Origin of the sequence: Imperialibacter sp. (assembly GCF_040222815.1) — a bacterium.
In the GTDB taxonomy this organism is placed as follows: Bacteria; Bacteroidota; Bacteroidia; order Cytophagales; family Cyclobacteriaceae; genus Imperialibacter.
Genome location: NZ_JAVKCH010000040.1, coordinates 57,672 through 288,357 on the forward strand (window position 1 = coordinate 57,672; position 230,686 = coordinate 288,357).

The 230,686-nt window shown below is 46.1% G+C and carries 204 protein-coding genes and 1 tRNA gene (2 of these 205 only partly in view); 123 read left to right on the forward strand and 82 right to left on the reverse strand.

The features are described from left to right. Nucleotides 1–5, reverse strand: partial view of a purine-nucleoside phosphorylase gene (locus RIF36_RS19895; RefSeq protein WP_350128048.1) — the beginning only. Its footprint begins 823 nt before the window's first position; only the first 5 of its 828 coding nucleotides appear in the window; it begins with the start codon at nucleotides 3–5; its stop codon lies beyond the left edge, outside the window. Nucleotides 6–150: 145 nt separating this feature from the next. Between RIF36_RS19895 and RIF36_RS19900 the strand changes: the two genes are divergently transcribed. The 3 genes from RIF36_RS19900 (at nucleotide 151) to RIF36_RS19910 (ending at nucleotide 4,652) form a co-directional block, all read left to right on the forward strand. Further along, nucleotides 151–2,187 carry a S9 family peptidase gene (locus tag RIF36_RS19900; protein WP_350128051.1) on the forward strand — a complete coding sequence of 679 codons (2,037 nt, stop codon included), beginning with the start codon at nucleotides 151–153 and terminating at the stop codon, nucleotides 2,185–2,187. Nucleotides 2,188–2,449: 262 nt separating this feature from the next. Then, on the forward strand, nucleotides 2,450–3,628 hold the full coding sequence (locus tag RIF36_RS19905; protein ID WP_350128054.1) for a hypothetical protein: 1,179 nt from the start codon (nucleotides 2,450–2,452) through the stop codon (nucleotides 3,626–3,628). Further along, entirely contained in the window at nucleotides 3,621–4,652 is a 1,032-nt protein-coding gene (locus RIF36_RS19910; protein ID WP_350128057.1) for a hypothetical protein, read from the forward strand. Before RIF36_RS19905 ends, RIF36_RS19910 begins: the two co-directional genes overlap by 8 nt. 114 nt (nucleotides 4,653–4,766) lie before the next feature. Here the strand turns inward: RIF36_RS19910 and RIF36_RS19915 are convergent, their stop codons facing one another. Further along, nucleotides 4,767–5,192, reverse strand: coding sequence for a hypothetical protein (locus RIF36_RS19915; RefSeq protein ID WP_350128060.1), 426 nt, complete (start codon nucleotides 5,190–5,192; stop codon nucleotides 4,767–4,769). Between the two features lie 511 nt (nucleotides 5,193–5,703). Here RIF36_RS19915 and RIF36_RS19920 point away from each other — a divergent pair. From RIF36_RS19920 to RIF36_RS19930, 3 genes are all read left to right on the forward strand, one after another. Then, the gene (locus RIF36_RS19920) at nucleotides 5,704–6,333 is read left to right on the forward strand and encodes a 3-keto-disaccharide hydrolase (RefSeq protein WP_350128063.1); all 630 of its coding nucleotides are present in this window, start codon (nucleotides 5,704–5,706) and stop codon (nucleotides 6,331–6,333) included. A 6-nt stretch (nucleotides 6,334–6,339) separates the two neighbouring features. Next, nucleotides 6,340–6,849 carry a DinB family protein gene (locus RIF36_RS19925; RefSeq protein ID WP_350128066.1) on the forward strand — a complete coding sequence of 170 codons (510 nt, stop codon included), beginning with the start codon at nucleotides 6,340–6,342 and terminating at the stop codon, nucleotides 6,847–6,849. Between the two features lie 355 nt (nucleotides 6,850–7,204). Beyond that, entirely contained in the window at nucleotides 7,205–7,738 is a 534-nt protein-coding gene (locus RIF36_RS19930) for a hypothetical protein (protein ID WP_350128069.1), read from the forward strand. 259 nt (nucleotides 7,739–7,997) lie between these two features. On the opposite strand, the gene RIF36_RS19935 is transcribed toward RIF36_RS19930, so the two are convergent. Together RIF36_RS19935 and RIF36_RS19940 are read right to left on the reverse strand one after the other, a co-directional pair. After that, nucleotides 7,998–8,162 carry a hypothetical protein gene (locus RIF36_RS19935; RefSeq protein WP_350128072.1) on the reverse strand — a complete coding sequence of 55 codons (165 nt, stop codon included), beginning with the start codon at nucleotides 8,160–8,162 and terminating at the stop codon, nucleotides 7,998–8,000. 255 nt (nucleotides 8,163–8,417) lie between these two features. Further along, nucleotides 8,418–9,110, reverse strand: coding sequence for a hypothetical protein (locus RIF36_RS19940; RefSeq protein ID WP_350093515.1), 693 nt, complete (start codon nucleotides 9,108–9,110; stop codon nucleotides 8,418–8,420). A 175-nt stretch (nucleotides 9,111–9,285) separates the two neighbouring features. Between RIF36_RS19940 and RIF36_RS19945 the strand changes: the two genes are divergently transcribed. The 4 genes from RIF36_RS19945 to RIF36_RS19960 all read left to right on the forward strand — a co-directional run bounded on the left by RIF36_RS19945 (nucleotide 9,286) and on the right by RIF36_RS19960 (nucleotide 13,268). Continuing rightward, entirely contained in the window at nucleotides 9,286–10,827 is a 1,542-nt protein-coding gene (locus tag RIF36_RS19945) for a phospholipase D-like domain-containing protein (RefSeq protein ID WP_350128075.1), read from the forward strand. Nucleotides 10,828–10,993: 166 nt separating this feature from the next. Then, a complete protein-coding gene (locus tag RIF36_RS19950) occupies nucleotides 10,994–11,731 on the forward strand; it encodes a hypothetical protein (protein ID WP_350128078.1) in 738 nt (245 codons plus the stop codon). A gap of 12 nt (nucleotides 11,732–11,743) precedes the next feature. Beyond that, the gene (locus RIF36_RS19955; RefSeq protein WP_350122368.1) at nucleotides 11,744–12,463 is read left to right on the forward strand and encodes a hypothetical protein; all 720 of its coding nucleotides are present in this window, start codon (nucleotides 11,744–11,746) and stop codon (nucleotides 12,461–12,463) included. Between the two features lie 22 nt (nucleotides 12,464–12,485). Then, complete coding sequence (locus RIF36_RS19960) at nucleotides 12,486–13,268, forward strand: hypothetical protein (protein WP_350128082.1); 783 nt, start codon at nucleotides 12,486–12,488, stop codon at nucleotides 13,266–13,268. Nucleotides 13,269–13,275: 7 nt separating this feature from the next. Here the strand turns inward: RIF36_RS19960 and RIF36_RS19965 are convergent, their stop codons facing one another. Continuing rightward, complete coding sequence (locus RIF36_RS19965; RefSeq protein ID WP_350128085.1) at nucleotides 13,276–13,662, reverse strand: helix-turn-helix domain-containing protein; 387 nt, start codon at nucleotides 13,660–13,662, stop codon at nucleotides 13,276–13,278. Between the two features lie 17 nt (nucleotides 13,663–13,679). Beyond that, a complete protein-coding gene (locus tag RIF36_RS19970; RefSeq protein ID WP_350128088.1) occupies nucleotides 13,680–14,003 on the reverse strand; it encodes a type II toxin-antitoxin system HigB family toxin in 324 nt (107 codons plus the stop codon). 234 nt (nucleotides 14,004–14,237) lie between these two features. On the opposite strand from RIF36_RS19970, the gene RIF36_RS19975 reads away from it, so the two are divergent. Next, entirely contained in the window at nucleotides 14,238–14,771 is a 534-nt protein-coding gene (locus RIF36_RS19975) for an NADPH-dependent FMN reductase (protein ID WP_350128091.1), read from the forward strand. Nucleotides 14,772–14,965: 194 nt separating this feature from the next. On the opposite strand, the gene ftsZ is transcribed toward RIF36_RS19975, so the two are convergent. From ftsZ to mraZ, 12 genes are all read right to left on the reverse strand, one after another. Next, nucleotides 14,966–16,540, reverse strand: coding sequence for a cell division protein FtsZ (gene ftsZ / locus RIF36_RS19980; protein ID WP_350122358.1), 1,575 nt, complete (start codon nucleotides 16,538–16,540; stop codon nucleotides 14,966–14,968). A 66-nt stretch (nucleotides 16,541–16,606) separates the two neighbouring features. Then, on the reverse strand, nucleotides 16,607–17,920 hold the full coding sequence (ftsA, locus tag RIF36_RS19985) for a cell division protein FtsA (RefSeq protein WP_350077918.1): 1,314 nt from the start codon (nucleotides 17,918–17,920) through the stop codon (nucleotides 16,607–16,609). Nucleotides 17,921–17,927: 7 nt separating this feature from the next. After that, entirely contained in the window at nucleotides 17,928–18,689 is a 762-nt protein-coding gene (locus RIF36_RS19990) for a cell division protein FtsQ/DivIB (RefSeq protein ID WP_350123843.1), read from the reverse strand. Beyond that, complete coding sequence (gene murC, locus RIF36_RS19995) at nucleotides 18,679–21,189, reverse strand: UDP-N-acetylmuramate--L-alanine ligase (protein ID WP_350123846.1); 2,511 nt, start codon at nucleotides 21,187–21,189, stop codon at nucleotides 18,679–18,681. The genes RIF36_RS19990 and murC overlap by 11 nt, the downstream gene beginning before the upstream one ends. 1 nt (nucleotide 21,190) lies before the next feature. Further along, a complete protein-coding gene (locus RIF36_RS20000) occupies nucleotides 21,191–22,357 on the reverse strand; it encodes an FtsW/RodA/SpoVE family cell cycle protein (RefSeq protein ID WP_350123849.1) in 1,167 nt (388 codons plus the stop codon). Then, a complete protein-coding gene (murD, locus tag RIF36_RS20005) occupies nucleotides 22,354–23,733 on the reverse strand; it encodes a UDP-N-acetylmuramoyl-L-alanine--D-glutamate ligase (protein ID WP_350123852.1) in 1,380 nt (459 codons plus the stop codon). The genes RIF36_RS20000 and murD overlap by 4 nt, the downstream gene beginning before the upstream one ends. Nucleotide 23,734: 1 nt before the next feature. Beyond that, nucleotides 23,735–24,934 carry a phospho-N-acetylmuramoyl-pentapeptide-transferase gene (mraY, locus tag RIF36_RS20010; protein WP_350123855.1) on the reverse strand — a complete coding sequence of 400 codons (1,200 nt, stop codon included), beginning with the start codon at nucleotides 24,932–24,934 and terminating at the stop codon, nucleotides 23,735–23,737. Between the two features lie 6 nt (nucleotides 24,935–24,940). Beyond that, on the reverse strand, nucleotides 24,941–26,404 hold the full coding sequence (locus RIF36_RS20015; protein WP_350123858.1) for a UDP-N-acetylmuramoyl-L-alanyl-D-glutamate--2,6-diaminopimelate ligase: 1,464 nt from the start codon (nucleotides 26,402–26,404) through the stop codon (nucleotides 24,941–24,943). Beyond that, nucleotides 26,405–28,504 (reverse strand): PASTA domain-containing penicillin-binding protein, encoded by a 2,100-nt coding sequence (locus tag RIF36_RS20020; RefSeq protein WP_350123861.1) that lies wholly within the window; start codon nucleotides 28,502–28,504, stop codon nucleotides 26,405–26,407. Next, nucleotides 28,501–28,887, reverse strand: a complete 387-nt coding sequence (locus RIF36_RS20025; RefSeq protein WP_350077902.1) for an FtsL-like putative cell division protein — start codon at nucleotides 28,885–28,887, stop codon at nucleotides 28,501–28,503. Before RIF36_RS20025 ends, RIF36_RS20020 begins: the two co-directional genes overlap by 4 nt. 7 nt (nucleotides 28,888–28,894) lie before the next feature. Further along, complete coding sequence (gene rsmH / locus RIF36_RS20030) at nucleotides 28,895–29,806, reverse strand: 16S rRNA (cytosine(1402)-N(4))-methyltransferase RsmH (protein WP_350077900.1); 912 nt, start codon at nucleotides 29,804–29,806, stop codon at nucleotides 28,895–28,897. Between the two features lie 11 nt (nucleotides 29,807–29,817). After that, nucleotides 29,818–30,285, reverse strand: a complete 468-nt coding sequence (gene mraZ / locus RIF36_RS20035; RefSeq protein ID WP_152000733.1) for a division/cell wall cluster transcriptional repressor MraZ — start codon at nucleotides 30,283–30,285, stop codon at nucleotides 29,818–29,820. Nucleotides 30,286–30,730: 445 nt separating this feature from the next. Between mraZ and RIF36_RS20040 the strand changes: the two genes are divergently transcribed. The 8 genes from RIF36_RS20040 (at nucleotide 30,731) to RIF36_RS20075 (ending at nucleotide 38,527) form a co-directional block, all read left to right on the forward strand. After that, the gene (locus RIF36_RS20040) at nucleotides 30,731–31,951 is read left to right on the forward strand and encodes an alkaline phosphatase family protein (RefSeq protein ID WP_350123864.1); all 1,221 of its coding nucleotides are present in this window, start codon (nucleotides 30,731–30,733) and stop codon (nucleotides 31,949–31,951) included. Nucleotides 31,952–32,043: 92 nt separating this feature from the next. Beyond that, a complete protein-coding gene (locus RIF36_RS20045; RefSeq protein WP_350077896.1) occupies nucleotides 32,044–32,517 on the forward strand; it encodes a hypothetical protein in 474 nt (157 codons plus the stop codon). Nucleotides 32,518–32,547: 30 nt separating this feature from the next. Further along, the gene (locus RIF36_RS20050; protein ID WP_350077895.1) at nucleotides 32,548–33,150 is read left to right on the forward strand and encodes a hypothetical protein; all 603 of its coding nucleotides are present in this window, start codon (nucleotides 32,548–32,550) and stop codon (nucleotides 33,148–33,150) included. Nucleotides 33,151–33,296: 146 nt separating this feature from the next. Continuing rightward, on the forward strand, nucleotides 33,297–33,890 hold the full coding sequence (locus tag RIF36_RS20055; protein WP_350077893.1) for a DUF5071 domain-containing protein: 594 nt from the start codon (nucleotides 33,297–33,299) through the stop codon (nucleotides 33,888–33,890). 241 nt (nucleotides 33,891–34,131) lie between these two features. Beyond that, nucleotides 34,132–34,581, forward strand: coding sequence for a hypothetical protein (locus RIF36_RS20060; RefSeq protein ID WP_350149558.1), 450 nt, complete (start codon nucleotides 34,132–34,134; stop codon nucleotides 34,579–34,581). Between the two features lie 15 nt (nucleotides 34,582–34,596). Beyond that, nucleotides 34,597–36,285: a hypothetical protein gene (locus tag RIF36_RS20065; RefSeq protein WP_350123870.1), complete on the forward strand. Its 1,689-nt coding sequence runs from the start codon at nucleotides 34,597–34,599 to the stop codon at nucleotides 36,283–36,285. A gap of 311 nt (nucleotides 36,286–36,596) precedes the next feature. Further along, entirely contained in the window at nucleotides 36,597–37,358 is a 762-nt protein-coding gene (locus tag RIF36_RS20070; RefSeq protein WP_350122328.1) for a hypothetical protein, read from the forward strand. Nucleotides 37,359–37,591: 233 nt separating this feature from the next. Beyond that, nucleotides 37,592–38,527, forward strand: coding sequence for an NHL repeat-containing protein (locus RIF36_RS20075; RefSeq protein WP_350123873.1), 936 nt, complete (start codon nucleotides 37,592–37,594; stop codon nucleotides 38,525–38,527). 166 nt (nucleotides 38,528–38,693) lie between these two features. On the opposite strand, the gene RIF36_RS20080 is transcribed toward RIF36_RS20075, so the two are convergent. Next, complete coding sequence (locus RIF36_RS20080; protein WP_350123876.1) at nucleotides 38,694–39,830, reverse strand: CaiB/BaiF CoA transferase family protein; 1,137 nt, start codon at nucleotides 39,828–39,830, stop codon at nucleotides 38,694–38,696. 21 nt (nucleotides 39,831–39,851) lie between these two features. Here RIF36_RS20080 and RIF36_RS20085 point away from each other — a divergent pair, with 21 nt between their 5' ends. From RIF36_RS20085 to RIF36_RS20095, 3 genes are all read left to right on the forward strand, one after another. After that, nucleotides 39,852–41,069, forward strand: coding sequence for a peroxiredoxin family protein (locus tag RIF36_RS20085; RefSeq protein ID WP_350123879.1), 1,218 nt, complete (start codon nucleotides 39,852–39,854; stop codon nucleotides 41,067–41,069). 81 nt (nucleotides 41,070–41,150) lie between these two features. Continuing rightward, on the forward strand, nucleotides 41,151–42,656 hold the full coding sequence (locus RIF36_RS20090) for a pyruvate kinase (RefSeq protein WP_350123882.1): 1,506 nt from the start codon (nucleotides 41,151–41,153) through the stop codon (nucleotides 42,654–42,656). A 48-nt stretch (nucleotides 42,657–42,704) separates the two neighbouring features. Then, nucleotides 42,705–43,295 (forward strand): class I SAM-dependent methyltransferase, encoded by a 591-nt coding sequence (locus RIF36_RS20095; RefSeq protein ID WP_350123885.1) that lies wholly within the window; start codon nucleotides 42,705–42,707, stop codon nucleotides 43,293–43,295. A gap of 6 nt (nucleotides 43,296–43,301) precedes the next feature. On the opposite strand, the gene RIF36_RS20100 is transcribed toward RIF36_RS20095, so the two are convergent. Next, nucleotides 43,302–44,621 (reverse strand): Gfo/Idh/MocA family protein, encoded by a 1,320-nt coding sequence (locus tag RIF36_RS20100; RefSeq protein ID WP_350123888.1) that lies wholly within the window; start codon nucleotides 44,619–44,621, stop codon nucleotides 43,302–43,304. Nucleotides 44,622–44,727: 106 nt separating this feature from the next. On the opposite strand from RIF36_RS20100, the gene RIF36_RS20105 reads away from it, so the two are divergent. Beyond that, nucleotides 44,728–45,588 (forward strand): polysaccharide deacetylase family protein, encoded by an 861-nt coding sequence (locus RIF36_RS20105; RefSeq protein ID WP_350123891.1) that lies wholly within the window; start codon nucleotides 44,728–44,730, stop codon nucleotides 45,586–45,588. On the opposite strand, the gene RIF36_RS20110 is transcribed toward RIF36_RS20105, so the two are convergent. Next, the gene (locus RIF36_RS20110; RefSeq protein ID WP_350123894.1) at nucleotides 45,568–46,077 is read right to left on the reverse strand and encodes a GNAT family N-acetyltransferase; all 510 of its coding nucleotides are present in this window, start codon (nucleotides 46,075–46,077) and stop codon (nucleotides 45,568–45,570) included. The two genes, RIF36_RS20105 and RIF36_RS20110, sit on opposite strands and share 21 nt — an antisense overlap. Continuing rightward, entirely contained in the window at nucleotides 46,074–46,352 is a 279-nt protein-coding gene (locus RIF36_RS20115) for a type II toxin-antitoxin system TacA family antitoxin (protein WP_350094512.1), read from the reverse strand. The genes RIF36_RS20110 and RIF36_RS20115 overlap by 4 nt, the downstream gene beginning before the upstream one ends. Before the next feature lie 149 nt (nucleotides 46,353–46,501). On the opposite strand from RIF36_RS20115, the gene RIF36_RS20120 reads away from it, so the two are divergent. Next, nucleotides 46,502–48,298 carry a glycoside hydrolase family 9 protein gene (locus RIF36_RS20120; RefSeq protein ID WP_350123897.1) on the forward strand — a complete coding sequence of 599 codons (1,797 nt, stop codon included), beginning with the start codon at nucleotides 46,502–46,504 and terminating at the stop codon, nucleotides 48,296–48,298. An 86-nt stretch (nucleotides 48,299–48,384) separates the two neighbouring features. On the opposite strand, the gene RIF36_RS20125 is transcribed toward RIF36_RS20120, so the two are convergent. The 3 genes from RIF36_RS20125 to RIF36_RS20135 form a co-directional block, all read right to left on the reverse strand. Next, nucleotides 48,385–48,954 (reverse strand): tetratricopeptide repeat protein, encoded by a 570-nt coding sequence (locus RIF36_RS20125; RefSeq protein ID WP_350123900.1) that lies wholly within the window; start codon nucleotides 48,952–48,954, stop codon nucleotides 48,385–48,387. Nucleotides 48,955–48,990: 36 nt separating this feature from the next. Beyond that, on the reverse strand, nucleotides 48,991–49,569 hold the full coding sequence (locus RIF36_RS20130) for a Uma2 family endonuclease (protein ID WP_350123903.1): 579 nt from the start codon (nucleotides 49,567–49,569) through the stop codon (nucleotides 48,991–48,993). 100 nt (nucleotides 49,570–49,669) lie between these two features. Further along, nucleotides 49,670–50,644, reverse strand: a complete 975-nt coding sequence (locus RIF36_RS20135) for a polyprenyl synthetase family protein (protein ID WP_317487741.1) — start codon at nucleotides 50,642–50,644, stop codon at nucleotides 49,670–49,672. A gap of 206 nt (nucleotides 50,645–50,850) precedes the next feature. Here RIF36_RS20135 and RIF36_RS20140 point away from each other — a divergent pair, with 206 nt between their 5' ends. The 6 genes from RIF36_RS20140 (at nucleotide 50,851) to RIF36_RS20165 (ending at nucleotide 57,912) form a co-directional block, all read left to right on the forward strand. Beyond that, nucleotides 50,851–51,762, forward strand: coding sequence for a PhzF family phenazine biosynthesis protein (locus RIF36_RS20140; RefSeq protein WP_350123906.1), 912 nt, complete (start codon nucleotides 50,851–50,853; stop codon nucleotides 51,760–51,762). Between the two features lie 16 nt (nucleotides 51,763–51,778). Continuing rightward, nucleotides 51,779–53,713: a peptidylprolyl isomerase gene (locus tag RIF36_RS20145; RefSeq protein WP_350123909.1), complete on the forward strand. Its 1,935-nt coding sequence runs from the start codon at nucleotides 51,779–51,781 to the stop codon at nucleotides 53,711–53,713. After that, on the forward strand, nucleotides 53,710–54,363 hold the full coding sequence (locus RIF36_RS20150) for a hypothetical protein (RefSeq protein ID WP_350123912.1): 654 nt from the start codon (nucleotides 53,710–53,712) through the stop codon (nucleotides 54,361–54,363). Before RIF36_RS20145 ends, RIF36_RS20150 begins: the two co-directional genes overlap by 4 nt. A gap of 82 nt (nucleotides 54,364–54,445) precedes the next feature. After that, nucleotides 54,446–56,140: a 1-acyl-sn-glycerol-3-phosphate acyltransferase gene (locus tag RIF36_RS20155; RefSeq protein WP_350123915.1), complete on the forward strand. Its 1,695-nt coding sequence runs from the start codon at nucleotides 54,446–54,448 to the stop codon at nucleotides 56,138–56,140. Further along, complete coding sequence (locus tag RIF36_RS20160) at nucleotides 56,118–57,173, forward strand: NAD(P)H-dependent glycerol-3-phosphate dehydrogenase (RefSeq protein ID WP_350077860.1); 1,056 nt, start codon at nucleotides 56,118–56,120, stop codon at nucleotides 57,171–57,173. Before RIF36_RS20155 ends, RIF36_RS20160 begins: the two co-directional genes overlap by 23 nt. A gap of 79 nt (nucleotides 57,174–57,252) precedes the next feature. Then, nucleotides 57,253–57,912, forward strand: a complete 660-nt coding sequence (locus RIF36_RS20165) for a hypothetical protein (protein WP_350123918.1) — start codon at nucleotides 57,253–57,255, stop codon at nucleotides 57,910–57,912. A 13-nt stretch (nucleotides 57,913–57,925) separates the two neighbouring features. Here the strand turns inward: RIF36_RS20165 and RIF36_RS20170 are convergent, their stop codons facing one another. Both RIF36_RS20170 and RIF36_RS20175 read right to left on the reverse strand, forming a co-directional pair. Then, complete coding sequence (locus RIF36_RS20170; RefSeq protein WP_350123921.1) at nucleotides 57,926–58,678, reverse strand: LytR/AlgR family response regulator transcription factor; 753 nt, start codon at nucleotides 58,676–58,678, stop codon at nucleotides 57,926–57,928. Further along, nucleotides 58,675–59,706: a sensor histidine kinase gene (locus RIF36_RS20175; protein ID WP_350123924.1), complete on the reverse strand. Its 1,032-nt coding sequence runs from the start codon at nucleotides 59,704–59,706 to the stop codon at nucleotides 58,675–58,677. Before RIF36_RS20175 ends, RIF36_RS20170 begins: the two co-directional genes overlap by 4 nt. A 105-nt stretch (nucleotides 59,707–59,811) precedes the next feature. On the opposite strand from RIF36_RS20175, the gene RIF36_RS20180 reads away from it, so the two are divergent. Together RIF36_RS20180 and RIF36_RS20185 are read left to right on the forward strand one after the other, a co-directional pair. Further along, nucleotides 59,812–60,216: a DUF1761 domain-containing protein gene (locus RIF36_RS20180; protein WP_350123927.1), complete on the forward strand. Its 405-nt coding sequence runs from the start codon at nucleotides 59,812–59,814 to the stop codon at nucleotides 60,214–60,216. Nucleotides 60,217–60,379: 163 nt separating this feature from the next. Beyond that, a complete protein-coding gene (locus tag RIF36_RS20185; RefSeq protein ID WP_350123930.1) occupies nucleotides 60,380–64,291 on the forward strand; it encodes a cadherin-like domain-containing protein in 3,912 nt (1,303 codons plus the stop codon). On the opposite strand, the gene RIF36_RS20190 is transcribed toward RIF36_RS20185, so the two are convergent. Then, nucleotides 64,281–65,525: a M48 family metallopeptidase gene (locus tag RIF36_RS20190; RefSeq protein ID WP_350123933.1), complete on the reverse strand. Its 1,245-nt coding sequence runs from the start codon at nucleotides 65,523–65,525 to the stop codon at nucleotides 64,281–64,283. The genes RIF36_RS20185 and RIF36_RS20190 overlap by 11 nt on opposite strands. Nucleotides 65,526–65,661: 136 nt before the next feature. Beyond that, nucleotides 65,662–66,723: a PorP/SprF family type IX secretion system membrane protein gene (locus tag RIF36_RS20195; protein WP_350123936.1), complete on the reverse strand. Its 1,062-nt coding sequence runs from the start codon at nucleotides 66,721–66,723 to the stop codon at nucleotides 65,662–65,664. 306 nt (nucleotides 66,724–67,029) lie between these two features. On the opposite strand from RIF36_RS20195, the gene RIF36_RS20200 reads away from it, so the two are divergent. From RIF36_RS20200 to RIF36_RS20215, 4 genes are all read left to right on the forward strand, one after another. Further along, nucleotides 67,030–72,240: a PKD domain-containing protein gene (locus RIF36_RS20200; protein ID WP_350123939.1), complete on the forward strand. Its 5,211-nt coding sequence runs from the start codon at nucleotides 67,030–67,032 to the stop codon at nucleotides 72,238–72,240. 89 nt (nucleotides 72,241–72,329) lie between these two features. Further along, nucleotides 72,330–72,869: an HD domain-containing protein gene (locus RIF36_RS20205; protein ID WP_350123942.1), complete on the forward strand. Its 540-nt coding sequence runs from the start codon at nucleotides 72,330–72,332 to the stop codon at nucleotides 72,867–72,869. Next, the gene (locus RIF36_RS20210; protein WP_350123945.1) at nucleotides 72,853–74,040 is read left to right on the forward strand and encodes a serine hydrolase domain-containing protein; all 1,188 of its coding nucleotides are present in this window, start codon (nucleotides 72,853–72,855) and stop codon (nucleotides 74,038–74,040) included. The genes RIF36_RS20205 and RIF36_RS20210 overlap by 17 nt, the downstream gene beginning before the upstream one ends. Nucleotides 74,041–74,111: 71 nt before the next feature. Further along, entirely contained in the window at nucleotides 74,112–74,666 is a 555-nt protein-coding gene (locus tag RIF36_RS20215; protein WP_350123948.1) for a DUF2911 domain-containing protein, read from the forward strand. Between the two features lie 109 nt (nucleotides 74,667–74,775). On the opposite strand, the gene RIF36_RS20220 is transcribed toward RIF36_RS20215, so the two are convergent. Both RIF36_RS20220 and RIF36_RS20225 read right to left on the reverse strand, forming a co-directional pair. Continuing rightward, nucleotides 74,776–75,483, reverse strand: a complete 708-nt coding sequence (locus tag RIF36_RS20220; RefSeq protein ID WP_350123950.1) for a head GIN domain-containing protein — start codon at nucleotides 75,481–75,483, stop codon at nucleotides 74,776–74,778. 112 nt (nucleotides 75,484–75,595) lie between these two features. After that, nucleotides 75,596–76,234, reverse strand: coding sequence for a DUF4136 domain-containing protein (locus RIF36_RS20225; RefSeq protein ID WP_350123953.1), 639 nt, complete (start codon nucleotides 76,232–76,234; stop codon nucleotides 75,596–75,598). Between the two features lie 310 nt (nucleotides 76,235–76,544). On the opposite strand from RIF36_RS20225, the gene RIF36_RS20230 reads away from it, so the two are divergent. Then, nucleotides 76,545–77,417, forward strand: coding sequence for a lysophospholipid acyltransferase family protein (locus tag RIF36_RS20230; protein WP_350123956.1), 873 nt, complete (start codon nucleotides 76,545–76,547; stop codon nucleotides 77,415–77,417). 34 nt (nucleotides 77,418–77,451) lie between these two features. On the opposite strand, the gene bioB is transcribed toward RIF36_RS20230, so the two are convergent. Both bioB and sppA read right to left on the reverse strand, forming a co-directional pair. Then, nucleotides 77,452–78,441, reverse strand: coding sequence for a biotin synthase BioB (gene bioB, locus RIF36_RS20235; protein ID WP_350123959.1), 990 nt, complete (start codon nucleotides 78,439–78,441; stop codon nucleotides 77,452–77,454). A gap of 21 nt (nucleotides 78,442–78,462) precedes the next feature. Beyond that, complete coding sequence (sppA, locus tag RIF36_RS20240) at nucleotides 78,463–80,208, reverse strand: signal peptide peptidase SppA (RefSeq protein ID WP_350123962.1); 1,746 nt, start codon at nucleotides 80,206–80,208, stop codon at nucleotides 78,463–78,465. Nucleotides 80,209–80,294: 86 nt separating this feature from the next. Here sppA and folK point away from each other — a divergent pair, with 86 nt between their 5' ends. The 3 genes from folK to RIF36_RS20255 are packed head-to-tail and all read left to right on the forward strand — an operon-like array spanning nucleotide 80,295 to nucleotide 82,705. Further along, nucleotides 80,295–80,792 carry a 2-amino-4-hydroxy-6-hydroxymethyldihydropteridine diphosphokinase gene (gene folK, locus RIF36_RS20245; RefSeq protein ID WP_350123965.1) on the forward strand — a complete coding sequence of 166 codons (498 nt, stop codon included), beginning with the start codon at nucleotides 80,295–80,297 and terminating at the stop codon, nucleotides 80,790–80,792. A 54-nt stretch (nucleotides 80,793–80,846) separates the two neighbouring features. Further along, entirely contained in the window at nucleotides 80,847–81,599 is a 753-nt protein-coding gene (locus RIF36_RS20250; protein ID WP_350123968.1) for a sulfite exporter TauE/SafE family protein, read from the forward strand. Between the two features lie 5 nt (nucleotides 81,600–81,604). Further along, the gene (locus tag RIF36_RS20255) at nucleotides 81,605–82,705 is read left to right on the forward strand and encodes an aminotransferase class V-fold PLP-dependent enzyme (RefSeq protein ID WP_350123971.1); all 1,101 of its coding nucleotides are present in this window, start codon (nucleotides 81,605–81,607) and stop codon (nucleotides 82,703–82,705) included. A 9-nt stretch (nucleotides 82,706–82,714) separates the two neighbouring features. Here RIF36_RS20255 and RIF36_RS20260 read toward each other — a convergent pair whose 3' ends face one another. The 5 genes from RIF36_RS20260 to RIF36_RS20280 all read right to left on the reverse strand — a co-directional run bounded on the left by RIF36_RS20260 (nucleotide 82,715) and on the right by RIF36_RS20280 (nucleotide 90,160). Then, the gene (locus RIF36_RS20260) at nucleotides 82,715–85,033 is read right to left on the reverse strand and encodes a T9SS type B sorting domain-containing protein (protein ID WP_350123974.1); all 2,319 of its coding nucleotides are present in this window, start codon (nucleotides 85,031–85,033) and stop codon (nucleotides 82,715–82,717) included. Nucleotides 85,034–85,078: 45 nt separating this feature from the next. Next, on the reverse strand, nucleotides 85,079–85,798 hold the full coding sequence (locus tag RIF36_RS20265; protein WP_350123977.1) for a LamG domain-containing protein: 720 nt from the start codon (nucleotides 85,796–85,798) through the stop codon (nucleotides 85,079–85,081). Continuing rightward, nucleotides 85,791–88,727: a hypothetical protein gene (locus RIF36_RS20270; protein ID WP_350123980.1), complete on the reverse strand. Its 2,937-nt coding sequence runs from the start codon at nucleotides 88,725–88,727 to the stop codon at nucleotides 85,791–85,793. Before RIF36_RS20270 ends, RIF36_RS20265 begins: the two co-directional genes overlap by 8 nt. Next, nucleotides 88,724–89,227 (reverse strand): T9SS type A sorting domain-containing protein, encoded by a 504-nt coding sequence (locus RIF36_RS20275; protein ID WP_350123983.1) that lies wholly within the window; start codon nucleotides 89,225–89,227, stop codon nucleotides 88,724–88,726. Before RIF36_RS20275 ends, RIF36_RS20270 begins: the two co-directional genes overlap by 4 nt. 636 nt (nucleotides 89,228–89,863) lie before the next feature. Further along, entirely contained in the window at nucleotides 89,864–90,160 is a 297-nt protein-coding gene (locus tag RIF36_RS20280; RefSeq protein WP_350124172.1) for a UDP-N-acetylglucosamine 2-epimerase, read from the reverse strand. A 249-nt stretch (nucleotides 90,161–90,409) separates the two neighbouring features. On the opposite strand from RIF36_RS20280, the gene RIF36_RS20285 reads away from it, so the two are divergent. The 6 genes from RIF36_RS20285 to RIF36_RS20310 all read left to right on the forward strand — a co-directional run bounded on the left by RIF36_RS20285 (nucleotide 90,410) and on the right by RIF36_RS20310 (nucleotide 95,249). Further along, nucleotides 90,410–91,615 (forward strand): glycosyltransferase family 4 protein, encoded by a 1,206-nt coding sequence (locus tag RIF36_RS20285; protein WP_350123986.1) that lies wholly within the window; start codon nucleotides 90,410–90,412, stop codon nucleotides 91,613–91,615. Between the two features lie 3 nt (nucleotides 91,616–91,618). Beyond that, on the forward strand, nucleotides 91,619–92,161 hold the full coding sequence (locus RIF36_RS20290) for a methyltransferase domain-containing protein (protein ID WP_350077817.1): 543 nt from the start codon (nucleotides 91,619–91,621) through the stop codon (nucleotides 92,159–92,161). A gap of 2 nt (nucleotides 92,162–92,163) precedes the next feature. Next, on the forward strand, nucleotides 92,164–93,648 hold the full coding sequence (locus tag RIF36_RS20295; protein WP_350123989.1) for an oligosaccharide flippase family protein: 1,485 nt from the start codon (nucleotides 92,164–92,166) through the stop codon (nucleotides 93,646–93,648). A gap of 86 nt (nucleotides 93,649–93,734) precedes the next feature. Next, nucleotides 93,735–94,319: a Crp/Fnr family transcriptional regulator gene (locus RIF36_RS20300; protein WP_350123993.1), complete on the forward strand. Its 585-nt coding sequence runs from the start codon at nucleotides 93,735–93,737 to the stop codon at nucleotides 94,317–94,319. Nucleotides 94,320–94,416: 97 nt separating this feature from the next. Continuing rightward, entirely contained in the window at nucleotides 94,417–94,770 is a 354-nt protein-coding gene (locus RIF36_RS20305) for a nuclear transport factor 2 family protein (RefSeq protein ID WP_152000314.1), read from the forward strand. Between the two features lie 11 nt (nucleotides 94,771–94,781). Continuing rightward, entirely contained in the window at nucleotides 94,782–95,249 is a 468-nt protein-coding gene (locus tag RIF36_RS20310; RefSeq protein ID WP_350123996.1) for a DoxX family protein, read from the forward strand. Nucleotides 95,250–95,300: 51 nt separating this feature from the next. Here RIF36_RS20310 and RIF36_RS20315 read toward each other — a convergent pair whose 3' ends face one another. Both RIF36_RS20315 and RIF36_RS20320 read right to left on the reverse strand, forming a co-directional pair. After that, nucleotides 95,301–96,488, reverse strand: a complete 1,188-nt coding sequence (locus tag RIF36_RS20315) for a hypothetical protein (protein WP_350123999.1) — start codon at nucleotides 96,486–96,488, stop codon at nucleotides 95,301–95,303. Next, nucleotides 96,476–96,832: a PadR family transcriptional regulator gene (locus tag RIF36_RS20320; protein ID WP_350077808.1), complete on the reverse strand. Its 357-nt coding sequence runs from the start codon at nucleotides 96,830–96,832 to the stop codon at nucleotides 96,476–96,478. Before RIF36_RS20320 ends, RIF36_RS20315 begins: the two co-directional genes overlap by 13 nt. A gap of 212 nt (nucleotides 96,833–97,044) precedes the next feature. Between RIF36_RS20320 and RIF36_RS20325 the strand changes: the two genes are divergently transcribed. The 3 genes from RIF36_RS20325 to RIF36_RS20335 all read left to right on the forward strand — a co-directional run bounded on the left by RIF36_RS20325 (nucleotide 97,045) and on the right by RIF36_RS20335 (nucleotide 98,659). Beyond that, nucleotides 97,045–97,209, forward strand: coding sequence for a hypothetical protein (locus RIF36_RS20325; RefSeq protein WP_350077806.1), 165 nt, complete (start codon nucleotides 97,045–97,047; stop codon nucleotides 97,207–97,209). Between the two features lie 712 nt (nucleotides 97,210–97,921). Beyond that, nucleotides 97,922–98,092: a hypothetical protein gene (locus RIF36_RS20330; protein WP_317487773.1), complete on the forward strand. Its 171-nt coding sequence runs from the start codon at nucleotides 97,922–97,924 to the stop codon at nucleotides 98,090–98,092. Nucleotides 98,093–98,281: 189 nt separating this feature from the next. Further along, nucleotides 98,282–98,659, forward strand: a complete 378-nt coding sequence (locus tag RIF36_RS20335; protein ID WP_350124002.1) for a group III truncated hemoglobin — start codon at nucleotides 98,282–98,284, stop codon at nucleotides 98,657–98,659. A 4-nt stretch (nucleotides 98,660–98,663) separates the two neighbouring features. Here RIF36_RS20335 and RIF36_RS20340 read toward each other — a convergent pair whose 3' ends face one another. The 3 genes from RIF36_RS20340 to RIF36_RS20350 are packed head-to-tail and all read right to left on the reverse strand — an operon-like array spanning nucleotide 98,664 to nucleotide 102,296. Continuing rightward, nucleotides 98,664–99,779 carry a DegT/DnrJ/EryC1/StrS family aminotransferase gene (locus RIF36_RS20340; RefSeq protein ID WP_350124005.1) on the reverse strand — a complete coding sequence of 372 codons (1,116 nt, stop codon included), beginning with the start codon at nucleotides 99,777–99,779 and terminating at the stop codon, nucleotides 98,664–98,666. Further along, nucleotides 99,776–100,945 (reverse strand): dipeptidase, encoded by a 1,170-nt coding sequence (locus tag RIF36_RS20345; protein ID WP_350124008.1) that lies wholly within the window; start codon nucleotides 100,943–100,945, stop codon nucleotides 99,776–99,778. The genes RIF36_RS20340 and RIF36_RS20345 overlap by 4 nt, the downstream gene beginning before the upstream one ends. Before the next feature lie 49 nt (nucleotides 100,946–100,994). Next, nucleotides 100,995–102,296 carry a glycosyltransferase gene (locus RIF36_RS20350; RefSeq protein ID WP_350124011.1) on the reverse strand — a complete coding sequence of 434 codons (1,302 nt, stop codon included), beginning with the start codon at nucleotides 102,294–102,296 and terminating at the stop codon, nucleotides 100,995–100,997. A 184-nt stretch (nucleotides 102,297–102,480) separates the two neighbouring features. Between RIF36_RS20350 and pfkA the strand changes: the two genes are divergently transcribed. Together pfkA and RIF36_RS20360 are read left to right on the forward strand one after the other, a co-directional pair. Continuing rightward, a complete protein-coding gene (pfkA, locus tag RIF36_RS20355) occupies nucleotides 102,481–103,452 on the forward strand; it encodes a 6-phosphofructokinase (protein ID WP_350122239.1) in 972 nt (323 codons plus the stop codon). 5 nt (nucleotides 103,453–103,457) lie between these two features. Further along, the gene (locus tag RIF36_RS20360) at nucleotides 103,458–103,733 is read left to right on the forward strand and encodes a hypothetical protein (protein ID WP_350124014.1); all 276 of its coding nucleotides are present in this window, start codon (nucleotides 103,458–103,460) and stop codon (nucleotides 103,731–103,733) included. On the opposite strand, the gene miaA is transcribed toward RIF36_RS20360, so the two are convergent. Further along, nucleotides 103,730–104,650 (reverse strand): tRNA (adenosine(37)-N6)-dimethylallyltransferase MiaA, encoded by a 921-nt coding sequence (gene miaA / locus RIF36_RS20365; protein ID WP_350124017.1) that lies wholly within the window; start codon nucleotides 104,648–104,650, stop codon nucleotides 103,730–103,732. The two genes, RIF36_RS20360 and miaA, sit on opposite strands and share 4 nt — an antisense overlap. 96 nt (nucleotides 104,651–104,746) lie before the next feature. On the opposite strand from miaA, the gene RIF36_RS20370 reads away from it, so the two are divergent. From RIF36_RS20370 to RIF36_RS20400, 7 genes are read left to right on the forward strand one after another with little or no spacing between them, the layout of a single operon-like run. Further along, nucleotides 104,747–109,165, forward strand: a complete 4,419-nt coding sequence (locus RIF36_RS20370) for a PAS domain S-box protein (protein ID WP_350124020.1) — start codon at nucleotides 104,747–104,749, stop codon at nucleotides 109,163–109,165. A 2-nt stretch (nucleotides 109,166–109,167) separates the two neighbouring features. Beyond that, entirely contained in the window at nucleotides 109,168–109,536 is a 369-nt protein-coding gene (locus RIF36_RS20375) for a response regulator (RefSeq protein ID WP_350077790.1), read from the forward strand. Between the two features lies 1 nt (nucleotide 109,537). Then, nucleotides 109,538–109,813 carry a hypothetical protein gene (locus RIF36_RS20380; RefSeq protein ID WP_350077788.1) on the forward strand — a complete coding sequence of 92 codons (276 nt, stop codon included), beginning with the start codon at nucleotides 109,538–109,540 and terminating at the stop codon, nucleotides 109,811–109,813. Then, nucleotides 109,810–110,571: an MBL fold metallo-hydrolase gene (locus RIF36_RS20385; RefSeq protein ID WP_350124023.1), complete on the forward strand. Its 762-nt coding sequence runs from the start codon at nucleotides 109,810–109,812 to the stop codon at nucleotides 110,569–110,571. The genes RIF36_RS20380 and RIF36_RS20385 overlap by 4 nt, the downstream gene beginning before the upstream one ends. A gap of 25 nt (nucleotides 110,572–110,596) precedes the next feature. After that, nucleotides 110,597–112,150, forward strand: a complete 1,554-nt coding sequence (locus tag RIF36_RS20390) for an NFACT RNA binding domain-containing protein (RefSeq protein WP_350124026.1) — start codon at nucleotides 110,597–110,599, stop codon at nucleotides 112,148–112,150. A gap of 44 nt (nucleotides 112,151–112,194) precedes the next feature. Beyond that, complete coding sequence (locus tag RIF36_RS20395) at nucleotides 112,195–112,815, forward strand: Uma2 family endonuclease (protein WP_350124029.1); 621 nt, start codon at nucleotides 112,195–112,197, stop codon at nucleotides 112,813–112,815. Nucleotides 112,816–112,821: 6 nt separating this feature from the next. Then, complete coding sequence (locus RIF36_RS20400; RefSeq protein WP_350124032.1) at nucleotides 112,822–113,334, forward strand: DinB family protein; 513 nt, start codon at nucleotides 112,822–112,824, stop codon at nucleotides 113,332–113,334. 21 nt (nucleotides 113,335–113,355) lie between these two features. Here RIF36_RS20400 and RIF36_RS20405 read toward each other — a convergent pair whose 3' ends face one another. After that, nucleotides 113,356–113,991: a lysophospholipid acyltransferase family protein gene (locus tag RIF36_RS20405; protein WP_350124035.1), complete on the reverse strand. Its 636-nt coding sequence runs from the start codon at nucleotides 113,989–113,991 to the stop codon at nucleotides 113,356–113,358. Between the two features lie 213 nt (nucleotides 113,992–114,204). On the opposite strand from RIF36_RS20405, the gene RIF36_RS20410 reads away from it, so the two are divergent. Together RIF36_RS20410 and RIF36_RS20415 are read left to right on the forward strand one after the other, a co-directional pair. After that, on the forward strand, nucleotides 114,205–115,041 hold the full coding sequence (locus tag RIF36_RS20410) for an SDR family oxidoreductase (RefSeq protein WP_350124037.1): 837 nt from the start codon (nucleotides 114,205–114,207) through the stop codon (nucleotides 115,039–115,041). A 65-nt stretch (nucleotides 115,042–115,106) separates the two neighbouring features. After that, on the forward strand, nucleotides 115,107–115,709 hold the full coding sequence (locus tag RIF36_RS20415) for a trimeric intracellular cation channel family protein (protein WP_151999802.1): 603 nt from the start codon (nucleotides 115,107–115,109) through the stop codon (nucleotides 115,707–115,709). Between the two features lie 62 nt (nucleotides 115,710–115,771). On the opposite strand, the gene RIF36_RS20420 is transcribed toward RIF36_RS20415, so the two are convergent. Continuing rightward, nucleotides 115,772–116,068, reverse strand: coding sequence for a hypothetical protein (locus RIF36_RS20420; protein ID WP_151999801.1), 297 nt, complete (start codon nucleotides 116,066–116,068; stop codon nucleotides 115,772–115,774). 205 nt (nucleotides 116,069–116,273) lie between these two features. On the opposite strand from RIF36_RS20420, the gene RIF36_RS20425 reads away from it, so the two are divergent. Beyond that, nucleotides 116,274–117,503, forward strand: coding sequence for a cysteine desulfurase-like protein (locus RIF36_RS20425; RefSeq protein ID WP_350124040.1), 1,230 nt, complete (start codon nucleotides 116,274–116,276; stop codon nucleotides 117,501–117,503). A 145-nt stretch (nucleotides 117,504–117,648) separates the two neighbouring features. Next, on the forward strand, nucleotides 117,649–120,024 hold the full coding sequence (locus RIF36_RS20430; protein WP_350124042.1) for an ABC transporter permease: 2,376 nt from the start codon (nucleotides 117,649–117,651) through the stop codon (nucleotides 120,022–120,024). Between the two features lie 243 nt (nucleotides 120,025–120,267). On the opposite strand, the gene RIF36_RS20435 is transcribed toward RIF36_RS20430, so the two are convergent. Continuing rightward, nucleotides 120,268–120,405 carry a hypothetical protein gene (locus tag RIF36_RS20435; protein ID WP_350124045.1) on the reverse strand — a complete coding sequence of 46 codons (138 nt, stop codon included), beginning with the start codon at nucleotides 120,403–120,405 and terminating at the stop codon, nucleotides 120,268–120,270. 220 nt (nucleotides 120,406–120,625) lie between these two features. Here RIF36_RS20435 and RIF36_RS20440 point away from each other — a divergent pair, with 220 nt between their 5' ends. Next, a complete protein-coding gene (locus RIF36_RS20440) occupies nucleotides 120,626–121,171 on the forward strand; it encodes a hypothetical protein (RefSeq protein WP_350124048.1) in 546 nt (181 codons plus the stop codon). A 112-nt stretch (nucleotides 121,172–121,283) separates the two neighbouring features. Here the strand turns inward: RIF36_RS20440 and RIF36_RS20445 are convergent, their stop codons facing one another. Continuing rightward, nucleotides 121,284–121,676, reverse strand: a complete 393-nt coding sequence (locus RIF36_RS20445) for a transposase (RefSeq protein ID WP_350124051.1) — start codon at nucleotides 121,674–121,676, stop codon at nucleotides 121,284–121,286. 135 nt (nucleotides 121,677–121,811) lie between these two features. Between RIF36_RS20445 and RIF36_RS20450 the strand changes: the two genes are divergently transcribed. The 3 genes from RIF36_RS20450 (at nucleotide 121,812) to RIF36_RS20460 (ending at nucleotide 124,449) form a co-directional block, all read left to right on the forward strand. Continuing rightward, nucleotides 121,812–123,029 carry an ImmA/IrrE family metallo-endopeptidase gene (locus tag RIF36_RS20450; RefSeq protein ID WP_350124053.1) on the forward strand — a complete coding sequence of 406 codons (1,218 nt, stop codon included), beginning with the start codon at nucleotides 121,812–121,814 and terminating at the stop codon, nucleotides 123,027–123,029. Nucleotides 123,030–123,040: 11 nt separating this feature from the next. Next, nucleotides 123,041–123,667, forward strand: coding sequence for a P63C domain-containing protein (locus RIF36_RS20455; protein ID WP_350124056.1), 627 nt, complete (start codon nucleotides 123,041–123,043; stop codon nucleotides 123,665–123,667). Between the two features lie 158 nt (nucleotides 123,668–123,825). Further along, a complete protein-coding gene (locus tag RIF36_RS20460) occupies nucleotides 123,826–124,449 on the forward strand; it encodes a porin family protein (RefSeq protein ID WP_350124059.1) in 624 nt (207 codons plus the stop codon). Nucleotides 124,450–124,498: 49 nt separating this feature from the next. Here the strand turns inward: RIF36_RS20460 and RIF36_RS20465 are convergent, their stop codons facing one another. The 5 genes from RIF36_RS20465 to RIF36_RS20485 all read right to left on the reverse strand — a co-directional run bounded on the left by RIF36_RS20465 (nucleotide 124,499) and on the right by RIF36_RS20485 (nucleotide 132,602). Next, nucleotides 124,499–125,746, reverse strand: a complete 1,248-nt coding sequence (locus RIF36_RS20465; RefSeq protein WP_350124062.1) for a metallophosphoesterase — start codon at nucleotides 125,744–125,746, stop codon at nucleotides 124,499–124,501. Nucleotides 125,747–125,872: 126 nt separating this feature from the next. Then, nucleotides 125,873–129,331 (reverse strand): efflux RND transporter permease subunit, encoded by a 3,459-nt coding sequence (locus tag RIF36_RS20470; protein WP_350124064.1) that lies wholly within the window; start codon nucleotides 129,329–129,331, stop codon nucleotides 125,873–125,875. A 23-nt stretch (nucleotides 129,332–129,354) separates the two neighbouring features. Beyond that, on the reverse strand, nucleotides 129,355–130,509 hold the full coding sequence (locus RIF36_RS20475) for an efflux RND transporter periplasmic adaptor subunit (protein WP_350077765.1): 1,155 nt from the start codon (nucleotides 130,507–130,509) through the stop codon (nucleotides 129,355–129,357). 34 nt (nucleotides 130,510–130,543) lie between these two features. Continuing rightward, the gene (locus tag RIF36_RS20480; protein WP_350124067.1) at nucleotides 130,544–131,995 is read right to left on the reverse strand and encodes a TolC family protein; all 1,452 of its coding nucleotides are present in this window, start codon (nucleotides 131,993–131,995) and stop codon (nucleotides 130,544–130,546) included. Continuing rightward, a complete protein-coding gene (locus RIF36_RS20485; RefSeq protein ID WP_193217903.1) occupies nucleotides 131,979–132,602 on the reverse strand; it encodes a TetR/AcrR family transcriptional regulator in 624 nt (207 codons plus the stop codon). The genes RIF36_RS20480 and RIF36_RS20485 overlap by 17 nt, the downstream gene beginning before the upstream one ends. A 261-nt stretch (nucleotides 132,603–132,863) precedes the next feature. On the opposite strand from RIF36_RS20485, the gene RIF36_RS20490 reads away from it, so the two are divergent. Together RIF36_RS20490 and purL are read left to right on the forward strand one after the other, a co-directional pair. Continuing rightward, nucleotides 132,864–133,682 carry an alpha/beta fold hydrolase gene (locus RIF36_RS20490; protein ID WP_350124070.1) on the forward strand — a complete coding sequence of 273 codons (819 nt, stop codon included), beginning with the start codon at nucleotides 132,864–132,866 and terminating at the stop codon, nucleotides 133,680–133,682. 133 nt (nucleotides 133,683–133,815) lie between these two features. Continuing rightward, on the forward strand, nucleotides 133,816–137,505 hold the full coding sequence (gene purL, locus RIF36_RS20495; RefSeq protein ID WP_350124073.1) for a phosphoribosylformylglycinamidine synthase: 3,690 nt from the start codon (nucleotides 133,816–133,818) through the stop codon (nucleotides 137,503–137,505). Here the strand turns inward: purL and RIF36_RS20500 are convergent. Beyond that, complete coding sequence (locus RIF36_RS20500; RefSeq protein ID WP_350122201.1) at nucleotides 137,502–138,887, reverse strand: sodium-dependent transporter; 1,386 nt, start codon at nucleotides 138,885–138,887, stop codon at nucleotides 137,502–137,504. The genes purL and RIF36_RS20500 overlap by 4 nt on opposite strands. 224 nt (nucleotides 138,888–139,111) lie before the next feature. Between RIF36_RS20500 and RIF36_RS20505 the strand changes: the two genes are divergently transcribed. Next, nucleotides 139,112–139,804 carry a DUF1003 domain-containing protein gene (locus RIF36_RS20505; RefSeq protein WP_350124076.1) on the forward strand — a complete coding sequence of 231 codons (693 nt, stop codon included), beginning with the start codon at nucleotides 139,112–139,114 and terminating at the stop codon, nucleotides 139,802–139,804. A 49-nt stretch (nucleotides 139,805–139,853) separates the two neighbouring features. Here the strand turns inward: RIF36_RS20505 and RIF36_RS20510 are convergent, their stop codons facing one another. Continuing rightward, complete coding sequence (locus RIF36_RS20510; protein ID WP_350124079.1) at nucleotides 139,854–141,203, reverse strand: DUF4493 domain-containing protein; 1,350 nt, start codon at nucleotides 141,201–141,203, stop codon at nucleotides 139,854–139,856. 398 nt (nucleotides 141,204–141,601) lie between these two features. Between RIF36_RS20510 and RIF36_RS20515 the strand changes: the two genes are divergently transcribed. From RIF36_RS20515 to RIF36_RS20535, 5 genes are all read left to right on the forward strand, one after another. After that, a tRNA-Gln gene (locus tag RIF36_RS20515) sits at nucleotides 141,602–141,672 on the forward strand. Nucleotides 141,673–141,728: 56 nt separating this feature from the next. Then, nucleotides 141,729–142,673 carry a ribose-phosphate pyrophosphokinase gene (locus tag RIF36_RS20520; RefSeq protein WP_350077752.1) on the forward strand — a complete coding sequence of 315 codons (945 nt, stop codon included), beginning with the start codon at nucleotides 141,729–141,731 and terminating at the stop codon, nucleotides 142,671–142,673. 11 nt (nucleotides 142,674–142,684) lie between these two features. Then, nucleotides 142,685–143,275, forward strand: coding sequence for a 50S ribosomal protein L25/general stress protein Ctc (locus RIF36_RS20525; RefSeq protein ID WP_151999784.1), 591 nt, complete (start codon nucleotides 142,685–142,687; stop codon nucleotides 143,273–143,275). Between the two features lie 87 nt (nucleotides 143,276–143,362). Continuing rightward, nucleotides 143,363–143,923, forward strand: a complete 561-nt coding sequence (gene pth / locus RIF36_RS20530; protein ID WP_350124082.1) for an aminoacyl-tRNA hydrolase — start codon at nucleotides 143,363–143,365, stop codon at nucleotides 143,921–143,923. Nucleotides 143,924–143,980: 57 nt separating this feature from the next. Then, the gene (locus RIF36_RS20535) at nucleotides 143,981–144,586 is read left to right on the forward strand and encodes an SET domain-containing protein (protein ID WP_350093840.1); all 606 of its coding nucleotides are present in this window, start codon (nucleotides 143,981–143,983) and stop codon (nucleotides 144,584–144,586) included. 90 nt (nucleotides 144,587–144,676) lie between these two features. Here RIF36_RS20535 and RIF36_RS20540 read toward each other — a convergent pair whose 3' ends face one another. After that, nucleotides 144,677–146,440, reverse strand: coding sequence for a tetratricopeptide repeat protein (locus RIF36_RS20540; protein ID WP_151999781.1), 1,764 nt, complete (start codon nucleotides 146,438–146,440; stop codon nucleotides 144,677–144,679). A gap of 154 nt (nucleotides 146,441–146,594) precedes the next feature. Here RIF36_RS20540 and RIF36_RS20545 point away from each other — a divergent pair, with 154 nt between their 5' ends. Further along, the gene (locus tag RIF36_RS20545; protein ID WP_151999780.1) at nucleotides 146,595–146,804 is read left to right on the forward strand and encodes a PspC domain-containing protein; all 210 of its coding nucleotides are present in this window, start codon (nucleotides 146,595–146,597) and stop codon (nucleotides 146,802–146,804) included. Here the strand turns inward: RIF36_RS20545 and RIF36_RS20550 are convergent. The 4 genes from RIF36_RS20550 to hisS all read right to left on the reverse strand — a co-directional run bounded on the left by RIF36_RS20550 (nucleotide 146,798) and on the right by hisS (nucleotide 151,879). Beyond that, a complete protein-coding gene (locus RIF36_RS20550) occupies nucleotides 146,798–147,811 on the reverse strand; it encodes a glycosyltransferase family 2 protein (RefSeq protein WP_350124085.1) in 1,014 nt (337 codons plus the stop codon). The genes RIF36_RS20545 and RIF36_RS20550 overlap by 7 nt on opposite strands. Next, on the reverse strand, nucleotides 147,808–148,140 hold the full coding sequence (locus RIF36_RS20555; protein ID WP_350077742.1) for a YbaB/EbfC family nucleoid-associated protein: 333 nt from the start codon (nucleotides 148,138–148,140) through the stop codon (nucleotides 147,808–147,810). The genes RIF36_RS20550 and RIF36_RS20555 overlap by 4 nt, the downstream gene beginning before the upstream one ends. Nucleotides 148,141–148,151: 11 nt before the next feature. Next, nucleotides 148,152–150,059, reverse strand: a complete 1,908-nt coding sequence (locus tag RIF36_RS20560; RefSeq protein WP_350124088.1) for a T9SS type B sorting domain-containing protein — start codon at nucleotides 150,057–150,059, stop codon at nucleotides 148,152–148,154. An 86-nt stretch (nucleotides 150,060–150,145) separates the two neighbouring features. After that, a complete protein-coding gene (gene hisS / locus RIF36_RS20565) occupies nucleotides 150,146–151,879 on the reverse strand; it encodes a histidine--tRNA ligase (protein WP_350124091.1) in 1,734 nt (577 codons plus the stop codon). Nucleotides 151,880–151,957: 78 nt separating this feature from the next. On the opposite strand from hisS, the gene RIF36_RS20570 reads away from it, so the two are divergent. After that, the gene (locus tag RIF36_RS20570; RefSeq protein WP_350124094.1) at nucleotides 151,958–152,359 is read left to right on the forward strand and encodes a hypothetical protein; all 402 of its coding nucleotides are present in this window, start codon (nucleotides 151,958–151,960) and stop codon (nucleotides 152,357–152,359) included. A 94-nt stretch (nucleotides 152,360–152,453) separates the two neighbouring features. Here the strand turns inward: RIF36_RS20570 and RIF36_RS20575 are convergent, their stop codons facing one another. Next, the gene (locus RIF36_RS20575) at nucleotides 152,454–154,397 is read right to left on the reverse strand and encodes a pyridoxal phosphate-dependent decarboxylase family protein (RefSeq protein WP_350124097.1); all 1,944 of its coding nucleotides are present in this window, start codon (nucleotides 154,395–154,397) and stop codon (nucleotides 152,454–152,456) included. Nucleotides 154,398–154,576: 179 nt separating this feature from the next. Here RIF36_RS20575 and RIF36_RS20580 point away from each other — a divergent pair, with 179 nt between their 5' ends. The 3 genes from RIF36_RS20580 to RIF36_RS20590 all read left to right on the forward strand — a co-directional run bounded on the left by RIF36_RS20580 (nucleotide 154,577) and on the right by RIF36_RS20590 (nucleotide 159,135). Continuing rightward, complete coding sequence (locus tag RIF36_RS20580; RefSeq protein ID WP_350124100.1) at nucleotides 154,577–156,409, forward strand: hypothetical protein; 1,833 nt, start codon at nucleotides 154,577–154,579, stop codon at nucleotides 156,407–156,409. A 52-nt stretch (nucleotides 156,410–156,461) separates the two neighbouring features. Continuing rightward, on the forward strand, nucleotides 156,462–156,908 hold the full coding sequence (locus tag RIF36_RS20585) for an RrF2 family transcriptional regulator (RefSeq protein WP_350092267.1): 447 nt from the start codon (nucleotides 156,462–156,464) through the stop codon (nucleotides 156,906–156,908). Between the two features lie 376 nt (nucleotides 156,909–157,284). Then, nucleotides 157,285–159,135, forward strand: a complete 1,851-nt coding sequence (locus tag RIF36_RS20590) for a glycyl radical enzyme family protein (protein WP_350092270.1) — start codon at nucleotides 157,285–157,287, stop codon at nucleotides 159,133–159,135. On the opposite strand, the gene RIF36_RS20595 is transcribed toward RIF36_RS20590, so the two are convergent. After that, complete coding sequence (locus tag RIF36_RS20595; protein WP_350124103.1) at nucleotides 159,132–159,632, reverse strand: metallophosphoesterase family protein; 501 nt, start codon at nucleotides 159,630–159,632, stop codon at nucleotides 159,132–159,134. The two genes, RIF36_RS20590 and RIF36_RS20595, sit on opposite strands and share 4 nt — an antisense overlap. 103 nt (nucleotides 159,633–159,735) lie before the next feature. On the opposite strand from RIF36_RS20595, the gene RIF36_RS20600 reads away from it, so the two are divergent. The 10 genes from RIF36_RS20600 to RIF36_RS20645 all read left to right on the forward strand — a co-directional run bounded on the left by RIF36_RS20600 (nucleotide 159,736) and on the right by RIF36_RS20645 (nucleotide 173,913). Next, nucleotides 159,736–162,687: an ATP-binding protein gene (locus RIF36_RS20600; RefSeq protein ID WP_350124106.1), complete on the forward strand. Its 2,952-nt coding sequence runs from the start codon at nucleotides 159,736–159,738 to the stop codon at nucleotides 162,685–162,687. Then, nucleotides 162,680–162,871 (forward strand): hypothetical protein, encoded by a 192-nt coding sequence (locus RIF36_RS20605; protein WP_350124109.1) that lies wholly within the window; start codon nucleotides 162,680–162,682, stop codon nucleotides 162,869–162,871. The genes RIF36_RS20600 and RIF36_RS20605 overlap by 8 nt, the downstream gene beginning before the upstream one ends. A 7-nt stretch (nucleotides 162,872–162,878) precedes the next feature. Beyond that, nucleotides 162,879–164,795 carry a PAS domain-containing protein gene (locus tag RIF36_RS20610; protein ID WP_350124111.1) on the forward strand — a complete coding sequence of 639 codons (1,917 nt, stop codon included), beginning with the start codon at nucleotides 162,879–162,881 and terminating at the stop codon, nucleotides 164,793–164,795. Between the two features lie 120 nt (nucleotides 164,796–164,915). Then, a complete protein-coding gene (locus tag RIF36_RS20615) occupies nucleotides 164,916–165,290 on the forward strand; it encodes a response regulator transcription factor (RefSeq protein ID WP_350124114.1) in 375 nt (124 codons plus the stop codon). 55 nt (nucleotides 165,291–165,345) lie between these two features. Beyond that, complete coding sequence (locus tag RIF36_RS20620; protein WP_350124117.1) at nucleotides 165,346–166,398, forward strand: HEAT repeat domain-containing protein; 1,053 nt, start codon at nucleotides 165,346–165,348, stop codon at nucleotides 166,396–166,398. Between the two features lie 4 nt (nucleotides 166,399–166,402). Continuing rightward, nucleotides 166,403–167,821, forward strand: a complete 1,419-nt coding sequence (locus RIF36_RS20625; protein ID WP_350124120.1) for a glycosyltransferase family 2 protein — start codon at nucleotides 166,403–166,405, stop codon at nucleotides 167,819–167,821. A 68-nt stretch (nucleotides 167,822–167,889) separates the two neighbouring features. Further along, the gene (locus RIF36_RS20630) at nucleotides 167,890–169,413 is read left to right on the forward strand and encodes a M20/M25/M40 family metallo-hydrolase (protein ID WP_350124123.1); all 1,524 of its coding nucleotides are present in this window, start codon (nucleotides 167,890–167,892) and stop codon (nucleotides 169,411–169,413) included. Nucleotides 169,414–169,424: 11 nt separating this feature from the next. Continuing rightward, the gene (locus RIF36_RS20635; RefSeq protein WP_350092297.1) at nucleotides 169,425–170,177 is read left to right on the forward strand and encodes an acyl-[acyl-carrier-protein] thioesterase; all 753 of its coding nucleotides are present in this window, start codon (nucleotides 169,425–169,427) and stop codon (nucleotides 170,175–170,177) included. Nucleotides 170,178–170,246: 69 nt separating this feature from the next. Continuing rightward, a complete protein-coding gene (locus RIF36_RS20640; RefSeq protein ID WP_350124126.1) occupies nucleotides 170,247–172,577 on the forward strand; it encodes a sulfatase-like hydrolase/transferase in 2,331 nt (776 codons plus the stop codon). A 142-nt stretch (nucleotides 172,578–172,719) separates the two neighbouring features. Further along, nucleotides 172,720–173,913, forward strand: a complete 1,194-nt coding sequence (locus tag RIF36_RS20645; protein WP_350124129.1) for a YaiO family outer membrane beta-barrel protein — start codon at nucleotides 172,720–172,722, stop codon at nucleotides 173,911–173,913. A 31-nt stretch (nucleotides 173,914–173,944) separates the two neighbouring features. Here RIF36_RS20645 and RIF36_RS20650 read toward each other — a convergent pair whose 3' ends face one another. Both RIF36_RS20650 and RIF36_RS20655 read right to left on the reverse strand, forming a co-directional pair. After that, complete coding sequence (locus RIF36_RS20650; RefSeq protein WP_350092306.1) at nucleotides 173,945–174,187, reverse strand: hypothetical protein; 243 nt, start codon at nucleotides 174,185–174,187, stop codon at nucleotides 173,945–173,947. Further along, complete coding sequence (locus RIF36_RS20655) at nucleotides 174,187–174,597, reverse strand: OsmC family protein (RefSeq protein WP_350092309.1); 411 nt, start codon at nucleotides 174,595–174,597, stop codon at nucleotides 174,187–174,189. Before RIF36_RS20655 ends, RIF36_RS20650 begins: the two co-directional genes overlap by 1 nt. A 157-nt stretch (nucleotides 174,598–174,754) precedes the next feature. Here RIF36_RS20655 and RIF36_RS20660 point away from each other — a divergent pair, with 157 nt between their 5' ends. The 7 genes from RIF36_RS20660 (at nucleotide 174,755) to RIF36_RS20690 (ending at nucleotide 181,339) form a co-directional block, all read left to right on the forward strand. Beyond that, on the forward strand, nucleotides 174,755–176,152 hold the full coding sequence (locus tag RIF36_RS20660) for an MBL fold metallo-hydrolase RNA specificity domain-containing protein (RefSeq protein WP_350124132.1): 1,398 nt from the start codon (nucleotides 174,755–174,757) through the stop codon (nucleotides 176,150–176,152). Further along, entirely contained in the window at nucleotides 176,149–176,601 is a 453-nt protein-coding gene (locus tag RIF36_RS20665) for a carboxypeptidase regulatory-like domain-containing protein (RefSeq protein WP_350124135.1), read from the forward strand. Before RIF36_RS20660 ends, RIF36_RS20665 begins: the two co-directional genes overlap by 4 nt. Nucleotides 176,602–176,712: 111 nt before the next feature. After that, on the forward strand, nucleotides 176,713–177,297 hold the full coding sequence (locus RIF36_RS20670; RefSeq protein ID WP_350092318.1) for an RNA polymerase sigma factor: 585 nt from the start codon (nucleotides 176,713–176,715) through the stop codon (nucleotides 177,295–177,297). Continuing rightward, on the forward strand, nucleotides 177,287–178,141 hold the full coding sequence (locus RIF36_RS20675; RefSeq protein WP_350092321.1) for a hypothetical protein: 855 nt from the start codon (nucleotides 177,287–177,289) through the stop codon (nucleotides 178,139–178,141). Before RIF36_RS20670 ends, RIF36_RS20675 begins: the two co-directional genes overlap by 11 nt. A 6-nt stretch (nucleotides 178,142–178,147) precedes the next feature. Then, nucleotides 178,148–179,248: a hypothetical protein gene (locus RIF36_RS20680; protein ID WP_350092324.1), complete on the forward strand. Its 1,101-nt coding sequence runs from the start codon at nucleotides 178,148–178,150 to the stop codon at nucleotides 179,246–179,248. 113 nt (nucleotides 179,249–179,361) lie between these two features. Further along, on the forward strand, nucleotides 179,362–179,910 hold the full coding sequence (locus RIF36_RS20685; RefSeq protein WP_350124138.1) for an NUDIX domain-containing protein: 549 nt from the start codon (nucleotides 179,362–179,364) through the stop codon (nucleotides 179,908–179,910). Nucleotides 179,911–179,932: 22 nt separating this feature from the next. After that, nucleotides 179,933–181,339, forward strand: coding sequence for an MATE family efflux transporter (locus tag RIF36_RS20690; protein WP_350092330.1), 1,407 nt, complete (start codon nucleotides 179,933–179,935; stop codon nucleotides 181,337–181,339). Nucleotides 181,340–181,347: 8 nt separating this feature from the next. Here the strand turns inward: RIF36_RS20690 and RIF36_RS20695 are convergent, their stop codons facing one another. The 3 genes from RIF36_RS20695 to RIF36_RS20705 all read right to left on the reverse strand — a co-directional run bounded on the left by RIF36_RS20695 (nucleotide 181,348) and on the right by RIF36_RS20705 (nucleotide 184,487). Then, complete coding sequence (locus RIF36_RS20695; RefSeq protein WP_350124141.1) at nucleotides 181,348–182,070, reverse strand: outer membrane beta-barrel protein; 723 nt, start codon at nucleotides 182,068–182,070, stop codon at nucleotides 181,348–181,350. Continuing rightward, nucleotides 182,067–183,449: a flavin monoamine oxidase family protein gene (locus RIF36_RS20700; protein WP_350124144.1), complete on the reverse strand. Its 1,383-nt coding sequence runs from the start codon at nucleotides 183,447–183,449 to the stop codon at nucleotides 182,067–182,069. Before RIF36_RS20700 ends, RIF36_RS20695 begins: the two co-directional genes overlap by 4 nt. Before the next feature lie 126 nt (nucleotides 183,450–183,575). Next, complete coding sequence (locus RIF36_RS20705; protein WP_350124147.1) at nucleotides 183,576–184,487, reverse strand: ROK family protein; 912 nt, start codon at nucleotides 184,485–184,487, stop codon at nucleotides 183,576–183,578. Between the two features lie 178 nt (nucleotides 184,488–184,665). Here RIF36_RS20705 and rnhB point away from each other — a divergent pair, with 178 nt between their 5' ends. The 5 genes from rnhB to RIF36_RS20730 all read left to right on the forward strand — a co-directional run bounded on the left by rnhB (nucleotide 184,666) and on the right by RIF36_RS20730 (nucleotide 194,186). Then, entirely contained in the window at nucleotides 184,666–185,262 is a 597-nt protein-coding gene (rnhB, locus tag RIF36_RS20710; protein ID WP_350124150.1) for a ribonuclease HII, read from the forward strand. 99 nt (nucleotides 185,263–185,361) lie between these two features. Further along, complete coding sequence (locus RIF36_RS20715; RefSeq protein ID WP_350124153.1) at nucleotides 185,362–191,544, forward strand: Ig-like domain-containing protein; 6,183 nt, start codon at nucleotides 185,362–185,364, stop codon at nucleotides 191,542–191,544. 37 nt (nucleotides 191,545–191,581) lie between these two features. Further along, nucleotides 191,582–192,088, forward strand: coding sequence for a DinB family protein (locus RIF36_RS20720; protein WP_350122129.1), 507 nt, complete (start codon nucleotides 191,582–191,584; stop codon nucleotides 192,086–192,088). Between the two features lie 185 nt (nucleotides 192,089–192,273). Further along, entirely contained in the window at nucleotides 192,274–193,197 is a 924-nt protein-coding gene (locus RIF36_RS20725; protein WP_350124157.1) for a sugar phosphate isomerase/epimerase family protein, read from the forward strand. Between the two features lie 74 nt (nucleotides 193,198–193,271). Then, nucleotides 193,272–194,186 (forward strand): sugar phosphate isomerase/epimerase family protein, encoded by a 915-nt coding sequence (locus RIF36_RS20730; protein ID WP_350077674.1) that lies wholly within the window; start codon nucleotides 193,272–193,274, stop codon nucleotides 194,184–194,186. Between the two features lie 80 nt (nucleotides 194,187–194,266). Here the strand turns inward: RIF36_RS20730 and RIF36_RS20735 are convergent, their stop codons facing one another. Both RIF36_RS20735 and RIF36_RS20740 read right to left on the reverse strand, forming a co-directional pair. Then, a complete protein-coding gene (locus RIF36_RS20735; RefSeq protein WP_350124160.1) occupies nucleotides 194,267–196,063 on the reverse strand; it encodes a M56 family metallopeptidase in 1,797 nt (598 codons plus the stop codon). Further along, nucleotides 196,056–196,421 (reverse strand): BlaI/MecI/CopY family transcriptional regulator, encoded by a 366-nt coding sequence (locus tag RIF36_RS20740; protein ID WP_350124163.1) that lies wholly within the window; start codon nucleotides 196,419–196,421, stop codon nucleotides 196,056–196,058. The genes RIF36_RS20735 and RIF36_RS20740 overlap by 8 nt, the downstream gene beginning before the upstream one ends. A 133-nt stretch (nucleotides 196,422–196,554) precedes the next feature. On the opposite strand from RIF36_RS20740, the gene RIF36_RS20745 reads away from it, so the two are divergent. Continuing rightward, a complete protein-coding gene (locus tag RIF36_RS20745; RefSeq protein WP_350124166.1) occupies nucleotides 196,555–197,031 on the forward strand; it encodes a hypothetical protein in 477 nt (158 codons plus the stop codon). Between the two features lie 33 nt (nucleotides 197,032–197,064). Beyond that, nucleotides 197,065–197,583 (forward strand): hypothetical protein, encoded by a 519-nt coding sequence (locus RIF36_RS20750; RefSeq protein WP_350124169.1) that lies wholly within the window; start codon nucleotides 197,065–197,067, stop codon nucleotides 197,581–197,583. On the opposite strand, the gene RIF36_RS20755 is transcribed toward RIF36_RS20750, so the two are convergent. The 4 genes from RIF36_RS20755 to RIF36_RS20770 form a co-directional block, all read right to left on the reverse strand. Beyond that, nucleotides 197,555–198,403, reverse strand: coding sequence for a class I SAM-dependent methyltransferase (locus RIF36_RS20755; protein WP_350149579.1), 849 nt, complete (start codon nucleotides 198,401–198,403; stop codon nucleotides 197,555–197,557). The genes RIF36_RS20750 and RIF36_RS20755 overlap by 29 nt on opposite strands. 72 nt (nucleotides 198,404–198,475) lie before the next feature. Next, the gene (locus tag RIF36_RS20760) at nucleotides 198,476–199,612 is read right to left on the reverse strand and encodes a glycoside hydrolase family 26 protein (RefSeq protein WP_350122488.1); all 1,137 of its coding nucleotides are present in this window, start codon (nucleotides 199,610–199,612) and stop codon (nucleotides 198,476–198,478) included. 216 nt (nucleotides 199,613–199,828) lie between these two features. Further along, nucleotides 199,829–200,365, reverse strand: coding sequence for a DUF4199 domain-containing protein (locus RIF36_RS20765; protein WP_350122490.1), 537 nt, complete (start codon nucleotides 200,363–200,365; stop codon nucleotides 199,829–199,831). Between the two features lie 108 nt (nucleotides 200,366–200,473). Beyond that, a complete protein-coding gene (locus RIF36_RS20770) occupies nucleotides 200,474–200,884 on the reverse strand; it encodes a helix-turn-helix transcriptional regulator (protein WP_350149581.1) in 411 nt (136 codons plus the stop codon). Nucleotides 200,885–201,066: 182 nt separating this feature from the next. Here RIF36_RS20770 and RIF36_RS20775 point away from each other — a divergent pair, with 182 nt between their 5' ends. Next, complete coding sequence (locus RIF36_RS20775; protein WP_350122494.1) at nucleotides 201,067–203,160, forward strand: hypothetical protein; 2,094 nt, start codon at nucleotides 201,067–201,069, stop codon at nucleotides 203,158–203,160. A gap of 366 nt (nucleotides 203,161–203,526) precedes the next feature. On the opposite strand, the gene RIF36_RS20780 is transcribed toward RIF36_RS20775, so the two are convergent. The 4 genes from RIF36_RS20780 to RIF36_RS20795 all read right to left on the reverse strand — a co-directional run bounded on the left by RIF36_RS20780 (nucleotide 203,527) and on the right by RIF36_RS20795 (nucleotide 209,131). Next, nucleotides 203,527–204,135: a hypothetical protein gene (locus RIF36_RS20780; RefSeq protein WP_350122496.1), complete on the reverse strand. Its 609-nt coding sequence runs from the start codon at nucleotides 204,133–204,135 to the stop codon at nucleotides 203,527–203,529. A gap of 567 nt (nucleotides 204,136–204,702) precedes the next feature. Further along, complete coding sequence (locus RIF36_RS20785; protein WP_350122498.1) at nucleotides 204,703–207,972, reverse strand: T9SS type A sorting domain-containing protein; 3,270 nt, start codon at nucleotides 207,970–207,972, stop codon at nucleotides 204,703–204,705. Nucleotides 207,973–208,246: 274 nt separating this feature from the next. Then, nucleotides 208,247–208,681 carry an HU family DNA-binding protein gene (locus tag RIF36_RS20790; protein WP_350085656.1) on the reverse strand — a complete coding sequence of 145 codons (435 nt, stop codon included), beginning with the start codon at nucleotides 208,679–208,681 and terminating at the stop codon, nucleotides 208,247–208,249. 324 nt (nucleotides 208,682–209,005) lie between these two features. Beyond that, the gene (locus tag RIF36_RS20795; protein WP_350122500.1) at nucleotides 209,006–209,131 is read right to left on the reverse strand and encodes a hypothetical protein; all 126 of its coding nucleotides are present in this window, start codon (nucleotides 209,129–209,131) and stop codon (nucleotides 209,006–209,008) included. 692 nt (nucleotides 209,132–209,823) lie between these two features. Between RIF36_RS20795 and RIF36_RS20800 the strand changes: the two genes are divergently transcribed. The 11 genes from RIF36_RS20800 (at nucleotide 209,824) to RIF36_RS20850 (ending at nucleotide 220,186) form a co-directional block, all read left to right on the forward strand. Beyond that, complete coding sequence (locus RIF36_RS20800; RefSeq protein ID WP_350122502.1) at nucleotides 209,824–210,594, forward strand: HNH endonuclease; 771 nt, start codon at nucleotides 209,824–209,826, stop codon at nucleotides 210,592–210,594. A 129-nt stretch (nucleotides 210,595–210,723) separates the two neighbouring features. Then, nucleotides 210,724–211,602, forward strand: coding sequence for a phosphorothioated DNA-binding restriction endonuclease (locus RIF36_RS20805; protein WP_350122922.1), 879 nt, complete (start codon nucleotides 210,724–210,726; stop codon nucleotides 211,600–211,602). Between the two features lie 6 nt (nucleotides 211,603–211,608). Next, a complete protein-coding gene (locus RIF36_RS20810) occupies nucleotides 211,609–212,991 on the forward strand; it encodes a discoidin domain-containing protein (protein WP_350122504.1) in 1,383 nt (460 codons plus the stop codon). A 145-nt stretch (nucleotides 212,992–213,136) separates the two neighbouring features. Continuing rightward, nucleotides 213,137–215,056, forward strand: a complete 1,920-nt coding sequence (locus RIF36_RS20815; RefSeq protein ID WP_350122506.1) for a DUF4139 domain-containing protein — start codon at nucleotides 213,137–213,139, stop codon at nucleotides 215,054–215,056. Nucleotides 215,057–215,310: 254 nt separating this feature from the next. Next, nucleotides 215,311–216,183 carry a M55 family metallopeptidase gene (locus RIF36_RS20820; RefSeq protein WP_350122508.1) on the forward strand — a complete coding sequence of 291 codons (873 nt, stop codon included), beginning with the start codon at nucleotides 215,311–215,313 and terminating at the stop codon, nucleotides 216,181–216,183. Continuing rightward, nucleotides 216,177–216,767: a Crp/Fnr family transcriptional regulator gene (locus tag RIF36_RS20825; RefSeq protein WP_350122510.1), complete on the forward strand. Its 591-nt coding sequence runs from the start codon at nucleotides 216,177–216,179 to the stop codon at nucleotides 216,765–216,767. Before RIF36_RS20820 ends, RIF36_RS20825 begins: the two co-directional genes overlap by 7 nt. A 72-nt stretch (nucleotides 216,768–216,839) precedes the next feature. Further along, on the forward strand, nucleotides 216,840–217,781 hold the full coding sequence (locus RIF36_RS20830; RefSeq protein WP_350122512.1) for an alpha/beta fold hydrolase: 942 nt from the start codon (nucleotides 216,840–216,842) through the stop codon (nucleotides 217,779–217,781). A gap of 365 nt (nucleotides 217,782–218,146) precedes the next feature. Next, nucleotides 218,147–218,593: a hypothetical protein gene (locus RIF36_RS20835; RefSeq protein ID WP_350122514.1), complete on the forward strand. Its 447-nt coding sequence runs from the start codon at nucleotides 218,147–218,149 to the stop codon at nucleotides 218,591–218,593. 1 nt (nucleotide 218,594) lies between these two features. Next, a complete protein-coding gene (locus RIF36_RS20840) occupies nucleotides 218,595–218,822 on the forward strand; it encodes a helix-turn-helix transcriptional regulator (protein WP_350122516.1) in 228 nt (75 codons plus the stop codon). 12 nt (nucleotides 218,823–218,834) lie between these two features. Further along, complete coding sequence (locus RIF36_RS20845) at nucleotides 218,835–219,542, forward strand: DUF4386 domain-containing protein (RefSeq protein ID WP_350122518.1); 708 nt, start codon at nucleotides 218,835–218,837, stop codon at nucleotides 219,540–219,542. A gap of 149 nt (nucleotides 219,543–219,691) precedes the next feature. Continuing rightward, nucleotides 219,692–220,186 carry a GTP cyclohydrolase II gene (locus tag RIF36_RS20850; RefSeq protein ID WP_502880860.1) on the forward strand — a complete coding sequence of 165 codons (495 nt, stop codon included), beginning with the start codon at nucleotides 219,692–219,694 and terminating at the stop codon, nucleotides 220,184–220,186. 11 nt (nucleotides 220,187–220,197) lie between these two features. Here the strand turns inward: RIF36_RS20850 and RIF36_RS20855 are convergent, their stop codons facing one another. Further along, on the reverse strand, nucleotides 220,198–220,809 hold the full coding sequence (locus RIF36_RS20855) for a hypothetical protein (protein WP_350122522.1): 612 nt from the start codon (nucleotides 220,807–220,809) through the stop codon (nucleotides 220,198–220,200). Nucleotides 220,810–220,857: 48 nt separating this feature from the next. Next, on the reverse strand, nucleotides 220,858–221,439 hold the full coding sequence (locus RIF36_RS20860) for a hypothetical protein (protein WP_350122524.1): 582 nt from the start codon (nucleotides 221,437–221,439) through the stop codon (nucleotides 220,858–220,860). Between the two features lie 375 nt (nucleotides 221,440–221,814). On the opposite strand from RIF36_RS20860, the gene RIF36_RS20865 reads away from it, so the two are divergent. From RIF36_RS20865 to RIF36_RS20880, 4 genes are all read left to right on the forward strand, one after another. Further along, nucleotides 221,815–222,339 carry an RNA polymerase sigma factor gene (locus tag RIF36_RS20865; protein WP_350122526.1) on the forward strand — a complete coding sequence of 175 codons (525 nt, stop codon included), beginning with the start codon at nucleotides 221,815–221,817 and terminating at the stop codon, nucleotides 222,337–222,339. A gap of 40 nt (nucleotides 222,340–222,379) precedes the next feature. Beyond that, nucleotides 222,380–222,907, forward strand: coding sequence for a hypothetical protein (locus tag RIF36_RS20870; RefSeq protein WP_350122528.1), 528 nt, complete (start codon nucleotides 222,380–222,382; stop codon nucleotides 222,905–222,907). 137 nt (nucleotides 222,908–223,044) lie between these two features. Beyond that, entirely contained in the window at nucleotides 223,045–223,869 is an 825-nt protein-coding gene (locus RIF36_RS20875; protein ID WP_350122530.1) for an aspartyl/asparaginyl beta-hydroxylase domain-containing protein, read from the forward strand. Nucleotides 223,870–224,258: 389 nt separating this feature from the next. Next, entirely contained in the window at nucleotides 224,259–224,729 is a 471-nt protein-coding gene (locus tag RIF36_RS20880; RefSeq protein ID WP_350122532.1) for an OsmC family protein, read from the forward strand. 2 nt (nucleotides 224,730–224,731) lie between these two features. On the opposite strand, the gene RIF36_RS20885 is transcribed toward RIF36_RS20880, so the two are convergent. The 3 genes from RIF36_RS20885 to RIF36_RS20895 all read right to left on the reverse strand — a co-directional run bounded on the left by RIF36_RS20885 (nucleotide 224,732) and on the right by RIF36_RS20895 (nucleotide 226,573). Continuing rightward, nucleotides 224,732–225,058, reverse strand: a complete 327-nt coding sequence (locus tag RIF36_RS20885; protein WP_350122534.1) for a 2Fe-2S iron-sulfur cluster-binding protein — start codon at nucleotides 225,056–225,058, stop codon at nucleotides 224,732–224,734. A 1-nt stretch (nucleotide 225,059) separates the two neighbouring features. Then, nucleotides 225,060–226,064, reverse strand: a complete 1,005-nt coding sequence (locus RIF36_RS20890; RefSeq protein ID WP_350122536.1) for an NAD(P)/FAD-dependent oxidoreductase — start codon at nucleotides 226,062–226,064, stop codon at nucleotides 225,060–225,062. A gap of 80 nt (nucleotides 226,065–226,144) precedes the next feature. Continuing rightward, nucleotides 226,145–226,573: a MarR family winged helix-turn-helix transcriptional regulator gene (locus RIF36_RS20895; protein WP_350077625.1), complete on the reverse strand. Its 429-nt coding sequence runs from the start codon at nucleotides 226,571–226,573 to the stop codon at nucleotides 226,145–226,147. A 183-nt stretch (nucleotides 226,574–226,756) separates the two neighbouring features. Here RIF36_RS20895 and RIF36_RS20900 point away from each other — a divergent pair, with 183 nt between their 5' ends. The 4 genes from RIF36_RS20900 to RIF36_RS20915 form a co-directional block, all read left to right on the forward strand. Continuing rightward, the gene (locus RIF36_RS20900; protein WP_350122538.1) at nucleotides 226,757–227,638 is read left to right on the forward strand and encodes a helix-turn-helix domain-containing protein; all 882 of its coding nucleotides are present in this window, start codon (nucleotides 226,757–226,759) and stop codon (nucleotides 227,636–227,638) included. Between the two features lie 78 nt (nucleotides 227,639–227,716). Continuing rightward, nucleotides 227,717–228,265 (forward strand): carboxymuconolactone decarboxylase family protein, encoded by a 549-nt coding sequence (locus tag RIF36_RS20905; RefSeq protein WP_350122540.1) that lies wholly within the window; start codon nucleotides 227,717–227,719, stop codon nucleotides 228,263–228,265. 27 nt (nucleotides 228,266–228,292) lie between these two features. Next, nucleotides 228,293–228,661 carry a plastocyanin/azurin family copper-binding protein gene (locus tag RIF36_RS20910; protein WP_350122542.1) on the forward strand — a complete coding sequence of 123 codons (369 nt, stop codon included), beginning with the start codon at nucleotides 228,293–228,295 and terminating at the stop codon, nucleotides 228,659–228,661. 200 nt (nucleotides 228,662–228,861) lie between these two features. Beyond that, nucleotides 228,862–230,686, forward strand: the 5' portion of a protein-coding gene (locus RIF36_RS20915) for a DUF7948 domain-containing protein (protein ID WP_350122544.1). It continues 1,412 nt past the right edge of the window; 1,825 of the gene's 3,237 nt are visible here — the first part of the coding sequence; it begins with the start codon at nucleotides 228,862–228,864; its stop codon lies beyond the right edge, outside the window.

Below are 230,686 nucleotides of genomic sequence, written 5' to 3' on the forward strand. Positions count from 1 at the left end.
GACATCAGAAACAGTGATAGATAGAATTTTTGGTCAATCTAATTCTGTCAAATCGTATTTGAAATAAAAGCATCGGATTTCATCACGCACAGCGCTATATTAGCCTACTGTTCTAATGCCCAGGCATGTTACTTTATACTCTCTCCTTCTATGAAAAAGCTCCTTCTTTTTTTCCTTTTAACAGCTCCCTCCATCGCTTTGCACAGCCAATCGCTAAAAAACCCTTCCTTTGAAGAAGTGTTGTCGCTGCAATCTGCGGGCAGCCCCGAAATATCTCCCGACGGGAAAAATGTCGCCTTCACCGTTAATTCCACCGACTGGGAAGAAAACAGGTTTGATACGGAAATTTGGCTGTCAAAAAATGGAGGCACCCCCTTTCAGCTCACCAACAATGTCAAAAGCAGCAGTACCAGCCCCAAGTGGTCACCCGACGGGCAGTGGATTGCCTTTCTTTCCGACAAAACAGGGAAAACGCAAATCCAGGTGATCCGCCTGGAGGGTGGAGAATCGGTGCAACTCACCGATACGAAAGGAAGCATTTCCGACTTTGAATGGGCACCCGACGGCAAACAAATAGCATTCACTCAGGCAGAAGACAAAGAGAAAGCTGAGAAGGCCAGAAAAGAAAAGTTTGGTGGCTTTGAGGTGGAAGATGCGGAATACAACCTCAGCAGGTTGTGGTTGACTTCCTTTGATGCCGATAAACTATTTAAGCGAGAGTTGCCGAAAGACAAAAAAGACACCACGAAAAAAGACGAGACGACCAAAATTTTACTGGACAGCGTGAATTACACGGTCACCAATTTTCTATGGTCGCCCGACGGCCTCAAAATTGCCTTCAACCACCAGCCAGATCCCAATATCACTTCATTCATGAAGTCGGACATTTCTATTCTGGATGTGGCTACTAAGAAGGTAACGCCTCTTGTTAAAAACAAAAGCGCTGACGGGCTAGAGGCGTGGTCTCCCGACGGCCAGTGGATTCTCTACAGCAGCTACCTAAGCGACACCACTTCTAATTTTTACAAAAATGAAAAGTTGTTTAGAATAAAACTGGACGGGTCAGAAAACACACAGCTGGCCAAATCATTTGATGAAAACCTGGGTTCCCTGGTATGGAATCCACAGGGAATATTTGGCATCGCTTACCAAAAAACCGTGCGTCGGATTTTCTTTATCGACCCCGACAATGGAAAGTTCAAGCCCATCTTCACTTCACCTGCAAGAATTTACGGCATGTCGTTCACCGGAGACGGCGAGGTGGTAGCGTTCTCTGGAACTGAAGACAATTCCCTGACAGAGATCTATACAAGCCCTATCAAAGCCGTGGCGCAAAAGAAGCTCACAAACTTTAGCGGGCAGCTTTCCGATTGGGCCACTGCCGACAGCGAAGTGATCAGTTGGAAAAGCAAGGACGGCGCTACCATTGAGGGAGTGCTCAGCAAGCCGAAGGACTACGACCCCAAAAAGAAGTATCCATTGCTAGTCATCATTCACGGCGGGCCAACGGGCATTTCTACCCCATCGCCAGTCGCCAGCTACGTGTACCCCCTTAATCAGTGGGTCAACAAAGGCGCCCTGATTTTGCAGCCCAACTACCGGGGCTCTGCTGGTTACGGCGAGTCCTTCCGCTCGCTTAATGTGGAGAACCTGGGTGTGGGCGATGCCTGGGATGTGCTGTCAGGTGTGGAATCGCTGGAGAAAAAGGGCTTGATCGATAGCAATAAAATTGGCTGTATGGGCTGGAGCCAGGGTGGCTACATTTCTGCTTTCCTTACGACCAACTCCGACAAGTTCAAAGCCATTTCGGTGGGCGCCGGCATCTCCAACTGGGTGACCTACTATGTGAATACCGATATCCACCCTTTCACCCGTCAGTACCTCAACGCTACCCCCTGGTCCAATATGGACATCTACCTGAAGACCTCGCCCATGACCAATATCAACAACGCCAAAACTCCCACGCTGATCCAGCATGGCGAGTTCGACAAGCGGGTGCCTATTCCCAACGCCTACGAGTTGTATCAGGGCTTGCAGGATGTGGGCGTTGAAACAAGGCTGGTTGTGTACAAAGGCTTCGGACATGGCATCACCAAACCCAAAGAAAGGCTGGCCGCCGTATGGCACAACTGGCAGTGGTTTGGCAAGTACATCTGGGGTGAGGAGATTGAGGTGCCGGAGGAGTGATCTGGTAAAAGAATACTGTAGCTTGCCAGCAAAAAAGTTTGTTGAGGTGCCTGTTGTATCATTTGATACTTTCGACTAGATTTCCCTCAGTTTCCCGTACTGCCTCAAGCAGACTAGCCTTTATTTTTTATAACAGCCAGCCTATTTGGCATGGCAATTTATTTTGTTGTTGGCAAGGCAATCCAATGCTGTCATTGACACAAAACTCTTTATAGGCAACGCTACGCAATAGCACCGACCACAACTGAACCGTTCCATTCATATGAAAAAATCATTTTATCTGCCTTTCCTTGGCCTCATCGGCGTGGGGATTACTGCCTGCAATAGTGGCCAAACGAGCGAACAAGCCAGTCACACCATCGTTAGCGAATTCATCTCGCTTCGAAAGGGAAGCTTTGCTGACTCTGGTAACTCCATATCTATAATTGATTCCGTAACGGCCAACGGGTTGACTTTTTACGGCATAAAAGAAAGCATCAATGACTCCAGCAGCTACTACACAGTTCTTTTCGGTGCTGAATTAGAAGTGAAGATTGTAATGCCTGATCAATTCCTCCAGGTGGAATCCCAGCTAGTATCAATTGCCAATGCCGTAAAGGTTATTCCTGGCGCAATCAAGGAAATTCCAGATCTTTCCGGTGAAGGGCTGGGCGACTTTGAATTGACCTTTGACCACAGAGTGAACGGAGACCTCATCAAGGAATCGGTTTTTCTGATAAGAACTGAAGCAGCCAGGCTAATTTGGGCTACCGAGCCTCAGCTGGTGACGAAATGTGTAGCAAGTTGCCCGGAAGAAGAGGGAGAACGTAAGGAGTATACCGGCGACTGCATCGGGTCAGTCACAACCTATTCAATTGAAGGGGGCGGCGATGGTACAATGCCCCAGGTAGTCGTCACCACAACAAACATTTTAGCTGACGCCCGATGCAACAACTGGGGAAACGTGACGTCGGCAAGAGTTTATCAATGGCTGGGCGACTCCGAAAATGGCATTGACTTCATCTTCCTGGCTGACCGAATGGCACCGGAAGACGAATTGGAAGCCTCAGGAGAGGTAATGGAAATTGACCCGGATGCGGAAAGCCCTGTGGATTTACTGGTTGACCTCGAAGGGCTGGAAATCGAAATGCTTACGGAAAAAGAGGGGCAGCTTGTAAGGTTTTTGATTTGTGGCGGAGGTGTGCCCAGGCTGACTTTCTACAATGGCGACAACGGCTGGGTGATGACAACCGTCTGGTACCAGGATGCTTTTGATTATCAGATAAAGGCGATTTCGGCTGTAGACAACACATACACCATTTCAACAGACAATGAAGCAATTCCAAAGCTGGACTTCGTTTATCACCCTGACAATGAAACCATAGAGTTCGAAGGCAATACCTACGCCGTTCACTCCGACAATTACCCCATTGTGGAAGAAGCCCCTTGCGACAATGAATAGCCTCACATCACCAATCGAATCTATCACCGACAAAGTAGCGACTGACCTGGCCTACCTGGAGGAGCAACGCCTGGAGATCATGCAGCGCTACAATTATCGAGTCTACAAGAGGACAATGGCTGTGCTCGGTATTTTATGCGTGAGTACCATTATCTTACTTATCTCTTTTCCTGTGCTCCCCAAAGTCTTCATCGCTATTATGCCACTGACAGGGCTCTTTGCCATGGGTTATCCTCTTTACATCAGCTATCACCGAAATGTGGAATTCAAAAAACTTCAGTCTTTGCTTAAAGCGGGTATTTACGAGGCGTATGGTAAAGCCCGTGGATTCCATACGAGGACTGAACCTATGTCGCCAGACTTTTTCGAAGAAACATATCTACTGCGAGACCGACGGTATATGAAGGTGGAAACTGCGTTGCGGCTGGAAGGTATTGCCAACGAACGGCCAATAACAATCGTCGAAACCAAAGTCACCGGAGCGAGCACAACTTCCCGGTCACAGTCAAGCAGCAACAGGGGCGTTATTCAATTTCACGGACCCGTTGGCACACTGGAGATGGAGCAATCTTATTTTCCCCAGCCAGTGGTGATCGGATCTAAAGATAAGATCGCAGGTAGCGTTTTGATAGACAAAGCTATTGATGGCCTGCTGGGCGCAAGCCTCTCCAAAAAAGTTGATAAGCTATTTTCGAGCGAGAAAGTGCTGAGCCAAAACGAAATACAACACAAGTTCCACGATCTGTTTTATGTGGTGCCCAACGAGAACAAGTTGGTGGAACGGTTTCTTGACGATTCGATCATGAATGTAATGGTTGAATCAAAATCGTTGATGACGTCGCTCAACATATCAGTTGTTGGACCAAATATCCATGTAGGGGCCTATCCGGCTGTAGGGCTCGCCTTGCAGTATAATAAGCCGATGATTAACAAAGAGGAAATCAAGCAGCACGTGCTGAACTTGGTGTTGGTTGAGAAAATACTGCTCTATATAGGGGGAAAGCTGGCGTCCAGGATGGTTTAAAATAAAGACGAGCTTTTAGCAGACTACAAAAGTTTTGACAGACCTCGCACTTGGATACCATCGCCTCCCTCGCCGAACCAGCCGTCCAACGCCTTTTCACCAAACTTTTGTAGTCTAGTCAATCTCCCAATCCCGCTTTGTGGCAAACTCGATATTTGATCGGTGAAATGCCAAAAACCCACCTGGTCCACCAAACCACTCCAAAACTTCGCTCCGGCTCACGAGTGTCGGCTTGTCACTCAAAAAAGCATTGTAAGAGCTAAACTGCCAATGTGAAACTTCTTCACATAGCTTGGCCCTGACCGGGTTAAAGTGAATGTATCCAATCAATGAACTATAGTAGTCTGGTTCCTCAACTTCTTTTCTCTTGAACTTATATTGAAACAAAGCTCCAGTTCTGCCCTGTTCAACGTTGACAGACTTTGCATATGAGATAAAGAAATCCTTAAATGCCTTTTCCACCCTCGATAAAGCCTTATCGGCGGACTTTTCATCTGTGTCATCCTTGACTTTAATAAAAAAATGAAAATGATTCGGCATCAAACAATACGCATACACTTCGACTAACCCAGTGAGATATTGCTTGAATTTCCTCAGAAAAAACCAATAATTCTCTGTATTGAAAAATATTGGTTGTCTATTGACTCCACGGTTATAGATGTGATAAAACTTGCCCGCTTCCATGGGGTTAAGATAGCATAGATTACAAAAGTTTAGAAATAGCTCCGGGCTGTCTGTTTCTTCCAAGGCCAGAACGAGCAAGAAAATTGCTAAAGGATATCAAACTTTTGTAATCTGAGTACCGCCAACTCTTATGAACTTAGTAAATAAATTTAGCTGACCTGCTTCTATAAACAAGGCTCTATGTATTTCAAAATAAATGGCCAGCGATTGGTGACGCTTTCTAGATTACAAAAGTTTAGAAATAGCTCCGGGTTGTCTACTTCTGTCAAAGCCAGAAGGAAAAAGAGAGTTGGTAGAGCCTGCCAAACTTTTGTAATCTTAAGTCCGCATAACTTTCGTATTTTGGTTCTGCGATAACCTTATAGCAATGAAAGTGCGCTTGCCTACATCTACAATATTTCCGGCTCTGGTGATAATTTTCTCCTGCACCTCCCCATCTCCCACCCTCCTCTTCGACGGCAGCACCCTCACCGGCTGGGAAGGTGACGCCAAGACCTGGCGTGTAGAAAACGGGGCCATCGAGGGTGGTTCACTGACCGAAACTGTCCCTCACAACGAATTCCTCTGCACACTTCAACCATACGGCGACTTTAAACTCACCCTTAAATACAAACTCGAAACAGCTGGCGGCTTCACCAACGCAGGTGTGCAGTTCAGGAGCGTGCGTGCCACCGAACCCTCCTACGAAATGATCGGCTACCAGGCGGATATCGGCAATGGCTACTTTGGTTCGCTGTACGACGAGTCCAGACGAGACAAAGTGCTGGCAGGCATCGACTCACTGGCAGGTGTCCAGCTCTTCAAACCCGATGAATGGAACGACTACCAGATTATTGCCGAGGGAAAACGAATCCAAATCTTCCTCAATGGCGTTCAAACCGTAGATTACACGGAAGCGGACGGTGCCATCCAACAAGTGGGCCTTATCGGCTTGCAAGTGCACGGAGGCGGAAAGGTGAAAGTGAGCTACAAGGATATTGAATTGACTGAGCTTTGATTGAAGATGAAAACAGACTCATTTATCAAAACCATCAACTACTGGCTGGACGAGTTGAACAGGTATGAATTTGAGCAAATGCTTGAAAAACCACAGCCGGAAAAGTGGTCGCTGGGGCAGGTGTACATGCATCTGATCGACGCCACGGGGTTCTTTCTGAGCCAAGTGGAAGCCTGCTTGCAAACCAATGATCATGCCGAAGGCGAGATGTCGGAAGTGGCAAAAGCCATGTTTGCCAACGACGAGTTTCCCGACAAAATGATTGAAGGGCCTCCGTCGAATGCCGCTACCCCCCAGCCTGCTTCTAAGGAAGAGATCGTCAGAGAATTCGAAAAGTTAAAAGAGAGAATTTTGGCACTCGGCCATTCAAACAGTACAAAGAAAGGAAAGACCAAACACCCAGGCCACCAATACTTCAACGCAGATGAATGGCTGCAATATGCCCACATGCATTTCCGGCACCATGAAAGACAGAAAGGAAGGATTGAGAGCTCTTTGGAGGCAAAAGCCGGGTAAAGTCAACAGATTACAAAAGTTTAGGAATGACGGCGAACTATGTGCGCTTGCCAAGGTAAAGATCAGCACCAGACCAAGTAGAACCTGGCAAACTTTTGTAATCTTTCAACCCAAACTTCCTATGCCCAGGCCTGTTTCTTCACGGCCTCGGAGGAAGTTGGGGAAGGCAAAAGCAGAGGCACAAACGAGTACTAAATTTTTTCAGCCTCCTCCCAAACCTTCTTTTAAAGTTTACGTCTGTAGATGAGGTTCAGGCGATCCAACTTCCCCAAACTTTTTAGACTGTTGACCGCCTGGCACCTGCTATCAGTTTCAGATGGCAGATTTTTTAACAATTAGTAAAGGTCAAATAACTATGAAAAAGGTGTTCACTGGATCCCTGCTGGCAGGGATGGTTCTATTTTTTTGTGCTTGCAGTTCTGACGACGCAGGCGACCCCATTGGCAACGAAAAGATTGAGTTGACGATAGGCAACGCCGACCCCGTTATCTTTTCCGGATCATCTATGAAGCTGTCGGACAACACGTATCAACTCACTGGCAACGCTAGCGACGACAGCGGTCTTTCCTTCACTATTTTATGGGAAGGCGAAGAGCCCAAAGGCACGTTCGCATGGAATGCCAACTTCGAAAGCAACGTGGCAGGCACTTGGCTGCTGATGGCTAATGGTGATATGACTAAGTCATACTACAGCTACAAGGCAGAAGACGGAGAAATCACTGGCAACAGCACGGGAAGCCTGGTCATTGAAAAATTTGGGGCCGTTGATGGGTTGGTTGAGGGCACATTCGAAGTCACTAATGCGAGGCTGCTCGAAGTCAGCAATGCAACGGCTAACGAAAGCAACGTAAAAATCACCGCCAAGTTTAAGGTAAGCCGCTCGCTTTAAGGGCGTAGTCAAATGCATTTGAAGAACCACCGGGCTGGAGAGTTTCGGTGGTTTTTTCTGACCAAAAATAATTACCATTGGATATCGGCGATACAATCGCCAGTCTCATACGCCCTCCCGGGCGGGTAGCTGTTTCGGCTGATGCTCAAATAAGGTCGGTGGAGGAATTCCGTAAACCGGGTTTGAAACCCGGCGAACTGCCTTCGGTTTTCTCGCTCAGCGATTGAAATTTCGAAGAGCCAGATGGTGCAACTTACTTTTATAGGCATTCTTTAACGAGTTGACTGGCCGCTGCATTCGAGTGTAGGTTACCTGCTTCAGCATCGTTAATCCCCTCGTCAATAGCCATTTTCTCTTCGCCGGTTAGCTGATGAAAATGTTCTATTTCATGCTCCAGCTCCATCGCTTGAAGGAGTTCGTCCAACAGTTGGGGTCATTGATGTCATTCACCCTTTCTACCTTTCTATGATCTTTTCCTTGATGTTTATGATAGTTAAAGATAATCTTTGGTTTGGAAAGTAGCCAATGGTGCAAGAAATTGAAATTGCGAAGAGGATGAAAATGGTCTCGAATGGTAAATGGGGTATCGGCGATACAATCGCCTGTCTCATACGTCCTCCCAGGTGGGTAGCCGTTTCCGCTATCGCTCAAACGAGGGCGATAGGTGCTTTAGAAAATGTTATCTTTTCGTTCTTTTACTTTTCCATTCGATGTCATCTATTCTCCATGTATAGTTCCTGACTTCATCGGCAACTTCTCTTAGCCCCTCATCGTTGTCCACCTTAATTAGAAGCTCATCACTGATTTTGCAAAGCATCTTGTAAGCATAAAACACCCTCTTTCTTAATATTTCAAATCTTTCTGAGCTAATCCTCACATTATCCTCTTCTAAATTTACATTGTCCCAATTGAGGTCGGTCGGCTTTAACTCAAATTCAGTCTCTTCTTCATTCCTTGGCTCAAACCCAAGTTTAATAGCTACGCCTTTAGAGCTTAAGTAATTTTTCTCTCCTATTGCATCTTTTTCAATGGTTATAGTCTGGCTTTCTCTTCCGTCACAAAATAAGTACGGGAGAATTGACTCTTTCAATGCAGTTGTCAGATGACCTCGTTTTCTACTCTTAGGCACAACATACCAGTGCAAGTCTTGATACATATCAAGTACAGCGCCAATGTACTGGCCTGAGTCATCTCTAATAAAGAAGAATCTAAAGGACCTGAAATTTCCAACAATGTTATCAGTCATTTTGGGTTGTTCTGTCCACACTTTTGCAACATCAACAGTTTTACTTATTGGTCGAGTGAAAATTAATTCGTCTGCCTTTTCACTATTAAGTCGGTCAATATATTTTCGTATTTCTCTTTCTGTCATTTAAGTGTCTTGTTGCACACCTTCTGACGGAGGCATATCAGAAATATTAACAAATAGTTGTTTACCCTCACTACACCCCTCAATCTACCAATTTTCCTCAATAAATTAGTCTTCCTGGAAAAAACGTAAATTGCCCCTTTGGAGCAGTTAAAAATCAAACGAAGTCAGGCTACAAATGAAACTTAAGGCGTACAAAACCTTCTATATTTTTCTTCTTTTGACACTAGTAGCCTGCAGGCCAGAAGAACTCAAATACCCTCCCATCACCGAAGACTTCTGCTCTCAGCTTCCTGAAGCAGCACCAGTGAAACTGTCGGACTACCTGGCGCTGTACGCTGAGCTGCTGGCCACCAAAACCGGCGTGCATTCTCTGGAAGAAGGAGACGCTTCTATGATCATCCGGGCCTGGCTGACGGAGGCCGCTGAGCATACCATCGACATTCAGTACTTCATCTTTTCTACGGACAATGTCGGGTTGATTGCCGCAGACTTTCTGCTGGGCGCTGCCGACCGGGGCGTGAAGATCAGGATCATTGTGGACGATATCATGGTGGAAGCAGAGGAAGATGATCTGCTTGCCATGGATGCCCACCCCAACCTGGAAGTAAAAATTTACAATCCCAATGCCAATATCGGCAAGAACCTGCCGGGCAAGCTGCTGTCCCTCGCCACCGACTTTCAGGGCTTCAACCAGCGCATGCACAACAAAACCTTCATCGTCGACCAGCAGGTGGTGATCACCGGCGGCAGAAATATTGCCGATGAGTACTTCGATTACGACCATGAGTACAACTTCCGGGACCGTGATGTGCTGCTGGTGGGCAAGCAAGTGCAGGATGTGCAGCAGTCGTTTAACCTGTTTTGGGAAAGTGAGCTCAGTGTGCCAGTGGGCAAGCTTGCTCAGGTAACCGACGAAGAACTCAACCTCGATGTAAAGTACGCCTACCTGCACCAGTATGCCTGCAACCCCGAAAACTTCTGGCCTGAGGTGAGGGAAAAAGTGAAGCAGGTGCCAACGGAATTTCAGAAGGCGCAGGCCTCCGGCTCTTTGGTATGGACAGACAGCGTGCAGTTCATCTCCGACCTGCCCGGTAAAAACGACGGCAGTCAGGGGCTGGCAGGTGGCGGCGTGGCTACCGATTCGCTGGTCAGCCTGATCAGGCGGGCAAAGTCGTCCATCCTCATCCAGTCACCTTACCTGATTACAACCGAGGTCAGCCAGCAGCTCTTCAAAGCAGCTGTGGACAGGGGTGTATCAGTTAAGATTCTCACCAACAGTCTCTCGTCGACTGACAACCTGGAGGCGTTCAGCGGCTATCAGCGAGACAGGGAAAAGCTCCTGAACATCGGTATCAAAATCTACGAATTCAAACCCGACGCCGCCATCCGCTTTGAGGTGATGACAGGCGCCCTGCAAAAGAAAATGAACTTCGCCCCTATTTTTGGCCTTCATGCCAAATCGATGGTGATCGACGACGACGTTGCTGTGATTGGCACGTTCAACCTCGACCCCCGCAGCGCCAACCTCAACACCGAGTGCATCGTGGTTGTCTATGACCTCAAAGTCGCTGGAGATTTGCGTCACGCCATGGAGGTTGACATCCGGCCGGAGAATGCCTGGGAAACCACATTAGACTTCAACCCCGACGCTGAAGCCGGCCGGGCCAAGCAGTTCAAGGTGTGGCTGAGGGGAGTGATGCCGAAGTCGATTTTGTAATGTTTCTTATTCCCCTGCACACGGCACCGTAAACAAAATAGGTTGAGGCATGATATAATTATCACATTTAATAAGTGAAATTACTATATTCGTGTATATAGATGCATTTTTAGCTATTTAACTATCACAGTTGCAGGTATTTTTTGAACCCTCAACAAACTTTTGAATGAAGATACTGAGTCAATTTATCGTTTTGACTGTTCTTGTTGCCACGGCTCTGCAAGCGGAGGCTCAGCGCAAGACCTACCTTGGTTTTGAGTTTGGTCCCAAGCACGAGGTATCCAGAATCATAGGAGGTGGTGATTCAGTCAAAGAATATAAAGAGGATGATGGAATAGTGGGAGGAGTACTATTTGGGCAGGAAATTGGAGAAAAAATTCTCCTTGAAACAGGTTTCTATGCATACAGGTACACAGCAAGAGTTAGTTTGGACAACTACGGCTCAGCAGGGATCAGAGCGTATGGTGCTTCTCAAATTCCGTTCCACCTCAAAGCGCCGATCCCCCTTTTTGGCACCAGGCTAAGGCTTACGCCAGCAGCAGGTTTTTCCGTCGTGTTTCAGAACAACTATGGTAATGATTTTACTAGCAGTGGCACGTCACTCGGCTATTATCCGGATGGTGACTATGTGAGTGTTGGTGCGCCAACAAACTTTAGAAAAGTATTTGTGTTACTTGATGCCGGTCTTTCTCTTGAATGGGAATTCAAAAGCACTTTTATCGTTTATCTTTCTGGCAACTATTTTGGAGGACCTCAAAGAGTAATTGAGTCGGACCTGACATCCAAAACGGGTAGTGAGCCGCTCGAATATGGACAGCTCTACTCCAACGGCAGCTACTTTGCAAAAATACTCGGGGTAAAATTCCCCATCAGCCCGATTTGGCAGTATAAGAAAGGCTCCTAATGTCAACAGGAAATGCAAATATCTAAACTCGCCTTAGTTACATTAGCTGTCGTCACTCTCTCTAAAGAAGTGACTGGGCAGCGTAAGACTTATCTCGGTTTTGAGTTTGGGCCCAAGTATGAGATCATGCAGGTTCCAGCGCACGATGACCAGCTTTACTCAACACCTTATAATAATAGTGTGACGGGAGGGCTTTCTTTCGGCTGGGACTTTGGCAAACGATGGACACTTGAAACGGGATTGTATGGCTACAAGTACCACCATGGTATAGGTGTCAAAGGTACGGCGTATGCCTCTGCTCCTTCCTTTTCTGTGATTCAAGTGCCTCTTCGGGCAAAGCAGAGGTTTTATTTCCTTTCCGATAGATTACAGATCGCTCCATCTGCCGGTGTAGCGTTGATTGTCAGCACAAGTCCAAACTACGTAAATACGGCTGGGTATCATGGTTTCGAAACCGACGATGGATCCACTGGTCTCCGGTACAATGCGACCAACGGCCCTGGCAGAAACACGCTTTTGCTCGAGGTCGGCATTTTATTAGGATGGCAATTCAAAAATCAGTTGATAGTCTACCTAACGGGCAATTACCTGAAAGGGGATAACCAAGTCATAAACTTGGAAGTAGAGTACTGGGTGGATAATCAACCCTCCCGGTCAACAAACGTAAGCTCTACTGGCGACTATCTTAACTCAATGATTGGCATCAAATTCCCTCTTAACTCTTCTCGCTAGCCTAAATAATTAACGAACCTGTATGTTGACTAACTCACAAAAAAGCTTCCTGTCAACGAAATCTCTGTTGTGCAGTGTACTAATATCGTTTTTTGTCTTCAATACGAACTATGTTGTTGGACAGCACAAGACCTACCTCGGCTTTGAGTTTGGACCTAAGTATGAGAAGATTTCTGTTGACGACCCTGGTGGACTGGTTGGAGAAAAGCCGATTTACTACAGTCCTGCAGGCGGATTTATCGTAGGGCAGGAAATCAGCCAGGGGCTCCTATTTGAGACCGGGCTTAATGCCTACAAATACGGAGTGGGCTTCAGGCTGAAAAGTCCTAACGTTGGCTTGATTTCAGGTCAGTCTTATGCGGCCATCCAAATACCTTTGAGGTTAAAATCCAACTTCGGTTTTTTCAGGGAAAGGTTAAAAGCTTCACCATTTATTGGCTATTCGTTTGTGCACAATATGCGGTATGAAATAGACAGAGGATCAACCAATATTGGAGGGCATAGTAGTTCATTTCATGCCGGTGACGAAAGTCGGCTAACAGTGGTGGCAACCCCTGGTCTGAGGAAAAACTATAGTTTGATTGAGGCCGGTGTATCTGTCAGCTGGCAATTCAAAAACAGCTTTGTTCTCTACATCAGTGGCAGCTCTACCAAAGGCTTTAAGAAAATGACAGAAATCGACGGTACTTACCAGATAGGTATTGGGCCGGAACAAACTGCCAAAATCAGATCAAACGGCGACTTCTATAATATGCTGTTTGGCGTGAAGTTTCCTATTAGCCCTGCGTGGCAGTATAAAAGATAATATCGTATTACTTATTCGCCAGTCTGTATTCCTTAATCAAAATCTCCAGGGGGATTTTCAGATGCTCGTGCAAGCGCCGTATCATTGAAACGCTCAATTTACGCTTTCTATTAAGCACCAGAGAAGCTTTTGCTTTATCACCAATGATTTGCCCCAGCTCGGTTTGGTTCATCCCAATTTCTTCCATTGAATATTTGATTGCCTCGATAGGGTCAGGTACTTCGATGTGAAAATGCTTGTTCTCATAGTCCTCAATGAGAATCTCTAGCACTTCAGCACGATCGAAAGCCAGCGAGCCTTTTGGTTGATCAAAAATACCTCTCAATTCCTCCAATGCCCGATGATATTCTGCATCACTTCTTATTGGCCTAACTTGCATTTGCAGATCATTCATACTTCTTTAGTTTAAGTCTAGTACTCCCAAACTGTTTCAGGGTCAATCCTGTCGTACTGGCTATGTGTTCCAATAAAACAGCTATGTGTTCCAATAAAACATATGTATACAGACTGTCGCTCATAGTTAATTTGTACAACCAATCTGTAATCATTTTTATTGATGTTAAATATCACTCTTCCCTTTCCAATTGGTCGGGCGTGAGTAAAACTATTCAATATATCTTCCGGTTTTGTCCACAATGCGCCCTTCACCTTTTCGATCCATAGCTTTATCCCGGTTTCTGTTTCGGGGTGCTTCAGGTAATACGCTTTTAACGTACTCAAGGCTATTATCCTCATTATTTGCAATAAGATTGTTTGCTATTTGCTTCGGAATAGCCACCTGAAAATAGACAAAAGTTTCCAAAAAGGAAACTGTTTTTGGATTTAGCTGGAAAGCCCAAAGAACAATCCACTAAACACTTAGCCAATCATGGGGGTGAAAATCGCAATCGGACTTCTATCTCTGATTTCCTACCTTAGCTCCAGAAACTTTTGCCTCAATCAACTGTTGTAAGGAAAACGAATAAACCATTGTCCAACCCCATCACCATTATCGTCGGCACCAACAGGGAGCCAGCCAACTCCAGGCACATCGCTCAGATATACACCGATATTTTGACCACCAAAGGCGTATCGTCAGAGATCATCGATCTGGCCGACCTGCCTGAAGACTTTATTTTCTCAGCGCTGTACAAAAACAATGGCAAAAACGAGGCGTTCAACCGGTTCCGCCAGCAAATGAAAGACTCGCAGAAGTTTGTGTTCCTGGTGCCGGAATACAACGGATCTTACCCCGGTGTTTTGAAGGCATTCATTGACGGTATGGAGTATCCGGGCACCTTCCGAGGCAAAAAAGCGGCGCTCATCGGTCTCAGCTCAGGAGGACAAGGCGGTGGACTGGCCGTTTCCCATTTCACTGATGTGTTGAATTACTGCGGTACGCACGTATTAGCGTTTAAACCAAAGATGCCCTTTATTGAGAAACACCTTGAGGGGCAGAAGATCACAAACAGTGTCTACCTGAGGGATTTGGAATTGCAGGCAGAGCAGCTGATTGGGTTTTAGGGGGCTTCGTATTGCGAAGGGCTTTACCCTTCGCAGTTGGATACCGCACTTTCAGGGCTTGGAAAGCGCTCAAGGGGACGGTATTCGGTAGAAAATCCGCCGTGCTCAGCCCCGACAAAGTCGGGGCATGAGACAGCTCACAAAAGTTAGACAGGAATAAAACCTTTGCAATTATTAACTGTAAAACAAAAAAACTAATCTACGTTGTCGTGCAGGAAGCGATTATTACCCAAAATCTGGTTGTCGTCATTCAGGTTGAACTTTGAAATCTTCCTTTCAGATGAATGGGGCACGTCCTGTAGTTTCACTTTCTTTCTCATATAAGCCGGTACTTCAAGCTTCTCTTTGAAAGAATCACTATCTAAAGTAGACGGGCTCTTCAGGTTAGCCAGCTTGCGCTCTCTTTCCCTTGCCTGCTCCATCAACTCCACTTTCTTGCTCATTTGATGCGCCGAACCTTCCAGCTCCTCAAGAAAGGCGTCGCCCGGGTCAAGGTCGCTGCCTTCCACTACCTCGTACTCTTCTCCGAATTCAAACAGCCCTTTATCATCGTCGTCCTTTTTCTTAGGAGTTGACGGAGGGGTGTCCTTCTTCTTGAAGTCAAAAACATAAGACCTTTCTTCGGCTTCAGCTTCGTCCTCTTCTCTTATTTCATCCTTCAGCTTCTTGATGACCGGCTCGGTAATTGGCCTTTCAGGTTTTTTGGGCTGGTGCTCAAAAAGATCGATCTGCTTGGCTTTCTCCAGATCGTGTATTTTCTTCTCTGATTTCTCTTCCAGTATCTTCGAAATGGACTCCTGGTCAAAGCCTGTAGCGATGATCGTTACCCTTATACAGTCGCCTAGCTCAGGATCGACACCGTGGCCAAAGATCACTTCAGCATCGTCGCCGGCGGCCTCCTGCATGTACTCAGTAATGGCAGTCAGCTCGTCCATTTGCAGCTCAGCCTGCTCACCGGAAATGATGGAAAGCAAAATTTTCTGCGCACCAAGAATGTTGGTGTTGTTCAACAGCGGTGAAGAAATGGCCTCCTCAGCGGCACGAATGGCCCTGTTGTCGCCACTGGTAACAGCCGATCCCATCACGGCAGCGCCGCTGTTCTTCATTACTGTTTTTACATCCTCAAAATCGACGTTGACATAGCCCGGCACGGTGATAATTTCCGCAATGCCCTTGGCAGCGGTGGTCAACACATTGTCGGCTTTGGAGAAAGCTTCAGATATGGACTGATTGCCATAAATCTCTCTCAGCTTGTCGTTGAGGATCACCAGCACGGTGTCGCAGTTTTCCTTCAGAGCCCTGATGCCTTCTTCGGCTTGCTGCGTCTTCTTTTTGCCTTCGAAAGCAAAAGGAGCCGTCACAATGCCCACCGTGAGGATATCCAGTTCCCGGGCTACCTTGGCGATAACAGGCGCTGCACCAGTACCTGTGCCGCCGCCCATGCCTGCGGTAATAAATATCATGCGGGTGTCTTCACTCAGAAGCTCCCGAATATCTTCTTTACTCTCCAGCGCCGCATTCTTTCCCTTTTCGGGGTTGGCTCCTGCCCCAAGACCGCTGGTTAGGTTGGCACCTATCTGCAGCTTAATGGGTACAGGGCTGCTATTGAGCGCCTGAGAATCGGTATTACAAATGACGAACTCGACGTCTTTGATACCTTGATTAAACATGTGGTTGACAGCGTTGCTGCCACCGCCCCCAACGCCGATCACCTTAATGATCGACTTATGATGCTGGGGTAGATCGAACTTGTATGCGTTTCCTGTCATAACTATAGAAGTTGAGGTGTAGTCCTTTTGTCAGATGGCCCAAAGAAGCCATCCGAAAAAAGCGACCTATTCCATTTTATCGTCAAAATCATCAATCAACATTTTCTTTGTCTTCTCCAGCATATTGTTGAAGAAGTTCTTAGGCACCGTCAAATCCCTGCGGGTGATTGACTTGCCTGCCACTGGCTTGTGCAACGATTTCTCATTGTACCGGTTTTCACGCTCATCGAGGGCCCGGAAGCCACTCAATACAAGGCCAACAGTTGTGGCGTACATTGGGCTTTTCACTGTCTCCAGCTTGCCTTTGCCGAGGTGCTCGTTGGGGTAGCCTATTCTGCTATCCATGCCCGACATGTACTCAAACAACTGCTGCACACACGCCAGCTGGCTACCACCACCGGTAACCACAATGCCTCCTGCCAGCTTGTGCTGGAAGCCTGAGGTAATGATTTCGGTGTGTACCATTTCTATGATCTCCTCCATGCGGGCTTCGATCACATGCGCCAGGTTCTTTACAGAAATCTCCTTGGGGGCACGATTTCTAAGGCCGGGAATAGATATGATTTCGTTAGGATTTGCCTCTTCAGCGATAGCCTTGCCAAACTTGGTTTTCAATAACTCAGCCTGGTGTTCCATCACCATGCAGCCCTGCTTGATGTCGGTCGTCAGTATGTTGCCTCCAAAAGGAATCACAGCCGTGTGGCGAATGATATTGTCGTAGAAGATGGCAATGTCTGTGGTACCGCCACCTATGTCGACCAGGCAAACGCCGGCTTCCTTCTCTTCTTCGCTAAGCACCGCCAGGCTTGACGCCAGCGGCTCAAGGATGAGGTTTTCTATTTCAAGGCCTGCTCTGCGCACGCACTTGTTGATGTTGTTAATAGCGTTCGTCTGTGCCGTGATCACATGGAAATCTGCTTCGAGCTTCACGCCTGACATACCCACGGGATCTTTGATGCCTTCCTCATAATCGACGATGTAGTCCTGGGGCATGACGTGGATGATCTCACTCCCCGGTGGAATCACGATCTTGTACATGTCGTTGGTCAGGCGGTTCACATCCTCCACGGTGATCTCATCGTCGTTGGACTGGCGGGTGATCGAGCCATGGTGGATAGAGCTGCGGATGTGCTGACCGGCAATGCCCACATTCACCACCCGGATGTCGATGCCCGACTGCTCCTCTGCTTCAGCCACGGCCTTTTCAATGGCGCTCACCGTTTTATCGATGTTGGTCACAATACCACGGATCACCCCGTCAGAAACGGCTTTGCCCATGCCCATCACTTCGAGCTTTCCATATTCATTTTTACGGCCCACTATGGCACATATCTTGGTGGTGCCTATGTCGAGGCCAACAATAATTTTATCGTTTTGCATAGGAGTATTATTCACAGACGATTTGGTCTTTATATTTCACGTTCACTTTTTCGTAGGTATTCCAGCCTTTCTCAGGCAGGATTTTGGTATAGAAAATATGGAGTTTACTGAACTTGGTTTCAATGTCCTCCGCTTTTCCGAATTCAATATATTGCTTGGTCACCTGAGGGTAGAGTATCATTTCACCCCCTTTGTCCATCGAAATTTCTGCTATCTGAGCTTTCCAGAACTTGCTGCCCTCCAGGTAGCTCACCATTTCAAAAAGTCCCTTGCCTTGCTCGTCTTCCTCGATCAATGCTTTGTACTTTTTGGAAGAAGGAATTTTCACCAACACCACCCTGGCTGTGTAGTTATCCGAAAGAGGAATCACTTCTCCTGCATCGGTGATATAGGCACCAAAACCTCCGTTGTTGATGATGCGTGCAATTGGTCGCTTCTGGGTAATTTTGGCTTTGATATTGCCTCTCAGATCCCTGAACACCTCGGCTTCTTTCACAAAAGGATGCTTCTCAATCTTCGTTTCAATATTCCTCAGATTGATGTCACTAGCGAATGATCCGGTCAGCACTTCGTTGCCCGGGGCATTGACCAGCTTCCTGATATCGTTCTCGTGGATGAAATAATTTCCCTGGCTGTAGTCAATGTCAATATAGACTTCGCTGAAAGGCTTGTCCTTTTGCTTTTTGCTCACAAAGCCAATCAGCACGAACAACAGGATGCCTCCTGCCACAAAATACACGCCTCTTTTTATTTTTATCTTATGCAGCATAGCTCTTCGTCTTTAAAATTTCCGCCAGCGGCTTCACCATTTTATCAATATCACCTGCTCCTATCGTGAGCAGTACTTCCGGATCGTGGCTCTTCGTCCACGCCAGCAACTCGTCCTTGCTGATCACCTGCTTCCTTGCATGCGAAATTTTGGAAGCAATCATTTCGGCATCTACACCGGGAATAGGCTTCTCCCTTGCAGGGTAAATCGGCAGCAGAATCACCTCATCGGCCATGGAAAGGCTTTCAGCAAACCCATCAGCAAAATCTCTGGTGCGGGTGTACAAATGCGGCTGAAAAATGGCCGTTAGCTCTTTGGAAGGATACAACTCCCTTACTGAGCGAAGAAACTGCCGGATTTCCTCAGGGTGATGCGCATAGTCATCGATAAAAATATGATGATCGTCTTTCAGAATGCTTTCAAACCGGCGCTTCACTCCTTTGTAGCTGGCCACACCCTGTCTGATCGCCTTTTCATCGATGCCTAGTTGTAAGGCCACACCTATGGCTGCGGTCATGTTCTCGACGTTGTGGAAACCAGGCACCTGAAGCCTCAGATCAGTCATTTTGCCTTCAGGATATACCATATCAAAGGCAAACTGCCCTTCGACTACTTTGACATTTTCAGGACGGTAATCAAATGACTCACCGTAATGATTTACAGACGCTCTGCGGGCAGGCAAAATAAGTGTTTGCTGCAGCTTACCCTGGAGGAAGATGCTTCCAGAAGGGATTACCTGCCCGGCAAAAGCGCTGTATGTCTTTATCATTTCTTCAGCAGATCCATAAATATCAAGGTGATCGGGATCGACTGAGGTTATGACGGCTATGTTAGGATGTAGGCGTAAAAAGGATCTATCAAATTCATCTGCCTCTGCCACCAAAAGCGATTCAGGATCGTCAGAAAGCAGCAAGTTGCTGTTGTAATTGGTTGTGATACCTCCAATAAATGCTTCGACCGGCTTGCCAGCCGACTTCAGCAGGTGAGCGATCATGGACGACGTAGTGGTCTTTCCGTGTGTGCCAGCCACCGCTATGGTGAATTTGCTTTTGGAGATTATTCCAAGCACTTCAGAGCGCTTCTTGATGTCAAAGCTCTCTGCCTTGAAGTAACCCCACTCGGTATGATCAACTGGAATGGCTGGGGTCAGCACCACCAGGGTCTTTGCTTTGTCGGCCTTGAAGCTCTCAGGAATCAAAGAGACATCATCCGTAAAATGAATATCGATGCCCTCTTTCTTCAGCTCGTCGGTCAGTGCCGTGGAGGTAAGATCGTAGCCCACTACCTTTTTGCCCTGGTTGTTGAACCATCGAGCCAAGGCACTCATGCCGATACCGCCAATACCGAGGAAGTAAACATTGTCTATATTCCCAAACGGGCGGCTTTCGGTTGCACCCAGTAGCTCCGCCAGCTGATCCACGATGTCTTCCGTAGCCGCAGGCCTGGCCATTGCTTTGATGTTTGCTGAAAGCGTTAGTTGTTTTTCTTTGTCTTTCAAAAGGGCCAGTACTCCCTGCACCAGTTGTTCCCTGGCGTCTATATCTTTAATGGCAATGGCAGCATCTTTCTTCACAAGCGCCATGGCATTGCTTGTTTGGTGATCTTCCGCAACATTTGGCGAAGGCACAAAAATGACAGGCTTACCTACCACGCAGAGTTCTGAAATTGACAGCGCCCCTGCCCTGGAAATCACCACATCGGCAGCAGCATAAGCCTTGTCCATTTCTTTGATGAACTCAAGCAGCACAATGCCGGTCATGTCGAGCGTGGCAGTTTGCTGCTTCATCTGCTCATAGTAAAAACGGCCACACTGCCACAGTACCTGAACGCCCGCCTTTTGGAATTCGGCCAGGCCTGCAAGCACGCTCTCATTCAAAGTTTTAGCACCAAGGCTGCCTCCAAACACCAGCACCACCGGTTTTGTAGCATCAAGTCCGTAGAAAGAAGTGGCTGTTGTTTTTGTAATATTTCCGGCTGTAATATCTTTTCTGATCGGGTTGCCGGTAATGACAAGGTTGTCCTTTGGAAAGAACTTCTCCATGCCTTCATAAGCGACGCATATTTTCTGCACCCGTTTGGCCAACCACTTATTGGTGAGTCCTGCGTATGAATTCTGCTCCTGAATCAGTGATGGAATGCCTTTGGAAGTGGCAGCGTACAACAAGGGCCCGCTGGCATAACCGCCTACGCCTACGACTACGTCAGGCTTGAAGTCGTTGATTATTTTCCTGGATTTCCATACGCTGGAAATGACCTTGAAAGGAAACATGAGGTTGCTGAGCGACAGGCTGCGCTGCAATCCACTGATCCAAAGACCAATGATCTTGAAGCCCGCTTCTGGCACCCGCTGCATTTCCATTTTCCCTTCAGCACCCACAAAGAGGATATCAGCATCGGGGAATCGCTCCCTGAAGGCAGTACCAATAGCGACTGCCGGGAAGATATGTCCTCCGGTGCCTCCTCCACTGATAATGATCCGATATGCTCCTGTCTTTGTCATATTATGCCATTGCGGCGACTTTTCTTTTTCCGTTTCCTTTCACGTCGCTGGGGAACTCATCCAGCTCTCCCCTGCTCACACTCAAGATGATGCCTATTGAAATTCCCATAAACAGCTGCGATGTACCTCCCATGCTCACCAGCGGTAACGGTAGCCCGGTAATTGGCCCCAGCCCCACGGCAACGCCCATATTGATGAAGGCCTGCATGACCAGTGCAAAACTCAGTGCCGCACTTAACAATCCTCCATAGGCTCGTTCACTTTGCATGAACACAATCATGCCCCTATAGAGCAGCGCCAGATAGAGCAGGATCACTGTCACCCCTCCTATCATGCCATATTCCTCGATGATGATGGCATAGATAAAGTCAGAATATGGGTGGGGGAGAAAATTTCTTTGGTCACTCTGTCCCGGGCCTTTGCCAACAATGCCTCCGCTTGCCACAGCGATGTAAGACTGCTGGGCCTGGAAAGGCAGCGTCGATTCGTCAGCCGAAACGAATGCCTGCACCCTGCTAATCACAGTTTGCCCCCGTTGCCCCAGCGTTAATGCCACGGCTCCGGAGAGCGCTCCGATCATGACCAGCATGGCCAGGTATTTCACAGGCACACGGCCAATGAACATAAGCAGCATACAAGTGGCAAAAATGAGAACCGCCGTGGAGAAGTTGGACATGGCAATCAGCCCGCAAATGACACCACACCACAACAGGATGGGGATCAACGACTCTTTGAGTTCTTCTTCGCTTTGTTGCCTCTTCGACAGGATGCTGGCTATAGTCACAAACAAGGCCAGCTTGGCCAGATCCGAAGGCTGGAAAGCCTGATTAATAACGGGAATGGTTAACCACCTGGAAGCTTCATTCATTGTGTTTCCAAACAGGTAGGTAAACATCAGCAAAGGCACCGACACCCATAGGGCGAGCTTTGAAAGCTTGGAATAGTATCTGTAGTCAATTTTATGCGCACCCCAAATGGCCACCAAACTAAGAATGGTTAAAACGGAGTGCTTCACGAGGTAATACTCGGTATCGCCACCCATTTTGGCATAGGCGAGCGTGCCGGTAGCGCTGTACACTACCAGGATGCTCAGTACTGACAAAGCAAGAACGATCGCCCAAATGATTGGGTCGCCTTTAAGGTTGTTCTCTATCCATTCCTTTATCATATGCCTTGCCCCCTTCCTACATGATTTTTTAACTCGACAACCGCATCTTTGAACTGCTCGCCACGATCCTCGTAGTTTCTGAACAGATCGAAGCTGGCGCAAGCCGGAGACAGCAGCACCACATCGCCCGGTGCCGACAAATCTGCCCCCCAACGGGCGGCGTCATTTACCGATTGTGTCTGCCTGATGACAGCCACCTTGCCAGTGAAGTAGTCCGTCAGCTTGGTATTGTCTTTTCCCAAACAGATCAGGGCTTTTACCTTGTCTTTTACCAAGGCCTCTATCCTATCGTAGTCGTTGCCTTTGTCGAGGCCTCCAGCAATCCACACGATGGGAGCCTCGATGCCTTCCAGAGCATAGTAAACAGAGTCTACATTGGTGGCTTTGGAGTCGTTGATGAACAGCACATCGTCTATTGTCGCCACTTTCTCCAGGCGGTGAGGTGCATTTTTGAATGTTTTGAGTGCCTTCACCACTTTTTCCATGGGGGCTTCCATGGTTAGCGTTGTCAAAACCGCCGCCATGGAGTTGACCATATTATGCTTGCCGATGAGCGACACCTGGTTAACAGGAATTTTGTGCGCTTTTTTCTTCGACTCTATATTGAACACCAGATGGTCTTCGTCGAGGAAAGCCCCGTTTTTCACATTCTCAACCAAAGAGATAGCGAAAATAGACGCTTCCACATTTCTTCTGGCCAGCTCCTCCTCAATAGGCCCTTTGTCAGCGAAATAGATGAAGCACTCTTCATGGGTCATTTTCTCGATGATCCTGAATTTGCTATTGACATATTTTTGGAAGCTATAGTCGTACCTATCGAGGTGGTCAGGCGTGATGTTGAGCAGAATGGCCACGTCAGGCTTGAACGTATTCATACCGTCGATCTGGAAGCTGCTAACCTCCAGCACGTAGATGTCAAAACTGTCTTTAATTACCTGACGGGCAAAGCTGTGGCCTACATTGCCGGCCAAGCCCACGTTATAGCCTGCTTCCTTCAGTAAATGGTAAGTAAGCAGGGTTGTTGTTGTTTTTCCGTTGGTGCCGGTAATGGCTATTGTCTTCGCTTTTGTGTATCTCGAGGCGAATTCTATCTCGTCGATGATTTCAATACCCTTTTCTCTGGCTTTCTTTACGATGTCCACCTTGTCGGCGATGCCGGGGCTCTTGATGATCAGGTCAGCTTCCAGGATTTGCTTGACTGTGTGCTTCCCTTCTTCAAACTCAATTCCGGCAGCGTTGAGATCCTTACGATAGCGTTCTTTCAGCACGCCGCCGTCAGACACAAACACATGGAATCCTTTGTGCTGCGCCAGCAATGCTGCGCCCACACCGCTTTCACCAGCCCCCAAAATGACGATATTTTTCACTGCTTCCATCTTAGCGTAGTTTGAGGGTTACAAGTGAGAAAATGGCCAGCAAAATGCCGATGGTCCAGAAGCGGGCCACAATCTTGGCCTCGTGAATACCTTTCTTTTGGTAGTGATGATGCAATGGAGACATCAGGAAAACTCTCTTTCCTTCTCCGAATTTCTTTTTGGTATACTTGAAATAGCTTACCTGAATAACCACCGATAGGTTTTCCACTACGAAAATGCCGCACATGAAAGGGATCAGCAGCTCTTTTCTCACAATAATGGCCAACACAGCGATGATACCACCAAGGCTCAGGCTACCCGTGTCACCCATAAATACTTGAGCGGGATAGGCATTGTACCACAAAAAGCCGATGCACGCTCCGACCAGGGCGGTACAGAAAATCACCAGCTCGCCCGAGTTGGGGATGAACATCACGTTCAGGTACTGAGAGAAAGTGACGTTACCGGAAACGTAAGCGAAAATCGCCAGCGTTAATGCGATAATGGCAGAAGTGCCAGCTGCAAGACCATCGACACCATCGGTGATGTTGGCGCCGTTGGAAACGGACGTGAAGATGAACACTACCAACAGCACATAAAGTACCCAATCGAACTGGCCAAGGAATCCGAAAAGCGAGTGATAGTCGAGCTCGTTGTCCTTGATGAATGGAATGGTCGTTATCAATGCCTTCACATCGCTGAACGAGGAAATGATTTGACCGTTCACTGATTTGTAGGTGAACTCACGGACTGTTACGTCGTCGTTAAACACCAAAACCAGGCCTACAAGCAGGCCCACACTTACTTGACCGATGATTTTGAATTTTCCGGCCAGCCCGTCTTTGTTTTTCTTTTTGAGCTTAAGGTAGTCGTCCAAAAAGCCAATCGATCCCATGCTGATGGCTGTGACCAGCATAAGTATGATGTAAATATTTTCCAGCTGAGCAAACAGCAACGTAGGAATAACGATGGCCATGATGATGATGATGCCCCCCATCGTTGGAGTGCCTTTCTTCTCCATTTGTCCCTGGAGGCCCAGGTCCCTGATTTCTTCGCCAAGCTGGTATTTGCGGAGCATGCCGATGAGATACTTGCCAAAGGTGACCGTGATTAGCAGAGAAATGAGCGCAGCCATGCCGGCCCTGAAGGAAATGAAGCGAAAAACGCTTGCACCCATCAGGTTGAACTCACTTTCCAGATAATCAAACAAGTAATACAGCATACTTGGCTATTCACTAAAAGCTTTTAAAACTTCGGTCACTACTTTTTTATCGTCAAAAGGGTGCTTCACACCCTGAATCTCTTGGTACGTTTCATGCCCCTTGCCAGCCACCAGCACAATGTCTCCCGGATGTGAGATGCTAATCGCTGTTTTGATAGCCTCTTTCCGGTCTGGCACTACCAACGTTTTTCGGTAGTTGCTTGGGCCTACGCCCGTTTGCATATCTTTAATGATCTCCATTGGATCCTCAAACCTTGGGTTGTCCGATGTAAGGATCACCTTATCGCTAAGCTGGCAAGAAATGGCGGCCATGAGCGGCCGCTTCGTCCTGTCACGGTTGCCGCCGCAGCCTACTACCGTTACCACTGTTTCGTTGCCTGTGCGGAAACTTTTGATCGTCTTCAACACGTTTTCCAGCGCATCAGGTGTGTGTGCGTAGTCGACTATTGCAACAATGCCAGTAGTTGATGGCACAAGCTGGAACCTCCCTCTAGCCGGATCCACATCAGAGAGTTGTGTGAGCACTTCCTCCGTCGGCTCATCGAGCAACACTGCCGTTCCATACACAGCCAGCAGGTTGTAGGCATTGAAGTCGCCTACCAGCTTGAACCATACGTCTATATTGTCGATTTGCAGCTCAAGGCCCTGAATGGAATTGCTCAAAACCTTCGCTCTGAAATCACTCATGTGCTTCAGTGAGTAGCTCTTCTTCGCAGCTTTTGTGTTTTGGAGCATGATAGCTCCCCGCTTATCGTCTTCGTTCACCAGGGCAAACGCTGAAGACGGAAGCCCATCAAACAGCATTTTCTTGGCTTTGATATACTCATCAAAAGTGCCGTGGTAGTCGAGGTGATCGTGGCTGATATTGGTAAACACTGCACCAGCGAACTGCAATCCAGCCACCCTGTGTTGCACAATGGCATGAGAACTGGCTTCCATGAAGCAGTGTGTGCAGCCCTGATCGGCCATGTCTTTCAACAGGCTGTTTAGCGCAATGGCATCAGGTGTTGTATGTGTAGCCGGAAGCACTTCTTCCCCGATCTTGTTTTCTACGGTCGATAGCAGTCCCGATTTGTAACCCAGCTTGCCAAACAATTGGTGAAGAAGGGTGACTGTCGTCGTTTTTCCATTAGTGCCAGTTACTGCAACCAGCTTGAGTCTGGAAGACGGGCTCCCATAAAAATTGGAGGCGATAAAACCCAGCGCCCTGGCCGAGTTGTCGACCTTAACATACGTAACTGTGTCGAGCAGCTTCGTTGGCAGGTCTTCACAAACCACCACACTGGCTCCTTTGGCTATCGCCTGATCTATATATTGATGACCATCAGTTTGGGTTCCACGAACAGCAATAAATAAGCAGCCCTGCTTCGACTCTCTTGAGTCGAAGCAGATGCCGCCTAAGTCAGTATTCATATCACCTGCAACTGAGATTAGGTTAGTCTTGTATAATATGTCTTTTAACAGGGCCATTTAGCCTAGCTTGATTTTAATTTCACTTCCTTCCGAAACCCTTGTTCCGGCCATTCTCGACTGGCTTTCGACCCTTCCATCTCCTTCTATCCGCACCTTAAGACCCGCATTTTCTAAAACAAAAAGAGCATCCCTCAAAGTCATTCCGGCCACGTCAGGCACAAGGCCCTCTTTTACCTTGTTGGCTGTCCAGCCAATGCTCTTGCCCACAAGTCTCGTCTTCACCCATTCTTCGTCATCGGCCATTTCGTGGTTCGAAACGCCAAATTCGTTGCAGATCATCGACAGCTCTGGCAAAAAACCTGCTCTAACGACCGGAAACACTTCCGTTTGATAGGCAACTGCAGGCCGGTATTCTTTGTGCACGTCTATGTCCTGCGAGTAGATTTTGTCAGCAATTTCCTTGAAAACTGGAGCGGCCACGTCGCTACCATAAATCCGGTAGTTCTTAGGGTTGTCAATCACCACTATGCAGCTGTATTTGGGCGCATCGGCCGGGAAATAGCCAGCAAACGATGCGTAGTACTGGTTGACGTATTTCCCGTTGACGTACTTCTTGGCTGTGCCTGTTTTGCCGGCGATCTTATAGTGGGTTCCGTTGATATTGGAAGCGGTGCCTCTTTCCACAACCCCCTCAAGGAGCTCTCTCAAATTCGCCAGCGTTTCTTTAGAACAAATCCTTTTATTGATGACCCTTGGTTCAAATTCTTCCACCACCTTGTCGGCCTTGCGCACCGACCTTACTATAATAGGTGTGATCATTTTTCCATCGTTGGCTACGGCATTGAACATGGTGAGTGTTTGCAGGGGCGTAAGCTTGAGCTCATAGCCATGCGAAATCCAGGGCAATGAAATACCACTCCAGGAAGAGTCGGAGGGTGATTTAATGTAGGGCTTACCTTCACCGGCCATTTGGAAGCCGAGAGGCTGGCCAACGCCCATTTCCTTTACAAAATCGATAAACTCTGATGGCTTCTTTCCGAAATGTTCTACTACCAGTTTAGCAATACCGATATTGGAAGAAGATTCGAACACCTGCTTCACGGTAATGGTGCCATATCCACCCGGCTTGTGATCCTTCATTACCTGGTTGTAAAACTTATACTCGCCGTTGCCTGTCTGCACGGTGTCGGTCAGCTTCAGATCGGTTTCTTCCAGCAGCGCCATCATAGAGGCCAGCTTGAAGGTTGAACCAGGCTCCACAGCCCCCTGGCTACCTACGGCATAGTTGTAGCGCTCCCAGTAGTTGCCCTCAGGGTTCTTGCTGAGGTTCGACATGGCCTTGATCTCGCCTGTTTTCACCTCCATCAGCACCACGCTGCCATAATCGGCATTGTGGTCGGTCAATGCGGCCAAAAGTGCCGACTCGGCCATGTCCTGCAAATTGACATCTATGGTCGTTTCAATATCCAGACCGTCTTTGGCTTTCACTTCAGTGCCGTCGAATACGGGCCTCCAGCTACCTGCCATCTTCTGGAAAAGTGCTTTCCCATCAATGCCACCGAGCTGGTTATTGAAGCTGTACTCCAAACCAACAGTGCCTTTTTCGGTTTCATCCACACTACCGATGGTTCTGTAGCCCAGGGTAGAAAATGGATGGTATCTCTTTTCTACTTTTTCAAAAATGATTCCGCCTCTGTTCCGTCCTTCCCGGAAAATAGGCCACTCCTGAATTTTCTTCTTCTGCTGATAGTTGATCTCAGCCCTACTCAGCAACAGGTATTGTCTTTTGTCTTTTCTGGCCTCAAGTATTCTTCTGCGATATTCCTTCGCAGAGTTGTCTTTAAAAGTCTTTGACAGTAAATAGGCCAGTGAGTCAAGGTTTTTCTTCAGCAACTCGTCGCTTGGCTGCGAAGGGTCGAAAGCCACCTTGAAAAAAGGCAAAGAGGTGGCAAGCAAGCTGCCATTGTCGGAATAGATATTGCCTCTGGTGGCTTTCACCGGCAAATAGCGAAGGCTGATTTGCTCTGCCATCTTATTCCACTTGTCGCCTTGAATACGCTGTAAATAGAAAATACGGTATACCACCGCTCCTGCGAAAAGAACGACCAATAAAAAGGCCACCCGGACTCTCAGCAATATGGAGCTCTTAATATTCAATCTATTCGGCGTTTATACTCATCTTCTTTTACTACTATCTTATAAGGAGGTATTCTTGTCTCCTGCAATCCTACTTTCTTCACTTTTCTGGCCACTTCTGATTGTTTGCTCGCAAACATGTATTCAGATTTCAGCGTAGTGAAGTCTGCTCTCAAGTCCTCTACTTCAGCTTCCATGTTGTCGATCTTTCTGATCGTTCTGTCAGAAAAATGCCTGTTGCCAATGTAGATAATGCCCATTACAGTAATGAAAAGGGCATAGGGCGTAAAACGTGCCGGAAGCGTATCGTCCAGCACACCTTCCAGTTTGAGCCAACGGCTAAGCACCGCAAAGGGTCCTTTGCCACCGGGCTCATTTTTACTGTTTCTTACTCTATTTTCCATTTTCCAACTACTTCTTTTCTGCTATTCTCAGCTTGGCACTTCGTGCCCTGCTGTTCCTGGCTATTTCTTCTTCGTCTGCGACAATTGGCTTGCGGTTAATTGGCTCCAACGGCCTGACCACATTGCCATAAAAATCTTTTTCATCGGTGCCTTCAAAGTTGCCCTTGTTGATGAAGTTCTTGGCCAACCTGTCTTCCAGCGAGTGGTACGACATCACCACCAGCCTTCCGCCGGGCTTCAATACTTCAGCACATTGCCCCAGCATTTCCTCCAGCACCTGCATCTCCTCATTCACCTCCAGCCTGATGGCCTGGAACAGCTGCGCAAAAAACTTGGCCTCCTTGCCTCTGGGTGCGAACCTGGCTACCGCCTCCTTCAACTGCTCTATCGTTTCCAGGGGCTTGTTCACCCTGTAGGCCGTAATGGCCCTTGCTATCTTCATCGGCTGGTTCAGTTCTCCGTACATGCCGAAGATCTTAGCCAAATCCCTTTCTCCGTATTCATTCAGGACCTCTTTGGCCGACACCTCGCTGTTCACGTTCATTCGCATGTCGAGTGGGCCCTGAAAGCGGGTACTGAAACCTCTTTCCGGCACGTCGATCTGGTGCGACGAAATGCCCAAATCGGCCAGAATACCATCCACCGCCGTTACGCCGTAGAACCTGAGGTATTTCTTCAGGTTGCGGAAATTGCTCGGCACAAATGTGAAAGAACGTTTGTCAAACCCTTCGGCATTGACTTTGGCATCAGCATCCTGATCAAATCCATATAAGTGTCCGGTGGTCAGCTTTTCCACTATCGCTCTCGAATGTCCGCCGCCGCCAAAAGTCACATCGACATAAATACCATCAGGTTGAATAGCCAAACCATCCAGGCATTCTTTGAGCATCACCGGTATGTGGTAGTTTTCCTGGGCCATAGGCATGTGGATTATTCGTCCAGCAGCTTTTGCGCCAATTGGGAATACTCTTCGGGATTGTTGATCAAATGCTTTTGATATACCCCAGGATCCCAAATCTCAATGCTGGAACCTACTCCTACCACCATCGCCTCCTTTTCAAGAGAAGCGAATTTCATAAAGGTCTTAGGGATTAGTATTCGGCCAGCGCTGTCCATCTCTATCTGGGCGATGCTTCGGAAAAAATTCCGTTTCAGGGCCCTGTTCTCAGGAAGGAATTCGTTGAGCGAAGAAATCTTCGACTGGATCTTTTTGAATTCACCCATTGGGTACAAGATCAGGTTAGGCTCAAATCCCATCCTCAGCACAAGCTCATTCGCCGGCTGACCGGGAGCAGACGCTCCGGGAGCTTCGGGAAGATTGACCTTAATGCGGGCTGGAAGAACCAGCCTGCCCTTGGCATCAATCTTACATTCGAATTCGCTAGTAAAGAATGACATAATGGATTACAGGAAAAACTACAGCAACACTTTCAACAAATGTAATAAAATTATGACACTTCCAACCACTCTCTCCCACTTTCTTACACTTTTCTAGCAAAAAGTAGAAAAATTCCCACTTTTACCCACTATCGGCCACACAGTTTACCACCATGCGCATGTAATGAATGGGCGTCAAAGCGATAAAAAAGGCGGGAAACAGAAAATCAAATGCCTATTAACCAGCCAGATATGACCTAAATAATTGAAATGCGGGAGGAGCAAACGCAGGTTTGTGCCTACTGCCGGGCCACGAGAAATGGGGAAGAAAGTGGTGGGAGAAAGTGGGAGGCACCGGCGATCATCGACTAAAAAATTGGCGTTTAGCCGCTAACCGATGGTCAATTATTGAAGCAATTCACCGTTACTCTCCTTACCTTGTCACTCCACTATTCGCTGAGTTGATATGAAAAATTTGCTGGTCTGTCTTGTGTTCATCGTGGCTTCCGCCGATGCCTTTTCTCAAAAAGTGGTGTTCGTCATTATCGACGGCGTAGAGGCAGAAGTCTTTGAAAGAGTTGCCACTCCCAATATGGATGCCATCGCCAAAACCGGCGGCTATACCCGTGCCTATGTGGGAGGCGAAAGAGGTGGCTATTCAGAAACGCCCACCATTTCAGCTCCTGGCTACAACAACCTGATAACCGGCACCTGGGGCAACAAACACAACGTGTGGGGCAACAGCATCAAAAAGCCCAACTACAATTATTGGTCAGTGTATCGATTTATCGAAGAGCTCGCACCAGAAAAAGAAACGGCCATCTTCTCTACCTGGCTCGACAACCGTACCAAGCTGGTAGGTGAAGGGCTGGAAGCTGCCGGAAAAGTAATGATTGACTACCATTTCGATGGTTTTGAGTTAGATGAAAAAGCCTTTCCACATGACAAGGAAAGGCTTTTCATGCACAGCATTGACGAGCATGTTGTGAATGAAGCCAGCCGCTACATCAAAGAAAAAGGCCCGGACTTTTCGTGGGTATATCTGGAATACACCGACGACATGGGACACGCCCACGGCAACACTGAAAAAACGGATGAGGCCATTCGCATGGCAGACGACCAAATGGGTAGAATCTGGGAAGCCATTCAGTATCGGCAAAAGGAGAAAGGCGAGCAATGGATGATGTTCATTACCACTGACCATGGGCGAAGTGCAGAATCAGGCGGCAAAGACCATGGCGGGCAATCGGACAGGGAGCGCACCACCTGGATGGTGATGGGTGGCGGACAGCCCAATGCCTATTTCACTAAAGAGCAGAACGCCATTGTGGACATACTGCCAACAGCGTTGCGTTTTATGGGAATTGAGCGGACAAAAGAAAGGATGTATGAGCTGGATGGAGTGCCACTTTCAGGATCGGTGTCGGTTTACAACCCGGGTGCAACATTGGCAGACAACAAAATCAAGCTGACCTGGAAGGCCATTGACAAAGCCGGGGAAGTGAAAATTCTGCTGGCCACAACCAACAACTTTGAAACTGGCGGAACCGACACTTACACCGAAATAGGGTCAGTGAAAGCAGGCAAAGAAGGCTTTGAAATAGACCTGAAGAAATACCCTTCCAATTTTTACAAAGTGGTGATAGAGGGGAAGTACAATAGTGTGGGGAGGTGGGTGAAGAGGTAGGCGACACCACTTTTATCACTAGGGCTTAATAAAATGCCGCAGGCTGAGCGCAGCAAGGAATTGTTCGAATGTTATCAGCAATATATGCATACATGATGAAAAAACTTCCCCTTCTTATCGTCCTAATTCAACTAGGAACCTACTCTGTCATTGCCTGTAGTTGCAGCAAGCCGGACAGGCTTTCAAAAAAGATGCTAACAGAGGAACAGATTGTTTTTATTGGTCGTGTCATTGAGGTGAGTTACATCGATGACTACACTATGAAAACTACATTTGAGTTGGAAGAGAACTTAACGTACATGGAACTTAGTGATACTGTCACAATATGGTCAGGACGTGATTGTGAACCGCATTTCATATCTGGTGAGAGATGGTATGTTTTCCCAAACTTGTATGAAGACAAACACTGGTCAGGACTATGCAGTCGCAGTGCACAACTAACGGACAGGACAATTCCTGAAAATCCTTATAAGGACAGGTATCGAAGACTAGCTCAGCGTGATTTCAACAAGAATCAGCGAAGAGCTCAGCGTGAAATAAAATTCCTAAGAAAGAATAAAAGCTGATAACAACTAACGTTTTAAGTAATCACCTACATGAAGAACATTCTACTCCTATCAACTCTTAGCATTTTCGGACTAACTCTGAAAGCTCAGAAAGTTGATTTAGAATCTATTTACACTTCTGTTGAGATTAGATTTAACATGAAACTTGATACAGTAAATCTATGTGATTCATACATTCTAAACGGAATACCATATACGGAAGAAGATTTCAGGTCTGAACTTCGAAAGTATAGAAAATTCGAAATCAAATTCACAGCTATTGCTGACTTGTCAAAAACTACATTTTTCCACCAGAACTGTGACTATGTGATTTTGGTAGGTGCTGGAGAATATAATCAATCTAAAGAGTCAAAACTTAAAGAACTTGATTCGATTCGTTCGAACCTGAATAAGAATTTACCGGAACTTGTAATTCGGGACTACATATGTGAAAGTTGTAAGCAGGTAGTTGTGGACGGAACACCTATAGGAATGTATGAAGCTCGAACTTTAGTGAACGAACTAAAACCAAAGAATATAGATTTTATCGTTTCCTATGAATCTGCAAATCCCAGAATATTTGGAAGGAACTCTGTTAACGGACTAACGGAAATCTTCCTAAAAAAGAAAGCTGATAACAACACCTATGAATGAATGGGGTTTTATCAGTCAAGATACTTTGGCGGTTCTTGAAAGTCCACCACTATTAATAAATTTAAACAAAGAGAAGCTAAGCACTAACGGAAACTAAACCGCATAAAACTCCCACACTCATTTTATCGAGGTTAGCAACAAGTGAAATGAAACTCTATCAAAAACTTAAAAATAGAATTGATTGGAATGAACCCGTTGAACTTCAGTTAGAACGTTTGGCAGAGTTTGACAATATCACTAACGAAGAGATTGAAGAGTTAGCTCAAACATGCCATAAGTCAACGGAAGCAGGAATTCTTCTTGAGTATTTGGGACATGAAAGGTTAATGCCATATTTACATCTATTCCTTGAATTTCTTCAAGATATGAACTGGCCGGCCGCAGGTGGCGCCTCAAAGATGTTGACAAAAGCTGGAAAGGTCATTATTCCAGAAATAAGAAGGGTTTTTCAAGAAGTCAATAATGACCAAATATGGCATTATTGGATATTGCTAGGGATCGTTCAATATTTTGAAAAAGAACTGATTCTAGAAATGAAAGCGGATTTGATAGAATTAATTTTAAGGGCTGACAAAGATGGTGCTTCAATTCAGGCTCTACGGATTTTAAAAGAGAAACAAATATTATCCTCGGAAGAAGTAGAAAATCGGTATTGTTACTTGCTTGACAAATACAGTGGTGATTTGTATTGGACAAACGGTTTAAATGAAGAAATAAAGCCAGTTGCTAACAAAACCTAAACTGTTAGCCAAATGAAAAACGCACCTGCTAACTTTCAAAAAACAAAAGAAGCCAGAATGCCCCACATCTCACATATGATATCATGATGGTCAATACATCCACTCTCTTGAAAAGCTTGGAAGCAACATCACGTTGCTAATACTTACGGTCTTACTTTGCAATTGCACAAACGCAGGAAAGATCGATTTCAGTACCGACTACCTTAAAATACAGATCAGCAAGGGAGGCTTTATTACCAGTATGCAAAATATCGGGGAAGAGCCCTACCGGGAATTTAGTCCGCTTGATAAGCCATCGCCCTTAATGCAGCTTTACGATGGCAAAAGGAAAGTATATTATGAACCTGTCAGCGCAAAATTCAGCGAGGAAGATCAGGCCATCACACTAAGCTATTCCAACGGCTCGGTCGCTCAAGTCAGCGTGACGACGCAGGAAAAGTATTTGAAATTTACGCTTCGGTCCCTTGCACCACGCAACGGAATTGATGGCATTCAATGGGGCCCCTATCATACGAATATCACGAACCTGTTTGGGGAAATTGTTGGCGTTGCCAGAGACACGAGCGAGACGGTCAATTATGCCATTGGCGTGCTTGCCCTCGACGACAATACCCTGGGTGGCACTTCTGAAACTGTAGCCGACGCAGCACCCTTTCAGTACATCATCCATTCTCCCGATCCAGAGCTTTAACCCCTCCCCGACTCATTGCACGAAGGACAAATTTTTACCCTGGGAGGAAACGGAATCAGCGATGTCGCCTTTTACGCACACAAAGAGCCGTACTACAGAATTATGTACGGCAACTCCGCACTCGTCGACGAAAATGGAAGGATTTCCATTAATTACCACTCCAGAGACAGAACATTTGAAAGAGAAGTATACTATTCACTCATACCGAATATGGCAGCCAATACGCCAAACCATCTGGAGGTTCAGCCATTGCCGGGGGTCGATTATATAGGCTCATCCATTGCTTTGTGGGGCAGCCCCGACAGCACTGCATTGATGGATGTGATTCAGGACATTGTGTTGCAGGAAGGCTTGCCGTTTCCAACAATCAACGGGAAATGGGTGAAAGATCCGACCGCTTTTGTCCCCGATGCTTTTACCAGCGGAAACTTGAATGACAGTATCATATCGTACACATCGAGGTTAGGCTTTACGACAATCAGTTTGTACGACCAGGGATTTTTAAAGCCAGACAGAGGGGATGAAGGCTACCTAGACGGGAAAAATTTTGAGCACAAACCGATAAAATTAACTTCCGGCAATAAATCTCACAAGGAGTTTTCCGAGATGGCGGCAAAGTATGGAATTAGCATTGGAAGGACCCCGATCACCAATTCGCTGGCTCCCGGAACCAAAGACGCCAGTCCCCTGCCAAGTGATAGTTTGTGTTATCAACAGAAGCGTTTGCTGTCAAAAAGCATCAGCCCCACCGACACCGTCATTATCGTGGACAACCCAGCTCATCTTGAGGAAATTGCTAGCTGGGAAGGGCATGCCAAAAACCTGAACATGATAAAAATCGGAAAGGAGTTGATCTATTATCTCGGTGTTTCTGAAGAAGAACCCTACAGGCTCCTGAATGTAAAACGTGAGTACTGGGAAACCACGGCTACGAGTCATCCATCCAACGACACCATTTATAAACTACAGGTTACACTGAATTATGGCTATGATGGTTTGATTCCCAATATGCAGCTTCAGGACAAAATTGCCGAGTACTATGCCGACGTTTGCCTTATAAACGGTTTAGGCTACTATGATTTTGACGGACAGGAGTTTCTGTTTAACAACGGGCATGGCTACTATTCTGCGAAGCGCTTTTTTCGCAAGATGTTTGAAAGGGCTGCAACTCTCGGTATTCCCCCTATTCGTTTTACGGGGGCCACACTATCAGAAGGCTCATGGCATTATCAAAGTATCTGGAATGTTGGTGGTGGAAAAAACCTGTATGATGTCGACACCAGAGAGTGGGGCAGCACTACGAGCCAGGGGAAAGATTTGCGGGATGTTACGTACGCCAACTTCTTCCCGGTGGGTATGGGGGTCAATTTCCCCATTAATGCTCAATCAACGGTGGAGCATTACGAACATATACAAGCTATTTCTGTTGGTGTTGGAACAACATACAGCCTGGTCCTGAACCAGAAAGATGTTGAAAGCTGCCCTCAAAAAGAGGCTATTTTCAAAGCAGTCAGAACCTGGGAAGATGCCCGTGCCTCCAATGCATTTCCCCGGAGTGTGAAAAAACTACTGGCTGACCCAGAAAGAAATTGGACATTACAGGAAGGCGAAAACGAAGATAGCTGGGTGCTGCATGAATTAAAAGATGGCAAAACATACAAGGCATTCGTTTTGCACAGCGGTGAGAGCCCCCAGGCTCATTAAAAAGTATGTGTAATTCCTGTGTGGTGGGCGTAAGATCATTACTGAGGTAATTACGAAGACAGCATGTTAGGCTAAGAAGGTGTCTTCACTCCATTAACTAAGGAAGCTCTTGAAGAAGCTCTTTCGGGCGAGTTGGATACTCACCTGAAATTCGGTGGGCTTGGAATTTCCGCTACAAAGTATAATTTTATTCATCGGCCAGCCTTCGCTAAAGCTACGGTTGGCAAGGCGTGGCTAAGTGTTAGTGTAAAGGGAACTGCATTCCCCTCTCCGCACGATCACCAGGCCTTGTCCTCAATTTTGACAAGTATATGAATCGAATAATTTACTCTTTTATACTCTTAGGTTTCGCAGCAAGCTGCTCATTTTTGAGTTCAACGTCAGAAGGTTATGAAAACGCAGTTAATCAGGTTAATGCTATCGCTAAGGGAGACTTCAATGAAGCTGTTTCGTATTTTGATGTTGACCTATCAGATACGGCTCAAGTAAATCAGCTAAAGACAGCACTGCCCAACCTGCAAAATGCCATCACTGAAAACTTCGGAACTGAATTTGATTTATCCTTTTCAAAGTCTGGCAAGAAATTCTCCTTTTCCACCGAGCATGAAGCTGTAGTTAAGCCACTAAAAGTCAAAATTCAAATAGAAAACGATACGCACTTCGGAATAATAGAAGCAACAATTAGCGAACAAAACGACAAGATTCAATACATCAATTTATTGAACTACAAAAAGGAAATTCCTTCATACCTTCTACTTTACATTGCAGGACTAATTGCGATTGGTGTCGTAGCTGTGAACATCATGGCCATTAACAGAATCCGTAAGAGTAAACTTAAACGAAAGTGGTTAAGAATAATTGGCGTTTTGGTCTTTAATGTGCCTGCAATAACCTTAACAGCACTTGGTCATCTTAGCATTGATTTCTCGTTCCAAATACTGTTTGGTGTTGGTTTCAGTGCAACGGGAATTGACGAGACTATGGTGGTATTCGGAATCCCCATTGGATCCATACTGACATTTATTGTGATCAAGAATAAAGAAATAAAAGAGGAAAGCAACGGCTATGAATGAATCTGGTCTTATCTGCCAGGATACCTTCGTGGTGACTAAAAAAACCCACCACAGTTGATGGATCAAAATAAGGCGTGGTTATAAGCGAATGGAAAAGACAGTGCTTTTTCTAATCCCAACCACAACACAGCCGTTGGCAACCACGCATCTGTTGAAATTGTTTAAATTTGATTGAATCATCATACACTGAGTATGTATGAAAAGAGCAACCACACATTTAAAAAGAATAGAAAATGAAAAAATCATTGGATGTGGCCGACTACAGCCTTAGACAGATGATCGTTGGCATAACAATCATAGCCATGGTTCTGTCGGCTGGCTGTACTTCACTGCCTGAGATTCAATTTCCGGTGAAAGTAGGTGTGAAGCCAGAAAGTATCACGAAAGGGTTCAACGGCAACTACTATGTTTCAGTAATGAATGGTAGTGAACCTGGCGATGGTGAGATAGTTGAAATTTCCAAAAGTGGTGTAAAGGTTTTTGCAAAAGGTTTTGATGAGCCCAAAGGCATTGTCTACATAGGGGATCGTTTGTACTTTTCGGATTTGACCCGCATCTGGCAGGTTGATAAAGAGGGTACTGCGAGCATCTTTGTTGACAACGAGAGTTTTCCCTACGAAGTGTTGTACTTAAATGACGTTGCCGTAGATGCGGAGGGCAAAGGTATCTATGTAGTGGACATGGGAGCAACGAAATACATGCGTGATGAAAACAATAAGCTGTGGCCGCTCGATAGCGAACAAGCGAAACTGGTTCCGCAATTGGGGCGTATTTATCACGTTGATTTGGAAGGTCAGGTATCGGTAACACAAGACACTTCTCCATTAATGTTGAACCCAAATGGTGTAGGAGTTGACAACAATGGCGACATCATGGTAGGAGCGTTTTTCCTGGGCAATTTTTTGGTGAAGCGGGATGGTGAATTAACGCCTCTGAAAGGCCAATTTAGAGGTGCCGATGCCGTAGAGCAAGACAGCAATGGCGATTATTACATTAGCAGTTGGGCATTGGGCACAGTATGGAAAATCGACGGTCAAACTGAAGAATCAATGGTATTGATTGATGGGCTACAGTCGGCTGCAGACTTTTATTTGGAAGAAGACAAGGAGCGTTTGCTCGTTCCTGATATGATGGCAGGCACAATATATGCGGTAGATATCAAGAAGTGAAAGCCATTTTTTGAAGCCTCATAGGTCGGTAGGGAAAAAGCATAAGCTCTTTGGAACGAGGCCAACCCCTTGTTCTAAAAAGCATTCTTCAAACACTGACGAAGCTCCATAAACTAGGTAAGGGCGCCAAATACCGCACACAGTTTATCTATTTGCACGTGGTAACTCAGGCACGCTCATTCTCCCCCAACCGTGGTGCCGCCTTCACCCCGCCAGCCACCAGCCCCTCTCCCATTCTGAAAGCCACTTGCCGCAGCCCATTTTGCACCAGCCCGTTTCGCAGCGTTTGCAGCACCATGGCTTTGCCCTGTGGTGTGGCAAATACCTGATCCATGGTGTTTACCCGGCCATAGGGGATATCAGCAGTAAGGAAGGCGGAGCATAATCGATCAATATCAACCAACGAAAAAGCACTCTCAAGTATTGGTTTAAGCAACTCCCTGTTTTTCACCCGAGTGGCGTTGGTGGTGAACTCCGGTCTTTGGGGCAGGTCACGCAATTCCAGTATGTCGCAGAGTGCCCTGAATTGCCTATCGGAACCCACGGCGATCATTAACCATTGATCATCGGCTGTTTTGAAGATGTTGCCATAGGGTGCAATATTGGGGTGCTCCGACCCAAGCCGCTGCGGGACCTGCCCAGCCACGAGCCAGTTGGTGGCCTGGTTGACCAATGAAGAAATGGCAGCTTCCATCAAAGACACGGTAACATAGCTCCCCTCGCCGTTCTTCATCCTTTTGATCAACGCCAGCAGCAATCCCTCCTTTAGCTGGTGACCGGCCAGCACGTCAGTCAGTGCCACGGGCATTTTTTGTGGCTTGCCGTCCTTTTCCCCGTTCAGGAAGACAAACCCGCTCTCCGCTTGCACAATGGCGTCGTAGCCTACCCTATTCTCTTCAGCACCAAAGCCGGTAATGTGTCCATAAATAAGATCAGGCTTAAATGCCTTCAAATCGGCATAGCAGACGCCCAGCTTTTCCGCATCGCCCGGTTTGTAGCTGGCAATAACGATGTCAGCTGTTTTCACCAGGTCATAAAGCCTTTCAAGGTCTTCTCTCTTCTTCAGGTTGAGCAACACCGAGGCCTTCCCTGCATTCACCGACATGAAGTACGCCGACATATCCGAATCGGCTGGCTCAGAAGCCAGCTTCCAGCTGCGTGTGACGTCGCCGCCAGTTTCGGGATTCTCTACTTTGATTACTTCTGCACCCAATTCTGCGAAAAATTGTCCCACGCTGGGGCCAGCCAGTACTGAGGCCAGCTCAATAACTTTGAGGTCGGAAAAGATTGCTGTACTTTGCACGTTATGAGTAAAAATAAGACGATGGCAAAGATAGACAGGTTTTTGAGCATACTGATGGTTACCCTATTTTCTTGCCTGGCGGCAAATGCACAGCCACAGGAAGGCATCTGGAGGGGTACGCTCGACATGCAGGGTATGCAGTTGCCGTTCAACTTTGAAATGAAGCTGGAGAACAATATTTGGAGGGTATACCTGTTGAATGCCGAAGAACGCCTCCTCATCAGAGACAGCAAAGTGAAGGAAGATTCCATTTACCTTCCCATGAACCTTTTCGATTCCTACATTGTCGCTGCCTTTCAGGGCGACCACCTGGAGGGGGTATTTGTAAAAAACTACTCTGAAGATTACAAAGAAACCTTCAAAGCTGACTATGGTCTTGAGTATCGCTTTTTTCCTGACAGCGATGAGCCGGTTACCGACTTTTCAGGCAGGTGGGCCATCAACTTTACATCGGAGGACGACAGTATAACGTCAATTGGACTTTTTAAGCAGGAAGCCAACCGCATATGGGGCACCATCCTTACTGCCACCGGGGATTTCCGCTATCTACAGGGCAATGTGAAAGGGAAAAACCTCTACCTCAGCACTTTCGATGGGGCCCACGACTTCATCTTTCAGGCCAGCCTCCTCGGCCCCGGCAAGCTGGTCGGGCTTTGGCTATATGGCAAAAATTATAAAGAGGGCTGGTCAGCCACAAAGGATCCCTCCGCCGAAATCCCAGATTTTACCAACGTCGCCTACAGTAAAAAAGACCAGCCATTTGAGTTTTCTTTGAAAGGACTTGATGGGAGAACAATTACTCATAATGACCCCGCACTGAAGGGAAAACCCGTCCTTCTGCAAATTTTTGGCACCTGGTGCTCCAATAGCATGGACTTGTCCAACTTTATCGACGATTGGCTCCAGGCCCATCCTGATTCCGGGTTTGAATGGGTGGGCCTGAGTTTTGAAACGAATGAAGACCTGGCTTATGGTAGGCAGCGCCTGGAAAATTGGCGGACTTTTATGGATACGGATGCAAAATTGGCCTTCGGCGGCAAAGCGGACAAAACCTCCGCTTCGATGATGTTCCCTACCCTCAGTCGGGTAAATGCCTACCCTACCCTCATTATTCTCGACAAGGATCACAAGCCTGTGAGAACCTATGGCTTTTTCAACGGCCCTGCCACGGGAGAGTACTACGAAGTCTTCAAAGAAGACTTTGAAGCGGTGGTTCAAAGTGTGCAGGGAAATCGCTGACAAAAGTCACACTGACAGGTCGGAGGTGATCATGATTTAAGGTTTTTTTGTAGGATACCTTCGGGTACAAAAAAAACAGCCATGATACCCGAAGTAAATGATGTAATACTGGCTCAGCTTCAAAACCTGGAAACTGCACTCGCACATGAGGCAAGAGTTTACAACGACCGGATTGAGCAGGTTCACGCCGCCAACAAAGCCTCAGCACTGAACCTTATCCACTACCTGACCCTTCGGAAAGCCGATCTCCGGCCCTTACAGGACAAACTGCACTATTTGGGGCTTTCTTCACTTTCCAATTCCGAAAGTCACACCCTGCACCAGGTTCGCTCGGTCATTCAGTGGTTGAATCATCAACCTTACCACGGCCACCCCGATGATATCGATCCGGCGACCGCCCGGGCTATTGCGCAGAGGCAATCCATGCATTTGTTTGGTCAGCGCTCCAGCAACGAGACACCATTTATCATGGTCACGCTGGATGCCCGAATGGTCGGCGACGTTGGATTGGTTTCTCAGTTTTTAGAGCAGGGAATGGATATAGCCAGAATCAATTGCGCCCATGATGATGAAGCAATATGGAGGGTACTGGTTTCTACCTTAAAACAGGCAGTCGTTGCGACGGGAAAAAGCTGTCGGATTTACATGGATCTTGCCGGGCCCAAATTGCGCACAGGCATTCCTGGCAAAGGAAAAGATAAAAAGCGGTTGAAAATAGCTGAAGGGCAAACACTGAAACTTGTGGAGCCCGAGTACGAGGCAGGCGAAAAAGAGCGGGTTGTGAGCTGTAGCGTGAGGGGCATTATCGCACAGCTGAAGCCCGGGCAGAAAGTGCTTTTTGATGATGGTCTTATCAGCACAACTGTCGTAAAAGTAAAAGGCAACCAGGCTCACCTCGCCATTGACAGGGTCTCTGGCACTAAACCCCATCTCAAGGTCGGCAAAGGCATTAACTTTCCCAACGCTCAGCTTGAGATTGTCAGTTTAACAAAGGAGGACAAACAGGCACTGCCCTATATTTGCCAGGAGGCCGACATGGTAGGTTACTCTTTTGTGCGAACAGTTGACGACTTAAAGGTACTTCAAAGCAGCCTGGCAGACCTAAGCGACACCCCTCCTCACATCATCGTGAAAATAGAAACACCTGAAGCGTTTGTCAATCTGCCCGAGTTGCTATTGCAGGGAATGACAAAAAACACCATGGGCGTAATGATTGCCCGGGGCGACCTGGCAGTGGAAGTTGGGTTTGAGAGGATGAGTGAGTTGCAGGAAGAAATCCTTTGGATTTGTGAGGCGGCCCATGTCCCGGTCATTTGGGCCACCCAGGTGCTGGAAACACTTAATAAGACAGGCATAGCTACCCGTTCGGAGGCGACCGATGCTGCCAGGTCGTCTATGGCCGAATGTGTGATGATCAACAAAGGATTGCATACCGTAGAGGTGATCAGGTTCCTGAAAGACATCTTGAGCCGAAGCGGTGGGCACCGCACCAAACGAAGGCACCTATTCAGGCCCTTGTCAGTAGCACAGCATTTCTTTAAGGAAAGGGAGCTTCTGCAAGAACTAACCGCTTCAGAAAATGCTTAATAAGGCGACTTCTGGTTGACGGAAGAGTTACCCGAAAAAATAAAAACTATGTGGAACGAAAGGTACGCCAAAACTGAATTTGCTTACGGCAAAGAACCAAACGATTTCTTGAAACAACAAATAGCGGAGAAAGCGTCAGGCAAGGTACTTTGCCTCGCTGAAGGACAGGGGCGAAATGCTGTATATCTGGCTAGCTTGGGCTATGAGGTCACAGCAACCGATCTCTCTTCTGTGGGTTTAGAGCGCACTATGGAATTGGCAAAAGAAAAGGGTGTTGCAGTCACCACGCTGCAAGTTGACTTAGGCGAATACCAGATAGCCAGCGAAGCATGGGATGGCATCGTCTGCGTTTTTGGTCACTTCCCTCCTTCAGTGAGAACCCATGTGTTAAGTCAACTAAATAGCGGTCTGAAGCCCGGTGGCTTTCTATTAATGGAAGTTTATAGCACAGACCAGCTCGGCTATGGTACAGGTGGGCCAAAAGAACTATCCATGCTGTACACGCTCAGTGAGCTTGAAACCATGCTGGGGCCATCGTGGGATTTTAAAGTTTTACACCAGACCGAAAGAGAAATCAACGAAGGTGAGTATCACAACGGAAAGTCGTCGGTGATTCAGGTTTATGCAAGGAAGAAATAGGCCAGCTTAAATTTTCGGCAACACCCACGGCTTCCTGTAGCTCGGAAACACCAGCGCATTCGCAGCCTTGTTATTCACAATCTGGCGCTTGGTTTCATCGTAAACCACTGGCCCGGCCCCTCGTTGCGACAGGTTACCCAAGTGAGCGTAAATGCCTGCCATTCGGCCCATATCAATCGTACAATTCGTTGTTCCCCGGCTTTTGATGCAATCGAGAAAATTACGCACATGCTCTGGATGGTAATTTTTTCCTTTTTCGAAAAGTATCGGCTCCATGGTTGGGCTTCCGTTTCTGTTTTCGGGCTTTAGCTCCCAGAATTCTCTATTGGCAACAATCGTGGCATCGTCACCCTGAATGGCCAGGCCATAGGGCTTGTTGTACGGCCCGCTCTGTATGCCCGCCGTGTGATCCCAGGTCAGTACAAAGTCTTTCATTTGGTACACCACAGAAAGGGTGTCGGGTGTTTCGTGGTTGTAATCGGCAAAGGAAAGATTGCCTCCAACCGAACTCACCGTTGCTGGCATGTAGTCGACCTTGCCTGCCCAAAGGGCCATGTCGACCAAATGCACGCCCCAGTCGGTCATGAGCCCGCCACCGTAGTCCCAAAACATCCTCCAGGAACCATGAAAACGAGTTGGATTGAAAGTCCGGTCAGGTGCTGGCCCAAGCCAGGTATTGAAGTCAACACTAGCTGGTACCGACTCGTCAGGCTTCATGAGTTGACCAATGCCATAGCCAAAGTTGCCCCATACTTTGATCTTGCGAAGTTTGCCCAGCTTTCCACTGTGCACCATAGCCATGATGTCCGCCCAGTGCGTGCCACTCCGCTGCTGCTGACCCACCTGCACCACTTGCTTTGAATATCTTTTGGCTGCTGATTGCATTACTTCTATTTCGCCGATACTATTGGCCAGGGGTTTTTCAACATACACATCTTTCCCGGCTTGCAGCGCCTCTACAAAAGGCAAGCAATGCCAATGATCGGGCGTTCCAATGATTACCGCATCGATGTCCTTGTCGGCAAGCAGGTCACGATAGTCGTTGTATAGTTTCGGCTTTTTGCCTTGCTTTTTCTCGACTTGCGCCGCTTTGTCGTTCAGCACATTTTCATCCACATCGCAAAGCGCCACACACTGTGCGTCTGCATTGTTCATGTGATTCTCAAGAATCCAATAGCCCTGGCCCCGGCAGCCTATAAGGCCGACATTTACAACGTCGCTGGGAGCGGCCTTTCTGCGACCTGCTAAAACTGCTGACGGGAGAATAGTCAAAGCGCCCAGCCCAAGGGTGGTGTGCTTCACGAAGGTGCGTCTGTTGGTAGTCATAATGGAGTAGGTATGTATCTCTGTCTAAGCTAAAAGGATATTTCCCATTATGAAAGCAGAAATGTAGATTTGAAGGAATCAGCGGCAGCTTTTACACGAAAAACACATGTCCGATAATTTACGAGACAAGAGTAAACTCAAGCGATCCCTGCTATTTATTACCATCATCCTTGTGGTGTGGTTAGTGTTGGGATGTGCTGGTCAACGAAAGGGAGAAGCTGTGCGAGGCATTTGCGAAACGTTTCAATGCAACCAGGGTGGAGTAGTTCGTGCCGATACCACCAAGAAGGCAATGACTCTTGTTTTCACAGGCGATGAATTTGCTGATGGTGCTGCGCACATCATTGATGTACTGACCAGACAAAAGGTGAAAGCAGCCTTCTTTTTCACGGGTAATTTTTACGGCAACCCGGCATTTGAAAAAATCATCCATCAGCTCAAACAAAACGGTCATTACCTGGGCGCACATTCTAACAAACACCTGTTGTATTGCTCCTGGGAAAACCGTGATAGCTTACTGGTCACAAAACAGGAGTTCACGCAAGACCTTGAGGAAAACTACCTGAAAATGTCTCGTTTCGGCATCAAAAAGCAGGAAGCTTCTTACTTTCTGCCGCCTTATGAGTGGTACAACGACAGCATCAGCATATGGACACATGACTTCGGCCTCCAACTGATCAACTTCACTAGCGGCACCAGATCCAACGCCGACTACACCACGCCAGACATGCCGAACTACCGAAGCAGCGAGGTCATCTACAACAGCATCCTGAACTATGAGCAAAAAGATTCGGCAGGGCTCAATGGATTTTTACTGCTCGTTCACATTGGCACTGCGCCAGAAAGAACCGACAAGTTCTATATAAGACTGGAGGAGCTGATTGTTGAGTTGAGAGCGAAAGGGTATGAGTTCAAACCCCTTGTTGACCTGCTCAATGCTGGCGCTTCAGGCGTCAAAGAGGAGTGATATGGTGGCCATAGGTAAGAACATCTTGCCACTGTCGGGCAACAGAATAAACCCATACTTTTGATAGAAACGGACTACATTGTCATCAATCGGATCAACAATCACCGCCATCGAGCCAATGCTGCTACTGGCAGTCTCAAAACTTTTCTTCAAAGCGTCAACTAACAAGAGCTCACCAAAACCATTACCAGCCATTTTCTTATCAATGGCCAGCCTTCCGAGGAGTGTGGCGGGTAAATCTTTATAATTAGGAGGCAATTTTTTTCTGATTTCCTCAAGGAGCAGTTTTTGGCTTATGGATGTGCTTGATAAGGTATAAAACCCCAAAACCACGCCCTCACTATCGGCAAGTACGAAACAAACAGACAGCTTCCGTTTAACATCCTGCTTCGCCTGCTTGATAAGATAATTATCCAGCATGGGCTGACCACAGCTGAACTCACTCTTGTGGTGAGAGGTGTCGAGGGGTACTATGGCATAGTTCTTCACTGCTTCAAAGAATCTTTGTGCCTGTTCAAAGCATTCTTCAAAGCCTTATTAGGTGCGGGCGGATTCATCAGTGCGTCGAAAAAAATTCCTTTGTCCTTGCTAGACGCTATGATCCTATCGTGTTTTTCTACAATCTTCTGTGCCTCCTGCTGGGCAGAGTGTATAACAAACTCAGTGAGGGTTCGAAACCCACCCAAACTAGCTGCGTACTCAAACAATTCTTTTTGCTCCCTTGAAAGCCTTGTATCAAATCTTGCTTTTTCTGAAACACTCATGACTGTATTGCCTCCATATCAAATGTACGGAAAATATACGTACAAAATAGCTTAGAAGTTCAAACAATTTGATCTTCTATATACTATTACGGCTGGTTGAATTTATCTTTAGCTGATTTTTGATTTCCTTGACACGAAACGTTTGCTTCATGACCCTACTCTACCTGCAATTTCTGGTTTCCTTCCTCCTCCCACTCTCCGACCCCACGGAGGCCAAAGCTGATGCTTTGAATATTCGCATCAACCAAATCGGCTACTTACCAAATGAAAGCAAAGTGGCCATCGTCTTTTCCAATTCGCCGGTAAAAGAAGCTTTTCAATTAGTTGATACTAACACCGGATCAACCGCCGGGACAGTAAAACCGATCAAATCTAAAGCCAAAGGTTGGGGCACTTTCAGCTATTTCTATGAGTTGGACTTTACCTCCATCACCCAAGAAGGTACTTACAAGCTGGTTGGTCAGAAGAGCCAATCCGCCTCCCGCCAGTTTACCATTTCGGACAATGCCTACGGCGGCCAGACCGAGCCCCTGCTCACCTTCATGCGTCAGCAGCGCTGCGGCTACAATCCGTTCCTCGACATGGTCTGCCACCAGCGTGACGGGCGCAGCATGTTTGGCCCCATGCCCGACTCCACCTATGTGGATGTGAGCGGCGGCTGGCACGACGCCGGGGATCAGCTAAAGTATTTGATTACGGGCAGTTATGCCACAGGGCATATGCTATTGGCCTACGAGCTCTTTCCCAAGCGATTTGCTGACGAAGCCAACGCCCTTGGCCAGCCAGGTGGCAATGGGCTTGCCGACGTGCTCGATGAAGCCAAATGGGGACTCGACTGGATCCTCAAAATGCATCCAGCACCCGACCAGCTCATCCATCAGGTAGCCGACGACCGGGACCATAAAGGCTGGAAAATGCCGGACAATGACCCTTCGGATTATGGCTGGGGATCCAATAGCTACCGGGTGGCTTATTTCGCTACCGGAGAACCTCAGGGCCTGATGAAGTATAAAAGTGAAGCCACCGGGGTCGCCAATCTGGCTGGACGATCGGCCGCTGCGCTGGCACTGGGCGCCCGCATCTGGAAAAACGACCTGAAAGATGCGTCGTTCGCCTCCGACTGTCTGGAAGCAGCCAAAACGCTGTACGCTCTTGGAAAAACAAAGGAGGGCTTTCAGCAAGGCAATTCGTATGGTGCTCCCTACCGCTACACCGAACAAACCTGGACTGACGACATGGAGTGGGGAGCAGCCGAACTGTATAAAACCACGGGGGAAAGGACATATCTGGAAGACGCTAAAAAATATGCTCGCCTGGCTGGCACCGAGGGCTGGACAGTACTCGATACGGCGGCCCACTACCAATATTACCCATTCATTAACCTGGGACACTATGCCCTTTATGATGTGGTGGAACCGGCATTTCAGGATACACTGGCTAGCTACTATCGGGCAGGGATTGACTTTACGCTCAAAAAAGCTGCACGCAACTCTTACAATATCGGCATCCCTTTTATCTGGTGTTCCAACAATCTGTTAACTAGCCTTGCAGCCCAAATCATTCTTTACGAAAAAATGACCGGCGACATGCAGTACCACTCCTACCTGGTGGCGCAGCGAGACTGGCTTTTTGGTCGTAACCCGTGGGGTACCACCATGTTTACCGGCATGCCCGAAGGTGGTGAATATCCGGTGGACGTCCACACCAGCGTGTGGGCGATGACAAAAAAAGAAGTGCCCGGAGGATTGGTAGATGGGCCATTGTTTGGAAGCATCTATTACAAAATGCTAGCTGTGGAGCTCTCAGAACCAGATGAATTCGCTGCTTTTCAAAATCCTTTTGTCGTCTACCACGACGACATTGGCGACTACTCCACCAACGAACCCACCATGGATGGTACGGCTGGCGCTATTTTGATGATGGCATATTTTGGGGTGGATAAGTAGGAAGGCGGTAAAAAGTGGGAATTGACGAGTGAACTGTTAATGAAAAATGCGTTTCATGCATTTTTACATAGCGTTGTACACCGTCTTTAATTTAAATAATCTTCAATTTCCTTCATCTCGATTACGATTTCATCAGATTCAGGAAGACATTGTATCATTTCAGTTGGAACCGATCTATCTTCCATCGGTAATTTTCTATACCATTCTAGAACTTCTTGAAATTGTTTGCGACCTAGTTCTTTGTCTCCTAATTTATAGTTGCAGAATCCAATTTGTTCAATCAGTTTTACATATCTCCAAATTTGAAATTCTTTTAACTCTTCTTTGTTTACTCGTTCATAATATTTTAACGCACTGTCAAGTTCACCTTTATCGTGAAAGCAATGAGCAACATAGAGACATGCAAGAAAATTGGTTGAATCAAGTTCATAGGCTTCTAAGAATTTCTCCAAGGCTAAATTCGTATGATATTCTTTATCACCATCAGACATATAATAAGTTAGTCCCCAAATGTGAAAATCATTTGTGTCTGGACCCTCTAGTTCCTTAAGAATATTAAACACCTCGGATCGCAAGAGTTTTTTCCTTTCAGGATTTTCTTCCGATTCGAAGTCTTCATACCTTTTAATCAATATGTCTTTATATTCTAGGTTCATACTATGGAGTACAACGAAGGAGTATCTGCTAGTCAATCAGCCTTTCACTACTTCAGGCAAAGTCACAGTGAAGCCATCAATCGGCCCGGTTCCATTCAACTGTTGATCGAACGGATGCTCTTCAATTCTCCCGTCGGCTGTGTAAATCCAAACCTTTTGATGATCAAAATCGATAAGCCACCCAAGGGAAGCTCCCTGGCTGATCCATTCGGACATTTTTGATTGGACTTGCTTCAGGTTGTCAGAGGCAGAAACAATCTCGATAACAAAATCGGGACACACACGAGCGAATTTCTTTTTCTCAGCCTTTGGCAGTGCCTCCCACTTGTCTTTTAAAATAAGGCTGACATCAGGAGAGCGAACAGCTGAGTTGGGTAAGGTAAAACCCGTGGAAGAGTCAAAGACATAGCCCGCTTTTGACTTTTTGTTCCATGTGCCCAATTCCGCTGTAAGGGAAGCATTGAAGCAGCCAATTTCACTGCAAGCTGGAGAACTCGCTAAGACATTTCCCTGATCATCTTTTTCAATCCTTAAATCTCGATTGTCTACGCAAAGTTTCAGGAATTCCTCCTCAGTGACTCCGCTTGACAATTGTGTATTGAGCTCGTAAGCCATCTTTTAAGACTTGTTTCAGCTTAATAAAGTTAAAGAATTAATTGCAAAGGCGAGCAATTCGGCGACGCTTCTAATCAAGGAGAACGAGTACACGGCTCCCTTACTTCGTCCTTTCAATGGTGTACTGCACCAACTGCTTCAGAGAAGTTTTGTAAACCGAATCTTTAAATTCATCAAGAATAACGAGTGCCTCCTGATAGTGGCGCTCCATAGCGTCTCTGGCGTAATCAAGCCCGCCGGATTGCTTCACGTAGTCGATTACCTCAGTCCGCTTTTTGGGCTTGTCGCTGTCGTGTCGGATAATGCTGAGGATGCGCTTTCTATCAGCGGGACTGGCCTCACGCAACGCATAAATCAGCGGCAGTGTCAGCTTCTTTTCTTTGATATCAATGCCCAGTGGCTTGCCAATTTCGTCAGCGCCATAGTCAAAAAGGTCGTCCTTGATCTGAAAAGCCAAGCCTATCTTTTCTCCGAACATGCCCATCCTGTCAATAGAAGCCTTATCGGCCCCGACGGAAGCCACGCCCACCTTGCAGCAGCTGGTAATTAAGCTGGCTGTCTTTTGCCTGATGATATCATAGTAAACTTCTTCTGAGATATCCAGCTTTCTGGCCTTTTCCATTTGGAGCAGCTCGCCCTCACTCATTTCCTTCACCGCCTCGGACACAATTTTCAGCAAGTCGAAATCACCATTGTCAACCGAGAGTAACAGCCCCCTCGATAGCAAAAAATCACCCACCAACACTGCAATTTTGTTTTTCCAGAGCGCATTAATGGAAAAGAAACCTCTCCGGTAGTTGGCGTCATCCACCACATCGTCATGCACCAGCGTAGCCGTATGAAGCAGCTCTATCAACGACGCCCCTCTGTAAGTAGCGTCGGTAATAGGCCCATAAACACCAGCGCTAAGGAATACAAACATGGGCCGCATTTGCTTGCCCTTTCGCTTCACTATGTAGGTCATTATTTTATCCAGCAACATGACATTACTCTTCATGGAGTGTCGGAATTTCTTCTCGAATTCAGTCATTTCTTGCGCAATGGGCGCCTGGATATCTTCTAGTTGAAGCTTCATATGTTTGCGGCACAATAATAACAGGTTAAACCTGCTTTGCAAAAGCAATACCAGGCGGTAAACCCTCTGATAAAGGCTATAGTTTCGGCCAGGGCAACAAAATTCACCTTTTATTTGCCACCCGGAAAGTTTGATTTGATCAATTCAGCAAAAACTTCGAGGTTAGGTGATATTTTCCTCCTTAGCCCTTAAAATAAACAATACCTATGCGTCGAATACCTTATTTCCTGGTGGATGTATTTACGCAGTCACCCTTTGGTGGCAATCAGCTGGCAGTGATATCCAAAGGCGACCTCGTTAGAGAAGAAGAAATGACGCAGATTGCCAGAGAGTTTAACCTTTCAGAAACCACTTTCATCTACTCTCCTGAAAATGAAGACAATAATGCCCGGGTGCGCATATTTACCCCTGGTCAGGAACTGCCATTTGCTGGGCACCCTACGCTGGGTACTGCCTTCGTCATCGCAAGAGACATTGACTACAAACCGGAGGATAAAATCCTCACGGTGTTTCTTGAGGAGAAGGTAGGTACGATCCGGGTGGATATTGATATTCAGAACGGAGCACCTGAAATGCTCGTGATGACACAGCCGCTTCCCACTTTTGGAGAAATGTTAAACGATATCCCACTCCTTGCCGAGCTTTTATCGCTCCGGGAAAGTGACTTCCTGCCGAATTATTTCCCGCAAACTATTTCATGTGGTGTGCCCTATCTGATCACACCTTTGAAATCGCTGGAAGCCGTGAGAAAAATCAAGTTCAGGACAGATGTTTGGGAAAAGGTGGTAGAAAAATACAATCCGGGGTGGATTTACCCCTTCGCTATGGGAGGAGATGATATCGAGTCACACGTGCACGGCCGTATGTTTGCCCCTGAAGCGGGCATTGTGGAAGACCCGGCTACGGGCTCGGCCAATGGGCCACTGGGCTGCTACCTGGTACAGCATAAGCTTAGGAATACCGGAAAAAAAACCAAGATCATCAGCGAGCAGGGTTACGAAATGGGTAGAGCCAGCAAGCTGTATCTCGAAATAGAAAGGTCAGAACATGCCATCACTCAGGTAAAAGTTGGTGGCTACTGCGTGTTTATGGGCCAGGGTCAACTATTTTTGCCATGAGGATCAAATCCAACTCATGAAAAATTACCTTGTACTGCTCCTGATTGCCGTTGCTGCTCTGGTTGTTTCGTGTTCCGAGAATGAGTCAGAGCGCATCAAAACCTTCCCCAATAAGTTTGCTGACCAGGAGCTGGTGAAGCTATACGATTTTAAAGACAGAAGGCAGTCGGAGGCTCTAATTCCCTATCTCACTCATCAGCAGAGCGTGTACCGTGAAGAAGCGGCAATGGCTTTCGCCTCCACTCAAGACACTGTTGGGCTTCCCTACTTGTTTCCGCTTTTGTCAGACCCCAAAATTGAAGTGAGAAAAGCGGCCGCTTTTGCCATTGGCCAGATGAAAAGAAAAAGTTCACAGTCGGCCCTGGCCAACAGGCTACCGCTTGAAACCGAGCCATTGGTGAGATACTATCTTCTGGAAGCGCTGGGCAAATGCCTCAGCACCGACTACATGCATTTTTTGGCTGACTATGAAGCCACCGACGATCTCACCATTATCGGAAAGGCATGGGGCATTTATCGTGCTGGCCTTGGAGGCATTAGTGACTCAGTGCTGACAGTGGCTGCCAGCGCCATCCTGGCCGACACCCTACCTGATCAGGCAAGGCTGGCTGCCGCCAACTATTTTGGAAGAATGAGAGGTATAAGCATAGCACATTTTGAAAGCGTACTAAAAAACAGTGCCGCCAACGACTCTCTTCCAGCGGTGAGAATGGCTACAGCAAGAGCTTTAGCAAAATCCAACAACGACTCGATAGCTTTTTTTATCGACGACCAACTCAACAGTGAAAGTAACTCCCTGGTCAGGGTAAACCTCATCAGAGCGCTTAAGCAGGAGCATTTCTCTATCGTGGAATCAACACTCCTCGAAATACTTAAAAGCACAGATTATCAAACGTCGGTGAGTGCTGGTGAAACAATAAGTACATGGCAAGGCCGGGAAGTGGAGCGATGGATATGGGATGTTAATGATCAGATTGTGATCCCCAGAACAAGGGCCATTGTTTTAGGCAATCTGCTGGAAAGCAATCTGTACGGCTACAATGCATATAGAGAGCTTTCGGAAATGTATGGCGGGGTGAGCAATCCATATGACAAAGGATTTATTTTGCAGGCACTTGGAAACTATCCCAACGCCAGCGCCTTTCTCGGGAATCAGCTGGATGATCCCCACCCGTTTGTTCGAACCAGTGCCATGGAGGCCCTAAGTGCCATGAACCAGTCGACGCAGTTCCCTGCTTTCAAGCAACCTGAACTGATTGGCTATTTCAGACAAGCCATTCTTTCGGGCGATGCTGGGCAGGTAACCGTGGCAGCGTCCACACTCACAAGACTGAGGTCGAGGCTCCAGCCTTACCTCGGCAATATCCAGTTTATGTATCAGGGACTCGACAGTCTGCATCTTCCGGAGGATGTGGAGCCCTACCAGGCGCTGGAAAGCACCATTAGTGCCTATGAAGGACGAGAGGGCGTTAGCCCCGGGCAACTCTACCAAAACCCAATTGCCTGGGACGTGGTGACAGAAATTAGCAAGGGAGCAAAAACGATGATAGAAACATCGAGGGGGTTAATAGAAATTGAGCTACTGATAGAAGAGGCACCCGGCTCGGTTGAGAATTTTGTTAGTCTGGCACGCAGCGGTTTCTACGAAAACCTCACATTTCACCGGGTAGTGCCAAACTTCGTGATTCAAGCCGGTTGCCCAAGGGGCGATGGTTACGGCAGTTCGGATGGCGTCATCAGGTCGGAGTTTTCAACCCAAAAATACGGCACTGGCTACGTAGGCATGGCAAGTGCAGGCAAAGACACCGAAGGCTCGCAGTGGTTTATCACGCACTCCCCAACCCCCCACCTCGACGGCGCTTATACTATTTTCGGAAGAGTAACCAAAGGGATGGAAGTGGTCAACAAAATTGAAGTGGGAGACCGCATCACCTCCATCAAGTTGCCATGAGCAGACCCATTGCTTCGTGCCCCCTGGCCGACCTTGATGACCAGAAAAATCATCTCCACCTGTTCGCTTCCTATCTGGAGGTGGTCAGGAAAGGGAAATCCAAAAAGTATGCACTCACTCCCATCATGCGGCTGGAAATCAACCACAGACAACTGCTCGGCCCACTTATTGGCGGCGGACTTTTGAGCTGCATAGCATTTATTACACTTTTCTCATGGAACAAATGGGCAGTACTTCTGCTTGTGCTGGGTATTGGCGGAGTGGGATTGATGTACTATGGGCTAGTCGGCGTTAAAGTACTCACCCTGAAAGAGGACAAAATTCGTTACGACATTATGATACCCGGAATTGGAGAAGCGTTGTCGGCATTCATTAGCTTCTATAATCATCTCATACCCCGTATGGCGCTCGGGGAATCCCACGTCTTTCCAGTGTATCTGCTACAAGACACCATAAATAACCAGACCGGGCTTTACCTCTACCTCGTTTTGTCAGACTTGCCTCCAAACCAAATCGATTACGACGTGGTAGATTTGATGAAACTATCGACGGAGCTTCATTTTGAGTTCGACGGTATTAGCCACTACCGGGCAAAAGTTGATGGATCTGTTCCCCCTGACGCATTCATTGAGCGTTCTGATGCCAGATAAGGAATCTGGTACATTGTCACAAACACTTTCTGTGTGATGTCTTTAAATTAGTATATTGGCCCCCCAAGAAGCCCGATTGTGAATGGAAGTTGAGACGGAAAAAATAAAAGGAGAAAAGAAGAGATATAAGCCAGTCCTGCCAAGGACCCGTTACTGGCCTATTGTACAGCTGAACAAAAACAAGAAAGCCTTCATTGAAACTGTCACCAATGAGAGCCTGAAAAACCTGATCACGCTCACATCGGGACGGTCGCTGAAAGAAGAGTTGGAGTCAACTGTTTACCGGGAGAGGCTGCGAATGAAGCAGAACCCGTGGAAAGTTGATCCGAAAGACGAAAAGGACTTTTGGAACCAGATACAGAAAAGGCTCATTGAAATCCCCAATGACGACGAGGCAAAAAAGAAGGAAACTGAAGAGGCCATTCTACGGGAAATCATCAAGCGCTACGCCAACGAAATCTCAGGTAATTTCAAAAATTCGCACTACAGGTTTGCCCGTACCATTATTACCTTCGGCTTTGCTCGCCTGCTCAATGCTACCCGGGTAAAAGGCATCAAGTCCCTTTGGAGTAAGCAGCTGGACCTCGATGATAAAATCCATGTGGTGGGGCAAGTAGAGCAGCTCCGTCGGCTGGCAAGAAGAGGTACGATCGTTATGGTGCCCACGCACTTCAGCAACCTCGATTCAATACTCATTGGCTGGGTAATTCAGCACATGGGCTTACCTCCATTCATCTATGGTGCTGGGCTTAACCTCTTTAATATCAGGATTTTTGCCTACTTTATGAACAGCCTTGGGGCTTATAAAGTTGACAGGCGAAAGAAGAACTTACTCTACCTGGAAACGCTCAAGACCTATTCACAGGAAGCTTTGAAATATGGCTGTCATAGTCTGTTCTTCCCCGGCGGCACCAGGTCAAGATCGGGTGCCATTGAAACACAACTCAAGCTTGGCTTGCTTAGCACAACAGTAGCCGCTCAACGGGAACATTTTGAGGAAGACGAATTGAAGGCTAAAAAAATTTTCATCGTGCCAGTGGTGCTCAACTATCACTTCGTTCTTGAGGCACCTAGCCTCATCAACGATTATCTCGAAAGAAAGGGACAGGAGCGATACTATGTAGAAAATGATGAGTACTCTACCTCATACAAAATCATTAAGTTTCTTTTGAAATTTTTCACCAGAGGCTCCGACATCTCGGTAAGTATTGGCAGGGCCATGGATGTGTTTGGTAACTATGTCGACAACCACGGAAACAGCCTTGACAAGCAGGGGAACCCGATGGAAATAAAGGACTACTTCACCACCGATGGAGTAATTACTTTCGATGCACAGCGGGAGCAGGAATATACCCGTATTCTCGCCAAAAGGATCGTGGAAGAGTATCACAAATACAATCGGGTATTCAGTAGTCACCTGGCAGCTTTCACAGCTTTTGAAATGATCAAAAGGAGAAACCCTGCACTCGATCTTTATAACCTTCTCCGACTACCCGACGAAGACACCGAAATTGACTACGCTGAATTCAGAGAGACTTTCAGCAAGCTGAGAGAGGAAATATTTCGCATGAAGGAGATGGGGAAAATTAATTTTGCGAGTCACCTCGAAGGGCCTGTAGACGACGTGATCAAATACGGAATTGACAACTGCGGCATGTACCACGCCCTGAGACCTATTTTGAAGAACAAAAAGGGAAATGTGACAACGCAGGACATGAACAGACTCTATTATTACTATAACCGGATGGATGGATATGACCTCGAAAAATTCATCTAAGGATCCCGTAGGCGTATTAGGCGCTGGCAGTTTCGGCACTGTGATTGCCAATATGCTGGCGGAAAAGACCGACGTGATACTTTACGCCCGCACGCCTGAAAGGGCCAAAAACATCAACGACAAGAGAGAAAGTTCCGGACAAGCCCTTCATGAAAGAATCACCGTGACCAACGACCTGGAACTTGTTGCGAAGTCGTGCAACGTCATTTTCCCGGTGGTGCCCTCTGCTAACCTGCGGGAGCTTATCCGTCGCATGTCGCCCTATCTCCGCCCCTATCATATCCTCATCCATGGCACGAAGGGCTTTGATGTGAGCCTGCCGGACAACAAGCAGCTTAATGCCAACAGACCGCTTAGCCGGGACTATGTAAAAACCATGAGCGAGGTGATCATGGAGGAAAGTTCCGTGGTGAGAGTTGGTTGCCTGGCAGGCCCTAATCTCGCTGGTGAAATGGCAGCCAAACAACCAGCGGCATCAGTAGTAGCCAGCCATTTTGACGAGGTGATCAATGCCGGCCAGCAGCTGCTGAAAAATGAGCGTTTTCTCATTTATGGCAACAGTGACCTCATAGGCGTCGAATTGTGTGGCGTACTAAAAAACATCATCGCTATTGGCGCCGGTGTTATCCACGGGCTTGGCCTGGGCGAGAATGCCAAGGCCCTGCTCATAAGCCGCGGCATGGTAGAAATGATCTACATTGGTCAGGCACTAGGCGGCAACACCAAAGCGTTTATAGGCCTGGCAGGTGTTGGAGACCTGATCGCCACCTGCTCCAGCCAGCATAGCCGTAACTTTACTGTGGGTACAAGATTGGCGAAAGGCGAAAAAATAAGCGACATCATCGAAAGCATGGAAGAAACTGCTGAAGGGGTGCGAACCATTGAAATCGTCAAAAGTCTTTCGGAATTCTACAAAGTACGCTGTCCCATAACGGAAGCGCTACACAACATTATTAATGAAGAAATGACCGTGGGAGATGCCACCACCTACCTGATGAAATTCCCTTTCAGGGCCGAAATCGATTTTTTGTAGTTTCTCTTAACATTTTTTAACCTACTAAAAATCAGCTCCTTAAATCAGGAGTTGTATATTATCGTCTTTATTTGTTCAAATGACGATACTAAAATCAATTTTCATTGCCCTCGCCTGCTATGCGGGGGTCCTGCAAGCCCAGGACAGTTTGCTTACCGAAAAAACTGCCCCGTTGTCGGTCAAATATTTCGACGGTTTCTATTTAGGCTCGGCTGCTGGCTTCCAAAACCTTTTTGGAGGCTCCTATGTCAACAATATGGATGTATTGGCACAGCAATCAAAGTTTGTACTCGACCTTTACGGCGGCTTTAGAAAACAATTCCTAAAAAACAGGCTGGTTGTTGGATTGGAAGGGCAAATCGGGTTTACGGACGGTGACCTCAGCCATACCGACAACGCAACTCAACTGGAAATATCGTACGAAAACAATTCGCAGCATGGGATCGGAGGCACTGCTGGTATTACCGTGGGAAAGAAAAAAAGCCACTTTCTTCTCATATACTTAAATGAAACTACCCGAAACTTTGATGTAACCATCACTCAGTATGGAGAAACCTATAAACAGCAAGATCAACAAGGAATGCTAAAATATGGCGTGGGCTATGAAGCAACCCTGTTCAAAGGGCTCCATCTGTACGCCCGCATAGGAGGACTCAGAGTGGACTTTGGTGATCAGGTGACTAATATAAACGTAGAAGATAAGCTTGACTACATGTTGGGCGCACTCTACCAGTTTTGACCACCTTACAACGCTATTTTTCCATCCACTCCTTAAAGACACTCGCCTTCTCCTGACTCACAATAATTTCCTCCCTTGGTGCGGGTATCAACTGCACTAACAGCTTGCCTTTCTCAAAGCTCCGATAACTCTCAATGCCTGAAATAGACGCTATGTACTTTCGGTTAATTCGAAAAAAAACGTCCGGGTCAAGTTCATTTTCAAGGTCAGTCAGCGGCTTATCAAGTATCAACTTTTCGCCTTCTCTGTTGACAAGAAAACTTACTTTGTGCTCAGAAAAAAAGTATTGAATTTCATCCACAGGCACCGACTTAAAACTGACCCCCTTTTTTGCAACAAACCTTTTCCTCAATCCACTTTGTCCCTCCTGAACCGATCGAAGGGCATCCACTATATCAGAAGAGAAATGGCTTTTCAGTTTCTCCAGCTTGGTAAAAGCCTGAGCTAAATCGGCTTTTTTAAGTGGCTTCAGCAGGTAGTCAATACCATTCTGCCTGAATGCGTCGAGCATATACTGATCAAATGCGGTAGTAAAAATCACAGGACAACTCACGCTCACTTTCTTAAAAATGTCAAAAGAAAGGCCATCGTTTAGCTGGATATCCATGAACAGCAAGTCGACCACAGGCGCCCTCTGAAGGAAGGCCACAGCCTCTTTCACACTTGTTGATTCATTAACAATCTCAATGTCACTTCTCAACTTTTTCAGAAGGGAAATCAGTTGCTGTCTGGCAGGTATTTCGTCCTCTATTATGGCGACTTTCATACTTCAAGATAAGGCAATTTCACTTTAAACTCCTTTTCTGTTTCCTCCACAAGTACTTCCTTGCCCGTTAGCAATCTGTAACGTTCTGTTAGATTTCTCAGTCCAATTCTGGAGGTGCCTTTGAGGCGTTTGGCTTGCAGGTTGTTGACCACTTCCACCCAACCATTAATGAGGCGCAGACGAATAACCAAAGGCTCCTTTTCGCTAAATTCGTTGTGCTTCACCGCATTTTCCAAAAGCAGTTGGAGGCTAATTGGTGCCATCAATTTGTTGGACTCATCAGCAATGTCCACATCAAAATGCACCCCGTCGCCAAACCTGATCCGTACCAGTGTAAAATAGCTGTTAGCGAAGGCAATCTCTTCTTCTAACGACACCAGTTCTTTTTGTTTGTTCATTAGGATGTACCTGTAAACATCCGACAAGCTCTCATTAAACTGTAGTGCCCTGTCTCTGTCGTTTTCAATCAGGTAGGCGAGTGTATTGAGCGAGTTGAACATGAAATGCGGGTCGATCTGGCTTTTCAAAATCTCGAGCTCAGCCTCCACTCTGGCTCGCTCCAGCTGCTCAAAAGCCAAAAGATCGGTCTGGCGTTCCTTGATCAGAAAGACCGTTTCGTAGGCATGAGTAACGAAAATAACGCAGATCACATTGGCCAGCGATACCAGCTGCACGGCATCCCAGTCGACAGGGCCCACACCCGAGAACCTATACCAGCCAACGATCAGCGCCACGGTAACCGGGGCGGTATAAAACACATTGGCTGCCACTAGAATGATCAGCTTCCTGACAGGGCTACTGAACCAATCCATGTTTTCACGTTGCTTGAACAGCAACCAACGATTCCCTTGCCAGATACTCCATGAAATAAAAATGAAATAGATGTAGCCAAACCAATACATCCAGTCCGACAGACAAAGATCGCCAAACAGGCCCGTGAAATTGGGAATGAAAATACCGAAAGCAGGAATCCCTATCCAACGGATAGTGCGGTCGTCGATGCGGGATAAGTGGCTTGAGTGCTTCATTTTCCTGTTTCGGAATGGTGGGATTCGGCTTCAGTAAATCCAGTTTTCATCCTTAAAATTAAGGATTTAGCTTGTTACAACACTTACTATCAAATCTTGACCAATATGACTGATTTATCGCAACTAAACTATCTGGCCATATTTGTGGCAGCTTTCAGCGCTTTCCTTGTAGGTGGCGTTTGGTACTCCCCCATTCTTTTCGCCAAAGCATGGATGAAAGAAAACAATTTCACAGATGATGATCTAAAAAGTGGGCAGGGCAAAATCTTCGGAACTGCCTTTGTGCTGGAACTCATCATGGCCTTCAACCTCGCGGCCTTCATCGGAGCTGAATCCGACATTATTTTTGGCTTGATCGCAGGCTTCCTGGCAGGCTTTGGCTGGGTAGCCCTCGGCATGGGCGTCACCTATCTTTTCGAACGCAAATCGTTCCGCCTCTGGGCCATCAACGCAGGCTACCATGTGGTGTCGTTCACCGTGATGGGAGGCATTGTGGGGGTGTGGCACTAAGAGGGTAAACATATTATCGGAGTACAACGGCAAGAACCACTCACTAGTGACAACTTTACTTTTGTTATAATAATCCCCAAGAAGTTAACATGTAATTAATCACTATCATTCGTCATTTATCAATATATTGAGCTTCAGTTTATGTTTTATCAATATTTGACAAATGAAAAATGTGCTTCTCTGTGCAATTACTGCTACAGCAATTTTAGGCAACCACAAGGCATTTTCACTTGACCACACTGTGAGGTCAGTTCACGAAGGCCACTACACTTGGGTGAATACTGCGCCTGTATCGTCCTATTATTACTTCACCACGCTGGTCAATTCGACACTGTCGACATCTGCCGAAGATGGGCTTTTGTCCAAAGCCAGCGACGAAGAGAATGATCCATTATCAATTGAAATAACCTTGCAGCCAGCACACGGCACTCTGCTCGTTGAAGAGGATGGCTCCTTTACCTACACGCCGGAAGCCGACTATTTTGGGAAGGATTTATTTAAATATAAGGTGAATGATGGGGCCGATGATTCTAATGAGTCGAACGTTTTTTTGACCATCTTAACCTCTTCCCGTAATCAACGTCTGTCTCAAGTTGAGTGGACGAATAACTACGGGAGTGGTTATGAGGATAATATCACTTCTTTGATTCAAAGTAATTCCAGCGAAATTTTGATGGGTGGTTTAACCACATCTGACAATGAAGGAGTGCCGGGCAATGACGATGGTAAAGACAAGTTTTGGGCCCTTAAAATTAATACCCTAGGACAGGTTGAGTGGGAGAAGAAATATAATATTACAGAGCAAAGTTCAATCTGTTGTATAATTACCCTACCTGACAACTCTTATGTCATGGCAGGAAATTCGAGGAACACTGGCGACATACTACTTATTAAGACCAACGAAAATGGTGATTTGATTTGGGAAGAGTCATACGGTGGATCCAAAAAAGATGAAGTGGCAGATATTATGCTTCTACCTGATGAAGGATTCCTACTAGTCGGATCAACAGAATCCAGCGACGGAGACGTTCAGTCTGACAACCTCGGATCATCAGATGGCTGGCTAATAAAAACTGATTTGTCTGGCAATATACTTTGGGAAAAAACTTATGGGGGAAATAGAGGTGATCGTCTGGTCGCTGTCGAAGCCAACTGCTGTAACGGTTTTGTTGTATCCGGCTGGAGTAACAGTTTCTCGGCTAATTTGAAAGCAGACTACTGGATATTAAACGTTGATTCAAACGGTGACGTGTTATGGGAAAAGAACTTCGGAGGAAGTGAGTACGACAACCTTTCGAAGATGAAAACACTAGCCAATGGCAACATAGTTTTAGCAGGAAATACCCTTTCCCGGGATGGTGACATTCAATCGAATACACATGGGCAGAATGATATTTGGCTGATAGCTATAAATCAAGATGGCGAAATACAGTGGGAAAGAGCCTACGGAGGCAGCAACTCAGATGTTATTAACCAACTGCATATAAAGGGGAGTGGAAATATGATTCTTTCAGGAATGACCGATTCATGGGACTTTGATGTTCAATCAAACTCTAACCGACGAAGCGACAACTATTGGATAGTTGAAGTTAGCCCAGACGGGGAAATCCTTTGGGAGCAATCTTATAGTTCTGATAAATCTGGAATCAGCCGGCTTTCTACGTCTTTACTTATTGATGAAACCAGCATACTGTTGGCCGGTTTTTCTGATATTGGCCCGACTACATTTGTAGTTAGCATTGCTCTGAACTCCTTACCTGAGCTAGACTTTAATGGTGTAAGTATTATAGAAAGCGAGCAAATTAGTTCAGAACTAACAGCGTTGTCTGCCCACGACCCAGACAACGACCCCCTCACCTTCTCCATCCAGTCAGGCAATAGCGGCGAAGCATTTCAACTTTCAACTAACGGAGTACTGACCCTTGCAAAGGAATTGGACTTTGAAACTACCGCAACGTATAATCTTACCATCGAGGTTTCCGACGGAAAGCATTCATCTGCTGCTGTTATGACAATTACCGTCGAAGATGTCAATGAAGCTCCAACAGACATGGAAGTTTCTTCGCTTGAAGTTTCGGAAAACCTTGAAGCCAATACGCTGTTGGGCCTGCTAACATCGGCAGATCAAGATGGCGATGACACCCACACCTATACTCTGATTGAAGGCGAGGGTGCAGAAGACAACGCCTCGTTTACTATTGATGCTGACAAGCTACTGACGGCAGAAACATTTGATTTTGAAACAAAGTCGAGCTTCAATATACGGCTGCAAACAGAGGATGCAGAAGGAGAAACGTTTTCCAAAGCTGTGACTATCACTGTCGCAGACGTTAATGAGGCTCCCACAAATATCTCTCTGTCATCATCGAGCTTTGCTGAAAATAGTGCATTGAATGCCGTTATCGGATCTCTTTCAACTACCGACCCCGATTTGGAAGACTCCTTCTCTTACTCCCTGTCCGACAGTGAAGAAATGCCAGATAACCACCTTTTCCTGGTTGATGGCGACCAACTGCTTGCCAACGGATTCTTTAACTTCGAAGATCGATCTTCCTTCGAAATTGAAGTTACTTCTACCGATGCTGGCGAAAATATATTTAGCAAAATATTTACTATTACTTTGACTGATGTCAACGAGCCACCGGTGGCCAACAGCAGCACCTCCGAAACTTCCGAGGACACCGCAGTATCAGGCATACTCACCGGATCAGATCCTGAACAAAGTGATCTGTCATTCTCAGTCGCAGAAAACCCTTCCCATGGGTCAGTGAGCGTCGACGAGACAACCGGCGCATTTACTTATACTCCGTCGCAAAATTTCAATGGCTCAGATTCGTTTACCTTCGTGGCCAGCGACTCAGAGCTCGCATCGGAGGCTGCAACTATGACCATTGCCATAGCCTCTGTCAATGATGCTCCTACGGATGTCACCATGGCACCAACTTCGGTTACTAATACAGGCGGGCCACTTCAAATTGGACTGACCCTTGCCACCACAGATGTGGATGCAGATACTTTTACCTATTCGAAAGTGGCAGGTGAAGGAGATGGTGATAACGCCCTTTTTGATCTAGCCGGAGGCAACCTGTATACCAACAACTCCGCCTTTCAGGACAAAGAGAACAACTTCTTAGTACGGTTGGCGACGACCGATGCAGCCGGAGCCTCTTTCGAAAAGCAATTCGTCATTACGCTCGACTATTGCAACAACACGATATCGGCGACCGGAGGAAGTAGCGCAAGCCTCACCATCCCCGTTTTTTCTGGTCAGCAGATTGCCCTGGTGACCAATGATAGCAATACGGGAAAAAACAAAGTGGTATGGCAAAAAGGAGCAGGTTACAATATTGATAGATACAACATCTATAAAGAAGGATCCAACGAAGACGTGTACTCACTGACAGGATTTGTGACACCCGGCCAATCACTTGAATTTGTCGACAACGAATCGGATGCTGCTGTTAAATCATTCAAGTATAAAATAACTGTAATAGATCAATGCGGCGTAGAGAGTGGTTTAAGCGACTTTCATAAAACCATCCACCTAACTAGCAGCCTGGGAATTGACAATGACGTTAATCTTATCTGGAACCAATACATTGGCATTTCGTATAGCAGTGTTGAGCTTTATAAGAAGGAAGGTGAGGGAGAATGGACGTTACTAGAAGCCCTTTCCAGCTCAACTACATCTTACACCGATAAAAACTATAGTAATACAGTGAACACCTCTTACCGGGTTGATGTTGTTCTTTTGCAACCAGTTAGCTTGGGAAGGATATTGGAGACTTATTCGAGAATAAGCTCCAACGTGCTGAATATTGAATCAACCGTACTGGGTACTGATTCAGAGCTGGACGAAATTCAAATTTTCCCCAACCCTACTTCAGGATTATTGCAGCTTAAAACCATGGTTTTTTCCTCAGAGGTATCCATCGTGGATCTTGCTGGGTCAGTACTGCGACGAGTAACTATTGGACAAAATGCCACTATTGATATTGCTGATTTAAAACCAGGTGTATACCTGATCCGAATAGACGGGATGAAAACAAAAACGTTCAGAGTCATCAAGCATTAGATCCGCTTTCCAGCCGCTCCAACCTCTTCAGCATGGGTGGGTGCGAATAATGCACAAACACATACCAGGGATGTGGAAACAAGTTGCTCAAGCTGTCAACCGACAGCTTTTTTAGTGCAGTAGCCAGCGGCTGAGCTTCATAAGTCTCTGCCGCATAAGCGTCAGCTTCGAACTCATTCTTCCTGCTTAGCACATTCATCAAAATGCCAAGGATTCTGGACACCGGGCTGTACAAAATACCGAAAGCCAGTAAGTTCAAGTGGATGGCAGTGATATTCCCACCCATAGCAAAACTGACTTGTGAATTAAAAATCAGCAGAGACAAAAGATAAAGCATAACACCAGTTTGCAACACCCCAAGCACCAGCGAGCCGATAATGTGCTTCTTTTTGTAGTGCCCCACCTCATGTGCCAGTACTGCCACCAGCTCCTCCTCAGTATGCTTTTCCAACAGTGTATCGAACAATACAATCTTCTTCTTTTTGCCGAGGCCCGAAAAATAAGCGTTGGCCTTAGACGATCTTTTGGATCCATCGATCACAAAAATATTGGTCAATGGGAAATTGACCCCCTGGCTGTATTTGGTAATGGCCTCCCGAAGGGTTCCATCGGCCAGCGGAGTCAGCTTATTGAACAGAGGCACGATAACTGAGGTATAGAAAAGGTTTGCCAAAAGCATGAATACCACCATTACCCCCCAGAAGTATATCCAGAAGTCCTTCCCTAAGAAGAGGATAAGAACGATAAGTATCCCTACAAGCAAGCCACCGAATATGATGGTGAGCAAATATCCTTTTAACTTATCGAGCACGAAGGTCTTCGGGGTAGTTTTATTAAAACCGTATTTCTCCTCGATGACAAAAACGTTATACAGCTGAAAGGGTAAGGTCAACAGGTCGGAAGCAAAGTAAAGCACAGCAAAAAAAGAAAGCGCCAGCGTAACCTCGTTGTCTGTGTAGGCCCGCAACCATCCGTCAATCATGCCAAACCCTCCTGTGAGTAACAAAGCAAGTGTGGCAACGAACGAAATGACTGTCGTAATCGACGAAAACTTTTCTTTGTCTCTCTGATAGGCTAGGGACTTCTGGTACTTTTCTTCGTCGTAAATGTCCTTAAACTGATTAGGCAAAGGCCGGTAGCTGCTTTTTCTATTGAGGTAAGAAAGCACTTCTTCTACAATAAAATCAAGCAGAATGATCCCTAGAAGGATCCATAATATTGTCTGTTTTTCCATGGTGACAGCTCGTATAAGAACAAATAATCAGCAAACGTCGGCGGCTCCAATATCGAACTAATAGTTTGGAATAAACCGGCTTTCGCCTGCTAAGTCTTTGAGTTTTTCAATCCTAATGTAAGAGATCAAATCCCATTTAGAAAATAAATGGTATCGGGCAGCTAAGCTCCCTTACACTTCGGGGTGGCTTGCGGGGATCATTCCAGCTAAACGAATAGATAATACTGATTTCATGCGCACCACCGCTACCTATCCCAAGCCGGGAGAGCGTGTAATCGAAACTGTATCCAAAGGTGAAATTATTGTGCATCAATCCCACCATCGCAATCAGGGCTTCGTTGTTGGGAAAGCCGTTGAACTGTTTGATTGGAATGCCACGATACCACAAGCCCGTAATGAGTGGTTCAATCGTTACATAAGCCCCCAAATCCAGCTGGTCATATAACCCTTGTTTTTTGTAGTTGAATGTAGGAGAAATACTTCTCTCCTGCCCCGCATCGGTTTTTCCTCGTTTAAATGGCCCAATGGGCAAATCAAATTTGTACCCCCCATGTACTGAGAATCTGCGTTGCAAAATGCTCTCACCTGTACCAAAAAAACTTTGATCTGGTTGAGTGATGTTAAACAGAGAAGCACCTAACCAAATACGGTCATTGTACATGATCCCACCCAGGCCAAGGTCAAAATACCTGACGTTGACTCCTGGCGGAAAAGCTTCTTGAGTCACCGGTCGCACTAGGCCATTTTCGTCGAATTGATCCCCAAAAGTCAAATTATCGAAGTTGACATCCCTGAAAGTATAAGAGCCCTGAATGGCCGGACGAAACGTCCATTTGTAGTTCAGCCGCACCTCATAAGCATACTGAAGACCTACCGAAGTCGACCTCAGCCCTTCAATGCCTTCTTTGTCGGTAGTAACAATCATACCGACACTGCTATTGTAATCTTCTAAATTGTAATCGAAAAAGGCTGAATAAGTTTCGAAACCGGCACTGATACTGGGCCATTGGTTACGGTAGTTAATACCGGCCCTTCCCCTCTGGTTAATGCCTGCCAAACCGGGATTAAGATACAATGGGGCAGCATAGTACTGCGAGAACTGAGGGTCTTGCGCCTGTCCGTTGTTTGGAAATAAAGAGATGACTACAAACCAAATGGGTATGACTATAGCCCAATTGATTGACTTTAAAATACCCATGTTCCTGTTTAACATCTCCCGCAAAATATTAAATTTAAAATCATTTATGAAATAGACACGATATAAGACATGACTAATCATCTCAATCTGCATTCAATATATTTAGCAAAAATTAGGTTGCCGTTTCGGCCTGGTCAATGATTATACCTTGAAATGAAATGACAATTTCACATTACAGACAACTATCATACACTAACTCACCTATCCGACGTTCTATTTTTCAACTGCAAACTTGCAGTTTAACCTGGAATAATCATCCATTAATCAATGGATCATTCTAACTTTACTTAGCAAAACTAAAACAACATGATTAACGATAGGTGTGTGAGAAAATTAGTTTTAAGTTGCTTTATTTTACTTCAGGTGAATTTTGTTACGCTGGCCCAGGATCTCACTGACCTGCACTGGCGCTTCGGAAACACCTCTCAGGCTCTTGATTTCAACAAAGGTGATTTTCAGCCTATCGTTATTGACGACCAGGCCACACCCTTCGGCCTTGGTGGTGGCGTGACAATTTCGGATCCAATAACAGGCGATTTATGGTTCTATACTGACGGTGCCAATGTTTACGACGGCTCGAACAGAATCACTCCCGGCGGCGCAGGGTTGGGCGGCGACCCATCACTCAATCAAGCAGCAGTGGCCTGCCCCGTGCCCGGCACAACCAGCCAGTTCTACATTTTCACCAACCCTGGTAGTGGTGGAGCAAACGAAATTCGGTTTTCCGTGGCCGATAAAAACCTCACAGGAAATGCCTCGGCAGCAGCACCCACCCTCGGCGATATAAGCCAACTGAATCAGGCTACCGGTCTTACCACACCAGCTGAAGCCATGGTAGTCATTCCTGGGCCCAACAGGCAAAGGTTTTGGCTGCTGTCTCAAAACCGAACGACAGGCGACTATGTAGTGTACGAAGTCTCCACCGCCGGCTTTGGTACGACCAATACATTTAATTTTTTCAATGCGTCAAATCCTACCGCAGAGGCCGCAGCTTTTGGCGTACACATCTTCGCACCAGATTCGATCATCATCGCTGTAGCTCCTAAAACTGGCAACAGAAATATTCAACTCCTTCGTTTCGACGCTAATCTGGGCACGTTAACTTTTGAACGCCAGATACTCAACACCGGAGTAAACGACGGCTCTGGGCAGTCGATTTATGACGTAGAATGGTCGAACGATGGCACCAAGCTTTATTACTCAAGACATGGAGGCAACAATGCACTCACCGGTCAGCTGCATCAGTTTGATTTTGATTCTCTCCAGAGGTCCAACAGCATCGCCGGAGGCTACTTCCGAAGCTTCGGGTTAAAAAAAGGGCCGGATCAGAGAATCTACCATTTGTACCAGGCAGCCAATAGCGGGCCATTTTCCATCGGTAGGGTCAACCAACCCGATAGCCTGCCCGACTCTACAGCCTACCAGGCCCAGATACCTGATTTCGGTGACGCTCTGGGAAGACAATTCCCTGCCACCAGCACATCGGCACCCATTGTGTTCAATATGAGCTTCAATATCTTCGGCTTTTGCCAGAACACACCGACCATGTTTTCTCCAAGCGTGGAGCCCACTCCCCAGTTCGTTACCTGGGACTACGGAGATGGTGGTGGGTCGCAGGAATATGCGCCCATTTATACATATCAGAACCCGGGGCCTTACACCGTTACCTTAACAGCTTTCCTGAACGGGCAAAGCCAGTCTACGACCCAGGTGTTGAACATTATTGATAATCAACTTGAGCTAACCCACCTCACCGACACCACGATTTGCCCGGGAGAAACACTGCAAAGGAATGCACTACCGAGTGGACAGCAGGGAAATTATTCGTTCCTATGGTCAACGGGTGAAACAACCCAGCTTATTGAGATTGATTCTGCGGGCACTTATTGGGCACAGGTAACTGATCTTACCACTGGTTGCCCTGCCTTTGCGTCTTTCGAGGTAACCGTATATGGCAACGACGAGCAAAAAGCCAATATCTGGTATTTTGGTGAGCAGGCGGGTATCGACTTCAATGAGGCCCCTCCAGTAGCACTGACTGACGAAAACCTGATGAGTTCGCCAGAAGGTTGTGCGGCCATTTCGGATCGAAACGGCGACCTCCTTTTCTATACCAATGGACGAACGGTCTGGAACAAAGACCACGAAATTATGCTCAATGGCATGCTGATCGGTGGAGATAGCACGTCGGCTCAGTCTTCCATCATACTGCCGATCCCCGACAACGAGACGCTGTTCTATATAATTACCACCGATCAGGTGTACGGTGATCGTTCCTATAACATGCGTTTTTCCGTCGTCGACATGAAACAGGACCTGGCCCGAGGAGCTGTGATTATTAAGGACAGGCCACTGTTTACCAATAGCTCGGAAAAGCTGGCAGCAACCGGCGTTGGGGGAGGAACTACCTGGCTTTTTGGGCATGAGTATGGCAACAACAACTACAGGGCCTACCCTATCACCACTACAGGCATCGGCAATGCGAGGGTTACCTCCGTCGGAAAAACACTCTCCTTCGCTGAAGAACTTAACGGCAGAGGTACCATGAAAGTATCGCCCACCGGATCACTGATTGGCTCGGTAATTCCAGGCGCTGAAAACTTCCTTGAGCTGGTCAATTTTGATGCTGCCAACGGAACATTTACCTCCCCACTGCTTATCGACCTGGAAGAACCGGCGCCGAGCGAAGCTTATGGTCTTGAATTCTCATCTGGCGGTGCAAGAGTGTATGTTACTACCACTGGAGCTAACTCCAAACTATTCCAGTACAACCTGGACAGTCTTCTCAACGCCAGTGTTACTTACTCCGACGATTCTGTGGTTCAGTTTATCGAGCAAAGTAAGTTTGAGTTGTCCTCGGGAACTGGGTATGGTTCTCTTCAAATCGGTCCGGATCAGGTTATTTACATGGCAAAAGACAATAGTGGCAATCTCAGCACCATTGCCAATTCTAACGGTGATGAAGTGCAGGCAGGTTATAATGACCAGGGCTTTGATCTTGACGGCAGAATATCGAGGCTTGGCCTTCCCAACTTTGCTCAAAACATCCTCAATCCACCACAGGATCCGTCCATTACTGTTGACGGTGGGTGCGTAGGCCAGCCCACAAGGTTTACGGCAACAGGCACTTCTGATATTGACGAATTTGCCTGGAACTTTGGCGATGGTGCACAGGCGCTTGGCCCAGACACAACTCACGTATACCAGCAAGTAGGAACATTCAATGTCACATTGAACATCACCAATCGCTGCGGCCTGGATACAACGCTGGTTCAAACAGTAGTAATTAACCCTACACCAGAGCAGCCCATCGTGCCTAGTGCGGTTGCCATTTGCGACGACAATGGCGTAGTGCTTACTGCCTGGCCTCAAGACGATCCGGGGCTCACATATACCTGGTCAACCGGCGAGACTACCAGAGAGATTACCGTGCTTCAACCCAGCACCATCACGATATTCATTACCAATGCTGCTGGCTGTCGTTCCGATACGCTGACCACCCTGGTGGGCGACCAACGACCGATTGTGGACTTTGGCCCCGACCAGATCATCTGTGCGGGCGAAGAGCTGGATCCACTGGATGCACAGAACCCAGGAGCGACTTACACCTGGGCCATCAACGGTGCAGGTACGGGTAATACAGGTCGTTTTCAGGATATCGACACCTCAGTGGCTGGTGACTTCGAGTACGCCGTGAGCATTTTCGACGTGAATGGTTGTCAAACGACGAATCGAATAACTTATACGATTTTGGAAGCGCCACAACCGACAGTGACGCCTTTCAACGCCTCCGGGTGTTCTGTTGCAGACGGTGCATTAAAAATAGACGTTCCGGGTTCATTCAGCTATAGTTACACCATTTCGAGTAACAACGGAACAAATATTATTCAAAACCGGCCAATTGATGGGCCTTTTACTGACAGCATCCCAAATCTTCCGGCAGGATCATACAGGGTAACGGTGAGTAATACGGTGAACGGATGTACTACCACACTTGGTGCCGTGGGAATCAATAGTAACAACCCCTCGTTCACAATCACATCGGCCGAGCCCAACAATGGTTGCGACGATGGCAACATCACCATTACCGCCAGCGCTCCGGGCAATTATTCTTACCGGGTAATTGACTTTTCGACTGGAATTGATGCCACAACTGGGTCGTTTACCGCCAGCACAAGCACGGTGACTGGCAATATTCCTTTTGGAACATACACCATTGAGATGACGAATACAGCAGATGGTTGCCTTCAAACCCGGCAAAATGTCGTGGTGGAACAAGCGCCAACGGCAGAGTTCAATTTCGATCCTATTCAAACAGATTGTGGTACATCTGGCACAATATCGGTAAGGCCAGTAACTGGGAATGTAAAGTACACCTGGACAGATCCAAACGGGGCAATTCTGACCGACACCACTTCTTCAGTAAGCATTTCTCAGAGTGGTGTTTACACCGTCACAAGTTCTGGCACTGGTCTTTGTCCTCAAACTGAACAAATCCAATTCTTCCTTAGCGAAGACCCTGAGGGCAGTATCGCCGTTTCAGGCGACCCTTGCAATGGCGAGCTAACGCTTACCGCCGCTCTTACAAGCGGCGAGAACCCTAATGATTACATCTTTGGCTGGAGCAATGGCGCTTCTTCTGCTTCTACGGTTGTGAACCGATCCGGCTCATATGCCGTAACCATCCGCAACCGCAACTCCGGCTGCTTTGTCACCGTCGACACTACAGTGCAGGTGGAAAACGTGCTGGAAGTCACCCTCATTCAGGAGCCTGATTGCGACAATGAGACACAGGTGATATTGACAGCACAGTCGAATATCCCAGCCCAGGTAACTTTTGAGTGGACTGGTCCTGATGGCACAATACTGCCAGAAACAACGGCCTCCATCAGCACAGGGCTTGGCGGGTTTTACCAGGTAACGGTGAGAGGAATAGACAATAGCTGTGAGGCATCAGCAGATCTCAACGTGAGTGTGGTGCCCATATTCGATTCCGAAATATCGCTTCCGGCTACACTGACATTTTGCTCAGAAGACCCCGCCAACGGCACCGTCGTACTGGATCCGGGAATTTTCAACACTTACGAGTGGAGGAAGCTTCCCAGCCTCGACATCATTTCAGTGCTGCCCACTTACGCTGCCTCAGAGCCTGGCACCTACGAAGTTACCTTCTCCAATGGTAGCATCTGCCGAACTGCCCGGGTAGTGGTAACCGACGATTGTCGCCCGAGGATTTTTGCACCGAATGCCTTTTCACCAGATGGCCGGGGACTTCCTCAAAACGAAGCTTTCTACGTGTTCCCAAATCCGTACGTAACTGACTTCACTATTTTCATCTACAACAGATGGGGTGTGCTGGTTTACCAGAGCAACAGCATTGACTTCAGATGGAACGGCTATTTCAATGGCTCCCCTCTACCGGTTGGCACCTATGCCTATGTGATGAGGTACAAAAGCAATCTTGACGCTACCAACGAAACTTTCGAGCAACGGGGAGGCGTCACTCTTGTAAAATAACTTCGATTTATCGGCGAGATTGATTAACATAGTTGATCGTTCTTATAAACTTTTTAAAAGCACCTTTGGGTGCTTTTTCTTTACCCATTATGACAACAGAAAAAGCCAGAGCACTGCTATTTGAAATGACGAAGGGAGACGGCCTCCGCAGGCATGCCCGCACCGTGGAGTTGGTCATGGAAGCCTACGCCACCAAACTGGGAGAAGATGCTGAGGAATGGGCCATTGCAGGCCTGCTACATGATGCCGACTATGAAGCCTGGCCCACTGAGCATCCCAACCGCATTGTGTCGATGCTAAATGAAAAGGGACTGGGGAAAATCGCCCATGCTATTTCAGCGCATTACACCCACTGGGGAGTACCCTACGACACGCTGCTCGACAAAGGGCTTATTGCCTGCGATGAAATCACCGGATTTATCGTGGCCTGCTGCCAGGTAAGGCCCGATGGCATTGAGTCGCTGGAAGTGAAGTCAGTGTTGAAAAAGCTGAAACAGAAAAGCTTCGCTGCCACAGTCGACAGAGACGAAGTAAACAAAGGCATGGAATTATTTGGCGTGACGCCAGAAGAGCATATCGCCTTCATTATCGAAGTACTCAAACAGAACCGGGATGAGCTTAAAGTTTGATTCAGTCTTTAGCCACGTAACACTCGCTCTGCTGTGTGTTTTCCTAATCTCTGGCTCTGCCATTGGGCAAACTCCGAAAGGTTTTGAAAAAGCATGGAAAGCCGCTGACGATTATTTCAGAAGCTCCCTGGAGAACAATCGTGTAGTAGGTGGCGCTTTGGTTTTCGTTGAAAAAGGAAAGGTCATTGGCAGCACCTATGTTGGCAAAGCTGACCTGACAAGCGACCGAAACGTGGATGCAAATACTATTTTCCATTGGGCTTCGATCACCAAAACATTTACAAGCATCGGAATCATGCAGCTTAGGGACAGAGGACTTCTGCAACTCAGTGATCCGCTAACCAAGTACCTGCCAGAGCTTCGGATGGTACACAATCCTTTCGGCAGCATGGACGATATTACTATTCAAATGGTATTGAGCCACTCCGCAGGCTTTCGTGATCCCACGTGGCCCTGGGGTGGCAACAAAGACTGGCACCCATTTGAACCGACGGAATGGAGCCAGATAGTAGCCATGCTTCCTTACACGGAAATTTTGTTTGAACCAGGAAGCAAGTACAGCTATTCCAACCCTGCGCTCATTTTTCTTGGTCGAATTATAGAGATCATCACTGGTGATGACTATGAAGTGTACATCGACAAAAACGTGCTGAAGCCGCTTGGGATGTACAATAGCTACTTTGACGTAACACCTTACCATTTGCTGAAATACCGGGCCAACAACTATATACTTTTAAATGGACGGCCGGTAGCCAATGGTCTCGATTTCGATACGGGCATCACCACCAGCAATGGTGGACTCAATGCTCCCATCAGCGATATGCTGAAATACCTGAGCTTCCTCACTGGCTATCACGATGGGTTCGAAGTGTTGAAGAGGTCAACCTTGGAAGAGCTTTGGAAGAAACAATTACCCATAGCAGAGGTTGATGGTATTACCGGGTCGATTGCGTCCTCCTTTTTTCTGGAAGACTTCAACGGCATGCAGGTGATAGGCCACACCGGCACTCAAAAAGCATTTTACTCCTTTTTCTATATTCACCCAGGATCAGGCACCGCATGTATCTCCATTACCAATACCGATGACAACAGCGGTCAGTTTGATCCGGATCGTTTCCGAATAGAGGCCAGTCATTACGTTTTTAAGAATATTTTCTCTCTTTATAAATGAGCAATTGGTAAACCAACCGACAAAGCCAAAACTGAAAACGACGGATCTTCAACACTTAAAACATTAACAACATGAAAAAAACATTACTATTCATTTCATTCATTTCTCTGGTAGCCCTTTCTTCGCAGGCGCAGGATTTTAGGGGGCCTGACAAAAGCTCAATGGACATGGCTTACTATCCCGACAACTTTGCCCACGACAGAAAAGGAAGCGATGAGGCACTGGTACGGGTAATTTATAGCAGACCTAAAAAGAATGACCGGGAGATTTTTGGGAAACTTGAGTCGTACGGAAAGGTATGGAGAACAGGAGCCAATGAAAACACTGAGATCAAACTCTATAAAGACGCTACTGTGGCTGGTAAAAAATTGAAAGCCGGCACCTATTCACTCTTTACTATTCCAGGTGAGTCTGAGTGGACGATCATTTTTAGCTCAGCTCTTGACTATTGGGGAGCCTACAGCTACAAAGAAGACAAAGATGTATTGCGTGTAACTGTTCCATCAAAAAAAGTTGCCGATACGATTGAATACTTCTCGATTGTATTTGCCAAAAGTGGGACAAATGGCGCCACTATGAGCCTTGGTTGGGACAAGACGGTTGTAGACGTACCTTTTACATTCTAACAACTGAAATATATCCACCAGTCGCTGTATCAAAACAGCATTTTATTGGATGCAAACAGAAAGGCTTCACCGAGGTGAAGCCTTTTCCTTTTTATATTTAATGTCGGTTTTAATAATTCCGTCTACGAACATCGCCTCCTGAAGACTCGTCGATATTGACATATTGCGGCCTGCCGGAATAAGAAATATCGCTGCCACTGCTGGCGTCGGCTTCAATGTCGTCGGTGACGGTAATAGCCAAATCTGAACCACTGGACGCTCTCACTTTAGCTTTCTTAGCCACTAAGTCCATGGCATCCAAATCACTGCCCGAAGAAGATCGGCCTTCGAAGTACTCGGCCTCCCCTGAAAGCTCCATATCTGACCCGCTGCTCGACTCAGCCCTCAGTGTTCTGGCTCTTACCTGAAGTTTCAAATCAGCCCCTGAGGACGACTCTACTTCCAAATAGTCGGAAACAATAATCGTTTCCCCGGTTACATCCGAACCACTGGAGCTTTTGATGGACTTGACATTGGTGACGGTTACATAAACAGTAGCTTCACGATCTTTCCAACTCCAGAAGCTATTGTTGTTTTCAAAATAGATTTTGAGTTCCCCGCCTCTTACCTCTGTCATCAAATCGTCGAGGTCATCCCGGTCAACTTCCACGGTAACTTCCTGGCGGTTGCCCTGACGAATATAAACGTCAATTCCTGTGCTTACGCTCACGGCATCGTAGGAAGAAACCTTTCTTTCCTCCTTTACCCGCTGAGCGACAGCCTGCTGAACCACTAATGTCAAAACAAGTAGCGGCAAAAATTTGCTTAGTCTGTTCATGATATAATGAGTTTGTCCTTAAACCAAAGATGTGATTTAATTGCAAAGGTTGCACAGGCTATCACATCTTTTTTCTTAGACGCTCATTACGGAACCGGTGTTACAGAAATGCTTAGTCGTTGATAAGGTAGCCATCGGCCACCACTTTGTACTTGTCGAAAATAACGCCCGCAGCTCTGCGCAGTTGGCGATCAAGGTTGTCGGCACCAAGAGCAAACACTCCTGAGGCATATCCCTGCCACACTGCACTGTGCTTTCTTCTGTCGACAAGGATGATCAACAGAGTGCCTGAGTCCATGGTGTAGTACCTTGAGTCATATTCCTTCCTTCTTGAAGCTGCTTCAGCATTTTCAAGCTCTGTAAGTTCTGAGTCGCTCAGGTAGACCTCATCCTCAAATTCGTCATTGGAGGCAAGCGATACTTCCTTGTTGAGATAGGCATTTAGATCCTCCTGATTGTAGCCACGGTATTTCAGGTCAGAGAAGTAAATTTTGTAGTTAACATATATATCGGGCTTTCTATTGGAGTAACTGTAACCCTGCGATTCCATTCTGTTAATAATCCACTTCTCTAAATCAGGATTGTGACTGGAACTGTCACGCCTGTCAATATTCACAAAATCAAAGGTCTTGTATTTATTGAACCTTCCCAGGTAGCTATAGTCCGATTCAATGATAAAGTCTTTTTGAGAAACACAGGAGCCCAGGGAAAATAAGATAATTGTGCCAGCAAATAGTAAGATTGATTTCATACGTCTCGCAATTAATTGTATTGATATTGGATAATCCTTTTGCAGAATATTCGTAACTACATGAATTTCAGCAAACTTTTGTGAACCTGCAAACTTTTGATGTTAATAAATATGAGCACTTGTCATGGAACAGACGACAACCATTTTTTTATTTCGAAGTATAATGCATTTGACGAGAAGTCTGTCTGTGAGTTTGCCTGCCAATATTCACAGCGCAAAAGAACTTACTGTCACCTAAAATCCGTTTCTTTCATTGAAGTGAGTCTGTAAGACTCCGAACATCTACAGGCATCAACTATTTTCGTATACCTTGCTTAGAAAACTAAAATACACCCCCGTACTTTTATTATCACAACTACCTTTCTGGCTGATTTACATTTTGTCAGACATTTCCTTTTTGTTCCTTTACTACCTCGTTGGATACAGAAAGGCGATTGTAAGAAAAAACCTTACTGCTTCGTTCCCTGAAAAGGCTATTTCCGAAATCAAAGCAATAGAAAAAGCCTTCTACAGGCACTTCACCGATCTTATTTTCGAGTCGGGCAAATTCCTCTCGGTTAGCGAAAAGACGATCAGGCAGCGGTTCAAAGTACTGAATCCAGAGGTTTTCGAAGGTTTCTTCAACCAAGGCAGAAACCTGATTATGTACACGGCACACTATGGCAACTGGGAATGGCTTGCAGCTATACCACTCTCACTATCGCACAAGGTGGTCACTTTTTATCAGCCGCTACGGTCGGCCTACTACGAGGCATTGATGAAGGACACCAGGGAGCGTTTTGGAGCGATGGCTGTGCCCTCAAAAAAAGGCTACAAAACAGTGGTTGAACTTGGGTCTCAAGGTGCACTTTCAGTCACCTGCATTATTGGTGACCAAAGACCAAAAAGAAACAGCAGTCGTCATTGGGTAAAGTTCCTGAACCAGGATACTCCATTTCTGATAGGTGCCGACAGGATCGCCCGCAAAACAAACTATCCCGTCTTCTTCCCTTTAATGAAGAAAACTTCCAGAGGGCACTACACCCTTGAATTCGTAAAAGTGATTGAAAACCCCAACGAAGCGACGGCCGAAGAAATAATTGAACGGTATGCTGCCATACTTGAGAAGGCCATTGTGGAAGTCCCTCACCTGTGGCTCTGGTCACATAACAGGTGGAAGCTAAAAAGAGAAGAAAATGAGTAGCAAGTGATGCGCTCGTTCTTGCTACTGCTCGATTTTATACCATCGAATATTTCTCTGCAGCGGCTCCTTTAAAAGATGCCCTGGGCTTAAGGTTCAGCATCTGAAACATCTGTTTGTCTGCGTCCACTTCCGGATTGGGAGTGGTAAGTAACTTGTCGCCGGCAAATATAGAATTAGCTCCAGCGAGAAAGCAAAGTGCTTGCTCCTCCATAGTCATATTTACCCTGCCAGCTGAAAGCCTTACCATGGCCCTGGGCATAATAATTCTTGCCGTGGCTATCATTCGGATCATGTCCCAAACAGGCACTCGCTCCTGGTCTTCCAGGGGTGTGCCCTCAACGGCCACTAACGCATTCACAGGTACACTCTCAGGATGCTCCGGCAAAGTAGACAATGTATGGAGCATCCCCACCCGGTCGAGGTGAGATTCGCCCATGCCAATGATGCCGCCTGAGCACACAGAAATTTTGGCAGTCCGCACGTTTTCCAGCGTGTCGAGCCGATCCTTATAAGTACGTGTTGTAATAATATCTTCGTAAGCTTCTTCGCTGGTGTCGAGATTGTGGTTGTAGGCATACAAACCAGCTTCCTTCAGTCGCTTCGCCTGCGACTCTGTGATCATACCAAGGGTGCAGCACACTTCCATGCCTATTTGGTTCACACCTTTCACCATCTCAATCACCTTGTCGAAGTCTTTGTTGTCTCGCACCTCTCTCCAGGCAGCACCCATACAAAACCTTGTGCTTCCATTCTCCTTGGCGGCTTTTGCATTGGAAAGAACCTCGTCAACGTCCATTAATTTCTGCACCTTCACGTCAGTGTGGTATCGTGCCGCCTGCGGGCAATACGAACAGTCCTCCGGACATCCGCCAGTTTTCACCGACAACAAAGTACAAACCTGGACTTCCTGTGGGTCGCTGTACTCTCTGTGGACGGTAGCCGCCCTGTAAATCAAGTCTAACATGGGAGAGTTGTAAATCTCGTCAATTTCTCCTCTTGTCCAGTTGTTTCTTAGTTCGGTCATTCCCTGATAGCGTAGGTTCAGTTATTTGATGTCAAATGAATAAGGCATGCGAGCCTGAATACCCTCATAGTGCTGCAAATTTCTAATTTCTTTCAAATAAGGGGCAAGCATACCATAGTTATTTTTGATTGATCTGGCTTCCAGCTCGTTAGAAGCACTTGAAAACATCTCTTCAAAGAAGTTCTTTTGCTTCGGATAGAAACTCAACAGATAATCGTCACCGAGCTCAGCCTTGTTGGCCGCAATCTTAACTGCGTCGTCAAAACTTCCCAGCAGATCAACCAGGCCAAGCTCATGGGCTTGAACGCCCGTCCAAACTCTGCCGCCAGCCAACTCCTTCAGCTTTTCTATAGGTAAGTGCCTCGCTTCCGCTGCCTTCGAGGTAAAGGTTTCATAGCCTTCGTTTACACCGTCCTGGATAATTTGTTTCTCAAAGTCACTCAACGACCTTGTTACAGTCATTATATCTGAATATTCGCCTGTTTTTACTACATCGAAAGTAATACCCAGCTTATTCTCAAGGAATTTCTCCATATTGAACATCATGCCGAAAATGCCTATCGACCCGGTGATAGTATTGGGCTGAGCCACGATGGTGTCGCACGGCATGGAAAGATAGTAACCGCCTGATGCTGCGTAGTCGCCCATGGAGGCAATAACTGGCTTCTTTTCTTTGGTAAGCATTATTTCCCTCCAAATAATATCGGAACCGGTAAGGCTTCCTCCCGGAGAATTAATTCGCAGCACTACGGCCTTTATTCTATCGCTTTCCCGGGCATTTCTTATTTCCCTGGCAAATTTCTCAGCTCCAATTTGGCCATCTTCACCTTCTCCCATCAAAATTTCACCTTCGGCCACTATTACCGCAATCCTGTTCTTGGATATTTCGTCCGGCGAAATCGACTTCTTATACTTCTTCCACGAAATAAATGTGATGTCAGCATTCTCTTCTATTCCAAGTTTTATCTTGAGCAGGGTCTTCATTTCATCTTCGTAAGCTACTTTCGTAGCCAGGCCGTAGTCGACAGCATCAGCCACTCTTCGCACCTTCATTTCCGATGAAATTTCTTTCAGTTTTTCAGCCGGGATGTTTCTCGCTTCGGCAATATCTGCCAGAAAAGTATCGTGAGCAGAATTCAGGAAAGAATTGATCTGAAGCTCATTCTCAGGACTCATGTCTTTGCGGATGAAGGGCTCTATCGCCGACTTAAACTCTCCTACTCTGAACACAAGTGGCTCAATTTCCAACTTGTCAAGTGTTCCCTTAAAAAACGAAATATTGGCGCTGAAGCCATTAAATTCAAGTGAACCTTGTGGATTAACGTAGAGTTCGTCAGCCACTGACCCGATATAGTAGTCGCCTTCAGAAATGTAGTTTCCGTATGAGTAGATGAACTTCCCTGATGTTTTGAAATCCAAAAGAGCATCTCTTACCTCTTTCAGGCTGGCAAAGCCACCCGACAGGTAGCCATGTTCGATATATATGCCTTTAATTTTATCATCTGTTTTTGCATTCTGTATAACTTTCAACAGATCAAGTACGCCGAGGTAGCTTGGCCCACTATTTGGGAAAAATTCCTGAAATGGATCTTCGGGAGTACGTTCACTTAAAATACCACCTAAAGGCAGGTAGAGCACAGAATTATCTTTCACTTCTACCGTTTCTTCCGAACTGCTCGAAGCAATGCCGACAAGGATCAGTATGCCCAGAAAACTGAAGATAAAAAGGCCAAGGATGGTGGCTAACAAATTTCGAAGAAAGGCCATTGAGACAGTTTTTGATTTAATTTTGTTCTTTGCAAATCTAACAAGATTCACCTAAGTTAAGAGCACCGCTAAAATTATTCACCTCCATGGGCATTTTCCTTTTACTCGGTTCCAACCAGGGCGATCGTTTGGCTACCCTTTTGGAGGCAGGCCGAATGATAAACGAGCGAATAGGGCAGATGGTTCGAAGTTCGTCTATTTACACCACCCAGGCATGGGGCCAGACTGATCAGGCTGATTTCCTTAACCAGGTGATCGAGATTGAGAGTGGTTTAACAGCTAAGGAGGCCTTAAATCATGCACTTAAAATTGAAAACCACCTGGGCAGACGGCGAGTGGAAAAGTGGGGCCCAAGGGTGATCGATATCGATATTTTGTACGTCGGCGATGAAATAATCAAAACCGATGAGTTGGTCGTACCGCATCCTCAAATTCAGTTCAGAAGGTTCACGCTTGCGCCATTGGCCGAGGTAGCACCCAACTTTATTCACCCTGTTTTAGGCAAAAGCCAAAAGCAACTACTTAGTGAATGCGTCGACACGCTGGATGTAATAAGAATATCAGACGCCACTGCCGCCACATAAAATAAATACCGTCTGATACATTTTTCTTCTAACTTCAGCGGGTAACGAGGACGCATGGAATATTACGAATATCTACTCATTGTGGCAGTCGGGTTTATAGCTGGCTTTGTTAACACAGTGGCCGGTGGAGGCTCACTGCTGTCGCTGCCAGTGCTTATTTTTCTTGGACTACCACCGGCAGTCGCCAATGCTACCAATCGGGTAGCCATCATGGGGCAAAACATCTTTTCGGTGGCTGGCTTTCAAAGCAAGGGCGTATCCGCCAGACCCTATTCCTGGTGGCTGGCTGGATCTTCCCTCATCGGTGGTGCCATTGGTGCCTGGTTTGCGGTAGAAATTGATGCCGATCTTTTTAATCGCATTTTAGCCATCATCATGGTGCTCGTGGTGCTCTCAATCATTTTCGACTCTGTTTTCAAGAAAAAATCAACTGGAGAAAAACTGGATTTCATTCACCAGCTCTGGGGTGTTATCGCATTCTTTTTCATTGGCATCTACGGTGGGTTCATTCAGGCCGGGGTTGGCTTTCTCACTATCGCCGCACTAACACACATCAATGGGTTTTCGTTAGTAAAAGCCAACTTTGTAAAAGTATTTGCGGCATTGATCTACACAGGATCAGCCCTGTTGGTTTTCATTATAGAAGACAAGGTAAACTGGACACTAGGGCTGGTGCTTGCTGTCGGCAACAGCGCCGGTGGCTGGATTGCGAGCCGATGGTCAGTGGAGAAAGGCGACAAAGTGATTCGGATCTTCCTGGTGATTACCGTAATTGCATTAGCCATTAAACTTTGGTTTTTTACCTGAAAAAAATGATCGCAGACAAAAAAGGCATTCGCTCCGAATACCCTCTTCTTCAAAACTGTACCTACCTGAATACTGCCAATGCTGGTGCTATGAGCCAGGCAGCACTCCGAAAGGGAACCGACTACCTTACAGAATTCGCACAGTATGCCAGCCAAAAGCTTCCGTTGTGGATGGGCGAGATGGAAGAAACAAGGAAACTGTTTGCAGAACTTCTGAATGCCTCAAGCGAAGAAATAGGATTGACATGGGATACCTCGTACGGCATTTCCTGGGTGCAGCAAATGTTGCCATCTGACCTTGAACTGGTGCTGGTAACGCACGATTTTCCCTCGGTGACACTGCCATGGATTCACCACAACCGAAAAATTCACTGGATTGACTGGGACATGAAAAGCCACATTGATCTGGAGACCATAGAAAAAGCACTATCCGGCAAACCAAAGATATTGGCGATAAGCCATGTGCAGTACACCAATGGATACCGGGTAGACCTCGAAGCCATTTCTGCCATGTGCCAAAAGCACGGAGCGTTTCTCATTGTGGATGCTATTCAAAGCCTTGGTGTGATCCCCATCGACCTGCAAAAAGTGCGTGTTGACGTATTGGCAGCAAGCAGCTACAAATGGCTGACCTCCGGCTACGGAGCTGGTGTGTTGTACATAAACAAAAACTCCAGAAAAAAATTGACACAAGGATCGCTAGGCCCAGGCAGTATGACAGATTTTCTAAAGGATCCGATCCCGGCCGAAAACCTCAAACAACCGCCACAAAGTCTTGAAGCTGGCCACCCCAAGCCGCTACTGATACTGATGCAGGGCCAGGCGTTGAAAGAGCTGAAAGCAATCGGTTGGCAAAACGTTTACGAAGAGGTGAAAGTGCTTTCTGCAAAGCTACACACCGCTATTACGGAGGCCGGATTTACTCCTATGGCACCCAGAGACGGGAAAAGCTGGTCGGGTATTGTGTCTTTTGAATGCGACAAATCGGTTCACCAGAAGCTGACTGATGAAAAAATCATCACTACCTACCGGCCAAATTACCTGCGGGCGGCTGTGCATTTTTATAATGAGGAGGGGGAGATTGATAGGTTGGCAGAAGTTATTTAATTGAGGGCACTATCTGACCAAATGAAAGTATCCCTTATAGCTCGCAGGGCAAGCTATAAACTTGATTGTGTAATAATAAATGCCCGAGGGAAAGTGATCTCCGCTCCAATCATTTTGGTAGTTTGAGGCATGATAGATCATTTGCCCATCCCTTGAAAAAATCTCCAGTTGATTGCCAAACAGCCCCCTATTACTCAAAATTTCTAACCTGTCATTCCTGTTGTCGTTATTGGGTGAAAAAGCGGTAGGAACTTCGTCCGCAAGAAGCTCTCGAGGACTATAAATATTTACCAGAACAGTATCGACCGAAGCAGGACATATTCCGTCTGAAACTGTCCAGATTAACTTGCTCAGCCCAGCCGCATCAGACTCAAAGCCGGACGAAGAGCTTTCCGGTGAAAGAACGTGCACATTTCCTTCTATAACCTCCCATTGGCCATTCCCTGTAGCAGGGTTTTGAGCTTGGAGTTGGCTTGCCGCAGCAAAGCATTGATCAACGTCCTCTCCAGCATAGGCAAGAGTCTGCTCCTGTATGGTTATGGTCGCTGTGTCCGACGCCGTGCACTCACCAACTGATACTGTCCAGATTAGGTTGTAAGCCCCTGGTGAATCAAAATTCACTTTCGTTTGAGGTGAAGATTTATCGGAAAAGCTAACCCCAGCATCTTCGGAGGCCCACACCCCATCACCACCGGCGTCCACTGCGTCCATGCTGACGGGCAAGTCCAATGAGCAATATCTAAGGTCTTTGCCAGCAAAAACCCCCTCTAAGGAATCGCTTACAAGAACGACAACTGTGTCACTTTCTTGCCCACAAGGGTTCGAAACAGTCCAAATAAAAGTATTAAGCCCGGTTTGCATGTTCGTGACAACAGTACTTGGACTGCCAATATTTTCAAACACACCGAACCCCAGTGCGCTCCAAAGGCCTTCCTCGCCATCGCCTAGTGATGCCGAAAGGCTGGTACTGTAACCACAAACAGCCTGGTCAGCACCAGCGCTTACGCCGGTTATTTCAATACCGCAATCTTCTGTACCCAACACCCACAACCCTCCCAAATCCTGTCCCAGTTCATCGTAGTATGGAGCTCCGATTACGAAATTGTAACCACCTCCTGCTTCGTAAGCTAGTACTGATTGACCAAATCTGCTTCCAGGCTTTATATCAATATTGCTTCCTCCCAATGTATAACTTAGCTTTCTGGCGTTAGTAACATCGAAGTTTCTTTCCGTCTCAAAAGTCCAAACCGCCCCCGCATCTGCTCCACCTGCGTTGTCCCTTGTAGAGCCGACCAAGAAGCCGTAATCACCCTGCTCATTGATATTTTCCACCACTGAGATAGAAGTACCGAACAGCTCTCCTGAATTAAGCTCATAGTTAAAGCCAGACTGATTTTGAGTAATTTTTTTTTGATTCTTGACACTACCATCACCATTCAGGAAAAGGATCCAAATTGCACCTGCATCAAATCCCGCATCATCATCCCGCTGACTCCCTACAATAAGTTCAGCAATACCATCTCCGTCAGAATCTCCGGCATTTGCAACAGAGCATCCAAAATAGTCTTCATAGCCCAAAACGTTCGGGAAACCAGAATTTCCTCCGCTTATTTTTCTATTTGACTTAACAGAGCCGTCGGGGTTCATAAGCAAAAGGTAAACAGCTCCGGTTTTGGCATTCGCCCCATTGTCCCGATACGCCCCCACAGCCAAGTCTATCACACCGTCCCCATCGATATCTCCCAAAGGTGTCACAGAACTCCCAAATGACGCCAGGTCAGCTAGTGAACCTGTGAAGCCTCCTGCCGTTTCGTTAATCTTCTGGTGAGTTTTTACCGTGCCATTTTCATTCAAAAAAAGTATCCAGACTGCCCCATGCTGATATCCTCCATCTTGATCGTAGACAGCACCTACCGCCACATCGGTTGTACCATCACCATTCAAGTCTCCAATATTTGATACTGAATAACCAAACCGGGAATTCGAAGGAATTATGACAGCTAAACCACCTTGAGAGTTTGAAATTTTATGTTGGTTTTTAACGCTGTTATCACGATTCAACAGGACAATCCAAATGGCTCCAGATTGAGCACCTCCATCATCTGTACTGCTAGCTCCTACAATAATATCCTCAATTCCGTCGTGATCAAAATCTCCGAGACTGGCAACGGAAATGCCAAAAAGATCACCAGGACGGAGGTCTCCACTAAAATTTTCCTGGCCCTTGGAAATAATCTTGAAATTTGACGGGAGTTCAAACTGGGCGTTGCAAATAAACCCAAATGTCAGACCAATTAGTGTTAGTAGCCCTCCTCTCACTTTGCCCACAGCCATTGTTTTATTAGAGAAGAACAATATTAGAACAAATCCCCGTCATCGTCCAACGTTTACTAATCTTCCTATTTCCTGTTCAGAAACAACCAAGTTATAGACTTTCATGTCGTCTATGTAACCGCCAAAAGGCCGAACCTGATTAATATGGTTTCCGATAGTAAAGCTTTTCATGAGATCTGCAACATTCACTTCCCCTCGGGATACAGCGTTAAGCTCATCATCTATATATAGTTTTAGGAATATGCCATCGTAAGTAAATCCCACCATGTGCCACTTATTGTCAGTCAACATACTTGCAGAATTCGTCTGGCATGCACTTTTACCCCCTCCTTCATCCGCCAAAACAACCCTTAGGCCGACTTTGTCTCTGACCAAAAACCCCAACTTATCCCCATTATTAATGATGTGCTGAGTTCGGTCGTCAGGTCTTCTCGCTAGTTTAACCCAGCAAAAAATAGAGAGCTGGCTTTTGAGAGATAAATCCGAAGTGACATCAATTCTGGCGTTATTTGATTCGAAAAACATTGATGACTGCTCCTTCCCAAATCTATCATCGGCATTTGTAACCTCGCCCCAATTTATCGTTCGAAGACCTTGGAAGTTTGAGAAAGAATCTCTTCCATCGAAACTAAAGTTCAACAACAATCCATCTGAACGACTAATGCTTTTGGTAGTTTTTTGTGTGCAGGAAAAAATCTGCTGATAAAAAACGACAACGATCAGAACCCCAAGGTATTTTCGGGTTTTAACTCTATTCATTTTCCGGGCAAACTATGGTGGTAAAAACAGGTGCTCCGGCGTTGTCAACAGTCATTCTCCAGCATGTTCCATTAGGCGATTTCATAATCACTCCATTGGAAGCGTTATCAATATAGACGTCGCCGTCTGAAACGTGTAGTGCACTTTTGGGGTTATCAGTCTGGATACCGATTGTGCCAATTATGTTCAGTCCCTCACTCCACTGCCATCCTCCAGTAGTATGCCACAGTTTTGCCTTGTTATCAGGAGCCGTAAATTGCGTGCCTCCAAAAATGAGCGCTCCTCGATAATCATTTGAACCAATTTTCACAAAAGCACCTTCATCAAGTCCAGAGCTTATTTCGAATTTACTAAAGGATCGATCCTGTTCATTAGAAGATTCAACAAAGGGCGAAGTAACGTGAACTTTATACAATGGGTTCGACAAGCCAACTCCCAAATTTGCATTTTCAATAACCACGTTTCCGCCACTTTCAATCACTAACGAACTGTTAATTGCGGCAGAGGTTTGTATCGATCCATCGGGAAACTTGATGCCACCATCAAGGCTTTCGATTGTGCCATTAACAGAAAGCATTGATTCTGGGTTTTCCGTACCAATACCCAAAAAACCTTTTTCCGTCAGCCTCATACGCTCGCTCCTTTCAACTTCTCCAGCGTCGGTTGTTTCAAATTTGATGAGTGAAGGATAGCTGTTAGTACCAGCACCGCTACCTACATACATCTGAATCCCCGCAGCCCGTCTGTAGTCACCATCAAAGTAATACCTGGCATAAAACCCGCCAACACGGTCTCCATCTTGCACGTTGGTTGGACTCTGATAAGTACCTCTCGATCTGTGAGATACAAAAGATGCATTGAGGTAATCTATCTCACCTGACGCATGCGCCATCAGGTTCATCGTATAGTTATTTCTAAAGATTATTGGCTCGTAATTGGAACTACCCACACCCGCAACCTCAAAATTGGTTTGAGGTGCCAATGCCCCTATGCCGACGTTGTTGCCATTGGCATAAATTGGACCGCCTGCCTTATTAAAGTAATTACCATTGATAAATGCAGATGATTGAATAGTTCCGTCTGGGTACTTGATACCACCATCAAGGCTTTCGATTGTACCGTTGACAGAAAGCATTGATCCAGGGTTTTCGGTACCAATACCCAAAAAACCTTTTTCCGTCAACCTCATACGCTCACTTCTTTCAATTTCTCCAGCATCGGTTGTCTCAAATTTGATGAGCGAGGGATAACTGTTTGCACCGGCGCCGCTGCCTACATACATCTGTATCCCGGCAGCCCGCCTATAGTCACCATCAAAGTAATACCTGGCATAAAACCCACCGACACGATCACCATCTTGCACGTTGGTGGGAATTTCGTAAGTGCCTCTCGATCTGTGAGATACAAAAGATGCATTCAGGTAATCTATTTCTCCCGATGCATGTGCCATCAGGTTCATCGTATAGTTATTTCTAAAGATTATTGGCTTGTAATTGCCACTACCCACACCCGCAACCTCAAAATTGGTTTCAGGTGTGGATGTCCCAATGCCAATTTGGTCGTTAACGGCGTAAATGGGGCCGTCAGTTTTGTTGAAATAGTTGGAATTAATAGCAGTGGCAGCGCTTGTTTGCATAGTTCCATCAGGAAATTTAATGCCGCCTGAAGTTGAGTGAATAGTGCCATTGACTGTCAAAGGGGCCCCGGGGTTAGGTGTGCCAATACCAACGTAACCATTGTCGGCAATCCTCATCCTTTCAGATCTTACAACACTATTTGTAGATGTGGTCTCAAAGCGAATATTCGACGGGTAATTTCCGGCACCAGCGCCGACACCTACAAACATTTGTATTCCGGCTGTACGTTGATATTGACCATCCAGATAGGCTCTCCCATATACACCGCCGATGCGATCACCTCCAATAACGCTTTGAGGCGCTCCATAGGTGCCTCTGGATCTATTGGCCACAAAAGATGCATTGAGGAAATCAACATCACCAGAAGCATGAGCCAAAAGATTCATTGTATAGTCGTTGCGGAATATAACAGGTTCATAGTTTCCACTGCCTTCTCCGGCCAATTCAAAATTTGTTTGAGGTGCCGCAGTTCCTATCCCAATATAACCCCCATCAGTCGCATATACCGGCCCATAATTTCTGTTAAAATACTCACTACCAAAACTTGCAACAGTAGCCGCTGACGTTTGTATACTTCCATCCGGGAATTTAACACCTCCCTCGGTTGATTCCACAACTCCTTGCACCGAGAGTCTTGACGACGGGCTGTTGGTGCCAACCCCCACATTACCTCCTTCAGTGTATATTGGCCCCTCCGTTGTATTAATCAAATTGTCAGGCATCGCTGCAGAAGTTTGAACAGTTCCATCCGCAAATTTTAATCCTCCTTCGGTAGTCTCAATCTGACCTGCAACAGTTAGCCTAGATGTCGGGCTATCAGTTCCAACACCCACGTTCTCATCGGTTGAAATACCTCCAGCTCCTGCTCTCCAAATATTATCTCCCGACCTCTTGGCATACAACGCAATAGGAACCGACAAAATCTGAGTGGTTCCTATTTCGACAAAATCTGAATCGCCAGACAGCTTGATCTCAACCTTTAAAAAGAAAAGATCGTCTCCCCATTCAATGGATGAAAACTCCCCCGAAAGAATTTCTCCATTGCCAACAGGCAGGCTTACAGTTCCGAATTCGCTGCTTGATGTGGAATGGATTTCCTGGTAAACTATATCGCCTGAGAAATCGCCTTTTAGAATCCCCAATTGAATAGACAAACTTGCGTTGCCCATAGGCTTGCCATCTGAATCTCGAATCACAGCCTGATAATTAAAAAAATCCTGGGCATTCGCTCGATTAATGAGTAGCGTGAAAAGGAGGATAACAATAAGTTTTGAAAGGATAGGTGTTCTCATTTTACTTTCGTTATTTTTTCAATTGAAAGAAGGTTACCATTTTGCTCTAGTATTAACAGGTACATTCCTGGCAAAAGGGCGGATGCTTCCAGCGTGACTTCATCTTGCAAAAAAGTCCTTTGAAGCACAATATTACCGGAGGTGCTATAAACTCTGGCACTCACGGGGTGCTGCTTGAGCAAATCCCCTGCGGTGGTCTTTAAGACAATAAAATCTGTAAACGGATTTGGGTAAGCCTTTATAGCCTTCGGTAAAACACGGCCTGTACCTGCTGGAATTTCTACGAATTGGAATTGCTGAAATCCTTCACTAACGACAAAACTCCCGGCAGAATACACATTGGTAAATGGCTCTCCTACTGACCATTCGACCATAAGTCTCCCAGAATTGACGACACTGGACGCCCCCCCTGAGTTTAGCGTATGTATGGAAACATCCTGACCGAAACATAGGCTTACAGTAAAAAAATTAACGCCGACAAGCAAAATACTTTTTAACATAAATAAAAGTACACAACATCGGCTAATTTAAAAGTAAAATTTTACTTATAATTCTTTCTAAAGCTTTTCCGCAAAGCAATTCCGGAATTGCCTGCTTTTGGATTTCCTACTTCAATCTTTCCCTGGCTCTCAATCAGCTTCTTTCGATCAGAGCCTAACATCTAATTGGTTCCGATATCTATTGTTTTTGTCCTTTCAGTGTTTTCTCATTGTGTAATTCAGAACACCTTTGGGTATGTGGTTTCCTCCGATATCTCCCGACGAAGTAATCACCACAATTGCATTCTTCACCAGAAACATAAATCCGAAATAAGAAAAAGGTAGTTCATAAACGATCGACGCCTCGGTAAATTCGACTTGCTCGGGTTTTATCCCGATCAAGGGCTGTACAGGAAAAATAATTTTTCGTTCTTTGATACTTCTAGTCAAAAAAGATAAAATATGGTCAGATTTGTCGGTCATCAACATTCGATACCAATGTAAAGTAAACAAGAAGTAGTTTTTGACTGATAACCCCTCTCTATTCCTTGCGCTTTGAGCCTATCCAGGTGCTGAATCAGGTTATAGATCATTCTGTTCCCCACAAAAAGTATGTTCCCAATTAACAGCGCCCATCTTCACCAGGTTGGTAGAAGCCTATTCGGTGGTTGTGAAAAGGTAGTCGGCGAAAGAATCGGTCACGATTCTGTTTATTTCCTCTGGCATCGTCATATCATAAGACCTTAGGCCTGCTTCCATGTGAGCCACTTTGATCATCATCTTTTTGGCAACTAACGTACAAGCCATGGTGGAAGTGACGTCTCCAACAACCATCACCAGATCGCATGGATGGATTGTCAAATATTCTTGAAATGCCGTGATGATCTTGCCGGTTTGGGAAGCCTCTGAGCCGGAACCTACATGCAGGTTGGCATCTGACTCTGTAATTTCCAGCTAGTCAAAAAAAGACTTGCTCATGGCGTGTCGTAGTGCTGGCCTGTATAAACTAGTTGAAAAGCCAACTCCCTGCCTTCAGCTTGAAATTTCTTGATTGCCTTGATAAGGGAGCAATCTTCATAAAGATGGGCCTGGCCCCTGCCACTAATACCAGTCTCATGTTTGCTGAAAAGGATTGGGTTATTGAAAAAATTAAACTGAATTTTGACACGAAGTAAGAAGGAAATGCCTGTAAAAAAAATCTTAATGTTTCTAAACGATCCCTATCCTGGCGACATAAGGGTTTTCAAAGAGTCAGACGCCCTGATGAAGGCGGGATTTGAAGTACATTTGCTATGTCTCAGGAAGAATGCCACCCAGCCCTTAGAAGAAAGGCTTGAAAACGGGTTTTTCATTCACAGGGTAACGACGGACTCCAGCACCTTCCAAAAAGGCATATGGGATATCGTGATTGCTACCTTTTGGAAGCACCCACTATTTTATCGCAGGGCCAGAAAGCTGTGCGGCCAGCACGCTTTTGAAGCGGTACATGTTCACGACCTGCCGCTTGCCTACACAGCATTTAGTCTTGCGGAAGAGTTCGGTGCAGCGAAAGTGCTTGATTTGCATGAAAACTATCCGGAAGCGCTGGCTGTCTGGTTCCAATGGAGAAAAAACCCGTTTATTCGACTTAAAAACAATATCTTCTTCAACTATAAGAAATGGTCAGGCTATGAGATCAATGCTATCAAACGAGCCGATCATGTGATTACGGTCGTAGAAGAAATGAGAGATAGAATGATTGAAGTGAGTGGAGAAAGAGATGAAAAATTCTCGGTAGTTTCCAATACTGAGCAATCAGGTTTCATTCAACAAGTCAACGATCCAGAAGTGTATGAAGACTGGAAAAAGGAATTCATTATCACTTATACCGGAAATGTCGGGCCACACCGTGGAGTAGACACCGTCGTGAAGGGAATGCAATACCTCAAGGACATCAAAGACTGCAAGCTGGTAGTAGCGGGTTCCATGAATGACGCTGTTAGAAACTACTTGATTGGCCTTTGCACAGAGCTTGGCATTGAAAAAAACGTGAGGCTATTAGGATATCAGCCATTTTCTAAATTTTTCTCTTTTATGAAAAATGCTAGTATCAATGTGATTCCTCACAACAGTAACCCCCATACCGACCACACCATACCTCACAAGCTTTTCCAATGCATGATGGTGGGAAGGCCGGTCATCGTTAGCTCATGCAAACCACTAAAGCGTGTCGTCGAATCCGTTGAGGCTGGCAAAGTATTTCAGGCGGGCAATGCGGAGGGTTTCGCCTCGAAAGTGAGAGAACTTTATAATAATCGTATTTTAACAGAAAAGTTGGCAAAAAACGGACTCGGAGCTACATTAGAGGGCAAATACAATTGGGATACCGATGCCAGAACCCTTGTTAACTATTACCAATCAATTGCTTGAAAAATGTTTCAGAGAATTAAGGCGAGAGAGAAAGAGCTGGCCAAAAAAGATCGATTTAAGAAAACCCTGGCCTTTATGTCGCACGGGCTCAACCCGCCCGCTAAAATTCTAGATCTAGGCATCCCAAACGATCTTTCGAGATTTCTTGAAGAGAAAGGCTATCAGGTATCGAATACAAAAGGGGAAGACCTTGATGAGGTGCCAGAGACAGTTGCACAGGGCGGCTACGACGCCGTTACGGCTTTCGAAATACTTGAACACCTGGTAAATCCGTTGAGTGTCCTCAAAGCCATCAAAGCTAAAAAAGTTTACGCTTCCATTCCTCTTCAAATGCCGTTTAGCAAGGCATATAGAAATAAAAACGACCCATGGGATCAGCATTTTCATGAGTTTGAGGACTGGCAGTTTGACTGGCTACTCGACAAAGCTGGTTGGGAAATTGTGCGAAGAGAAAAATGGAAAACAGTTGTGCTCACTCCGGGTATCCGACCAATGCTAAGAAAAATTATCCCAAGGTACTACATTATCGAGGCTCGTCGTAAATAACCATGGGCGTAGTCATCCGGCAGAGCTTTATCACTACAGTGCTCACCTATGTGGGGGTGGTAATTGGTTATGTCAATGTGCTGATCCTTTTTCCAAAATTTCTGACACCGGAAGAAATTGGCCTGGTGCGCCTTATTCCAAGTGCCGCCTTTCTCCTACTGCCCCTTGCCCAGCTTGGTTTGGCGCAGTGCACAGTTCGCTACTACCCGGCCTTTGAGAAGAAAAAAAATGGCCCTGGCGAGTTGTTAGCCTTTGGATTCATTGGGGTGACAGTAGGTTATCTAATTACACTTGTGCTCTACAATATCTTCAGAGACCCCATCACTGCTTATTTTGCCAAAGAGTCCGGGTTGGTCAACGATTACCAGTGGGTGATCCTGGCTGTGCTGCTGGTCATGTCGTTTCAGGCGGTAGCAGAAGGGTATTCTCGTGCTTTGCTGAAAATTGTGGCCGCCAATTTTGCCAAGGAAGTGCTGGTGAGGGTAGGCACGAGCATCACTGTACTCCTCTATGCCGTGAATATCATCACTTTTCCTGTCATGGTTTACACCATGATTGTTGTCTACGGCGTATCGCTGCTTTACCTGCTGGGCTACCTTGCCTACCGCAAGCAGCTTTCTCTCAAGTTCTCCTTTTCCACTTTTGAGAGACCTCAACTGAAAGAAATGATGGTCTACAGCACGTATGCTTTGCTCGGAGCAGGTGGCTCTTTCATCATCCTGAATATTGACCAGATCATGATCAGCGGAATGATTGGCCTGAGTTGGAATGGTATCTATACTACTGCCTTTTACATAGCGGTGGTGATCGAAATGCCACGCCGGGCACTGACACAGATTACGACACCGCTCATCTCCCGGGCTTTCGACAAGCATGATATGGTGGAAATTGACAAGTTGTACAAAAAGGTGTCCATCAACCAGATGATCGCTGGGTCGCTTCTATACATCGGCATTGCCACCAACCTCAATTCCATTTTTGCGCTGGTGCCCAACAACGAAGCCTTTATCCAGGGCATTACGGTGGTGAACATCATCGGCTTGGGCAAACTGCTGGACATGACTTTCAGCCTGAACGGTGAGATCATTGTGATGTCGAAGTACTTCCGGTTCAATGTGCTTTCCCTGGTCATACTCGCTGTGCTTGCCGTCATGCTCAACCAATGGCTCATTCCACTCTACGGCATCGATGGTGCCGCCTGGGCATCAGCCATCTCTCTGCTGCTCTACAACCTGGTCAAAATGACTTTTGTATGGGTAAAACTGGGTGTTCAGCCATTTACTTTCAAGAATCTAGGGATGGTTGTCATTTCAGCATTGGTTCTACTGGCGGGCCTTTATCTTCCAGCCTTCTCAAATGTATTTTTAGACATCTTCATACGCTCGGCAATGATTACGATCCTATTTGGCGGGGCCGTCCTTCTTTTTAGAATTTCACCGGATGTGAATGAACTGGTAAAGGTGGTTTGGAGTAGACTTAGGTCGTAACGCACCACCAGAATTCGTGATTTGAAAACGAGCTAATCCCCAAGCCAAAAATTGCGTTTATCAGTTATGAGTTAACCTAAAGTAAAATGAACATACAGCCGCTGTTTGATTATATCGCCAGGTATGTAATATTGACTGCCGAAGAGCAACAGCTACTTCTGGCAAACGTAAATCGGCGACGGTACCTAAAAGGCCAATACATCGTGCAGCAAGGAGATATCTGCCAATTTGAAAACTTTGTCTTATCGGGCTGTGTGAAGTCCTTTTACATAGACCCGGAAGGTCACGAGCATATTGCCATGTTTGCAATAGAAAACTGGTGGGTAACCGATTTGGGTAGCTTTATCAAGCAAAGGCCTGCCGACTACAATGTGCTATGCTTGGAAAATACGGAGTTGGTTCAATTCCATCATGAAAAACTTGAAGCACTTTACCAGAAAATTCCATCGCTTGAACGATTCTTTAGGATCATCATTCAAAATGCTTTTGTGGCCTCGCAAGATAGAATAGTGCAAAGCATGAGCGTTCCTGCCAGGGAAAGGTACCTGGCCTTTCGGCAAAAGTATCCGCAAATAGAGCGGCGTGTGCCACAGTATATGGTCGCTTCCTACCTCGGAATCACCAAGGAGTTTTTAAGCAAAATTCGTAGCCAGCTCATTCACGAACAGTAGAGCCTATTAACCTAGTTTAACATCCCTTTTTAATCTGGTTTATTTTCCACCAGCATCGCCTGCCGGAACTTTGTGCCACACAAAAACACAAAGTGATATGTCAACATTATTGGAAAAAATCAGCGACCTGAACGATCTGATTCTTCAGGGCAAAGCCATGGAAGCATTCGAAAGGTACTACCATGAGGATGTAGTGATGCAGGAAAATGAAACGAAGCCCACTGTGGGTAAGACCGCAAACAGAAAGCGGGAAGAAGAGTTTTTCGGAGCGATCATCGAATTCAGAGGAGCCAGACCATTGAAAGTGACCATAGGAGAAAACTCAACAATGGTAGAATGGCACTACGACTACACACACCGGGAGTGGGGCGTGCGCAACTACACACAGGTCTCCGTTCAAGAGTGGAAAAACGGACAGATCGTTCGGGAGAAATTCTATTATGGATCCTAAAGCACAGTGCTATGAAAACGAAGTTATTTCAAACAACAAGCTCGTGGACCAACCTGGTTATCAGGCTTTTACTAGCTGGAGTCATTTTTCCTCATGGAGCACAAAAGCTGTTCGGTTGGTTTGGTGGCTATGGCTTCGAAGGTACCATGGTTTACTTTACCGAGACCGTTGGCTTGCCCTGGCTGCTCGGCTTCCTGGTGATCCTCCTGGAGGCGTTAGGCTCTATTGTTCTACTGGCCGGTTTTGCCACAAGAATTTTGGCTGCCTCCTACATTTTGCTTGCGATAGGAATTGTTATCACCTCTCACTTGCAATATGGTTTTTTTATGAACTGGTATGGAAATCAGCCTGGAGAAGGGATTGAGTTCTTCATCCTGTGGCTGGGAATGAGTATTGCTCTGCTCCTTTCTGGAGGTGGCAGATACTCTGCCGACAAATACTTGTCCCGTGTAATAACTGAGCAGGCCCATTCCTATTAAAAACAGATGCTGGTTTTGAGGCTGACGACTCAAAACCAGCATTTACAAATTTTACCAAAGCCCCAGCTCCCAGGGGTACATAAACAGATAGTGGCTAACAGCAATCAGAAGATACATCCTGAAAAAGGGATTCTTCCTGAAGACCACTAACACGGCCAACAGAATCATTAAAACTATTCCATTAAAAGAGAATGCGTTCTGGGCAGCGGGCAAAACCTCGCTACTGGCCAGCGCCGATAGCAGGTTAATGAGTGTTATAAGGCCGATAGAAAAAAAGGTCGCCACTCTCATATTGCCTTCCTGTGACCTCACTGCAACAATGGCTCCAGCGATTGGCCAAAAGGCAACCATGAGCCCGGCCCGAACTGGCAAACTCAAAAAGCCCATCAGCGCTGGCAGGAGGAAGCAGATGATGCTAACTGAAAGCCCGACTGAGTAGATCAACGTCGGTTTTTCACTCGTTTTATAAGTATGCCAAGCTAGTGCATGGAAATGTAGCCCGGCAGTAGCAATGGTAATAACCAACAAAATTCGAGACATAAAGTCTTCGTATTCCAACAAAAGCGAAGGTATTCGGATCACAAACACGGCACCAAACAATATGAAAATGAATCTTTCAATAGCCGACGTATACCTCTCGTGAAGCCAGGGCAACAGATAGTTTCCGCTACCTCTCAGGTAGAAAAAAGAACCAGAGAAAGATAAACACAGCGTCACCACTGCCATTGTCCTCAGCTCAATAGCTCCTGGCAGGTGCAGGATCTGAAATGTAAATGAGGCCAAAAACAGCAACACTCCTGTCAGGATTGCTACAAGCAGCCAGCCCCCCCTCTTCTCTTTATTAGCTATCATGCCAAAAGTAGATCCACTCACTAGCGCAAGTGCAATGGCTACAAATGATCCGATGAGCATTTGCCCGGAGCCCGGGAACTTCATCAGCTTAAACACAGATCCTGCGAAAAGCAGGAAAAATGAAAGATAGGCGAACCACTTCGAGAGCGATTCTCTTTTGTTTATTGTTTCCATGGTTTCTAATTGTATAGTTTGAATCTGTTTTGGAGGTAATTCCTTAGTGATTGCCAGCCAGGCAGCATCAAAAGATTGCCCTGACGCAATCAGCTTTTCGATATCGCAGCTGACATGATCAAGCATCTCATCCTGCAGGGGCTTGTAGGTCATCCCCTGGCGGTCAAGGTACTCCCGGATCGCCTGAAGCTGCTCTTTGCTCAAGACCCCCATATCTCGAGGCTTATTTTTGGTGCAGGTAGCAGTATGTTTTTCAATGTTTCCGTGAATTTCTGCAACTCCGACACTTTTACCCTGGCCAACTCAACGCCCTGAGGTGTAAGCGAATAGTACTTTCGGGCACGTCCGTCCACCACCTCGGTTTCGGCTACCAGCAACCCCTCGCTTTCCAGTTTGTAAAGCACAGGGTAAAGCGCACCATAGGTTAGTTTGATCTCACTGCCAGAAAGCTCCTCCACTTTCTGGCTGATTTCGTACCCATACATTTGCTTGTTTTCGGCAAGGAGCTTAAGAATAATGGTCTTGAGCGTACCCTTGATAAATTCAGATGATGCCATGTTGTATATATAATTTTCTTAAATATATAAAATTAAAAATTATAACACAATCAGGACGCTGATACTTCGACACTCGCCTATCGGTGGAGAGCTCTAAAAATCACACACCTTCAATTACCTCCGATCCGTCGCCTCTCTGGCAGTGTTCATCGAAACAACGGTTACCAGGCATTCTGGAGGGGTATAAACGGTCAAAACAAACTATCTATACTATGAACTGGCTAACGAAACTTTTCTCAAAAAAATCTAATAACCAACTGGTGATGAAATTCTCAAAGCAAGACAATCTCTGGTTGGTGATGAAGGGATACGATATTCTTTACATTGGTGATGAGCCGCAGTGTAATGCTTATATGTGGAACCACATTTCAAAATAATCTGCCCTTAAAATAAAATAGTCAGTCTTTGACAGGCTATCGATCTGGTTAATTGGTTTGAAGCCCATACCTGCCCTTCGGGGATCAACAGGTATGGCTTTTTTTTGCTTTCGTTTCTCACCCAAATGTTGCCAGGCAGCTTGAGCAGCTCCTTTTTTCTGGTCGATCGTGTTGCCGCATGGGTCTGTCGAAGTCAAATTCCTCTTCGTCGAAACCTCACTTACCTCTGCTTTACGCACCGTATTAATAGACAAATCAACTACTTAGTGATATGTCCTGGCTACCCGCAGTTCTTACAAAGATATTAAAGCCAAAAAGTGAACTTAGGCTGAAGTTTTCAAAAGATGACAACGTATGGCTTGTAATGAAGGAGCACTCAATCCTATTCATAGGAGACGAAATGCAATGCAACATCTACATGAGAAATTTCGCACGAAAGTGACATCTTCCCAGGGGGGAACTCCAAACACTGCGGCCTTTAACCAAAGTAATCTTTGAACCCAAACCCCTGGCTCGATGCCTTAGCTGGCAGGCAGGTTCAGCTTTTTGGAATTATCTACCTGAAAAACACAAAAAATAATTTTAATAGTACCAATTTTTACTACGTCGTCGCATATCCCGGCTCTATCGACACTTACTTCGTATTCGTCGAAACAAAATTTCCTGCTCCCATTTCTTCCGTATAATTGAATAACCAAACGAAAAAAATATCATGAACTGGTTTTCAAAAGTGCTCGCTCAGGTGTCCAAATCAAAAGATCAGCTTACCCTGAAATTCTCAAAGGACGACAATACCTGGTTGGTGATGAAAGAGTACTCCATCATGTTTATTGGAAGCGAAACAGCGTGTAATACATATATGAGGAATTTTGCTTCGAAGTAAAACCCTCGTTGAAGAAATCGTTAGCTGACCAACGACGGCTATCGATCTGGTTTATTAGTTTGGAGTCCATGCCTGCCCTTCGGGGATCAACAGGTGTGGGCTTCTTTTTTTGTGTCATGTGACGATAATCATAAAAAGGTATTTCACTGCTTTATATACTTGTACCAGCATTTGAAAAAGTCGTAAAGCATGAAGATGGACATTACTTCCAGGGCAGACATCGAAAAACTGGTTGATCAGTTCTACAGCAAAGTGAGAATCGACAATACGATAGGTTACATTTTTACCGACATCGCTGCACTTGACTTTACCACGCACATGCCCATTATGTATAAATTCTGGGAGACCACACTCCTGGGAATAATGTCGTACAAAGGCAATCCTATGTCGGTTCATATCCAACTGGACAAGAAAGAGCAGTTGAAAAAAGAACACTTCGACCGATGGCTGGAACTATGGACAGCCACTGTGGACGACCTCTTCGAGGGCCCAAAGGCGGAAGAGGCCAAAACGAGAGCCTCCCAAATCCGGAACCTCATGCAATACAAAGTAGAGCAAAGCAGGTAGACGCTCAACCTCTAAAATTATTGAGCGTGTGAATGACCTTCTGAACCTCATCGTCTGCAAGCTCAGGAAACATAGAAAGGGAAAGAATGCTGCTTTTTTCAGAAGAACCAACTAACAGACCCTCTGGGTCTGTTCTGAACGACCTGTATGGGGAAAGTTCGTTAATAGGGGCTGGATAATGAATAGCAGCACCAACGCCACCACGATCTAAGTGTCGGATCAGGTTTTCCCTGTCATCAGTTTGGATGACATATTGATGAAAAACGGCATAGTCTGGATCGCCCATGGATGGCAATCTGTACATCGACCTGTCGAGACCATGCATATAGTGAGTGGCGATGGATCTTCGTCTAGTGTTCCACTGATCGAGCATGGGAAGCTTTGATCTGAGAAAAGCTGCCTGAAGTTCGTGCAGCCTACTGTTCCTCCCTGCCACTTTGTGAACATTCCGTGTGTGCTGCCCATGATTGCCCAACAATCTTACTGAGCTGGCATACTCATCGTTGTCGGTAACCACCGCTCCGCCGTCGCCCAGACATCCCAGGTTTTTGGTCGGGTAAAAGCTAAAACAGCCAAAATCACCAATTGTGCCGACATTTTTTCCCTGATAAACAGCTCCATGCGCATGCGCACAGTCTTCTATCAACACGAGTTTATGTGCGTCTCGTATTTCCAGTAATTCGTTCAGGTGCGCCGGCTGCCCATACTGATGCACTACAATGATAGCTTTTGTTGTCTTCGAAATGCACCTTTGAACTGACGCCGGATCGATAGTATATTCTCCGGGAAGGGCGTCAGCGAAGACAGGAGAAGCCCCCACATTGATGACCGATTCTGCTACGGAAACCCAGGTATTGGCAGGAACAACTACTTCGTCGCCTGTCTTTATCCCCGCAGCCTTCAATGCCAGCTCAAGGGCATCAGTGCCATTGCCACAGCCAATGCAGTGCTTCACACCCAGGTATTCTCCAAACTCCTTTTCAAAGGCCTTGACTTCCTCGCCAAGAACAAACCAATTCTTGCTAAGCACCCTGTCATAAGCCTCATCAAGAGCACGCTTAAGCTTCTGATGCTGTCGGCTGATAGTAAAATGTGGTATATATGTTGCCTCAGACATCATTCTACAGGAAGGTTTTTCAATAAGAACTGCTTAACATTTCCGCCCATAACGAGGGCAATATCTTCTTTTGACATACCCAAGTCAATGAGTTCATCTACAATAAGCGGCAGACCAGTCACATCGAAATGTGTTTTCACGGCTCCGTCGAAATCGGATCCGAGGGCTACGTGTTCAACTCCAATAAGCCCTGCCGTGTATTTGATGGCTTCGGCTGTCGCCCGGGTGCCACTACCGCAAACAGCCTGCTCAAACATGGCAATCCCCACCAGGCCTCCTCCGTCGGCAATTTTCTTCAAATGCTCATCTGAAAGGTTTCGCACATTGTCGAAAGTTCCCTTCACTCCGGTATGCGACACGATCAAGGGTCGGCTCGCCATCGCCAAGATGTCGTCAATCAGCGCCGGAGCCGCATGGGATAGGTCGATAATGATACCCAGTTCTTCCATTCTCTTCAGTGCCTGTTGACCAAAAACTGTAAGTCCACCCTTTTTTACACCATGTGCCGAACCGCCTAACTCATTGTCAAAAAAATGGACAGGGCCTATCATCCGCACTCCAGCCTCAAACAGCTTGTCTACGTTCACCAACTCACCCTCCAAGGCATGGGCTCCTTCAATACCAAGAAATCCGGCAGATAAGGACTTGTCATGCTCACGGTCGTCAATAAACTTGGTTAAATCTGCACGGCTCTCAATCACCCAGAAGCTATCATTCGAGTTCGACGCAAGAGAATGTAAATAATCGGCTTGAACAAACGCCCTTTTCAGGAGGCTAAAAACAGGACGACCCTGCGCCAGGCTAAGCAGCGTGATATTGTCTGTATCGCTCCCGTTTGCCCCAAAGTTCATGTTTTTTGGCGTCTTGGTCACAATAGTGAAGGCCTGCAGTGCCACATTCGCTTCTTGCATTCTGGGGAAGTCAACATGCCCATAGCTATGCTTGTCGGTTAAATCCCTATCCCAAAGCAGCGCATCACAATGAAGGTCGGCTACAAAATCAAGGTCACTATAAAGGTCGCTCGCTGCGGCACTTACCTTGTAGGGAGGGGCCAGCGTGATGGTGTTCATTTTCCTGTCCACAACGGATGGTGCTATAAGTCTGAAAAGCACATATCCTGTTATCAGAACTACAGCAGCTACCAGCACAAAAAGTTTAACTATTCTCATCAAGCCAGCTTCTAGCGGTTACGTTGTTTCAATATACCCGTCTGAAAATTCATTTCTCTTTTGGTACAAAAATTTCGAACAACCTGTTTGAAAGCTTCATAGCGAGGCTCCTCCTGGCATATTTATCGAAATGCTTGGAAGCAAATGGTCGATTAGATTTGAAATCAGCAAATTGTTTTTCTAACGCTCGCCTGACTCCAACCTTGTCGTTGAACCCGAGGCATGCACCTGCCCCCGTATCCTCAATGATTTTGGCAACATCACCGGCAGAATCACCGATAGCCAAAATCGGCCGCTTAGCCTCCAAATATTCGAAAAACTTTCCTGGTATGTGGCCTTTTGCATTGCCGGAGTCATTCATTACCAGCAGTTGAACTGTGCTGGTTTTCATTGCTCTTCTTGCACTTCCGTGAGACAGGTAGCCATCAACAACAAGTTTGCCCTTCAACTCAGGGAAAGCCTCGATCGACGTTATCACCTGATCACTAAGAATACCTGCCAGGTAAATTTCCAAACCAGCAGCAAACTCCCTGTTTTCGACGCATAGCTCGGAAAGTGCTTCCCATAACACAAGAGGATTTCTCATTTCATTGAGCATGCCAATATGTGCAAGCCTGAATTTTCCTCCTGGCACCATCGCCTTTTCAATGTCCAAAGAATGCTCGTCGTACCCATTCGTCAATACAAACGTTTTAGTGGCTCCCAATCGGCCAAAATCGGCCGCCCACGTGTTACTTACCGTTATGAGCAAATCACAGTTTTTGATTACCTTTTGTTCAAGAAAACTGTGGCGCTTCCGGGCCCATCCTTTCACTCCAAGCTTGTCGAGAATGTCCCATTGTGACCAGGGGTCTCTGAAATCGGCTACCCACTTTGCTCCCGTCTTTTTTTGGAGGTTCATACCAATCAAATGCATGCTGTGTGGAGGCCCCGTGGTGATGACCAGGTCAATATCATTGCTCTTAATCATTGGAGCCAGAAAGCGAACCGACGGCCTGACCCAAAAGACCCTGGGGTCGGGAATAAAAAAAGTAGCTCTGGCCCAAATAAGGAGCGTATCAAGAAGGCCTTTCTTCTTTTTTTCAAGCACTTGCCCCTGCCTGGGCTGCCCTTCCTTACCGAAGTACTTTAGTGGCTCCCAAATCGGAAACTTCCAAACCTCCAGATTGTCAGCCACTTCCCTTGTTAGTGTGTCATCTTTGAGGCTGAATGCTGGGTTTTCCGGTGTGAAAATGATGGGCTCTATACCAAATTCCGGGAGGTGACTGGAAAGCTTGAGCCATCTCTGAACACCCCCCCCTGCGCTTGGGGGCCAATAGTAAGTAACTATCAATACTTTCAGTTTTTTCATCCAGGCTACGCTAAGAATAAGCAAACATACAAAAAGAGACCATTGGCCATTTCAAGATTAATAGTAGATTTGCCACGCATTAGCGAAAAGCGTTAGAAATTTATCTTTTTGTGCCTACCTTAGAATGTTAGAAGTCTCTCTTTTCAGAAGGTTGGCGAGCTAAGCGCAAACAAATGGTTTTTTAATGAAGAAAATAGCTGTATTTACTTCGGGTGGTGATGCACCTGGCATGAATGCTTGTATAAGGTCTGTTGTTAGAAGTGCCCTTTATCATGAACTTGAAATCTACGGAATCAAGTATGGGTACAACGGAATGATCGAAGGTGACATCTACAAAATGAAATCCTACTCCGTTAGCAACATTGTTCAAAGAGGTGGCACGATACTCAAATCGGCCAGAAGCAAAGAGTTCATGACCAAGGAAGGTCGCAAGAAGGCTTATGAGCAGCTTTCTTCGAGAGGCATAGAAGGCCTGATTGCCATTGGTGGAGACGGTACCTTTACCGGTGCTAATATCTTCTTTGAGGAATATGGCATTCCGGTGGTGGGTGCGCCAGGCACAATTGACAACGACTTATTTGGCTCCGACTATACTATTGGCTTTGATACAGCGGTAAACACTGCACTCGAAGCCATCGACAAAATTAGAGACACGGCCATGTCGCACGACAGGGTCTTTTTTATCGAGGTAATGGGAAGGCATTCAGGCTACATAGCGATCCAGTCAGGTATCGGTGGTGGTGCCGAATTGGTGATGGTTCCTGAAACTTCTACTACCATCAACGAAGTCATTAATACGCTACAGAAAGGTAAAGATGCACAAAAAACCTCTTCCATTGTGGTGGTAGCCGAGGGAGGTGAAGAAGGGAATGCTCATGAGATTGCTGCCAAAGTAGCGGCGCATTTGCCAAAAGCTGACATCAGAGTTTCCACGCTCGGTCACATTCAAAGAGGCGGCAACCCCACTGCTTTTGACAGGATTCTTGCTTCCAGACTCGGGTTGGCGGCAGTAGAAGGTCTGCTCAACGGAGAGAAAAATGTAATGGTTGGTATCATTGACAAAGAGGTAGTTTACACCAACCTAAAAATTGCCATCTCTAAGTCCAAGCCACTTGATCAGGACCTGATTCGGCTCGTCGAAATTCTTAGCATCTAATTGTCATGGGCTTTTTACCCATCTTCCTGACACTTTCTCTTTTTCTCATGCTTTGGGGCATGGTGGTCAGCCAGTTTCTTCGCTCTGAGAAAAAAAAGATACTCACCTCAATCAGTGAATTTGGGCTTTCCGGGAGCCTGGAAGTAGTTGACCAGAAACTGACTTCAGAAGACTCGAAAGAGCTTAGAAGCCTGAGAGCACAGATGTTTCGTTACAACAAGCTTATTTCCAGCTTCCCCTACCGGATTGTGGCCATGCTTATGAAGTTGAGGAAGTTCTAAACGTTAAGCCCGTTCTCACGAAGCATTTTGTAAACTTCGGCAGTTGCCAGCCGATCAAACCACTGAACCTCCACATCTTTTCTAAACCAGGTCAGCTGCCTCTTTGCATACCTTCGTGAGTTCCGCTTGAGCAGGCGAACAGCTTCTGCTTTGTCGTACTTGCCTTCCAGGTAGCCGAACACCTCCTGGTAGCCCAGTGTTTGCAGCGACTGGAGATGCTTGCTTTCGAAAAACCTTTCTGCCTCTTCAAAAAGACCGTTGGCGATCATTTGATCCATGCGCAGGTCGATGCGGTCGTACAACTGCCGGCGGTCAGCCGCAAGGCCTATTTTGATAGTAGAAAACGGCCGCTCACTTTTGCTCTGCCGCATCCTGAAAGAAGAGAACGCTTTCCCTGTAGATTCAATTACCTCAGCTGCTCTCACAAGCCGCACAGGATTGTTCTTATCAACCTCTTGAAAAAACTCAGGGTCGTGTTCTTCAACGAATTTTCTCACTTCCGAAAGACCATTTTTTGCCACATTCGCATTCCACTTCTCACGCACACCTTCTTTGATAACAGGCATTTCATCCATGCCATCGCACACCGCCTGCACATAAAGACCCGATCCACCCACCATGATGGCTACATCTCTCTTTTTAAAAACATCTGCAAGCATAGTCAGCGCATCTCTTTCGAACTGCCCGGCTGTGTACTCCTCAGTAATCGACAGGCTATTGACAAAATGGTGTTTTACCTGTTCAAGCATGAAAGGTTCGGGTTTTGCAGTGCCAATCTCCAGCTCCCGGTAAAACTGCCTGGAGTCAGCCGAGACAATCTCAGTCGAGAGCTTTTTGGCCAGATCGAAAGCCAGGTCGGTCTTTCCAACGGCAGTTGGCCCCACTATTACAATCAGTTTTTTATCCCTGCGACTCATTATTGGCATCCTTAAATCAGGCTCGTTTACTTATCTTTTTGCAATTTTATTAACTTTAGGCAATACGTCGCCTGTTTGGCAGACTACCTTTGATGCATGATTAGCCTTGAAAACAAAACTACGGAAGAATTACGGAAGGAGATCGAAAGGCTTAATAGTGAGCTACGGATAGCACAATCACGGTTTAAAACGTCTATAGAAGACAGCAACGACATCAGCCTGTTGCTAAACAATGATATCATCGTCAACTGCAATGAAAAAGCTCTTGAGGTTTTCAAGGTTGGCAGCAAGGAAATTGTTGGAAAATCTGTCTTTGAGTTTTGTCCCAATTTTCAAGCCGATGGCAGTGCTTCAGCCGACAAGTTCCAACAAAAAATAAAACTGGCCCTGCTTGGCCTCCCTCAAAAGTTTGTTGGAGAAATTCAAAACTCCTCTGATAAGGTCTTCTTTTCCAAAATAAAGCTGTCGGCTCTAACCGAAGAGAAAAACAACCACCTGCTTTGCACAATCAAGCTGGAGAATAAAGACGATGATGCTGACGTGTATTTTCTGGAATCAGAAAAGACGTTTCAGTCTCTGGCCGACAACGCCCCCGTGCTGTTGAGAATGACCAATTCCAACAACTTCTTCTACTATTTCAGCAAGCAATGGCTCAAGTTTACCGGCAAAGAAGTAGAGGAAGAGCAAAACAATGGCTGGATCGCCAACATTCACGAGGAAGACCTGAACGACGTGCTGGTCACAATGGATCTTGCATTCAAGCGTCGCAAAAAATATGAAGTTACCTACAGGCTTCGCCGCTACGATAAGAAATACCGATGGGTACTTGATACCGGCATTCCGAGAGTAAGCAGCCTGGGTAAGTTCTCCGGCTATATCTCCGCCACCATAGACATTACCGAGAGGAAGCTGGCAGAAGAAGCCGAAAGTCGTGAAAAGGCCTTATTGGAAAGTGAAAAAAAGCTTCAAAAATCACTCAACCAGTCTAAAATACTCTCGCTTACTACCAACAGCGAGGGTGTTATCACTTTTTGCAATGAAGCGTTTTTGAAGGCCACCCGGAAGCCCGCTGGCGACCTTATGGGAAAGAGTCTCTTTGAGGTATTTCAGCCCTATGGTGGTGACAACGTAACCAAAAAAAGTTTCCGAACACTGGTAGAGAGAGAGGACTACACCGAAGCACTAACTGGTGTAATTACGCTGGATGGAGACGAAATTCTCATTATACGGTTTAGCTCCATTATACTTAAGAATGCCAAAGGCCAGGTAATTGGCATAACTATCGTTGGCGAAAATATTACAGAAAGACGGAAGGTTCGTCAAGAGTTGGAAAAGACCAACGCCCAGCTCAAAGAACTCTTCGACAATTCGAGTGACCTTATTCAAATTTTCACATCGGAGGGAGAATTCAGGTTCGTGAATGAAGCCTGGAAAACCAAACTCGGGTACAATGACGAAGAAATAAGCCAGCTGAGGCTTACTGATTTAATACCGAAAGACTACCAGAGCAGCACAATTGAGAACCTGAACCAAATTGGGCACGGGGAGCGGATCGAGAAGTTCGAAACTGTTTTTATCAGCAAGTTTGGTAAGAATATTTACGTTTCCGGGCGTGTCAACTGCACTATTCAGGATGGCAGCCCGACAGAGTTTAGAGGTATCTTTTACGACATTACAGAAAGGATACGTGCTGAAAAAGCACAAAGCCTCTACTACAAAATTGCCAACCTAACCACCACCAGCAGCAACCTCGATGCGCTGTACCGAAACGTATTTGAAGAGCTAAACAAAATACTTAAGATTCAGAATTTTGCCATCAGTCTCAAAGATGAAAAAACAGGGAAAATCCAGTTCCCTTACCTCATCACTGAGTTAGAGGAGCCTTCGGAAGTCAAGCAGCTAAAGAGCATCACCAAACTGCTGGCTGAGTTTACATTTGAGAGAAGCAAGCCGCTAATTATTTACGAAGACGGCATTCGAAGAATTGCGGATAATAAAAAACTGCCACTTCATGCCAAGCTTCCGCTAATCTGGTTGGGCGTACAGGTCAATGTTGACGGCAAACCGGCGGGTGTTATTTCGTTTCACTCTTACAAGGACCGAACAGCCTATAACCACAAAGACCTCGAGCTGTTGGATTTCATTTCCAGTCAGGTCTCTCTTGCTCTCGAACGCAAGTCAAACGAAGCGAAAATCATTAGCCAAAGCGCCAGGCTAAAAGCAATTTTTGAGTCTACCACTCACCAAATCTGGTCGATAGACAGGAGCTACTGCTTTACTTCCTTCAACCAAAACTATGCTGATGCGCTACAGCGATACTATGGCATTACCCCCTCTCTGGGTGGTCAGAGCGGCTTCGACTTTCTGGTACCCAGCCTCAGCGATTTCTGGAAAACCAAGTACGACCGTGCGTTTAGCGGCGAAATTGTCAACTTCCAAAGCCAGGTCACTGACCTCAAGGGCAACAAAATATGGAGAGATGTATTCCTCAACCCAATCTTCCTTCCTGACGGCTCCATCGAAGAGATTTCAGTTATAGCCAATGACATTACCGAGAAGAAGCTTTCCGAAGTGGCACTACAGGAAAGCGAAGAAAAATTCAGGAATATCTTCGAATCCTTCCAGGACATTTATTTCCGTTGCGATGCCAAGGGGAAAATAACTATGATCAGCCCATCAGTCATAGAGCTTTTAGGCTACACATCTAAGGAGGTAATAGGAAAAAATATAGACGAACTTTTCAGTTCGTCTGACTCCATTCACAGTGTATTCAGTAAGCTTCGAAAGAACAGAAGACTAAGAAACTTCGAGGCAACTTTGTACACAAAAGACGGCAAGGATTTGCAATGCCTCTGCAATATTCGCCTTGTATACCGCCGGAACTATCCACTCGAAATTGAAGGTGTGGCCAGAGACATCACCACTCTGATCCGCACCAACGAAGAGCTTCGCAAAGCAAAAGAACTTGCTGAGAGATCACTTAAGATAAAGGAGCGGTTCCTGGCCAACATGAGCCATGAGATCAGGACGCCTATGAACGGGATCATTGGCATGCTGGATTTGATAGGCAGTACACACCTCGATCAGGAGCAGTCCGAATACCTCAGAACAATAAAAAAATCGTCTGAAACCCTCCTCACCATTCTCAACGACATTCTTGATTTGTCGAAAATTGAGGCGGGCAAAATGGAGATTAGAAAAAGGCCTGTAAACCTGCGAGGTACTTTAGACAAGCTTTATAACTTGTTCAGCCAGCAGGCCTCCATCAACGAAACCAGCCTTCAGTATACTGTAGCTAAAAGCTTGCCCGAATACTTCTTACTCGATGAAACCAGGGTGTTGCAAGTGCTTTCAAATCTCACCTCCAATGCTATCAAGTTCTCCAAAGGAAGAGGCAAAATTTACATCAGCCTCAACGAGCACAAGAGAAAGGGAGACATCCTGATTCTGAAGGTGAAGATCAAAGATTCGGGCATTGGGATCAGCAAGGAAGACCTGAAAAAGCTCTTCGACTCGTTCAGTCAGGTTGACAACTCCATGACCAAAAAATTTGGCGGCACCGGGCTCGGGCTGGCAATATCTAAAGAGTTGACCAAATCAATGGGCGGTGAAATAGGCGTATACTCTACCCCCGGTCTTGGCAGTACCTTTTGGTTTACCTTCGAAGCTGAAATAATAGAGCAACCCGAGGAAAGGAACCTTCCCCTTACCGACGAGGCCATTCAGAAAGTATTCAGCAAGAAAATTCCGTATATACTTTTGGTGGACGACAATGACGTCAACAGGAAAGTGGCTGGACATATCCTCATTAAAGCGGGATGCAGGGTCGATTTCGCAGAGAATGGCGACGATGCCATTCAAATGATCCAACAGCACCAGTACAATGTTGTTTTTATGGACATACAAATGCCCAAAAAAGACGGTGTACAGGTCACCCGGGAAATTAAATTACTTAACCTCGACCATCAGCCCCCAATCATCGCCATGACTGCCTATTCGATGGAAGAGGACAGAAAGAAATTCCTTGATAGCGGTCTGGACGACTATATTTCCAAACCAATTCAGGCCAAAACCATCATCCAAAAAGTAGTGGACTGGATAGAGAACAATAAGCCTAGCGAAATTGTTGTCCAAAAAATGGCCGAGGTGCCTGACGATCTTAAAATTGTGAACACCCTGGTACTGGATGAGCTCAGCAAGTATGGTGGAGCCGAAATGGTTGAGTCGGTGCTCAACGATTTTTTAAAAGAGGCTCAGGAGAGTCTGGCAAACTGCAGGGAGGCACTAAGAGTGAGCAATTACGAAGTGCTGAGGTCGGAACTACATACCCTAAAGGGTAACTCCGGAACCCTGGGCATAGAACGTTTTGCCTGGTATGTAACTCAGCTTGAACAGGAACTAAAACGTAGCATTTACGAAGAGGTAGAAAAGAAATTAGCTCAAATAGATGCCAGCTTTGATGAATTTAAAGAAAATTACAAGTTATTTGTGGGTGCGAGTTCAACCTCATCATAATTATGAAAAAAATTCTAGTCGCTGAAGATAGCTCAGTTATTCAGAACCTTACCAAGAAGATTCTCACGCTCCAAAACTTTCAGATCACTTCGGTAAAGAATGGAGAGCAAGTACTTCAAAAGCTCAATGAAGAGTCTTTTGATCTTATTCTAATGGACATTAATATGCCCGTGATGGATGGTATTGAGTGCACAAAAAAGGTGAGAAACCTAAGCGATGAGGCCAAAAAAAACATACCTATTGTTGCGATAACCGGCAACGCCCGGAACTACACCATGGAGGAATTTATTTCCAATGGAATCAATGACTTCATTCCCAAGCCTCTGAACTTTGACCAACTTGTTGAAAAAGTAAGGAAGTATACCAGTTGATATGCAGGTAAAATACAGCAAACATTTCCTCAACAAACTAGAAGACATTTTCGCTGAGTCGGACTACATTCTCCGCTATGAAAAAGGCAGTTTCCATTCCGGCTACTGCATTTTGAGAGACACCAAAATTGCCATTGTCAATAAATATTTCCCTCTTGATGGGAAAATCAATGCCCTGCTCGAGATATTAAAGTCGATAGAAATTGATCCAAAAGGCTTAAGCGACAAAAATAGATCCCTTCTTCTGGAGCTCACCCAAACCAAGCTGGAGATTTGAAGCTGACCTTCCTCGGAACCGGCACCTCGCAGGGAGTGCCTGTCATTGCCTGCAACTGTGAAGTATGCCAGTCGGTTGACTTTCACGACAAACGCCTCCGCTCCTCTGTCCATATCGAAGTTGATGGTCTCAGCCTGGTGATAGACACCGGCCCCGACTTCAGACAGCAGATGCTCCGTGAGCGAATCAAAAGACTCGACGCTGTCATCTTCACTCATGAGCACAAAGACCACACCGCCGGATTGGACGATATCAGAAGCTTTAACTTTTTGCAGCAAATGGACATGCCGGTGTATGCCAGCACAGCGGTTATCACACAGCTCAAGAGAGAGTTCTCTTATATTTTTGCTGACCACAAGTACCCCGGCGTTCCATTGGTGGACGTAAAGCTACTTGACGGGAATCCATTCACCATAGGCCAAACAACAATAACTCCTATCAATGTGATGCACTTCAAGCTGCCAGTGTTTGGTTTCAGAATTGGCGATTTCACTTACATTACTGATGCCAATTACATTTCGGACGAGGAAAAGGAAAAAATAAAAGGAAGCAAGGTGCTGGTGCTTAATGCATTGCAGAAAGCCCCTCACATCTCCCATTTTACACTGGACGAAGCTGTTACTCTGGCTCAGGAGCTAAAAGCCGACCAAACTTACTTCACGCATATCTCCCACAAGCTGGGCTCGCACAGAGATGTCTCTGCTCAATTGCCTGAAAACATCTATCTTGCCTACGACGGTCAGCAGCTAACGCTTTAATTCCCTGCTTCAAGTTGTTCTTACTATGCATCTCAACTATTTCTTTCTGAAGCCGCTGTGCAAGGAGCTGGATGCCGCCTGGCGTGGCTTCACATTAGGCGCATGCTTCAGCCAGCAAAAAGATGAGCTTATTTTTCACTTTTACAGAAACGAGGAAGAGAAGTTTATCAGGGTCTCCCTCATTCCCCAGCTCACTTTCATTTCATTTCCTGAAAGCTTTGCCAGGGGCAGAAAAAACAATGTCGATCTCTTTGAAGAAGCCATTGGTGGCGAATTGGAAATGGTCAGCATCACACCCTGTGATCGCTCGTTTGTCATGGCATTTAACAATGGCTTTAGTTTCCTCTTCAAGATGCATGGCAGCAGATCAAACATCATCGGCACCGACAAAAACGGTAGCCAGAGGCTTTTCAGGAGCCAGCTTTTGGATGATGAAGGGCTCACACAAGAACAGCTTGTGTCAACACTTGCATTGACAAGAGAGCACTTTGGCGAAGTGGAAGGTGAGCTTAGACAATTTGTTCCCATTTTGGGCAAGGAAACCACAGCATTTCTTAACGGACTGGGCTACGATGACACAACGATAGAAAGAAAATGGGCGCTGATAACAGAGATGCTAAGTGCTTTTGAAAATCCCACGTTTTACATCTGCCGCTGGCAGGAAAAGGTGCAGCTGTTGCTTTTCAAAGCCGGGGAAGTGCTCATGGAAACTGGTTCGGCTATTGAGGCAACTACGGTTTATGCGCAAAAAGTCAGCAGAGAGTTTTACCTGAAAACCGAGCTGCACCCGCTATTGCAACGCCTGAGAAAGGAGCTGAAGCAAACAGAAAGCTACCTGAAACAGTCAAAAGCTAAATTGATTGATCTGAAAGAAGGAAAAAGCTACTCGCAACTGGCCGACGTGCTTATGGCCAACCTTCACCAGGTAAAAGAAGGACAAGAGGAAGTAGTTCTTGACAATTTTTACACCGGACAGCCAGTTACTATCAAGCTAAAGAGGGCTTTGACCCCGCAGAAAAATGCGGAGGTTTTTTACCGCAAATCCAAGAACCAAAAAATTGAAATAGAAAAGCTGGAAGAGTCCATTGCTGCTAAGGAAGCACTAGAGGATACTGTTGCAGAACATCTGCTGCACCTGGAAGACATGACAGACCTGAAACTCATCAGGCAGTACATTCAGCAACACGGGTTAGCGAAAGAGTCGAAACAGGCTACCATAAACCGCCCTTTTAAAGTATTCCAGATTGGGTTGTATGAGGTGTGGGTGGGTACCAACGCCAAAAACAACGACGAGTTGACCCTGAAGTATGCTACTAAAAACGACCTTTGGCTGCATGCCAAAGATGTGCCTGGCTCCCATGTGGTATTGAAATGGAGAGCAGGACAGAACTTCCCCAAGCCGGTTATCGAGCAGGCGGCGGCTCTGGCTGCCTACTATTCTAAAAGGAAAACAGATACACTTTGTCCGGTAATTTTCACGCCAAAAAAATGGGTGAGAAAACCAAAAGGCGCTCATCCGGGAGCCGTGATTGTGGAGAGAGAAGAGGTGATTATGGTCGAGCCGGGGCTGCCAAACTAACGAGAATTCATTGCAGCCTCCATTCAATTATTTATCTTTATCTAATGGCAAAGCCCTACCAAATACCGGAGACCGACATCAACGACATCATGTTGCTTGAGCCGGAAGCTACCTATAGCTATGCTCACTACCTTCGGTGGAGTTTCGAGGAGCGGGTGGAGTTGATCAAAGGAAAGGTTTTTCATATGTCTCCTGCCCCAAATCGGGCACATCAGGATGTGAGTGGTAATTTGTTCTACTGCATAAAAGCCTTCCTGAAAAAAACTAAATGTCGTGCCTACGCCGCCCCCTTTGATGTGCGGCTGCCACAAAAACCATCAGATCCCGATAACCGGATTTTCTCCGTGGTTCAGCCAGACATTTGTGTGGTGTGCGATCCCTCCAAACTAGATGACAAAGGCTGTAGTGGTGCACCTGACATCATGGTAGAGATTCTCTCCCCATCTACTTCTTCGAAAGACCTCAAAGATAAGTTCAGCCTATATGAAGAAAATGGTGTAAAAGAGTATTGGGTGGTCTATCCAGGTGAAAAAGTAGTGGAAGTTTTTGTACTGCGTAGTGACGGGAAATACAGCCAGTCTTTCAAATTTACAGTCGACGAAAGTGTGCCTTCAACCGCCGTTCCCGGGCTGACAATTAACGTGAACGATATTTTCGATTACTGATACAAAATGACACCTTCCCTACTCGCTGTTGAAGTTAAACAGCATGCCATCATGCGCATGCAGGAAAACACCCAAAAAATAGCCAAATGCCTTGATCAATTATCTGAAGAGGAAATATGGCAGCGTCCAAACGCCTCATCCAACAGCATGGGCAATCTTATTCTTCATCTCTGCGGAAATATTACGCAGTACATTATTTCATCATTGGGAGGTAAAGAAGACCGAAGGGTAAGAGATGAAGAGTTTGGTGCAAAGGGCGGCTACACCAAAAAAGAACTGCAGTTGAAGCTAGAGAGCACCGTAGCTCAAGCCATTGAAGTGATTCAAAATATCTCTGACGAGGAGTTGCTTAGAGTTCGGCCTGTGCAAGCCTACGAATTTTCAGGGGTTGGCAATGTCATTCATGCCGTAGAGCACTACTCCTACCACACAGGTCAAATTGCCTTCTGGACGAAGCAGGTGAGAAACAAAGACCTGGGCTTCTATGCCGACGTCGATCTTAACAGAAAGGGTCAGTGATTCTACATGCGGCAAAAACCGTTAAGCCTCGGCTGGCATGGCCTTCAACTCTATCACCTGCTCCCTGGCTTTGCCAATAAATGTGTTGATATCAGTCTTGCCATCATGCTTAACAGGCAGGCCGATATGGACGTCTACTTTATGAGGCTTTATAGCAAATCTGCCGGCTTTCCATACTTTTTCCGACCCACTAATAGCCACCGGAACTACATGCACACCGGCTTGAGAAGCCAGGAGAAATGGCCCCTTTTTGAAGATACCAACTTCTCCATTGCGACTTCTGGTTCCTTCCGGAAACATCAGCACGTTTTTGCCTCCCTGAATAAGCTGTCCAGCCTTTTTTAAGCTCTCAATGGCTCTTTCCCTGTTGCTCCTGTCAACGAAGATCATCCCCGTGCCCATCATGTACCACCCAAGAAATGGCACTTTTTTCAGCTCTTGCTTGGCAACAAAGTAAAGGTTAACGGGTACAGCCCTGAACAAAACAGCAATATCAAGATATGACAAGTGATTGCTGACGAATACATACGAGTCTTTGTCATTGACGTGTGCAGCTCCATCCACTTTCAGCTTAACGCCACACGCCCATAAAATCCCAGGCGACCACCAGGTGCGTGCCATCACTACTGGTATTTTTCTGTTGAGTGTAATGATCATGATCAACAGAGAGGAGGAAATCATAAGGATACTCCAAAACACACAAAACAAAAGACGAAACGGCGTAGACACTAATAATTGATTATGATGAATGCTCACAAAGCTAAAACAAAGCACTAAAAACCACCTGATTGTTTTTCGATAAAGCCCTCCGTTGGTATAAAACTGATTTAAGGGGCAGATTGAGGCGGCTTTTTGTTAATATCGTGTCGCATGGAAAACAGCACTTCAAAGAAATCAGTTAGTGTTTTAGGTTGTGGCTGGCTCGGCTTGCCATTGGCCAGGCACCTTCTTCAAAATGGATTCCAGGTCAAGGGGTCTACCACCTCCCCGGAAAAACTTGCCTTACTGAAAAAGTCTGGCATCGAGCCGTTTCTGATTCAGCTGTCCGACGGCGGTAACCATACCCAGCTATCGGATTTTCTTACATCGGACATTCTGGTGGTCAACTATCCCCCGGGCGTTAGAAAAGGCGGGGCTGAGCAGTTCCGAAATTCGTTCGGCATCCTTTTGGACGGAGTAGCTAAGTCGCTTGTCAGCAAAATCATTTATGTAAGTTCTACTTCAGTCTATCCAAATACCAACGACACTGTCTCGGAAGAAATGCGGCTACAGCCTGACTCAGAAGCAGGGATGGTTTTGCTCGAGGCTGAAAACCGGCTGAGAGAGCTGAATGGCAAGGAGGTCGTAATTCTGCGGATGGCAGGCCTGATTGGCCACGACCGCCAGCCAGCCAGGTTCTTTGCCGGAAAAAAAGGGCTGACAAATGGTGAAGAGTTGGTCAACCTGATCCACCGGGACGATTGCGTTAACATCATTCACAAAATGATCGAAGAGCAGGCGAGCGGAGACACATTTAACTGCTGTAGTGATACTCACCCGCCAAAAAGGAATTTCTATACAAAGGCTGCGGAGGTTTTGGGGGTGGTTCCTCCTCAATTTGCTGCGTCTGAGGTTACCTACTTTAAAATTGTTAGCAACGAGAAGCTAAAGAGCCATCTAAAATACGATTTCATTTACGGAGATCTAACAAAATTCGATTGGCCTTAAATCGAGGTTGGCAGCCCTGAATTGTTGTTCTCTTTCCCTAATTTTGAAGCGTCATTTATACGACTATGGATCTTCAATACGCCCTGGAACTTATCGGTACATTCTTTTTTGCTATTTCCGGCGCTCTGGCTCTACAGGGCAAAGAAGCCGACTGGTTTGCGGCGGCTTTCACCGGCTTTCTAACAGCCATTGGGGGCGGTACCTTGAGGGACGTGCTGCTTGGTAGCTATCCATTGGTGTGGATAGGCGATATTAATTTCCTCTACGCTATCATTCTTGGTGTCATCGTTACTTTTATTCTGTACGGCTTTGTTTCCCGGCTGAAACGAACCTTCATGCTGTTCGACACTGTGGGCATAGCCTTCTTTACGATTTTGGGAGTCGAAAAAGCCCTCTCTGTCGGGGTAAGGCCAGAAATAGCAGCCATTATGGGCATGTTTACTGCTATCATGGGCGGGGTGATCCGTGACACACTGACCAACGAACTGCCGGTGATTTTCAGGAAAGAGATTTATGCTACAGCCTGCCTGGCCGGCGCTATTTGTTACTTGTCGCTCAGACTGTTTGAAATTGACCGTAATGTCAACCTGCTGATTTCCATCGGTGTAATCGTGGTAATCCGGCTGCTGGCAGTGAAGTTCAGACTGTCGCTGCCAAAGTTGAAGTAGGCTACAAAACACAAAAGCTGTCAAAGGACAGCTTGGTATTTCATATTAAAAACAGCGCTCTTCTAAACTGGCACGTTTAGGTTCTTAACCGTATCCACAGGCCCAAAGTTTCTGGACTCCATCACCGTCTTTTTACCCTTGATAAGTCTCACCTCCACAGGCATCACTTTATGCTCGATATTTTTTCTGACAACCCTGTCATAGTACAGCTTGGCTTTCTGATACTGTCCTTTACCAAACTCCTCCCGATCTTGAAAAGATTGTACTTCCGGAAAATTCGGAATTACGTGATACAAACGTACGGTTACCGAATAGGTAGGCTTAAAAGAATTTAAAAAGTCAATCCACGCTTTTTTCATAGACCACTAAAATATAGGTTTTGACAAATCTACACCATGGCAAAATACAGAACAATTTGAAAGTACACTAATTTACAGGGTTTCTAATTATTTATTAGGTAATAAAAAGTCGGAACTATGAGGAAAAATTCAGCCCGCCCTTCAAAAAAGCAATACTCCATATCGTGTTTTTTCTCATCTTAGACTTCCTAAACTCCACACTCCCATGGCTAAAAAGTCTGTGTTCGATCCTCAGTCCATACATCACCAGTTTCCTGCCTTACGGCGTCTGCACAACAAGAAACCTCTGATCTTTCTGGATGGCCCGGGCGGCACCCAGGTACCTGAGAGGGTCATCAGAACTATTTCAACTTACTATCGCCGGTCCAACGCCAATACCCACGGTGCCTTTATCACCACACAGGAAACCGACAAAGTGATGGCGGACGCACGGACAAAGATGGCAACCCTGCTGGGGGCGCCGGGCCCGGAATGCATATCGCTTGGTCAGAACATGACCACTATCAACTACTCCCTGGCCCGGGCAATGAGCAGGTTACTAAAGCCTGGAGATGAAGTGTTGATTACGCAACTGGATCACGAAGCCAACCGGGGGCCCTGGCTTACGCTGAGAGATTTTGGTGTCCAAGTGCGGGAGGTGAAGCTTTTGCCCACCGGCACACTGGACTATGCCGACTTTGAACAGAAGCTCAATGAAAACACCAGACTGGTGTGCATGGGTATGTCGAGCAACGCCATAGGTACTGTCAACGATTTTGCACTGGTTAGGCAAATGACCTACAAGGTGGGTGCCTGGCTCCTGCTGGATGCAGTTCACTATGCGCCGCACTTCAGCATCGATGTGCAAGCCATTGGCTGCGACTTCCTGATTTGCTCGGCCTACAAATTCTATGGGCCGCATGTTGGTATATTGTACGCAAAGTCAGGCCTGCTTGATAGGCTACCTACCGACAGGTTACGAACCACCGACCAGATAGCCCCCTATTCTATTGAAACCGGCACCCTCAATCATGCCGCCATGGCTGGAGTTTCCGCCGCAGTTGATTTCATCGCTTCATTGGGATCAGGCAATAATTTGAGAGAGAAACTGGATGATGCTTACGCCAAAGTAAGCCAACATGAATTCACCCTGGCGTCAAAACTCTACGCAGAACTAAAGGCCATCAAGGGCATAACGGTTGTAGGCCAGGATTTTTCATCTGAAAAAAGAACTCCCACCGTGTCGTTTACTGCCAAAGGAAAAACTGCCGAAGAGGTCTGCAGGCAGCTTGCGGCGGAAAACATTTGCGCCTGGGACGGCCATTTTTATGCCGTGCGGGCCATTGAAGTACTTGGCCTTCTGGAAGAAGGCGGAGTTACCCGCATGGGAATTTCTCTTTATAACACCGAACAAGAAATTGACTACGTAATCAAGGCGGTGAAAAAATTGATATAAGCCTCCCTCATCAGTTTTACTCGCTTCAAAATACCTCCTCCCACTGACTATTGAAATCCTTCTGATCAGGACTTTAACTTTTTTTAACATCCTTTTACGAAGAATTTCGTAATATTTACAAGACTCAAACTCAAAAGGACTAATCATGTTAAAAAGTTACCTAATGGTCAGCATCAGGCACCTGATGCGCCAGCCTACCTATGCTGCGCTTAATATTCTCGGTTTAACAATCGGAATTGTCTCCAGCTTGCTAATCATTCTCTATCTGTCGCAAGAACTTAGTTACGACAACCATCACGCAAAAGCGGATCGGATTTACCGCATTTCGTCGGACATTAAGGAGCCTGATAATGCGTTCCGCTGGGCTGTAACCCAGCTCCCTCTTGGCCGAACGTTGAAGGCTGAATTTGAAGAAGTAGAGCAGTACGTCCGCTTTATTGGCAACGGCCGCACCAAGTTTATCAAAGACAATATCAACTATTTTGAAGAAGATGTCTTTCAGGTAGACAGCACAGTGTTTGATGTTTTTTCTTTTGACCTTATTTCCGGTAACCCCTCCACAGCGCTACAGAACCCAAGCTCCATGGTCATCAGCAAAACCATGGCAGACAAAATCTTCAAAGGTGAAAACCCAGTTGGACAGATCTTGAAAACAGACCAGAATTCCTTCGAAATCACTGGTGTGTATGAAGACCTGCCTAAAACCTCTCACATCAGACCTAATGCAATGATGTCGGCCAGCACTTCCGACAGAAACAACTCCCAAAACTGGGGCGGCTTTGGCATCTACACTTACGCTTTGTTAAGAGAGGGTGCCGACCCCAAAATAGTGGAGACCAAGCTTAATGACATTATTGATAAATACGTAGCGGTGATCTTCGATCAGTTTGACATCGTGATCCGGTATGAAATGATTGCCATCAAAGACATTCATCTTTATTCCACTTTTGAAGGCGAGCCTGAAGCACTAGGCAACATCAAATACATCTATATTTTTGCTGCTGTTGCCTTGTTCCTGATCGTCATTGCCAGCATCAACTATATGAACCTGTCGACCGCCCGATCCATGCGCAGAGCCCTGGAAGTGGGGATCAGAAAGGTAATGGGTGCTCAAAGGAGCATGTTGATTGGACAGTTCATCACTGAGTCAGTAGTACTTACAGTTATCTCCTTAGTTATCAGCTTAATAGTTTTGGCTATAGCTGTGCCTCTTTTCAATGGATCCCTCGACACCAACTTGTCTCTTTTAGACCTACTGCAGCCACAGCTCATCCTGGTGGTTCTGTGCATCCTGGTGCTCACTGGGTTTGTTAGTGGCAGCTACCCGGCCTTTTACCTGTCGGGATTTAAGCCAGCAGCAGTGCTAAAAGGCAAGGGAGCCAGCAGAGGAGGTAACCAGTGGCTCAGAAGAGTGCTGGTTGGCATCCAGTTCGCCATCTCCATCTTCATGCTGATAGGTACGTTCATCATTTACGATCAAATGCAATATTTGCGCAGCAAAGACCTTGGCTTCGACAAAGATCAAGTGGTCCGTGTTGTGCTGGACAATCAGGCCAGTCGTGAAAAATACCCTGTTTTCCGAAACTCACTGATGCAGAACCCCAATATCAAGTCAGTGGCTTCTTCAAGTACCTCGCCGGGGAATGGCTATGGCAAAAATGTGATGAGCGTCGAGACCAACGAGGGAGTAATGGAAAATTATGGCATCGATGCCTATGTTGTGGACTACGACTTTTTCCCCACACTCAGCATTCCTTTTGAGAAGGGGCGAAATATCTCTTCGCAATACCCAAGCGACACGGCAACCTCGGTGATGGTAAACGAGGCCATGGTAGCCAGAATGGGCTGGGAAGAGCCTATAGGCAAGAAGTTTCAATTTGACCGGGACAGCACTGTGTTTCACAGAGTGGTGGGTGTGGTCAGGGATTTCCATCAGCAGTCGCTTTATAACCCCATTGAAGCCTTGATGTTTATCCCGGGGCTCAACAATTCGAGTGTGCTTATCAAAACATCGGAAGATCTGCAGGCTTCGCTTGCCGCCATAGAAGCTAGCTGGAACGAGGTGTACCCAGGCATTCCGTTCGATGCCACATTCCTTGATGAAGAGTTTATGGAGCAGTATGAAACAGATCAGCTTCGTGGCAAACTGTTTCTCGGGTTTTCTCTGATGATGATCTTTATAGCTTGCCTTGGCTTACTCGGTTTAGCCTCCTTCATTGCCGAACAACGCACCAAAGAAATAAGCATCAGGAAAGTGCTGGGTGCCAACACTGGCGGCCTCGTAACTCTGCTCGTGAAAGACTTTGTATGGCTGGTACTTATAGGCGCTGTGCCTGCGTTCGGGCTCGGCTACTATTTCATGAATGACTGGCTCAAAACTTTCGAATATCACGTTGACATCAACCTGCTGCTGTTTGTTGTCGTGTTGCTAATCATTCTGGTTATCACTGTTTTGACAACTGGCTATCATGCATTAAGGGCAGCCAATTCCAACCCGGCAAACAACCTGAAATATGAGTAAATCTCTGGCATAACCGCCGATTTCAAGGCCCTGAAGTTGAATGACACTTCAGGGCTTTTTTAGCTTCTATTCATTTTGAAACGAATGAGTAAAAGTTACTTATTGTCTCTCACTCGAGCATCTTGTTAGAGTGCATAGTTAGTTCTTCAGAATTAAAACACCGAGGCAGGTAGGCCAGAACTAGGCCATTGATTAAAAGGATGTTTCACAAGTGCTGATATACTCCGATTTAATGAAGTTCTCTCAGCTTTCGGCTGATGACTTCTTCACTTTCTTAGGCGAAGCACTGGTTCTAAGTACATCATCCAGGCTGCCGGTTATGCGGAGCTTTTGTTCGTACTTGTCAGAGCGCTCTTTTTTCTTTTTGTTGTCGTTGGACATTAGTGGAAGGTGTGTCAATATTTTTAATCTAAGGATAGTGAGAAGCTGCATGCTAAAAAAGCACTACACTAACTTGATACGGTACTCATTGGAAAGCCGATGTGGAAATTAGCTAAAACAGCGATAAACGATAAGGTTAACCAGAAGCAATATGAATTTTTTCTTTTAATTCAATCATAATTTATCTATTTTAACATCCATTTTTTCTATTAAAGTAAATATGACAGAAGAAACTGCTCAAATAATTAGCTCAATAGTAATTGGCATTGGAACTGGATTGGCATCGTCACTTTCTTTTTTATGGTTTATGACAAAAGTAAGGCCATCTCTTGAGATATCTGACAGAGTTGCTCATAACAAGATTGAAATTGATGGAACTAAACATACATGCTTCAGATTTAAAGTAATAAATAAGACTTGGAAAAGCCGAATCTATGATGTAGAGGCACAACTAGTATTAATAACATACATAAATTCAGATACAGGCCAAGATATATTTATGACTCCTATACCATTAATAAAGGACAAAACATGGTCATTAAACAAGATATCTAAGTCAGACACACATGCTGAATATGCACACCAATTTATTACTCTAGAAAATTTGCACGATATTTGGACTGATAAACATAACATTGAATTAAGAGTTAAAGCTAAACATTCTTTTAGCGGATTTTCGAGAACTACAAACAAGAGGTATTACAATCCAACTAGTTCTCTTAAGAATGGCTCTTTTAAATTTGGAAATACTACTGATATCGGTTAATTTGTTTATAAAATCAAACCCACTATTGCTATGAGAACGGATGTAATTGGAATATAACCAACGAATCCATCAACCCTTAAAATCAAAGAGAGCCTGTAAGCTCTCTTTTTTATTACCCACCCCCGAGCATGCTAGGATCTTTGTCTTTCAGCATTTCACGAACACGATGCAAAACAAACCATGCAGTCTTTTGAGCAATGCCCAAATTCAAAGACAATTGAATTGAACTAATGCCTTTTTTGTGGTTAGTGGCTAACCATATAGCAGCAAACCAAATCCTCAATGGAATCTTTGAGCTTTCGAAGAAAGTACCAACCCGGACACTGAACTTCCTGTAGCACTCACTATTTGAGCACTTGAAGCCTCTTTTAGTTACATAAGGATCTTCTGCGCCACAATGAGGGCATACAAACTTTCCAGGCCAACGGATGTTCCTGTAGTACTCAATACAAGTTTCTTCCTCCTTGAAGTAGTCTAGTAGTTGAGATAGTGATTCGAAATCCATAGAATGAATCAAAGATGTATATTATCCCATTAAATACCTAATATTATTATTGCAAGCAAGCAATAAAAAGTGAAAAATTTCATTAAATCATCCAAATGTATATTTTTGTAATTGCAATCATGCATTAAACATAGGATGAGCAAAAAGAGAGACGATAGAACAGAAATAGAAGACCTCCTTAAAGGCATAAGCCCCACTAGGAATTTAAGGGACTTATTCAATGCCAGGGTAGACGAGCTAGATATATCTGCCACATCTGCCGCCATGGATATTATAAATATTCAACCAAGAACCCTAAACGGAATGCTGGATGGTACTCAAAAAATAGTTGACTTTACCAACTTTATCAGGCTGGCTGATTTCCTACAACTATCTAAGGAAGAAGTGTTTAACTTATATTTGGATGAGTTAAAGAAGAACTTCGATCTAACTACTAAATCAAGTCCTGAAAAAATAAAGTTTATTAAAGAAAATTTCGACTTGTCAGTTCTAAAGAAGGCTGAATTTATTACTGATATAAGCGACTTTGAAGAAATAGAAATCAAGATAACGTCATTTTTAGGGCTAAAATCAATTTTTGAGTATACCAAGCCTACTGGCGGTGCAGCATTCAGCGCCAGTAAGGTGCAACCTAAAAATGACCTAAGTAGGTCTCTTTGGATTAAGTTTGCAATCAACTTCTTTGAGGAAATTGACAACCCAAACAGGTACGACAGACAGGGGTTAATAGATTACTTTCCAGAAATTAGATGGCACTCCACCAATGTGGAATTAGGATTGACGAATGTTATTAGAGACCTGTACAAGCTTGGTGTAACCGTTGTTTATCTTTCTTCCCTTTCCTCCGTGCACCTGAGGGGTGCTACGCTAACTGTTGGAGATAAACCATGTGTTGTACTTACCAACTATGCAGGATTTTACCCTACTCTATGGTTTGCATTAATCCATGAGCTTTTTCATGTACTATTTGACTGGGATGAAATAAAAAAGAATCGGTTCCACCTTTCGGATCAGAGTACCGAGCAACTTTCTGTAATTGAAAGGGAGTTGGAGGCAAATAGATTTGCTAGAGAATACCTTTTCTCCAAAGAAAAAACAAATTCTATTAGGCCATTCATTAATGATTCAAAGTTTATCGAAGCTTTTGCAAAAAAGAATCATGTTCACCCGAGCTTTATATATACTTTTCATGCTTATGACATTGGTGAAAAAAATAAGTACGCTTGGGCAAAGGCAAAAATTGAAACACCAAAAAATTTAGAAGCACTTCTTGACCCATTGGAAATCCGATGGTCATCTCCTAAACCAATAAAAGAATATGTGAACTCATTAAAAAGGAAATATTACAATTAAATCCGTTAACAATGTTAAACGAAAAAGAAGAAGAAAATGGAGCCCCAAAGGGAACAAATGTAAAGACTCAAGGAACTGATCATCTTGTAGAAGATAGAGAGGCCTTACAGAAACAGTTAATTTTCTCCGCTGATCAAAAGGTTTTGTCACAAGGCTCTGATGAAGTGCTTGACAGGGAAAACCTTAAAATTCAGCTTATTGGAGGAGCTATAATTGACTTAGATAGGCTTGAAGTAGTCTGTAAAGAACTAGGAGAATACGAGCGTCGATTTGTCGGTGAATACTATGAGCAGATATTCCGGCTGAACAATTGGAAATTTACAGAAAATCAGCCAATTGCCCAAAAACCAAATATCGTGGGTAAGTGGACTAAAGAAATCATTTACAGCCGATTTGGGAAAGAAGTTCTGCCCGCCTTAGAATTATTGAATCCTTATGAACGAATAGGCATAAGGAGATTCAAACATCACCAATACTTAAATGAAGAAGGGCTTATTAAGCTAAATCGTTTCATACAAGAAGCAATAGATGTAATGAAAATATGTAACGATTGGTATGAGTTTCGTCAAAAGCTATACGAATTACATTTTGTTCCGTATCAGCTTGATATATATGAAGAGGAAAAAAGGAAGAGCTAGCACTCCTATCATGAACCTGGCAACGCACAGCAGTGAAGCACTTCAACGCCGCCAATTTCCACGACTTGTTAAGTCACTCAGGCCCAGATAGCTGGCCAACTCAACGCAACAATCTGGTCTTTGCTTCGTTGGTGTATAGTAAAAATCATAAAAATAATATGAAAAATACCATTTTAGCAACCAGTTTACTAATGATGTTCATCACCAGCGGAGCGCTTGCTCAGGATGCCGGTCTCAAAGGAGGACTCAACTTTTCAAATCTTTACGTTGATGATGTAGACGATGAAAACATGAAAGTTGGCTTCAATGCAGGCGTTTACTACAAGGCACAACTAGTGAAGCAATTTTCGATTCAGCCAGAAATACTTTACTCACTGAAAGGTGCCGAAGTTATTTACGATGACACATTCCTGGGTTTGGGCAATGGCAAATATCGCTTCAACCTCAGCTATGTGGACGTGCCGGTAGCTTTGAAGGTAAACCCAGTCGGTAACTTCTACTTTGAAGCTGGCCCTTATGTGTCTCTGTTAACCTCAGTAAAGGTGAAGAGAATCGACTCAGATGGAACCAAAGAAGTTGTAAGTGAGCTTGACCGGGACAAATTCAACACGTTTGACTACGGAGTGTTTGGCGGCGTTGGTTTCAATTTCACAGGAGGCTCTTTGGGAGTTCGGTATAACTACGGCCTACAGGAAATTGGAGAAAGTGGTTCGCTGGCAGCAGAAGCAACCGAGAACTCTAAAAACTCAGTGCTCCAGGTATTTATGAGCATACCTTTCTAACGGGGCGACAGAAATAACGATAACTGCAAAAGGAGCCTGGTCTAATAGATCAGGCTCCTTTCAATTCAAGGATGGTTATTTCCGGGAGAATACCGATACGACCAGGATAACCAAGGTATCCAAAGCCCCGATTGACATATAAATACTGGTTTTCCTCCTGATACAAGCCTGCCCATTGCTTATAAACGTACTGAGAGGGGCTCCATTGAAAACCACCAATCTCTACACCAAACTGAAATCCGTGTGTGTGACCTGAAAGCATCAAGTCAACGTCAGCATAGTTGGGCCTCACCTGTGCGTCCCAGTGGCTGGGGTCATGCGAAAGCAGAATTTTAAACGGGTATTCCTCGGACCCCTGATGAGCTAAATCCATTTTGCCATACTTGGCAAATCTGCCGGCTCCCCAGTTTTCGATGCCCAGGATGCCTATTTGCTCGCCGTCCACCTTCACAGGAAGATTCTCGTTCATCATCAGGCGCCAGCCTAACTCTTTATGGGCCGCTTTAAGGTCTTCTAAGTTTGATTGCTTGGCAGCCTCTGATACCCAATTTTTGTAGTCTCCATAGTCATGATTGCCAAGAGTGGAGTAAACTCCAAGGGGTGCCTTTACTTTGTCAAAAATGGAAATGTATTCTTTTACTTCCTCCGCCTCATTGTTCACCAAATCGCCGGTGAAAAAGATAAGATCTGGCTTTTCGCCTAACAGCATTTCCACACCGCCTTTTACTGCCGTCTTGTTGAAAAAGCTGCCAGAGTGGATGTCGGAAAGCTGCCCTATCTGTATGCCGTCGAACTCTTTGGGTAAATTCGGAAAGTAGATCGTTTTTCGCCGGATACGATAGTCATGAGCGCCACTCAAAATACCATAACTCATCGTCAATGCCGGAACAGCCCCTGCAATAAGCGCTACCTTTGAAATGAACTCAGACCTGGGAATGGCTCTTCCATTGGGGTTGATAGGCTCTGGGCTTGAAAATATGAAGTTGCCAAGCCATTGAAACCCTCTGATAATATCTCCTACCAACAGGAAAATAAGGGCGAACAGTTTTGACATCACGTTAATGAAGATGCCGAGCACAATGAAGGTGCGAAGGCCTTTCACTGCGGATAAGTCGGCGAAGTTAACGACAAGAACACCAAGTGCCGACAAGGTGGTGACGCCCCAGAAAATCCAGAACACAGCTTTCCGTGTAGTCAGAGACATGTCGGCAGTTGCCAGCCTGACAGCCTGGAAAACATACCAATCAATTGCTAGCAGAAGGAGGAGCAAAAAGAATGCAAACACAATCCTATTCATTTAGAGGTGACATTAATTATGGTCAGCGAGAGACCTCTTTCATAAGAAAGAAAAAGAGCCCCTTTAAGTTCACCTTTGTATAGACGTTTAAACGCCAGGGAATACTTTAAAAGGGCTCAATTATTTTTAGCTTAATCCGAATCTCCTGTTCACCCTGGCAAAGAACCAGTACATCACAGGCACAATCACCAGCGTAAGGAAGGTAGCGAACGTAAGACCGAATACGATGGTCCATGACATAGGCCCCCAGAAGATCACATTGTCTCCGCCCATGAAAAAGTCGGGGTTGTACTCTCTGAAGAAGCCGATAAAGTCAATGTTCAGGCCAATAGCCAAAGGCACCAGGCCAAGCACAGTGGTGATGGCAGTGAGCAGCACCGGACGAAGCCTGGTCTTCCCTGCGACAACAATCGCTTCATCCACTTGCTCGATAGTCAGCCTTTCAACACCTAATTCTTTCCTCATTCTACTTCTGGTAAGTTCAATGAAGTCGATGAGTACGATAGCGTTGTTCACCACGATACCCGCCAGAGAAATGATTCCCACCATCGTCATGATGACCACAAAGTCCATTTGGAAGATTACCAGACCAAGGAACACTCCGATGGTACTGAAAAGCACCGACGTCATGATGATCAAGGGTGCCGTCATTTTATTGAACTGCGCCACAATAATCAGGAAGATCAGGAATACTGCCAACAGCAGCGCACTACTCAGGAAGGCCATTTCCTCCGCTTGCTTTTCCTGCTCTCCACCAAATTTGAATGAATAGCCTTGAGGCATATCAAAGTTCACCAGCAACTCTTTGATCTGATTGTTGATTTCGGTTGGATTGGCTCCTCCCAACACGTTGGAGCTGATGGTCACCACTCTTTGCAGGTCTTTTCTACGCACCGAACCATAGGTAGTGCTCAACTCTGCCTTGGCTACGGAAGAGATCGGCACTGAAACAATCCGTCCATTGGTTTGGTCACGGAAAACCACACTCTTGTTCATCAACGCATCGATATCGTAGCGATACTTTTCGTCAAGTCTCAACTGTACTTCATAGTCGTCTTCTCCCTGTTTGAATTTGGATATCTCTTTACCAAACAAAGACGTGCGCACCTCATTGGCAATGGAGTAGGTCGACAAACCGAAGCGGCGGGCCTTTTCTCTGTCTATATCTACAATAAGTTCTGGCTTGCCTGTTTCGAGGTCAGTTTTAAGTCTCTCGATACCTTCAATACCTGACTCATTAATGAAGGTTTTCATGTCTTCAGTAATTTCAATCAATCGGACAAAGTCCTGTCCCGTCACTTCAATGGCAATTGGCTTGCCCACCGGGGGGCCGGCGGCGTCTTTGTCAACGGTCAGTGCAACTCCAGGATAGCCCTGAACCGCCTCCCGCATCTCGTTCATGATATCGCTGGTCATCACCCACTCATCCGAACCTTCCCTCTTGCGGTACTTAAACTCCACAAAATTGACAGTGATCCTGGCTTTGTTGGGTGTTTCTGCCTGGCCCACCGCCGAAGGGTCATTAGGGTCGGCAGTATCCTGTCCTACTTTCGTCACTACTGACTCAACCATGAACTGATAAGGCTCTACCACTTTCATTACCTTCTTCTCTACCTCCTCTGTAAATGAGTTGGTAATATTGATATCGGTTCCCGAAGGCTGCTCAATGAATACATTGACATACTTTGGTTCGTTCTCAGGAAAGAAAATGACGTTAGGCGTAAATACCCCCATCATGCCAAGTGAAAAGAATAATAGAAATACAGTGCCAAAGAAAAACAGCGTTGGATTCCACCCCCGCAAAGCGAACTGAAGTGTTCGGGAGTAAAGCCCCTCGATAAAAGGAAGAAAGGTGTCCTGAAACTTTCTGGACAAAGGAACCAGTACGTATACATTTAACAGAATAAGTACACCCAGCAGCAATGACAAGTTACCAAGCACATTCGCTTTTGCCAGCAGCAACAAAGCGCCTATGCCTGTACTGACACCTGCAAATATCCATATCCTTTTATAGTTGAATGCCCGTCTATCATCCACCTTCATAAAAGCAGCAATCATTACAGGGTTGATCACTAAAGCCACAAAAAGTGAAGAACTAAGCGTGACAATCAAGGTGATAGGCAAGTAACGCATAAACTGGCCCATTAAGCCCGGCCAGAAGGCCAAAGGAAGAAAGGCCGCAAGTGTGGTTGCCGTGGAGGAAATAATAGGCCAGGCCACCTCTCCCACCCCCCGACGGGTAGCTTCAAGTGGCTTCATACCCAATTCCATCAAACGGTAGACGTTTTCCACTACCACAATACCATTGTCCACCAGCATACCCAGTGCCATGATCAGCGAGAACAGTACCATCATGTTGATAGTGATGCTAAAGGCCGACAGCACGATAAAGGAAATGAACATCGACAACGGAATGGCCACGCCCACAAACAAGGCGTTTCTCGTTCCTAAAAAGAAGAGAAGTACCAAAACCACCAGAATTACTCCTGAGATAATGTTATTCTCCAGGTTGCTCACCATTTCACGGGTCATTTCCGACTGGTCGTTGGTGATAGCGATTTCAAGATCAGCGGGTAGTGACTCCTTCGTTTTTTCAAGAATGACATTGATCTTTTCTGTTGTAATCAACAGGTTTTCGCCGCTTCTTTTGATCACATCCACAGAAACAACAGGCTTGCCATTCATTCTGGCAAAGCTTTGCTTTTCCTTGAAACCGAATTCAATGGTTGCTATGTCTTTAAGGTAGACGATGTTAGCGTTCTCATTTTTGACAATGATGTCTTCCATTTCACTGGCCTCCTCAAACTCACCCACCACTCTAATGGTTCTTCTAATGCCGTCCTCAAGAATATTTCCACCAGAAAGTGAAACGTTCTCAGCAGAAATCGCATTCTCAATGTCGGAGAAGTTGACCTTCACAGCCTCCATCTTGTAGGGGTCTACATTGATTCTGACTTCTTTCTCGTCAATGCCCCTGATTTCTACTTTGCTTACCTCGCTTACTTTTTCAATCTCGTCCTCAAGAATTTCCGCATAGTCTTCAAGCTCTTCCAGAGTATAATTCCCAGAAAGGTTGATGTTCATGATGGGGAACTCTGACAGGTTGAGTTCGAAAATGTTTGGATCCGTTTGCAGGTCGCTAGGTAGCTCCGGCTTGGCCCTGTCCACGGCATCCTTCACCTTCGTCAAGGCGTCTTCAATAGCCGTTTCGGCACTGAACTCAACAATGATGGTGGAGTAGTCCTGCACGGAAGTCGACTTAATATTGTCAACTTCAGAGATGGTGTTGATCTCTTTCTCGATCGGCCTTGTTATCAGGTTCTCTATATCGAGGGGTGCATTACCCGGATGGGGAGTACCGATGTAAACTATCGGCTGCTCAATTTCCGGATAACTGTCTTTTGGAAGCGAGATGTAAGAACTCACTCCCATCACAATCAGCAAAAAGGTTAGAAAGAAAACCGTCGTTCTGTTCTTGAGAGAAGTAGAGGTGAGTTTGAACTCTTTGTCGACCACTTCTTCGTTCTCGTCAGAAAACCTGTTTTTCTCTGAAAGATTATCGTTAGTATTTGTATCGTTAGCCATATGGATTCGGTTTTTGAGATAAATTACTTGCTGGCAGCCGCCAACGTCACACTAACGCCCTCGGCTACATCCCTGTATCCTTTTTCAATTAACTTCTCAGTTCCCTGAAGACCATTTTTGACTTCCGTTTCACTTTTGAAAGTAAGTCCTGTCTCTATATGGATTTTGGTGGCTACAAGGCTACCGTCCTGATCAGTGACTGTGTAAACAAAGGTTCCTTTGTCGTCTTTCAAGATGATCTTGGTCGGTATAACCAATGCTTTGCTGCTCCTGTAGTCAATCAGTTGAAGAACTGTCACCTGGTTAGGTCTTACGGTGAAATCAATCTTAGGCAAGCTTACTTCTACAGTGAAGGTTCTGTTTTCACTGTTGATCACCTGACCAACCGAAACTACTTTGGCAGTAACTGTTTTGTCCTGAACAGGGAAGTACACTTCCACCGGGTCGCCAGCAGTAAACTTGCCAATAAAGACTTCTGAGATATCAGCTTTGATGTACATATCGTCTTCGCTCAGCACCCGCACCAAAGGCATGCCTGGAGAAGCGATGGAACCAAGCGTGGCCGGAATTTCATCTACTCTCCCACTGAATGGCGCCCTAATCACTGACTGAGCGAGCTGAGAGTTGAGCGTAGCCAACCTGTCTTCAAGTGACTCCTTACGGTTTTTAGCTTCCAGGTATTGCACCTCCGTCCCAATTTTTTGCTCCCACAGCTTAGATTGTCTGTCAAAAAGCGTCTTAGCTAATTCGAGGCTGGTCTGTACTTCGCTGATATTGTTGCGGACGATGTCGGCATCAAGCGTAAGTAGTACCTGGCCTTTGTTTACCTTTTGACCTTCGGTAACCTGAATTGCCTGAACCTTGCCCATTGTTTCGGCGCTCATCATCACATTTTTGTGAGAAGCGACCCATCCCCTAACCTCGGTCATATGAAAAAAGTCCTTGGTAGGAACCGGCATGGTAGCCACAAGAATAGCGTTGGTATTCTCCTTGCCAAACTCAGGATCCATCTGTGCGATTTCCTTTTCGAGCGTAGTAATCTTGGCTTTCAGTTCCCGAAGCTCATTGTTGTATTCACTGAGTTCGGATTTTTTTTCTTCAATATCTGAAGGGGCCTCTCCGCATGAAACGCCTGCGAAAAGAATAGCAACTAGTGCCAGTAACTGTAAACTTTTCATGGATGATGTATATGTTTTCATAGTTTGGTTCTCCTTATTCTTTGATTAATAGTCCTTTTGCCTTGTCGAGATCAACCTTAGCCACAATGGCATCGTAAAGTGCGCTGTAGTAGTTGGTCTGTGCATTTCTAAGGCTGTTTTCTGCGTCGATTACCTCCAGGTTAGAACCGACTCCCTGCTCGTATTTGATTTTGGTTACTCTGGCAATACTTTCTGCTAGCTCCATATTCTCTTCCTGCGAGGCGAGCGACTTTTGCGCATTGTCGAAGTTGAGATATGACTGTTGAATCTCAAGATCAATGAGGTTTTCCAATGACTTAAAGCCGTTGTCCAGCTTTTGTAGTGTGAGCTTCTCCTGCTGGATCTTGTAAGTGCGCTGCAGCCCCCCGAAAATTGGAACATTTAGACTTAGGCCAAACTGAGAGTAGTCATACCATTTGTCGGGCCCGACGAGATCGGAATCCTCAATGCTAGATTCAGTTCTAAAAATGCCACCAATACCATTAGACTGGGTGGAGTAACCCAGCGTAGCAAAGGCGTTCATAGACGGCAACGCCTCAGCGTAAAGGTTCTTAATATTTAGTTCCTGCAACCGCCTGTTTACTTCCAATACTTTATAATCCGGCCTGTTTTTGTAATCCCAGTCGCTCCCGTTAAGTTTTTCGATAGGATCGAGCTGAACGTCCTGAATAGTGCCAGCAACTTCAATCGGCTGCTCCATCGGATAATTCATCTGAAACTTCAATATGGCCAGCCCCAGTGCATTCATATTGCTGAACTTGTCCCGCTCTGTCACCAGGTTATTGAAGCTTACCTGAATACGATCAACGTCAATTTTTTCAGCGAACCCACTAATATTCAGCGCTCTCGTGTTCCTAAGAAGGCTATCGACCCTGGCAATATTGGCATCAAAAAGCAGCATCCGTTCACGATTGATCAGAACAGCATAGTAAGCCTTTGTTACCTGCTCAACAATTTGCTCTCTCGTTTGCTCTGAAGTTTTTTGAGACAACTCTTTGAAGGTGTTTGATGCCTGCAAGCCCACGATGTAAGAGCCATTGAAAATCATTTGATTGACTGTAACACTTGCGTTCCCACTACTTTTTAGTTGAAAGAAGTTCGGCGCAGCCAATACATCTCCATTTTGAGCACCAGGAATTCCTGCGGGGAAAAAGCTAAACGCATTTGGATCGTCATTGTATGTTCCATAAAAACGCTGCAGCTTCTGGTTGTGGTTAACAGAAGCGCTACCAGAAATCTGCGGCAGCCCTATTCCCACTGTCTCCTTTACTTTGGCCGCTGCTATTTGCTCGTCAAGTGTAGCATTCTGCGCATTAATAGAATTGGCTAGTGCGTAGTCGATACATTGCTCAAGTGAAAGTGGTCCGTCGGAAGCTACCGTGCCGCCGTTGTCCTGAGCGCTGAGTTGGGCAGCCACCAGAAGCATTGCCACCAAAAAAATCTTCCAACTACTTTTGAGATTCATATGATTGCTTGTTAAAAATTGTGTCATAAAGTTTCCTTCCCTTATCCGTTAAAATCCCTTGTATAAAGTGATAGAATATTTGTTCGCAGACTTCCTTGAATTCAAACCTGCCCCTTGGGTAGGTGTGTGCGTCAAAAGCCATTTCTACTTGCTTCATCCTTAGCACCGCAAGAATATTTTCATCGATGTCCTCTCTGAAGCTTCCTTCGGCTTTTCCCCGCTTCAAACAATCCACGATGTTCTGAGTGAATACCCGTTCTCTATACTCTTCAAAAAGTGCCCAGGCTTTGGGATGATACTTCTGAATGTCGTGCAGCACCGAAGGATGAATGGTCTCGACATTCGTTCGCATGAACTGCGAAATCTTAAATAGCTCATCGATAGAGTTGGACGACTCCTGGTGCATTTTCACAAATTCCCGGTACTCTTTTTCGCAATGGTGCCCAACCGCCAACGTCACTACTTCGTCTTTATCCTTAAAAAACTGATAGATCGTTTTTTTAGAGATACCCATGTGACGAGACAGGTCGTCCATTGTCACGCTTCTAACGCCCAAACGGCAAATAAGCTGGTCTGCTTGTTCTATTATATTGTCTCTTACTTCCAAAATATTCTTCTAAACTTTGGAAACTTTCACATTACTCAAAGTTTCCGTTGTCAAAGTAACGGCTAGTTATTGAAAAGGTTTAGAAAAAAGTGAAAATTAACTTAAGTATAACATTTAGCTCTAAAAGTCTTTATTTGAGGTCATTAGAGCATTTTCTTACAACTATTGTAAAACCAGAAACAATTGAAATAGGTATAAACGTCATTGACTGAACTTTCAAACGTTTGCGGGTAAAAAAGTATTAAATTTGGTTTCGTTATCATGAAGCAGGCTCCGGCAAAATATCTTAACTATCAAAAATACGGGACAGGCCCAAAGTACCTTTTGGCATTTCATGGTTTTGGACAAACTGAGTTGGCCTTCCAATTGTTTGAAACTTCGCTGGGACTAGACTATACCATCCTTTCCTTTGACCTCTTCTTCCATGGAAAAAGCCAATGGCCGACTGATGAGATTCCAGTGCCAACGGAGTCGTGGCACGATTTGCTTCTGGATATCCTGAAAGCGGAGCAAATAGATACGTTCAGCGTGATGGGATACAGCCTTGGTGGTAAACTGGCGTTGACTACAGCGATGTTATTTCCTCACCGGGTGCGAAGAATCATTTTAGCTGCACCAGATGGCATCTACCTTAACCCGTGGTACAAAGTTGCGACTGGCACCTGGGTAATGAGGGCCATCTTTCATTATTTAAACGGCCACCCTGCTCTTCTTATCCGCCTGATCTCCTTTTTTAGCCGCACCAGGTTGGTGTCGGGACGGCTGGCAAAGTTTGCTATCTCGCAAGTGGCTGATCATACCAACGGTAACAGCATTTACCACGCCTGGGTGGGCTTCAGGCATTTTACTCAAAACATAGACAAGGTGCTTCAAACTATCGACCAAAATAACATACACGTGACGATGGTGGCTGGAAAATATGATACGGTTATCCCCTATGGCAAATTGCATGCATTTGAAAAAAAATGCGGCGCATCAGACTTCGTTCTGATCAAGACAGGGCACAATTCCCTTCTCAAAAAATATCACGAATCACTGTTTGACAACCTTCAGCCGATTTCATCGTCAGCCGAACAATAGCAGGGTCAGGCATTCCCAAAACGCTAAATTCAACTTCCGAAAATCGGGTCTTCTAAAATTACATTTTTTAGAAGTCGACTATTTCTTTTTGTTTTAACTTTGGGCTTCAAAAATCCCATACCCAAGCGACCTCATGATTCTCTTTTTCCAGAAAGATGCTAATACATTTTATATCCTTCAAGTTGCGACCACTGCCAACGACCTAACCAGGGAAAAACTTACCTGGCTTTTCAGCGGAGGTAAGTTTGTGGAGAGTACATCAGTCGAAGGGCCATTTATTGGCCCAAGGAAAGAGATGATTACGCCATGGAGCACCAATGCCGTGGAAATCACGCAGAACATGGGCATCAGCGGGGTGGTGAGGATTGAGGAGTTTGTGAGAAAAGAAGCCTACCCGGGTGAATTTGATCCGATGCTGAAGGCCGTGTACCAGGTAATTGACCAGAACGTTTTCACTATCTCTCATGTGCCCGATGCTATTGTACAGATCGACAATATTAAAGCTTACAGCGAGAAAGAGGGACTTGCCCTTAGCCAGGAAGAAATCGACTACCTGGAATCAGTGAGCAAGTCGCTTGGGCGGAAGCTTACCGACAGCGAAGTGTTTGGCTTCTCTCAAGTCAACTCGGAGCACTGCCGACACAAAATATTCAATGGCACCTTCATCATAGACGGCCAGGAAAAGCCAGACACGCTTTTTCAGCTGATCAAAAAGACATCGAAAGCCAATCCCGGCTTTCTTGTTTCCGCTTACAAAGACAATGTAGCCTTTATAGAAGGCCCCAGTATCGAGCAGTTTGCCCCTACCCGGCAGGATCAGCCCGACTACTTCGAAGCTAAAACCAGAAAGAGCGTTCTTTCTCTCAAAGCCGAAACCCACAACTTCCCCACCACCGTAGAGCCATTTAACGGCGCCGCTACCGGCAGCGGAGGAGAAATCAGAGATAGGATGGCTGGTGGGCAAGGCAGCTTCCCGCTGGCAGGAACGGCCGTTTACATGACCTCCTATTCCAGGCTTTCAAGCAACCGACCCTGGGAAAATCACTCTCCGGAAAGACCATGGCTCTATCAAACGCCTTCTCAAATCCTTATCAAGGCCTCCAATGGTGCCAGCGACTACGGTAATAAATTTGGACAGCCACTTATCACCGGGAGTCTTTTGACATTTGAGCACGAAGAAAATGGCAAGACTCATGGCTTCGACAAAGTGATTATGCAAGCTGGTGGTGTTGGATTTGGCATCAGGGATCAGAGTCAGAAGAAAAGCGTGGAAAAAGGCGACAAAATCGTGGTGTTGGGCGGCGACAATTACCGCATTGGCATGGGCGGTGGCGCAGTGTCGTCTGTGGCCACCGGCGAATTTGGCAATTCCATCGAGCTAAACGCTGTGCAGCGCTCCAACCCCGAAATGCAGAAGCGTGTAGCCAATACCATCAGGGCCCTTGCCGAACTCGACGAAAACCCAATTTCATCGGTGCACGACCATGGCGCTGGAGGGCATCTCAACTGTTTGTCAGAGCTGGTAGAAGAAACCGGCGGAAAGTTTGAGATCAGCAAGTTTCCTGTGGGTGACCCCACCCTTTCTGACAAAGAAATTATCAGCAACGAATCGCAGGAACGCATGGGGCTTGCACTTCACGAAAAGCATCTCGACTACCTGCGCAAGGTAGCCGACAGAGAGCGTTCACCAATGTATGTGGTAGGCGAGGCAAGCGCCGACCATAAATTGACCTTCACAAACAAGGAAGGCAAGAAGCCTGTTGACTTTGAACTAACCCATCTTTTTGGCTCGTCTCCTAAAACTATTCTGGAAGACAAGGAAGAAAAAGCCAGCTTCCAGCCTATTCAGGTGTCTGCGGACAAAGTGGAAGAATACCTGCTGAAGGTATTGAAAATGGAAGCAGTGGCTTCCAAAGATTGGCTTACCAACAAGGTCGACCGCTGTGTTACCGGCAAAGTGGCCAAACAGCAGACGTGTGGTGAGCTGCAAATTCCTTTGAACAACCTGGGCATCATGGCCCTCGACTTTGGTAGCAACAAAGGAGTGGCCACCTCCATCGGGCATGCCCCGGTGCCAGCACTGATCGACGAAAAAGCAGGCTCCAGACTGGCCATTGCCGAAAGCTTGACCAACCTGGTTTGGGCGCCGCTCGAAGGAGGTATTAAGGGCGTTTCACTCAGCGCCAACTGGATGTGGCCTGCAAAAAACAAAGGGGAAAACGCCAGACTGTACAATGCCGTGCAGGCGGTCAGTGATTACGCCTGTGCATTAGGCATAAATATACCAACAGGAAAAGACTCCCTGTCGATGACGCAGAAGTACCCAGGCAAGACCGTTTATTCGCCAGGTACTGTCATCATTTCCGCTGTGGGGCAGGTAACTGATATCAGGAAGACAATTGAACCGGTAGCCAAAGTCGTTGACGGCAGCAAACTGCTCTACCTTAACCTTGGCAGCAAAGGCTTCGAATTAGGCGGCAGCACGTTGGGTCAGGTGCTCAACAGGCTCGGCGACACCACCCCTGATGCGGCAGAAGCAGATTACTTCTTAAAGGTATTCAGCCTCATGCAGTTGCTCATCAGCGAAGGACTTATTATTGCGGGCCACGATGTGTCTTCTGGAGGCCTCATCACCACTCTTTTGGAAATGTGCTTCCCGTCTACCTCAGTAGGTATAAAAGTGAACTTGGATGGCTTGAATGAACCCGATGCTGTTAAAGTGCTGTTCAGTGAAAATCCCGGCCTGGTGGTGCAAACAACCGATGCAGCAAGGCTTGAAACCATTTTCACCGAAACAGGCATCAGCTGCAGCGTTATTGGAGAAGTGACTTCAAAGCCCAGCGTAGAAATTAAACTGGGAAATGATAGCTGGGCGTTTGATGTGACCCAAATGCGCAAAGAATGGGCAGAAACTTCCTGGCTTTTAGATAAAAAACAAACCAAAGAAGGCTTTGCCGACACCCGCTACAGCAACCTTGGCAAGCAGCCACTAAAAATCAATCTACCGGGTCAATTCGGTGGCAAGCTTTCTGACTTTGGCCTTTCATTTGCCAGGCCGAAAACAACCGGCGTCAAAGCAGCCATCATCAGAGAGCAAGGCAACAACAGTGACCGTGAGATGGCCTATTGCATGTGGCTGGCGGGCTTCGACGTGAAAGACGTGCACATGACTGACCTTATCAGCGGCAGGGAAGATTTGTCAGAGGTCAACCTGATTGTGTTTGTGGGCGGCTTCTCAAATTCAGATGTCCTTGGTTCTGCAAAAGGCTGGGCAGGCTCCTTCCATTACAATGACAAGGCCAAAAAAGCGCTGGACAATTTCTATGCCCGTGAGGACACACTCAGCCTCGGCGTATGCAATGGCTGCCAGCTAGCGATGGAGCTTGGGCTGATCTACCCTGAGTTGGACAACCATCCAAAAATGCATCACAACACGTCTGGCAAGTTCGAGTGCACCTTCACAGATGTTGAAATTCTTGAGAACAACTCCGTGATGTTTGGTTCACTGGCAGGCAGCAGACTAGGTATTTGGTCGGCACATGGCGAGGGGCAGTTTGTGTTTGCGGAACCTGAGAAAATCAACATCGCCGCTAAGTTTGCCTACTCATCTTACCCAGCCAATCCTAACGGTTCTCAATTCGACACGGCCTGTGTGGTAAGCCACAACGGCCGCCATGCGGCCATCATGCCTCACCTGGAGAGGTCGATGTTTCCTTGGAACTGGGGCTACTATCCTGACGGACGAAAATCAGATGAGGTAACGCCCTGGATGGAGGCCTTTGTAAATGCAAGGAAGTGGGTGGAAGAAAGAACTAATGCTTAAATCAACTCCACTCCAAAAAACTTCTGTAGCACAGTAAGCAGGAACATAGCGCCTAAAACCACGGGGCAAACATAAACGATCATCAGGTTAAAGAACTTTTCCAGAAAGGATCCCTTGTAAGAGGGGTTTCCATGGCTTATTTCTTCGCTAAGCCCGGCAGTTTTCCATTTGGTGGATATGAAAACACTCAAAAGGAATCCACCAAGTGGCAGGCTAATCACAAAAAAGAGATCCTGCACCAAGTCCATAAAGGACTTAACTCCACCCTCATAGCTAACGAATTCCGTAAAAGCACCCACAGCACCAAAGCCCAGCATGCTTGGCAAGCCAATGAGGAATATTAGGAGCGCCATTGCTGACACCGCCTTTTTCCTGGACCACTTCTTCTCATCCACCAGGAAGGCAACCGGCACTTCAAGTAGTGAAATAGTGGACGTGAGTGCAGCAAAACAAAGGAGCAGAAAAAACCCACCACCAACAATTTTTCCGATAAGTGGCCCCATGGTCTGAAACACACCCAAAAGCGCTACAAACACAAGCCCGGGGCCCTCAGCAGGCGACTGGCCTTGAGAGAATACCAAGGGAAATATCATCAACCCGGCTAGGAAAGCCACGGCTGTATCAGCAATGGTCACGAGAATTGCAGAATTAACGATGTTGTCATTCCTGCTAATGTAGGATCCGTACGTGATCAGCGCTCCCATTCCAAGGCTAAGAGAGAAGAAAGCCTGCCCCAAAGCGGTGTAAATCGTTCGGCCATTGATCAGGCTAAAGTCGGGAAGCAAGTAGAAGCTAACACCATCCATGGCGTTGGGTAATGTCAGTCCGTAAATAATAATGAAGATGAGAATCAGAAACAGCGTGGGCATCAGCACTTTGGAAGTGCCCTCTATCCCCTTCTGCACCCCTCTGTAAACGATATAAGCTGTGATCACCATAAAGGCGATGCTAAAGAACAAATTGTCTCTGAAGTCGGCCACGTAGGCCGAAAAGAAGCCGCTGTAGTCCTGTTCGTTGAGCAGGTTCCCAAAACTTAGTTCCAGGAAGTAGCCAAATGCCCAGCCTGCCACTACGTTGTAAAATGACAGGATCATCACGCCGCATATGATCCCAAACAGGCCTACGTAAGCCCATGACTTGCCGCCAAGTTTTTTGTATGCCCCGTAAGGATTCGATTGTGCATTTCTTCCGACAGCGATCTCCCCCACCATTACCGGCAGGCCGATTAGAAAAATCCATCCGATGTATACCAACAAAAACGCTGCTCCGCCATTTTGCCCCGTCACGTAAGGAAACTGCCATATATTTCCCAGGCCGACTGCCGAGCCAGCCGCAGCTGCAATAAATCCAAGTTTATTAGAAAATCCTCCCCTGGCCGCCATCTATAGTTTTTTGTGTCCCAATTAGAAAAATCAAGCCGGAAGATAGGCCCATATTAAGTTTTAATCAAAACAAACTTGCTAAATGGCCATTTTACCAGCTCTCTCACGCTGCTTCAAGAAAACGTCTTCCTCAATTCTGCTTGTCCTACCTTTGTGCTATATGAAGCTACTTATTTGGCCATTCAAATGAGTAACTTTATTCCCCAATATAAGCTAAAAAGACCATGTCGACATTCGTCAGCGATACTTCAGGCAAGGAGTTTCCCATCAGTGACAAAGTAGCTGGAAACTCCATCCGAAAGAAAATTCTGGACTTAATCAGGGTTGATCATCCGAAATTCTCCGATGATTCCTTTCTGGCATTACAGGAGCTTAATTTCTACAGGGAGAAATACATTTCCAGCTGCCTGCTTACTGAGCTTGACGAACTTTCTGACCTTGAGAGCAATGTATTGGAGTCGTTGAAAGACCAAACCACCCTTACTGATAAAGTGGAAGATGAGGCAGTTCAAAGCACTTTTGGCCAGCGGGTGGCAGATCATGTGGCTACTTTTGGAGGCTCCTGGATCTTCATCATATCATTTGGTATTTTTCTACTTATCTGGATAGCAGTTAACTTCTTCTGGCTTGCCAACAAGGGCTTTGATCCGTACCCATTCATTCTGCTTAATCTTATTCTCTCCTGCCTTGCGGCCATGCAGGCTCCCGTTATCATGATGAGCCAAAACAGGCAGGAGCAAAAGGACAGAGAAAGGGCCAAAAAAGATTACATGATCAACCTGAAGTCAGAGCTCGAAATCAGAATGCTACACGAGAAACTCGATCACCTGATTCTTCATCAGCAGCAGGAGCTCATTGAGATTCAAAAAGTTCAGATTGATATGATGAATGACATTCTTAGCAGAATAGACAAATAAAAAACGAGGCCTCCCGACCTCGTTTCATTCACCTTATCGTTTGCTTTGACTATTCCCAGAAGAAACCACCTTCAAAGGAGCTATATGCCTGACCGCCAGCACTGGGCGGCGTTGAAGCTGCATCAAAGGTATCAAGATAGGGTACCCAGCTAGCCCCGGATTTCGATAACAGCTTGAATTTTACAACAAAGCTATCGCCGCTATTGACAATCGGAACCATACCTCCTATGCTGGCAGGCATACCCAGGGTCGCCGGGTCAACCACGCCTCTCGGCGTCACTCCATCGCCGTCAAAAATTGACATTTCCATGCGTGTCTCATTCGGTTGAAAAGATCCGTTGAACAGTGGTATCTGGGTTAGTCCCTGCCAAACAAGTACGCCGTTGCCCCTGTTCGATTCGGCCTCGACAAAGTCAAGTGTCTCATTTAACACAAGGTCATCATATCCATCCCCATCCATCGAGGCCTTGATTCCTCCAATAACTGGGCTCCAGTAAATTGCGTTATTATTTGCGAGCGCTATGTCTGAAAACGTCCAAACTAGTTCCCCAAACGGAAATCCACGCTCATCCTCAAAGGACTGTTCAAAACTGGCACCTATTGTTTCAGGTGCGGCGGGTCCGTTTAGCACTTCTACCTCGGCAGGGGTGATGTCGACTACATCAACGCCGTCATCTATATTGATGTTGATAACGATTTTACCGTCGTCAAGGTGTGCATCTGCATTAATTCTGTAGTGGGTTCTTGGCAGTGGATTTTCTATAGTAGCAGTGAGAGTCCTATCAATCGTAGTTCCATCGAACACCTTAAAGTAAGTCATCGAAATCTCGATAAAAATAGGATTACCGGCTCTGAAGTAGCCTTCCAGTTCTTCTGAGTCACCATAGTCAAGCTGCTCACCAGTGTTGTTATAGGTAACAACCATGCCGTAAGTGTCAAAATCCATTTTAATGTCGTCAGAGTAAACGACTGACACCTTGTAATTAGCCAAAGTTACCGTAAGAGGGATTTCCTTGATCTCTTCCTTATCAATTGTGAAGTTGTCGGATCTTCCAAAATAATACGGATTATTGAAGGCTGCGTCCACCAGGTTATCGGAGTGCGCCTCGATGTAGTACTCACCCGTCTCCAGCTCAATCTCTTCCGGTGCACTCGACCATGGATCGAAAACTATCACCTCAGAGTCATCGGTAGCGTCGAAAATAGTGACGACGTAGTCGCCCAAATCAACCACTTCCGCTACCCTACCCGAAGTAGGAAATTCGTCAATGGCTAGTGCAAGGCTGAGCTTCAGCACACCCTTGTCAGCTAGTGGCTCTGTTGGATCCTCGTTCTTGTTGCAAGACAGAAGGCATGACGCAAACAGAACCACTAAGAATAATTGTGAAATTCTTCTCATGATTAGTATTGTTTTGATGGTAAAAAAATGCTCCTGAGCTGGCTAACCTTATTGTAAGGTACATTATTATTGTAACTAAATCAATTTCAATCCATTAGGTGCTAGAAAATACCTAAAAGTAAGTACTCCAGCCGGTGAATTTGGCAGAGTGACCCTTACAAAACTCCCTGTGGCAACAAGTTTTGCTGGCATAAAATGTATGACCGCTCTCCGATGATGGAGACGGCGGCAGAGTGAATAACAATGCGGGGTAGCACTGCCCGTTCGGTCAGCCTGCTCTTGTGTTTGGCACTTTCAGACAAAAAAGACAAAGTGTTACTGACTTTCGTGCAATATTTTTATTACCTGCTATTGTAAACCAAAAGATAGTTTCTACTTTTGTACCTCCAAAATCGGATTGACCGATGGTGTAACGGTAGCACAACAGATTTTGGTTCTGTTTGTCAAGGTTCGAATCCTTGTCGGTCAACTTTCAAAAGTCCCGGTGAAAGCCGGGATTCTTACTTTCTGGAGTGCTCTATTTTGATGGAACCAATTGAATCATCTGTAAAGATCTTTCCTGGAACGGGATCGTTAGACTTGGCGAAGAAAATTGCTGAGGCCTATGGAAAACCTCTTGGGAATTACTCTTCTCAGCGCTTCAGTGATGGTGAACTTTCCTACAGCTTCAACGAGTCGATCAGAGGCTGTGACGTTTTTCTGATCCAATCTACCTGCCCACCCGCCGACAACCTGATGGAGCTTCTGCTCATGATAGATGCGGCAAGAAGAGCCAGCGCCAAGTATGTCACAATCGTGGTGCCCTACTTCGGTTACGCACGCCAGGACAGAAAGGACAGGCCAAGAGTTTCCATTGCAGCAAAATTAGTAGCCAATGTAATGCAATCGGCAGGTGCTGACCGACTGATGGCCATGGACTTGCATGCCGGACAGATTCAGGGCTTTTTTGATATCCCTGTTGATCACCTTGATGGCACGGCTATTTTTGTCCCGTACCTCAAGTCGCTCAATCTTGATGCACTGACATTTGCTTCTCCCGATGTTGGAGGTGTAGCAAGAACACGAACGTTTGCCAAGCATTTCTCTGCCGATATGGTTATCTGCGACAAACACCGCAAGCGTGCCAACGAAATCGCTTCTATGCAGGTGATTGGAGACGTGACCGACAGAGATGTAGTGCTCATAGACGACCTTATTGACACCGGCGGCACACTTTGCAGGGCAGCCCAACTGATCAAAGAAAAGGGTGCCAGAACGGTAAGAGCGATTTGTACTCATCCGGTGCTATCGGGCAATGCTTACGCCAATATCAACAGCTCGGTGCTCGAAGAACTTGTTGTGACGGACACCCTACCCCTTAAACAGCAGTCATCAAAAATAAAGGTGCTTACCGTTTCAGACCTTTTCGCCAAGGCCATCAATAATATTCACAGCCACGGCTCCATTAGTTCGCTATTTATAAATAATTAATATACATCATTATGAAAACAGTAGAGATTATAGGGTTTAAAAGAGCAAATCTCGGTAAAAAGGAGTCCAAAGATCTTCGTGCTGCGGGCAGTGTTCCATGTGTCATCTATGGAGGAAAAAGTCAAGTGCATTTCCATGCGCCTATGATTCTTTTCAGAGACCTTGTTTACACACCAAATGCAGCTTTTGTCCATCTGAATGTTGAGGGACAAGAGTTTAAGGCAATCTTGCAAGACATTCAGTTCCATCCGGTAAACGAGATGATTCTGCATGCTGACTTCCTTGAATTGAATGAAAACTCACCAGTAAAGCTTGACATTCCTGTTAAGTTCCTGGGCGTAGCCCCTGGAGTTCAAAAGGGTGGTAAGTTGGTTTCTAAGATGCGTAAGCTTACTGTAAAAGCACTTCCGTCCGAAATGCCGGAGTTCATTGAAGTAGACATCAGCAAGCTGGAACTCGGCAAAACAGTTAAAGTAGGAGAGCTTGGAGAAGCTAAATACAACATCTTGAATAGTCCTCTGGTTTCTATCGCATCAGTTGAAGTCCCAAGAGCTCTTAAAGGCAAAGGCGCTGATGGAGAAGAGGAAGAGGAAGAAGCATAAAAAAGATTCTAATGCCGTCAATATGAAAATCCTGCCTGTTAAGGCGGGATTTTCTATTTTGGAGGCAGCAGACAAAAGATTAACGCAATGAAATACCTAATAGCAGGACTAGGCAACATCGGGCCTGAATACGAGCTTACACGGCACAATATCGGCTTTCTGGTATTGGACCGGCTTGCTCAGGCAGAGTCTGCCAGCTTCACCTTCAATAAGCAAGCCTACACAGCTGAAATCAAACATAAGGGCCGAAGCCTGCACCTCATTAAGCCCACCACCTACATGAACCTCAGCGGCAAGGCTGTGGCTTATTGGATGCAGCAATTGAAAGTCCCAAGGGAAAACATCCTTGTTATCACCGATGACATTGCCCTCCCCTTTGGCAAGCTTCGGATGAAGCCCAAGGGATCAAGCGCTGGTCATAATGGCCTCAAAAATATCGAAGCGACACTTGGGGGCCAAGACTACCCAAGACTTCGTTTCGGCATTGGGGACAATTATTCGAAGGGCGCCCAGGTGGAGTATGTTTTAAATAATTTTTCTAAGGAAGAAATGGCCCTCCTGCCTGAAAGAATGGACAAATCCATCGATATGATCCTCTCATTTGCAACAATAGGAATCGAAAGAACTATGAATTTTTTCAATGAATAATTGACTATCCAAAACTTTATATTTCTTTGCATAAAATTATAGTGTTATGAATTAGGTATGATTCATCCTCACACTGAACTCCGACTGGTAAATGACACCGTAGGCTACGGTGTATTTGCCACAGAATTTATCCCTGAAGGTACAATTACGTACATCAGGGATAGTCTGGAACTTGAAATCACCCCCGAAGCATTCGAAAAATGTGTCCCGCTACTTCAAGAGAAGATCGAAAGATATTCTTACATAGATCAGCGTGGCGTTAGGGTGGTGAGCTGGGACCTTGCCAAGTATGTAAATCACTGTTGCCAATGCAACACGATGAGTACTGGTTATGGTTTTGAAATTGCAATCCGGGATATTTTTCCCGGTGAACAGATCACCGATGAATACGGTATTTTTAACATGACAGAGAGAATTGATCTGCTGTGTGATAAGCCGGGTTGCCGTGGATCGGTTAGTGCCGACGACTTTGACGCCTACTACCCAAAGTGGGATGAAACGCTGAAACAGTCCTTAGCAAAATTAAAACAAGTGCAGCAACCGCTGATGCCATTAATGGAGGAGGAAACCGTTGAGCAGTTGGAGAGTTACTTTAGCAACCCTGCCAACTACCTGTCGGTCTATTCCTTAAAACTCGAAAAGGAGACTGTAAAGGCTAGATAAACCTTTCAGCTCGTGTACTACCAGAATTAAATGAGAAAAGCCCCATTCCGGGGCTTTTCTCATTTAATAGAATTCAAATCTTTCTGTGAATTAAAGGGATCTAACGGCGTCTGCGTAGTTCCTAAATTCAAGATCTGTAAGTGCTTTTTCTTTCAGCGAAGAGTCTTCAGCAATCGCTGATTTCAGGCCGTTTGTTACTTCTGTGGCATTTGAAGTACGGGCACCTACAATCGCAAGGCCATAGAACGCTTTCGCATAAGAGCTATCCTTATCAGTAGCGTCTTTGAATGCCGTCTTAGCATTTGAGAATTCTTTCTTAAGAACCAAAGCAAGACCTCTGTTGAAAGACACCTCGGCGGAATTGTCAGCACCAGCGAAAGACATCAATGCCTTGTCATACTGAGCAGTTTTTACCTCAAGAGTTCCTTTCAAAGTATTAAGCTTTCTCAAAGCATCACCCGTAGCTCCAGAAACAGTTCCTGCTACATCATACGCTTTAGTGTTGTCACCCTGAAGCATATATACTGTTGCCATGTTTACCAATACCTCTGGAGTATTCGCCTTTTGCTTATTAGCTATTTCCAACTGAGTAAGCGCCAGGTCAACATTCTTCTTCACGTCAGCGCCGCTGGCTGCTGCAGCCATTTGAAGATAAACAGCACCAAGGTTGTTGTGCGCTACCCAAGTATCCTGCTTCTTAATAGCAGCTTTGTAGATAGCTTCTTTCTCAGTAAGTGATGGAGTAAGTGTTGCGCCAAAAAGCAATTCTGCATTTGAAAGTGAATCAGCAGAAATTCCACCTTCACCAATTTGCTTGGCCAGAACAGCAATTTCAGGATTAGGGCGTTTAACTTTAACAGTCAAAACTTCAGTTTTTGCAGTACGCAATACTGGGTAGATTTTGTCAAATACTTTCTTGTAACCTGAAAGCTTCTGTAATGCCTTTTCTTTTTCTTCGAAAGTGCCTGTTCCGTTTACCACAGCAAGCATGGCAGTTTTTTCATCAGAGCTTACACCGTCAAAGCCATTCAACATGGTTTTGAACTGTGTCCAGTCCTGAACTACTGGCTTCAAAACGAATTTGATCTCGTCAGCCATACCTTTGTAGTCATACTTGGCCATCATGTCTCTGTACCATTTTTCAATCGCCTCAGCACGATCCTGAGATAGGTCAGAGTTGATTGTTTCAGTACCTTCAGGAGAGTGAGTACCTGTAATGGTTACAGTACGGGTTACGTTCCTATCGGCAACGAACGCAGTGAAATCTTTACCACGGTCACTGTTTTTCTCAGAAGTCCTAAGAACTGAACGACCTTGTTCAAAAAAGAATTCAACGTTTGTCGGTTCCAATTCTTCTTTGTCGTTGTATCCGTGGTCAGCGTAAGAAGCTGCTACAATGTCTTCTACCATCAAAGATGTGGTGATGACACCTTCAGCTACTTTCATTTTTTCAGTAGTCTTGTTTTTTGCTCCTTTGGCAGCAACACCCTGGATCATTACATCACCCTTCGCCATTGCTGGGTCGTAGGCAAATGAGAATGTTTGGCTTTTTCTGGATGTTGTAGAACTGCTGTTAGGAAAATCACCTGCTTTGAATTCAACTGTGCCTAGCTCGGCTTCGTTGGTTCCATACTGATAGAAGGTTTTTAGGCTGTAAGAAGTACCGCCTGGAAGCATTTTAGGAGGAAGTATAGCGGACATTTCAAATTCCACTTTGTCAGCATGAAGCTCTAAAGGATTCGGGGTCACTTCCAACTGCTGGTCATTGGCAAGTTTTATCATCTTGTTTAGCGCACAACCTGACATCAGGAGTGATCCAAACAATATGCCGAAAGCAAGTCTCGTTTTTTTCATTTGAATAATGTTTTGAATGATTATGAATTCCGACGTAAAACTATTGTTATAATGGTTCTATTGCAATTATACGGAAAATAATTTTGCATTAATCAACCGTTAGAACAATATACGACTTTTGTTATTAACTTTGCGATGCTAAAAGTCGGTGTTCATGATACAGTTTCTTGAAAAATACGCATTTGGGGTCTGTAACAGGCTAGGCGATTACCTAAAAATCCCTACTACTAGTATCAGGCTGTTTTTTATTTATTCGTCGTTCTTAACTTTCGGATCACCTTTGATCGTTTACCTGACGTTGGCATTTATCATGCAGTTCAGGCGTTGGTTCAGAAGACGTGACAATATACTTTGGTATTATTGAATTCTGTGTTGCAGGTTTCCGTAGCCTTTCTTCCCGGTTAAGTACGCAAGAGGCGCAATTCCCTTATAAGTGCCTGTCAGCGATTTCAAAGCTTTCTTTGGCTGAATCGATCTGTATTTCGAAAAATTTCTTACAATAAATACATGGGCCTTTGAAACAGCCTTTGCATGATCTGCTTTGCCCGACACCAAAAACCTGAGCAAAATCAAAAAGTCAATACTGAACCGCAAGGGTATTTTCCACCACAAGGATCTGGAAAGGTCGTTTTTCAACAATAGAACAATGCTGTTTCTAAAATTGAGATAGGTTTTATAGGCATTTGAGCTGTCGAGCGTGCCTCCACCAACATGATACACGACCGACTCCCCCTGGTAACAGACCCTGTAGCCAGCCATCTTCAGACGCCAGCAAAGGTCAATTTCCTCCATATGAGCAAAAAAGGTGGTATCTAGCCCGCCTGCTTCGTTAAAAGCAGTAGACCGGATAAACAAACAAGCTCCGGTAGCCCAAAAAACTTCAAGCTGATCGTTGTACTGTCCGTTGTCTTTTTCAAGGGTTTCGAACACCCGCCCCCGGCAAAACGGGTAGCCAAGCACGTCGATGAAGCCACCAGCCGCACCGGCATACTCAAAGGTGTCCCTCAAGTGCCATGAAAGAATTTTGGGTTGGCAGGCCGCAATCGCTTTGTCTGCTTCGAGAAGGGAAATCATTGGCTGAAGCCAGCCCTCCGTTACTTCCACATCTGAATTGAGCAAAACGTAGTAGTCGGCGTCTATCTGAGCCAGCCCGGCCTGATAGCCACCGGCATAGCCCAGGTTCACTTCAAGGCTAATAATTTTTACATCAAGAAAGTTTTTCTTCAAAAAATCTATAGAACCATCGGTTGAGGCATTGTCTATCACCCAAATGTCTGCTTCAGGCGAAAAATCGATGACCGAGGGCATAAAACGGTCAAGATAGTCTTTGCCGTTGAAGTTGAGAATGGCTACAGCGACCTTTGGGCTCATACCATGCTGCCAAAGTCGAACCCCGGAATGTTGGGTAGTACTCCCTCTGTGCTCTTCTTTATTTCCTCTTTGGCTTTTTCTTCAGCCTTTTCTGTGGCCATGTTTACCGCCGCTATCACCAGATCCTGAAGCATCTCTTTGTCTTTGTCATTGAGAAGTGATGGATCGATATCAAGGCTTACAAGCTTCTTCTTTCCATTAACAACAGCTTTCACCATGCCAGCGCCTGATTCACCTTCTACCTCAATCAGTGCAAGGTTTTCCTGGGCAACTTTCATCTTGTCCTGCACCTCTTTCACCTTACCCATCATTTTCATCATATCAAACATACGCTCTTCGTTTAGTTTTTTAGCAGAACAAAATTACCGCTTTTTTTGATCACTCTGCCTCCGGCATCGGTTCCTTCCACATAATACCTGTATGTTCCCTGCGGCGCCCGGGCACCTTTGAATACGCCATTCCACCCTTTGGGTTGCTCAGTTGTGTAAAACACCAACTCTCCCCAGCGATTGTAAATTCTAAAGATAAAATCAGACACCTCCGGCCCCTTCACCCCAAACTCCTCATTCAGACCGTCTCCGTTGGGGGTGAAGGCTGAAGGCAGATAAAGATCACTATGAAAAGCGATGGCCCGCCTATTGCTGGTGGTGACAAAGTCGGCATCCACGCCTAATCCTTCGGCTCGTACAGTTACATAAGCCGCATTGCTGTATTCCGAAGTAAGTCGTAACTCGTAAAAGGTCGGATCCCATACATCGAAAGTGGTCAACAGCACCATATTAATGTCCCAAAGGTCAACATAATATTGCCGCACGCCGTCGGTCAGGGGCAGGTATCGATTCCAGGTCAAGTGGAAGGTATTTGTTTGCTGTTGCTCGCTATTGAGAAATACAGGCCGGGTAATCGTGCCCGGAGGGGAAAGGTTGTCACACTCGTCGCTATAGCGAATAGTATAAGAATAGCTGTTCTTCAAAAACTGTGGATTACTTACCACCTGCTCAGTAATTTCCGACTTAAAGGTAGCACCCGTGCTGAAATTGCTGCCGTCAAAAGAGTAGACTGCCTGGTAAGTAGTATTAGCATTGGCTTGTTCGGCACTCTCCCAACTAAGAAAAAGATCGTCGCCCTGATAAGTTGAATAAATCCCTGTAATCGGTGTCAGGTTTTGCTTTTCGAAGGATGTACCGCAAACCACCTGGCTCAAAGTAAACCCTACCGGATAATTGACCCTCACCTGGTAACAATAATTGGTATTGCAGATGAGGGTGGAGTCAGGATACTGGGTTGTTCCCGCATTGGCAGACTGATAATATAAAGTATCGTTGCGGTAGATTTCAAAAGACTGAGCTGCCGGGCCGGGAGGAATCCAGCTAAGGAGATTTCGATACTGTTCGAAACTGGCAGCCAGGCTTACCTGACAAAGTGTATTGGAGTAGTAGTACTCATTGTTGCAGGGATCGTAGGCTGCCAGGCGAAAACAATAGTCGTTTGTCATCGGCAGCAGCTGATCCAACAAAATTTGATTCCCCTGAAAGACCAACGGAATCTCGCTAAAAGTGCTTCCATTGTTTTCCGACACCTGCAATACGTAGCTAATACCTGAGTTGAGCGTGGCACTGATCAGCATGGTGCTGTCCTGAAAAGTTTCGATGCTATTCAAGATCGGGTCGGTAAGCTCCCTTCTGGTGTTGATCATTACGTTGGTTTCACCACATCCATCATTGCCGCCGCTGTAGAAGCCCTTTACTCTCACGGGAAAGCTGCCGGCCACGCCATAGTCATGAGGAACGGCGTAGTTACCAGCCAGCACATCCACTGAGTCGACGGCAGTGTAGTAAACCCGGTAAAAATCGTAGGGGCTCGCAGGCACCTTCACGCTGGCTGAAAAATTGCGGCAGTTGGCGACCGTTACCTGCGGTGGTTCCGGAGAGTTTACTGTTATCTCCAGCGTGTCCGTCTTGGGATTGATATCCAACCCAATCACCTGAACAATGTTGAAAGTACCGGGTGTATTGAATGTGTGGGTGGTGCTGTTGGTTACCGGAGCGCCGTCTTCATACAAATACTGCCTGGAGATATTTCCGAAGTTATCCAACTCCGATACATTGATTGTAAGCGGAGCGCAACCTATGGGTTTGTCAACAGAAAAGCGGCCGATTTTACTGGTCTTTTGAGCATGTGCGGCTACCGAAAGTGCCAACACCCCCCAACATATCGCAAGCTGAATAAACCGTTTTCTCTGAATCAAAGCCAAGTAATTAACCTGCCTGGTACTGTTACTCAGGCCTTTCGGGTAGTTAAACAACGCAATATAAAACAACGAAATTGCTTCCCTTACCTTAGCTCGCTAATGATTTGATCTATTGTGAATGTTTTTTGCTCTCCCGACTGAAGGTTTTTAAGCCCAAATTCACCCGAGGCGAACTCCGACTCACCGGCCATAAGCAGGTAAGGAATGCCCTTGCTTTCGGCATAAGTAAACTGCTTTTTCAGCTTAGCCGACTCGGGGTAAAGTTCGGCGGCAATGCCACGCTCTCTTAACTTACCGAGAACTGCCAGCGCCTTCATCGCCGAGGCTTCATTAAAATTGGCGATCAGTACTTTTGACGTGCGCAGCGACTCTGCAGGAAACAAATTCAGTTCGTCGAGCACATCATAAATACGATCAATACCGAAAGAGATGCCGACCCCAGAAACGTTAGGCAAGCCGAACATCCCCGTCAGGTCGTCGTAGCGGCCGCCGCCACAAATGCTTCCCATTTGCACAGAAGTTGGCTTCACTTCAAAAATGCAACCTGTGTAGTAGCTAAGCCCTCTGGCCAGTGTTGGGTCGATGGCAAGTTGATCCACCTTTATCCCAAAGCCTTCCACCATAATCATTACTTCCTTCAGCTCTGCAAGACCCTGCATACCCACCTCACTGCCAGCCAATAGCTTTTCAAGGCCCGCAATGATGGTAGCGTTGCTTCCGCTGAGTTGCAAAAATGGTTGTAGTTTTTCGGCTGCATTGTTGCCAAATCCTCTTTCCCTCAGCTCTTCAAATACCTTCTCCTCTCCTATTTTATCGAGTTTATCAATAGCTACACAGAGCGGGCCTTCTTTGCCTGGAGCGCCCATCAACTCGGCAATTCCACTTAGGATCTTCCGATTGTTGAGCTTGATGGAATAATCGGCCAGCCCCAGCTTTTCAAACACCTCTTTGATCATCAGCACAATCTCCGCTTCGCACAGGAGGCTGTTGGTGCCCACCACGTCAGCATCACACTGGAAAAATTCTCTGTAGCGGCCTTTCTGAGGTCTGTCGGCCCGCCACACCGGCTGAATTTGGTAACGCTTGAATGGAAAGATGTGCAGGTGCTGGTTCATCACCACATAGCGGGCAAATGGTACCGTGAGGTCGTAGCGAAGGCCTTTTTCGGAGATGCTGTTAACTAGTACCTTTGAGTCAAAATCATCAAGCATTCCAAGGGTAATTTCCTTTACCCTTGTGTTTCTAAATCTCTTCACATGGGCATTAATGGTCTGTAAATTATCGTTTTCACTAATCCAGCGATAGTTGGTTTCCTTAAAAAAGTCACAAATGTACCATGCTATTCCTTCATCCTCTTTTAGCAAAAAGGCCAAAAACTTGGAGCGATCAACAGTATCTAGATACGACAAAAAAGGGGCTATAAAGATGTCAACTTCACACTTTTCTTTTATCTTCTGATTTAAAAAATTCTGGTCTCTAAGGTCTTCAAAATCAAATTTTTGAGCGAAATCGGTCACTATTTTGGAAAAGACATCCGTAATAGCATTTGCTAAGGACTGGGATTCACTTACAAATATCCCTTTTTGTTTGCCGAAGAAATCACCAGAATTGAGAATTTTAAAAAGCAGCTGGTCTCCCTCATCTCCATATTTACCTGTCAGCGTTGACAGGTTTTCAATAGCAGGTGTTTCCAAAGGCTGGAAGCCAAATTTCTCGAACACCGCTCGGATAATTCCAAAAAGGTAGTTCCTCCTCGACATTTGGACAGGTCCAAAATCCCTTGTTCCTCTCGCTAAACCTGGTTTTTGTGCAGCCATTACTCCTGTTTTGCGGCAAAACTACGAATTAGTCGATGGAATTACCCTAAAGCTTTATGATTTATAGCGTTGGGAGTTATGATTTTGAAAGTAAACCACTATATTTGCGCTCCATTTCGAAAAATATTGAACCTCATGGGAGTTACAAGATTAAAACGCAAGGGTCGTAAAAATAGAAACGTATCAGCTTCAAGGCAGTTTTCTATCAAGCATTTGACTGCAACGCCCGTTATAAAAAATGTTGACTTAGAAGAGTTGAAGAAGCAGTTCTCTGCTCCTAAGCCAGCAGCTAAAAAAGAAACACCTGCACCTAAAGCTGAGGCTCCTGCAGTTGAAGCTGCCGCACCTGCCACAGAAGCACCAGTAGCTGAAGCACCTGCAAAAGAAGCGAAAAAGCCTGCTGCAAAGAAAACTGCCCCTCCTAAGAAGGAAGCTGCTCCAAAAGCAAAAGCTGCGAAAAAAGACAAGGACGCTGAGTAAATCACTCGGTTAAGTATATGAAAAAAGCCCTGCTTGCAAAAGCGGGGCTTTTTGTGTTTAGCAAGCCTAACGCTACTCTTTTATATATAAATCGCTACACTGCCAGTGGGCCCGCAATAAGTGATTCAGCTATTTTAGTCGCCTTATTCATGAGAAATTTCACGAAGTCGCTTAAGTAGTCGGCTCCCATTTCTTTGGACTGTTCGAGCCAGGGGTTCATGACCACAGAACGTAAGATGAAAAGCCCCTCTTGAGAGTATTCTTCCTTTGTGAAACCAAAACCAGTCAGAACATCCCCGACTGACTGCCAGGAATACTGCTCAAGCCTGAGCTGAGTTCTCGAAACAAAAAAAGCATGATCGTAAGGCATAAGATGGTGCTTGTCGGCCGTTCTCAACGAAAGGGCTTCGTAAATCCTTCTATTGATCGTGTTATTTTCCGTTAACGACGCCCGCTCCAGCAGCACCAGGTAACAGACAACATTGGTATCGGGTTGGGTCAACGGACGGATCGTCAACCGGGAATCCTGAAATACAGCGTCATCAATTAGATGATACAGCCTCTGCGCACCAGCCAACGACTGCCTGATAATTTTCCCATGACCGTTTCTGTGAAGAGGGATGGTTTTGTGTGTCAGCCAGGTTGCCAGCGCAGCAGCCCCCGGCTTCGACCCTTCAATGATATAGGGGCCAATGGCTTCATCAAGTATTTTGGTGTCGAAATAATTCACATCCGCCTGGTCGTCGTGAATATAAGGTGCCTTTTGCCTGGCATACAGCATACTGCGTTTGTCTTTAAAATTGATGACGCCGGAAGGATACTGGATATAGCCTAGCTTGTGAGGATCGATCGTTACAGAGTCGGCCAGATGTATGAATTCTATGCCCTTATTGTCGAACGCATCCTTGGAAGCAGCAGCTGATTGTTCGGGGTCGTCCACATAGAGCGTCCGCAAATAACCGCCCCAGGCTGCGTCGGCATGAAGCCAGAAGGACTTACATTGCTCCTGTTCATATTTTTTCCTTATTCTTTCGATATCAACCAACGGATCAACGGCGCCTTCCTCGGTGGTACCCAAGATACCGACCACCGCTACGATAGTTTGTGAAGCACTTAGCCCAAGTATCGCTTCTTCAAGTGCTTGGATTGAAATCCTGAAATGGGTGTCGACAGGTATTGATATCACTTGATCTTCGCCAAAGCCGAGAAGGTTGGTAATTTTTTTGATACTATAGTGTGCCGCTTCCGACACAAAGATGACTGGTTCCAGCCCAATGTCCCGGTAAAGACCAACCCCTTTTTTGCCTATGTTGAATTTGCTGGATTGAAAAGATTCCTCCAACCACCGATAAGCATCATCCGCCTTGCGCTGAGTTGCCAGCCGCTCTGGAATGCTCAATCGTTCGTTGAGTGTAAGGTTGAGCAAGTTGGCGACTGGCACATCCCTGATATCTTTGCGAGTCCCGTCAGGCAAGTGCACCTGGAAGGCGATGGATTGCTCCCGGCAAAGCCCGGCCACCATCACGGGAATCCACTGCGTTTGCCTGGCCATCCAAAGTGCTTCCATATTAGCAATGGTGCCACCAGAGGTAATGTGCGACCAGCTTTTGTCGGTGTCGTAGCCGAGCATACCAGCAATCATTTTACCCGCCTCTATTTCCAGCCTCACTGTGACGGGCGCCCCCTCATCCGAAACATTGTTGGGATTGTACAGCATACCCGCAAAATAGCCCATGACGCCTGGCATGCTTGTTTCCGATATCATATGCGCCAGGTAGCGGGGCGAGTAAAAGGGATAGTCAGCCTTCAGCTGATTAAGAGCAAAATCGAGCTCGTTACTCAATTTATCAAACCACAAGTCGTGCGAGCGTCGCTGGGCCCTACCCAAAATCAGTGGATCCTCCGGAAAATAGTTTTTCCGCCAGTGGGCGTAGTCCTGAAAAATGTAATTGATTACTTCTTGCCAGACGCCTGCCTGCTCTGACTTTGGCCCCAGGAACCAGGCGCCCAATGGAAGCTCTTCTTCTGACTTCGCCATAGCTACTACTCTTTTTCTCTTCAAAGCTAAAACTACCCCTCCGACGACCCTATGATCTTCGTCAGGTTTGGGCAAGACTTTTGGGTACGTTACAACTGATTTCAAATAAAAGACTTATTTATCTTTTATTATTTTATATTTGCAGAAATGTTACCCAGTAACGCACAAACTAATTCCCGATGAACAACTCACCGCATCACAGCTTTCATATCCCCGTCATGGGATTAGCTTACACCATTGATTCCCCGATAAAGGTGGCCAGGTTTGGCATATCTTCGGTGATTTCCATCATTGAGGACAATCTGATTGAGAAAATGAGGAGTTACTACTACTCACAAATAGGTGAAACCTATCACCCGATCACGGAGCAGGAGGAAGACTACAGAGCCAGACGTATTACCGACTACCTTAATCTGGTGAACCGAATTGTGAGCCAGCAGGTGGAAACCCTCAGCAACTCAACTTTTGAGGCGGGGTCAGAGATAAACAAGTACTTTGAAATGCTCCCTGATGGCAACAAGGCCAGGCAGTTATTTCAACAAATGAATGAACTACAGGATCAGGAGGAAAAGGATCAACTCCAGAACTTTTTAAAAACCCAGATACAGCCAGGGAGCATTGACGTGAACATCATGACTAAGGTCGACAAGGTGAACACCGACTCCTCTGGCAACCCAATAGAAGATGGATCAGATGCCCTTGCCGCTCTGAGAGGCTATGTAAACAGTAACCTGACCAACTCCTCGGTGGTGCTGTCGGCTGGTATGAACCCCCGCCTGTTCAATTATATGGAAAAGCTGCATCAATTAGCCGCAAAGGGTTGGGGCGATTTTGAAAAGAAAATAGTCATTAAGGTAAGTGACTACAGATCGGCCCTGATTCAGGGCAAGTACCTGGCCAAGAAGGGCCTTTGGGTTAGCGAGTTCAGGATAGAGTCGGGGCTTAACTGCGGAGGACATGCTTTTGCTACCGACGGCCTCCTGCTGGGGCCAATTCTGGACGAGTTCAAAAACAAAAGAGCAGAATTGCGTACCGAACTATTTGAAATATACAACAGAGCACTCCAGGAAAAAGGCCTCCGCACCTATAATGAAGCTCACCCAATAAAAATCACGGTGCAGGGAGGCATAGGCACCTATGAGGAAGATCAGTTTCTCAGAAGGTTTATGGGAATGGACAGCACCGGCTGGGGCACGCCATTTTTACTTGTACCAGAGGCCACCACCGTGGACGACAAGACGTTGCAGTTGCTTGCCAAAGCAGGGCAAGATGACCTCAAACTAAGTAAAAACTCGCCTCTCGGTGTACGCTTTCATTACCTGAAAGGAACCAGTTCGGATGAGGAAAAACTGAATCGAATTAAAAAAGGTCGGCCTGGCAGTCCTTGCACTGAGAAATACCTCGTTTCCAATACCGAGTTTACCAAAGAGCCCATTTGCACCGCCTCCTATAGGTATCAGAAATTAAAGATAAAACAGTTGCAGGGGATGAATCTCCCGGAAGATCAATATCAGCAGCAATTGAGCAATGCGCTCGATAAAGAATGTCTGTGCATCGGATTGAGCAATTCAGCGGTTCACAATTACCAACTCAAGCCATTCAAAAACCTGGGGGCAGTTACAATTTGCCCGGGCCCAAACATTGTCAATTTTTCAGCAACAATGTCTCTTCAAGCTATGGTCGATCACATTTATGGCAGGGCCAATGTGATCTCCAACCAGCAAAGGCACCATATGTTTATCAGGGAACTACAGCTCTATATCGATCACCTGAAAGAGTCGATGGAATTCCATAGCGACGAGGTGGGTAGTAAAAAGGGCAAATCCCTCAAAACATTCCATGACAACTTGCTGGAAGGCATAGCCTTCTACAGGCATATGGCAGTCGACATCGCCCATGGTATCGACGAACTGAAATATCGGTTTCTTGACTCGCTTGAAAAAGAAGAATACAAACTTCGGTCGTTGTACGAAAACTATGTTAGCCATACAAATTCGCTAGTGGCTGTGTAAAGCACCTCATGAGCCCCTTGCAGAAGACTCAGGGGCGACATAACTTACGGGCATGTTTTCAAAAGCCTGCGAATATGCCGTAAGAGCGGTCATGTACATTGCCATCAAAAGCGCTAATGGGCTGAAACCGGGCTTCAAAGAAATCGCCAGGGAAATTGACGCCCCGGACCCGTTTGTTGGTAAAATCTTACAACAGCTGGTGAGGGAAGGTATCATATCTTCCAATAAAGGCCCGAATGGCGGGTTTTATCTTCATCCAGAAGGCAAGCCTGTGCCACTGATGGACATAGTGAAGGTAATTGATGGCAAGGAGGTATTCAGCCTTTGCGTGCTTGGGCTGAAAGAATGCTCAGACAAATTCCCTTGCCCTATTCATCACGACGTAAAAGCCTTCCGGGATAAATTGAAGGAAAGCATGCAAAACCAGCACGTTCAGGATCTTGTGAAAAAAATAGAGCAAGGCAAAGTGTTTCTCAAAAACCATAGCATTAACAGCTAGGGAAGATTTGCGGAGCGGTGCGCCTCGAGGCATTTGCAACTATTGTGACCCCTCTCCTGAAACAACCTCTTCTGCGGCTTACGAAGGCGAATCTATTGGAACCTGATGTGCTTTTGAAAAGAACTGGCTCAAGACCGCAAAGACCTACCTTTTCAGGCTCCTAAAGTCACCTTTCATCTCCACGAGATAAGCTCAAACAAAGGTGATTTAATAAAAGACTTTTTAATCTTTTATTAATATATTTGTTGAGCAGACGAAATCCTCAGAGGCGAGTCAGTTGGAGGGCCTTTGTCCAATTCAGTATGGCGCAGCATCTCGGCTTTTGAAGGCATAGGCAGTAGCTGATCAGTATTATCCACCCAGAACAAAGAAAGACATGGAACTAAACCAGGAAATTCTCAGTGACATTATCGTGCACATGAAGTATGCACGGTACATTCCGGAGCTCAATCGCAGGGAGCTGTGGCCGGAAATCTGCGGTCGCTACGAAGAAATGATGGTGGACAAATACCCTCACATGCGAGAGGAGATTCGGGAAAACATGGCATTTGTGTTACAAAAAAAAGTACTTCCCTCCATGCGGGCCATGCAGTTTGCCGGAGCTCCTATTGTTAAAAATAACAGCCGTATCTACAACTGCGCCTACTTGCCGTTAGATGATATAAGAGCATTTTCAGAAACCATGTTTTTGCTACTGGGTGGAACTGGCGTCGGTTTTTCTGTTCAACTACATCACATTAGTCAATTGCCCGCTATTCAAAAGCCCGAGCGAAGAAGAAGATTTTTGGTCGGCGACAGCCTGGAGGGTTGGGCCGATTCCATCAAAATGATTATGAAGGCCTATTTTGGGTTTCATAGCGCTCTGCCTGACTTCGATTACTCGGATATAAGGCCCAAGGGAGCGAGACTGGTGACCGCCGGCGGTAAAGCACCGGGCCCTGAGCCACTGAGAGTTTGCCATGCTCATGTCATCTCCGTCCTTGAAAGAAAGCAGAACGGTGAAAAGCTGTCATCACTGGAGTGCCACGACATCATGTGCCATATTGCCAATGCTGTACTTTCGGGTGGCATTCGCAGGTCAGCTATGATATCTCTTTTTTCGCCGCAAGATGATGAAATGCTGAGCTGTAAGTTTGGCAACTGGTGGGAGCTTAATGAGCAAAGAGGCCGAGCCAACAACTCCGTGGTGCTCACCAGAGACAGCACTACCAAAGAGTCTTTTATCAAGCTTTGGAAGAAAATAGAGCTATCGGGGTCTGGTGAACCTGGTTTCTATTTTACCAATCACCCTGAGTGGGGAACCAACCCTTGCTGCGAAATTGCTTTGCGACCCTTTCAGTTCTGCAACCTCTGCGAAATTAACGTTTCGGATGTAGAAACGCAGGAAGACTTGAATGCCAGGGCCAGAGCTGCGGGCTTTCTGGGTACGCTTCAGGCCGGGTTTACCGACTTTCATTACCTGAGAGAAGAATGGATAAAAACAACTGAAGAGGATGCGCTTATCGGCGTAGGAATGACGGGAATAGCCAGCGGGAGAGTTTTCCAAATGGATTTGAAGGAAGCAGCTGATGAAGTGAAGCATGTCAACATGGAGGTATCGGCGAAGATAGGGATAAACTTTGCCGCCAGGTGCACTACCATAAAACCCTCCGGCACCAGTTCGCTGGTATTGGGCACCTCTTCTGGCATCCATGCCTGGCACAACGATTTCTACCTGAGAAGGGTAAGAATAGGCAAGAATGAAGCATTGTACCAATACTTGAAGGACAATCACCCTGAATTGCTGGAGGACGATCTGCTCAACGAAAAACAGGGGATCATTTGTATCCCTCAGAAGGCGCCGGAAGGGAGCATTACCCGAAGCGAGAGCGCTATGGACTTACTGGAAAGAATAAGGGCTTTCAATACCGAGTGGGTAAGAAACGGATACCGCCTCGGCAACAACGCCAACAATGTGTCAGCGACTGTGTCGATCAAACATGACGAGTGGGAAAAGGTCGGGCAATGGATGTGGGAGAACAAAGCTTCGTACAACGGACTGAGTGTGCTTCCTTTTGACAGCGGGAACTATCAACAGCCTCCGTTTGAAGATATCACCTGGGAAGAATTCAATGAGCTGGAGATAAGTTTGCGCAGCATCGACCTTTCAAAGGTAGTGGAAGCTGAAGATGAAACCGACCTACAGGCTGAGGCAGCTTGTGCCGGTGGGGCTTGTGCCATCGTTTAACCCCTTTTCCCCAATTCAATTAACTGCATATTCCTAACTCCTTCTGGTGTCAGGTCAAACCGCATGATGGTGCGCATTTTGTGAAAGCCCTGCATGCCTGCAGCACCCGGGTTGATGTGGATCAGGGGAAGCCTTGCTTTGTCGGTAAGTACTTTTACAATATGAGAGTGGCCACAAATGAAAAGATACGGTTTGATAGTATCCAGCTGCTTTAATACTCTTCGATTATACTTCGGAGGATAGCCTCCTATATGTGTGATCCAGATGGTTTTACCTTCTCTTTCGAACACTTGATCTTCGGGGTATATATGCCGAATATCGGTTCCATCGATGTTGCCATACACTCCAACCGTTGGCTTAAAGGCCTCTAGCCGCTTCATCACAGCCAGGTCGCCAATGTCGCCAGCATGCCATATCTCGTCACACTCTGTAAAATATTCAAACACTCTTTCGTCCAGGTAACCATGCGTGTCTGAGATCAATCCTATTTTTATCATTATATGTTCAATACGAATTCAGGCAATTAAACGAGTTTAAAAAGAATATTTGGTAGGTTTACAATATTCGCTTCGCTACCCTGAATACTACACCAAATAGAAAATGGATATTGATAGTCAGCATAGAATCGAATACAACCAAATCAGAGCTAATCTGATTGTTCTTTTCATTGTGGCGGTCTCCATAGTCGTTGGCGTGGCGCTGTTCCTCAACGCCAGGCTCGATAGATTCATTGCCATGAACACCGACCTTGGCAAGGTAATTAATGTGGCTGGCAGACAACGAATGTTGAGCCAAAATATCAGCAAAACGGGGCTGCTGATTTATTATTCTGATAGCCTTTCCATCGACCGTAAGAAAACAATCGATTCCCTTTCCCTTATTTTCGCAGAGGCCCATCGCTCACTGACAGAAGACAACTTTGCTTTCAAAGAAAATAAAGAACAAAGCACAAGGCTAGACTCTCTCTTTGATGAGCTTGAAGATTCTTTTCAGGGACTGACCCGCACGGCCAAATCTATTGCTCATTCAAGCCCGGCATCGAAACAAAATGCTGAAAGTCTTCTGGCCTACGAGTCAGCCTTTCTGCCTTTGATGGATCAAATTACCAATGAGTATGAGCGCCTCTCCTCCGAAGTATTGGATGAGATAGGTAGTAGCACCACACTGGTCAATTATTCAATTGCTATTTCAGTATTACTTTCAGCGACTACTGTGCTTCTGGTCACGCTAAATGCCATCAAACATTATTCTGTAAGGCTTGAAGAAGCAAGAGAAGACCTGCAAGAATCGGTGAAACTGGAAAAACTGAAAGCAGAAAAGCTTGAATTTCTTACCAACTCAATCAAGGTTGGTATTTGGGAGAAGAGCATACATGAGAACACCGAGAGCTGGTCGGATGCGCTTTACACGCTGCTGGGCTATAAAAAGGGTGAGATAAATGGTACCGCTGAGTCATTTATTGGCCTGGTACACCCGGCTGACGTACCCATACTTATGGACTCCACGGATTCGTCAATAAAAACTGGCCTCCCCTCAACGATTGAGGTGAGAGTGAAGATGAAGAGCGGGGATTACAAATGGGTGGAGGCCACAGGCAATACGCAGCGCTCTGAGAATGGGAAAATTTCCTTACTCATTGCTGGCATCGTTGACATCCACGACCGCAAAGTGCTTGAAATGCAGCTCAAGGCCTTTATCGAAAGGGCGCCTGCGTCGATTGCAATGTTCAACAAAGAACTACGGTACATAGCGGCCAGCCAAAAATGGGTAGAAGAATACAACATTCAAGATCAGGTCATTATCGGAAAAAGCCACTACGATATTTTTCCTGAAGTAAGTGACAGCTGGAAAGATATCCACAGAAAATGCCTTAATGGTGCTGTTGAAATGAGAGACGAAGATCCATTTGAACGAGCAGATGGCACGATCCAATGGCTAAAATGGGAGGTGAGGCCATGGTACATCGACCAGGACACTGTTGGAGGCATCCTGATGTTCACAGAAGACGTCACCAACAATAGGCTCAAGAAGGAAGAGCTGCAAAAAGCAAAAGAGGTCGCCGAAGAAGCTTCCAAGGCCAAGGAGCAGTTTTTGGCCACCATGAGCCATGAAATACGCACTCCTCTGAACGCCATCAATGGCATTACCCAAATCCTTTTGCTGGAAAACCCAAGATTCGATCAAAAGGAGCACCTCAACCTCCTCAAATTTTCTGGTGAAAGTCTGCTGAGCCTCATCAACGACATCCTCGATATATCTAAAATAGAGGCCGGAAAATTGGTGCTTGACTATGCGCCATTCGATTTTTTCTATTTGGTGAATGCGATTAAAAGCTCATTGGTTTTTCGGGCAAAGGAAAATCTGGTCACGGTAGAAGTAGACTACGATAAAAATCTTCCCCATGCGTTTATCGGTGATGACACAAGAGTCACACAGGTTCTCTACAATTTGGCTGGCAACGCTATTAAATTTACCGAAAATGGCAACGTGACCATTTCGGCCAAATTATTAAGCCGAAGGGATAACTTTTGCAAAATGCGGGTGTCAATAACCGACACAGGAATTGGCATGTCCGAAGAACAGCAAAAGGGTATTTTTGAAGCATTTAGTCAGGCTGAAGGGGGAACTACCAGAAAATACGGAGGAACAGGTCTTGGCTTGTACATCACAAGGAAAATTTTGGAGATGATGGATTCCGAAATTCAACTGCAAAGTAAACCTGGAGAAGGTTCAACCTTCTTTTTCGATATCGAACTTGAGGAAACCACTCTCGAAGTGGAATTGACCAGGAAGTCGGTACAAAAAAGCAAAGACTTCAATGGCAAGGATATACATCTGCTGGTGGCGGAGGACAACACCGCCAATCAAATCATCATGAAGAAGTTTCTCAAGTATGTGGATGTTACTTTTGACATTGCAGCCAATGGATTAGAAGCTTTTGACGCCCTGCAAAAAAAGACATATGATTTGGTGCTGATGGATCTCCAAATGCCGGTAATGGATGGATTTACGGCGACCATTAAAATACGGGGCAGCGCAGACGAGTATTTCCAGAATATCCCCATCGTTGCGTTAACGGCTGACGCATTCTCCAATATTCGGGAAAAAACATTTGCAGTTGGTATGACTGACTACCTCAGCAAACCATTTAAACCAGCGGATCTTTATGCCATTATTGAGAAATATGCCGGGCGAGTAAAAAAGGAAGTGACAGCAGCTGATTCTTCTTTAAAGCGTAAAATCTATGAGTTAGGAGAAGGCGACGAGGAATTTGTAATGGAGTTTTCCAACAACAGCATGCAAAACTACATCGAGTTTGTCAGCGATCTGAAGAAGTCCGTTGAGGAGAAAGACCTTGAGCTATTGCACACAATCGCTCATAAAATCAAGTCACTAAATATGCTTTTTGAGTTGGAAACGCTGGAATCGAAGATCGATGAACTTAAGTCACACAAAGCATCTTTTTTCTCAGAAACATCGCTTGTTGAAGCTATATTGAAGGAAGCTGGCGCTGTAATAGAAGAAATAAAAAACACCATATTGAATGACTGAAACAGATGTTGTAATTGAAAACAATAAAGCGTTTGACGTCCCTCCTGAAAAGGGAGGCGGTAACTTTTCGGATTTGAAATGGCTGCAAACGCACTTGATCAGAATAGTGGCGGCGCTGGGGGCCTCGAAGCCAAATCCTTTGCCAAACAGCAAACACCGACCAATTCTTAACAAGGTTATTTAGCATATTGATGTTATCATTAGAAAAGAAAAAATCTCTTAGAGTGTGCGGCCTGGTGTCGCTGACCATTGCCTTAATAGTAATGGTGGGGTGGATGCTCGATTTATCCTACTTAAAAGATTTGGGAGTAGCCGGAGCGAGTATGAAGTTTAATACAGCGCTGGGCTTTTCTCTGCTGGGACTGGCACTCATAGGTAAGGCCTACGAGCAAAAATGGGCAGTGGTCGTCCTAACCATTTTCCTTAGCCTCCTCACCCTGGTAACATTAGCTGAATATATTTTTGGCATTAGTCTGGGAATAGACCAACTATTTGTAACCGATCAGCGGAGTGTGAAATATCCCGGAAGAATGTCCACAGGTAGCTCCGCTGCATTTCTTTTAACGGCTTTTGCGCTTACCAATTTAACAAGCCGCAGATGGTATCTGCGGCTAAAGCAATATGGCCTCCACCTGGTTTCATTTATGGCGCTCCTGTCCATTGTGGGAGTGGCGTTTGGGCTGTCGCCAAACGACAGGTTGGTTTTTATTTCATCAATGGCGTTGCACACAGCCATATTATTCTTTGCTACCTCGATTTGCCTTTCAAGTCTCTCACAATTTGGCTTAGCTAACATTTTGATGGGAGAAAAGCCAGGGAATATACTGTCCAGAAAAATGTTTGCACAGATGATTGGAACAGTTCTGATTGCAGGCTATTTGCTGACTACCCTTGAATCTCATCAATTCATAACGGCCAAGACATCCACAGTACTAATTGGTGTTATTTCGTTGTTCTTTAGCCTGATTTATGTCGGTCTCATTGCTAAGCGCCTCAATTTGTCTCATGACATAAGGCGATATACAGAAAAGCAGTTGCAGTCGTACAACGAAGCGCTGGAGTCAAAAGTGGCTGAGCAAACAAAATCAATGAAAACTACGCTGGACCGCCTTTACGACATTAACCGGGTGGCCATGGTTGGCGGATGGGAGGCTGATCTGGCAACCAATAAAGTCACCTGGAGCACCACAACCAAGCGTATCCACGAAGTGCCTGAGGACTACCAGCCCGATCTGTCAACCGCTATTAAGTTTTACAAAGAAGGTGAAGACCGCAACGCCATGGCCAAAACCGTCAATGACGCCATTTCACTAGGCTTACCATGGGACGTGGAGCTAAGAATAATTACCTCGGTCGGCAAAGAAAAATGGGTAAGGGCAATAGGTAAACCAATTTTTGAAAATGGAAAGTGTGTGAGGCTAAACGGTACTTTTCAGGACATTGACAAAAGAAAAAGAGTAGAGATCGAGGCAACAGAAGGGAGAGAATTTTTACAAACACTTATTGACAACATTCCGGTAAATATTTACGCTAAGGATATTGAGTCAAGAAAAATTCTTATCAACAAAGCCGAGTTGTCGCTTATGGGCCTCAACGATAAGTCGCTTGTTATAGGCAAAACAGATCATGAGTTGTTCCCGAAAGCGTCTGCTGACTTATCAAAAGCGGAAGACTTACAAGTATTTTCGACGGGAGAACCTATATTGGGTGTGGAGACCTCCATGACATTGAATTCAGGAGAAACACGTTGGTTTCTGACATCAAAAATACCAATAAAAAACACAGAAGGCATTATCACTGGCCTGCTTGGGGTTAGCGTGGACATTACCGACAGAAAGCGTAGTGAAGAATCACTTAAGGGGGCTGACACCTTTAAAACGCAACACCAGGAGCTAAGGGACTTTTCTTCTACCCTTTCCGAACAGCTTCTGAATCCTTTGGTAAGTTTACTCAAAGAGATTGAAACTACCGGTGGGGAGAATAAGGAAAAGCTGGTTAGCAACGTAAACAGGCTTCAAACGGCAGTAACAACGACGGTGAAAGCGATTGAGGACTTTACGCTTTCGATAAAAAACACTGATTCCGGTAACTGGCGCAATGTCAAATAGTAAGTCATAATAGCTTTATTTAAAGGTAAGTTTTACGTCTGCTTACACATGCGGGTATGTCACAAAGCTATATTGCAGTACCTTGCAGTGTTTTATTACAGAATAATTTTTCTGCATACTATGGAAATTGTAAAAATACTGATTTGTGAGGATGATGAGGCACTAAGCTCGCTGATACGATTCAAGCTTTCCAGAGCGGGTTATACGAATTGCGAGTTAGCCGCAGATGGCAAAAAGGCAAAAGAGATGATACGAGACAATGAGTATGACCTGGTCATTACAGATATTCATATGCCTTATGCCTCTGGACTGGAGCTGACCACGTATATAAGAGTGGAGTTAAAAAGAAAAACACCCATCATCATATTGTCATCAGAAGGAGTGGAAAACACAGTGCTTCAGAGCTTCAAATTGGGCATCAACGATTTTCTAACAAAGCCCTTTAGCCCGCAAGAGCTTGTCATAAGAGTAAAAAGGCTGCTTGGTCATCAATAGTTTCATAAAGAAAGCTTTGATTCCGATAGAGATTATATACTTCCTAAATAAGTTGATGGCGACAGCCGCTATTGGAGTGGTAATCCTGATTGGTGTGCTAAAGGTCAGAAAAAAACGCCGATATGAAAGTGAGAAGAATCTACTTAAAGTAATTGAGAAGGATCTTAACAACTACCTGATATCGTCCACGGAAAATGAAGGTCTCAAATGGTCGAGTGTACACCGATATCAATTAGATGAAATCAAAGTCAAGCTTGAAAATAGCTTTCTCAAGGGAATTTTCATAAGGCACTTGATTTCTTTGAGGAAAAACCTCCACGGAGAGTTCGATCAGGTATTGGAGGATCTATATGAGCTTCTTGGGCTCCAAAAGTTGAGTATAAAAAAAGCCAATAGCCGAAAGATGACCTCAGTTGTTAGGGGAATTCATGAGCTAAGTCAATTTGAGTACAAATCCGGATATCATCATGTACTCCAGCACCTTGGCCATAGCAGTCAAATTGTGCGGCAGGAGACCCAGGTGGCCTTGCTAAATTTGAGTGCAGGAAGTCCGCTGTTCTTTTTAAAAACAAGCTGGAAGGATCTTTCCGGTTGGCACATTTTAAGTTTGCATCACACGTTACTAAGGACAGGCCTGGCTCATCGTGTGCAATATGACTACTGGCTACGCAATCCAAATTGGGAGGTAAGAGCGTTTATTATTGACATGTGTGTGTTTTTTAGGCTTGTTGCCCATATGGACAACATAAGGGGTCATCTTTTCAGTGACGAATATCAGGTTCAGGCAGCGGTTTTAAGAGCCGTTACAGAAATGGGAGATGACAGGGATGCTCCAGGCGTTTATAAATTCCTGGTGAACACTGACCGGCAGGACTTAAAAATTCTTTCTATCAATGCGCTGGCAAAAGTTGGTGGGCCCGATGAGGTGGAAGGTTTGCTCACCCTTCTTGAGACAGACCATTCGGACACGTTGCTGGCGACCGTTATGGCCATTGAAGAAATTTCTGGCAATGCCGAAGAGCTCATCAGAAAATCGTACGATCTGCAAACCCACATTCATTTAGCTACCGCACTTGCTCACATCAAAGAACCATTGAACAACAGCTAAACCAATGATTAAGATTATATACGGTTTGCAGTTTTTATATCTGGTCTATGCTGTGGCCATCTTTTCATCCTATTTGATTTTGGCCCTCATTTCTTACTTTGAAATGCGCAGGTACATGACGAAAAACTCATTTGCTGATTACAAAATGATCCTTTCGTCACCTTTGGCCCCCTCCTTATCGCTGGTTGCTCCTGCCTACAATGAAGGATTGACTATTATCGAGAATGTGAAATCTCTTATGTCAATCGAATACAATAACTACGACATCATTATCGTCAATGACGGCAGCAAGGACGACTCTCTTGAAAAGATGCAGCAGGCATTTGATTTAAAAAAAGTTGACTTCCTTATTGATCGCACCTTGCCTTGCAATGACATAAGGGCAATTTATAAATCACAAAACAGGGCCTACAAAAAGCTTATTGTGGTTGATAAAGTCAACGGTGGCAAAGCCGACGCATTGAATGCTGGCATTAACATCAGTAACAAAGAACTAGTGGCCTGCATAGACGTCGACTGCATTATCCAACCCGATGCCCTGCTAAAAATGGTGAAACCTTACCTTGAAGACAGGGAAAACACGGTGGCGATCGGCGGTGTTGTTCGTATCGCTAATTCCTGCATTGTAGAGGAAGGCCGGTTGATAAAAGTCAATTTGCCAGAAAGCCTCCTGGCCCGGTTCCAGGTACTCGAGTACATGCGTTCATTTTTACTAGGCAGAATGGCATGGAGCCGACTAAACGGCCTAATGCTCATTTCTGGTGCTTTTGGTCTATTCAAACGTGAAGTGGTGTTGACGGTAGGCGGATACGACAAGTCCACAGTGGGTGAAGACATGGAACTGGTGGTTCGCATAAGGAGAAAATTAACGGAGATAGGCAGGAAGGCGAAAGTGATTTACGTGCCTGACCCGCTTTGCTGGACTGAAGCTCCGTCGGACAGGAAAATATTGGGTCGTCAGCGAAACAGATGGATGAGGGGCACTATTGAAACACTCAGCCGCCATAGAAAAATTTGCCTGAACCCTAAATATGGTTTGCTCGGGGTTCTCAGCTACCCCTATTGGTTTATGTTTGAGCTTTTGGCACCCTGGATTGAGCTCTCAGGCTTGCTCTTTTTTGTGTACCTGACTCTTGCGGGGTTTGTTAACTGGGGCTATACGCTGACACTACTGTTGTTTGTATACTTGTTTTCGATATTCATTTCCGTTCTTACACTCTTATTTGAAGAAATTTCTTTCTACCGCTACACTCGTCAAAGGGATTTCTATAAAATGCTGGCCACCGCTTGCCTTGAGCCAGTACTTTTTCACCCCTCGGTAATGTATTGGGCAATTCGAGGAACGTTTGATAAGTGGAGGGGGAGGAAAAGCTGGGGCGAAATGTCGAGAACCGGATTCTTAAAGAAAGCAGAGGCAAAATGAAAACGAGCCAGGCTCCTTTTAGCCCTCCTTTAAAATTTATAATAATGTACGGTGGAAAAAAAATAACGATGAAACAATTACTTCTCATATTTACAGTCCTGCTAGTTCTCCCTTTCAATACCATTGCACAGAAGGTAACTCCAGAAAAGCTGAACCAATTGTCAATGGAGCATGGCAAGCAAAGTCTCAACACTCTGTATGAGCTTTTGAGCCTTCCAAATGACGCACACTACCCTGCCGATATTGAAAAAAACATTCAATGGTGCGAAAAAGCCTTTGCAAACAGAGGATTTGCTACCAAAAGGCTGGAGACGTCAACCGTTCCCCTACTGCTGGCAGAAAGAAAGGCAAAAAAAGCCTCCAAAACGGTTCTCGTCTATCTGCAGTTGGATGGACAGCCGGTAGATTCTACCAGGTGGTTCCAAAAAAGCCCCTGGATTCCTGCATTAAAGAAGCCGGACGGCAAAGGTGATTTTACGGAAATCGATTGGAGCAACCTCAGCGATTCGTTTGATCCGGAATGGCGAATTTTTGCCCGCTCCACCAGCGACTCCAAAGGAGCGGCCATGGCCTACCTCACCTCACTTGATGTGATGGAAGAGCTGAAAGCGGAGCCTAACTTCAACATCAAGGTGATCATGGATTTTGAGGAAGAGCTAGGCTCACCAAGACTTCCGGGCGCAGTGGTTGCCTACAAAGAAGACCTGAAATCCGACATGCTCATCATATTCGACGGACCAAGGCACGTGAGCAATGAGCCTACGCTGACCTTTGGAGCCAGAGGCATTGCCACCATCACGCTCCATACATTTGGTCCGAGGGTAGCCCAGCATAGCGGCCACTATGGCAACTACGCCCCTAACCCCGCACTCAACATGGCTCAGTTGCTTGGCAGCATGAAAGACAAAGACGGCAGGGTCGTTATTCCCGGTTTTTACGACGGGATAACCTTTGATGAAAAAACCAAAGCCATCATGGCCAGCGTGCCTGACGATGAGGCCTTTATCAAAAAGAAAATTGGGATTGCCGACATCGACAAAGTAGGCACAAACTATCAGGAGTCGATACAATACCCTTCCCTGAACATCAGGGGGATGTCGTCTGGCTGGGTGGGAAAAGAAGTGCGCACCATTGTGCCACCAACCGCTACAGGCGAAATCGACGTGAGGCTGGTCATGGAAAGCGACCCGGAAAGGTTGATTGGGCTGATAAAAGAGCACATCAAAAACCAGGGCTACTACGTAATTGACAACCGTGAGCCGACAGAAGAAGAAAGAATGTCGAAGTCGAAAATAGTTTCATTTGACTACGAAATAAGCTACAAAGCTTTTCGCACCGATTATGACACAGAAGTGGGGCAATGGCTGGTGAAAGCCATGACCCGGGCATTTGGCTCAGAGCCCATTATGATACGAACAGGTGGTGGCTCAATCCCTATCTCCCCTTTTGTCACAACACTTGGCATCCCTGCCGTGCTGGTGCCGACGGTTAACCCCGACAACAACCAGCATAGTCCCAATGAAAACATCAGGCTGGGCAACTATATCGATGCGATAAAAACATTTACTGCTATTATGACGGAGAAGCTTTAGTGCGCCTATAAATGAATAACAAAATGGTCAACCCCTACTTCGAGAAGTTTAAAGTCAGGGCTGCTGAAATTGGCCCTAACGGAAAAGCGAAATTTTCTGTTCTCATCAACTTTTTTCAGGAGGCTGCCTGGCAGCATGCCGATGCACTTGGCGTGTCAGTGCCAGCGCTCATGGAAAAAGGGCATACGTGGGTGTTGCACCGGTTGTTTCTCAGGGTGGTGAAGCCTGTAGAAAAAAATGAAGTGGTCGAAGTGGAGACCTGGCCGTCGGGCATCGAAAAGTTCTTCACGTTCCGGGACATGAGGTTCAAAAACGAAAGGCAGGAGCTGGTGGCTGAGGGGTGCACAGCCTGGGTAGTGATTGATATAGAGAAAAGGCGGCTTATTCCGGTGCCTGACTATATCACAGGTGGCAACTTCGTTATTGAAAACAATCACCTCCCCCACCCAACTGACAAACTGCCGTCGCTGGGAGAGGCTATCAGTGGGCCCGGGTTCCAGGTATACTATCAGCACCTTGATCAAAACAACCATGTCAACAATGTTCATTATCTGGAATGGATGCTGGCCTCTCTGCCTCAAGACTACCTACTGCATATGAGCTTGAAGGAAATCGATATCCAGTTTAAAAGTGAATGTGTGCTAAACGACGAAATAACAAGTGAATTTCAGCAACTCTCAGACACTGAAATAATTCACAGTTTGAAAGAAAAATACAGCAAAAGAGAAGTGGCAAGGGCGATAAGCACCTGGGAGGAAAGGTAGAGCAGCCGCCGGGGGTTGGTCTCCAAAAGCGCCTTCCACCTGAAGAAATGCTAAATTGATTTGAGAAACATGAAAGAATTCAAAAAATCGAGAGTGCTTCAGGTTCTCATCATTAACTGGTGCGGAATTGGCCTTATTCTGATAATATTTCGTGTTTACGCATTGATAGGCATTGGCTTGATGCACTACACAAGCGTTGCATCCATGGCACTAACGTTTGCCAGAGGGCTTGCAAACGACTTGGTTGCTGCCCTCTGTCTGGCGCTTTTGTTTTCGCCACTCTTGCTACTTCTTAGAGTAGTTATTCCCAAAAAGCCCCTGGTCTGGCTTCTGCCTTCATACCTTTTTGTGGCGATACTGAGCTTTGGCCTGGAGCGCTATTTCATTGGTGAAATGACGCCACTTGGTGCCGACTTTTGGACCTATTCGGGTGAAGATGTCAGAACCACCATCGCAGCGTCAGTGCATTTCGATGCCATTCTTGGACTCGGCCTCTTTGTACTGGCCCTTTCACTTTGTTGTTCAGCCCTTCTTAGTCAAAGGGCCCTCGAAAACTTTGGAAAAAGGTACTATTCGTTCAGCCTTTCAGCTTTGGGGCTGTCGGTGTTGGTGAGTTTTTTTGTTCCCGACTTCGCCAGTTTGCAAAACCAGTACCTGGCCGAAAACAGGGTGAGTTATTTTGCGCTTCACTCTTTTGCAGGAGTGAATGCGGCCAATACTCCATCGACGGTCGTTATAGAAGCGTACCCTTTCGAAAGGCCCTTTGAGGAAACTGACATATTAGGCCCCTACTTTAAAGAATTTGATGTCCCTCCTAACCTGATTTTTATACACGTGGAAGGGTTGGGTGGAGAGTTTACCGGCAAAGAGGCCAAAATGAAAGGGTTCACACCATTTCTTGACAGCTTGAGCGAAGCGAGCCTTTTCTGGCCCAATTGCCTAAGCACCACCGGCAGAACATTTGGTGTGGTTCCCGCCTTATACGGCTCCTTGCCACCCGGCAACCAGGGCTTTATGGACCTGGGTCCTGACTACCCCTCCCACTTCACGCTGATTAGCTGGTTAAAAGACAACGGCTACTCCACTTCATACTACTACGGAGGCAATATCAACTTTGACAAAACCGACATCTTTCTCGACTACCAGGGCATCGACAACCTGATTTATGAAGGACGATTTCCTGACAGTTATAAGAAAATGGAAGCCAACAATGAGGGTTTTAGCTGGGGTTATCCGGATGGCGCACTTTTTGACTTCTATGAGAAAAATATCTCCACCGTGTCGAGTCCACGAATGGACATGCTAATGACGCTGACGACGCATGAGCCCTTCAGGGTGCCTGACACTGACATCTATTCCAGAAAGTTTGATAGAGTAGTTGCAGGTTTTGACAAAAAAGAGCTCTTTCTGGCTCATCGAAATATCTTTGAAACTTTCCTCTACTTCGACGATGGGCTAAGGACTCTTTTCAATAAACTCTCGAAAAAGGACGACTGGGAAAACACCATCGTGGTCGTCACAGGCGACCACAGAGTGATTCCATTGCCGCAGGAAAGTCCGTTGGATAGGTTTCATGTCCCTCTGCTTATCTTTTCTCCGGCTCTTTTGCGTGGGCAGACATTTAAAGCGATGGCCAGCCACACACAAGTAGCACCGTCCTTTGTTAGCTTTTTCAAATCGAAGCATCAGTTCCCTGTCGAAAACAAACTTCCCTTTGTAAGTGGCTCTTTACCTCAACAAACAGACTTTGAAGCCAGGCTTTCGTTGCCACTTATGCGCAACAAAGGTGAGCTGGATATCTTTATCGATAACAATATTTTGTTGGCCAATGACCGATTGTTCGAAGTTGGCGAGGGGCTTGCGATCGAACCACTTAATGACGCAGGAAAAAAAGCCAGTTTGAAAGCAAAGCTTAACCATTTCAAGCAGAAACAAGAAGTGGCCCTGCAGGAAAACAGGCTGTGGGAGTATAAAAGCGGACAGAGTAATCAACAGTTTACGTTCAGCGATACTGCCTTGCAGTGGATCAAAGACGTGGGAGTCAAACAAATGGGGTCTGACAGTCAGTTCTACTTTGCCAGAGAGCTGGCTCACAACAAAGAGTATGAGCGGGCCCGGTGGGCCGCTGGCTACCTCCTCAATAACAGCCCCAACTATAGCGATGCACGTATACTGATAGGCCGAACATTTGTCTGGGAAGGCAAATACAGTCAGGCGACCCCAATACTTCAGGAAGCCCAACGCCGCAGCCCCAATTATGAGGATGTGTACCAGGCGCTGGCTGATGTTTATTTTTGGAGTGAGCAGACCGATTCTTCCCGGCTGTGGGTCGATGAGGGTTTAGAAAGATTTCCGAAATCGGTTCAGCTACAACAAAAGAGGAAGAGATTAGAAGAGTAGAACAGCTTAATGTTAAATGTCTTTTTCAATTGATGAACAATTCAACGTACTTTAAGCCATGCCCAGCGCCAAAATAATATTTGTTTTATTCAGCGTCTCATGTCTGGCCTTAGCCTCTGCAAATGCACAACAGGCTGATTCCTTGGCTGCCTACAACTCAGACGAACTATTCGCCAAAGGAAGGTCAGCCTCCTTTGATGGAAATAGGGAAAAGGGCAGGGTTTATCTAATGAAGGCACTTGAAAAAAGTCCCGACTATGTGGAGATAAGGGTTTTCCTGGCCAGGACATATTTGTGGGACGACATGCCAGATAAAGCCAAAGAAACACTTGCACCACTGCTCGACCAGGAACCCGTGGATTTGGGTGCGGCCAAAGTGATGTTTGATGCTGCCTATTGGAATGACGATTCGGAAACTGCTCTGCTGTGGGCCAACAAAGGGTTGGACAAAAACCCCACAGACAAGGACATGCTTATTAACAAGGCAAAAGCCCTCGGTGACCTGGAAAGGTACGACGAAGGGCTGGAGATGCTCGACATCCTCCTGCAGCGGTTTCCCGGCGACAAGGCGGTACTTTCTCTTTGGGAGACGTTCAAAACCGCCATGCGTGCCAATTCCATCACTGCTTCTGCCAGCTACGATTTTTATTCAAAGATATTTGGTAATGCCTCCCTCTACAGCCTGCAGTATGGCCGGAGAACGAGCATCGGCAGCATTTTTCTCAGGGCGAATGAATCTAACCGTTTCAACACCAACGGATGGCAAATTGAAGCTGATGCCTATCCTTCCATAGCCAAAGGAGTGTACGCCTATCTTAATTATGGGTTTTCGCCCACGTCACTTTTTCCGAATCACAGAGCAGGGGGCGAAGTTTATGTAAGTCTTCCATGGGCATTCGAAGCTTCAGGAGGGTTTCGTTATTTGTACTTCGGCAAGGATTCCGGTTTTATCATGTACACAGGAACCCTTGGAAAGTACTATAGGAGCCTTTGGTTCTCTGCGAGGGTTTTCATAACACCCGACCCGGCCGGGGCATCCAAGTCACTGGGATTACAAGTGCGCCGGTATTTCAGCAATGCAAATAACTATGTTGGTATTACAGGAGGCTTTGGCTTCTCGCCCGACTTTCGAAACCTGCAGAGCAATGATGGCTTCAGTAGCTCCGAGATTTACAAACTGAGGGCTTGGAGGATTGGTGCCGACTATCAGCAGCCAGTTGGCGACAGGTGGCTACTGTTAGCTACTGTGGGTTATGCAAGCCAGGAATACCTTTTTGATGTTGGCAACTATGTTGGTATTACTTCCTGCTCGGTTACCGCCAGGTACCAATTTTAGGCTGCCCAGGCCAACGACCACCTGTTTTATGTTAAACCACCTCGTTAATAGCCTGACCAAAGTCCTTTTCCATTTCCATGAACCTTGCCATTACCTTAGAGATGAATGACTCCGACACAATTTCGTTGATGTCGTTTTCTGAGGTTAAGTCCATTTCACTCACTTTATAAGTCTGCTCCAGCAGGCCGTATTCAAACTTCACCAGATACCGGCCATTCCATGAGAAGACTGTGATCTTGGTTTTTGGGTGAGAAATTTCAGCTACAACTCGCATTATGGCCTAACTATTTCCACAGAATGGGTGAGGTTAATTTCCGAGCTAATGGAGGCGGCTACACTGCAATATTTTTCTACAGCCAGGTCAACCAGCTTTTCTACCTCCTCCAGCTGCGCATCAGGTGAAACCACCTTGTAGTGCACATGAATGTCAGTGAACCTTCTTGGCTGCTCTTCCCTCCTTTTGCCCGTCACTTCTGAAGTCAGGTCAACGAGGGTCTTCCTTCTTTTTTTAATCATCGATACCAAATCCACAGCTGCGCAGCTAGTGATGCCTGCCAGCAATAGTTGTGTGGGCGAAAAAGCCTTTTTGTCATCCTTCGCCAGCATATCGATATTCAAGATATTGCCAGACTCGTTTTCGGCCTGATACTCTTCATCAGCCACATACTTGAGAGATACTTTCATTTCCTGCATATGCTTACAATTATTTGGGCAAAGCAATAGTTCAAAACTGATGTTATAAACTGACTAATCTATTATTGAAGTCACCGGGGCAAAACTAACACAACTATTGATTCTTAATTGGAAGATAATTCTCTAATATCGGCTCAAAGCATAAAAAATGGATGTACGAGTTAAGTTTTTAGGAGGTGCGGGGTCGGTAACCGGTTCGAAGTACCTATTGGAAATCGATGATTTTAAGCTTTTGGTTGATTGCGGGCTGTTTCAGGGCATGAAGGAATTGAGGCTTCGGAATTGGGAAGCTTTCCCGATAGATCCGGCTGCAATTGACGCCGTAGTGATAACCCATGCCCATATTGATCACTCAGGCTATTTGCCAAAGCTGGTAAAAGAAGGCTATGCGGGCCCCATTTATTGCACACACGCCACGGCAAGGCTCATGGAGATTATGCTGCGAGATTCGGGCAAGCTACAGGAAGAAGAAGCCGCTTATGCCAGAAAAAAAGGATATTCCCGTCACGAAAACCCTCTCCCGCTTTACACGCTGGAAGAAGCAGAGCACTCCTTTAGCCAATTTGCCAGCCTTGACATTGACAAGACATTTGAGGTCAGCCCAAATATTAGCCTAAGGTACCTTTATGCGGGGCATATTCTTGGTGCCGCCCATGCTGAGATTGAAATAACGGGTGAGCAGCAAACTAAAAAACTTCTGTTCAGCGGAGACATCGGCCGATACGACAATCAACTTTTGTACGACCCGACCGACATTGAGAAAGCCGACATTCTCTGGGTAGAATCGACGTACGGCAACAAGGCCAGCCCCGAAGCAGATCATAAGGTGGCACTTAAAAGGACGATTCTGGAAACCTTTGATGCCAATGGATGCGTACTGATCCCTGCATTCTCCGTCGGACGCACACAGGATATCCTGCTGCTGCTCGCTCAGCTTTTTCAGGAAAATGCTATTCCCAATTGCCCTGTTTATATCGACAGTCCCATGGCCATTTCAGTCACCGGCCTCTACAAGGAGTTTCATAAACTCCACCGCCTCGACGATGAAATGATATCAAAAGCGCCAGTATTTGATCACCCTAATTTCAAATATGTACGAACACAGGATAGCTCCGAAAACATCAACACAGTAAAAAGAAACGCCATCATTATTTCGGCCAGCGGCATGTGCACCGGCGGCAGGGTGTTGCACCATTTGTTTCATCGTCTGCCTCGAATCAACGATACGGTCATCATTGTTGGCTACCAGGCCGAAGGTACCCGGGGAAGGCGCATATTGGACAAGGAGCCGCAGATCAGAATATTCGGAGAAATGGTAGACCTAAGGTGCAGGGTAGAATACATCCAGGGATTCTCTGCCCATGCCGACCGCAACGAGTTGATCAGATGGTTAAAGAAAATCAAAGTCAGCCCTAAATACACTTTTATCGTGCATGGAGAGAAAGAGGGAGCTGAAGCGTTGGCGATAACTACCAGCACTGAAATGCATTTTAATACCTATATTCCGCATTACATGGAATCATTCGATCTTTTTCAGGGCATATGAAATCGCTGTTGATCATCGGCCTTCTGCTGGCTGCTGTCGGTTGCAAATCTTCGTTATCAACCACGAGCGACAAACAGGGAGTGACCGGCGCAGTCTATTGGATGGAGGGGGATTTTATGCCTCGAATCGGTGAAAAACCGGGAGGAAGTCGTCAACCTATCGTCAGAGAAATTTTGTTCTATGGGCCTGTCAATGCCTCCAGCCTTGGTACAGAAAATGGCCCCATTTACAAACGCTTACCTATCGAACCTATCGCCCGTGTGAGCAGCAATGAAAACGGCACATTCAGAATTTATCTTCCTGTCGGCACCTACTCAGTCTTCACCAAAGAGCCTGATGGGTTCTTTGCCAACCGCTTCGATGGCAATGGAATAATTAACCCTGTTGAAGTAAAAGCCGGTGCTTTTTCCGAAATTGTTATCGAAATCAACTACAAGGCCGTTTTTTAACCACTTTGGCAGCGACCTTATTGCTCGCTTGAAACATTTTTCAAATATTTTATCACCCCCATGCAACCTCCAGCCCCTGCAGGTGCATCTACCCGTTGAGCAACCTAATCAATGAGGCTGATACTACAAGAATCGAAAACCGAAGAAGCGCTAATCAAAGGATGTCAAAAAGGCAATTCCCGTGATCAGCAAGCACTTTTCGAAAAGCATTCGGCCAAAATGATGGGGGTTTGCTACAGGTATGTGAAAGACTCCGACGAAGCGGAAGACGTCATGATCAGTGCCTTTGCCAAGGTATTTGAAAAGCTTGACAGCTTTCGGTTTGAAGGGAGTTTTGAAGGGTGGCTCAGGCGGATCATGGTCAACGAAAGTTTGATGTACCTCCGTCGCAACAAGTCGATGTACGTGGAGGTGGAAATAGAAAAAGCTGACAGGGAACCAGACTTTTCCCAACTGAGCGATCAGCTGGAGGCCGACGACCTGATGGCGATGATTCAGGAGCTTCCGGTAGGGTACAGAACAGTTTTTAACCTCTACGCCATTGAAGGGTTTAGCCACCAGGAAATTGCTGAGATGATGGAGATAAGCGAAGGCACGTCAAAATCTCAGTTGAGCAGAGCAAGGGCACTTTTGCAAAAGCAATTGCTTGAACAGGAAAAAAAAATGAATGACAAAACAGGAAGCCATGAGCACTAAGAAAATAGATGATTTATTTCGGACAAAGCTGGAAGCACATCCGGTAAGCCCGAGCCCCGAAGCATGGGCCAAATTGCAAGGGAAAATGAATCCTGGCAGCCGAAAAAAGGGAGCGTTTTGGATGTCGGTAGCGGCTGCTATCTCGATGATCCTTGTGGCAGGATGGTTCATTTACAGGCAATCGACCGGTGAGCTCAATAGCCCCAATAACCTGGCAGGTATCGATAATACAGAAAAAGTGGCACCCCAGGAAAACACCAATCCAGCAGTTGTCGAAAAGCAAACGCCCAATAATTTGACGGCAGAAACACAAGTCATATCAAGTAAAGCGACAGAAGTGGCTGCTGCTAACGAAGGGCTGACGACGGAGAGTAAAGCCGGTGCGCCTGCGAAAAAAATAAACAGGCCCGTGCAACCTGCTAACACACAAGTGGCATCTACCACCCAAAAGGAAGAAATGGAAACGGAGGCACTCATAGCGCTGGAAGATGTAAACAAAGTGAACGAAGTAACCGAAGACACCACTATTCCTGAAACACTTGAAATAGAAAAGATTGAAAAGCGCCTGGTGGCCGATGCTCAGGCACCCGTAGAGCCGATGGAAGTAAAGATTACCTTCAAGGCCGATGAGGACGAAGATAGATTTCTTGAGCCAGTGCGTGAGCTGATGGCTTCCGATAACGGAAAGGAAAAGAAGAATGGATTTAACAAGCTCCTTGCTTCAGCCCGGACATTCAGCAACAGAGACATTCTGGCGGAGCTCCGGGAAACCAAAGACGGGCTTTTAAGCGGGAGTTTGAAAATTGGAATTACAAAAAACGAAAAGGTCAATAACTCAAAATAAACAATTATGAAAAAATTATCATTATCTCTACTGGCTGTGCTGATAGCCATTGGCTTGTCAGGCACTTCAGCAAAAGCTAACTCGGCCGACATGGATACCATCCTAATAGAGCTGGGGCAAAATAGCAAGATCATCCTTGTGGTGAAGGATCAGAAAGACCTGGAAACCATCAAAAACTACGACATCAATAAGATGCTGAAGGACTTGAAACTGTCGATCGACTCGTCATCAAGCGATGTGAATTATTTGCAGATCACTGATGAGTCTGGTACCAGGTACTTGCAGGACACTACCATTGTGTGGAGCAACAACGAATACCCAAGACACAAAGCTGAAATCAATATCGGCAACAAAAAGCTGGAAGTGGCGGCTGACGACTGGGACGACATCGAGGACGAATTCGACAATGATGACCTCGAAGTGAAAAAGTACGAATATGTTGAGGATCGCCGGTACAGAACTAAGCATTCTTTCAATGTCGAACTTGGTATGAGCAACTGGCTGGAGGATGGCAAATTCCCCAACGACAATAATCAGCCATATGCTGTACGTCCATGGGGCTCCTGGTTAGTAGGACTGTCAAGCATCAACAAGTCGCAGGTAGGTGGTCCATTGTTTGTGGAATGGGGCTTTTCGCTCAACTGGTACAACTGGAAGTTTGATGATGACCGAACCACACTCGACAAAACACCTGAAGGGCTTAGCTTCGGAACAATAGATCCGAATTTAGACCCTGTGAAAAGTAAACTTTCGGCAACCTATCTGAATGCCAGCTTCGTTCCTCTACTCGATTTTGCCAAGGGAACCAGAAAGGTAAAAAGCCTTGAAAGAGGGAGTTTGAAGTATACCTCCTATAAGAAAAGAGGCATCAGGATTGGCGCCGGTGTGTATGGCGGCTACCGACTAGGCAGCAGCACCAAGGTGAAAACCGAAAGCAGCAAAGACAAAGAAAGAGGCAGCTATTACATGAACAACTTCCGATATGGTGTTAGAGCGCAGTTTGGCTACAAGGGCCTCGACTTCTTTGCTAACTACGACCTCAATGAAGTTTTTGTAAGTGGAAAAGGGCCTTCCCTGAATGCTATCAGCTTCGGTATCATCTTATAACTCATTGCCCAATTATTTCAAGTCCGAAGAGGCTGACTCACTTTTGAGCAGTCTCTTTTTTTGTTGCGTAAAAATTCAACGCTATTCTAGCAGCCTTGCCTTAACTTAGCGCCATGGATGCACACTCAAACCCATGGACAAAGGTTTCGACCAAGAAAATATATGATAACGCCTGGATCGAACTCGAAGAGTTTCAGGTGCTAACACCAGCGGGTACGCCCGGAATTTATGGGAAAGTCCACTTTAAGAATAAAGCAATAGGCATCATACCTATTGATGGAGAGATGAATACCTGGCTGGTGGGTCAGTACCGATTTCCGCTTGACGAATATTCGTGGGAGATTCCTATGGGAGGTGGGCCGCTAGGGATTGATATTCTTGACTCTGCCAAAAGAGAGCTTAAAGAAGAAACCGGGCTTTCCGCTACCAAGTGGACCAATATCCTTCGCATCCATACGTCTAACTCAGTCACCGACGAAGAAGGGTTTATATTTCTGGCCGAAGATCTTACTGAGGGTAAAACCGAGTTCGAGGAAACAGAACAGCTAGTCATCCGTAAACTACCATTTGGTGAAGTATTGGAAATGGCGATGAGGGGCGAAATAACTGATAGCCTGAGTCTTGCCGGCATCTTCAAGGCAGCCCGTTTAATGAATTTATAATTTTTTTGACTATAGCGCTTTCATGGCAAACCCTTATCCCTGGTCGTACTACCTTCGAAACAATATCAAGCTGGCTTACCCGGTTATGCTGAGTCAGCTTGGGCACATTTCCGTGAGCGTGGCCGACAGCGTAATGGTAGGGCAAATAGGTGCCTTGCCACTGGCAGCTGCTTCTCTTGGCAACAGCCTTTTCGCAGTCTTTATGCTTTTTGGCATAGGTGTCTCTTATGGAATTACACCACTTGTAGCGTCAGCTTACGGCGAGCAAAACGCCAGCAAACTGCTTGACCTGCTGCGCCACGGCGTCGTCAGCAATTTTCTCATGGGGTTATTTCTTTTCGGCCTGATCGTAGGTGTTTCTCCGATTTTGTATCACCTGGATCAGGAGGCTGATGTTGTTGAAAACGCCATACCCTATCTGGGGATCATCGGGTTTTCCATCGTTCCCCTGATGGTGTTTCAGGCCTTTCGGCAGTTTACTGAAGGGCTCCACCTCACCAGGCAGGCGATGACCATCTCTATCATCGGAAACCTTTTCAATATCTTTCTCAACTACCTGCTGATTTACGGCAAATGGGGCTTTCCAGCACTCGGACTGAACGGAGCTGCCATTGCCACTCTGGTAGACAGAGTATTGATGGCCATTGCTATGGGCTACTTTGTCTTTCGCTATCAAAAGTTAAGGCCCTACACCATCGGATTCCATCTAAAAAACCTTTCAAAGGCCATTTTCAAAAAGCTATTGGCACTTGGCATCCCTTCGGGCATGCAGTTCATATTTGAGGTGGGTGCATTTGCTGCTGCCGCCATCATGATAGGGTGGCTGGGTGCCAATGCGCTGGCCGCTCACCAAATTGCCCTCAACCTGGCAGGGGTTAGCTATATGGCTGCTACCGGCATTGCAGCTGCTGCCAGCATAAGGGTAGGCTTTTACCTGGGCCAAAACGACTACGTAAACATGAGAATGGCGGGCATGGCGAGCTTCATCATGGCCATGATTTTCATGACTGTTTGCGGGATCACCTTTGTACTTGGGCGCAACTTTTTTCCTTCGCTTTACATCGACGATGCCGAAGTCATTTCGCTGGCTGCGGGCATGCTGGTCGTAGCAGCCTTCTTTCAAATCTCCGACGGCGTGCAAGTAGTTGGATTGGGGGTGCTAAGGGGGCTGTCCGATGTAAAAGTGCCGACTTTGGTGACTTTGATAGCCTACTGGGTAATTGCCTTGCCAACCGGCTACGTGCTTGGCTTTGTCTTTGATCTGGGCACGATCGGAGTCTGGATTGGGCTTCTTTTTGGCCTGTCGATATCAGCCGTCGCCAACTTTACAAGGTTCAAAGGCCTGAGCAAACGGCTACGTACGCAGGCGCAAGAAACTACAAATATAAGTGCCAACAGCCAGGAAGCAGTTGCCAAACCCATCGCATGAAAACATGATTATTTTCTAGAGTAGCCGGAACGGTGGTATCTCCAACTCATGCCCAATTGGAAATTGAAAACGCTTGTCCGGTCGTTCACTTCGGCCACATTGGAGCCAAGTACTACCTCAGGAAAGTCATCAATTTCAAAAGGGAAATAAGCATTCACTCTAAAAAAGGGTGACACGCCAAAGTTTTTATTAAAGTAAATGTCGTATCCAACGCCAGCCCCTAAAAAAGGCACCATCTTACTAGGCTTATAGGGCTCTCCGTCAAGGCCGTTCTTGAGCTCCAGGTCCTGATATACACGAGGCAGCATGTATGAAACACCTGGGCCTGCCATCATATAAAAATCATGAGCAAAACCCTTCTGCACTCTTTTTCCCACCTCAAATACATATACCTCGGCAGACACTTCCAACGTAATAAAATGCATGAGTAAATCAACTTCATACAGCTTATTGTCCGTCACACTTCTTACCCGCTTATAAACCAGCTCAGGCGTGATGAAAATGTGATTGCCGATTTCATAGTCAAATTCAAATCCGGCAAAGAATCCATTTTGCAACAACGGCTGATTATTGTCAAACTGTGGATGCGCCAGATTGTAGTGCCTCACCACCTCATTCCAGCCAATTCCATTCATATAGTTGTACCCCGCAAGAAAACCAATACCAACCTCAGATTGAGCGAAGGAGGCCCCAGGGGCTATCAACATCATTAAAACTAAGATTCTCTTCATGAGATACTTTTTAGTATTTCGTACGCAGCCCGGTAACCAGTTTCCATTGCGCCATGAACAGTTCCGAAGTGGCCTTCGGTGTGGGTAGCCTCACCTGCAAAATATATTTTGTTATCAATGGCACTAGCCAAAATGCTTCTCGCACCCTCGCTGCCAACTTTAGGGTAAGAATAGGCTCCCTTTGTAAACGTGTCCTTTGACCAGTCCATCACGTAGCTCTGAGTTAAGAACTTGGTTGCCTGCCCATTAAACATATCATCCAAATCTCTTAGCGCATAGGCAACAGCGTTGTTGCCCAATTCACTTAAAGTAGCGGCAGCCGAACCATTGGCTTCACCCACCAGCACGTTGTTGAAAAATATAAGATCATCGTCAAACTCAGACCTTTTCCCCCACCCTGGCGCTTTGTATACAGGTATTATTCCACCCGGATAAACGGTGCTTGTTTCATCACCCCAAAAATTTTGACCAAAGCGCATGAAGATTTTTACACTTCCATCCATGCCAAGCCCATCCATAGCCAGCTGTTTTTCCTCCGGCAAGGCAGGGCTAAATGATATCCTCCCCTCTTTGAGAATAGGTAGTGGCACGGTAACGATGACCTTGTCTGCCTCATATGTCTGATTGGCATCGTCAGTCAATACTACCTTTCCGCTGCCGTAGTCTATAGACTTAATAGGGGTATTTTGTCTTATTTTGGAGCTGATCGGAGAGTATTGAAGATCCAGCACTTCGCTAAATGACCTGCGTCGTAAAATGGTCTTTTCATTTCCCGAGGTTTGCTTTGCCAGTGCTTCGTTGTACCCGGCAACACTCAACAGGTCGAGGTCAGTGCCAAATTCATTAGCGATAAATGAGTTCAACAGCGTGAGTGTTTCATCAGACAGAGGCTCTTTGTTGAGATACTCTGATAGCGAAATGTCAGGCCCGCTGTAAAGTGGAAGCTTTTCTATGACTTTGGTGGCTGCTCTGAACGAGGTATTTGAGTTAGCTTCGCTCTCCTCAATTGTCTTGCCTGTCAGTTGGTAGTAAGTTTTACCTCTATCCTGATAGTACTCAAAATTTGAAATGCGCACCGCATCATAAAAAACGGAGTTCGTTCCCCGCACGTGGTCGGCACCAAGCTCTAAAGGGTATCCGGTAAATTCATCAAGCGCCTTTATTCTACCCCCAACTCTGTTTGTGGCCTCCAACACTTGTACGTCAACACCATTTTTGTGCAGGATATAAGCAGCATGTAGACCGGCAGCTCCCGCCCCTACCACAATCACTTTTCCTCCAAAATTAACGTTGGGGAACAAATCATCCTGCGTTTCACAGGACGACAACACTGAGGGCAGAACGTATCCTGCCGGTAAGCTTAGAAGTAGTTTCCTCAAAAAGGAACGCCGATTATTCATTCAATAAAGAAGTCAGTATGCTGAAAAACGATGAAAACTTAACCAAATTTAAGCAAAGGCCCAATATTTTACTATTCTAAGAAAAAAATGCACTTATAAAAGCTCTCATGCTGTTAGGAGTGCCGCTCCAAAAACACCCGCACTATCGCCCAATTTTGGTCTCAGAAACGGTGTCTCCAGCCTGGGGTTGAACAGGTGCTTCGCTGCTTCTTTTGCACCCCTTGAGTACAAAAGGTCAATATTACCCACTCCTCCGCCCAGCACAATGGCGTCCGGATCAACGATATTTATTATCACAGCAATGGCTTTTCCAAAGAACTCAACCATTCTGTCCATGGTTTGCACAGCAGCCTTATCGTCTCCTGCCTTAGCCCGCTCTACAATTTCCGGAAGCCTTCGTTTCTCGCCAGACAAGCTCTCATAGTGTTTCTGAAGTGCCGGGCCAGACAAAACCTGCTCAACGCAGCCGATATGCCCGCAATAGCAGGGCCCTCCTGATGCGTCAAGGAAATTATGACCCCATTCGCCGGCGATACCGTGGCGCCCATTCGGCACCTTGCCATACATCACCAGGCCGCCACCAACACCTGTCCCGAGTATGACACCAAAAACAACTTTCGCATCCGGCACCTTCTCAGGCACAGCACCCCACAAGGTTTCGGCAATGGCAAAACAATTAGCGTCGTTCGCCATAGCTACAGGAATTCCGAGCTGCTTTTCAAGGTCTTGTCGCAGGGGCTTTCCATTGAGGCAGGTGGTATTAGAGTTTTTCAATGTATTGGTAGTTGGATCCATGGCACCTGGCGTTCCAATACCAATACTTTCAGGGGTGAGGCCACTTTCCGTCTTGAGCAAATCTACCAATTTGCAAATTTGCCCAACGATATGATCGTATCCCTTATCGGCCTCTGTTGGCAATCTCAGTCTGGCAATTACATCCGGCCTTTTATCTGAAGAAATAATGACGCCCTCTACCTTTGTGCCCCCAAGGTCAATACCCCAAAGTGGTCTGCTCATAACAAAAACTTTTGCCGAATATAGCCCAATAAATAGCTGTATTGCAAAATTGAACCGGAAATACCTCTTTCGGCTGCTTGTGAACCGTTCATCTTCAAGCTTCGAACATTTTCAGGTTTCCGTCGAAATTTTCAGGCTTTCTTTTGGTAAAAGCAGATAATTGACCTCAAATTCGCTTATGCTCCAACCATTTTTAAACGAAGGACTAATAGAGGCTGGCTGTGATGAAGCCGGACGTGGCTGTCTGGCCGGGCCTGTGGTGGCTGCGGCGGTCATCCTCCCTCCCGACTTTCATCACGACGTGCTCACAGACTCGAAGCAGCTCAGCGAAAAACAACGGATGCTGCTAAAAGAAGATGTGAAATCGGCGGCTGTTGCCTGGGCCATAGGCTGGTGTTCACCTGAAGAAATTGACAAAATCAATATATTGAACGCCTCGTTTGTGGCCATGCACAGGGCGGTAGATCAGTTAAAAAAGGTGCCTGAACACCTGTTGATTGACGGCAACAGGTTCAAAAAGTATAAAGAACTCCCTCACAATTGCATTATCAAAGGCGACAGCCTTTACTACAGCATTGCGGCAGCTTCCATTCTCGCCAAAACCTACCGGGACGAATGGATGGAGCGGCTTGGGGAAGAGTTTCCCGTTTATCAATGGGCTAAAAACAAGGGCTACCCGACCATGGATCACCGGGATGCCATACGAGCACACGGCATCACACCCTACCACAGAAAATCTTTCAGGTTGTTGCCTGAACAAATGGAGTTGTTTTGAATATAGAAATATTTTTCAGGTGATTATTCTACCCATTTCACTTTCTTTGGTATCTTATCTGTTCAACGACATTTGACTAGAGCCTCCATACGATTCTTCATGAAGAATTCCTTAAGTTACTTAATTGCATTTTTGTTGCTCTCCAGCATTCCGAGCTTTTCGCAGCAGTGGATCGAGAAAGCCAACGTTATTCCTACAAAGGATCTGGCAGATGGTGACCTTTTCGGGGCTTCAATGGAAATACATGATGACATTTTAGTGGTTGGGGCCCTTCTAAGTGATGAGTTTGGGTTTGAAGCTGGAGCTGCCTATGTTTTTCAAAGAGTTGAGGGCACGTGGGTGAAAATAGCGACACTTGAACCTTCTTTGAAAATGGATAAAATGCAATTTGGAGCGTCAGTTTCAATTTACAATAACCTTATTGCCGTTGGAGCTCCTCAGTATAAAGCAGATGGCCAAACTTTTTCGGGGATTGTGTTTTTGTATGAAAAGATTGGTACCAGTTGGAGCGATGGTACCGAAACATGTATTTTAAGGATGTCAGAGCCCAGCGTTGGCGGTCGATTTGGTAGCCGACTCTCAATCAATAAGGATGAAATATTGGTTGGTTCTTCTTCTGTTGGTCATATTTTCAAAAAACCAGCAACAGGATGGGAAAACATGGTCGAAAATGCAAAACTGATGATTCCTAATGGAGCCTACCTTGGAGGTTCGAACTCCTCACTGCTACTAGAAAATAATTTTGCAATTATTGGTGCTCCAAACTACACTGTCGACAATGCCCTTATCGGCGCTGCATACTACTTCGAAAAACCTGAAAATGGATGGGAAACTACTGACATTTCTACCACCATTCTATCGACGATGCCAGGACGAAGTATGGAGTTTGGCCACACCCTTGCCGTCAATGACTCCGAGCTCTTTATCAGCTCCGGGCATGACTCACAGGCGGGCCGAACTAATGATTACATTCATATATACGATCTACCAAAGATTGAAGGAGTTGAAGTTTCATTCCTACCAAAGGCGATTCTTGAAACTGTAAATACAAAGGCAGCTGGTCGAATTAGTTCAATTGCTGCCTCAAATGATAAAGTATTCGTTGGTTCAGCTAACGGATTAGATGACAACATTTCTTCGGGCTTAGCCCTAATATTCACCAAACCCATTCAGGGATGGAAAAATTCAAAGATATCCGAGAAAGTTACCAATATTAGCCCTGACAAAAATGGGGCATTCGGCTCCAAAATCATAATTAGTGGCACGAGCCTACTTGTCAGCGACCCGATGAAGAGTACAGGAGGTGGCCATGGCAAAATTTATACGTTTGGTCAGGGTTTTGAGATTTCAGAACCAACTAGTACTCTTGAATTCCAAGTTGAAAACGCTACTTGGGATGAGTATGGTTGGGCCGTAAGTATTTCTGGCAACTACGCCGCTATCGGCAGCTACAAAGATGATGAAGCGGCGCAAAACGCAGGTGCTGTTTACCTTTACGAGCGAAAGGAATCAGGTTGGAAATTTGCAACAAAAATCATCCCGTTCGATGGGGAACCGCTCGGTAATTTCGGGTACTCTGTATCAATTTACGGAAATACACTTGTTGTAGGAAGCCCTGGAAAAAATGAAGGAAAAAGCTCCGCAGGTGCTGCCTACATATATGAAAAGTCGCCAACCGGCTGGAGCTCTGACAACGCTATCAAGGTTGTTGAGCCAATTGCTAAACAAGGAGGGGCCTTCGGTAGGTCAGTAGATATCCACAAAGGCAAAATTATAGTGACGGCGCTCTACACTGGTGACTCCCACAGTATGGGAACAGGCTACATTATTGAGAAAATTGATGGAGTCTATTCGATATCGGCGGAATTAACCACAATGCAAGATCCAACTGGCGCCAGATGGTTCGGGCGATTAGCCTTTATCTACGAGGATGAAGTAGTAATTGGGTCTAGATTCGGAATGTTTGCTTTCCAAGCAAATAATACTTGGCACAATATGACAGAAACTGCGACACTGGCTAGTCCACAAACCTCAATATTTACTGATTTCACAGACATCGATATCGCACCGGGTGTAGCTTTTTTTGGTCATCCACGACCAGCTCTGAGATGGCCGAATTTCGAAGCAGGTAAAGTATTTGTACATGAAAATGTAGACAACGATTGGACAAACGTAAGCGTCACAGCCACATTAATGGGCCCTGAAGAGACTGATCGGGAAAGATTTGGCTCTGCTGTATCAGCGACTGCAAATTTCGTCGCAGTTGGCAACTATATGGATTCTACTGCCAACGAGCAAAGGGGGAAAACCTATCTTTTCAAGAAACCTTCAACCGGGTGGAATGGAGAAACCCTGCATGATTCTGCTTTACTCCCAAGCAACTCTGCCCCTGAGGCCGAATTTGGCTTCGACGTGAGCATGTATGGGCATACACTTGTAGTGGGTGCCCCCAACAACGATACCGAATCGGGTTTCAAATCAGGGTCAGCTTTCTTCTATGAGTTAGATGCCCCATTTATCACAGGCGTCCGTTCCCTCGAGTCGGGGCCTTTCAAGGAAGGTGATATCTTCCAAATTGCAGTGGATTTTAACGAAGTGATAGAAGTAACAGGAGAACCTTACTTACTTCTTGAATTTGACGACCACAAAATTGACACGGCTTTTTACAGCCACGCTGAGTCGCAGACAGTCTTTCTTGACTATGAGGCCAAAGTAAACTACAAAAGTACCCATCTCGACTACCGCAATGAAAATGCTTTTGCAGGCACATTTACAATAACCCGGGGTGATGCTGTAGAGGCAGTAACGGTGCTCCCCCCGGTTGGAACCGAGGAATCGCTGACAGGGCAAAATATTGCCTTCGATTTTGTAGCACCCGAACTGGTTGAATGGGATGTGCCGGAGTTTTTCTCCGATGAAAACCGGGAAGTCAAATTAACTTTTTCAGAAGAAATATTTGGTCTTTCACAAGAGGATTTTTCATTGTCAAACTCGTCGTTTGTAGACCTTTCGGGGTCGGGGTCTATTTACTACTTAACTATTGCTCCGACGGACGAAGGTGAAGTTACAATAGAACTACATGCCAATTCAATAAGAGATTTAGCGGGTAATGAAAATTTACAGCCTTATGTTTCCATCACCACCTATGACAATACAAGACCAGAACTTCTCGAAGATCCGATTCTTCCTGAAATCACTAACAGCTCTTTTCAGATCAGTTTAACTTTTAAAGAACCCATTGTAGATTTCACAGCAGACGACATCATTTTAGTAAATGCCAACCTTGAGAACTTCGCAAGTACTGTAAGTGGAGTTACGTTTGATATCAACCCGATCGATGATGGGCAGATAATCATCGAAATTGAAGAAAGCTCCTTTTCAGATAGGGCAGGTAACACCAATGACCATTTGCAGTTTTTTTCCAAAGCAGACGTTACCCCTCCGCTGCTTCTTTTTTCCGGAGAGTCTCCTGTTTTCATAAATGTGGACGAGCTACTGATCTCCTTTTATCCATCAGAGAAGATCAAGGAATTCACCGTAGATGACCTAATGTTCTCAAATTGCTCCTATGAAGCGTTTGACGAAGGCGACAACAGCTATCATTTGCGATTGATCCCAAATAACGAAGGCCTCTTTCGGGTAAAACTCGGGACCGCATCTTTCACAGATAGCATCGGCAATTTCAATGAAGAATTTGTGCTGTTGGAGGGCTTCTATGACTTGACTTCGCCTGAAGTAATTATTACTACTGAACACGCTCAGTTTGTCAATGGGCCATTCGTTGTGAACTTCAAGTTCGACGAAAAAGTTACAGCTTTTGATATTGGGGATATTAACGTCACAAATGGAGAAATAGTAGCTTTCAATTGGCAGGATAGTAGCTACAGCGTCATGATCAACCCGATAGAGGAGACTGAAATAGTAATCAACGTTCCTAAAGAGGTGCTCACCGATTTAGCAGGTAACCTTTTCGAGGCCGAAGCAAGTATATTATTGATTTATGATTCAACAGCTCCCACTGTGCTGTTTGAATTGGTAGAGAACAGCATCCCTGACAAACTGATCACCTTGGATTTGATGTTTTCAGAACCCATTGAAGATTTCTCTTCGGACGCTTTGCAAATTGAGAACCTTGAGCTGATTCAAGAATCCTGGACTGAAAACACGCTCACTGTTGTTTTTCAACCAATAAAAGATGGTATTGTATCCGTTAAGCTGGGTGAAGGGGGTTTCCATGACAGAGCAGAAAACGACAACATAGAGGAATTCTCTTATTCATTTGTATTTGACTCTCACTACCCAACTGTCGAAATACGTCCCGACACCATATTTTATATCAACAAACCTCTCCTGGTAACTTTCCGCTTCGACGAGCCAGTAACTGGATTTGAACTCTCGGACATTCAAGGCACTAACATGTCGGCAAGTGAGTTTTCCAAGATAGGCGATAGCCTCTACACAGTCCTAATCACCCCGTCTAAAGATGGTACCTTCAAGGTATTAATAAATAAAGGTGCTTTTTCGGATCTGAATGGCAATCTTAGCGCCGAAACGTTTGCAAGCCCCTCGATTACTTTTGATCATACTCCACCAACCGTCACTATCTCTGGGAACGACAATCAACCCATCAACAAAAAACGGGAGATAACGCTAACGTTTAATGAGCCGGTGTTGGGTTTTGACTCACTTGACGTCGTTACTGACAACTGCGAAATAACAGACTTCAAAGAATTGGGCAGCAACCAATACAGTTTAACCCTTAACCCCTTGGCTGAAGGAAAAGCAATAATTACAGTACTTGAGAGCTCCTTTACCGACAAAGCCCTGAATCCTTTCCCCCAACTAAAGTCAAGGACATTCTGGTTTGACAAAACCAGTCCCCACATATCCTTTGTAACTGAAAAAGAGGACTATACCAATGAGTCTTTTGTGGTTGAGGTGGTAGCAAGTGAGAAAGTTCTTGGATTTGACTTTTTAGACGTGGCAGTCCATAATGCTACATTTTCGCTTCAGTCAAGAAATGATTCAAGCATTGTGGGCAAGGTTACTCCCGTGTCGGACGGAATTGTCGAACTTTCAATCGACATTGAAAAATTAACAGATCTTGCCGGCAACTTCAATAAAACAAAAGCTGTGAAGGCGCTGATGTATGATGCAACTCCTCCCCTGGCATCGGGCAACTTTGAAAGAAATGACGAGTCGCAAGGAGAGTTAACAATAACTATCTCTTTCGACGAGCCTGTTGAAGTAGATTTTGCAAGTGCCTTGACCATAGAAAATTTCACGATTGCGAACCTCTCCGTGGACAACAACAATGCCTACATTACTGGAACGCCCGTGCAAGATGGAACTGTGAAAGTAGGTCTCCTTAAAGAGTCTTTCTTCGATTTAGCTGGCAATTCCAATAGCGAAGAATTCAAGTATAGTTTTTTTTACGATTCAACCCCACCTTCATTTCAAATGATTGCCTCTTCGGGAGAATATGTAAACAAAAATTTCGATGTAACTATTTCTTTATCAGAGCCAGTAGAGGACTTTTTACCAAACGACGTTAGTGTTACAAATGGAGATTTTTCCCTCACAGCCACCGATTCGTTGAATTATATGCTGCACATTGAGCCAGTAGAAGAAGGCTTGTTGAGTATTGTTATTGGTGACTCCGTTTTTTTCGACAAGTCAAGAAATTTTAACCAAGGCCAAACGCTTGAGCTTATCTATGACATTACAGCACCAATGGCCCAGGTAACCGTTAACCGTGAAACATTACTAGCCAAATATTTTACCGTAGAGTTTTCAGAAGAGATTGTAGGATTTAACAAAGATGTGATACAAACTGAAGATATAAAGATAGATTCGGTCAGCGTACAGAACTCCCCAAACTCCTATTTGGTCTATTATTCCTTTCCTGCACAGAACAAGGGCGGTGTTATAGATATTGATAACAAAATTGTGACAGATAGGGCTGGAAACGGGATGGCTGATGTTGAAAGCATATCACTGTTTCCGCTATTGGTAAGCAAGTCAGCAGAGGCAAGTTTTAAAATCTACCCTAACCCAGCAAGCAGCTATCTGACCCTTGAGTTCTTAAAACAAGCTCCCGTAAATTACAGAGGACATATTATCTCTCTGGACGGCAGGATACTCCTGAAATTTGACATAACCGAAACTACTACCAAAATTGATTTAAATGATATCCCTTCAGTACAATCGATAATCCTAATGCTAACTGACGATGAAGGACGCAGTATCCATTTTAAGAAAGTCCTATTGGATAGAGATTAAACTTTGCGAAATTACGAGCTAAAAGCAATCTTGCCCAATGCCTTACACCATCCATCAACAGCTTGCCTACAACGTGTGGGCCAATGAAGAACTTGCCAAAACCATCGACCGGGTAACAGAAGAACAGCTGGTGCAGCCAGTGCTGAGCAGCTACCCTACCCTCAGAGAAACTCTGCTTCATATCTGGGAAGCCCAGGTGATTTGGCCTTCACGCATGCAGAACAAAGTGATGGACAAATGGCCCCGGTTATCGTTTGTTGGTGGAAAAAAGGAGGTGATGGAGGCGTTGGTTACCTCGGCAAAAGACATGCAGAAGTTTGCCTCGGAGGCGGGGGCTGAGTTCCTGACTGAAAAAATGGTCTACCGTAACATGCGCAACATGCCGTACGAAACCGTTAAGGAAGAAATACTTTTTCACGTAGTCAATCACGGCAGCTACCACCGGGGCCAGGCCATTACAATTATCAGAGGCCTGGGCATCACCAAAATCGACAATACAGACCTGATCACGTACCTGCGAATATCCTCCGGCCAACAGGTCTAGTCGCAGGTGGCATTTTTCACAAAATACCCCGCCAATTTTGAACAGACCATAAATTGCAAGCCGGTGGGGCAATCACCTCTTCCTTTCAATATATTAATTTGTTAGATTGTAGGGTATACGGGCCAGTCCTAACCTATTCAAGTTGGCCCATGGCTTAACTAATTGAGTACAAAACCTTACTTACTATGAATTACAACCGTAGAGATTTCATCCGTACTGCCGGAGCGGTATCAGCAGGAGCACTTATTTTACCACAAATGGGATGTGGCAGCAGCAAAAGTGGTGCTGAAACTGCTGCCGAAGGCGCAGCAGCCACTGCCGAAACTATGGCCAAGCCAACATTGGATAAATTTGGCATCCAGCTTTATTCGGTTCGTGATGTGATCCCCGCCGACCCAAAAGGCACCATGAAGCAGCTGGCTGGTTTTGGCTATAAGCAGTTTGAAGGCTACGAAGGCCCTCAGGGCATGTTCTGGGGCATGAGCCACACTGAATTCAAAGCCTATATGGATGAGATTGGCGTAAGCTTCATTTCCAGTCATTGCAATGTGACCGAAAATTTTGAAGAGAAATGCGCCCAGGCCGCCGAAATAGGCATGAAACACCTGATTGCTCCCTGGATCGGCCCACAAAAGACCATGGACGACTGGAAGGTGGTAGCCGATAAATTTAATGCATGGGGAGAAACAGCCAAAAAAGCCGGCATTCGGTTCGCTTACCACAACCATGGCTACACTTTTGAAGCACTGGAAGGGCAAATGCCGCAGGACTTTCTGATTGAAAATACCGATCCGGCCGTGGTGGACTTTCAAATGGATATTTTCTGGGTGGTGACTCCCGGAGCCGACCCCATTGCCTATTTCGAAAAGTACCCGGGCCGCTGGGTGTCCTGTCACATAAAAGACCGTGAAAAAGATGCCCCTGCGGGCGAAGGAGATGCTTCATGCATCGTGGGCACAGGCAGCATCGATTACGCCAAAGTGCTTTCTGCAGCCAAGGCCTCTGGTGTGAAGTACTATGTAGTGGAACAAGAGAAGTATGCCAACTCCACCCCTATGGACAGTGCCAAAGCCGATGCCGAGTACGTTTCAAAACTTGTATTTGCTTAAAACAATATAGCTGCCCTGTCTTCGGAAGGACAGCTTTTTATACACCTACTTTTCACGTTTACAACTACAACACAATGGATAACTCACGCAGATCCTTTATCAAAAAAAGTGCGCTGGCAGGCACTTTGGCCTTCGCTGGCAGTTCGTTGCTATCCGAATCGTTATTTGCTGCAAAAGGCAAGCAGCTCACGGGCCTTCAGCTCTACTCGGTGAGAGATGACATGAAGAAAGACCCGATGGCTACCCTGAAAGCGCTGGCTGACATGGGCTATAAGCACGTGGAGCACGCCAACTACATCGACCGCAAATTCTATGGCTGGTCGGCCAAAGAGTTTAAGAAAGTGCTCGACGATCTGGGCATGAAAATGCCTAGTGGCCACACCGTGATGCGCAGCGACCACTGGGACGACGCTAAGAAAGATTTCACCGATGCCTGGAAGTATACCATAGAAGATGCTGCTACGGTAGGCCAGATGTATGTCATCAGTCCGTCGATGACGCAGGGCCAACGCAAGGAATATGATCAGCTGATGCTGCTGATGGAGCGCTTCAATAAAAGTGGTGAGCTTTGTAAAAAGTCAGGCATGATGTTCGGCTATCACAACCACGACTTTGAGTTCAACGAAAGCCTGAACGGACAGCTTCTTTATGACATCATCATGAAAAATGCTGATCCCAACCTGGTGATGCAACAGCTGGATATTGGCAACTTGTACAACGGTGGGGCCACGGCGCTCGAGATCACCAAAAAGTGGCCGGGCCGCTTTGCTTCTATGCATGTGAAGGACGAGATTCTGAGCAAGGAAGGAAACGAAAAATACGAAAGCTGTGTGCTTGGAAAAGGCATCGTACCAGTAAAAGAGGTGATTGACCTTGGCAAAAAGGACGGCACCATCCATTTCATCATCGAGCAGGAAAGCTACCAGGGTATGGCACCGCTCGCCAGCATGAAAGAAGACCTGGGAATTATGAAGAAGTGGGGATATTAGGAGAGGATTTGAGAACTGAATATTTGAGGATTTGAAAGAAAGGCGCCAATTAGCGCCTTTTTTGTTGTGTGTTGAGCCTGTTACTCATCTTCGTAGAAATCGTAATCGTAGTCGATGGTGAATTCAAGCTGCTGATCGACATTGTAAATGTCAGTCCTTGTTCGCAGACCATCGCTGTTATAAAAATGCTCACGATAGTTGTACATCGTCCCTTTGATGCGGTATTCTACCCTTTGAAGCAAATCGTTAGAATAATAAAATTGGTAATCTTTGTCCCTATAACTAACCTTTGACAGTTTTTCACCTTCGTATGCATACAGAATATCTTCCCAAGACGGGCCGCTTCCGTAAATTTTACTCCTTTCAACTGCAAACTCCGAATCCTCGTCAATGACGTACGTTCCAGAGTACTTGGTCAGCCTGTCTCCCTCGTACTCAAACAATTCTTCATAGCCTTGGAACAATGATTTGGGAACTTCTTTTCCGTTGAGATAAAGTCCCGTTACATTCTGATTAAGCCCCTTTTCTTTCGTCAAAATTCTCAAAGGCAGGCCGTTGTTACCCTTTTCAACATTTACGTCGTAATCAAAAAGTTCGCCCATTCCGTGCAACCTCGGATGTTTTTTCTTAACTAAACTGATATACTTTAACGGCCAGTCATTTCCATACAAAATATTGTTTTCGGCATTACCCAACTCCAATCCATCCATGACCAATGGCACATTAATAGGATCGGGGTCTGTCCAGAACTCCCGGCGAAAGGGGTTTTTATAGTTGTAGGGATACGTCATGTGCTGGTCTACCCTATCAATCGTGCCGTTGGGGTGATAATATGCGACGGCGATTACCCTGTCGTCCTTCTCCTGGGTGTCGCTCTGGTGACTGGTGAAGCGGGTGGTGATAGTCTTAATATTCTCCATCGCTTTTATCGGGTCGGCATTCCTGCTTCCTTCCCAGGGCTCCACACAAGCGACCATCAGGAGAGCCAGGCCATAAAACAAGCCCGTCCAGACCAACCCACGATAGAACTTGTTCTCCCTAAAAGAATGCAGGCTTTCGATCCTTCTTTTCACACTTTTGGCACTGAAGAAATTGCTCACTCTTTCATAGTAAAGCGTACTCGACAGATCGATCAGCATATGAGAGTATGCCTTCCTGTCTACATGGTTCATCATCGCCTCGTCAGCTTCATATTCGGTATTGAGTCGAATTTGGCCTTTCATCAACCAGCCTATCGGGTTAAGCCAAAACACTGCTGTGTAGACTTCGGAAAGGAGAAGATCGAGACTGTGCCACCTTGTGGCATGCACGTGCTCATGCCGATAAATAATCGATTCCTTTGAGGTATTGAGAAGGCTTTTGCCAATGAAAATAAGGTGAAAAAATGAAGCACCGGTAAAGGCCTCCTTGTCAACAATAAAAAAAGAAGAAAACTCACCATCAACCTTTTCCGCTGATTTCATTAGTCTGTAAACGCCGTACATGCTGGTGACGATTCTTACCAGGAAAAACGTCACACCAATTAAATAAACGAACAAGAGGATATCTCCTGTTTCCAGGTTGCTTACCTGCTCCACAGGAAGCGCCGCCGTAGCTATTTCAGGTGCTTCGTGCATTGAGGTGGTGCTCACCGGAGAGGCAACCGGCGACGGTGTGGCAATAAACGATGAGGCCCTGGGCTGCTCTTGAAAAGATAAAGTCAAAGGCGAGGACAGATGGAGACCGGAAAACGGGATAGCTACTGACATCAACAGGCAGCTTAGCAGATAGAGCCTCCTGAACTTTACAGAGGTGCTCTTCGCCAAGATCAAAAAGCCAAAGTAGAGGATGGCACTGGCCCCACTTACTTCAAGTAGATAGATGAAAAAGCTATTCATGGTCTTTGTTATTAATGATGTCTTTTAGTTTTTTTGCCTCTTCAGCCGAGAGGTCTTTGCTGCTCACAATAAACGACATGAGGCTTTCGTACGAGCCATCGAAGTAGTCGCTCATCATGCCCGAGAAAATGCTTCGCCGGTATTCGTTCTTGCTCACCTTAGGGTAGTACATGTGCGTTTTTCCGTAGGCTTCATGACCTACCAAACCCTTCGTTTCCAGTATCCTTACCAAAGAAGAAATAGTATTGTAGGGCGGCTTGGGCTCAGGTAGCAGCTCGATAATGTCTTTTACAAACACTTTCTGCTTGCTCCAGATAATGTGCATGACAGGCTCTTCTGCCCTGGTTAATCGTTCCATGAAATGAATGTATAACTAAAAAATAAGTTATACAACTGATTAATCAGTTTTTATTTGAACACACTATGTTTTTAGCGTAAATTTTCGAAGTAATACTTATATACTGTAAATTGTTACAGATAACGAAAAGGGAATGCTCAAGAAAGTAAATACAGGGTTTACCAACGCTAAGGATTTCTCCTACCTATGGATACTACTTGTGTTATTCTCATGCAGCGATGAAAGGCCCTCTCCTGAAAGGTCTGCTTTGGTTCAAGCACCGTTTGTCGGCACCTGGAAAGTTGTGTCGGCACAGGAAGATGGGGTAACGGCGGCGAGCTGGGAAGGGCTGAACGTGGCCTTCGAGCAATTAAAAAAAGACAGCGGTAGCTTTTTCTTCCCCGACACCCCTGTTGATTCCATTTGGCCGCCAGTGGGCGGGTGGAAGTACAATGACGAAAACGCTTTCACAATGAGGGATTCCGTTGGGGTTTACTTCTCTTTCAACCAGCAGAACCAGCTGGTGACCATGTTTCATATTCCCTACGTCGTGGATCCACCAGAGTGTGAGGCGCCATGCTCATTTGATATTGCCGGAAACTGGCGGTTTATTTTTGACCCTGTTGAATAAATGGCTATGGGCCGAAGGCATTCCTCACAGGGCATGATGACTAGAAAAGATAATTTAGATTCCACGTACGCTATGACTGAAAATCAATATCCGGCAAAACTGTCCTTCGAAGCTGTCCTCTATTTGGCAGTTGGCTGTTTGTCACTTTCGTGCAGTAAAGAGATTGATACCCGGCCGACATTTGTACAGGTGCCATTTTCGGGTACATGGATAGTGTCAGAAGCACGAGAGGACGGTGTTCTACAGAATGAATGGCTGGGGCTGGAGCTAACCTTTGAGCAGCTCAAAAAAGACAGCGGAGCCTACTATATGCCGGCAACACCCAGCGACTCCGTTTGGGCAAAAAGCGGCGGGTGGCAGGTGACAGACTCGATCCACCTTGTGAGGGACAACTATGCCAACCTATACATTTTTTTCAACAGAGAAGGCAAGCTGCTGACAACGTTCACAATTGAATCGGCAGATACTACTCGTACCTGCCCAGACTACCCTTGTGTGCTTGATACTACCGGCACCTGGTTGTTTACTTTTGATCCATTGCCAAAAAATTGAACCCCACATCCGGTTTCCTTCTATCGTTCGGGAAATCCAGGTCTTTTACGGGATAGGTAAGAACCTCAGCCGACTCGGGCTGGTATCCGCTGTCCTTCCTCGCAATGGTTAGCTCAATGGAATTCAGAAAGCCAAAGCTGTTCACGCTGTCGTAGTTGTTGCCATGCACATGCTGCACATAGTGGGTGGCCCTGGTGGCTTCCAGGAACGGTACAATGGCTTCGATATTCTCTTCTACGTTGTGAAACTCTATCAGCAGCAGCTCGATTTTATCCAGCTTGCCGATAATGGTGTCGAGCAGCTCGTATTCGGTTCCTTCCACATCGAGCTTCACCCCATATCCGCTACTTTTTTCCAAAAGCTCTCCAAACGACTGCACCTCCGAATTACTTTCAAGCCCGATGTGCTTTTTGACAAACTGCAGGTTGCCAGAAAATATCTGCTTCATGCGCAACATCATTGATATCTTTCCCCACGACTGAGCAGGCGTATCCTGCACACCCAGGAACCGGAAAGGGTACAAGGCAATTTTTCCAAAGTTTTTGAGCACCCAGTAAAGCATGGTGCTGTTGAACCCTGATGTTCTGTCGAAGGCAACGATAGGTAAATCAGGTCGGCGTTCTTTCAATTCTATCTCAAACGACCAATCGTACGACAACCCGCAAGAGATAAAGTGACTGCAATTGGCCAAACTTTGAGATGAAAAAACGTAGCCTCCGTCGTAACTTCTGCCCACTCGTATCAGATCCGCCGGAGCAACAGGACGCAGCAATTCCAAAATTCCCAGGTTTTCTTCCCGCATATCTACTCTCTCTTTCATCTTCAATGGCTAGCTGGCGCAAAACAAAATGCAAATATGCGGGTATTATTCAGTTTTCTGCTAAAAATTTGCTCAGCGTTTCTTCTTCTTGTAGATATTCTTCAGGTCGTTTTCAAACAACGTATACGGATCGCTATAAAACTTCATGAAGTCGGGCACACTTACCTGCCCCGGATAAGGTGCATAGTAGTGTGTTGGACTGCGGATGTCGTTGCGCCACACCAGCACGTAAGCCAACCGCATCTTGTGCATCCGCATAGTCTTGAGCAGCGTCTCCGTCCACCAGGTTTCGTTGGGAATCGACTCCAGGCCTGTCTCCGTAAAAGCAGCCAGCTTACCGGCCTTTCGGGCGTAGTCCGACACAATCTTCAGTTTCAATGCAGCCGTGTCAATCGCATAGCGGTTGCGCCCCATGTCGCCATAGTTGTCCATGCCTACCATGTCCACCCATTCGTCGCCGGGGTAGCGGGCCAGGTATTTTTCTTCTGTAAGGAACTGATTATCGGGTGAAAAGGCGTAGATGAAGTTGTGTACATCCAGGTCGTCTCGCAGGTAGCCAACTGTGAATTGCCATAAGGCGATGAACTCTTCTCTGGTGCAATGCGAAGCACCCCACCAAAACCAGCCACCGTCAAACTCGTGATAGGGCCTGAAAATGACAGGTACGAGCTCTCCATTGGCTCCTTTGATGCTGTGTGCCCAATCAGCTATCCCTTTCAGTATCTCCTTGTATTGTTCGTGTGCCTGCCCGCCCGGAATGATATAACTCACAGCAGGCAGCGACACGGTGTCCCGCCAGTAGAAGCCTCCGCCCGACACAGGGTTTGAAAAGTGCCACGCAATGGTTGTAACACCTCCCCTGTTGTAGGTATCCACCACATTCTTTCTCAGGCGCTCCTTAGCTTGCTCAATTTGCTCTTGTGAACGACCTGAAAAGCCACTGAAATCCACACCCACCATGGCGGGATGGGAGCCGGTCACCGATTTCACATCAGAGCGGTCTTCGTCGCCAGCCCAGCCATGCCCGTATTCAGTGGCGTGCTGGTGGGCAAACAGCGTATGTTTTTTGGAAAGCTTCCGAAGGCTTTTGTAAAGCTTTTGCGTTTCCCGGGTAGCGTCCTTGTCTATAGGCTTGTTCTTCTGGGCCTGAGAAGTCACAGCGAGAAAGCAACTAAATACTACGCTAAATAGAATTCGAGGGGTAAACATGGGCGATGTGTTTGCGTGAGATTACAAATCAAAAATATCGTCTCTGAAACCCTCCCTCAACGTTTCATCCACCAGTGGTAGCGGGCATTCGTATCAAAACAAGGGGAGAAATCGCTCAACAGGTAAACACCGTCAAAACCAACGACTTCCACCTGGTAGTTACAAGGTGTTATTGGGCATTGGCAAGCAGGTGTATTAGTCCCTTTTTATGTTTCTCTATTCCCTGTTGTTTTCTGTAGCCTCCTTTCTTCGAAGGATTAGGGCGCTCACAAGAGAAATAACGAGGGCAATAGGAAATACCTCCGAAAAAGTAATGAGCACAACTGCAACGGGGTTTTGATACATTTCAACAAAAGAGCTCATTTCAGCAGCCTTCGCAGATAACTCCGACTCGCTTGCTCCCTCAATTTTCGCCATGTACATCACATGCTCACTATATTTATCCAGAAAGTCGGGCATGAACAAATAGTAATCGAAAAGCCACACCACCACATACATGGTTGCGGCCACGAGGCTTATATAAAGCCCGGTCAGGAATGCTTTGCCAAAACCGATAACGCCTCCATTCTGTTTGTCTCTGAATGTTTTGATGCCCACAAAAATGAAGGAGAAGGCGGCGATCAACAGGGTATAACCGATTACATCGTTGCTCTCAAATTCTGGATTGGTGTAACACTTATTGGCCATAAACAGCATCATGCCAGTGATGATGACGCCTGAAATAAGGCCGAAAACAAGAACTATCTTTTTCATCGTCGTGATTGTTTTTTTGTTGGATGCTGGCAAAGATGCAGGATGGAGCCTGCCGATTAATCACACTTTCGGGTGATTTTGACTCATTCACCCAAAAGGATGAGGCGATCAAGCCACAATTCCCAACTTTCTTGCTTTGTCGACGGCCTGTGTTCTGCGGCCCACGTCAAGTTTTTCAAACAGGTTTTTTAAGTGCGTCTTCACCGTGTTCAACGACACAAAAAGCTGATCAGCAATTTCCTGGTTACTTTTGCCAGCCGCCATCAGCTGTAGCACTTCGAGCTCCCTTTGGCTAATGCCCGTTTCCTTCAATGCTTCTTCGTTGGCAAGAAAATGCGCTGAATCAACAAGCACAGCTTTCTCTACTATTACCGTTTTAGGCTTTGTGAGCTTGAGTGCCAGCCAGATGCCAAGGCCTGTAAAAAGAAGAGCAAGGCCGCCTGCATAAATGGCGAAAGCATTATGGATAATGAGAAAGCGTAATTCCAGCCACCGGAGCACAATGAGAAACAAAGCCATAGAAAGGCCATAAGTGAGGAAGTGTCTGTATTTGGAAACGGATATCAAACTTGTGCTTGGCAGTTGTTGAGTTCAAATATAAAAATAGCAACAAAATAAAGTTTAAGTACTGCCAGATAGGAGGCGCCTTAAGGGTAATGGTTAAATAAGCCGTCCATAAAGAGTAGAAACCAAACCGAAACATGCGCCAACCACTTCTACTTGTTTTTGCTATCACTTTATTCACTGCCTGCAAAACCGACACTCCCTCCGGCATCAACCGCCAGGCCGTTTTCAGCCGGCACAGCGTCCACATCACCGAAGTAGACACCCTTGCCTCCCTCAGCGTAGGCAATGGCCGCTTTGCCATGACCATGGATGTCACAGGCCTGCAGACCTTTCCTGAGCACTATCAGAAAGGCGTGCCCCTCGGCACCATGTCGGAATGGGGGTGGCACAGCTTCCCTACCAACGAGACTTATTCCATCGAAGAAACCATGGCACCCATCATGTCTCATGGCCGTGAAGTGCCTTATGCCCGCCAGTGGCCCGCTGGCACCAGGGCCTGGGAGGCGGCCAACTACATTCGCCAAAACCCGCACCGCATTCACCTGGCCACTATCGGCTGGCACATCACAAAAGCTGACGGAGCCCAATTGGCCATTTCCGACATCCAAAACATTGACCAAACACTGGATCCATGGACCGGAGAGCTCACAAGCCGCTTTGCTGTTGAGGGTGTGCCTGTGGAGGTGGTCTCCTTTGTAAGCCAGACAGAAGATCGCCTCGGTGTGAAAGTAAAAAGCGCTCTGCTAACAGAGGGCAGACTTGGCATCACCATCAACTACCCCTACCCCACTGACCAGTTTCAGGACGAAGCGGTACTCTTTGATCCCAATGAGGCCAGTCGTTTGCAGGCCAGCCAACCCGACCCTGCGCAGGTGACCATCAGGCGGCAGCTGGACACCACTCGTTACTTCACGCAGTTGCAGTCGTCGGTGGCCTTGCCCACAGTCGACGCTACAGACAAAGGCTTTCTTCTAAAGCCTGAGCCTGGGCAGGATACCTGGATCTTCGACATCACCTTCTCGCAAAAAGAAGGTGCCGTTGCAAACAAGACCTTTGAAGTGTTACGGTCCGAAGCCCATCAGGCAATGAGCGACTATTGGAACACCGGTATGATGATCGACTTTGGATCAACAAAAGACCCAAGGGCTTTTGAGATTGAACGGCGGATGGTATTGTCGCTTTACCTCACCAAAATCAACTGCGGGGGCAAAACCCCACCTCAGGAAACCGGGCTCACCTACAACTCGTGGTACGGCAAGCCCCACATGGAAATGGCCTGGTGGCATGGCGTGCATTTTGCCATGTGGGGCCGGCCACAGGTGCTGGAAGACCATATGGGATGGTACCTGAGAAGCATCGGAGTAGCCCGCCAGATTGCAGAACGGCAAGGCTTTGAGGGCGTGCGCTGGCAGAAGATGACCGACCCCTGGGGAGGAGAAACAGCCTCCTCAGTGGGCTCCTACCTCCTCTGGCAGCAGCCGCACATCATTACGTTTGCCGAGCTGATCTACGAGGACAAGCCCGAAAAAGCGGTACTGGAGAAGTACGACGAGGTGGTGCAGCAGACAGCAGCCTTCATGGCCGACTTTGCCTGGTACGACCCCGAGCTCAAGCGCTACATCCTTGGCCCAGGCGTAATCGCTGCCCAGGAGCGGTTCGACCCTAAAACTACTTTCAACCCGACCTACGAAGTGGCTTATTGGCGGTGGGCACTGGAAACTGCACAGCAATGGAGGGAACGTCAGGGACAAGCACGAAACGAAAAGTGGGACAAGGTGCTGAACGGCCTTTCACCGCTACCGCAAAAGGACGACCTTTACCTGGCGGCGGAAAGCGCTCCTGAATCGTACGACTCTACCTACTACATGACCGACCACCCCAGTGTGCTGGGTGCCTATGGCATGCTGCCCATGACCGACGGGCTGGACACTGCCGTGATGCACCGCACCTTCGACAAGATCTGGACCGACTGGCAGTGGCACGACACCTGGGGCTGGGACTTCCCCATGGTGGCCATGACCGCCACCCGGCTCGGCGATGCTGAGAAAGCAGTAGATGGCCTCCTTATGCCCATCACCACCAACATTTACCTGCCCAACGGCCACAACTACCAAACAGACCGCCTGCGCCTCTACCTCCCCGGCAACGGCGGCGTGCTGGCGGCTTTAGCGATGATGGCAGAAGAAGAAATGTGGCCTAAAGGATGGGTGGTGAGCACCGAGAATTAAAGAGGTTACTCTGCCCCAAAGAAAGTAGTAACCTCTTTAATCTTCGAAGCACGATACGTTACTGACTAAAGAGGCTACTCTGCTCCAAATTAAAGAGGTTACTCTAGCCACAAAGAAAGTCGTAACCTCTTTAATCTTCAAGGAAGGATTCGTTTCAGACTAAAGAGGTTACATCGGCAGGGACGCACAGAGTAACCTCTTTAGTTCGAACCCCAAATTAGAGAGGTGACACCTGCTCCTAATTAAAGAGGTTACTCTGCCCCAAAGAAAGTCGTAACCTCTTTAATCATCAGGAGGCGATACGTTACCGACTAAAGAGGTTACATCGGCAGGGACGCATAGAGTAGCCTCTTTAGTTCAAAACCTTTATTCCAGCAACCACTTTTCATCTAGCGGAGGTCGTTTCTTTTGGAGGTGAAACGCCTGGTACTGCTCTTTTCCTCCGAACCAATCTAACACAGCCTGACGGCTTAAGAAAGTTGGAGCGTCCTGTAAGTGTGTCTGATAGGACGAGTAAGGATAGCTCCTGAAGTCTTTTACCAACCCATGCTTCTCAGGATTCCTGTGGATGTAAGCGATCAGGGCAGAAAAATAAGACTCCTCTTTTACTTCAATCCTCTTAAAAGGAGTTTCAAAAAGACCTCCTGTTCTATTGTACACGCTGTTTACGGCCCGGGTATAGCTTTTGAGGAAGCTGGAGAAGCCGTTGCTTACGTGCCAGTAATAGGGCTTCTCTTTGTCTTTTTTTATCGCCAAATCCAGTTGCGCTACATCTCGCACTCTTACCAGCAGATGAAAATGATTACCAAGCAAACAGTAAGCAAATGTTTCCACAAAAGGGTGGACGAATTGGGTGTACTGCTTCAAGAAGAAATTGTAGTTTTTAGGTTCAAAAAATACTGGCATGCCATTGATTCCCCGATTGAAAATGTGGAAATACTGATCGGGATGTAGTTTGGCGTTTCTTATGTCCATAGTCCGAATTGGTTGCTGACTCAATATAAGGATTTCGGTTAAAGAGGCACTCCAAATTAAAGAGGTTACTCTAGCCCCAGAGAAAGTCGTAACCTCTTTAATCATCAGAAGACGATACGTTACTGACTAAAGAGGTTACATCGGCAGGGACGGAGAGAGTAACCTCTTTAATCTTCAAAAACCGATTCGTTACTGACTAAAGAGGTTACATCGGCAGGGACGGAGAGAGTAACCTCTTTAATCTTCAAAAACCGATTCGTTACAGACTAAAGAGGTTACATCGGCAGGGGCGCACAGAGTAACCTCTTTAGTTCAAAACCCAAATTAGAGAGGTTACACCTGCTCCAAATTAAAGAGGTTACTCTGCCCCAAAGAAAGTCGTAACCTCTTTAATCTTCAAAACCGATACGTTACCGACTAAAGAGGTTACATCGGCAGGGACGGAGAGAGTAACCTCTTTAGTTCAAACCGTTTTTGCAGGGACGCACAGAGCAACCTCTTTAGTCAAAAAAAAATCCTGCACTTTCATGCGGGATCCTATTCTCTCTGCTGGCATAGGCCAACATATTAGTTCTTGATAAAACGGTAGGCCGTCTCTTCTTTTCCGCTGGTAAGAACAAGTAAATATACTCCCCCTGTTAGGCTGGATACATCCAGCGATTGGTCGCCACTATGCTCCAACTCGGTTTCGAGCAATCTTCGCCCATCAATTGAATAGATAGTGCCTTTATCGTATTTCTTTGAAGGAAAGCGCAGCGACATTAAATGCTCCACAGGGTTAGGAAATACGATCACCTCCGCATCCGTACCATCAACACTGGTAAAAATCCCAATTATCTCAAAGCTGAACAATGAGTCTGCGGCGTAATAATTTTCATTACCCTCTTGAATGGCTTTAATGGTGACCGGGCCCTCACCTGTTGCCGAAGCTATGCTGCCACTGATGGTCAACGGGCCTTCCTGCAATTCCAATGTCACGGGAAGCCCCGATGTTGCCACCACATTTATTTCAAATGGATCCTCATTGACAACATGATCTCTAATCTCCTCATAAACTAACTCCTGATAAATCTTATCGATACTTACTAAGAAGACGGTGTCTGCCGGGCTATACGCTTCGTTCCCTTCTTGCGAAGCTTTTACACTGGCCTGCCCGGCTCCACTAAACGAAACTACAAATCCGTCGACGGTAATCGGTCCCTCTACTGCCTCCAGCATGACCGGAAGCCCCGAGTCGGCGGAAATTTCCGCCACGAACGAACTATCAGCCAGGCTAAAAAACCTATTGTTTGCAAAGCTTATCTCCTGGTGAATACGATCGGTGGTAAACTCATATAAAATGGGCTCAGCTTGAAAATAGTTAATAAAATCTCCTTCGGGGGCGTTGCTGGCATACTCGTAAATAGCGAGGTGGTAGTTGGTATTAGGCCTCAAACCCGATATAGCGATTACCGTGTCAGCTCCGGCATACACTGCATAGCTATCGTCATCAAATTTTTGCCCCAAGCCAAAACTGGTTTTATGGGCATAGAAAACGCCGTCCATTGGAGTAGTCTCAACCGCTCCGGCTTCTTTTACCAGAAAGACTCTCTCTTTTTCTTCTATTCCATTTAGTGTAAAAACAGCTGAACTGTCGGCTACGGAAACTGATAAAATTTCACTTGATAGTGATTTTATTTCCTGGACTGAGTTATTGGCCCCTATATACACTACCCCATTGTCGGGGGATGTCAGGATGATATCCGGCAAAAGATGGCTGCCTACAAATGCTAGCTGGGGATAGTTATAAAAGAGATCAAGCCTTTTCAGTTGGAATTGATTCCCGCCCAGGTTTTCCAGCAGCACTTGCTGACTTTCCTCATAGTCAGAAATAAGCAAGTCTACCTTGCCATTGCTGTCCATATCCGCAGATAGTATCCTCCCAATGTAGGTATTGGTCTCCAGCTCAAAGGTCTTTGTAAAGCCGAAGCTACCATCGCCCTGATACACCCGTACTTTCGCATTTGAGTAAGAAAAAGTAACCAGCGCAATGTCTAACAATCCATCCGCATTGAAGTCGTTTACGGTGGCCGAAAGAACGCTGTCGCTCAGTTCGATTTTGATCTCCTGTTCAAACCCATCTGCCTGGTTGTTTCGGAAAAGCATGAGCCTGGTATTCAAATGACTATACATCAGGATATCTTCATATCCGTCGTTGTCGAAATCGCCAAGCTGATAATCCGTAAAGTTGCCTGTGCTGGGTGTCACCTTTTCCGGCTCGTTTTTGTACTCATCGTAATCGTCAGAAAAACTGAGCAAATACAGGCTAAAAGGATTATATCCCTCTCTTTGGAGTATTTCAGGGGCTCCGTCCCGGAAAAGGTCAACCACCTGAGGTCTGGACGGATTAGGAAAATGCTTGAACGGTTCGGGTTTTAAGAAACTAAACCCTCCTGCACCCTGCATATACTGAATTTCACTTACTGCGTTTCCAGGTGTTTGGACTGTAAAAAACAGATCAGGAATTTGATCCTCGTTTACTTTCGCAGCATTCACTTTCGCAGCATACAACGGAATTTCTACCACTGTGGCCTCTGTGCTAAAACCATCCATAGTTCCTGCATAAATAAACAGGCCGCCATTGCCACCTATCACCAGCATATCCAAAAGACCATCAGTGTCAATGTCTTCAAAAAGGAAGTCCGACAGGCCCGGCGCCTTCGGAGAGTTGAGCCTCTTATTCAGCGTAGTTTCTCCCGATTGCAACACGACCACCGACGTCAGAAAATTGAAAGGGTTGTCAACAACTATGTCAAAAGTATTGTTACTGTCGAAATCGATCAGGCTAAGATTTCCATAGAAAATATTGCTTGCAATGGCTTGCATTGTGCCAAAACTACCATCGCCATTGCCAGGGAGGTAACCAAGTTCTGAGCCTGGGGTTTGGATAAGCATGTCCAGTTTTCCGTCTCCATCCACATCAAGTAATATTCCATTGTCGCTAATATTATGATTGTATGTTGTCTCTACAATTTCGAATGTTGCTCCCTGATTGATGAGAGATATCATGCTGGTATTACCAATATCGCATATGTCCATTTCCCCATCGAGGTTGAGGTCGCCGAACAGCGGCCTTGGACTGTTACTACCAAACTGATCCAGCTTAAGATCGGGCTCTCCGGCGGAGCCATCGGGGTCATAGTAAATTTCTATAGCAAAATCGCTGTTGCTGCCTATTGAAGAGGTTACAATCGCTATGTCTGCCGTGCTATTGTTGTTCAGGTGCGAAAAGCTTACGCTCCATAGATTCCGGTCGTGGGCCAGGGGTACCCACGAATCGTTGGTTTCGAAACTACGGTTACCCAGGTTTTTGACGTATGATACCGCATTGGTCCCCGAGCGGAGGATGTCCAAATCGCCGTCGCCATCCATGTCTATGATCGTCCCGATTTGATTAAAACTTACGGGTGTCGACAGCCATGACGAGTCAATACCCGCCACTCCTCCAAAAAGGATCACCAGCTTTGTCCCTTCTGTGTCGTTGCCTACATACACCAAATCTTTGACACCATCACTATCAAAGTCTGCTCCTAAGAGCTCTCTGTTCAATGTTGGGATGGGCAGATCATCCACCCATTGACTTTGGCCCAGGGAGTCGCCGGCGAAGTTCTTCATCAGGAAGAGTGCATCATTTTTCAGAAAGACTAAGTCAGTGTTTCCATCTGTATCCCAGTCGAGAGGAACTGAGGGTGTTACAGCTTTGGCCAGCAAAATAGTATCCTTTGGGTAGAAGCTTACCTGACCATAGGTGGATGACAGGGAGGAAAATAGGACAAGTATGAAAGCTAGTTTTTTCATTACCAGGGCGATGCGAATAAGGTGCGGTTGAAAATTTCGTCGAACATGATCATGCAAATGATTTAAAAAAACAATACAAGACCGCTATTTTTCCTTGTTTCGTCAAATATATTATTGCCAGGGCGGATGTTTTTAATTCTGACGGTATTTGGAAAGGTTTCAGGTGGCCGGTAAAATAGGCCGGGCACACCAAAAAAAATCCCGCATCTTCATGCGGGATTCTACTCCACCCATTGGCAAGCCAACCGGTGCACATCTAAACAACTAACGCTTATCATGCGGCCTCCTCGTTTGGTTCAACATCCAGGTTGTCGAACGCATCCGACGCTCTGGTAAACTTCAGCTCGGCGAGCTTCATCTTCATCTCAGCGCTGGGCGAAAACACCACCCTGGCACCCCTTACGCTGTGCATGGTCACCTTCTCGGGTTGATCATGCCCGTTGCTGCTGATGTTGATACGGAACGTACCCAGCTGCCCCAGGTTCACGATATGGCCCTTTCTCACATACTTCGGAATCAGGTCGAGGAAGTTCTCCACCGCATTGAGCGCATCGCCCTTGGTAAGGGTGCTCATGCTGGTAATGTCCTCGATAATCTCCCGAAGGCTGATCATGGCAGGTCTTTTAACGAAAGCGTAGTACTTCTGGTCGCCTCCCCCAGCCACTCCCGGCTGGCCACGACGAACTATTGCATATGGTATTGCATTCATGATTGTAAAATTTAAATGGTTATTAATTTGATTAAAGACAGGGCCCGGCCGGGTTTCCTGGGTGTGCGCTGAGCCAGCTTATCGCCCTCAAAAAAATCCCTGTGGCGCCTTCAGCGGAGCTTCTGAAGAGGGATAATTTGACTCGCTGCGTACGGTAAAAATGATTTCAATAACGGTGCCAAAAATCACATTGAGAGGTGAAATATTATATAATTTTTAAAAGAAATTTTAATTTTTCTCCTAAGCGATATTTTTGTGCTTTTTGCGCATCCAACACAGGCTTATTTTCGTTTATTGACGATCGCATAATAACGGCCAAAAAATTCATTTCAATCGATTGAATTCGAACGAGTCTTCAAAAAATAATTTGATAAAGTCGTACAGCATCACGGACGTAAAACCCACCTGAAAATTCATTCTTATGTAATTGCACTTTATGGGGTCGTTCATGCTTTCATTTTTTTGGCCTGAAGGGGTGTATGGCAGACCCTTTTTTACTCTTGCGCAAGAGGCATTCCATTCCAGCGCTAGAGTCAACCAAATCTAGCGCTAGATGCTTCTCACTCCAGCGCAAGACTCAGCTCCTTCTTGCGCTAGAGTTAGCTGCCTGTTAAGTCAAAGGTTGCTGCCCCCTGCGCTGGAGCCAGGTGGGTCAACGGCAAGAGATAGCTGCTTCCTGAGCCAAAGCATGCCGGGTGTTGCGGCAAAGGTTGATACATCTAGCTGTAGATTGCGTTCAACCTAGCGCTAGATGTGGGTCGGTCTTGGGCTAGATTCGGATCGGTCTTGCAGTAGATGCCAAAAGGTCTTGCGGTGGGTGTGGGTGGAGGTTGGGGTAGATAGCAGGGCGTCGGCAGTCTTTTTCAATTGGCCAGTGAGAAAAATAAACTAAGCGGTATATTTATTATCGTTGATGTCATTTGATTCCAGTCGTTGTTTATTAATTTCACTTTGATGGTTGATTTTTCGACAACATTCATCTATTCCGACCAACCGACTACCTGTCCTTTCTGCGGTTCAAGAAGTGAAATAGTCTTAGACTTCTCCCACGCAAATGACAAAACACAGGTTCATAGATGCCTTAATGAAAGTTGCAGTATTGAATTTGTAGTTCAGGAAGAGGTTAACCTTAACGTTCATTCATGAAAGAAGGTCAACGACTTTGGACGAGAGATGAATTGATTCTTGCACTGAACCTCTACTGTAAGCTGCCATTTGGAAGACTTCACAGTCGAAATCCAGAAGTCATACACCTTGCTCATCTGATAGACAGAAAGCCAAATGCCGTTGCTTATAAGCTAGTTAACTTTGCTAGTCTCGATCCTAGCCTACAGGCTAGGGGAATAAAAGGTGCGTCCAATACTAGCATACTTGACAAGGAGATATGGAACGAGTTTTTTGAAGCGTTAAATGCCACCTCCTTTGAAAGTGAGAAGTTGCTAGCGAAACTAGAAAACACAACTGTTGAGAAATTGAATGACATCTCAGAAGAAGAGTTGCCGAAAGAGGGAAAAACAAGAGATCAAGTTATTAAGGCGAGAGTAAATCAATCCTTTTTTAGGAAGTCTGTTTTGGCAGCCTACAACAACACTTGTTGCATTACTGGCATTCAACAGCCTGAGTTACTCATAGCTGGACATATCAGGCCATGGGGTATTGATGAAGCAAATCGATTAAATATCCGAAACGGAATATGCATTAATGCTTTGCATGATAAAGCGTTCGAAGCTGGGTTGATCACGATATTAGAAGACTATACAATACAAGTTTCCTCAATTCTCAAAAAAAGTAAAAGCAAGGAAACTCAAGATTACTTCATGAAACATCACGGGCAAAGCATTATACTTCCTTCTAGGTTTTTGCCCGAAAAGACATTCTTACAATACCACAGGGAGGTTAGGTTTAAGCTGTAATTGTCATAGGCAAATAATTCCTAGCGCAGTAATTAGTAGGATGGCTTCGAAGAGCTGGCTGGATACATTTCAAGAAATGGAGGCTGGGGATAAGGGCGAAAGTTGCCATCCATTTTGCTATCTTCAATGATGACACCAAAAGAAGTTCTTCAGAAATTTGAAGGTATTAGAACCTGGGGGAGTGGCGATAAGCGTGCGCCACACAAGCCTCTTCTGATTCTTCTTGCGCTTGGTTCATTTCAAAATAATAAGAAGTCGCTGGCTTATAGCGAAGTAGATGAGAAATTAACATCTCTTTTGGAGGAATTTGGTTCCTCCAAAAACCAAAGACCTTTCTACCCCTTTGTTCGCCTCGCCAATGATCATATATGGGCATTTGACAAGCCAGAGTTGATTGAGAGCTATAAAGGAGAAGACCCGGGGCGCCCATTTTTACTCGACAAGGATATTCATGCGGGTTTTGCGCCAGCAATTATTGACGCATTTAAGCAATACCCTACTTTGATCTATGAAGTGGCACAATACATCCTTGATTCAAACTTTTCTGAGTCTATTCATAACGACATATTGTCATCAGTAGGTCTTGATTTTGAAACAAGAAATCAAAAAAGGAAACCCCGTGATCAGAAGTTTAGAGAGAAGATTCTCATTGCTTATGAATATCAATGTGCAGTTTGTGGGTTCAACCTTCGTCTTTCGAACCATAGCATAGCGTTGGATGCAGCACACATTAAATGGCATCAAGCTGGTGGGCCAGACACCGAAGTGAATGGTTTAGCACTTTGCACGCTGCATCATAAACTTCTCGATCTGGGGGCCTTCAAGCTCAATGAAAATCTAGCAGTTGTGGTGTCAGAACGGGTCAATGGAACAATTGGTCTAGAAGAATGGCTTCTTCGTTTTCATAATAAGGAAATTAGATTTCCACAAAGCAAAAAATACTACCCTGAACCTGAGTATGTCGTTTGGCATTGGAGAGAGGTATTTAAAGGATATGGGAGAGACTAACTAGCAATGCTGAAATACACTTTTCTTTTACTCTTTTTACCCGGGTTGGCGTTAGCCAACGGCGGCACCATCCATTCTTCCCTGTTTAAAGAAACAGGCAATATTAAGCTCATCAACACAAAGGATATCCTGCTTTTGCGTGAAGACCTGACGCTTGACTTTTCAGCTAAAAGTACCGTCAAGGCCACAGCAGTGTATCAACTGAAGAATGGCGGGAAGGCTCGATCACTTTTATATGCCTTTCCGGTAGACTTCTACCTAAGCAAGGGCGGCGAGTCATTAGAGGAAGAGAATTTACCAATAGAGGAGTTGATTGAGAATATACGCTATTCGATGACCCTCAATGGAAAAGCCATTTCCACCGATTCCATCGTCAGCGAGAAATACCAGTTGAAACGGAATAGAACCCCAGATGAACTACTGCGGGTATGGTTCATTTCTAAGGTAGACATCGGTGAAGGTTTAGAAAACTTTTTGCGCATCACACTAACCACTCCCGCCGAGTACATCACCTCAAGCATGCATGAACCGGCCTACGATTACGAAATATATGATAGCGGCAACAATTACAAATACCTTTACGACCTGTCACCGGCAGGTAGTTGGGGCAATGGGCAAGCAGGAAACATAACAGTGAATATTGTTCAACCAGGTGAATGCGACAACTTTAGAGTGCGTGGGCTTGATGGATTCACGCAGCTTGCAGAAAAAAACACGCTATCGTTTTCAAATAACAACTATGGTTTCACCGAAAGCTCAAAAATCCTGGTCGACTATGGAGATGTAAATACTCAACATTTCAGAAAACTGCTTTCTCTCAATAGGGCTCAAGAAGCTGTGAAAGCAATTACGGTGTCATCCACACTTGGAGAGACCTATGCCTCGGGAAATCTTATTGATGGTGACTTAGCAACGGCCTGGGTCGAAGGTCACTCTGGCGATGGCGTTGGAGAATGGATTGAGATTGAGCTAAACCCCAACTTTACCCTCACCGGAATTGCGTTAGTTAATGGCTATACCAAAAACACAAAGACTTTTGTGGAAAACGGGAAGATAAAAAGCGGATCCTTAGTTGTATCCGGCACATGCTACAATATGGAAAACAGTCAGGGCGTTAAACAATGCAAGAATGAGATGTCGGTTTACATGAACGAAATTTCTTCGCTCCCTGCCGGGTCTGCCAATCTATTGAAAACAGTTGAGTTTCTTTCCTATCAGCCCTTTGAAGGCCCGGAACTCGCTAATTGGGACGATAGCACGAAAATCAAAAGAGGCTTCGAATTTATGAAGCCTACTTCCATAAAGATCAAAGTAGATGAAGTATATGAGGGTACCAAATATCAGGATATGTGCATTTCCGAATTACTTGTCTTTGGGTATGTTCATTAGCGCTACATGGCCAGTTAATTTTTTAAAGCGCTAATGCATAGTTAAGGTGTTGCTGCCCAAGCGCTGTTATATTGTCACCAAACCGGCCTGGTCAGATGGCGATTAGTCAACATTTACTACATTTAATCAAACAGCCATAAACACTATGACAACACTTCGCCGCACCCTCCTTTTCACCCTCCTGGCTTTGTCCACCCATTTTGGCTCGCTGAGTGCCCAGCCCCTCAAAGAAACCGAGCTGAAAACCACCATTGGCGAGGTCACGGTGTTTTTGCAGGGGGCGCAGATTACCCGCACGGGCAAGGTGGAGGTAGCCAGTGGCAAGTCGGCGCTGGTGCTGAAGGGGCTGTCGCCGCACATAGATGAGAAGAGTATACAAGTGAAGGGTGTGAGCGAGGGTGCAGCCGGGGAGTTTACCATCCTCTCGGTGAACCACCGCTACAATTACCTTGGCGAGCAAACCAAAAATGCCAAAATTGACAGTCTCAATCAGGTGCTGGACGCCCTCAACCGGAAGATAGCCAGCAGTCAGGCAAGGCTGGAGGTGCTGAGCGAAAAGCAGAGCCTGCTCAATGCCAACAAAAAGCTGGGCGGCGAAACCAGCGGCACCAACCTCACCCAACTCAAGCTGGCCATCGAGTTTTACGACAGGGAGCTCACGGCCATCAAAGCCGAATGGCTCACCACCCAGGCGGCCCTCGAAAAAATGGACGCCGACAAGCTGAAGCTGCAAAAGCAGCTGGGCGAGGTGCGGGGCAAAGACATGCTGCCCACGGGAGAAATTGAGGTGAGGGTAGAAGCGCCCGCCAAAACCAGGGGCGAGTTTGTGGTTACCTACCTGGTGGCCAATGCCGGCTGGTACCCCAAATACGACATCAGGGTGGAGTCGGTGGACCAGCCCCTCAGCCTGAAATATAAAGCCGATGTGTACCAGAACACCGGCGTCGACTGGAAGGATGTGAAGCTGAAGTTTAGCAATGGCAACCCTAATCAGAGCGGCGTGGCGCCGGAGCTGCAAACGTGGTATTTGAATTATGCGAGGAATACCAATTTTAACAGGCAGAGCTACGGGGTGGCTTCTGGGTCGATAAGAAGTGTGTCGGGGGTAGTAACCGATCAGGACGTAGGTGATGCTCTGCCGGGTGTGAATGTTGTTGTTCAGGGCACCACCATTGGAACTGTCACAGATGTCGATGGTCGTTATTCCCTCACACTGCCCAATAACGCTACAGTGCTGGAATTTTCTTTCGTTGGTATGGTGACGCAGCAAGTGGCCATCAGCTCTCCCACGATCAATGTGAATATGCAGGCCGATGTCAGTCAGCTAAATGAAGTGGTGGTTACAGCCTATGGTATAGAACGATCTTTGGCAGGCAGAGTGGCGGGCCTGGCCACCGACGCAGTTAACAGAGCGCCTTCAAAGGCAAAAAGCATCACCACCACCACCGTCGAAAACCAAACCACCGTGGAGTTTGCCGTAGAAAAGCCTTACTCTATTCAGTCGAACGGCGAGAAGCTCACCGTAGACCTGAGCCAGTACGACATAGAAACCATTTATGAGTACCACGCCGTGCCCAAGCTTGACAAGGACGCCTTCCTCATTGCCCGCATCATCAACTGGGACCAGTACAACCTGCTGGAGGGCGAGGCCAACCTTTACTTTGAAGACGGCTTCGTCGGGCGCTCCATCCTTGATGCCCGTGCCCTCACCGACACGCTCGACATTTCGCTGGGCCGGGACAAAAACATAGTGATAGGCCGCACCAAGGTAGACACGTTCACCAAGCGGCGGTTTGCCGGTACTAATACCATAGAAACCCGGCAATTTGAGATATTGGTCCGCAACAAGAAGTCGCAGGCCATCAAGCTTACGCTGTTCGATCAGGTGCCGGTCTCGGCCATTGGTGAGATCACGGTTACCCCCACGGAGCTTTCCGGAGGCAAGCACAACGAGCAATCGGGCGAGGTGAAGTGGGAGCTGAACCTCACCGCCCAGCAGCAGCAAAAGCTCATCCTCGGCTACGAAGTGAAGTACCCGAGGAAGGAGAAGGTGGTGCTGGAGTAGGTGATATCTTTAGGTTTCTGATTTATAATGACATTGACAGCTTGCGTGGGAGATGCCTGGTCAAGCCAGGCATGACGTTCCTCCAAACCGCAGCGCCAGTGGAAACGGAGTTCGCTTTTCAAACGGTCAACGGATGAGGTTGCCGGGCCGACCAACCACTCCTCTCCTCACCCGCTAGTTTTTTCCCGCCAACCTGCTAAATTGTATCCACACCCTTTTTTCGTTCGATGCCTTTATCAACCCAACCTCCTTCCATGAAAAACCTTCTACTCCTTCTCCTGCTGGTTTCCAGCACTGCCTTTGCCCAGCCCCAACCTGTGAAGCTCTTTATCTCTGTAGATATGGAGGGCATAGGCGGCATAGGCACTTCCAAAATGACCAGCGGCGGCAAAGACTACGACACAGGCCGCAAGCTGATGACCGACGAGGTGAATGCGGTGGTGGCAGCCATTTTTGAAGCCAGTCCCGCCACCATTGTGGTGAACGACAGCCATGGCGACATGCAGAACCTCCTCCACACCCAGCTCGATCCGAGGGTGGAATACATTCAGAGCAATATCAAACCGCTTGGCATGGTGCAGGGGCTCGACAGCAGCTTCGATGGGGTGATCTATATCGGCTACCATGCCATGGCAGGCACCGAAAATGGCTTTCTGGCCCACACCGGCTCCGGCTCGGTAAAAGGCCTCTGGATCAATGGCACTGAAGTGGGCGAAGGCGGCCTGAACACTTTTTTCGCTGGTGCTGTAGGTGTGCCAGTCATCCTGGCCAGCGGTGATAAAACTTTTGCTGAAGAGATCAAAAAGCTGATTCCAGGCGTGCGAACTGTGAGCACCAAAGAGGCCATCGGCTCCAGCGCCGCTAAGCTCCTTCATCCGGATGTGGTGAAAAAGGCGCTGCAAGGGGAAACCAAAGCAGCACTGAAAGACATCAGGAACGCCAAACCGCTTTCGGTTCAAAACCCCATTGAATTTGTGATCAAAGTAGACGCCCCCACCCGGGCCGACGTGGCCATGGGAATCCCCGGCATGAAGCGGGTGGATGGCTACACGGTGTCGTACCAGGCCAGAGACATGGACGAGGCATACAAGCTGATCAGGATCATTTACAAGTATTTGCAGTGGTAAAACATTCGTCACAAGACATCGCCAGGCTTGAGGCTGTCATTGCTCAACAGATTCAAATCAACGTTACTGATCTTGCAATGATAAAGGAGAAGTTCGTTCAGGTAGACGCCAGGAAAGGACAGGTTCTTGTGGAAGCCGGCCAAAAATGTACTGAAATGTATTTTATAAGGTCTGGGTACCTGCGGGTTTTTAGTCTGGCCAACGGCGTCGAAACTACTCTGTGGATTGGGAACAGCGGCTCATTTATGACCGCCATTTCAAGTTTTATTTTCGAAACGTCAAATCGCTGGACTATTCAGGCAATCACTGAGTGTCAGCTGGAAGTTTTGGGCCGAAAGGATCACTTTGAACTTTTGCAGCGTTGCCAGAAGTGGATGGAGTTTGACATCGTGCTGCTCTCCAGGTCGTTTGCCATGTTGGAGGAGCGCATGTTCGCCCATCTGCACAGCACAGCAAGGGAGCGTCTTGATTTGCTGATGCAAAACAACCCGAGGCTCTTTCTCGACGTGCCCCTCCAATACATTGCCTCTTTGCTGGGGGTGACACCGGAAACCATTAGCAGGCTGCGAAAAAACTCTCCCTGATAGTATTTCTTGATAAATATCAAGTAGTTCTTGTCGCCACCAGGCTATCCTTACATAGTTTAAGCAGTCCTTATGTATAGAATAGCAATAACGCTAATTTGTGTAGTCACCCATTCCATTTCTGCCATGAGCCAGGACAATACCATACAACTTCGTGACGGCAGGCTACTTGGGTTTGCAGAATACGGACGTCCCGATGGTATCCCTTTTATTTATTTCCACGGAGGTCAGGAAAGTCGGCTTTCATCCTGTTTTATGGACAGCGTGGCAGCTGAGCTTGGTATTCGCATCATTTCTCCCGAAAGGCCCGGGATCGGCCTGTCTACCTTTCAGCCCAACCGAACGTTTCTGGATTGGGGCTCTGATATCGAAGACCTGGCCAATTGTCTCAACATCGACAGCTTCTCTGTCTTTGGGTTATCAGGTGGTGCCCCACACGTATTAGCTTGCCTTCAGGTGATTCCAACCAGAATCGTTAATGCCTCTATCATTGCTGGTGCTGCACCTTACGATTATGACGGCAGCCTGAAAGGAATGTGGCTTCCGGTAAAAATCATCCATTGGTTCGCCAGCATGAAAAGCGACAAATTACTCCGGAAGTTTATCGAGAAGGACGCCGAAGATCTTGTGCAGGCACCGGAAAAACGGATAAAACAATTCCAAAACTACCTGCCAAATCCCGACAAAACGCTAATGAAAAATCAGCCGGAGTACGGATGGGATTTTATAGAAGGGAGTAGAGAAGCCTACAGACAAGGAATTGGCGGCGTAGTGCAGGAATGGCAGTTGTATGTAGCAGACTGGCATATCGATCTAAGTGCTATTCAGCAGCGGATTACACTATGGTATGGAACCGAAGACAAAATGGCTCCCTATCACAGAGGTAGGTACTATCAAAAACACCTGCCTAATGCGCACCTTCATGAAATCAAAGATGAAGCTCATTTTTCGCTTATCAGAACCCACCTGAAAGAAATACTGCTGGAGCTAAGAACTACGAAAAAGGACAAGTAGGAAAAAATTTGTTGATTTTATTCTACTTGTCTGCCACTATTGTGAGTGTCGCTATTCACTCCTCTGCCGGTTCAGCTTTTACTCAGGCTCACTAACTTCACCACTGTGATACGGGTGTCAAAACGTACCCGGAAACGCAAATGTCGGTGTGGCGAATGTCTTCACTCACCACAACCTCTAATTTCCGACTTGCCAAATATTAAGGGTCGCCATCTACTGCCACCCTTTCCAAAGCTTACAAAAGCCACACATGCAGGTTTTAAGCTGGGCGTGTAAAATATTTTTTACATTAGGTAAAACATAACGTACTTTACGTACGTAATACATTACACGAAGTACAGCATACCATACAAATGAGTCAATCTATGTCTTATCAGGAAAAGAGAAGTATCGTGTACATGGTTAGCACATTGCTGATTTCAGCATTCTACTACATCTATATATTTCGGCTCCACCCCGAAAAAGGGCTAGACCCAACTCCAGACTTTCAATTTTGGGGCATCGCTATCCTGCTAATCGTGCCGACCATGCTGTTGGTCAACTTCCTCAATCATCTCTTTTTCAATATTGCCAACACCATTGCCACAAAAGAAAAAGGCGATAGTTTCTCCGATGAGCTCGACAAACTAGTGGCTTTCCGGGCAGATAGAAATGCCTACAGCACCTTTATGTTTGGTTTCCTCATTGCCATGGGCACGCAGGCACTAGGCATGGTCGCCTACCTGATGTTCCACATCCTCATTGTTTCGTTGCTGGCGGCCTCCCTTATGTGGAGCAGCTCTCACCTTTACTTTTACAGAAGGGGATTTTGATATGAGCACGCACCGCATCAGCAACAATATCCGCAAGCTCCGTTTTCACCACGATGAAATGACCCAGCAGCAGCTCGCCGAAAAGGTGAAAGTGACCAGGCAAACCATCAACGCCATAGAGCAGGGCAAGTATTCGCCGACGCTGGAGCTGGCGTTCCGCATTTCTCTGGTGTTTGGGCTCCCTCTGGAAGAGGTTTTCTCTTTTGAACCCACTAACAACTCTCAATAAAAAAATAGAAAGATGAATGAATCAAACAAAACAACAGCCAGAATTGCCGGCCTGCTTTACCTGGCTATGGGGCTAACGGGCGGATTCGGCCTCATGTATACGCCTTCGCAAATTGTAGTGGCTGGCGACGCCGCAGCCACAGTAGCTAATATTGTCAACCATGAAATGCTATTCCGCCTTGGTATTGTGACTCAACTGGTCTGTCAGGTTATTTTTGTGTACCTCGTTTTAAAGCTATACCAACTATTCAAGCCTGTGGATGAGCTTCAGGCACGTCAGATGCTTGGGCTAGTGCTGGCATCCGTTCCTATCGCATTTGTCATTGTGTTGAATCAACTGGGCATGCTGCTTGTTGGCGGCGGAGCCGGCTTTCTTTCGACATTTACCACCGATCAGTTGAATGCTTTGAGTATGATTCTTTTTAGCCTTTATGAAAATGGCGTTGTCATTGCTCAGATATTCTGGGGCCTATGGTTAATACCTTTCGGCCGCCTGGTTTATGCCTCTGGCTTTATTCCACGCATATTTGGAATCCTGCTGATCGTAGGTGGGCTTGGGTATGTGGTCGCCAGCGGCACTGCATTGCTACTGCCACAATATGGCGGCATTGTTGGAACCATTGCAACCATCCCCTCAGCTATCGCTGAATTTGCCATCATTTTTTGGTTCCTGATCAAAGGGGTGCGTGCACCAAAATTGGTTGGAGCTGCTGTAGCTTAAAATGCAGACCAGTGGTGCTTGCGTTGAAAAGCTATAGCTAAAAGCTGGTTGTTGGGTGAGTGTCTTCACTCACCACAACGATGGTGTTTCTGCTTTTGCCAGCGTTATTTAACTTCACGGCTTCAAAGACTAATGCTATGATCGTTAAAATGGCCGAGGGCAACCTCAAAACGAAATTCGGCGAGTACCACGAGGTGCTTTACTACGACGGACAGAAAGAGTCGATTGCCCTGGTGATGGGCGATGTGAAAGGCGGTGAAGAAGTGCTTTGCAGGGTGCATTCATCCTGCCTTTTTGGGCACGCCTTCAACAGCATTGAGTGCGACTGCCGGGAGCAAATGGAAACCTCGCAGCAATTGATACAAAAGGAGGGTAAAGGCATTGTGATTTGGCTGGAGCAGGAAGGAAAGGGCAATGGCCACTTTGCTCTCCTCAAAAGTGTGGAGCATAAGCGCAAAGGTTTAAAGCAAGCCGATGCCTACGAAGCCGTCGGTTTTAAAAGAGATGCCAGGGACTTTCGGGCTGCAGCCGAGATACTGAAAGACCTTGGAGTGAAGTCTGTTCGCATGATTACCGGAAATGCAAACAAGATCGAAACGCTCACCAGCCATGGTGTGAAAGTGGTGGGCACGGTGCCCACCTGATTATCATTTTTTCAGTTCAAAAGGAAAGAAAACCCGAATTGTGGCCTGTTGAAGAAGATACTGAAGCTGGTGGTACCCCCCGAAGAGCTATCTATAAAATCGAAAGATGCACCTCCAATACTGCCGTTGAGAAGGAGCCTGTTCATCACCTTCCAGCTAATACCCGGCGTCGCAACTGCTTCGTAAGACATGCTGTTCGAAGTAGAGGTTGAATTAACACCATCAAAAACCAGTTTATTTCTATTAAACCCTGCTCCCACACTCGCTTTCCAATTGAAATACACTTTATTGACTATTGGGTAAAATCTTTGATAAAAAATCCCCAAACTATAGGATTGAGTCAGGTTCTCATTTGTATAATCCTCAGCTCCATATTTGCCGGACGATAGAGCAAAGCCGAGCTCCAACCCCACCAGCGTAGTACTTTTTATAGGTTTAGCGATTGATGGACTAAAGGAAAATGAAGAAGTTGCGTACTTTTGGTCATCATTATTGTTATTGGCTTTGGTGTGAGTAAAACCATAGTTCGCTAGTCCCCCCAGCACATAGGCTGTGCTGTCAAATTGTGCAAAAGAAGCAGAACACATTAGGACAAAAAATATGGATAGTTGAATCTTTTTCATGGTTATTGATTTTTTTGTGGGTTCCCTATTTCTGAAGTTTATAGCCTTTTATTTGATTAGAAAGGTCACTCCTAATTGGGGGTTATTGAACCGAATGTTAAACTGGCTGTTTTTAACATCTACAGAAGAACTCTGAGAGTCGGAAAACTGGCTTTGATAGCTGTAGCCTGCTTCACCAAGCGAGGCCTGCAACATAATATTTTCCGTTACTTTCCAGCTAAGCCCTGGCATCAGGTTAAATTCATATCCTCGAGTGTCGTAAGTAGAGAAAGTGCTTCTCTGGTTACCGAAGCTCATTCCCGCCAGAGCCCTCCAGTTAAAAAACACACGCTCTGCTATTCCATAAAATTTTTGGTAGTATATACCCGCACGGACGTTTTCCCAGGTGTCTTTGGTGTTCGAGTCATTGTTCTTCGCTGTGGACGTGTAGTATCCTCCTGACAGTCCAATCAACGCATCTGATTTAATGATCTTTGCGAAAGAAGGAACAACTCCTATCGAGGATACACTTGAAAAAGCGTCGTTGTTATAACCAATCGCACCGCCAATCACAAATTTGGTGTCTTCAAACTGAGCGGAAGCCGACCCAGCGAAGAGCAAAAGGAGAAAAGCTAGTTGAAATTTTTTCATTGGTATGTGTTTTTTTTGCTAAAAATGTAACAATAATTAAGCCAAATTATTGCCTGCAAACTCATCTTTAAGAGAATCAAGCTCCATAAGATGGGGTTTTGATTGACCGCCGACCAGGCCAGTATCTCTCCAAAGTATAAAGATTCAGGGAGGTTGTGAACTACAGGAGACTGGAAAGTAGCCTATTTAATCATCGCTACTATTAAATAATTACCTTCATTCTGTAAGATTTCCTAAGGCCTCGGTACTAGCTAGGTAATGATCCGGTTGAATGGGGTAAAGCGAACATCTGAGGACTAACTTATAACCACAATATCCCTGGTGGCCATAAAAAGCAAAAGATCCAACGCACAGGAATACTGATTGATCTTAAAAATGAACGAAAGCGAACAGCAACAGATTTTTAACACATGGCTCGGCCAGTACAAGGCACTCCTGTTTAAGGTTGTGCGGGCCTATGCGTTCACGGAGTTTGACCGGGATGACCTGTTTCAGGAGATCACCATCCAGGTGTGGCATTCTATTCCAAAGTTCAGACATGAGTCGGCGGTGAGCACCTGGCTGTATCGGGTGTCGCTGAACACCGCCATTCGTTGGTCGATGAAGGAAAAAAAGCACAGCGAAGGCCGGGAGTCGATAGAAGGACTGCCTCCGGCACATCCGTTGTTGCTACAGGAACAAGCGATGCACAACGACGAAAAGCTGGCGTGGCTCTTCGCCGAAATCGCTTTGCTGAGCGAAGTAGAGCGGTCTCTTACCTTGTTGCTGCTCGATGGTTTCAGCTACAAAGAAATGGCGGATATGGTGGGCTTAACCGAAACCAATATTGGAGTTAAGATTCACCGGATTAAAAAACATTTGACAACTCAATCTAAAAAATATGAGCACTATGGAGTTTGAGGATTTAAAAAAAATTTGGGACACTCAAAATAATGAACCTATGTACGCTATTAACGAAACAGCGCTGCACCAGCGCATCCATCAGCACAAAAACAAAACGGGCTGGCTGGCTCATGTTAACGAGATCGGCATGATGTTCATTGCTACCGTAACGGGAGGGTTTTTACTGATTGATGCAATACTTGATCAGGAAAAGGCCTATTCCTACGTGGGCGGACTGGCCTTTCTTGTCATTGGTGTTTTTGTGTTCTTCAGTCGCCGAAACAGAAAGAGGAATGAGAACCGTTTCGACCAGTCGATGCTTGGCGAGCTTGAAGAGGCGATCAAAAATGCGGGCTACCTGGTTACTTTTGCCAAAACTTTTGTGTGGTGGTTTCTGCTGCCTGCTGCCATCTTTTCATTTCCTAACCTGGCACTAAACAACGCTTCCTGGGAGAAATACCTGCTTGTACTGGGTGCTTTCTTGCTCTCATATCTGGTGGTAACCTGGGAGTTGCACAAAGTACATTTGCCAAGGAAGAAGAAGCTGGAAAGTTTGAAGGCTAAACTGCTGGAAGACAAAGGTTGATCACAGAGTGCAGTTTCGTCAAAAACACGCAACAGTTAGCAGCAAACTTTACCAGAAGCATTGGAAAAAGGCGATAGTTTCCTGTGGTATTGGTTTTAATTTTATCAGCAACTAGTTTTAGAGAAAATTAACGTCAAATGGGTAAGAAAAAGAAGCTTTCCAAATCGCTGGTTGAGGGTGTCGACAAAGCTTTCCTCTGGCTGGAGAGCAAAAAATTCATATGGAGGACACCGGCTTTCCAAAAGGACTTCCAAAAGGACTATCCCCTTCTCGCCACGCTTCAAGACAATTATCCTGACATCCAAAGAGAGTGTAAGGCATTGCTCAAAATCAAAGATTCGTTGATGGACGTTAGTGCAATGGCGGGTGATCATACAAAAGGTGGCATCCATGCGGTAAAATGGAAGACATTCATGTTCAAGTCTGGCTTCATGGTGAAAAACAGCCGTGCACTTTGCCCAGTCACCTACGATACCATTAAAAATATTCCACATGTTTCCTCTGCCTTCTTTTCAATTCTGGATCCTAATCAGTACATAAAGGCGCACAGAGGCTACTATCAGGGGATTATGAGGTATCACTTGGGTGTGATAATTCCTGAAAATAATGCAAACAGCAAGTGCTGGGTGAGGGTGCACGATCACATTGGAGACAACCTGAAGTATGACAAATCAACCATAGTAAAAGGAGAGAAATACTATTGGAAGAACGGCGACGGAATAATTTTCAATGACAACTATCTACACGACGCTGCCAACGAAAGCGACCAGGTAAGAGTGATATTGTGGCTTGATCTGAAAAGAAAAATGCCTCCTTTTTTTAATGCTATCAATTCATTCTTCCTATTCATTGCGCACATTTCACCTGTTCTGGGAAAAATAAAAAAAAGAGCAGAGGATTACTCTGCTTATCTTCTCAAGATCAGTAAAAACAAACCGGAGCTAGCTGACGCTACTACCTGATATGGAAAATGGCAAAAACGAGCTTACCTATGGTTTTAGCGAAAATATAGTGAATGCTGGTTCGGAAGGGCTTGAGATGGCAGTTAAAGGAGGTAAATAGCGGAAACTAGCAGGCTAGCCAATACCATTTGTGGCATCGCTGCTGATTGGCAGCGGGATATGTGGTTCCTTATTCGGAAAGCTCGGTCTCCAATTGCCTGATACGACCCCCAATTGCGAGCACAATAAAGAAGTGCTGAGATTGCCGGAGGAATCCGTTTTTCAACTCATCAGTTGTGGCATTCCTCAATTTAGCTCAGGGGTTTTGGACTCGTCATCTGTAAGCATCAGTATGTTTTGCATCTTTTGCTGTTGCCTTACGTACACGAAAGTTTCGAACGACATTATCCATGGCAAAAACACACCACTACCAATCCACCATTCGCTGGACAGGCAACAAAGGCACCGGCACTTCAGGCTACCGTGATTATGAACGGAGCCACACCGTCAGCATCGACGGAAAGCCCGACATCCTCACTTCCTCCGACCCATCATTTCGGGGCGACAAAAGCAGGCACAATCCAGAAGAGCTATTTCTGTCTTCTATATCTTCCTGCCACATGCTGTGGTTTTTACATCTCTGTGGTGATGCCGGAATAGTGGTTACAGCGTATGAAGACCATGCGGAAGGGACTATGGAGGAAAACCCCGACGGCAGCGGACAGTTCTCCGACGTGCTACTAAAACCTGCGGTAACAATAACAGATGCTACAAGAGCTGATGAGGCCCAAAGGCTTCATCACAAAGCCAACCAAATGTGCTTTATTGCGAGGTCGGTCAATTTTAAGGTAAGGCATGAGCCTGGTGTTAGCATCGCCTAACCCTACTCCATCACCTCCTGTAGCTTCACATACGTCCCAACCAGCTTCTCGTTAATGGGAAGCTGGCAAGCAAGGCGGCTGTTGGGCAGGGCATTGGGCAGGGTATCCAGCATGTCCAGTTCAACGTCTCTTTGCTCATCCAGTTGGCCGAAGCCTTCTTCCACCGACACGTGGCAACTGGCACACAACGCCATGCCGCCGCAGGTGCCCAGCACCGGGTACTCCGATGCCTTCAGCACTTCCATGAGGTTGAGGCCCATGTCGCCGGGCACTTCTACTTCCCGCACCTCACCTGCCCTGTCCTCTACTTTAAATTTGATTAATTCCATTTCACAAAGGAGTTATGCCGTTTACAGTAGTGTATTTGAAGCTCAGTTTTTGATCCGGGTAGATGTATTTGAAAGCACTCTGCGCCATCAGTGCAGCTTCATGAAAACCACACAAAATAAGCTTCAGCTTACCCGGATACGTATTGATATCGCCAATGGCATAAATGCCCGGTATGTTGGTGCTGTAGTCTTCCGTATTCACCACAATGGCACTTTTGTCGATACCCAGGTTCCAATCGGCAATGGGGCCCAGCTTGGGGCTGAGACCAAACAAAGGAATGAGGTAGTCGGCTTCATAAGTATTAACCGCACTGGCCTGGTTTGTGATATGCACGGCTTTCAGTGTTCCGTCTCCATCGAGGCTATGCAGATTGGAATTAAGAAGCAGCCTTATTTTGTTCTCCTGTGCCAGTTCAAACACCTTATCGGCTGAATCGAGCGCTCCTCTGAAAGTTTGGTTGCGATGGACCAGCGTCACTTCTTTTGCTACCTCAGAAAGAAAAATTGTCCAGTCCAACGCTGAATCTCCACCACCGGCAATCACGATTTTCTTGTCCCTGTACTTCTCGGGGTCTTTGACCATATAGTCTACCCCCTTGCCTTCGAATTTCTCAAGGTTCTCAATAACCGGCTTGCGGGGCTCAAAGCTTCCAAGTCCGGCAGCTATTACTACCGCACCAGCATGAACCTCCGTACCATCAGAGGTGGAGAGAATAAAACTGCCGTCTTCCTGTTTCGTCAGCCCGTCCACCCGCTCTCCCAACGTAAACGTTGGCTTGAAAGGCTCTATTTGCTTCATCAGGTTGTCCACCAGCTCCTGCGCATTCACCGTTGCAAAACCCGGAATATCATAAATGGGCTTCTTAGGATATATTTCAGAAAGCTGTCCTCCCACCTGCGGCAGGGCATCTATCAAATGGCACTTGAGCTTTAACAGCCCAGCCTCGAACACAGCAAAAAGTCCTACCGGACCCGCTCCAATGATGCAAATGTCAGTCTTAATCATATTATTTAGTGTGGTAATATTTAGTGCAACAAATATATATAACGAATTATCTACTTTCTGGTTTTGACAACCTTCCTGCTTTAAGTCAAATTCTCGTAAATCTTATTGAGTATCCTGTTGAATTCATCGAAGTCCTTTTCATTCAGCCCCTCCCAGGCCTTCAGCCGGATTGAGCGAACTTGCTTTCGACTACTAGTCACCTTCTCACGCCCTTCTTGGGTAAGCTTAAGTATCGACACCCTCCTGTCTGCCGGGCTTTCAGCTCTTTCCACCAACCCCTTAGTGCATAGAATGTCTACAATACGGGTAACGGTAGGCATATCCTTGTACATCAAAGCAGCCAACTCCCTTTGACTGAGTGCCTCATTTTCATCTGTCAGCTTCATTACCAACCACTGATCCACCGTCATGTCGAAGCCCATCTCTTTGAACTGCTGCTGGGCATACCATTTTACCTTGCGGGCAGTGCGGTCGAGCAGTAAAGAATATTGGTTGTAAGGCTCTTTCAAGTCAAATTAGTTAGTGCACCAACTAAAGTAAGGTAATCACAACGATCCTGCAATCTTTCCCTGATAAATATTAAAAGGCGGGTTACTCCGGTTTGTAAGGCGGAAGACATATAGGCGTGGTTAGGGCTCTGAAAAAAACTTTGCAGGCCTGCCATTCTGTTACATCGAAATATTTGCATCGCCATGATTTACACATTTAACGGGTCAGAGCTCAACGCTTACTTTGGGCTCAGCACCGACTATGCCAGAGAAAGAGATCAGCTAACGAAGGAGCAGGGACTCATCCACATACTTTGGAACCGAAGCAACCGGGCCTCCACGGTTTTTGTAGACAATACACCCATTGTATTGCAACCCAACCAACTAACAACAAGCACGTACTTGCAAAAAGTGGCTTTTGAGAAGGGCTCCTCTCCCATCGCTGCTTTTTCATTCAATCGGGAGTTTTACTGTATTAACACCCACGACCATGAAGTTTCGTGCAACGGCATCATCTTCTTTGGCACACAGAGCATTCCCATCATAACATTGAGGGACGATGAGATCGATAAATTTGAGATGCTTTATCGTGTATTTGTTGACGAGTTTTCTACCCGGGACAATATCCAGGGCGAAATGCTGCAAATGCTGCTTAAGCGGCTGATCATCAAAATCACAAGGCTGGCCAGGACGCAGCTTATCACCAAAGAGCTGGATAATAACCAGATTGAGATTGTCAGAAAGTTCAATGTGCTGGTGGAAACGCATTTTAAAACAAAAAAACAGGTAGCCGACTATGCTGATTTGCTTTTCAAATCACCAAAAACCCTTTCTAACCTATTTGCCAAATTCAACCAGAAGTCGCCCCTGAGCATTATCCACGAACGCATTGTGCTTGAAGCAAAAAGGCAGCTGCTTTACACCGACAAAACCACCAAGGAAATTGCCCACGAACTAGGCTTCGACGAGGTGTCCTCATTTCACAAACTTTTCAAAAAAATCACCTCAATGGCACCGCAGCGATTCAAACATGAGGCCAAAAACATCACTATTGGGAAAAATGAACAATTAGTAGGGAAAAGCTGACTCTCACTCTGGCAAGCGGGCAGCGTAAAATTGTACTGTAAACGGTATTCAAATTTTTAATCACAAAACAGTACAACAATGTCAACATTTAAAGTACCCACGAAAGACGAAGTGAGCGAAGGCAACAAAGCTATTTTTGAGAAATTGGAAGCAGGCCTTGGCTTCGTACCCAACCTTTACGCTTCATTTGCTCACAATGAAACTGCACTAGGCGACTACATGGCCCTGCAGAACCGGAAAAGCACCTTGAAAGCCAAAGAGCGGGAAGTAATCAATCTGGTGGTGAGTCAGGTGAACGAATGTCAGTATTGTTTGTCGGCCCACACCGTGCTCGGAAGAATGAATGGCTTCACTGACGAGCAAATCCTTGAGATCAGAACTGGCCAGGCCTCGTTCGACAGCAAGCTGGATGCCCTGGCCAAGTTTGTGAAAGACGCCACCATCAACCGTAGCAAGCCCGGTAGAGAGTCAGTCGAAGCCCTGTTTTCAGCCGGATATTCTTCGGCTAACCTGGTGGATATCATTATTGTAATTGGCGACAAAGTCATTTCCAATTTCATCCATGGGGCAACTCAGGTGCCTGTCGATTTTCCTCTGGCACCAGAATTGGCCGAGGTAGCTCTTTAATCCATCGCTCCGTAAACTAAAACAACAATGAAGAAGCCAGCGGCATTTTTATTAACTATCCTGGCCATGCTTACAGGGTTTGTAACCTTCGCTCAGGAGGCAAAAACCATTAAGCTTGACCAAACACCCGGCGAGTTCAAAACAACTGAACTCACTCTAAAACCGGGTAAGTATGTGTTTGACGTAACCAACAAAGGTGTGGATCACGCTGTTGGTTTTGTGATCACACCTAAAGGAGAAACAGATCAGGAGAATCACATCCAAAGTTCGTATCTGTCGAAAATAATTGAGAATGGCGAATCAGCTCAATCCGGCGAGGTGACGTTGGAAAAGGGAGAGTATGTCTACTTCTGCCCTCTTAACCCAACGCCTCATTACCGGTTGGTGGTTAAATGATGGAGATTCTAAGAAGGTGTGTTGAAAGGTCTTCCTGCTGGGAAGACCTTTTTTTTTGCAAACATCCAGCGTAGCCACTAACAAAAAAGAATAGGGAAGCCAGTATTCAAGTTGTTTGCAAACATGAACATGGCAATCACCTTTGTTCACTCAACTACTTCCTGTATATTTTCAACTGACTAACCCTACACACATCACCAATGAAGCGGTGGCTCTTCTTTTTTCTGATTTTTGCAGGCTCCCCATTTCTCCTTTCAGCGGAAAAAAATCCCTTCAATGGCTTCATTGAAAACAAGGGGCAATGGGACAACAGCGTAAAGTTCAGAAAAAAGGTTCCGCACGGATTTCTGCTACTTCAGGACGCTGGCTGGGTGTATTATTTAAGCAACACTTTTGACAGCGCACATGGCCATTTGGACGGTCAAAACAGCGGAGCACTTCAGGAGTCGGCCGCAACTGGCGTGTCGCAGGCCATTTCTACCACCTTTGTGGGTGCCAACAAAAACCCTGCAACCTCCGGCATGGAGGCGCAGAGCTATTACCATAATTTCTTTTTGGGGGCTGAGACTCATTGGGCCACCAGCGTGCCGGAATTCAACGAAGTGCAATACTGTGATCTCTACGAGGGCATTGACCTGAAAATGGTTTCTTACGGCGGGGCATTCAAATATGACCTGATTGTATCGGCGGGAGGCAACCCCGGTCAGATTGCGATGGAGTGGAAAGGCTGCGGAGAGGTGTACCTGCTGAATGACAACCTGATTGTGGAAACCGAGTTTGGGCAAATGATAGAGCTGAAGCCGTTTGCCTATCAGCTGATAAATGAAGATACTGTGGAGGTGCCTGCTCGTTTCAACGTAGATGGCCAGCAGGTCTCTTTTGAATTCCCTGACGGCTACGACGAGGACAAAACGCTGATCATTGACCCGTTGCTCATTTTTAGCACCTACTCAGGCTCATCAACCGACAACTGGGGAAACACCGCCACATTCGACAAGGATGGAAACACTTATGCAGGAGGCATTATTTTTGGCGCAAGCACGGGGGCATTCGTCCCGTCAGTTGGGGCGTTTCAGGAAGATGTCAAAGGTGCGTTTGATGTAGTATTGATGAAATTCGATTCCACGGGATCGGAATTACTTTTTGCAACATATCTGGGGGGCGAATATGCAGAAACGCCCATTAGCCTGATAGTTAATAGCAAAAATGAGCTGGTAATGATGGGCACGACTTCCTCGCCTGACTTCCCAACGACCTCAAATGCCTATCAAAAACTATTTGGGGGAGGAAAGCTGATTGAACCGTTGGGGTATGAAGAATTACTTTATTCAAAAGGTGTAGACATTTTTGTGAGTATTCTGAATGATGATGGAACACAACTGATTGCCTCCTCATTTCTGGGGGGAAGTGAAAACGATGGAATAATTGCAGTCAGAGGTGCCTTGACACTCAACTACGGCGCCCAGTTCAGAGGAGAGGTAAATCTCGACGAGAACGACAATATTTATATAGCATCAAATTCTTCTTCACCCGACTTTCCGATGACCAATCAAATAATGTCTCACAGTGGGTATGAGGACGGGCTATTGATTAAAATGGATGCGCAACTGTCGGCAATGAAGTGGGGCACCTTCATTGGCGGGGACACCACCGACGTGCTGTTCAGTGTAAAGCCAGATGGAAAGGGGGGTGTCTTTGTAGCTGGAGGTACAATGAGTCAGGCACTTCCCTTTGAGGTAAATGGATGGAAAAGAGCAAACTCGGGCGGCGCTGAGGGCATTCTTCTTCACTTTAACGAAAGCATCAGCAGTTTTGACGCTGCCACTTTTCTTGGAACTGACAAATCGGATCAGGCTTATTTTGTGGAACTTGACGGCAATGGCGACGTTTACGTGCTGGGACAAACGAAGGGCAACTATTATATCAAAGGTGACCGGTACATCAACCCGGGAAGCGGCCAATTTTTGCAGAAGTTTAATCCTGACCTGCGCACCACCCAGTGGTCGACCGTTTTTGGTTCCGGCA

Bases quoted from the DNA above. Each gene is read 5' to 3' on its own strand.
- RIF36_RS19970 (WP_350128088.1), bottom strand. From the start codon at position 14,003: ATGAGGATAATAGCCTTGAGTACGTTAAAAGCGTATTACCTGAAGCAC.
- RIF36_RS20470 (WP_350124064.1), bottom strand. From the start codon at position 129,331: ATGGCTAACGATACAAATACTAACGATAATCTTTCAGAGAAAAACAGG.
- murD (WP_350123852.1), bottom strand. From the start codon at position 23,733: ATGGAAGCAGTGAAAAATATCGTCATTTTGGGGGCTGGTGAAAGCGGT.
- miaA (WP_350124017.1), bottom strand. From the start codon at position 104,650: ATGAGTCGCAGGGATAAAAAACTGATTGTAATAGTGGGGCCAACTGCC.
- RIF36_RS20685 (WP_350124138.1), top strand. From the start codon at position 179,362: ATGGATGCACACTCAAACCCATGGACAAAGGTTTCGACCAAGAAAATA.
- RIF36_RS20055 (WP_350077893.1), top strand. From the start codon at position 33,297: ATGAAACTCTATCAAAAACTTAAAAATAGAATTGATTGGAATGAACCC.
- bioB (WP_350123959.1), bottom strand. From the start codon at position 78,441: ATGACCGAACTAAGAAACAACTGGACAAGAGGAGAAATTGACGAGATT.
- RIF36_RS20460 (WP_350124059.1), top strand. From the start codon at position 123,826: ATGAAAAATACCATTTTAGCAACCAGTTTACTAATGATGTTCATCACC.
- RIF36_RS20770 (WP_350149581.1), bottom strand. From the start codon at position 200,884: ATGGCTTTGTTTCTCATTGTGCTCCGGTGGCTGGAATTACGCTTTCTC.
- rsmH (WP_350077900.1), bottom strand. From the start codon at position 29,806: ATGGCCCAGGAAAACTACCACATACCGGTGATGCTCAAAGAATGCCTG.
- RIF36_RS20420 (WP_151999801.1), bottom strand. From the start codon at position 116,068: ATGAAAAAAGCGTGGATTGACTTTTTAAATTCTTTTAAGCCTACCTAT.
- RIF36_RS20090 (WP_350123882.1), top strand. From the start codon at position 41,151: ATGATACCCGAAGTAAATGATGTAATACTGGCTCAGCTTCAAAACCTG.
- RIF36_RS20720 (WP_350122129.1), top strand. From the start codon at position 191,582: ATGCCTTACACCATCCATCAACAGCTTGCCTACAACGTGTGGGCCAAT.
- RIF36_RS20800 (WP_350122502.1), top strand. From the start codon at position 209,824: ATGAAAGAAGGTCAACGACTTTGGACGAGAGATGAATTGATTCTTGCA.
- RIF36_RS20725 (WP_350124157.1), top strand. From the start codon at position 192,274: ATGAATTACAACCGTAGAGATTTCATCCGTACTGCCGGAGCGGTATCA.
- RIF36_RS19920 (WP_350128063.1), top strand. From the start codon at position 5,704: ATGAAAGTGCGCTTGCCTACATCTACAATATTTCCGGCTCTGGTGATA.
- RIF36_RS20075 (WP_350123873.1), top strand. From the start codon at position 37,592: ATGAAAAAATCATTGGATGTGGCCGACTACAGCCTTAGACAGATGATC.
- RIF36_RS20040 (WP_350123864.1), top strand. From the start codon at position 30,731: ATGAAAAATTTGCTGGTCTGTCTTGTGTTCATCGTGGCTTCCGCCGAT.
- RIF36_RS20400 (WP_350124032.1), top strand. From the start codon at position 112,822: ATGACACCTTCCCTACTCGCTGTTGAAGTTAAACAGCATGCCATCATG.
- RIF36_RS20680 (WP_350092324.1), top strand. From the start codon at position 178,148: ATGAAAAAATTATCATTATCTCTACTGGCTGTGCTGATAGCCATTGGC.
- RIF36_RS20135 (WP_317487741.1), bottom strand. From the start codon at position 50,644: ATGAAGCTTCAACTAGAAGATATCCAGGCGCCCATTGCGCAAGAAATG.
- RIF36_RS19955 (WP_350122368.1), top strand. From the start codon at position 11,744: ATGCAAATATCTAAACTCGCCTTAGTTACATTAGCTGTCGTCACTCTC.
- RIF36_RS20840 (WP_350122516.1), top strand. From the start codon at position 218,595: ATGAGCACGCACCGCATCAGCAACAATATCCGCAAGCTCCGTTTTCAC.
- RIF36_RS20715 (WP_350124153.1), top strand. From the start codon at position 185,362: ATGAAGAATTCCTTAAGTTACTTAATTGCATTTTTGTTGCTCTCCAGC.
- sppA (WP_350123962.1), bottom strand. From the start codon at position 80,208: ATGGCCTTTCTTCGAAATTTGTTAGCCACCATCCTTGGCCTTTTTATC.
- RIF36_RS20025 (WP_350077902.1), bottom strand. From the start codon at position 28,887: ATGGAAAATAGAGTAAGAAACAGTAAAAATGAGCCCGGTGGCAAAGGA.
- RIF36_RS20350 (WP_350124011.1), bottom strand. From the start codon at position 102,296: ATGAAAAAACTGAAAGTATTGATAGTTACTTACTATTGGCCCCCAAGC.
- RIF36_RS20675 (WP_350092321.1), top strand. From the start codon at position 177,287: ATGAGCACTAAGAAAATAGATGATTTATTTCGGACAAAGCTGGAAGCA.
- RIF36_RS20185 (WP_350123930.1), top strand. From the start codon at position 60,380: ATGAAAAATGTGCTTCTCTGTGCAATTACTGCTACAGCAATTTTAGGC.
- RIF36_RS20050 (WP_350077895.1), top strand. From the start codon at position 32,548: ATGAAGAACATTCTACTCCTATCAACTCTTAGCATTTTCGGACTAACT.
- RIF36_RS20290 (WP_350077817.1), top strand. From the start codon at position 91,619: ATGTTTCAGAGAATTAAGGCGAGAGAGAAAGAGCTGGCCAAAAAAGAT.
- RIF36_RS20340 (WP_350124005.1), bottom strand. From the start codon at position 99,779: ATGATGTCTGAGGCAACATATATACCACATTTTACTATCAGCCGACAG.
- RIF36_RS20195 (WP_350123936.1), bottom strand. From the start codon at position 66,723: ATGGGTATTTTAAAGTCAATCAATTGGGCTATAGTCATACCCATTTGG.
- RIF36_RS19930 (WP_350128069.1), top strand. From the start codon at position 7,205: ATGAAAAAGGTGTTCACTGGATCCCTGCTGGCAGGGATGGTTCTATTT.
- purL (WP_350124073.1), top strand. From the start codon at position 133,816: ATGATTCTCTTTTTCCAGAAAGATGCTAATACATTTTATATCCTTCAA.
- RIF36_RS20670 (WP_350092318.1), top strand. From the start codon at position 176,713: ATGAGGCTGATACTACAAGAATCGAAAACCGAAGAAGCGCTAATCAAA.
- RIF36_RS20390 (WP_350124026.1), top strand. From the start codon at position 110,597: ATGCATCTCAACTATTTCTTTCTGAAGCCGCTGTGCAAGGAGCTGGAT.
- RIF36_RS20170 (WP_350123921.1), bottom strand. From the start codon at position 58,678: ATGAAAGTCGCCATAATAGAGGACGAAATACCTGCCAGACAGCAACTG.
- RIF36_RS20745 (WP_350124166.1), top strand. From the start codon at position 196,555: ATGCTCAAGAAAGTAAATACAGGGTTTACCAACGCTAAGGATTTCTCC.
- RIF36_RS20505 (WP_350124076.1), top strand. From the start codon at position 139,112: ATGTCGACATTCGTCAGCGATACTTCAGGCAAGGAGTTTCCCATCAGT.
- RIF36_RS20780 (WP_350122496.1), bottom strand. From the start codon at position 204,135: ATGGACATAAGAAACGCCAAACTACATCCCGATCAGTATTTCCACATT.
- RIF36_RS20000 (WP_350123849.1), bottom strand. From the start codon at position 22,357: ATGATAAAGGAATGGATAGAGAACAACCTTAAAGGCGACCCAATCATT.
- RIF36_RS20335 (WP_350124002.1), top strand. From the start codon at position 98,282: ATGAAGATGGACATTACTTCCAGGGCAGACATCGAAAAACTGGTTGAT.
- RIF36_RS20070 (WP_350122328.1), top strand. From the start codon at position 36,597: ATGAATCGAATAATTTACTCTTTTATACTCTTAGGTTTCGCAGCAAGC.
- RIF36_RS20590 (WP_350092270.1), top strand. From the start codon at position 157,285: ATGGAACTAAACCAGGAAATTCTCAGTGACATTATCGTGCACATGAAG.
- RIF36_RS20900 (WP_350122538.1), top strand. From the start codon at position 226,757: ATGATTTACACATTTAACGGGTCAGAGCTCAACGCTTACTTTGGGCTC.
- RIF36_RS20585 (WP_350092267.1), top strand. From the start codon at position 156,462: ATGTTTTCAAAAGCCTGCGAATATGCCGTAAGAGCGGTCATGTACATT.
- RIF36_RS20015 (WP_350123858.1), bottom strand. From the start codon at position 26,404: ATGGCCCTGTTAAAAGACATATTATACAAGACTAACCTAATCTCAGTT.
- RIF36_RS20575 (WP_350124097.1), bottom strand. From the start codon at position 154,397: ATGGCGAAGTCAGAAGAAGAGCTTCCATTGGGCGCCTGGTTCCTGGGG.
- RIF36_RS20805 (WP_350122922.1), top strand. From the start codon at position 210,724: ATGACACCAAAAGAAGTTCTTCAGAAATTTGAAGGTATTAGAACCTGG.
- RIF36_RS20275 (WP_350123983.1), bottom strand. From the start codon at position 89,227: ATGTTAAAAAGTATTTTGCTTGTCGGCGTTAATTTTTTTACTGTAAGC.
- ftsA (WP_350077918.1), bottom strand. From the start codon at position 17,920: ATGCAAAACGATAAAATTATTGTTGGCCTCGACATAGGCACCACCAAG.
- RIF36_RS20045 (WP_350077896.1), top strand. From the start codon at position 32,044: ATGATGAAAAAACTTCCCCTTCTTATCGTCCTAATTCAACTAGGAACC.
- RIF36_RS20490 (WP_350124070.1), top strand. From the start codon at position 132,864: ATGAAGCAGGCTCCGGCAAAATATCTTAACTATCAAAAATACGGGACA.
- RIF36_RS20360 (WP_350124014.1), top strand. From the start codon at position 103,458: ATGGGCTTTTTACCCATCTTCCTGACACTTTCTCTTTTTCTCATGCTT.
- RIF36_RS20855 (WP_350122522.1), bottom strand. From the start codon at position 220,809: ATGAAAAAGATTCAACTATCCATATTTTTTGTCCTAATGTGTTCTGCT.
- RIF36_RS20615 (WP_350124114.1), top strand. From the start codon at position 164,916: ATGGAAATTGTAAAAATACTGATTTGTGAGGATGATGAGGCACTAAGC.
- RIF36_RS20175 (WP_350123924.1), bottom strand. From the start codon at position 59,706: ATGAAGCACTCAAGCCACTTATCCCGCATCGACGACCGCACTATCCGT.
- RIF36_RS20605 (WP_350124109.1), top strand. From the start codon at position 162,680: ATGACTGAAACAGATGTTGTAATTGAAAACAATAAAGCGTTTGACGTC.
- RIF36_RS20550 (WP_350124085.1), bottom strand. From the start codon at position 147,811: ATGAGCCCAAAGGTCGCTGTAGCCATTCTCAACTTCAACGGCAAAGAC.
- RIF36_RS19960 (WP_350128082.1), top strand. From the start codon at position 12,486: ATGTTGACTAACTCACAAAAAAGCTTCCTGTCAACGAAATCTCTGTTG.
- RIF36_RS20775 (WP_350122494.1), top strand. From the start codon at position 201,067: ATGCGCCAACCACTTCTACTTGTTTTTGCTATCACTTTATTCACTGCC.
- RIF36_RS20285 (WP_350123986.1), top strand. From the start codon at position 90,410: ATGTTTCTAAACGATCCCTATCCTGGCGACATAAGGGTTTTCAAAGAG.
- RIF36_RS20620 (WP_350124117.1), top strand. From the start codon at position 165,346: ATGGCGACAGCCGCTATTGGAGTGGTAATCCTGATTGGTGTGCTAAAG.
- RIF36_RS20370 (WP_350124020.1), top strand. From the start codon at position 104,747: ATGATTAGCCTTGAAAACAAAACTACGGAAGAATTACGGAAGGAGATC.
- RIF36_RS20875 (WP_350122530.1), top strand. From the start codon at position 223,045: ATGGGTAAGAAAAAGAAGCTTTCCAAATCGCTGGTTGAGGGTGTCGAC.
- RIF36_RS20630 (WP_350124123.1), top strand. From the start codon at position 167,890: ATGAAACAATTACTTCTCATATTTACAGTCCTGCTAGTTCTCCCTTTC.
- RIF36_RS20190 (WP_350123933.1), bottom strand. From the start codon at position 65,525: ATGGAAAAACAGACAATATTATGGATCCTTCTAGGGATCATTCTGCTT.
- RIF36_RS20815 (WP_350122506.1), top strand. From the start codon at position 213,137: ATGACAACACTTCGCCGCACCCTCCTTTTCACCCTCCTGGCTTTGTCC.
- RIF36_RS20650 (WP_350092306.1), bottom strand. From the start codon at position 174,187: ATGCGAGTTGTAGCTGAAATTTCTCACCCAAAAACCAAGATCACAGTC.
- RIF36_RS20145 (WP_350123909.1), top strand. From the start codon at position 51,779: ATGAAAAATTACCTTGTACTGCTCCTGATTGCCGTTGCTGCTCTGGTT.
- RIF36_RS20500 (WP_350122201.1), bottom strand. From the start codon at position 138,887: ATGGCGGCCAGGGGAGGATTTTCTAATAAACTTGGATTTATTGCAGCT.
- RIF36_RS20445 (WP_350124051.1), bottom strand. From the start codon at position 121,676: ATGGATTTCGAATCACTATCTCAACTACTAGACTACTTCAAGGAGGAA.
- RIF36_RS20635 (WP_350092297.1), top strand. From the start codon at position 169,425: ATGAATAACAAAATGGTCAACCCCTACTTCGAGAAGTTTAAAGTCAGG.
- RIF36_RS19915 (WP_350128060.1), bottom strand. From the start codon at position 5,192: ATGCCGAATCATTTTCATTTTTTTATTAAAGTCAAGGATGACACAGAT.
- RIF36_RS20885 (WP_350122534.1), bottom strand. From the start codon at position 225,058: ATGGAATTAATCAAATTTAAAGTAGAGGACAGGGCAGGTGAGGTGCGG.
- RIF36_RS20525 (WP_151999784.1), top strand. From the start codon at position 142,685: ATGAAAACAGTAGAGATTATAGGGTTTAAAAGAGCAAATCTCGGTAAA.
- RIF36_RS20600 (WP_350124106.1), top strand. From the start codon at position 159,736: ATGGATATTGATAGTCAGCATAGAATCGAATACAACCAAATCAGAGCT.
- RIF36_RS20655 (WP_350092309.1), bottom strand. From the start codon at position 174,597: ATGAAAGTATCTCTCAAGTATGTGGCTGATGAAGAGTATCAGGCCGAA.
- RIF36_RS20665 (WP_350124135.1), top strand. From the start codon at position 176,149: ATGAAATCGCTGTTGATCATCGGCCTTCTGCTGGCTGCTGTCGGTTGC.
- RIF36_RS20330 (WP_317487773.1), top strand. From the start codon at position 97,922: ATGAACTGGTTTTCAAAAGTGCTCGCTCAGGTGTCCAAATCAAAAGAT.
- RIF36_RS20100 (WP_350123888.1), bottom strand. From the start codon at position 44,621: ATGACTACCAACAGACGCACCTTCGTGAAGCACACCACCCTTGGGCTG.
- RIF36_RS20455 (WP_350124056.1), top strand. From the start codon at position 123,041: ATGTTAAACGAAAAAGAAGAAGAAAATGGAGCCCCAAAGGGAACAAAT.
- RIF36_RS20125 (WP_350123900.1), bottom strand. From the start codon at position 48,954: ATGAACCTAGAATATAAAGACATATTGATTAAAAGGTATGAAGACTTC.
- RIF36_RS19950 (WP_350128078.1), top strand. From the start codon at position 10,994: ATGAAGATACTGAGTCAATTTATCGTTTTGACTGTTCTTGTTGCCACG.
- RIF36_RS20835 (WP_350122514.1), top strand. From the start codon at position 218,147: ATGTCTTATCAGGAAAAGAGAAGTATCGTGTACATGGTTAGCACATTG.
- RIF36_RS20295 (WP_350123989.1), top strand. From the start codon at position 92,164: ATGGGCGTAGTCATCCGGCAGAGCTTTATCACTACAGTGCTCACCTAT.
- RIF36_RS20095 (WP_350123885.1), top strand. From the start codon at position 42,705: ATGTGGAACGAAAGGTACGCCAAAACTGAATTTGCTTACGGCAAAGAA.
- RIF36_RS20595 (WP_350124103.1), bottom strand. From the start codon at position 159,632: ATGATAAAAATAGGATTGATCTCAGACACGCATGGTTACCTGGACGAA.
- RIF36_RS20475 (WP_350077765.1), bottom strand. From the start codon at position 130,509: ATGAAAAGTTTACAGTTACTGGCACTAGTTGCTATTCTTTTCGCAGGC.
- folK (WP_350123965.1), top strand. From the start codon at position 80,295: ATGGGCATTTTCCTTTTACTCGGTTCCAACCAGGGCGATCGTTTGGCT.
- RIF36_RS20375 (WP_350077790.1), top strand. From the start codon at position 109,168: ATGAAAAAAATTCTAGTCGCTGAAGATAGCTCAGTTATTCAGAACCTT.
- RIF36_RS19905 (WP_350128054.1), top strand. From the start codon at position 2,450: ATGAAAAAATCATTTTATCTGCCTTTCCTTGGCCTCATCGGCGTGGGG.
- RIF36_RS20760 (WP_350122488.1), bottom strand. From the start codon at position 199,612: ATGTTTACCCCTCGAATTCTATTTAGCGTAGTATTTAGTTGCTTTCTC.
- RIF36_RS20755 (WP_350149579.1), bottom strand. From the start codon at position 198,403: ATGAAAGAGAGAGTAGATATGCGGGAAGAAAACCTGGGAATTTTGGAA.
- RIF36_RS20200 (WP_350123939.1), top strand. From the start codon at position 67,030: ATGATTAACGATAGGTGTGTGAGAAAATTAGTTTTAAGTTGCTTTATT.
- RIF36_RS20150 (WP_350123912.1), top strand. From the start codon at position 53,710: ATGAGCAGACCCATTGCTTCGTGCCCCCTGGCCGACCTTGATGACCAG.
- RIF36_RS20845 (WP_350122518.1), top strand. From the start codon at position 218,835: ATGAATGAATCAAACAAAACAACAGCCAGAATTGCCGGCCTGCTTTAC.
- RIF36_RS20535 (WP_350093840.1), top strand. From the start codon at position 143,981: ATGATTCATCCTCACACTGAACTCCGACTGGTAAATGACACCGTAGGC.
- RIF36_RS20910 (WP_350122542.1), top strand. From the start codon at position 228,293: ATGAAGAAGCCAGCGGCATTTTTATTAACTATCCTGGCCATGCTTACA.
- RIF36_RS20165 (WP_350123918.1), top strand. From the start codon at position 57,253: ATGACGATACTAAAATCAATTTTCATTGCCCTCGCCTGCTATGCGGGG.
- RIF36_RS20860 (WP_350122524.1), bottom strand. From the start codon at position 221,439: ATGAAAAAATTTCAACTAGCTTTTCTCCTTTTGCTCTTCGCTGGGTCG.
- pfkA (WP_350122239.1), top strand. From the start codon at position 102,481: ATGAAGAAAATAGCTGTATTTACTTCGGGTGGTGATGCACCTGGCATG.
- RIF36_RS20785 (WP_350122498.1), bottom strand. From the start codon at position 207,972: ATGAAAAAACTAGCTTTCATACTTGTCCTATTTTCCTCCCTGTCATCC.
- RIF36_RS20085 (WP_350123879.1), top strand. From the start codon at position 39,852: ATGGCAAAGATAGACAGGTTTTTGAGCATACTGATGGTTACCCTATTT.
- murC (WP_350123846.1), bottom strand. From the start codon at position 21,189: ATGACAAAGACAGGAGCATATCGGATCATTATCAGTGGAGGAGGCACC.
- RIF36_RS20180 (WP_350123927.1), top strand. From the start codon at position 59,812: ATGACTGATTTATCGCAACTAAACTATCTGGCCATATTTGTGGCAGCT.
- RIF36_RS20465 (WP_350124062.1), bottom strand. From the start codon at position 125,746: ATGAATAGGATTGTGTTTGCATTCTTTTTGCTCCTCCTTCTGCTAGCA.
- RIF36_RS20640 (WP_350124126.1), top strand. From the start codon at position 170,247: ATGAAAGAATTCAAAAAATCGAGAGTGCTTCAGGTTCTCATCATTAAC.
- RIF36_RS20225 (WP_350123953.1), bottom strand. From the start codon at position 76,234: ATGAAATCAATCTTACTATTTGCTGGCACAATTATCTTATTTTCCCTG.
- RIF36_RS20300 (WP_350123993.1), top strand. From the start codon at position 93,735: ATGAACATACAGCCGCTGTTTGATTATATCGCCAGGTATGTAATATTG.
- RIF36_RS19990 (WP_350123843.1), bottom strand. From the start codon at position 18,689: ATGCTGCATAAGATAAAAATAAAAAGAGGCGTGTATTTTGTGGCAGGA.
- RIF36_RS20430 (WP_350124042.1), top strand. From the start codon at position 117,649: ATGTTAAAAAGTTACCTAATGGTCAGCATCAGGCACCTGATGCGCCAG.
- RIF36_RS20395 (WP_350124029.1), top strand. From the start codon at position 112,195: ATGGCAAAGCCCTACCAAATACCGGAGACCGACATCAACGACATCATG.
- RIF36_RS19900 (WP_350128051.1), top strand. From the start codon at position 151: ATGAAAAAGCTCCTTCTTTTTTTCCTTTTAACAGCTCCCTCCATCGCT.
- RIF36_RS20865 (WP_350122526.1), top strand. From the start codon at position 221,815: ATGAACGAAAGCGAACAGCAACAGATTTTTAACACATGGCTCGGCCAG.
- RIF36_RS20555 (WP_350077742.1), bottom strand. From the start codon at position 148,140: ATGTTTGATATGATGAAAATGATGGGTAAGGTGAAAGAGGTGCAGGAC.
- hisS (WP_350124091.1), bottom strand. From the start codon at position 151,879: ATGGCTGCACAAAAACCAGGTTTAGCGAGAGGAACAAGGGATTTTGGA.
- RIF36_RS20215 (WP_350123948.1), top strand. From the start codon at position 74,112: ATGAAAAAAACATTACTATTCATTTCATTCATTTCTCTGGTAGCCCTT.
- mraY (WP_350123855.1), bottom strand. From the start codon at position 24,934: ATGCTGTATTACTTGTTTGATTATCTGGAAAGTGAGTTCAACCTGATG.
- RIF36_RS20270 (WP_350123980.1), bottom strand. From the start codon at position 88,727: ATGAGAACACCTATCCTTTCAAAACTTATTGTTATCCTCCTTTTCACG.
- ftsZ (WP_350122358.1), bottom strand. From the start codon at position 16,540: ATGACAGGAAACGCATACAAGTTCGATCTACCCCAGCATCATAAGTCG.
- RIF36_RS20255 (WP_350123971.1), top strand. From the start codon at position 81,605: ATGATCGCAGACAAAAAAGGCATTCGCTCCGAATACCCTCTTCTTCAA.
- RIF36_RS20305 (WP_152000314.1), top strand. From the start codon at position 94,417: ATGTCAACATTATTGGAAAAAATCAGCGACCTGAACGATCTGATTCTT.
- RIF36_RS20410 (WP_350124037.1), top strand. From the start codon at position 114,205: ATGGAAAACAGCACTTCAAAGAAATCAGTTAGTGTTTTAGGTTGTGGC.
- RIF36_RS20870 (WP_350122528.1), top strand. From the start codon at position 222,380: ATGTACGCTATTAACGAAACAGCGCTGCACCAGCGCATCCATCAGCAC.
- RIF36_RS20345 (WP_350124008.1), bottom strand. From the start codon at position 100,945: ATGAGAATAGTTAAACTTTTTGTGCTGGTAGCTGCTGTAGTTCTGATA.
- RIF36_RS20820 (WP_350122508.1), top strand. From the start codon at position 215,311: ATGAAAAACCTTCTACTCCTTCTCCTGCTGGTTTCCAGCACTGCCTTT.
- RIF36_RS20735 (WP_350124160.1), bottom strand. From the start codon at position 196,063: ATGAATAGCTTTTTCATCTATCTACTTGAAGTAAGTGGGGCCAGTGCC.
- rnhB (WP_350124150.1), top strand. From the start codon at position 184,666: ATGCTCCAACCATTTTTAAACGAAGGACTAATAGAGGCTGGCTGTGAT.
- RIF36_RS20315 (WP_350123999.1), bottom strand. From the start codon at position 96,488: ATGGGGGTCTTGAGCAAAGAGCAGCTTCAGGCGATCCGGGAGTACCTT.
- RIF36_RS20750 (WP_350124169.1), top strand. From the start codon at position 197,065: ATGATGACTAGAAAAGATAATTTAGATTCCACGTACGCTATGACTGAA.
- RIF36_RS20155 (WP_350123915.1), top strand. From the start codon at position 54,446: ATGGAAGTTGAGACGGAAAAAATAAAAGGAGAAAAGAAGAGATATAAG.
- RIF36_RS20435 (WP_350124045.1), bottom strand. From the start codon at position 120,405: ATGTCCAACGACAACAAAAAGAAAAAAGAGCGCTCTGACAAGTACGAA.
- RIF36_RS20480 (WP_350124067.1), bottom strand. From the start codon at position 131,995: ATGAATCTCAAAAGTAGTTGGAAGATTTTTTTGGTGGCAATGCTTCTG.
- RIF36_RS20130 (WP_350123903.1), bottom strand. From the start codon at position 49,569: ATGGCTTACGAGCTCAATACACAATTGTCAAGCGGAGTCACTGAGGAG.
- RIF36_RS20120 (WP_350123897.1), top strand. From the start codon at position 46,502: ATGACCCTACTCTACCTGCAATTTCTGGTTTCCTTCCTCCTCCCACTC.
- RIF36_RS20450 (WP_350124053.1), top strand. From the start codon at position 121,812: ATGAGCAAAAAGAGAGACGATAGAACAGAAATAGAAGACCTCCTTAAA.
- RIF36_RS20830 (WP_350122512.1), top strand. From the start codon at position 216,840: ATGTATAGAATAGCAATAACGCTAATTTGTGTAGTCACCCATTCCATT.
- RIF36_RS20510 (WP_350124079.1), bottom strand. From the start codon at position 141,203: ATGAGAAGAATTTCACAATTATTCTTAGTGGTTCTGTTTGCGTCATGC.
- RIF36_RS20580 (WP_350124100.1), top strand. From the start codon at position 154,577: ATGAACAACTCACCGCATCACAGCTTTCATATCCCCGTCATGGGATTA.
- RIF36_RS20320 (WP_350077808.1), bottom strand. From the start codon at position 96,832: ATGGCATCATCTGAATTTATCAAGGGTACGCTCAAGACCATTATTCTT.
- RIF36_RS20765 (WP_350122490.1), bottom strand. From the start codon at position 200,365: ATGAAAAAGATAGTTCTTGTTTTCGGCCTTATTTCAGGCGTCATCATC.
- RIF36_RS20220 (WP_350123950.1), bottom strand. From the start codon at position 75,483: ATGAACAGACTAAGCAAATTTTTGCCGCTACTTGTTTTGACATTAGTG.
- RIF36_RS20905 (WP_350122540.1), top strand. From the start codon at position 227,717: ATGTCAACATTTAAAGTACCCACGAAAGACGAAGTGAGCGAAGGCAAC.
- RIF36_RS20850 (WP_502880860.1), top strand. From the start codon at position 219,692: ATGGCCGAGGGCAACCTCAAAACGAAATTCGGCGAGTACCACGAGGTG.
- RIF36_RS20545 (WP_151999780.1), top strand. From the start codon at position 146,595: ATGATACAGTTTCTTGAAAAATACGCATTTGGGGTCTGTAACAGGCTA.
- RIF36_RS20520 (WP_350077752.1), top strand. From the start codon at position 141,729: ATGGAACCAATTGAATCATCTGTAAAGATCTTTCCTGGAACGGGATCG.
- RIF36_RS20405 (WP_350124035.1), bottom strand. From the start codon at position 113,991: ATGATCATTACACTCAACAGAAAAATACCAGTAGTGATGGCACGCACC.
- RIF36_RS20265 (WP_350123977.1), bottom strand. From the start codon at position 85,798: ATGAATAGAGTTAAAACCCGAAAATACCTTGGGGTTCTGATCGTTGTC.
- RIF36_RS20540 (WP_151999781.1), bottom strand. From the start codon at position 146,440: ATGAAAAAAACGAGACTTGCTTTCGGCATATTGTTTGGATCACTCCTG.
- RIF36_RS20660 (WP_350124132.1), top strand. From the start codon at position 174,755: ATGGATGTACGAGTTAAGTTTTTAGGAGGTGCGGGGTCGGTAACCGGT.
- RIF36_RS20890 (WP_350122536.1), bottom strand. From the start codon at position 226,064: ATGATTAAGACTGACATTTGCATCATTGGAGCGGGTCCGGTAGGACTT.
- RIF36_RS20140 (WP_350123906.1), top strand. From the start codon at position 50,851: ATGCGTCGAATACCTTATTTCCTGGTGGATGTATTTACGCAGTCACCC.
- RIF36_RS20570 (WP_350124094.1), top strand. From the start codon at position 151,958: ATGATTTTGAAAGTAAACCACTATATTTGCGCTCCATTTCGAAAAATA.
- RIF36_RS20740 (WP_350124163.1), bottom strand. From the start codon at position 196,421: ATGGAACGATTAACCAGGGCAGAAGAGCCTGTCATGCACATTATCTGG.
- RIF36_RS20210 (WP_350123945.1), top strand. From the start codon at position 72,853: ATGAGCTTAAAGTTTGATTCAGTCTTTAGCCACGTAACACTCGCTCTG.
- RIF36_RS20810 (WP_350122504.1), top strand. From the start codon at position 211,609: ATGCTGAAATACACTTTTCTTTTACTCTTTTTACCCGGGTTGGCGTTA.
- RIF36_RS20380 (WP_350077788.1), top strand. From the start codon at position 109,538: ATGCAGGTAAAATACAGCAAACATTTCCTCAACAAACTAGAAGACATT.
- RIF36_RS20105 (WP_350123891.1), top strand. From the start codon at position 44,728: ATGTCCGATAATTTACGAGACAAGAGTAAACTCAAGCGATCCCTGCTA.
- RIF36_RS19910 (WP_350128057.1), top strand. From the start codon at position 3,621: ATGAATAGCCTCACATCACCAATCGAATCTATCACCGACAAAGTAGCG.
- RIF36_RS20440 (WP_350124048.1), top strand. From the start codon at position 120,626: ATGACAGAAGAAACTGCTCAAATAATTAGCTCAATAGTAATTGGCATT.
- RIF36_RS20880 (WP_350122532.1), top strand. From the start codon at position 224,259: ATGGCAAAAACACACCACTACCAATCCACCATTCGCTGGACAGGCAAC.
- RIF36_RS20115 (WP_350094512.1), bottom strand. From the start codon at position 46,352: ATGAGTGTTTCAGAAAAAGCAAGATTTGATACAAGGCTTTCAAGGGAG.
- RIF36_RS20610 (WP_350124111.1), top strand. From the start codon at position 162,879: ATGTTATCATTAGAAAAGAAAAAATCTCTTAGAGTGTGCGGCCTGGTG.
- RIF36_RS19940 (WP_350093515.1), bottom strand. From the start codon at position 9,110: ATGACAGAAAGAGAAATACGAAAATATATTGACCGACTTAATAGTGAA.
- RIF36_RS20790 (WP_350085656.1), bottom strand. From the start codon at position 208,681: ATGAATGCAATACCATATGCAATAGTTCGTCGTGGCCAGCCGGGAGTG.
- RIF36_RS20310 (WP_350123996.1), top strand. From the start codon at position 94,782: ATGAAAACGAAGTTATTTCAAACAACAAGCTCGTGGACCAACCTGGTT.
- RIF36_RS20060 (WP_350149558.1), top strand. From the start codon at position 34,132: ATGCAAAATATCGGGGAAGAGCCCTACCGGGAATTTAGTCCGCTTGAT.
- RIF36_RS20705 (WP_350124147.1), bottom strand. From the start codon at position 184,487: ATGAGCAGACCACTTTGGGGTATTGACCTTGGGGGCACAAAGGTAGAG.
- RIF36_RS20795 (WP_350122500.1), bottom strand. From the start codon at position 209,131: ATGAACGACCCCATAAAGTGCAATTACATAAGAATGAATTTTCAGGTG.
- RIF36_RS19965 (WP_350128085.1), bottom strand. From the start codon at position 13,662: ATGAATGATCTGCAAATGCAAGTTAGGCCAATAAGAAGTGATGCAGAA.
- RIF36_RS20205 (WP_350123942.1), top strand. From the start codon at position 72,330: ATGACAACAGAAAAAGCCAGAGCACTGCTATTTGAAATGACGAAGGGA.
- RIF36_RS19945 (WP_350128075.1), top strand. From the start codon at position 9,286: ATGAAACTTAAGGCGTACAAAACCTTCTATATTTTTCTTCTTTTGACA.
- RIF36_RS20160 (WP_350077860.1), top strand. From the start codon at position 56,118: ATGACCTCGAAAAATTCATCTAAGGATCCCGTAGGCGTATTAGGCGCT.
- RIF36_RS20690 (WP_350092330.1), top strand. From the start codon at position 179,933: ATGGCAAACCCTTATCCCTGGTCGTACTACCTTCGAAACAATATCAAG.
- RIF36_RS20325 (WP_350077806.1), top strand. From the start codon at position 97,045: ATGAACTGGCTAACGAAACTTTTCTCAAAAAAATCTAATAACCAACTG.
- RIF36_RS20695 (WP_350124141.1), bottom strand. From the start codon at position 182,070: ATGAAGAGAATCTTAGTTTTAATGATGTTGATAGCCCCTGGGGCCTCC.
- RIF36_RS20730 (WP_350077674.1), top strand. From the start codon at position 193,272: ATGGATAACTCACGCAGATCCTTTATCAAAAAAAGTGCGCTGGCAGGC.
- RIF36_RS20625 (WP_350124120.1), top strand. From the start codon at position 166,403: ATGATTAAGATTATATACGGTTTGCAGTTTTTATATCTGGTCTATGCT.
- RIF36_RS20250 (WP_350123968.1), top strand. From the start codon at position 80,847: ATGGAATATTACGAATATCTACTCATTGTGGCAGTCGGGTTTATAGCT.
- RIF36_RS20415 (WP_151999802.1), top strand. From the start codon at position 115,107: ATGGATCTTCAATACGCCCTGGAACTTATCGGTACATTCTTTTTTGCT.
- RIF36_RS19925 (WP_350128066.1), top strand. From the start codon at position 6,340: ATGAAAACAGACTCATTTATCAAAACCATCAACTACTGGCTGGACGAG.
- mraZ (WP_152000733.1), bottom strand. From the start codon at position 30,285: ATGTCATTCTTTACTAGCGAATTCGAATGTAAGATTGATGCCAAGGGC.
- RIF36_RS20425 (WP_350124040.1), top strand. From the start codon at position 116,274: ATGGCTAAAAAGTCTGTGTTCGATCCTCAGTCCATACATCACCAGTTT.
- pth (WP_350124082.1), top strand. From the start codon at position 143,363: ATGAAATACCTAATAGCAGGACTAGGCAACATCGGGCCTGAATACGAG.